The sequence below is a fragment of the Paraburkholderia sp. UCT70 genome (assembly GCF_050434085.1).
GTDB classification, from domain to species: Bacteria; Pseudomonadota; Gammaproteobacteria; order Burkholderiales; family Burkholderiaceae; genus Paraburkholderia; species Paraburkholderia tuberum.
The window spans coordinates 2,349,767-2,578,441 of record NZ_JBNPVZ010000004.1 but is presented as its reverse complement, the minus strand read 5'-3'; the positions used below and the strand labels follow the sequence as shown (position 1 = coordinate 2,578,441).

General features: G+C 63.6%; 202 protein-coding genes, 1 tRNA gene and 13 pseudogenes (1 of these 216 running past the window's edge). 115 read left to right on the top strand and 101 right to left on the bottom strand.

Annotated elements, in window-relative coordinates:
* Positions 1-86 precede the first annotated feature (86 nt).
* Together OKW41_RS37550 and OKW41_RS37545 are read right to left on the bottom strand one after the other, a co-directional pair.
* On the bottom strand, positions 87-281 hold the full coding sequence (locus tag OKW41_RS37550; RefSeq protein ID WP_008920434.1) for a zinc-finger domain-containing protein: 195 nt from the start codon (positions 279-281) through the stop codon (positions 87-89).
* A gap of 74 nt (positions 282-355) precedes the next feature.
* Complete coding sequence (locus OKW41_RS37545) at positions 356-1,279, bottom strand: branched-chain amino acid transaminase (RefSeq protein WP_429451596.1); 924 nt, start codon at positions 1,277-1,279, stop codon at positions 356-358.
* Between the two features lie 226 nt (positions 1,280-1,505).
* On the opposite strand from OKW41_RS37545, the gene OKW41_RS37540 reads away from it, so the two are divergent.
* The 9 genes and pseudogenes from OKW41_RS37540 to OKW41_RS37500 all read left to right on the top strand — a co-directional run bounded on the left by OKW41_RS37540 (position 1,506) and on the right by OKW41_RS37500 (position 11,193).
* Entirely contained in the window at positions 1,506-2,261 is a 756-nt protein-coding gene (locus OKW41_RS37540; RefSeq protein ID WP_429451594.1) for an AzlC family ABC transporter permease, read from the top strand.
* Positions 2,258-2,581 carry an AzlD domain-containing protein gene (locus OKW41_RS37535; protein WP_090801726.1) on the top strand — a complete coding sequence of 108 codons (324 nt, stop codon included), beginning with the start codon at positions 2,258-2,260 and terminating at the stop codon, positions 2,579-2,581. Before OKW41_RS37540 ends, OKW41_RS37535 begins: the two co-directional genes overlap by 4 nt.
* Before the next feature lie 278 nt (positions 2,582-2,859).
* Entirely contained in the window at positions 2,860-4,053 is a 1,194-nt protein-coding gene (locus OKW41_RS37530; RefSeq protein ID WP_429451591.1) for a phosphoglycerate kinase, read from the top strand.
* A gap of 487 nt (positions 4,054-4,540) precedes the next feature.
* Positions 4,541-5,977 (top strand): pyruvate kinase, encoded by a 1,437-nt coding sequence (gene pyk / locus OKW41_RS37525; RefSeq protein WP_429451589.1) that lies wholly within the window; start codon positions 4,541-4,543, stop codon positions 5,975-5,977.
* A gap of 187 nt (positions 5,978-6,164) precedes the next feature.
* Entirely contained in the window at positions 6,165-7,229 is a 1,065-nt protein-coding gene (fba, locus tag OKW41_RS37520; protein ID WP_429575671.1) for a class II fructose-bisphosphate aldolase, read from the top strand.
* A 133-nt stretch (positions 7,230-7,362) separates the two neighbouring features.
* Positions 7,363-8,253 (top strand): phosphoribosylaminoimidazolesuccinocarboxamide synthase, encoded by an 891-nt coding sequence (locus tag OKW41_RS37515; protein WP_184006461.1) that lies wholly within the window; start codon positions 7,363-7,365, stop codon positions 8,251-8,253.
* A 56-nt stretch (positions 8,254-8,309) separates the two neighbouring features.
* Positions 8,310-8,832: pseudogene (purE, locus tag OKW41_RS37510) on the top strand (5-(carboxyamino)imidazole ribonucleotide mutase).
* Between the two features lie 104 nt (positions 8,833-8,936).
* Entirely contained in the window at positions 8,937-10,133 is a 1,197-nt protein-coding gene (locus OKW41_RS37505) for a 5-(carboxyamino)imidazole ribonucleotide synthase (RefSeq protein ID WP_429575670.1), read from the top strand.
* Between the two features lie 10 nt (positions 10,134-10,143).
* A complete protein-coding gene (locus OKW41_RS37500) occupies positions 10,144-11,193 on the top strand; it encodes an L-threonylcarbamoyladenylate synthase (RefSeq protein ID WP_429575669.1) in 1,050 nt (349 codons plus the stop codon).
* 151 nt (positions 11,194-11,344) lie between these two features.
* Here OKW41_RS37500 and OKW41_RS37495 read toward each other — a convergent pair whose 3' ends face one another.
* The 3 genes from OKW41_RS37495 to dacB all read right to left on the bottom strand — a co-directional run bounded on the left by OKW41_RS37495 (position 11,345) and on the right by dacB (position 15,281).
* A complete protein-coding gene (locus OKW41_RS37495) occupies positions 11,345-12,568 on the bottom strand; it encodes an SGNH/GDSL hydrolase family protein (RefSeq protein ID WP_429451580.1) in 1,224 nt (407 codons plus the stop codon).
* Positions 12,569-12,663: 95 nt separating this feature from the next.
* Entirely contained in the window at positions 12,664-13,452 is a 789-nt protein-coding gene (locus tag OKW41_RS37490; protein ID WP_429575668.1) for a sterol desaturase family protein, read from the bottom strand.
* Between the two features lie 188 nt (positions 13,453-13,640).
* A complete protein-coding gene (dacB, locus tag OKW41_RS37485) occupies positions 13,641-15,281 on the bottom strand; it encodes a D-alanyl-D-alanine carboxypeptidase/D-alanyl-D-alanine endopeptidase (RefSeq protein WP_429575667.1) in 1,641 nt (546 codons plus the stop codon).
* Positions 15,282-15,545: 264 nt separating this feature from the next.
* Here dacB and OKW41_RS37480 point away from each other — a divergent pair, with 264 nt between their 5' ends.
* From OKW41_RS37480 to OKW41_RS37455, 6 genes are all read left to right on the top strand, one after another.
* On the top strand, positions 15,546-16,208 hold the full coding sequence (locus OKW41_RS37480; RefSeq protein WP_429575666.1) for a response regulator: 663 nt from the start codon (positions 15,546-15,548) through the stop codon (positions 16,206-16,208).
* A 4-nt stretch (positions 16,209-16,212) separates the two neighbouring features.
* The gene (locus OKW41_RS37475) at positions 16,213-17,511 is read left to right on the top strand and encodes an ATP-binding protein (RefSeq protein ID WP_429575665.1); all 1,299 of its coding nucleotides are present in this window, start codon (positions 16,213-16,215) and stop codon (positions 17,509-17,511) included.
* A 168-nt stretch (positions 17,512-17,679) separates the two neighbouring features.
* Positions 17,680-19,197, top strand: coding sequence for a DegQ family serine endoprotease (locus tag OKW41_RS37470; protein WP_429454531.1), 1,518 nt, complete (start codon positions 17,680-17,682; stop codon positions 19,195-19,197).
* Between the two features lie 280 nt (positions 19,198-19,477).
* On the top strand, positions 19,478-19,972 hold the full coding sequence (locus OKW41_RS37465) for a carboxypeptidase regulatory-like domain-containing protein (RefSeq protein WP_429575664.1): 495 nt from the start codon (positions 19,478-19,480) through the stop codon (positions 19,970-19,972).
* Positions 19,973-20,119: 147 nt separating this feature from the next.
* On the top strand, positions 20,120-20,500 hold the full coding sequence (locus OKW41_RS37460) for a DUF427 domain-containing protein (protein WP_429451572.1): 381 nt from the start codon (positions 20,120-20,122) through the stop codon (positions 20,498-20,500).
* A 35-nt stretch (positions 20,501-20,535) separates the two neighbouring features.
* Positions 20,536-21,258, top strand: a complete 723-nt coding sequence (locus OKW41_RS37455; protein WP_429451570.1) for a CoxG family protein — start codon at positions 20,536-20,538, stop codon at positions 21,256-21,258.
* A gap of 105 nt (positions 21,259-21,363) precedes the next feature.
* Here OKW41_RS37455 and OKW41_RS37450 read toward each other — a convergent pair whose 3' ends face one another.
* Entirely contained in the window at positions 21,364-22,359 is a 996-nt protein-coding gene (locus tag OKW41_RS37450) for a helix-turn-helix domain-containing protein (protein ID WP_429575663.1), read from the bottom strand.
* A 170-nt stretch (positions 22,360-22,529) separates the two neighbouring features.
* Here OKW41_RS37450 and OKW41_RS37445 point away from each other — a divergent pair, with 170 nt between their 5' ends.
* On the top strand, positions 22,530-23,168 hold the full coding sequence (locus tag OKW41_RS37445) for a cysteine hydrolase family protein (protein ID WP_429575662.1): 639 nt from the start codon (positions 22,530-22,532) through the stop codon (positions 23,166-23,168).
* Between the two features lie 92 nt (positions 23,169-23,260).
* Here the strand turns inward: OKW41_RS37445 and OKW41_RS37440 are convergent, their stop codons facing one another.
* Positions 23,261-23,902, bottom strand: coding sequence for a TetR family transcriptional regulator (locus tag OKW41_RS37440; RefSeq protein ID WP_429451563.1), 642 nt, complete (start codon positions 23,900-23,902; stop codon positions 23,261-23,263).
* Between the two features lie 428 nt (positions 23,903-24,330).
* Between OKW41_RS37440 and OKW41_RS37435 the strand changes: the two genes are divergently transcribed.
* The 3 genes from OKW41_RS37435 to OKW41_RS37425 are packed head-to-tail and all read left to right on the top strand — an operon-like array spanning position 24,331 to position 30,325.
* Positions 24,331-25,554 carry an efflux RND transporter periplasmic adaptor subunit gene (locus OKW41_RS37435; RefSeq protein WP_429451561.1) on the top strand — a complete coding sequence of 408 codons (1,224 nt, stop codon included), beginning with the start codon at positions 24,331-24,333 and terminating at the stop codon, positions 25,552-25,554.
* 18 nt (positions 25,555-25,572) lie between these two features.
* Positions 25,573-28,803: an efflux RND transporter permease subunit gene (locus OKW41_RS37430; protein ID WP_429575661.1), complete on the top strand. Its 3,231-nt coding sequence runs from the start codon at positions 25,573-25,575 to the stop codon at positions 28,801-28,803.
* A 1-nt stretch (position 28,804) separates the two neighbouring features.
* Positions 28,805-30,325: an efflux transporter outer membrane subunit gene (locus OKW41_RS37425; RefSeq protein WP_429575660.1), complete on the top strand. Its 1,521-nt coding sequence runs from the start codon at positions 28,805-28,807 to the stop codon at positions 30,323-30,325.
* Between the two features lie 115 nt (positions 30,326-30,440).
* On the opposite strand, the gene OKW41_RS37420 is transcribed toward OKW41_RS37425, so the two are convergent.
* Positions 30,441-31,850: a nucleobase:cation symporter-2 family protein gene (locus tag OKW41_RS37420; protein WP_429451552.1), complete on the bottom strand. Its 1,410-nt coding sequence runs from the start codon at positions 31,848-31,850 to the stop codon at positions 30,441-30,443.
* Positions 31,851-32,315: 465 nt separating this feature from the next.
* Between OKW41_RS37420 and OKW41_RS37415 the strand changes: the two genes are divergently transcribed.
* The 3 genes from OKW41_RS37415 (at position 32,316) to fghA (ending at position 35,903) form a co-directional block, all read left to right on the top strand.
* Entirely contained in the window at positions 32,316-33,782 is a 1,467-nt protein-coding gene (locus tag OKW41_RS37415; RefSeq protein WP_429575659.1) for a xylulokinase, read from the top strand.
* 147 nt (positions 33,783-33,929) lie between these two features.
* The gene (locus OKW41_RS37410) at positions 33,930-35,036 is read left to right on the top strand and encodes an S-(hydroxymethyl)glutathione dehydrogenase/class III alcohol dehydrogenase (RefSeq protein WP_429469768.1); all 1,107 of its coding nucleotides are present in this window, start codon (positions 33,930-33,932) and stop codon (positions 35,034-35,036) included.
* Positions 35,037-35,051: 15 nt separating this feature from the next.
* Positions 35,052-35,903, top strand: a complete 852-nt coding sequence (gene fghA, locus OKW41_RS37405) for an S-formylglutathione hydrolase (RefSeq protein WP_429575658.1) — start codon at positions 35,052-35,054, stop codon at positions 35,901-35,903.
* An 84-nt stretch (positions 35,904-35,987) separates the two neighbouring features.
* Here fghA and OKW41_RS37400 read toward each other — a convergent pair whose 3' ends face one another.
* The 4 genes from OKW41_RS37400 to OKW41_RS37385 form a co-directional block, all read right to left on the bottom strand.
* On the bottom strand, positions 35,988-36,770 hold the full coding sequence (locus tag OKW41_RS37400) for a metal ABC transporter permease (RefSeq protein ID WP_429575657.1): 783 nt from the start codon (positions 36,768-36,770) through the stop codon (positions 35,988-35,990).
* Positions 36,763-37,713, bottom strand: a complete 951-nt coding sequence (locus tag OKW41_RS37395; protein ID WP_429575656.1) for an ABC transporter ATP-binding protein — start codon at positions 37,711-37,713, stop codon at positions 36,763-36,765. The genes OKW41_RS37400 and OKW41_RS37395 overlap by 8 nt, the downstream gene beginning before the upstream one ends.
* On the bottom strand, positions 37,710-38,699 hold the full coding sequence (locus OKW41_RS37390; RefSeq protein ID WP_429451543.1) for a metal ABC transporter solute-binding protein: 990 nt from the start codon (positions 38,697-38,699) through the stop codon (positions 37,710-37,712). The genes OKW41_RS37395 and OKW41_RS37390 overlap by 4 nt, the downstream gene beginning before the upstream one ends.
* A gap of 91 nt (positions 38,700-38,790) precedes the next feature.
* The gene (locus tag OKW41_RS37385) at positions 38,791-39,288 is read right to left on the bottom strand and encodes a Fur family transcriptional regulator (protein ID WP_429575655.1); all 498 of its coding nucleotides are present in this window, start codon (positions 39,286-39,288) and stop codon (positions 38,791-38,793) included.
* Positions 39,289-39,585: 297 nt separating this feature from the next.
* Here OKW41_RS37385 and OKW41_RS37380 point away from each other — a divergent pair, with 297 nt between their 5' ends.
* The 9 genes from OKW41_RS37380 (at position 39,586) to OKW41_RS37340 (ending at position 47,493) form a co-directional block, all read left to right on the top strand.
* The gene (locus tag OKW41_RS37380; RefSeq protein WP_429575654.1) at positions 39,586-40,365 is read left to right on the top strand and encodes an L-iditol 2-dehydrogenase; all 780 of its coding nucleotides are present in this window, start codon (positions 39,586-39,588) and stop codon (positions 40,363-40,365) included.
* A 97-nt stretch (positions 40,366-40,462) separates the two neighbouring features.
* On the top strand, positions 40,463-41,785 hold the full coding sequence (locus OKW41_RS37375) for an ABC transporter substrate-binding protein (protein ID WP_429451536.1): 1,323 nt from the start codon (positions 40,463-40,465) through the stop codon (positions 41,783-41,785).
* Between the two features lie 168 nt (positions 41,786-41,953).
* Complete coding sequence (locus OKW41_RS37370; RefSeq protein ID WP_429451535.1) at positions 41,954-42,889, top strand: carbohydrate ABC transporter permease; 936 nt, start codon at positions 41,954-41,956, stop codon at positions 42,887-42,889.
* The gene (locus OKW41_RS37365; RefSeq protein ID WP_429451532.1) at positions 42,886-43,761 is read left to right on the top strand and encodes a carbohydrate ABC transporter permease; all 876 of its coding nucleotides are present in this window, start codon (positions 42,886-42,888) and stop codon (positions 43,759-43,761) included. Before OKW41_RS37370 ends, OKW41_RS37365 begins: the two co-directional genes overlap by 4 nt.
* The gene (locus OKW41_RS37360) at positions 43,758-44,459 is read left to right on the top strand and encodes an HAD family hydrolase (protein WP_429575653.1); all 702 of its coding nucleotides are present in this window, start codon (positions 43,758-43,760) and stop codon (positions 44,457-44,459) included. Before OKW41_RS37365 ends, OKW41_RS37360 begins: the two co-directional genes overlap by 4 nt.
* A gap of 87 nt (positions 44,460-44,546) precedes the next feature.
* The gene (locus OKW41_RS37355) at positions 44,547-45,656 is read left to right on the top strand and encodes an ABC transporter ATP-binding protein (protein WP_429451529.1); all 1,110 of its coding nucleotides are present in this window, start codon (positions 44,547-44,549) and stop codon (positions 45,654-45,656) included.
* Positions 45,657-45,924: 268 nt separating this feature from the next.
* Positions 45,925-46,755 carry an RNase A-like domain-containing protein gene (locus OKW41_RS37350; protein ID WP_429451526.1) on the top strand — a complete coding sequence of 277 codons (831 nt, stop codon included), beginning with the start codon at positions 45,925-45,927 and terminating at the stop codon, positions 46,753-46,755.
* A 15-nt stretch (positions 46,756-46,770) separates the two neighbouring features.
* Positions 46,771-47,181, top strand: coding sequence for a hypothetical protein (locus OKW41_RS37345; protein ID WP_429451524.1), 411 nt, complete (start codon positions 46,771-46,773; stop codon positions 47,179-47,181).
* A 21-nt stretch (positions 47,182-47,202) separates the two neighbouring features.
* A complete protein-coding gene (locus OKW41_RS37340; protein ID WP_429451522.1) occupies positions 47,203-47,493 on the top strand; it encodes a contact-dependent growth inhibition system immunity protein in 291 nt (96 codons plus the stop codon).
* A gap of 67 nt (positions 47,494-47,560) precedes the next feature.
* Here OKW41_RS37340 and OKW41_RS37335 read toward each other — a convergent pair whose 3' ends face one another.
* The 3 genes from OKW41_RS37335 to dalD form a co-directional block, all read right to left on the bottom strand.
* Complete coding sequence (locus tag OKW41_RS37335) at positions 47,561-48,508, bottom strand: sugar-binding transcriptional regulator (protein WP_429575652.1); 948 nt, start codon at positions 48,506-48,508, stop codon at positions 47,561-47,563.
* A gap of 77 nt (positions 48,509-48,585) precedes the next feature.
* Positions 48,586-50,067: a xylulokinase gene (xylB, locus tag OKW41_RS37330; RefSeq protein WP_429575651.1), complete on the bottom strand. Its 1,482-nt coding sequence runs from the start codon at positions 50,065-50,067 to the stop codon at positions 48,586-48,588.
* A 67-nt stretch (positions 50,068-50,134) separates the two neighbouring features.
* Entirely contained in the window at positions 50,135-51,556 is a 1,422-nt protein-coding gene (gene dalD, locus OKW41_RS37325) for a D-arabinitol 4-dehydrogenase (RefSeq protein WP_429575650.1), read from the bottom strand.
* A 377-nt stretch (positions 51,557-51,933) separates the two neighbouring features.
* Between dalD and OKW41_RS37320 the strand changes: the two genes are divergently transcribed.
* The 7 genes from OKW41_RS37320 to OKW41_RS37290 all read left to right on the top strand — a co-directional run bounded on the left by OKW41_RS37320 (position 51,934) and on the right by OKW41_RS37290 (position 59,992).
* A complete protein-coding gene (locus OKW41_RS37320) occupies positions 51,934-52,911 on the top strand; it encodes an AraC family transcriptional regulator (RefSeq protein ID WP_429575649.1) in 978 nt (325 codons plus the stop codon).
* 144 nt (positions 52,912-53,055) lie between these two features.
* Positions 53,056-53,976, top strand: a complete 921-nt coding sequence (locus OKW41_RS37315) for a substrate-binding domain-containing protein (protein WP_429454529.1) — start codon at positions 53,056-53,058, stop codon at positions 53,974-53,976.
* 62 nt (positions 53,977-54,038) lie between these two features.
* Complete coding sequence (locus OKW41_RS37310) at positions 54,039-55,559, top strand: sugar ABC transporter ATP-binding protein (protein WP_429575648.1); 1,521 nt, start codon at positions 54,039-54,041, stop codon at positions 55,557-55,559.
* Positions 55,546-56,553, top strand: a complete 1,008-nt coding sequence (locus OKW41_RS37305; protein WP_429451511.1) for an ABC transporter permease — start codon at positions 55,546-55,548, stop codon at positions 56,551-56,553. The genes OKW41_RS37310 and OKW41_RS37305 overlap by 14 nt, the downstream gene beginning before the upstream one ends.
* Before the next feature lie 40 nt (positions 56,554-56,593).
* Entirely contained in the window at positions 56,594-57,682 is a 1,089-nt protein-coding gene (locus OKW41_RS37300) for an alcohol dehydrogenase catalytic domain-containing protein (protein WP_429575647.1), read from the top strand.
* Positions 57,683-57,713: 31 nt separating this feature from the next.
* Entirely contained in the window at positions 57,714-59,258 is a 1,545-nt protein-coding gene (locus tag OKW41_RS37295) for an FGGY-family carbohydrate kinase (protein ID WP_429575646.1), read from the top strand.
* Positions 59,255-59,992: an SDR family oxidoreductase gene (locus OKW41_RS37290; RefSeq protein WP_429575645.1), complete on the top strand. Its 738-nt coding sequence runs from the start codon at positions 59,255-59,257 to the stop codon at positions 59,990-59,992. Before OKW41_RS37295 ends, OKW41_RS37290 begins: the two co-directional genes overlap by 4 nt.
* Positions 59,993-60,084: 92 nt before the next feature.
* Here the strand turns inward: OKW41_RS37290 and OKW41_RS37285 are convergent, their stop codons facing one another.
* From OKW41_RS37285 to OKW41_RS37275, 3 genes and pseudogenes are all read right to left on the bottom strand, one after another.
* On the bottom strand, positions 60,085-60,369 hold the full coding sequence (locus OKW41_RS37285) for a contact-dependent growth inhibition system immunity protein (RefSeq protein WP_184066461.1): 285 nt from the start codon (positions 60,367-60,369) through the stop codon (positions 60,085-60,087).
* 17 nt (positions 60,370-60,386) lie between these two features.
* A pseudogene (locus OKW41_RS37280) lies at positions 60,387-61,220 on the bottom strand (RNase A-like domain-containing protein).
* 199 nt (positions 61,221-61,419) lie between these two features.
* Positions 61,420-61,755: pseudogene (locus OKW41_RS37275) on the bottom strand (tryptophan 2,3-dioxygenase family protein); the annotation flags it as partial.
* A gap of 33 nt (positions 61,756-61,788) precedes the next feature.
* Between OKW41_RS37275 and OKW41_RS37270 the strand changes: the two are divergent.
* Positions 61,789-62,526, top strand: coding sequence for an SDR family oxidoreductase (locus OKW41_RS37270; protein ID WP_429575644.1), 738 nt, complete (start codon positions 61,789-61,791; stop codon positions 62,524-62,526).
* A 100-nt stretch (positions 62,527-62,626) separates the two neighbouring features.
* Here OKW41_RS37270 and OKW41_RS37265 read toward each other — a convergent pair whose 3' ends face one another.
* From OKW41_RS37265 to kynB, 6 genes and pseudogenes are all read right to left on the bottom strand, one after another.
* Positions 62,627-62,899, bottom strand: a complete 273-nt coding sequence (locus tag OKW41_RS37265) for a contact-dependent growth inhibition system immunity protein (RefSeq protein ID WP_429575643.1) — start codon at positions 62,897-62,899, stop codon at positions 62,627-62,629.
* Between the two features lie 77 nt (positions 62,900-62,976).
* Positions 62,977-63,261 (bottom strand): contact-dependent growth inhibition system immunity protein, encoded by a 285-nt coding sequence (locus OKW41_RS37260; RefSeq protein ID WP_429451498.1) that lies wholly within the window; start codon positions 63,259-63,261, stop codon positions 62,977-62,979.
* Between the two features lie 74 nt (positions 63,262-63,335).
* Positions 63,336-64,105: pseudogene (locus OKW41_RS37255) on the bottom strand (RNase A-like domain-containing protein).
* 195 nt (positions 64,106-64,300) lie between these two features.
* Positions 64,301-65,227: a tryptophan 2,3-dioxygenase gene (kynA, locus tag OKW41_RS37250; RefSeq protein WP_429451493.1), complete on the bottom strand. Its 927-nt coding sequence runs from the start codon at positions 65,225-65,227 to the stop codon at positions 64,301-64,303.
* A gap of 10 nt (positions 65,228-65,237) precedes the next feature.
* Complete coding sequence (gene kynU, locus OKW41_RS37245) at positions 65,238-66,488, bottom strand: kynureninase (RefSeq protein ID WP_429575642.1); 1,251 nt, start codon at positions 66,486-66,488, stop codon at positions 65,238-65,240.
* A complete protein-coding gene (gene kynB / locus OKW41_RS37240; RefSeq protein WP_429575641.1) occupies positions 66,475-67,179 on the bottom strand; it encodes an arylformamidase in 705 nt (234 codons plus the stop codon). Before kynB ends, kynU begins: the two co-directional genes overlap by 14 nt.
* A gap of 130 nt (positions 67,180-67,309) precedes the next feature.
* Here kynB and OKW41_RS37235 point away from each other — a divergent pair, with 130 nt between their 5' ends.
* Entirely contained in the window at positions 67,310-67,825 is a 516-nt protein-coding gene (locus OKW41_RS37235) for an Lrp/AsnC family transcriptional regulator (RefSeq protein WP_429451486.1), read from the top strand.
* 88 nt (positions 67,826-67,913) lie between these two features.
* On the opposite strand, the gene OKW41_RS37230 is transcribed toward OKW41_RS37235, so the two are convergent.
* Both OKW41_RS37230 and OKW41_RS37225 read right to left on the bottom strand, forming a co-directional pair.
* A complete protein-coding gene (locus OKW41_RS37230) occupies positions 67,914-68,423 on the bottom strand; it encodes a flavin reductase family protein (protein ID WP_090801653.1) in 510 nt (169 codons plus the stop codon).
* Positions 68,424-68,474: 51 nt separating this feature from the next.
* Positions 68,475-68,723 (bottom strand): hypothetical protein, encoded by a 249-nt coding sequence (locus tag OKW41_RS37225; RefSeq protein WP_429575640.1) that lies wholly within the window; start codon positions 68,721-68,723, stop codon positions 68,475-68,477.
* 199 nt (positions 68,724-68,922) lie between these two features.
* Here OKW41_RS37225 and msrA point away from each other — a divergent pair, with 199 nt between their 5' ends.
* Positions 68,923-69,462: a peptide-methionine (S)-S-oxide reductase MsrA gene (msrA, locus tag OKW41_RS37220; RefSeq protein ID WP_187616370.1), complete on the top strand. Its 540-nt coding sequence runs from the start codon at positions 68,923-68,925 to the stop codon at positions 69,460-69,462.
* 63 nt (positions 69,463-69,525) lie between these two features.
* Here msrA and OKW41_RS37215 read toward each other — a convergent pair.
* The 3 genes and pseudogenes from OKW41_RS37215 to pdxH all read right to left on the bottom strand — a co-directional run bounded on the left by OKW41_RS37215 (position 69,526) and on the right by pdxH (position 72,964).
* A pseudogene (locus OKW41_RS37215) lies at positions 69,526-70,862 on the bottom strand (DUF72 domain-containing protein).
* A 96-nt stretch (positions 70,863-70,958) separates the two neighbouring features.
* The gene (locus tag OKW41_RS37210; protein ID WP_429575639.1) at positions 70,959-72,173 is read right to left on the bottom strand and encodes a class I SAM-dependent methyltransferase; all 1,215 of its coding nucleotides are present in this window, start codon (positions 72,171-72,173) and stop codon (positions 70,959-70,961) included.
* 149 nt (positions 72,174-72,322) lie between these two features.
* Complete coding sequence (gene pdxH / locus OKW41_RS37205; protein WP_429451476.1) at positions 72,323-72,964, bottom strand: pyridoxamine 5'-phosphate oxidase; 642 nt, start codon at positions 72,962-72,964, stop codon at positions 72,323-72,325.
* A 266-nt stretch (positions 72,965-73,230) separates the two neighbouring features.
* Here pdxH and tcdA point away from each other — a divergent pair, with 266 nt between their 5' ends.
* A complete protein-coding gene (gene tcdA / locus OKW41_RS37200; RefSeq protein ID WP_429451475.1) occupies positions 73,231-74,088 on the top strand; it encodes a tRNA cyclic N6-threonylcarbamoyladenosine(37) synthase TcdA in 858 nt (285 codons plus the stop codon).
* 68 nt (positions 74,089-74,156) lie between these two features.
* On the opposite strand, the gene trxA is transcribed toward tcdA, so the two are convergent.
* Both trxA and OKW41_RS37190 read right to left on the bottom strand, forming a co-directional pair.
* A complete protein-coding gene (trxA, locus tag OKW41_RS37195; RefSeq protein ID WP_429575638.1) occupies positions 74,157-75,005 on the bottom strand; it encodes a thioredoxin in 849 nt (282 codons plus the stop codon).
* A gap of 89 nt (positions 75,006-75,094) precedes the next feature.
* Entirely contained in the window at positions 75,095-75,970 is an 876-nt protein-coding gene (locus OKW41_RS37190) for a pirin family protein (protein WP_429575637.1), read from the bottom strand.
* A gap of 167 nt (positions 75,971-76,137) precedes the next feature.
* On the opposite strand from OKW41_RS37190, the gene OKW41_RS37185 reads away from it, so the two are divergent.
* Positions 76,138-77,019: an EamA family transporter gene (locus OKW41_RS37185; protein WP_429575636.1), complete on the top strand. Its 882-nt coding sequence runs from the start codon at positions 76,138-76,140 to the stop codon at positions 77,017-77,019.
* An 82-nt stretch (positions 77,020-77,101) separates the two neighbouring features.
* Here the strand turns inward: OKW41_RS37185 and OKW41_RS37180 are convergent, their stop codons facing one another.
* Together OKW41_RS37180 and tsaE are read right to left on the bottom strand one after the other, a co-directional pair.
* Positions 77,102-78,709 (bottom strand): N-acetylmuramoyl-L-alanine amidase, encoded by a 1,608-nt coding sequence (locus OKW41_RS37180; protein WP_429575635.1) that lies wholly within the window; start codon positions 78,707-78,709, stop codon positions 77,102-77,104.
* A complete protein-coding gene (gene tsaE, locus OKW41_RS37175; protein WP_429575634.1) occupies positions 78,691-79,287 on the bottom strand; it encodes a tRNA (adenosine(37)-N6)-threonylcarbamoyltransferase complex ATPase subunit type 1 TsaE in 597 nt (198 codons plus the stop codon). The genes OKW41_RS37180 and tsaE overlap by 19 nt, the downstream gene beginning before the upstream one ends.
* Positions 79,288-79,304: 17 nt before the next feature.
* On the opposite strand from tsaE, the gene queG reads away from it, so the two are divergent.
* The 3 genes from queG (at position 79,305) to xerD (ending at position 82,388) form a co-directional block, all read left to right on the top strand.
* Entirely contained in the window at positions 79,305-80,627 is a 1,323-nt protein-coding gene (gene queG, locus OKW41_RS37170; protein ID WP_429575633.1) for a tRNA epoxyqueuosine(34) reductase QueG, read from the top strand.
* Positions 80,628-80,964: 337 nt separating this feature from the next.
* A complete protein-coding gene (locus OKW41_RS37165; protein WP_090801634.1) occupies positions 80,965-81,435 on the top strand; it encodes a methylated-DNA--[protein]-cysteine S-methyltransferase in 471 nt (156 codons plus the stop codon).
* Positions 81,432-82,388: a site-specific tyrosine recombinase XerD gene (xerD, locus tag OKW41_RS37160; protein WP_429575632.1), complete on the top strand. Its 957-nt coding sequence runs from the start codon at positions 81,432-81,434 to the stop codon at positions 82,386-82,388. The genes OKW41_RS37165 and xerD overlap by 4 nt, the downstream gene beginning before the upstream one ends.
* A gap of 33 nt (positions 82,389-82,421) precedes the next feature.
* Here the strand turns inward: xerD and OKW41_RS37155 are convergent, their stop codons facing one another.
* A complete protein-coding gene (locus OKW41_RS37155) occupies positions 82,422-83,984 on the bottom strand; it encodes a class I adenylate-forming enzyme family protein (RefSeq protein WP_429575631.1) in 1,563 nt (520 codons plus the stop codon).
* Between the two features lie 151 nt (positions 83,985-84,135).
* On the opposite strand from OKW41_RS37155, the gene ybaK reads away from it, so the two are divergent.
* Positions 84,136-84,627: a Cys-tRNA(Pro) deacylase gene (ybaK, locus tag OKW41_RS37150; RefSeq protein ID WP_184051528.1), complete on the top strand. Its 492-nt coding sequence runs from the start codon at positions 84,136-84,138 to the stop codon at positions 84,625-84,627.
* A gap of 142 nt (positions 84,628-84,769) precedes the next feature.
* The gene (gene plsY / locus OKW41_RS37145) at positions 84,770-85,405 is read left to right on the top strand and encodes a glycerol-3-phosphate 1-O-acyltransferase PlsY (RefSeq protein WP_018421634.1); all 636 of its coding nucleotides are present in this window, start codon (positions 84,770-84,772) and stop codon (positions 85,403-85,405) included.
* 93 nt (positions 85,406-85,498) lie between these two features.
* Here plsY and OKW41_RS37140 read toward each other — a convergent pair whose 3' ends face one another.
* Complete coding sequence (locus tag OKW41_RS37140) at positions 85,499-85,984, bottom strand: YajQ family cyclic di-GMP-binding protein (RefSeq protein ID WP_007180572.1); 486 nt, start codon at positions 85,982-85,984, stop codon at positions 85,499-85,501.
* A gap of 283 nt (positions 85,985-86,267) precedes the next feature.
* On the opposite strand from OKW41_RS37140, the gene murB reads away from it, so the two are divergent.
* Complete coding sequence (murB, locus tag OKW41_RS37135) at positions 86,268-87,308, top strand: UDP-N-acetylmuramate dehydrogenase (protein ID WP_429575630.1); 1,041 nt, start codon at positions 86,268-86,270, stop codon at positions 87,306-87,308.
* Between the two features lie 135 nt (positions 87,309-87,443).
* On the opposite strand, the gene argF is transcribed toward murB, so the two are convergent.
* Complete coding sequence (gene argF / locus OKW41_RS37130; RefSeq protein ID WP_429575629.1) at positions 87,444-88,373, bottom strand: ornithine carbamoyltransferase; 930 nt, start codon at positions 88,371-88,373, stop codon at positions 87,444-87,446.
* Positions 88,374-88,878: 505 nt separating this feature from the next.
* Between argF and OKW41_RS37125 the strand changes: the two genes are divergently transcribed.
* A complete protein-coding gene (locus tag OKW41_RS37125; RefSeq protein WP_008923011.1) occupies positions 88,879-89,226 on the top strand; it encodes a DUF3579 domain-containing protein in 348 nt (115 codons plus the stop codon).
* Between the two features lie 157 nt (positions 89,227-89,383).
* On the opposite strand, the gene rpsT is transcribed toward OKW41_RS37125, so the two are convergent.
* Positions 89,384-89,662, bottom strand: coding sequence for a 30S ribosomal protein S20 (rpsT, locus tag OKW41_RS37120; RefSeq protein WP_027198671.1), 279 nt, complete (start codon positions 89,660-89,662; stop codon positions 89,384-89,386).
* 444 nt (positions 89,663-90,106) lie between these two features.
* Between rpsT and murJ the strand changes: the two are divergent.
* Positions 90,107-91,724 (top strand): annotated as a pseudogene (gene murJ, locus OKW41_RS37115) (murein biosynthesis integral membrane protein MurJ).
* Between the two features lie 5 nt (positions 91,725-91,729).
* A complete protein-coding gene (locus tag OKW41_RS37110) occupies positions 91,730-92,572 on the top strand; it encodes a SirB1 family protein (RefSeq protein ID WP_429454527.1) in 843 nt (280 codons plus the stop codon).
* 126 nt (positions 92,573-92,698) lie between these two features.
* Here OKW41_RS37110 and OKW41_RS37105 read toward each other — a convergent pair whose 3' ends face one another.
* The 8 genes and pseudogenes from OKW41_RS37105 to OKW41_RS37070 all read right to left on the bottom strand — a co-directional run bounded on the left by OKW41_RS37105 (position 92,699) and on the right by OKW41_RS37070 (position 101,756).
* A complete protein-coding gene (locus OKW41_RS37105) occupies positions 92,699-93,457 on the bottom strand; it encodes a 3-hydroxyacyl-CoA dehydrogenase (RefSeq protein ID WP_090805443.1) in 759 nt (252 codons plus the stop codon).
* A gap of 261 nt (positions 93,458-93,718) precedes the next feature.
* Positions 93,719-94,384: an adenylate kinase gene (adk, locus tag OKW41_RS37100; RefSeq protein WP_184058227.1), complete on the bottom strand. Its 666-nt coding sequence runs from the start codon at positions 94,382-94,384 to the stop codon at positions 93,719-93,721.
* Positions 94,385-94,595: 211 nt separating this feature from the next.
* On the bottom strand, positions 94,596-95,390 hold the full coding sequence (gene kdsB / locus OKW41_RS37095; protein ID WP_429451453.1) for a 3-deoxy-manno-octulosonate cytidylyltransferase: 795 nt from the start codon (positions 95,388-95,390) through the stop codon (positions 94,596-94,598).
* Positions 95,391-95,600: 210 nt separating this feature from the next.
* Positions 95,601-95,804 carry a Trm112 family protein gene (locus tag OKW41_RS37090; protein WP_007180583.1) on the bottom strand — a complete coding sequence of 68 codons (204 nt, stop codon included), beginning with the start codon at positions 95,802-95,804 and terminating at the stop codon, positions 95,601-95,603.
* Positions 95,785-96,801, bottom strand: coding sequence for a tetraacyldisaccharide 4'-kinase (lpxK, locus tag OKW41_RS37085; protein ID WP_429451451.1), 1,017 nt, complete (start codon positions 96,799-96,801; stop codon positions 95,785-95,787). The genes OKW41_RS37090 and lpxK overlap by 20 nt, the downstream gene beginning before the upstream one ends.
* A gap of 256 nt (positions 96,802-97,057) precedes the next feature.
* Positions 97,058-98,191 (bottom strand): ISAs1 family transposase, encoded by a 1,134-nt coding sequence (locus OKW41_RS37080; protein WP_429575628.1) that lies wholly within the window; start codon positions 98,189-98,191, stop codon positions 97,058-97,060.
* Positions 98,192-98,661: 470 nt separating this feature from the next.
* Positions 98,662-100,389, bottom strand: a complete 1,728-nt coding sequence (locus OKW41_RS37075) for a PQQ-binding-like beta-propeller repeat protein (RefSeq protein ID WP_429575627.1) — start codon at positions 100,387-100,389, stop codon at positions 98,662-98,664.
* 235 nt (positions 100,390-100,624) lie between these two features.
* Positions 100,625-101,756 (bottom strand): annotated as a pseudogene (locus OKW41_RS37070) (ISAs1 family transposase).
* 380 nt (positions 101,757-102,136) lie between these two features.
* Between OKW41_RS37070 and xseA the strand changes: the two are divergent.
* The 3 genes from xseA (at position 102,137) to OKW41_RS37055 (ending at position 105,614) form a co-directional block, all read left to right on the top strand.
* Complete coding sequence (gene xseA, locus OKW41_RS37065) at positions 102,137-103,516, top strand: exodeoxyribonuclease VII large subunit (protein WP_429575626.1); 1,380 nt, start codon at positions 102,137-102,139, stop codon at positions 103,514-103,516.
* Between the two features lie 215 nt (positions 103,517-103,731).
* A complete protein-coding gene (sodB, locus tag OKW41_RS37060; RefSeq protein WP_013090345.1) occupies positions 103,732-104,310 on the top strand; it encodes a superoxide dismutase [Fe] in 579 nt (192 codons plus the stop codon).
* Positions 104,311-105,062: 752 nt separating this feature from the next.
* On the top strand, positions 105,063-105,614 hold the full coding sequence (locus OKW41_RS37055; protein WP_429451443.1) for a glycine zipper family protein: 552 nt from the start codon (positions 105,063-105,065) through the stop codon (positions 105,612-105,614).
* Between the two features lie 121 nt (positions 105,615-105,735).
* Here the strand turns inward: OKW41_RS37055 and OKW41_RS37050 are convergent, their stop codons facing one another.
* The 3 genes from OKW41_RS37050 to OKW41_RS37040 all read right to left on the bottom strand — a co-directional run bounded on the left by OKW41_RS37050 (position 105,736) and on the right by OKW41_RS37040 (position 108,336).
* Positions 105,736-107,286 (bottom strand): NYN domain-containing protein, encoded by a 1,551-nt coding sequence (locus tag OKW41_RS37050; protein WP_429575625.1) that lies wholly within the window; start codon positions 107,284-107,286, stop codon positions 105,736-105,738.
* A gap of 164 nt (positions 107,287-107,450) precedes the next feature.
* Positions 107,451-108,098 carry an ATP-dependent Clp endopeptidase proteolytic subunit ClpP gene (clpP, locus tag OKW41_RS37045; protein WP_184058215.1) on the bottom strand — a complete coding sequence of 216 codons (648 nt, stop codon included), beginning with the start codon at positions 108,096-108,098 and terminating at the stop codon, positions 107,451-107,453.
* A 58-nt stretch (positions 108,099-108,156) separates the two neighbouring features.
* A complete protein-coding gene (locus OKW41_RS37040) occupies positions 108,157-108,336 on the bottom strand; it encodes a hypothetical protein (protein WP_429451439.1) in 180 nt (59 codons plus the stop codon).
* Positions 108,337-108,360: 24 nt separating this feature from the next.
* Here OKW41_RS37040 and OKW41_RS37035 point away from each other — a divergent pair, with 24 nt between their 5' ends.
* Complete coding sequence (locus tag OKW41_RS37035) at positions 108,361-109,416, top strand: sigma-70 family RNA polymerase sigma factor (RefSeq protein ID WP_429575624.1); 1,056 nt, start codon at positions 108,361-108,363, stop codon at positions 109,414-109,416.
* Here OKW41_RS37035 and OKW41_RS37030 read toward each other — a convergent pair.
* The 3 genes from OKW41_RS37030 to OKW41_RS37020 form a co-directional block, all read right to left on the bottom strand.
* A complete protein-coding gene (locus OKW41_RS37030; protein WP_429451435.1) occupies positions 109,372-110,646 on the bottom strand; it encodes an EAL domain-containing protein in 1,275 nt (424 codons plus the stop codon). The genes OKW41_RS37035 and OKW41_RS37030 overlap by 45 nt on opposite strands.
* A gap of 316 nt (positions 110,647-110,962) precedes the next feature.
* On the bottom strand, positions 110,963-112,423 hold the full coding sequence (gene mdtD / locus OKW41_RS37025; protein WP_429451433.1) for a multidrug transporter subunit MdtD: 1,461 nt from the start codon (positions 112,421-112,423) through the stop codon (positions 110,963-110,965).
* A gap of 129 nt (positions 112,424-112,552) precedes the next feature.
* Positions 112,553-113,971, bottom strand: coding sequence for a PLP-dependent aminotransferase family protein (locus tag OKW41_RS37020; protein ID WP_429575623.1), 1,419 nt, complete (start codon positions 113,969-113,971; stop codon positions 112,553-112,555).
* A 183-nt stretch (positions 113,972-114,154) separates the two neighbouring features.
* Here OKW41_RS37020 and OKW41_RS37015 point away from each other — a divergent pair, with 183 nt between their 5' ends.
* A complete protein-coding gene (locus OKW41_RS37015; RefSeq protein ID WP_429575622.1) occupies positions 114,155-114,460 on the top strand; it encodes a DUF2917 domain-containing protein in 306 nt (101 codons plus the stop codon).
* Positions 114,461-114,495: 35 nt separating this feature from the next.
* On the opposite strand, the gene OKW41_RS37010 is transcribed toward OKW41_RS37015, so the two are convergent.
* The gene (locus OKW41_RS37010) at positions 114,496-115,737 is read right to left on the bottom strand and encodes a citrate/2-methylcitrate synthase (RefSeq protein ID WP_429451427.1); all 1,242 of its coding nucleotides are present in this window, start codon (positions 115,735-115,737) and stop codon (positions 114,496-114,498) included.
* Between the two features lie 126 nt (positions 115,738-115,863).
* Between OKW41_RS37010 and OKW41_RS37005 the strand changes: the two genes are divergently transcribed.
* A complete protein-coding gene (locus OKW41_RS37005; protein ID WP_429575621.1) occupies positions 115,864-117,273 on the top strand; it encodes a CoA transferase in 1,410 nt (469 codons plus the stop codon).
* A 67-nt stretch (positions 117,274-117,340) separates the two neighbouring features.
* Here the strand turns inward: OKW41_RS37005 and OKW41_RS37000 are convergent, their stop codons facing one another.
* Positions 117,341-118,087: a GntR family transcriptional regulator gene (locus OKW41_RS37000; RefSeq protein ID WP_013090333.1), complete on the bottom strand. Its 747-nt coding sequence runs from the start codon at positions 118,085-118,087 to the stop codon at positions 117,341-117,343.
* A 195-nt stretch (positions 118,088-118,282) separates the two neighbouring features.
* Between OKW41_RS37000 and OKW41_RS36995 the strand changes: the two genes are divergently transcribed.
* Positions 118,283-119,128 carry an aldo/keto reductase gene (locus OKW41_RS36995; protein WP_429575620.1) on the top strand — a complete coding sequence of 282 codons (846 nt, stop codon included), beginning with the start codon at positions 118,283-118,285 and terminating at the stop codon, positions 119,126-119,128.
* Positions 119,129-119,221: 93 nt separating this feature from the next.
* Here the strand turns inward: OKW41_RS36995 and OKW41_RS36990 are convergent, their stop codons facing one another.
* From OKW41_RS36990 to OKW41_RS36935, 12 genes are all read right to left on the bottom strand, one after another.
* Positions 119,222-119,683: a Rap1a/Tai family immunity protein gene (locus OKW41_RS36990; RefSeq protein WP_429451422.1), complete on the bottom strand. Its 462-nt coding sequence runs from the start codon at positions 119,681-119,683 to the stop codon at positions 119,222-119,224.
* Positions 119,684-119,916: 233 nt separating this feature from the next.
* The gene (locus tag OKW41_RS36985; protein WP_429575619.1) at positions 119,917-120,498 is read right to left on the bottom strand and encodes a hypothetical protein; all 582 of its coding nucleotides are present in this window, start codon (positions 120,496-120,498) and stop codon (positions 119,917-119,919) included.
* Between the two features lie 420 nt (positions 120,499-120,918).
* Entirely contained in the window at positions 120,919-123,108 is a 2,190-nt protein-coding gene (locus OKW41_RS36980) for an ABC transporter ATP-binding protein (protein WP_429575618.1), read from the bottom strand.
* Positions 123,105-124,001: an ABC transporter permease gene (locus tag OKW41_RS36975; RefSeq protein ID WP_429575617.1), complete on the bottom strand. Its 897-nt coding sequence runs from the start codon at positions 123,999-124,001 to the stop codon at positions 123,105-123,107. Before OKW41_RS36975 ends, OKW41_RS36980 begins: the two co-directional genes overlap by 4 nt.
* Positions 123,998-125,026: an ABC transporter permease gene (locus OKW41_RS36970; RefSeq protein ID WP_429575616.1), complete on the bottom strand. Its 1,029-nt coding sequence runs from the start codon at positions 125,024-125,026 to the stop codon at positions 123,998-124,000. Before OKW41_RS36970 ends, OKW41_RS36975 begins: the two co-directional genes overlap by 4 nt.
* Before the next feature lie 41 nt (positions 125,027-125,067).
* Positions 125,068-126,741, bottom strand: coding sequence for an ABC transporter substrate-binding protein (locus tag OKW41_RS36965; protein WP_429575615.1), 1,674 nt, complete (start codon positions 126,739-126,741; stop codon positions 125,068-125,070).
* Between the two features lie 707 nt (positions 126,742-127,448).
* The gene (locus OKW41_RS36960; protein ID WP_429575614.1) at positions 127,449-128,468 is read right to left on the bottom strand and encodes a HoxN/HupN/NixA family nickel/cobalt transporter; all 1,020 of its coding nucleotides are present in this window, start codon (positions 128,466-128,468) and stop codon (positions 127,449-127,451) included.
* A 38-nt stretch (positions 128,469-128,506) separates the two neighbouring features.
* Positions 128,507-129,034 (bottom strand): cupin domain-containing protein, encoded by a 528-nt coding sequence (locus OKW41_RS36955; RefSeq protein ID WP_184058186.1) that lies wholly within the window; start codon positions 129,032-129,034, stop codon positions 128,507-128,509.
* A 203-nt stretch (positions 129,035-129,237) separates the two neighbouring features.
* Positions 129,238-131,343 (bottom strand): elongation factor G, encoded by a 2,106-nt coding sequence (gene fusA / locus OKW41_RS36950; protein ID WP_429575613.1) that lies wholly within the window; start codon positions 131,341-131,343, stop codon positions 129,238-129,240.
* A gap of 317 nt (positions 131,344-131,660) precedes the next feature.
* The gene (locus tag OKW41_RS36945) at positions 131,661-132,176 is read right to left on the bottom strand and encodes a DUF192 domain-containing protein (RefSeq protein WP_184006379.1); all 516 of its coding nucleotides are present in this window, start codon (positions 132,174-132,176) and stop codon (positions 131,661-131,663) included.
* Between the two features lie 144 nt (positions 132,177-132,320).
* Positions 132,321-132,509 carry a hypothetical protein gene (locus OKW41_RS36940; RefSeq protein ID WP_018421598.1) on the bottom strand — a complete coding sequence of 63 codons (189 nt, stop codon included), beginning with the start codon at positions 132,507-132,509 and terminating at the stop codon, positions 132,321-132,323.
* A gap of 497 nt (positions 132,510-133,006) precedes the next feature.
* Positions 133,007-133,576, bottom strand: coding sequence for a pseudouridine synthase (locus tag OKW41_RS36935; RefSeq protein WP_429363122.1), 570 nt, complete (start codon positions 133,574-133,576; stop codon positions 133,007-133,009).
* A gap of 261 nt (positions 133,577-133,837) precedes the next feature.
* Here OKW41_RS36935 and icd point away from each other — a divergent pair, with 261 nt between their 5' ends.
* Positions 133,838-135,094: an NADP-dependent isocitrate dehydrogenase gene (icd, locus tag OKW41_RS36930; protein WP_429451409.1), complete on the top strand. Its 1,257-nt coding sequence runs from the start codon at positions 133,838-133,840 to the stop codon at positions 135,092-135,094.
* A gap of 180 nt (positions 135,095-135,274) precedes the next feature.
* Here icd and OKW41_RS36925 read toward each other — a convergent pair whose 3' ends face one another.
* A complete protein-coding gene (locus OKW41_RS36925; protein ID WP_007180614.1) occupies positions 135,275-135,481 on the bottom strand; it encodes a cold-shock protein in 207 nt (68 codons plus the stop codon).
* A 555-nt stretch (positions 135,482-136,036) separates the two neighbouring features.
* Here OKW41_RS36925 and clpS point away from each other — a divergent pair.
* Together clpS and clpA are read left to right on the top strand one after the other, a co-directional pair.
* On the top strand, positions 136,037-136,351 hold the full coding sequence (clpS, locus tag OKW41_RS36920; RefSeq protein WP_008919570.1) for an ATP-dependent Clp protease adapter ClpS: 315 nt from the start codon (positions 136,037-136,039) through the stop codon (positions 136,349-136,351).
* The gene (gene clpA, locus OKW41_RS36915) at positions 136,348-138,645 is read left to right on the top strand and encodes an ATP-dependent Clp protease ATP-binding subunit ClpA (RefSeq protein WP_429451407.1); all 2,298 of its coding nucleotides are present in this window, start codon (positions 136,348-136,350) and stop codon (positions 138,643-138,645) included. Before clpS ends, clpA begins: the two co-directional genes overlap by 4 nt.
* Before the next feature lie 143 nt (positions 138,646-138,788).
* Here clpA and dut read toward each other — a convergent pair whose 3' ends face one another.
* From dut to OKW41_RS36885, 6 genes are all read right to left on the bottom strand, one after another.
* Positions 138,789-139,235 (bottom strand): dUTP diphosphatase, encoded by a 447-nt coding sequence (gene dut / locus OKW41_RS36910; protein WP_018421593.1) that lies wholly within the window; start codon positions 139,233-139,235, stop codon positions 138,789-138,791.
* A gap of 66 nt (positions 139,236-139,301) precedes the next feature.
* Complete coding sequence (locus tag OKW41_RS36905; RefSeq protein ID WP_429575612.1) at positions 139,302-140,318, bottom strand: LLM class flavin-dependent oxidoreductase; 1,017 nt, start codon at positions 140,316-140,318, stop codon at positions 139,302-139,304.
* Between the two features lie 81 nt (positions 140,319-140,399).
* Positions 140,400-141,617, bottom strand: coding sequence for a bifunctional phosphopantothenoylcysteine decarboxylase/phosphopantothenate--cysteine ligase CoaBC (gene coaBC, locus OKW41_RS36900; protein ID WP_429575611.1), 1,218 nt, complete (start codon positions 141,615-141,617; stop codon positions 140,400-140,402).
* Between the two features lie 124 nt (positions 141,618-141,741).
* Positions 141,742-142,248: a signal peptidase II gene (gene lspA / locus OKW41_RS36895; protein WP_090801573.1), complete on the bottom strand. Its 507-nt coding sequence runs from the start codon at positions 142,246-142,248 to the stop codon at positions 141,742-141,744.
* The gene (gene ileS, locus OKW41_RS36890; protein WP_429575610.1) at positions 142,248-145,085 is read right to left on the bottom strand and encodes an isoleucine--tRNA ligase; all 2,838 of its coding nucleotides are present in this window, start codon (positions 145,083-145,085) and stop codon (positions 142,248-142,250) included. The genes lspA and ileS overlap by 1 nt, the downstream gene beginning before the upstream one ends.
* 168 nt (positions 145,086-145,253) lie before the next feature.
* On the bottom strand, positions 145,254-146,249 hold the full coding sequence (locus tag OKW41_RS36885; protein ID WP_429451401.1) for a bifunctional riboflavin kinase/FAD synthetase: 996 nt from the start codon (positions 146,247-146,249) through the stop codon (positions 145,254-145,256).
* Positions 146,250-146,387: 138 nt separating this feature from the next.
* On the opposite strand from OKW41_RS36885, the gene purN reads away from it, so the two are divergent.
* From purN to nadC, 6 genes and pseudogenes are all read left to right on the top strand, one after another.
* On the top strand, positions 146,388-147,041 hold the full coding sequence (purN, locus tag OKW41_RS36880; protein ID WP_429451399.1) for a phosphoribosylglycinamide formyltransferase: 654 nt from the start codon (positions 146,388-146,390) through the stop codon (positions 147,039-147,041).
* Positions 147,042-147,043: 2 nt separating this feature from the next.
* Positions 147,044-148,303, top strand: a complete 1,260-nt coding sequence (locus OKW41_RS36875) for an RsmB/NOP family class I SAM-dependent RNA methyltransferase (protein ID WP_429454525.1) — start codon at positions 147,044-147,046, stop codon at positions 148,301-148,303.
* Positions 148,304-148,393: 90 nt separating this feature from the next.
* Positions 148,394-149,763, top strand: a pseudogene (locus OKW41_RS36870) (mechanosensitive ion channel family protein).
* A gap of 200 nt (positions 149,764-149,963) precedes the next feature.
* Positions 149,964-151,160: a DesA family fatty acid desaturase gene (locus OKW41_RS36865; protein WP_429575609.1), complete on the top strand. Its 1,197-nt coding sequence runs from the start codon at positions 149,964-149,966 to the stop codon at positions 151,158-151,160.
* 130 nt (positions 151,161-151,290) lie between these two features.
* Positions 151,291-152,430, top strand: a complete 1,140-nt coding sequence (gene nadA, locus OKW41_RS36860; RefSeq protein ID WP_429454523.1) for a quinolinate synthase NadA — start codon at positions 151,291-151,293, stop codon at positions 152,428-152,430.
* Positions 152,430-153,353: a carboxylating nicotinate-nucleotide diphosphorylase gene (gene nadC / locus OKW41_RS36855; RefSeq protein WP_429451395.1), complete on the top strand. Its 924-nt coding sequence runs from the start codon at positions 152,430-152,432 to the stop codon at positions 153,351-153,353. The genes nadA and nadC overlap by 1 nt, the downstream gene beginning before the upstream one ends.
* Positions 153,354-153,477: 124 nt before the next feature.
* On the opposite strand, the gene nadB is transcribed toward nadC, so the two are convergent.
* From nadB to radC, 4 genes are all read right to left on the bottom strand, one after another.
* A complete protein-coding gene (gene nadB / locus OKW41_RS36850) occupies positions 153,478-155,076 on the bottom strand; it encodes an L-aspartate oxidase (protein ID WP_429451394.1) in 1,599 nt (532 codons plus the stop codon).
* A 226-nt stretch (positions 155,077-155,302) separates the two neighbouring features.
* Entirely contained in the window at positions 155,303-155,470 is a 168-nt protein-coding gene (rpmG, locus tag OKW41_RS36845) for a 50S ribosomal protein L33 (protein WP_008919555.1), read from the bottom strand.
* Between the two features lie 10 nt (positions 155,471-155,480).
* Positions 155,481-155,714: a 50S ribosomal protein L28 gene (rpmB, locus tag OKW41_RS36840; protein ID WP_007180631.1), complete on the bottom strand. Its 234-nt coding sequence runs from the start codon at positions 155,712-155,714 to the stop codon at positions 155,481-155,483.
* 210 nt (positions 155,715-155,924) lie between these two features.
* Entirely contained in the window at positions 155,925-156,839 is a 915-nt protein-coding gene (radC, locus tag OKW41_RS36835) for a RadC family protein (RefSeq protein ID WP_429575608.1), read from the bottom strand.
* Between the two features lie 206 nt (positions 156,840-157,045).
* Here radC and OKW41_RS36830 point away from each other — a divergent pair, with 206 nt between their 5' ends.
* The 7 genes from OKW41_RS36830 to OKW41_RS36800 all read left to right on the top strand — a co-directional run bounded on the left by OKW41_RS36830 (position 157,046) and on the right by OKW41_RS36800 (position 164,122).
* Positions 157,046-157,501: an FKBP-type peptidyl-prolyl cis-trans isomerase gene (locus OKW41_RS36830; RefSeq protein ID WP_429451391.1), complete on the top strand. Its 456-nt coding sequence runs from the start codon at positions 157,046-157,048 to the stop codon at positions 157,499-157,501.
* Positions 157,502-157,503: 2 nt separating this feature from the next.
* Positions 157,504-158,463, top strand: a complete 960-nt coding sequence (gene ispH, locus OKW41_RS36825) for a 4-hydroxy-3-methylbut-2-enyl diphosphate reductase (protein ID WP_184006365.1) — start codon at positions 157,504-157,506, stop codon at positions 158,461-158,463.
* Positions 158,464-159,007: 544 nt separating this feature from the next.
* Positions 159,008-160,213: a branched-chain amino acid ABC transporter substrate-binding protein gene (locus tag OKW41_RS36820; RefSeq protein ID WP_429575607.1), complete on the top strand. Its 1,206-nt coding sequence runs from the start codon at positions 159,008-159,010 to the stop codon at positions 160,211-160,213.
* A gap of 228 nt (positions 160,214-160,441) precedes the next feature.
* Positions 160,442-161,392: a branched-chain amino acid ABC transporter permease gene (locus OKW41_RS36815; protein ID WP_184006364.1), complete on the top strand. Its 951-nt coding sequence runs from the start codon at positions 160,442-160,444 to the stop codon at positions 161,390-161,392.
* Between the two features lie 26 nt (positions 161,393-161,418).
* The gene (locus OKW41_RS36810; RefSeq protein ID WP_018421575.1) at positions 161,419-162,588 is read left to right on the top strand and encodes an ABC transporter permease subunit; all 1,170 of its coding nucleotides are present in this window, start codon (positions 161,419-161,421) and stop codon (positions 162,586-162,588) included.
* A gap of 20 nt (positions 162,589-162,608) precedes the next feature.
* The gene (locus OKW41_RS36805) at positions 162,609-163,400 is read left to right on the top strand and encodes an ABC transporter ATP-binding protein (RefSeq protein ID WP_184023151.1); all 792 of its coding nucleotides are present in this window, start codon (positions 162,609-162,611) and stop codon (positions 163,398-163,400) included.
* Between the two features lie 17 nt (positions 163,401-163,417).
* Positions 163,418-164,122 (top strand): ABC transporter ATP-binding protein, encoded by a 705-nt coding sequence (locus OKW41_RS36800; protein ID WP_026225995.1) that lies wholly within the window; start codon positions 163,418-163,420, stop codon positions 164,120-164,122.
* 119 nt (positions 164,123-164,241) lie between these two features.
* Here OKW41_RS36800 and OKW41_RS36795 read toward each other — a convergent pair whose 3' ends face one another.
* The 4 genes from OKW41_RS36795 to OKW41_RS36780 form a co-directional block, all read right to left on the bottom strand.
* Positions 164,242-164,535 (bottom strand): GYD domain-containing protein, encoded by a 294-nt coding sequence (locus OKW41_RS36795; protein WP_429575606.1) that lies wholly within the window; start codon positions 164,533-164,535, stop codon positions 164,242-164,244.
* 258 nt (positions 164,536-164,793) lie between these two features.
* Entirely contained in the window at positions 164,794-165,267 is a 474-nt protein-coding gene (locus OKW41_RS36790) for a GNAT family acetyltransferase (protein WP_429575605.1), read from the bottom strand.
* 19 nt (positions 165,268-165,286) lie between these two features.
* Positions 165,287-166,471: an acetylornithine transaminase gene (locus OKW41_RS36785; RefSeq protein WP_429575604.1), complete on the bottom strand. Its 1,185-nt coding sequence runs from the start codon at positions 166,469-166,471 to the stop codon at positions 165,287-165,289.
* A 313-nt stretch (positions 166,472-166,784) separates the two neighbouring features.
* Positions 166,785-167,816 carry a CDP-6-deoxy-delta-3,4-glucoseen reductase gene (locus OKW41_RS36780; RefSeq protein ID WP_429451382.1) on the bottom strand — a complete coding sequence of 344 codons (1,032 nt, stop codon included), beginning with the start codon at positions 167,814-167,816 and terminating at the stop codon, positions 166,785-166,787.
* Positions 167,817-167,910: 94 nt separating this feature from the next.
* On the opposite strand from OKW41_RS36780, the gene OKW41_RS36775 reads away from it, so the two are divergent.
* On the top strand, positions 167,911-168,942 hold the full coding sequence (locus OKW41_RS36775) for an SDR family NAD(P)-dependent oxidoreductase (RefSeq protein WP_429575603.1): 1,032 nt from the start codon (positions 167,911-167,913) through the stop codon (positions 168,940-168,942).
* A gap of 112 nt (positions 168,943-169,054) precedes the next feature.
* Here the strand turns inward: OKW41_RS36775 and OKW41_RS36770 are convergent, their stop codons facing one another.
* Both OKW41_RS36770 and OKW41_RS36765 read right to left on the bottom strand, forming a co-directional pair.
* Positions 169,055-169,243, bottom strand: a complete 189-nt coding sequence (locus tag OKW41_RS36770) for a hypothetical protein (protein WP_429451378.1) — start codon at positions 169,241-169,243, stop codon at positions 169,055-169,057.
* 167 nt (positions 169,244-169,410) lie between these two features.
* Complete coding sequence (locus tag OKW41_RS36765; protein WP_018421566.1) at positions 169,411-170,121, bottom strand: pseudouridine synthase; 711 nt, start codon at positions 170,119-170,121, stop codon at positions 169,411-169,413.
* Positions 170,122-170,214: 93 nt separating this feature from the next.
* On the opposite strand from OKW41_RS36765, the gene OKW41_RS36760 reads away from it, so the two are divergent.
* The 9 genes from OKW41_RS36760 (at position 170,215) to OKW41_RS36720 (ending at position 181,392) form a co-directional block, all read left to right on the top strand.
* The gene (locus OKW41_RS36760) at positions 170,215-171,486 is read left to right on the top strand and encodes an MFS transporter (protein WP_429575602.1); all 1,272 of its coding nucleotides are present in this window, start codon (positions 170,215-170,217) and stop codon (positions 171,484-171,486) included.
* Positions 171,487-171,702: 216 nt separating this feature from the next.
* Entirely contained in the window at positions 171,703-172,794 is a 1,092-nt protein-coding gene (locus OKW41_RS36755) for a MurR/RpiR family transcriptional regulator (protein WP_429575601.1), read from the top strand.
* The gene (locus OKW41_RS36750) at positions 172,791-173,780 is read left to right on the top strand and encodes an isoaspartyl peptidase/L-asparaginase family protein (protein WP_429451373.1); all 990 of its coding nucleotides are present in this window, start codon (positions 172,791-172,793) and stop codon (positions 173,778-173,780) included. The genes OKW41_RS36755 and OKW41_RS36750 overlap by 4 nt, the downstream gene beginning before the upstream one ends.
* Before the next feature lie 70 nt (positions 173,781-173,850).
* Positions 173,851-175,773, top strand: a complete 1,923-nt coding sequence (locus OKW41_RS36745) for a dipeptide ABC transporter ATP-binding protein (protein ID WP_429575600.1) — start codon at positions 173,851-173,853, stop codon at positions 175,771-175,773.
* A gap of 153 nt (positions 175,774-175,926) precedes the next feature.
* Positions 175,927-177,489: a glutathione ABC transporter substrate-binding protein GsiB gene (gsiB, locus tag OKW41_RS36740; RefSeq protein WP_429575599.1), complete on the top strand. Its 1,563-nt coding sequence runs from the start codon at positions 175,927-175,929 to the stop codon at positions 177,487-177,489.
* Positions 177,490-177,616: 127 nt separating this feature from the next.
* A complete protein-coding gene (gsiC, locus tag OKW41_RS36735; RefSeq protein WP_090801536.1) occupies positions 177,617-178,537 on the top strand; it encodes a glutathione ABC transporter permease GsiC in 921 nt (306 codons plus the stop codon).
* 7 nt (positions 178,538-178,544) lie between these two features.
* Positions 178,545-179,450, top strand: coding sequence for a glutathione ABC transporter permease GsiD (gene gsiD / locus OKW41_RS36730; RefSeq protein WP_184072618.1), 906 nt, complete (start codon positions 178,545-178,547; stop codon positions 179,448-179,450).
* Complete coding sequence (locus OKW41_RS36725) at positions 179,447-180,562, top strand: P1 family peptidase (RefSeq protein ID WP_429575598.1); 1,116 nt, start codon at positions 179,447-179,449, stop codon at positions 180,560-180,562. The genes gsiD and OKW41_RS36725 overlap by 4 nt, the downstream gene beginning before the upstream one ends.
* Positions 180,559-181,392 carry a M55 family metallopeptidase gene (locus OKW41_RS36720; RefSeq protein ID WP_429575597.1) on the top strand — a complete coding sequence of 278 codons (834 nt, stop codon included), beginning with the start codon at positions 180,559-180,561 and terminating at the stop codon, positions 181,390-181,392. Before OKW41_RS36725 ends, OKW41_RS36720 begins: the two co-directional genes overlap by 4 nt.
* 24 nt (positions 181,393-181,416) lie before the next feature.
* Here the strand turns inward: OKW41_RS36720 and OKW41_RS36715 are convergent, their stop codons facing one another.
* Positions 181,417-182,310 carry an alpha/beta fold hydrolase gene (locus OKW41_RS36715; protein ID WP_429575596.1) on the bottom strand — a complete coding sequence of 298 codons (894 nt, stop codon included), beginning with the start codon at positions 182,308-182,310 and terminating at the stop codon, positions 181,417-181,419.
* A 260-nt stretch (positions 182,311-182,570) separates the two neighbouring features.
* On the opposite strand from OKW41_RS36715, the gene OKW41_RS36710 reads away from it, so the two are divergent.
* Together OKW41_RS36710 and OKW41_RS36705 are read left to right on the top strand one after the other, a co-directional pair.
* Positions 182,571-183,956 carry an amino acid permease gene (locus OKW41_RS36710; RefSeq protein WP_429575595.1) on the top strand — a complete coding sequence of 462 codons (1,386 nt, stop codon included), beginning with the start codon at positions 182,571-182,573 and terminating at the stop codon, positions 183,954-183,956.
* A 298-nt stretch (positions 183,957-184,254) separates the two neighbouring features.
* A complete protein-coding gene (locus OKW41_RS36705) occupies positions 184,255-185,520 on the top strand; it encodes a glycosyltransferase family 87 protein (protein ID WP_429575594.1) in 1,266 nt (421 codons plus the stop codon).
* Between the two features lie 303 nt (positions 185,521-185,823).
* Here the strand turns inward: OKW41_RS36705 and OKW41_RS36700 are convergent.
* Positions 185,824-185,904: pseudogene (locus OKW41_RS36700) on the bottom strand (LysR substrate-binding domain-containing protein); the annotation flags it as partial.
* A 414-nt stretch (positions 185,905-186,318) separates the two neighbouring features.
* Here OKW41_RS36700 and OKW41_RS36695 point away from each other — a divergent pair.
* Positions 186,319-189,099, top strand: coding sequence for an ATP-binding protein (locus tag OKW41_RS36695; protein WP_429575593.1), 2,781 nt, complete (start codon positions 186,319-186,321; stop codon positions 189,097-189,099).
* On the opposite strand, the pseudogene OKW41_RS36690 reads toward OKW41_RS36695, so the two are convergent.
* The 3 genes and pseudogenes from OKW41_RS36690 to OKW41_RS36680 form a co-directional block, all read right to left on the bottom strand.
* Positions 189,072-189,362: pseudogene (locus OKW41_RS36690) on the bottom strand (tyrosine-type recombinase/integrase); the annotation flags it as partial. The gene OKW41_RS36695 and the pseudogene OKW41_RS36690 sit on opposite strands and share 28 nt — an antisense overlap.
* Before the next feature lie 162 nt (positions 189,363-189,524).
* Complete coding sequence (locus OKW41_RS36685) at positions 189,525-189,749, bottom strand: hypothetical protein (protein WP_429575592.1); 225 nt, start codon at positions 189,747-189,749, stop codon at positions 189,525-189,527.
* A 155-nt stretch (positions 189,750-189,904) separates the two neighbouring features.
* Positions 189,905-190,090 (bottom strand): DUF3562 domain-containing protein, encoded by a 186-nt coding sequence (locus tag OKW41_RS36680; RefSeq protein ID WP_429575591.1) that lies wholly within the window; start codon positions 190,088-190,090, stop codon positions 189,905-189,907.
* A 383-nt stretch (positions 190,091-190,473) separates the two neighbouring features.
* Here OKW41_RS36680 and OKW41_RS36675 point away from each other — a divergent pair, with 383 nt between their 5' ends.
* Positions 190,474-190,926: a hypothetical protein gene (locus tag OKW41_RS36675; RefSeq protein WP_429575590.1), complete on the top strand. Its 453-nt coding sequence runs from the start codon at positions 190,474-190,476 to the stop codon at positions 190,924-190,926.
* Between the two features lie 183 nt (positions 190,927-191,109).
* Entirely contained in the window at positions 191,110-191,817 is a 708-nt protein-coding gene (gene phoU, locus OKW41_RS36670) for a phosphate signaling complex protein PhoU (RefSeq protein WP_429575589.1), read from the top strand.
* 318 nt (positions 191,818-192,135) lie between these two features.
* On the opposite strand, the gene OKW41_RS36665 is transcribed toward phoU, so the two are convergent.
* The 3 genes and pseudogenes from OKW41_RS36665 to OKW41_RS36655 form a co-directional block, all read right to left on the bottom strand.
* Complete coding sequence (locus tag OKW41_RS36665; RefSeq protein ID WP_429575588.1) at positions 192,136-192,291, bottom strand: hypothetical protein; 156 nt, start codon at positions 192,289-192,291, stop codon at positions 192,136-192,138.
* A 29-nt stretch (positions 192,292-192,320) separates the two neighbouring features.
* Positions 192,321-192,791, bottom strand: coding sequence for a hybrid sensor histidine kinase/response regulator (locus OKW41_RS36660; protein WP_429575587.1), 471 nt, complete (start codon positions 192,789-192,791; stop codon positions 192,321-192,323).
* A gap of 474 nt (positions 192,792-193,265) precedes the next feature.
* Positions 193,266-193,835: pseudogene (locus OKW41_RS36655) on the bottom strand (FAD-dependent oxidoreductase); the annotation flags it as partial.
* A 311-nt stretch (positions 193,836-194,146) separates the two neighbouring features.
* Between OKW41_RS36655 and OKW41_RS36650 the strand changes: the two are divergent.
* From OKW41_RS36650 to OKW41_RS36605, 10 genes are all read left to right on the top strand, one after another.
* Positions 194,147-195,016 (top strand): substrate-binding periplasmic protein, encoded by an 870-nt coding sequence (locus OKW41_RS36650; protein ID WP_429575586.1) that lies wholly within the window; start codon positions 194,147-194,149, stop codon positions 195,014-195,016.
* A 467-nt stretch (positions 195,017-195,483) separates the two neighbouring features.
* Positions 195,484-196,314, top strand: coding sequence for an amino acid ABC transporter ATP-binding protein (locus OKW41_RS36645; RefSeq protein ID WP_429575585.1), 831 nt, complete (start codon positions 195,484-195,486; stop codon positions 196,312-196,314).
* An 8-nt stretch (positions 196,315-196,322) separates the two neighbouring features.
* On the top strand, positions 196,323-196,994 hold the full coding sequence (locus OKW41_RS36640; protein WP_429575584.1) for an amino acid ABC transporter permease: 672 nt from the start codon (positions 196,323-196,325) through the stop codon (positions 196,992-196,994).
* Positions 196,995-197,004: 10 nt separating this feature from the next.
* A complete protein-coding gene (locus OKW41_RS36635) occupies positions 197,005-197,670 on the top strand; it encodes an amino acid ABC transporter permease (RefSeq protein WP_429575583.1) in 666 nt (221 codons plus the stop codon).
* Between the two features lie 32 nt (positions 197,671-197,702).
* Entirely contained in the window at positions 197,703-198,581 is an 879-nt protein-coding gene (locus OKW41_RS36630; RefSeq protein ID WP_429575582.1) for a dihydrodipicolinate synthase family protein, read from the top strand.
* A gap of 59 nt (positions 198,582-198,640) precedes the next feature.
* The gene (locus tag OKW41_RS36625; protein ID WP_429575581.1) at positions 198,641-199,657 is read left to right on the top strand and encodes a 4-hydroxyproline epimerase; all 1,017 of its coding nucleotides are present in this window, start codon (positions 198,641-198,643) and stop codon (positions 199,655-199,657) included.
* A complete protein-coding gene (locus tag OKW41_RS36620) occupies positions 199,654-200,946 on the top strand; it encodes an NAD(P)/FAD-dependent oxidoreductase (RefSeq protein ID WP_429575580.1) in 1,293 nt (430 codons plus the stop codon). Before OKW41_RS36625 ends, OKW41_RS36620 begins: the two co-directional genes overlap by 4 nt.
* Positions 200,947-200,956: 10 nt before the next feature.
* The gene (locus OKW41_RS36615) at positions 200,957-202,438 is read left to right on the top strand and encodes an aldehyde dehydrogenase family protein (protein WP_429575579.1); all 1,482 of its coding nucleotides are present in this window, start codon (positions 200,957-200,959) and stop codon (positions 202,436-202,438) included.
* A gap of 12 nt (positions 202,439-202,450) precedes the next feature.
* On the top strand, positions 202,451-203,503 hold the full coding sequence (locus OKW41_RS36610) for a proline racemase family protein (RefSeq protein ID WP_429575578.1): 1,053 nt from the start codon (positions 202,451-202,453) through the stop codon (positions 203,501-203,503).
* Positions 203,504-203,556: 53 nt separating this feature from the next.
* Complete coding sequence (locus OKW41_RS36605; RefSeq protein ID WP_429575577.1) at positions 203,557-204,264, top strand: GntR family transcriptional regulator; 708 nt, start codon at positions 203,557-203,559, stop codon at positions 204,262-204,264.
* A gap of 63 nt (positions 204,265-204,327) precedes the next feature.
* On the opposite strand, the gene OKW41_RS36600 is transcribed toward OKW41_RS36605, so the two are convergent.
* Entirely contained in the window at positions 204,328-205,740 is a 1,413-nt protein-coding gene (locus OKW41_RS36600) for a PLP-dependent aminotransferase family protein (RefSeq protein WP_429575576.1), read from the bottom strand.
* A gap of 114 nt (positions 205,741-205,854) precedes the next feature.
* On the opposite strand from OKW41_RS36600, the pseudogene OKW41_RS36595 reads away from it, so the two are divergent.
* From OKW41_RS36595 to OKW41_RS36585, 3 genes and pseudogenes are all read left to right on the top strand, one after another.
* A pseudogene (locus OKW41_RS36595) lies at positions 205,855-207,178 on the top strand (aspartate aminotransferase family protein).
* Positions 207,179-207,227: 49 nt separating this feature from the next.
* Positions 207,228-208,751, top strand: coding sequence for a CoA-acylating methylmalonate-semialdehyde dehydrogenase (locus tag OKW41_RS36590; protein WP_429575575.1), 1,524 nt, complete (start codon positions 207,228-207,230; stop codon positions 208,749-208,751).
* Positions 208,752-208,981: 230 nt separating this feature from the next.
* Positions 208,982-209,890, top strand: a complete 909-nt coding sequence (locus OKW41_RS36585) for a branched-chain amino acid ABC transporter substrate-binding protein (protein ID WP_429575574.1) — start codon at positions 208,982-208,984, stop codon at positions 209,888-209,890.
* 260 nt (positions 209,891-210,150) lie between these two features.
* Here OKW41_RS36585 and OKW41_RS36580 read toward each other — a convergent pair whose 3' ends face one another.
* Positions 210,151-210,642, bottom strand: a complete 492-nt coding sequence (locus OKW41_RS36580; protein WP_429575573.1) for a DUF1269 domain-containing protein — start codon at positions 210,640-210,642, stop codon at positions 210,151-210,153.
* A 303-nt stretch (positions 210,643-210,945) separates the two neighbouring features.
* On the opposite strand from OKW41_RS36580, the gene OKW41_RS36575 reads away from it, so the two are divergent.
* The 5 genes from OKW41_RS36575 to OKW41_RS36555 are packed head-to-tail and all read left to right on the top strand — an operon-like array spanning position 210,946 to position 215,527.
* Positions 210,946-212,094 carry a cytochrome c oxidase subunit II gene (locus tag OKW41_RS36575; protein ID WP_429451340.1) on the top strand — a complete coding sequence of 383 codons (1,149 nt, stop codon included), beginning with the start codon at positions 210,946-210,948 and terminating at the stop codon, positions 212,092-212,094.
* Between the two features lie 13 nt (positions 212,095-212,107).
* Positions 212,108-213,865 carry a cytochrome c oxidase subunit I gene (gene ctaD / locus OKW41_RS36570; protein ID WP_429451339.1) on the top strand — a complete coding sequence of 586 codons (1,758 nt, stop codon included), beginning with the start codon at positions 212,108-212,110 and terminating at the stop codon, positions 213,863-213,865.
* Positions 213,862-214,473 (top strand): cytochrome c oxidase subunit 3, encoded by a 612-nt coding sequence (locus OKW41_RS36565; protein WP_184011191.1) that lies wholly within the window; start codon positions 213,862-213,864, stop codon positions 214,471-214,473. The genes ctaD and OKW41_RS36565 overlap by 4 nt, the downstream gene beginning before the upstream one ends.
* Entirely contained in the window at positions 214,470-215,177 is a 708-nt protein-coding gene (locus OKW41_RS36560; protein WP_429451337.1) for a heme-copper oxidase subunit III family protein, read from the top strand. The genes OKW41_RS36565 and OKW41_RS36560 overlap by 4 nt, the downstream gene beginning before the upstream one ends.
* Positions 215,178-215,185: 8 nt before the next feature.
* Complete coding sequence (locus tag OKW41_RS36555) at positions 215,186-215,527, top strand: cytochrome C oxidase subunit IV family protein (RefSeq protein ID WP_184011180.1); 342 nt, start codon at positions 215,186-215,188, stop codon at positions 215,525-215,527.
* A 128-nt stretch (positions 215,528-215,655) separates the two neighbouring features.
* Here the strand turns inward: OKW41_RS36555 and OKW41_RS36550 are convergent, their stop codons facing one another.
* Positions 215,656-216,213, bottom strand: coding sequence for a hypothetical protein (locus tag OKW41_RS36550; RefSeq protein ID WP_429451335.1), 558 nt, complete (start codon positions 216,211-216,213; stop codon positions 215,656-215,658).
* A 95-nt stretch (positions 216,214-216,308) separates the two neighbouring features.
* Entirely contained in the window at positions 216,309-216,557 is a 249-nt protein-coding gene (locus OKW41_RS36545) for a DUF1488 domain-containing protein (protein WP_429576539.1), read from the bottom strand.
* 222 nt (positions 216,558-216,779) lie between these two features.
* On the opposite strand from OKW41_RS36545, the gene OKW41_RS36540 reads away from it, so the two are divergent.
* Both OKW41_RS36540 and OKW41_RS36535 read left to right on the top strand, forming a co-directional pair.
* Positions 216,780-217,301: a hypothetical protein gene (locus OKW41_RS36540; protein ID WP_429451333.1), complete on the top strand. Its 522-nt coding sequence runs from the start codon at positions 216,780-216,782 to the stop codon at positions 217,299-217,301.
* A gap of 301 nt (positions 217,302-217,602) precedes the next feature.
* Positions 217,603-218,103, top strand: a complete 501-nt coding sequence (locus tag OKW41_RS36535) for a DUF2244 domain-containing protein (protein WP_429451332.1) — start codon at positions 217,603-217,605, stop codon at positions 218,101-218,103.
* A gap of 173 nt (positions 218,104-218,276) precedes the next feature.
* Here the strand turns inward: OKW41_RS36535 and OKW41_RS36530 are convergent, their stop codons facing one another.
* Positions 218,277-218,420 carry a hypothetical protein gene (locus OKW41_RS36530; protein WP_429451330.1) on the bottom strand — a complete coding sequence of 48 codons (144 nt, stop codon included), beginning with the start codon at positions 218,418-218,420 and terminating at the stop codon, positions 218,277-218,279.
* Positions 218,421-219,100: 680 nt separating this feature from the next.
* Between OKW41_RS36530 and OKW41_RS36525 the strand changes: the two genes are divergently transcribed.
* Positions 219,101-219,559, top strand: a complete 459-nt coding sequence (locus tag OKW41_RS36525; RefSeq protein WP_429575572.1) for a hypothetical protein — start codon at positions 219,101-219,103, stop codon at positions 219,557-219,559.
* 127 nt (positions 219,560-219,686) lie between these two features.
* Here the strand turns inward: OKW41_RS36525 and OKW41_RS36520 are convergent.
* A pseudogene (locus OKW41_RS36520) lies at positions 219,687-220,654 on the bottom strand (tyrosine-type recombinase/integrase).
* 818 nt (positions 220,655-221,472) lie between these two features.
* Positions 221,473-222,858 (bottom strand): oxygen-independent coproporphyrinogen III oxidase, encoded by a 1,386-nt coding sequence (hemN, locus tag OKW41_RS36515; RefSeq protein ID WP_429575571.1) that lies wholly within the window; start codon positions 222,856-222,858, stop codon positions 221,473-221,475.
* Positions 222,859-223,036: 178 nt separating this feature from the next.
* On the opposite strand from hemN, the gene OKW41_RS36510 reads away from it, so the two are divergent.
* The 3 genes from OKW41_RS36510 to OKW41_RS36500 all read left to right on the top strand — a co-directional run bounded on the left by OKW41_RS36510 (position 223,037) and on the right by OKW41_RS36500 (position 224,944).
* Positions 223,037-223,339 (top strand): YkgJ family cysteine cluster protein, encoded by a 303-nt coding sequence (locus tag OKW41_RS36510; protein ID WP_429451322.1) that lies wholly within the window; start codon positions 223,037-223,039, stop codon positions 223,337-223,339.
* An 84-nt stretch (positions 223,340-223,423) separates the two neighbouring features.
* Entirely contained in the window at positions 223,424-224,017 is a 594-nt protein-coding gene (locus tag OKW41_RS36505; RefSeq protein ID WP_429575570.1) for a DUF1439 domain-containing protein, read from the top strand.
* 90 nt (positions 224,018-224,107) lie between these two features.
* Complete coding sequence (locus OKW41_RS36500) at positions 224,108-224,944, top strand: undecaprenyl-diphosphate phosphatase (RefSeq protein ID WP_429575569.1); 837 nt, start codon at positions 224,108-224,110, stop codon at positions 224,942-224,944.
* A 69-nt stretch (positions 224,945-225,013) separates the two neighbouring features.
* Here the strand turns inward: OKW41_RS36500 and trmB are convergent, their stop codons facing one another.
* Complete coding sequence (gene trmB / locus OKW41_RS36495; protein ID WP_429575568.1) at positions 225,014-225,820, bottom strand: tRNA (guanosine(46)-N7)-methyltransferase TrmB; 807 nt, start codon at positions 225,818-225,820, stop codon at positions 225,014-225,016.
* Positions 225,821-225,946: 126 nt separating this feature from the next.
* Positions 225,947-226,020: transfer RNA gene (locus OKW41_RS36490), tRNA-Gly, on the bottom strand.
* A 224-nt stretch (positions 226,021-226,244) separates the two neighbouring features.
* Here OKW41_RS36490 and OKW41_RS36485 point away from each other — a divergent pair.
* Positions 226,245-227,828 (top strand): methyl-accepting chemotaxis protein, encoded by a 1,584-nt coding sequence (locus OKW41_RS36485; protein WP_429575567.1) that lies wholly within the window; start codon positions 226,245-226,247, stop codon positions 227,826-227,828.
* A gap of 59 nt (positions 227,829-227,887) precedes the next feature.
* Here the strand turns inward: OKW41_RS36485 and OKW41_RS36480 are convergent, their stop codons facing one another.
* Together OKW41_RS36480 and OKW41_RS36475 are read right to left on the bottom strand one after the other, a co-directional pair.
* Positions 227,888-228,451 (bottom strand): YggT family protein, encoded by a 564-nt coding sequence (locus tag OKW41_RS36480; protein ID WP_018421532.1) that lies wholly within the window; start codon positions 228,449-228,451, stop codon positions 227,888-227,890.
* Positions 228,452-228,608: 157 nt separating this feature from the next.
* A protein-coding gene (locus OKW41_RS36475) for an EthD family reductase (protein ID WP_429575566.1) crosses the window boundary here: on the bottom strand, positions 228,609-228,675 show its 3' end. The gene runs 254 nt beyond the window's last position; only the last 67 of its 321 coding nucleotides appear in the window; its start codon lies beyond the right edge, outside the window; it ends in the stop codon at positions 228,609-228,611.

Below are 228,675 nucleotides of genomic sequence, written 5' to 3'. Positions count from 1 at the left end.
ATCGAGCCTGCGGCGCGGCGAGCGCGCGATTCAAAACGCGCGCCTCGTGCCATGCAAGCTGGCTCAGAATCGCTCGATGCGTTGGATCAATGGCCCTTGATCACTTCGCCGTCGCGCAGCTTGTAACGCGTGCTGCAATACGGGCAACGCGCTTCGCCGTGCGATACGTCGATGAAGACGCGCGGATGCGCGCTCCAGCGCGGCATAGCCGGGTTCGGACAATACGCCGGCAGATCTTTTGCCGACAGTTCGACCAGCGGCATTTCCTTGATTTCGCTCATGAGACTTTCTCGTTGTATGCGGGGTGCTTGCAGTGCGCCGCCGTTGGGCCGCGCGGGGTATCTCGAAACGTCGCTCAGATTTTCGTGAGCCAGTGCGCGTATTTCGCGCTCCTGCCGTTCACGACGTCGAAGAAAGCCGACTGCAGCTTTTCGGTGATCGGGCCGCGCGCGCCAGCGCCGATCGTGCGGTTGTCGAGCTCGCGGATCGGCGTGACTTCGGCCGCCGTGCCGGTGAAGAACGCTTCGTCGCAGGTATAGACTTCGTCGCGCGTGATGCGCTTTTCGATCACCTGCAGGTCCATGTCGCGCGCGAGCGTGATGACGGTGTCGCGCGTGATGCCGTCGAGGCACGACGACAGATCAGGCGTGTACAGCTTGCCGTTGTTGACGAGGAAGAAGTTCTCGCCCGAGCCTTCCGACACGTAGCCGTCGACGTCGAGCAACAGCGCTTCGTCGTAGCCGTCGGCGATCGCTTCCTGGTTCGCGAGGATCGAGTTCACGTACCAGCCCGACGCCTTCGCGCGCACCATCGACACGTTCACGTGATGGCGCGTGAACGACGACGTCTTTACGCGGATGCCCTTGGTGATGCCGTCTTCGCCAAGGTATGCGCCCCACGGCCACGCGGCGATCGCGACGTGAATCGTGTTGCCCTTGGCCGACACGCCGAGCTTTTCCGAGCCGACCCAGATGATCGGGCGCAGATAGCACGAATCGAGCTTGTTCTCGCGGACCACTTCGCGCTGCGCGGCGGCGAGCGTTTCATGGTCGAAGGGCACGGCCATCTGGAAGATCTTCGCCGAGTTCAGCAGGCGCTTGGTGTGCTCCTGCAGGCGGAAAATCGCGGTGGCGCCGTCGGCCGTCTTGTAAGCGCGCACGCCCTCGAACACGCCCATGCCGTAGTGCAGCGTATGGGTGAGCACGTGGATTTTGGCATCACGCCACTCGATGAGCTCGCCATCCATCCAGATCTTGCCGTCGCGGTCGGCCATTGACATACGGTTCTCCAGCAGGTGCGTTATGAGATGCGGCCATGAGCGCAGGACATAGCCGGGAGCGCTATTTTAGCGTCTTTTGCACACACCACGGGCATTTGGGCGCACCCCGGACGCTATAATCCAGCGCACGCATAAATCAAATCCGGATGCGCCAGCGGGTCGTCTCGCAAGCTGGCGCCGACCTGGCCTTCTTGACGGCGTTTCCTGCGCCCGCACCCTTCGCCCGATGCTCGCTCGACTGTCCGACACCGATCGCCGCGCTTTTCGTGAAGGCGCGCGCGCCTATGCCCCCACGCTGATGGCGATTTTTTCCTGGGGCCTCGTGACCGGCATCGCGATGAGCAAGTCCGTGCTGACGCTGCCGCAGGCGCTCACGATGTCGCTGCTGTGCTACGCCGGATCGTCGCAGCTGGCGGTGTTGCCGCTCCTCGCGGCGAAGCTGCCGGTGTGGACGGTGCTGCTGACCGCGGCGATGGTCAACACCCGCTTCGTGATCTTCAGCGCCGGCCTCGCGCCGCACTTCTCGTATCTGTCGATGTGGCGGCGCATCGTGCTCGGCTATTTCAACGGCGACGTGATCTATCTGCTATTCGTCAAGAAGAGCTTTCCGACCGGCTACGTGCCGGGCAAGGAGGCGTACTTCTGGGGCATGGCGGTATCGAGCTGGCTGTCGTGGCAGGTGTCGTCGATCATCGGCATCCTGCTCGCGAGCCTGATTCCGGACAACTGGGGGCTCGCGCTGGCCGGCACGCTCGCGCTGCTGCCGGTGATGGTGTCGGCGATCGCCACCCGCTCGACGCTGGTCGCGGTCAGCGTGGCCGGCATTGTGTCGCTGCTCGCGCTCGATTTGCCGTACCGGCTGGCGTTGCCGCTCGCGGTGATCGCGGCGATCGCGGCCGGCAGTGCGGCCGACCTGATGATCGAGCGCGCCGACCTGCGCCGCATTCGTGGCGTGAACGATCGCGCCGGAGACTCCCGATGACCTCCACGCAAATCTGGCTCGCCATTTTCGGCATGACCTTCGTCACCGCGCTCACGCGCGCGATGTTCCTGATCGGCGGCGAGCGCACGGTACTGCCAGCGCGCGTGCAGAAGATGCTGCGCTACGCGCCGGCCGCCGCGCTCGCCGCGGTGGTGGTGCCCGACGTGCTGACGACGTCCGATGGGCTGTCGTTCGCGCCTTCCAACCATGAGCTTTACGCGACGCTCGCCGGCCTCGGCTGGTTTTTGTGGCGGCGCACCATGCTCGGCACGATCGTGACCGGAATGGTCGTGTTCACGCTGATGCGCGTCTTCCTGTGACGGCCGGGCCCGGGGTGCGGCGATGAATGCTACGTCGCGGCATCTGCGGCCTTGCGATCAAATGCGCGAGATTCGCCGCGTCGCGGATCAGAAGGCCGTTGGGATCAGTTAAAATGCTTTTTCCGGGTTGAGCGCGCCGCAGCTAGGCGCCTGGTGCCGCGGCCGGCCGCAGGCGCCCGATCCCGCGGAGCCGTTGGGCCGAAGCGCTGGAGTTCGCTGCGCCTCGTCCCCGCGCGCTGTCCGTCACCGCCTTCTCATCAACTCGCATACTCAAGCCCATGAACAAGGTATTGCGTCTCTCCGACCTGATCGCCGAAGGCAAGCTGTCCGGCAAACGCGTGTTCATCCGCGCCGATCTGAACGTGCCGCAGGACGATCAAGGCAACATCACCGAAGACACCCGCATCCGCGCCTCCGTGCCGGCCATCAAGGCCGCGCTCGACGCCGGCGCCGCCGTGATGGTCACCTCGCACCTTGGCCGTCCGACCGAAGGCGACTTCAAGCCGGAAGATTCGCTCGCACCAGTGGCGAAGCGTCTCGCGGAGCTGCTCGGCCGCGACGTCCCGCTCGTCGCGAATTGGGTCGAAAACGGAGTGAACGTCGCGCCGGGCTCGGTCGTGCTGCTCGAAAACTGCCGCGTCAACAAGGGCGAAAAGAAAGATTCCGACGAGCTCGCGCAGAAAATGGCCAAGCTCTGCGATATCTACGTGAACGACGCGTTCGGCACCGCCCACCGCGCCGAAGCGACTACGCACGGCATCGCGAAGTACGCGCCGGTTGCCTGCGCGGGTCCGCTGCTCGCCGCTGAGCTCGAAGCGCTCGGCAAGGCGCTCGGCGCACCGAAGCGTCCGCTCGTGGCGATCGTCGCGGGCTCCAAGGTGTCGACCAAACTGACCATCCTGAAGTCGCTCGCGGAGAAGGTCGACCAGCTGATCGTCGGCGGCGGCATCGCCAATACGTTCATGCTCGCGGCCGGCCTGAAGATCGGCAAGTCGCTCGCCGAAGCCGATCTCGTCGACGAAGCGAAGGCGATCATCGACGCGGCCAAGGCCCGCGGCGCCTCGGTGCCGATCCCGACCGACGTCGTCACGGCCAAGGAGTTCTCGCCGACCGCGAAGGCAGAAGTAAAGGCCGTCGCCGATGTGCAGGACGACGACATGATCCTCGACATCGGCCCGGAAACGGCCAAGGTGCTCGCCGCGCAACTCGAGAAGGCCGGCACGATCGTGTGGAACGGCCCGGTCGGCGTGTTCGAGTTCGACCAGTTCGGCAACGGCACGAAGACGCTCGCGGACGCGATCGCGCGCTCGGCGGCGTTCTCGATCGCAGGCGGCGGCGATACGCTCGCGGCAATCTCCAAGTACGGCATCCACGACCAGGTGAGCTACATTTCGACGGGCGGCGGCGCATTCCTCGAGTTCCTCGAGGGCAAGAAGCTGCCGGCGGTAGAAGTTCTGGAATCGCGGGCTTAACGTGGCGACGCGCTCCCCAGCGGCGAAGTCGACCAAGGCGCGTGGCGTGAAAGCGCCGCGCGGTAACGCGGCAACGCCGGCAGGGGAGCGCGCGACACGCGCGGCCGCTGCGTCGGCAGCGGCCGGACAGGACGTGGCTGCCGAAGCGCCGATAGCGCCCGCGGCCACCGAACCGGCGCTAGCCGCCGGAGCGCCCGCGGGACCGGTTGAAGCGCATGCTCCGACCGGCGACGCGGAGCAGCCCCCAACGGCGCAGGTCGAATCTGCTCAACACGGTTCGGCCCAGCCGGAACAGCCTTCCGGCAAGCAGGACAGCAAATCTCCGGCGCGCGAGGCGCCGGTCTCGAATACCGCATCACCCGCATCACTCCACAAAGCGACACCGGCCACAACCGGCGCGCGACCCCAGGCAGCATCTTTCGATGCGCGAACTCCGCAGCAGCCCCGCAGCGCTCTTACCAGCGATCCTATCCAGACGAGGAGACTCATGCATCGCGCCACCAAGATTGTCGCTACTATCGGTCCGGCTTCCAGCACGCCGGAAATCCTGCTGCAAATGATTCAGGCGGGATTGGACGTGGTGCGGCTCAATTTCTCACATGGCACCGCGGACGACCATCGCCAGCGCGCCGAATTCGTGCGCGAGGCGGCACGCCAGGCCGGCCGCGAAGTGGCCATCATGGCCGACCTGCAAGGCCCGAAAATCCGCGTCGGCAAATTCGAGAACGGCCGCACGACGCTCGTCACCGGCAATCCGTTCATTCTCGACGGGGAATGCGAGCTCGGCAACGACGAGCGCGTCGGCCTCGACTACAAGGATCTGCCGCGCGACCTGAAGCCAGGCGACGTGCTGCTGCTCAACGACGGTCTGATCGTGCTCAGCGTGCAACGCGTGATCGGCCAGGAGATCCACACGGTCGTGAAGATCGGCGGCGAGCTGTCGAACAACAAGGGCATCAATCGCCAGGGAGGCGGTCTGTCGGCGCCCGCGCTGACCGCGAAAGACATGGAGGACATCCGCACGGCGATGTCGCTCGGCGTCGATTTCGTCGCGGTGTCGTTCCCGAAAAACGCGACCGACATGGAAATGGCCCGCCAGCTCGCGAACATCGCCGGCGCGCCGTACGGCATCAAGCCGAAGATGATCGCGAAGATCGAGCGCGCGGAAGCGATTCCGGCGCTACAAGGCATCCTCGACGCGTCGGACGGCATCATGGTCGCGCGTGGCGATCTGGCCGTGGAAGTGGGCAATGCCGCGGTGCCGGCGCTGCAAAAGCGCATGATCCGGATGGCGCGCGAATCGAACAAGTTCGTGATCACCGCGACGCAGATGATGGAGTCGATGATCCACGCGCCGGTACCGACCCGCGCGGAAGTGTCGGACGTCGCCAACGCGGTGCTCGACGGCACGGACGCGGTGATGCTGTCGGCGGAATCGGCGGCGGGCAAGTACCCGGTGCAGACCATCGAGACGATGGCCGCGATTTGCGTCGAAGCGGAAAAGTCCGAGCAGTCGGAGCTCGACAAGGACTTCCTCGACCGCACGTTCACGCGGATCGACCAGTCGATCGCGATGGGCGCGCTGTTCACCGCCTATCACCTTGGCGCCAAGGCCATCGTCGCGCTGACCGAATCGGGCTCGACCGCGCTGTGGATGTCGCGTCACTGGACCCATGTGCCGATCTTCGCGCTGACGCCGCGCGTCGGCAGCGAACGGGCGATGGCGCTGTACCGCAACGTGACGTCGCTGCATCTGGACACCAACACCGACCGCGACACGGCGCTGCAGCAGGCGCTCGAAACGGTGGTCGGCAAGGGCTACGCGTCGCACGGCGACATGGTCGTGCTGACGGTCGGCGAGCCGATGGGTCAGGCGGGCGGCACCAACACGTTGAAGATCGTGCGGGTCGGTGAACCGTACTGATCAGGCAGGACTGCTCGATCGGCACAGGCTCGATTGTGCGAAGCAGGGCGGCGAAACCCGCACGGTCCATGTGCGACGGCGCACCAAAGCGCCGGTGTCATCGCGGGAACGCCCCCTGCTTCGCGATAAAATCGCCGCAAAAGATGCCGACGGCAAAAGAATTCGTTTCAATCTAAGGAGTTTCAGCATGCCTCTCGTATCAATGCGTCAACTGCTGGACCATGCCGCGGAAAACGGCTATGGCCTTCCGGCATTCAACGTGAACAACCTGGAGCAGGTGCAGGCGATCATGGCCGCGGCCGACAAGGTCAACGCCCCGGTCATCATGCAGGCGTCGGCCGGTGCGCGTAAGTACGCGGGCGAGCCGTTCCTGCGTCATCTGATCGAAGCGGCGGTCGAGTCGTATCCGCACATTCCGGTCGTGATGCACCAGGACCACGGTCAGTCGCCGGCGGTGTGCATGGCGGCGATTCGCAGCGGCTTCACCAGCGTGATGATGGACGGTTCGCTCGAAGCCGACGGCAAGACGGTCGCATCGTACGAGTACAACGTCGAAGTGTCGCGCAAGGTCGTTGAGGCGGCGCACTCGATCGGCGTGACCGTGGAAGCGGAGCTGGGCGTGCTCGGTTCGCTCGAAACGATGAAGGGCGACAAGGAAGACGGCCACGGCGCCGAAGGCACGATGACGCGTGAACAACTGCTGACCGATCCGGAGCAGGCCGCCGACTTCGTCAAGCTGACCCAGTGCGACGCGCTGGCCATCGCGATCGGCACCTCGCACGGCGCCTACAAGTTCAGCAAGAAGCCGACGGGCGATATTCTGTCGATCCAGCGCATCAAGGAAATCCATCAGCGCATTCCGAACACGCACCTCGTGATGCACGGCTCGTCGTCGGTGCCGCAGGAGCTGCTCGCGGAAATCCGCGAATTCGGCGGCGACATGAAGGAAACCTACGGCGTGCCGGTCGAAGAAATCCAGGAAGGCATCCGTCACGGCGTGCGCAAGGTCAACATCGATACCGACCTGCGTCTGGCGATCACGGGCGCGATCCGTCGCTACATGGCGACCAACCCGGGCAAGTTCGATCCGCGCGATTACCTGAAGCCGGCGCGCGAAGCGGCGATGAAGATCTGTCTCGACCGTTACACACAATTCGGCTGCGAAGGCCAGGCCGGCAAGATCAAGCCGGTTTCGCTTGATAAAATTGCGGAGAAGTACAAGTCGGGCGAGCTCGCGCAAGTCGTCCGTTAAGCTGTAGTTTTGGCTCCGCGCCTGGCCGTTTGGCCAGGTTGTCGTCCGATCGCCGTTCCCGCATCATCGGGGGAACGGCGTTTCCCTTTTGTTCCGGTCACATTTTTTGCACCACTTTTAGCGAACCACGACGATGTCTACCCTCTACGAATCCACGCTCCGCTCGCTGCCGCTGCTCGGCCGCGGCAAAGTCCGCGACAACTATGCGGTGGGCAACGACCAGTTGCTGATCGTCACGACCGACCGTCTGTCGGCGTTCGACGTGATCATGGGCGAGCCGATTCCGAACAAGGGTCGCGTGCTCAACGCGATGGCGAACTTCTGGTTCGAGAAACTGAAGCACGTGGTGCCGAACCACCTGACGGGCGTCGCGCCGGAGTCGGTGGTCGCGCCGGACGAAGTCGAGCAGGTCAAGGGGCGCGCGGTGGTCGTCAAGCGTCTCGAGCCGATCCTCGTCGAAGCGGTGGTGCGCGGCTATCTGGCCGGCAGTGGCTGGAAAGATTACCAGGCCACCGGTTCGGTCTGCGGCGTGCAACTGCCGCCGGGTCTGCAGAACGCGCAGAAGCTGCCCGAGCCGATCTTCACGCCGGCCGCAAAGGCCGAGATGGGCCACCACGACGAAAACATCACCTATGACGAGATGGAGCGCCGCATCGGCACCGAACTGTCGGCCACGATCCGCGACATTTCGATCCGTCTGTATAAGGAAGCCGCTGATTACGCGGCCACGCGCGGCATCATCATTGCGGACACGAAGTTCGAATTCGGTCTGGACAACCACGGCAAGCTGTACCTGATGGACGAGGCGCTGACCGCCGATTCGTCGCGCTTCTGGCCGGCGGACCAGTACCAGGTCGGCACGAACCCGCCGTCGTTCGACAAGCAGTTCGTGCGCGACTGGCTCGAAACCCAGCCGTGGAAGAAAGAGCCGCCGGCGCCGAAGCTGCCGGACGACGTGGTCGCGAAAACGGGCGAGAAGTACCAGGAAGCGCTCGAGCGCCTGACCGGCCACAAGCTCGACTGATCTGATCGCGCGCGCCGTGTCAGGCGCGCATCGCCGGGAAACAAGGAAGCCGTAAGATGAGTGAAGCACAAACCGCCCATACGCATGATGCGCCGGTCGTCGGCGTATTGATGGGCTCCAGTTCCGACTGGGAAGTGATGAAAAACGCCGTCGCGATTCTGCAGGAATTCGGCGTGCCGTACGAAGCGAAGGTCGTGTCCGCGCACCGCATGCCCGACGAAATGTTCGCCTATGCTGAAAGCGCGAGCGCGCGAGCGCGGCATTCGCGCGATCATCGCGGGTGCGGGCGGCGCCGCGCATCTGCCGGGCATGCTGGCCGCGAAGACCACGGTGCCGGTGCTCGGCGTGCCGGTCGCGAGCAAGTATCTGAAGGGCGTCGATTCGCTGCATTCGATCGTGCAGATGCCCAAGGGTGTGCCGGTCGCGACGTTTGCGATCGGCGAGGCGGGTGCCGCGAACGCGGCGCTGTTTGCGGTGTCCCTGCTCTCCGGCACCAGCGCCGAATACGCGGACAAGCTCGCTGCATTCCGTGTGCGCCAGAACGAAGTGGCTCACGCGATGGTATTGCCGGCGCTGTAAGCGCGCTGGTTGTTTTATAAGACGTCTCCTGTCCGACCCCCGGCCGGATGCCCGCCGCTCGCGGTGCGAGCGCGACGCGTATCCGGCCGCGACCGACCACCAAGATGAACCCTGACAACACACCGATTTCACCGATTCTGCCCGGCGCATGGCTTGGCATGGTCGGTGGCGGCCAGCTCGGCCGCATGTTCTGTTTCGCCGCCCAGGCGATGGGCTATCGCGTCGCCGTGCTCGATCCGGACGAAACCAGCCCGGCCGGCGCGGTCGCCGACCGCCACCTGCGCGCGGCCTACGACGACGAAGCGGCGCTGACCGAACTCGCGCGGTTGTGCGCGGCGGTGTCGACCGAATTCGAGAACGTGCCGTCCGCGAGCCTCGACTTTCTCGGCAAGACCACCTTCGTGAGCCCGGCGGGGCGTTGTGTCGCCGTCGCGCAGGACCGGATCGCCGAGAAGCGCTTTATCGCGTCGTCGGGTGTGACGGTTGCGCCGCACGTCGTGATCGAGTCGTCGGATGCGCTTGCGGCGCTGGGCGATGGCGAGCTCGAAGCGGTGCTGCCCGGCATCCTGAAAACGGCGCGCATGGGTTACGACGGCAAAGGCCAGATTCGCGTGCGCAACGCCGAGGAAGTGCGCGAGGCGCATGCGTCGCTCGGCGGCGTGCCGTGTGTGCTCGAGAAGCGCCTGCCGCTGAAGTTCGAGGTGTCGGCGCTGATCGCGCGCGTGGCGAGCGGGGCGTCGGTCGTCTATCCGCTCGCGCAGAACACCCATCGCGACGGCGTGCTATCGCACACCATCGTCCCCGCGCCGGACGCGTCGCCGGCGCTCGTGCAGCAGGCTCAACAGGCCGCGCTGCAGATCGCCGAGAAGCTCGGCTACGTCGGCGTGCTGTGCGTCGAATTCTTCATTCTCGAAGACGGCTCGCTAGTCGCCAACGAAATGGCGCCGCGCCCGCATAACTCCGGCCACTACACGGTCGACGCGTGCGCGACGAGCCAGTTCGAGCAGCAGGTGCGCGCGATGACCAGCATGCCGCTCGGCGACACGCGCCAGCATTCGCCGGCGGTGATGCTGAACATCCTCGGCGACGTGTGGTTTCCGGACGGTCCGAAGCGCGCGGCGGTCACGCCGCCGTGGCAGGAAGTCGCCGCGATGCCGTCAGCGCGCCTGCATCTGTACGGCAAGGAAGAGGCGCGTTGCGGCCGCAAGATGGGCCACGTGAACTTCACCGCGCCGACCCTCGAAGAAGCCCGCACCGCGGCGCGCGATTGCGCGCGGCTGCTGCACATCGCTACCAGCTGACGCGCGCGCCATGCCGGATCAACTGAAACCCGCCGAGGACGCTACCAACGCATTGCCGGTCAGCGCCGCGCAGATCGAGCACGCGGCGGCCTTGCTCGACGCGGGGGGACTGGTCGCGTTTCCGACGGAAACCGTGTACGGCCTCGGCGGCGATGCCGAGAACCCGGACGCGGTCGCGCGCATTTACGCGGCGAAGGGGCGGCCGGCCAATCATCCGGTGATCGTGCATCTCGCGCCGCATGGCGATCCGAACTACTGGGTCGAGCATTTGCCGGCGGATGCGCAGCGCCTGATCGACGCGTTCTGGCCGGGACCGCTCACGCTGATCCTCAAGCGCGCTGCGCGCATTCCGGCGGCGGTCAGCGGCGGGCAGGACTCGGTGGGACTGCGCTGCCCGTCGCATCCGGTTGCGCAGGCGTTGCTCGATGCATTCAGCGCGTTGCGCGGCGGGCATGGCGGCGTCGCCGCGCCGTCGGCGAACCGCTTCGGGCATGTGAGCCCGACCACCGCGCACCATGTGCGCGACGAGTTCGGCAGCGCGATTCATGTGCTCGATGGCGGCGCGTCGGATGTCGGTATCGAGTCGACGATTCTCGATCTGTCGCGCGGCTTTCCGGCGCTGCTGAGGCCCGGTCGCGTGACGCCGCAGGATATCGCCGACGTGCTCGGCGAGGCGCCGCGTCTGCCCGACGGGTCGGACGCGACCGCGCCGCGCGCGTCGGGCACGTTGAAAGCGCATTACGCGCCGCGCACGCCGCTCGTGCTGCTGCCATTCGGCGAGCTCGAACCGCTGCTCGCGGTGCGCGAGCCGGGCGAGCGCGTCGCGCTGGTCGCGCGCGCGTCGCGTGCGGGACAGTGGGCCGATGTCGACGGCGTGCATTTCGTCGCCGCGCCGGAAGATCCGCACGTCTATGCACGCGAACTCTACGGCTTGCTGCGCGCGCTCGATCGCGCGAACGTCACGCGGATTCTGATCGAGAAGCTGCCCGATACGATCGAATGGATCGCGGTCAACGATCGGCTCGGGCGCGCGGCGGCGGCGTTCGAAACGCAGCACTGACGCAATCGGCTCGCTGCGCTGCATGGCGTGGCCACCGGAAAAGACAAAGGCCCGGCTCGTTCAACGAGCCGGGCCTTTTGCCATCTAGCCAGCCTTAGCGATGCAGGTTAGCTGTCATGTCAATCCCGCTAACCCCACGGCCAACCCCGCGTTACTTGCCAAGCCCGCTAGCAGCGATCTGCGTCTCGACCTGCTGTGCGAACAGCGCTTGCAGATGCGTGGTCGGATGCACGAGGTCGGCGAACATGTAGGTCTGGTCCGCGCCGGCCACCGTGTAGGTTTGCGGCGAGCAGAACAGCGACTTCGCGAACGCGCTGCCGAAGTCCGCCGCCGTCTGGCCGGATGCGAGCACGCTTGGATTGTTCGTCGCGTACGTGGTCGCGCTTTGGGCCATCGACGCCAGGTTACACGCGGTGCCCGCATTCGACACGGTGAAACCGAGCGACTGATAGTTCTGCAACGTCCGGTCGATCCACGCGAACGCGCTCACGTAGATGACCTGCTTGCTCGACGCGAGGCCTTGCTGCAGCACGCCGTTGTAGGTCTTGACGAGCGCGTTGATGAGCGCCTGGCCTTGCGCGCCCGCGGCGAGACCTTGCGGCGTCTGCGCGATGTCCGGCACGTCCGACACCACCACGTGCGTCGCGCCCGACGCGACGACCTTCTGCACCGTGCCGACGAACGTGGTCGCCGCGGTGGTGATGTCCTGCAGCGCGGCCAGCGTGGCCGTCTGCGACGCGGCGGCTGCGGCCGTCTGCGCGTCGGCCGGGGTACCGCCTTTCAGGAGCGCCTGCGTCGCCGCTGCCGTACCGGCAGCCGAGACCGCTTGCACCGCGACGAAGATGTCGTTCGCGCCGCCGTTCATCAGCACGAGCTGGTTCGAATTGAAGCTGTTATTGTGCCCGGCCAGATACTCGGCGACCTGCGTCGTGACCGGCACCGTCGTCGCGGCCATGTTGTTCGGCGCGTAGCCTTCGCCCGGCTGCAGATCGACACGCGAGCCGCCCTGCGCGTAACCGAGGCCGCCCGTCGCGGTGAGCGGCATGCCGAAGCCTCCGACGTACGCGGCGGTGAGCGTGCCGCCGTAGTACTCGGCGACCTTCTGCGTCCAGACCTCACCCGGATTCGTCGTGAAGCGGCCGCCGCCCGTGCCGACGTTCGCCTGGACCGCCGGCATGTATGTGCCGACATCCGACAGGCTGTCGCCGAATGACACGACCTGCAGCGTGACGCCCCCCGGCGGCGTGTTGCTGCTGCTCGAACTATTGTTGTCGCTGCCACCGCCGCATGCCGCGAGCGCGGCGAACGCTGCGCTCGCCACTGCGATCTGCGTGACGCGCAACCATTGCTGTTTCTTCGAAGCGGTTTGATTCATGTTGACTGCATCTCCTCGTATGTGTGGCCCTTGATGCCATGTGTTGCAGGCGGCGTCCACCGCGTTGGCGGCGTGACGACAGCTTACAGAATCTTCTACGGCCTGCGCGATGTCCGAAGCGCGACCGTATGGTTTGAGTTCAAGCCGGGTAGCTCTGCGGTGGCTTTGCTCACGATGTTGTCCATACCCGAATGCGTATGCGCGTTGGCTCCCGCGTCGAGGCTGCTGCCGAGCAGACGATCCCAGATCACCAGTACACCTGCGTATTTGCGATCGATGTAGCGTTCGTTGCGCGCATGATGCACGCGATGGATCGACGGCGTATTGAACACGTATTCGAGCCAGCCGAGCTTGCCGATCGCCTGCGTGTGCACGAAGAACTGGAAGCCGAGATTGATCAGCACGATCGCGACGATCTGCTTCGGAGCAAAGCCAGGAATGGCGAGCGGAATCCAGAACACCCACATGCCGGCTATCGGGTACATCAGGCTCTGGCGGAACGCGGTCGAAAAATTCATCCACTCCGACGAGTGATGCACGACGTGGGCGGCCCACAGCCAGCGCACGCGATGACTGCAGCGATGAAACACGTAATAGAGCAGGTCCTGCGCGACGAACAGCACGACGAACGACAGCCATGTCGCCGGCCATGCATGAATGCGGTAATGCTCGTAGAAAAACGCGTAGACAGGGATGATCGCGAGCCACGCGAGCTTGTCGGCGGCCTGCTGCAGCAGCGCGAGCGCGGCGTTGCACAGCGTGTCGCGCCAGCTGTAGAGCCGCTCGGCCGGGCGCGTGCGGCTCACGTGCCACGCCTCCCAGCCGATGCAGGCAAGAAAGACGGGCGCCATGGCGAGCAGCAGCAATTCGGCATCGAATTGCATCTTGTCTCCCTTCCTGGTCCCTGACCGCCGCGCGGTACGCGGCGGGTGGTGTCGTTATCGTTCGTGAGGTCGCGCGGTCTGCACGACCGGCGCCCTGCGCGGCAAGCCCGTGATGTCGCGCGCCGCATGCTGCCCGACAGCGTACACGGTTAGGAGCTTGCCGCGCGCGGCATCGCTAGAAGGAATACTCAGTGGCTGCCGCGCTTGCGCGGGTTTTTCCTGGGCTTCCCGCGCGCTCCCTCGATGGGCGCGGAAACCTTCGTAAAGCCCTGCGACGGGCCTTCGTACACCCATTCGAGCAGCGCGTCGTGCGCGGCGCGCGCCGCTTCCGAATGCGGATCGTTGATCAGGCTGACGACGACATAGCTGTTGCCGTCGGCCGACGCGACGTAGCCGGCGATCGCGCGCACGTCGCGCAGCGTGCCGGTCTTGATGTGCGCGTTGCCGCCCGCGCCCTGGCTGGTCAGGCGGTTGCGCATCGTGCCGTCGACACCGGCGATCGGCAGCGAGTCGACGAACACCTGCGCGACTGGGCTCGCGTTCGCGCGTTGCAGAACATCGGCGAGCGCGAGCGCGGTGATGTGTTCGTCGCGCGACAGGCCCGAGCCGTTATCGAGCGACAGGTATTCGGTGTTCAGGCTGTCGCGCGTCAGGAAAGCTTCGACCGCGTGCGCGGCTTTCGCGGGCGTGGCGGGCGGCGTTTCCTCGGCGGCGCCGATTGTCAGGAACAGGTTGCGCGCCATCGTGTTGTTGCTGAACTTGTTGATGTCGCGAACGATGTCCGACAGCATCGGCCCCTCGTGCCTGGCGACGAGCTTCGCGCCGGCGGGCACTGCGCCTTCGCGGGTCGCGCCGGTGAATGTGCCGCCGGTTTGCTGCCACAGCGCGAGGAAGCCGCGCGCGAAAAACGTCGAGTGATCGAGCACGGCGACGTTGATCGTGCGCGCGTCGCAGCGCACCGGAAAGTCGCCGATGAACGACGCGACGAGCGTGCCGTCAGGCTCCGGCGTGACGGTCGGCGTCGGCAGCTCGCCCCGGCATGGGCCGCTCGTCGCACGCAGCTGGTTGTCGATGCGCAGTTGCGCGAGCGCGGGCAGCACGTCGATCGCCACCGTGCCGTCCGGCGATGGCGTCAGCGTGAACGACAGCGATTTGAACGCGTACAGCAGCGGATCGGGGCCGACGTTGTACGGCGCGTTCACGTCGTCGTCGAACGCGGGCAGGTCGCGAGTCGACGGATCGAAGTAGCGCTTGTCGAGCACCAGCGCGCCGTCGATACCGTTGATGCCCGCCTTGTGGATCTTCTGCACGAGGTCGATCAGTTCTTCGGGCACGAGCTTCGGGTCGCCGGTGCCCTGGATGTACAGATTGCCGTGCAGCACGCCGCTCGCGTCGAGCGGGCCGTCCGCGTACGCGCTGGTGCGCCAGCGGTAACCGGGACCGAGGATCGACAGGCCTGAGTAGGTGGTGACGAGCTTCATCGTCGAGGCGGGCATCATCGGCTTGCCGGCGTTCAGCGCGAGGATCGGCGTGCGATCGCCCACCTTTTCGACGACCACGCTGATCGACGACAACGGCACGTGCGCGCGCTGCAGGCCGACCATCACCGGCTGCGGCAGTACCGTCGTGACGTTGACGCTCGGATGCGTGGCCTTGACGCGTGCCTCCCCCGTCAGCGGCAGCAGCGTGCCTGCGCCGAGCGCGGCGGCGCAGAGCCAGACGGCCGCGCGCGGCACGACGCGATTAGGCATGAAGGCTGCGCGATCGAACATACGGCGCGAGTGCAGCGCCATACGGCGTGCGACGGAAGACAGAAAAGGGTGCGTCATGAACGGGTGAACGGGCAAACGGACGAGCAGGATTTCAAGGTGTGCGGCGAGCGGCGTGCGCCGTGCGAGGGACGATGGAACGGCAAGCTGGGCGCCTTGACGGCGCGGTAGCGCGCCGCAGTCTACCCGACGGCCGTCGCGCGACGCAAAGCGCCCATTGTAGTGACATCCCGCGAGGCTGCGGTGAAAAAAGCGCCACACGCCGCACGGGTCGGAAGCGGGCGCTAGAATGCGGCATCATCGAATGTTTTGGAACGGACAACCATGCGCATCCTGCTAGTCGAAGATGACCGGATGATCGCCGAAGGCGTGCGCAAGGCGCTGCGCGGCGAAGGCTTCGCCGTCGATTGGGTCGAGGACGGCGAAGCGGCGCTGCGCGCGGCGGCGGCCCAGCCTTACGACCTCGCGTTGCTCGACCTCGGTCTGCCCAAGCGCGACGGTCTCGAGGTGCTGCGCGCACTGCGTGCGCGCGGCCATGCGCTGCCGGTGCTGATCGTCACCGCGCGCGACGCGGTCGCCGATCGTGTCAGGGGCCTCGACGCCGGCGCTGACGATTACCTTGTCAAACCTTTCGATCTCGACGAGCTCGGTGCGCGGATGCGCGCGCTGATCCGGCGCCAGTCCGGCCGCAGCGATTCGACGATTCGCCACGGCAATTTGACCCTCGATCCCGCGTCGCACCAGGTGACGCTCGATGGCGCCCTGGTCGCGCTATCCGCGCGCGAATTCGCGTTGCTCGAGGCGCTGCTCGCGCGACCCGGCGCGGTGCTGTCCAAGAGCCAGCTCGAGGAAAAGATGTATGGCTGGGGCGAGGAGATCGGCAGCAATACCGTCGAGGTCTATATCCACGCGCTGCGCAAGAAGCTCGGCGCCGATCTGATCCGCAACGTTCGCGGGCTTGGCTACATGATCGCGAAGGACGCCTGAGCCGATGCGCTCGATTCGCCGGCAACTGTTGTTCTGGCTGCTCGCGCTCGTGCTGCTCGGCGTCGGCATCGCGGGCTGGCTGATCTACCGGCAGGCACTCGCCGAAGCGAACGAGTTGTTCGACTACCAGCTCGAGCAGATCGCTGCGGCGCTGCCGGCGGAACCGTTCTCGCAGGTGCTCGGCCGCGATACCGGCGACGAGGGCATCGTGCTGCAGATCTGGAACCGCAACGGCATGCTGATGTATTACTCGCGGCCGCGTGCGCCGCTCGCGCCGCGCGCCGAACTCGGTTTTTCGACCGAGCGCACCGACCGCGGCGAATGGCGCGTATATGGCGCGATCGTCGGCGACAACGTCGTGCAGCTCGCGCAGCCGCTGTCGGTGCGCAACCGGCTCGCCGCCAATGTCGCGCTGCGCACGCTGTGGCCGCTGATCGTGCTGCTGCCGCTGCTCGGACTCGCGGTGTGGGTGATCGTCGGTCGCGGGCTGCAGCCGCTGCGGCGCGTGACGAGCGCGCTCGACACCCGTCATCCCGAAGCGCTGGATCCATTGCCTGATCAGCGCCTGCCGCTCGAAGTGCGGCCGCTCGTGCGCGCGCTGAACGGGCTGCTGCAGCGGCTCGCGACCGCGCTCGATATCCAGAAGGCGTTCGTAGCCGATGCCGCGCACGAATTGCGCACGCCGCTTGCCGCGGTACAGATTCAGGCGCAACTGGTCGCGCGCGCGAAGGACGACACAGCCCGCAGCGAGGCGCTCGTCGATCTGCAGGCGGGTGTCACGCGCGCGACGCGCCTCGCCGAGCAATTGCTCGCGCTCGCGCGCGCCGAGCCGGACGGCGCCGGCGGCGCAGTGATGCTCGATCTGCGCGAGCTGCTGCGGGAGTGCGTCGCGACCTACGCGCCGCTCGCGATGAATCGCGGCGTCGACCTCGGCATCGAGGCGAGCGCGGCCGCCAGCGTGACCGGCGACGCCGAAGCGCTGCGCGTGATGTTCAACAACCTCGTCGACAACGCGACCAAGTACACGCCGCGTGGCGGCCGCGTCGACGTCAGCCTGCGTGTCGAGGACGGCCATCCGGTCGTGCGGATCGCCGATAGCGGCCCCGGTATCGATCCCGCCGATCGCGAGCGCGTGTTCGACCGGTTCTATCGCGCGGAAGCGGGTGCGAATCGCGCGCGCACCGACGTGGCGGGCAGCGGCCTCGGTCTCGCGATCGTGCGTCGGATTGCCACCCAACATCATGCGCAAGTATCGCTCGATGACTCGCCGGCCGGTGGTTTGCAGGTCATCGTACGCTTCTGATCATGGTGATTTACTGTTCGGCCAACGCCGGCGTTCATGCTGGCGTGGTGGTCCGTAGCGGCCGGTCCGACAAGGTTCCCATGATCTGGCGCTGCTTAAGACTCTTTTAAGTGATGCCCCTTACGCTCCTCGACATCCAAAGTCACTTTCTCCAGTCAGGAGCTCATGATGAACGCGAAAACCTTGTCCCGCGGCGCCGTTGCGGTAGCTGTGGCCGCTGCGCTTTCAGCCGGTTATGTGGCGGGCCATCGCGACGTGCCAGCACCGCAGATCGTCTCGCCGGCGGAAGCCGCCGCGATGATGCCAGCCGAAGCAGCCGCCAAAACCGGTATCCCCGATTTCTCCGGTCTCGTCGAGACCTATGGTCCGGCCGTCGTCAACATCAGCGCGAAGCACGTGGTCAAGCAAACCGCGATGCGTGGTAATGGCGGCAACCTCAACGGCAACCAGCTGCCGATCGATCCGAACGATCCGTTCTATCAGTTCTACAAGCGGTTCTTTGGCGGGGTGCCCGGCATGCAGGGCGGCGATGGCGGAGACGCGCCCGACCAGCCGAGCGCGAGCCTCGGCTCGGGCTTCATCATCAGCAATGACGGCTACATTCTGACGAACGCGCACGTGGTCGATGGCGCGAACGTCGTCACCGTGAAGCTCACCGACAAGCGCGAGTTCAAGGCGAAGGTGGTCGGCGCCGACAAGCAGTCCGACGTCGCCGTGCTGAAGATCAACGCGAGCGATCTGCCGACGGTGAAGATTGGCGATCCGCGCCAAAGCAAGGTTGGTCAGTGGGTCGTCGCGATCGGCTCACCGTACGGCTTCGACAACACCGTGACCTCGGGCATCATCAGCGCGAAGTCGCGTTCGCTGCCCAACGAGAACTACACGCCGTTCATCCAGACCGATGTACCGGTGAACCCTGGCAACTCGGGCGGTCCGCTCTTTAATCTGCAAGGCGAAGTGATCGGCATCAACTCGATGATCTACTCGCAGACGGGCGGCTTCCAGGGCCTGTCGTTCGCGATCCCGATCAGCGAGGCGATCAAGGTCAAAGACGATCTCGTCAAGACCGGTCACGTGAGCCGCGGCCGCCTCGGCGTCGCAGTACAGGGCTTGAACCAGACGCTCGCCGACTCGTTCGGCATGCAGAAGCCGCAAGGCGCGCTGGTCAGCTCGGTCGACGCCAACGGGCCGGCGGCCAAGGCCGGCCTGCAGCCGGGCGACGTGATCCTGTCGGTGAATGGCGACGAAGTCAGTGATTCGGCGGATCTGCCGGCGAAGATCGCAGGTCTCGCGCCGGGCAGCTCGGCGACGCTGAAAGTGTGGCGCGATAAGGCCAGCAAGGACGTGAAGGTGACGATCGGCTCGTTCTCGGACGCGAAGGTTGCGTCGGCGAACAAGACCGATCAGCAGACCCAGTTGCAAGGCCGTCTCGGCGTCGCGGTGCGGCCGCTGACGCCGGAAGAGAAGAGCAGCGCGTCGGTGTCGCACGGTCTGCTCGTGCAGCAGGCAGGCGGCGCGGCGGCGAGCGCCGGCATCCAGGCGGGCGACGTGATTCTCGCGGTCAATGGCCGTCCGGTCACCAACATCGATCAGCTGAAGCAGATGATTTCGGGCGCAGGCAACAGCATTGCGCTGCTGATCCAGCGGGACAACGCGCAGATTTTCGTGCCCGTAGATCTCGGCTGATCCAGTATCCGGGCGGTTCGAACGGATCGCCCACCCCAGTTTGAGCTGTAGTAGCGATTGCCGGTCCTTTGCATTTACTGCAAGGACCGGTTTTTTTTTTCGCCTGTCCGCACCGTGCTACGGCGAGCAGCGCGGATAGGGCGAAGCGCGCCACGCGACTTGGTGCCGCGGTCGCGCATGTCCAGTCGACGCGACCGGACGGTTGGCACGCAGGTTGCTTCGACCTTGATTTGGGCCTGTTCGGGGACTGGGCAAGGACTGCAACAAGGAGAGCGAACCGATGAAAACCCAACGCATTCAGCAAGGGATCGTAGCCGTCGCGCTGTGCGCGGCGCTCGCGCTCGGACTGGCGCGCGGTGCGTACGCGCAGCAGGCGGGCGTGACCGGTGGCTCGACGACCGACAACACCAGCGCGGGCAACACCAACGGCGGCGGTCTGCCGCAAGTCCAGCAGCAGGGCGACGTGTCGTACGTGTCGGGCGGCGTCGGCCTCGACGAATCGCGGGCGTTGCGACAAGCGCAAAGCCAGTGGCCACTGACGTTGCGCTTCACCGGACCCAACGCCGAGTTTCTCGCGGATGTGCACGTGCGTATCGTCGATGCCCATAACGGCGAAGTGCTGAACACGACGTCGCGCGGACCGTTCATGCTGGTGCGCTTGAGCCCCGGCCGCTATACGGTGCACGCGAAATACAACGACAGCGAGCAAGCCCGCTCGGTTAGCGTGCTGGCGCACGGCAACGTCAAATCCGCGTTCATCTGGAACGCGAAGTAACGGGTCGATCCGTCCGCCGCCGCGCAGCAAGCTTGCGCAATCGGCCGAAGTTTGGCCGATAATGAAGCCACGGGCAGCTCCCGTGGCTTTGCCGTTCCGGCGGCAACAGCCGGCAGTGCAGCACCCACCCCATCACGGAGCCTGGACATGAGCGATGCGTCGACATCTGCGGAACGGCTGGACGGCCATACCATCATGATCCGCGACAACGGTCACCGCGTGCGCGTGATTCACGGCGGCGTGACGATGGCCGACACCCAGGCCGCGCTGACGCTATCGGAGACCGGCCTCGCCGACGTGTTCTATTTCCCGCGCGAGCACGTGAACATGGCCCGGCTCGAACGCTCGACGCACACGTCGCATTGCCCGTTCAAGGGCGACGCGTCGTACTTCCATCTGCGCACCGAAGATGGCGTGATCGAGAACGCGGTGTGGTGCTACGAGGCGCCGTTCGAGCAGGTCAGTCGCATCAAGGGCTATCTCGCTTTTTACGCATCGCGCGTCGACCGCATCGATCAGACGTCCTGATCCCGCAGTCGGCGCGTTCATCGGGGGAGGTTGTCATGGAACTGAACGACGCGTTACGGATTCCGCTGGCGCCGTCCGAGGTCTGGGACGCGTTGCAGGACCTCGCGCTGTTGCGTGCCAGCCTCGACAACTGCGAGTCGTTCGTGCGTCTCGCCCACGGCGAATACGCGCTGACGATGACCGTGCCGCTCGGCCCGTTGCGCGCGCATTATCAGGCGCGCGCGCACGTCGCCGGCCAGGATTCCGGCCCGGCGGACGCGCAGCGCCGCACCATCAACTTCAAGGCCCTGGCCGAGGGCATCGGCGCGTTGCGCGGTCAGATCGAAGTGCGTTTGCGCGCGGACGAGGGGCGGGAGCGCGGCACGCGCATCGACTACGCACTGTGGGCGACGTCGTCGGGACCGCTCGCCGAGCTGCCGACGCGCCAGCTCGAGAACGCCTTGCGTCAGATCGCCGACGATTTTTTCGCCGAGTTCGACGCCGTCGTGCGCGCCAAGCACGGCAAAGGGCCGAACCGCGCGCGTGGCACGGCGCCGCGTCGCCAGTACGTGTTTTTGCGGCCGATCACGCTCGGCGGCATCGCGCGGCGAGCGCGCATCGAGCACAGCCATGCGCTGTCGGGGCGCGCGGCGAGCGCGTCGCATAGCTGGTCGCATCAAGAGCCCGGTCAGCATGTCGTGCCGTACTGGGCGTGGGCCGGGATGATCTTTCTGGTCGCACTATTGTTGTATGTCGCGCGCTGGTTCAGCGAGCATTGAGGCCGCGAGCCGCGCGCAGCCCCTGATGGAACGCGCGACAAACATCGCACGACTACGAAATCCCGGTGACGCACTACGAAATAGCGGTGCTCCCGCCGCCTTCATCTAATCCCCGCGAAACTCCCGCCGCCACGCGCTCGGCGACGTGCGAAACGCGTCCGCGAAATGCTGCCGCAGCGATGCGGCCGAGCCGAATCCGGCGCTCGCCGCGATCGCTTCGACCGACTCGTCGGTGCTTTCCAGCAGCTGTTGCGCACGCGCGAGCCGCTGCGCGAGCAGCCACGCGCCGACGGTGGTGCCGGTCGCGAGCCGGAAGCGCCGCGTGAAGGTGCGGCGGCTCATCAACGCGCGCGCGGCGAGCGTGTCGAGCGTATGCGGCGCGGCCAGGTTGCCGCTCACCCAGTCGAGCAGGCCGGACAGGCGATCGCCGCGCGGCTTCGGCGGCATCGGCTGCTGCACGTATTGCGCCTGGCCACCCTGGCGATGCGGCGACACGACCAGCCGGCGCGCGACGTGGTTCGCCACCCGCGCGCCGCAGATCTTGCGCAGCACGTGCAGACAGCAGTCGAGGCCGGCGGCGGTGCCGGCCGAGGTCAGCACGTTGCCGTCGTCGACGTACAGCACGTCGGCGTCGAGCCGCACGCGCGGGTAGCGGCGCGCGAAATCGTCGGCCCAGGCCCAGTGCGTCGAAGCGGGCCGTCCATCGAGGATGCCCGCGGCGGCCAGCACGAAAGCGCCGAGGCACAGGCCGACGAGCAGCGCGCCGCGCGCATGCGCGGCCCTCAGCGCGTCGAGCAGCGCGGCGGGCGGGGTTTCGGCGGGATCGCGCCAGCTCGGCACGATGATCGTCTGCGCGTCGGCAAGCGCTTCGAGTCCGTGCGTGACCGCGATCGAAAAGCCCGCGGTCGTCGCGAGCGCGCCTGTCTCCGCGGCGCAGACGCGGAAGTCGAAGGCGGGAACACCGCCGCCGCGACGGTCCTCGCCGAACACGACGCACGGCACCGACAGATGAAACGGGCTGATGCGGTCGAACGCGACGACGGCAACGACGTGGCGCGGCGCCTGATCGGAGACGTCGTCGGAAGATGCGAAGGTGGTCATGCCGGGCGCCTCATGAAAGCCACAAGTATGGCCCGATTCTAGCGAAGGTTGTCATTCGGGCCGCTGTCGACGGGCGGGCAGCGGAGCAACAATGCCGTCATTGCCGTTGCGCCGCGGCCACCGCGCTGGGCGCGCGCCATCGACCGCTTTTTCTGACAAGGAGCCTTGCCATGAGCACATCCGCGCCGCGCCGTGCGCTGATCGTCATCGACGTGCAGAACGAATACGTGAGCGGCGACCTGCCGATCGAATTTCCGGACGTGCGCACGTCGCTCGCCAACATCGGTCGTGCGATCGATGCAGCGCGCGCCGCCAGCGTGCCGGTCGTGATCGTGCAGAACCTCGCGCCCGCCACCTCGCCGCTGTTCGCGCGCGGCAGCGCGGGCGCGGAACTGCACACGGTCGTGAGCTCGCGCGCTCATGATCATTTCGTCGAGAAGTCGCTGCCGAGCGCATTCGCAGGGACCGATCTGGCCGAGTGGCTCGCCGCCCGGCAGATCGATACGCTGAGCGTCACCGGCTACATGACCCACAATTGCGATGCCTCGACGATCAACCACGCGGTGCATGCTGGCCTCGCCGTCGAGTTCCTGCACGACGCAACCGGCTCGGTGCCGTATGAAAACAGCGCGGGCTTCGCGAGCGCGGAGGAGATTCATCGCGTGTTCAGCGTGGTGCTGCAGTCGCGCTTCGCGGCGGTCGCGAGCACCGATCAATGGATCGCGGCGCTAAAGAGCGGCGCGCCGCTCGAGCGCGGCAACATCTATGCGTCGAATCAGGCGGCGCAAGCGCGCCGGGCGGTTGCCTGAACCCGGCGCAGGGGCGGTGGTCCGGTCCAAAAACAGAAACGGGCGGTTCACCGAACCGCCCGCTTTTCCAATCCGTCACCCTGGCGCGCCTTCTACGCCGCCTTCCTGCGCAACGCCGGACTCAGGCGCAAGCCGTCGAACATCGCTTCCACCATCTGCTGCGCTTGCGAGCCGAAGTCGGTCGCGTCGGGCAAAAACAGCATGTCGCGCAACGAGCCGCCGACGAACGCGTGGACCATCGCCGCGGCAAGCTTCGTGTCGAGGTCGGCGGGCATCTGGCCTTTGGAGATCGCATTGCGCAGACCGCCCTCGATCTTCGCGAGCCCCTCGCGCATATTGGTCTGATACCGTTCCATCACCGGCCCCATATCTTCGACCAGCTCGCACTTCAGAAACAGAATGTCGAACACGCGGCGGCGGCGGGGATCGTTGGCAGTGTCGCGCAGGCAGACCACGCAGATTTCAATCAGGCGCCCGAGCGGATCAACTTCGTTGGGATCGAGCGACGCCGCCTTCAGTTCGTCGAGCGGCAGCAGCACGCGGTCGAACATTTCGGTGAACAGCTCGCTCTTATGCGCGAAATGCCAATAAATGGCGCCGCGCGTGACGCCCGCGGCCTGGGCGATATCGGCCAGCGACGTGCGCGATACACCCTTCTCGAAGAAGACCTGTTCGGCCGCGTCGAGAATCCGGTTGCGCGTCTCCAGCGCCTCTTCTTTGGTTCTTCTGACCATATTGGTGTAGCCTGCGCTGATCCTGGGGTTTATGCGGACAGTTTTAAGTCAGTCTGATGATGCTTTGACTACTTCTGAAGCGAATTGCGACGCGAATCTGCGGTACCCCAGCCTCGGAAGATATGAATGCACTTTTACATGCATTCGTGAATGTATATATAATAGCACCCCACGAACGGATAGCCCAAGCCGTGACGAGCGGTTAATATCCGTCACTGTTGCCTTTCGAAAGCGCTTTCGCGGCCGCCAAACGGCGGCGCTGCGCGGCATTCCCCTGTATGGCGCATTCGTAGCAGGGTGCCCTGCAGGCGCAGGTTTGCATCCATGGGCTTCCGGTCGAGCGTCGCGAGACGCTTGTGTGCGCTGTCGTCCCCGGGGTAGGGATGCGCGCACTTTTTCATTACTCAGTCTTTGACAGAGGTCGCTCCATGCGCGTCGAACGGGTTCCATTCCGCTTAATCAGTGCCGCGACGGCTGCCATCTTGCTGGCGGCGTGCGGACCAAAACAATCTGCCCCGCCGCCACAGACGCCCGAAGTCGGCGTCGTCACCCTCCAGCCGACGACCGTGCCCGTCGTCACCGAACTTCCCGGCCGTACCAGTGCCTTCCTCGTCGCGCAGGTGCGCGCGCGGGTCGACGGCATCGTGCTGCGCCGCGAGTTCACCGAGGGTAGTGAGGTCAAGGCCGGCCAGCGTCTGTACAAGATCGATCCGGCGCCGTACATCGCGTCGTTGAACAACGCGAAGGCATCACTCGCGAAGGCGCAGGCGAACCTGGTGACGACCACCGCGCAGGCCAATCGCTACAAGGTGCTGGTCGCGGCGAACGCGGTCAGCAAGCAGGACTACGACAACGCGGTTGCCGCCGAAGGCCAGGCCGCCGCCGACGTCGCTGCGGGCAAGGCCGCGGTCGATACCGCGCAGATCAACCTCGGTTATACCGACGTGACCTCGCCCGTGACCGGCCAGATCGGCGTGTCGCAGGTCACGCCGGGCGCCTTCGTGCAGCAGAGCGCGGCCACGCTGATGGCCACGGTTCAGCAGCTCGACCCGGTGTACGCCGACCTCACGCAATCGAGCCTCGATGGTCTGAAGCTGCGCCGCGACATGCAGGAAGGGCGTCTCAAGACGACCGGCCCGGGCGCCGCGCAGGTCACGCTGGTGCTGGAAGACGGCCGCATCTATTCCGAGAAGGGCAAGCTGCAGTTCACCGACGTGACCGTCGACCAGGGCACCGGTTCGGTTACGGTGCGCGCGATCTTCAAGAACCCGAACCACGTGCTGCTGCCGGGCATGTTCGTGCGCGCGAAGATCGACGAGGGCGTCAACCAGAACGCGCTGATCGTGCCGCAAGTGGGCGTCACGCACGACCAGAAGGGTCAGCCCACCGCGCTCGTCGTCGACAACGACAACAAGGTCGAGCTGCGTCAGCTCGTCACCTCGGGCACCTTCGGCTCGTACTGGGTGGTGTCGAACGGCCTGAAGCCGGGTGACCGCGTGGTCGTCCAGGGCACCGACAAGGCGCGTCCCGGCCAGCAGGTCAAGCCCGTGCCGGCGCAGCTGCCCGGCAACCCGGCTTCCGACGCCGCCGCAAACGGCGCCCCGACAGGTCAACCCGCGGCTCAGCCTGCCTCCGCCGCTTCGGGCGCGTAATAACAGGGAGCCCGCCTCATGGCAAAGTTCTTTATTGATCGCCCGATTTTTGCATGGGTGATCGCCATCATCCTGATGCTCGCGGGTCTCGCGTCGGTGTTCACGCTGCCGATCGCGCAATACCCGACCATCGCGCCGCCGTCCATCCAGATCAGCGCAACCTACCCGGGTGCTTCGGCGAAGACGGTGGAAAACACCGTTACGCAGGTGATCGAGCAGCAGATGAGTGGTCTGGACCACCTGCTGTACCTCGCGTCGACCTCGGACGACACGGGCACGGCCACCATCACGCTGACGTTCGCGGCCGGCACCAACCCTGACATCGCGCAGGTGCAGGTGCAAAACAAGCTGCAGCTCGCCACGCCGCTGCTGCCGCAAGCGGTGCAGCAGCTCGGCACCAAGGTCACGAAGTCGAGCAGCAGCTTCCTGCTGGTGATGGCGTTCGTGTCGACCGACGGCAGCATGAACAAGTACGACCTCGCGAACTACGTCGCGTCGAACATTCAGGATCCGATCAGCCGTATCGACGGCGTGGGCACGGTGACGCTGTTCGGCTCGCAGTACGCGATGCGCATCTGGCTCGACGCGAACAAGCTGAATAACTTCGGTCTGACGCCGCTCGATGTCGAAACCGCGCTGCAGGCGCAGAACGTGCAGGTCGCGGGCGGCTCGCTCGGCGGCACGCCGTCGGTGCCGGGTCAGGTGCTGCAGGCCACGATCACGCAGGCGACGCTGCTCAATACCCCCGAGCAGTTCGGCAACATCCTGCTGAAGGTGAATCAGGACGGCTCGCAGGTGCGTCTGCGCGACGTGTCGCACGTCGAGCTCGGCGGCGAAAACTACAACTTCGACACCAAGTACAACGGTCAGCCGACGGCAGGCTTCGGTATCCAGCTCGCCACGGGCGCGAACGCGCTCGCCACCGCGAAGGCGGTGCGCACGAAGATCGCAGAACTGTCGAAGTACTTCCCGCACGGTCTCGTCGTGCAGTACCCGTACGACACGACGCCGTTCGTGCGCCTGTCGATCGAGGAAGTGGTCAAGACGCTGCTCGAAGGTATCGTGCTGGTGTTCCTCGTCATGTACCTGTTCCTGCAGAACCTGCGCGCCACGCTGATCCCGACGATCGCGGTGCCGGTGGTGCTGCTCGGTACGTTCGCGATCATGAGCGTGGTCGGTTTCTCGATCAACACGCTGTCGATGTTCGGTCTCGTGCTCGCGATCGGTCTGCTGGTGGACGACGCGATCGTGGTGGTGGAAAACGTCGAGCGGGTGATGCAGGAGGAGGGCTTGTCGCCTCGCGATGCAACTCGCAAGGCGATGGACCAGATCACCGGCGCGCTCGTCGGCGTGGCGCTCGTGCTGTCGGCGGTGTTCGTGCCGGTGGCTTTCTCGGGCGGCTCGGTCGGCGCGATCTACCGGCAGTTCTCGCTGACGATCGTCGCGGCGATGGTGCTGTCCGTGCTCGTCGCGTTGATTCTGACGCCGGCGCTGTGCGCGACGATCCTGAAGCCGATTCCGAAGGGTCATCACGAAAAAGCCACTGGTTTCTTCGGCTGGTTCAACCGTACCTTCAACACGAGCCGCGACAAATATCACTCGGGCGTGCACCACGTGATCAAGCGCTCGGGCCGCTGGCTCATCATCTACATGGTGGTGATCTTCGCGGTGGGGCTGCTGTTCGTGCGACTGCCGAAGTCGTTCCTGCCTGACGAAGACCAGGGCACGATGTTCGTGCTGGTGCAAACGCCGTCGGGTTCCACGCAGGAAACCACCGCGCGCGCGCTGAAGGACGTGTCGGACTACCTGTTGAACGAAGAAAAGGCGATCGTCGAATCGACCTTCACGGTTAACGGCTTCAGCTTCGCGGGTCGTGGCCAGAACGCGGGTCTCGTGTTCGTGCGGATGAAGGACTACGCGCAGCGCCAGCATGCGGACCAGAAGGTGCAAGCGCTGGTGGGCCGTCTCTACATGCACTTCAGCACCTACAAGAACGCGACGGTGTTCCCGGTCAATCCGCCGTCGATTCCTGAACTCGGCACGGCTGCGGGCTTCGACTTCCAGCTGCAGGACCGCGCGGGTATCGGTCACGCGAAGCTGATGGAAGCGCGCAACATGCTGCTTGGTCTGGCGGCGAAAGATCCGACGCTCGCGCAGGTGCGTCCGAACGGCCTGAACGATACGCCGCAGTTCAAGGTGAGCATCGACCACGAGAAGGCTTCGGCGCTCGGCGTGTCGCTCGCCTCGATCGACCAGACGTTCTCGATCGCGTGGGCCTCGGCGTACGTGAACAACTTCCTCGACACCGACGGCCGGATCAAAAAGGTCTACCTGCAGGGCGACGCGCCGTTCCGGATGAAACCGGAAGACGTGAACGCCTGGTTCGTGCGCAACAGCGCGGGCGCGATGGTGCCGTTCTCGGCCTTCGCGAACACCGAGTGGACGTTCGGTTCGCCGAAGCTCGAGCGCTACAACGGTATTTCGTCGGTGGAAATCCAGGGTGCGGCCGGGCCGGGCAAGTCGACCGGTCAGGCGATGGCGGCGATGGAACAGATCGTCACCAAGCTGCCGGCGGGAGTCGGCTACGAGTGGACGGGTCTGTCGCTGCAAGAGCGTCAGTCGGGTTCGCAGGCGCCGATCCTGTACGGCATCTCGATTCTCGTCGTGTTCCTGTGTCTCGCGGCGCTGTATGAAAGCTGGTCGATCCCGTTCTCGGTGATCATGGTGGTGCCGCTCGGCGTGATCGGCGCACTGCTGGCCGCGACGCTGCGCGGGCTCGAGAACGACGTGTTCTTCCAGGTGGGTCTGCTGACCACCGTGGGTCTGTCGGCGAAGAACGCGATTCTGATCGTGGAATTCGCGCGAGAACTGCAGCAGAGTGGAGGCATGGGACCGATCGAAGCCGCGCTCGAAGCGGCGCGTCTGCGGTTGCGTCCGATCCTGATGACCTCGCTCGCGTTCATTCTCGGCGTGCTGCCGCTCGCGATCAGTAACGGCGCGGGCTCGGCAAGCCAGCACGCGATCGGTACCGGCGTGATTGGCGGCATGTTGACGGCGACCTTCCTCGCGATCTTCATGATCCCGATGTTCTTCGTCGTGATTCGCGCGAAGTTCGGCGGCGAGAAGGAAGACCCGGATGAGGCGCTGCGCCACTATGAACAGCACCATCCGCACGATCCGCAAGGCGGCGCGGCGGGTGGCACGACCGACGGGTCGGATGGCAATGGCTCGGGCAAGGATGGGCATTGAGATGCAAAAACACTCTTTGATTGCAGTGGCGGTCGCGCTGCTCGCCACGGGTTGCACGCTGGCGCCGCATTACCAGCGGCCCGCGGCGCCCGTGACGGCGACTTTCCCGACGGGCGGCGTGTACGACCAGCAGCCGGGCGCGCAGGGCGCGCGCAGCGCGAACAGCCAGGCCGCCGCGGACATCGGCTGGCGCGACTTCTTCGTCGATCCGCGTCTGCAGCAGCTGATCGAAATCGCGCTGAAGAACAACCGTGATCTGCGTGTGTCGGTGCTGAACATGCAGGCGTCGGCGGCGCAGTACCGTATCGTGCGCGCGGGCCTGTTCCCGACGCTCGACGCCGCGGCTTCGCAAAGCCGGCAGCGCACGCCGCGCGATCTGCTGGCGTCGCCCAACGGCCCGACGATTACCAACACGTATTCGGTGGGCTTGAACGCGTCGTGGGAAATCGACTTCTTCGGGCGCGTGCAGAGCCTGAAGGATCAGGCGTTGGCCACGTACCTCGGCACCGCGCAGGCGCGCAAGTCCGCGGAAATCGCGCTGGTGTCGCAGGTGGCGAACCAGTACATGACGGTGCTCGAACTGGACGATCTGCTGAAGGTCACGCAGAACACGTTGAAGACGGCGCAGGAGTCGTATCGGATCACCAGGCTGCAGTTCGACAACGGCACCGGTTCGGAACTCGATCTGCGCCAGGCGCAAACGGTCGTCGAGACCGCGAGCGCGGACCTGCAGACGCAGACGCGTTTGCGGGCCCAGGCTGACAACGCGCTGGTGCTGCTGATCGGCGAGCCGTTGCCGGCTGATCTGCCGGGCGGCCTGCCGCTGAACGACCAGAGCCTGCTCACGGATATTCCGGCGGGCCTGCCGTCCGATCTGCTGACGCGTCGTCCCGACATCATCGAAGCCGAGGAGAATCTGCTCGCGGCCAACGCGAACATCGGCGCGGCGCGCGCGGCGTTCTTCCCGAAGGTCACGCTGACCGGCAGCGCCGGCACGCTGAGCCCGACGCTCGGCGGGCTGTTCAAGCCGGGTTCGGCGGCGTGGAGCTTCGCGCCGTCGATCACGTTGCCGATCTTCGAGGGCGGTCAGAACATGGCCAACCTCGATCTCGCAAACATCGAGAAGAACGTGCAGATCGCCACGTATGAAAAGGCGATCCAGACGGCCTTCCGCGAAGTGGCGGACGGACTGGCCGCGCGCGGCACGTACGACGAGCAGATCGCGGCGCTCGAGCGGGAGGTCGCGGCCGAGCAGCGCCGGCTGGATCTGTCGACCCTCCGTTATACGAACGGTGTCGACAGCTATCTTTCGGTGCTGACCGCGCAGACCTCGTTGTACGTGGCTCAGCAGGCGCTGGTCACCGCGCGCATGGAACGTCTGCAGAACCTGGTCACGCTGTACCAGGCGCTCGGCGGCGGCTGGATCGAGCACAACGGCGATCAGCCGCGTCCCGCCGACGCGCCGGTCGACTACGGTGCGGCGAGCGCACCGGTCGCGGCTTCGGCGGCGACGGCAGGGTAAGCGCTTCGGCTCGATGAACCGCTGAAGTAAAGCAAAAACGCCACGGCATGCCGTGGCGTTTTTGTTGATTCGCGGCGTTCGGTGCCGCTCGCCGCATCATCGATGCATCAAAAGCTCAATGCAGATCCGCCGCCCGCAGCATCTCGTTGCTCTGCGGTTCGCCGCCCGCGCTGGCGTCGAGATCGTGCCCGGCGCGGCGAAGCTCGCTCTTCGCCTTCTTCTCGCTCTTCACGCCGTTGAAGATCAGGTTCAGCGCGACCGCCGACACCGACGCGAGCAGAATCCCGCTATGTAGCAGCGGCGAGAACGCCGGCGGCAGTTGCGAGAAGAAGTGCGGCGAGACGACCGGCACGAGGCCGAGCCCGATGCTGACCGCGACGATGAAGAGGTTGTGCTGATTCCTCACGAAGTCGACGCGCGACAGCACCTTGATGCCGTTCGCCGCGACCATGCCGAACATCACGATGCCCGCGCCGCCGAGCACGAACGCCGGCACCGACGCGACCACCTGCGCCATCTTCGGGAAGAGGCCGAGCAGCACGAGGATCACGCCGCCCATCGCGCAGACGAAGCGGCTCTTCACGCCGGTCACGCCGATCAACCCGACGTTCTGCGAGAACGACGTATGCGGGAACGAGTTGAAGATGCCGCCGATCAGCGTGCCGAGACCGTCGACGCGCAAGCCGCGCACCAGCGTTTTCTGATCGACCGGACGATCGACCATGTCGCCGACCGCGAGAAACATGCCGGTCGATTCGATGAACGTGACGAACATCACGGTGACCATCGTCGCGATCGACAGCGCATCGAAGCGCGGCAGACCGAAGTGGAACGGCATCACGAAGCCCACCCACGGCGCGTGCATGACGCCGTCCAGGTTGACGCGGCCGAGCATCAGCGCGATCGCGAAGCCCGCGACGATGCCGAGCAGCACCGAGATATTGGCGACGAACCCCCTCGCAAACTTGTTGATCAGCAGGATCAGCGTCAGCACGAGCAGCGACAGGCCGAGATATACCGGATTGCCGTAGTCGGGATTGCCGACACCGCCGGCCGCCCAGTTGATGCCGACCTCCATCAGCGACAGGCCGATCACCGAAATCACGACGCCGATCACGACCGGCGGGAAGAAGCGCAACAGCTTGCCGACCGCGGGCGCGAGCAGAATGCCGATCACGCCGGCCGCGATCGTCGAGCCGAAGATGTCGAGGATGCCGAGCGAAGGATTGGTGCCGATGGCGACCATCGGGCCGACGGCCGCGAACGTGCAGCCCATGATGACGGGCAGACGGATGCCGAAGATCCACAGTCCGAGCGTCTGGATCAGCGTGGCGATGCCGCACGAAAACAGATCGGCGCTGATCAGGAAGGCGACCTGGTCTTTCGGCAGCTTCAGCGCGGCGCCGATGATCAGCGGCACCGCGACCGCGCCAGCGTACATGACCAGCACGTGCTGGATGCCGAGAGTGAGCAACTGGCCCGCCGGTAGGCGCTCGTCGCACGGGTGAACCGTGTTCGCTTGCATATCGTCTGTCTCCACCATCTCGTTTTGGGATGACTCCAAGGTATCGGGGACGAAAAGTCGCAACAAGACCATACGTGGCTATTCCGGCATTCCCGGCAACGATATGCAGAGACCTATTTTGAAAGGCAAATTAAAGCCACGCGTGGGACGGATCGGCCGTCGGACGCCAGAGAACCCTATGCAGTGTGGGCCGCGGGCGGTGCATGGCGTGCGCGGCGCGGGTTCGTCGCGCGAGGGGATATGTGTGAGAATCAATGACGTGTATCACGCTTCACGCATAGTTCTGTTTTGATGACGCTCGCAGCACGGCGGGGTTAACCCGCGAATAGTTTTTTTCGCGTGTTATCCGAGCTGTTTGTTCAACGTTCGCGGCGTCTGTGCAGCTTCGCCTTTGAGCTTCGCTTTCCGACTTCGTCGCCAGTCTCGCTGACTCTTCCTCCACCTCATTTCAACGTCCCTGCGCTCATGAGTTTTCTCGGCATCGACCTCGGCACCGGCTCCCTGAAAGCGGCAATCGTCGACGAACATGGACGCGAGCAGGCGGTATCGAGCGTCGCTTATGCGCTTGTAACTCCGCACGCGGGTTGGGCCGAAATCGACGTCGAGACCTGGTGGCACGCGCTCGTCCATGCGATGGCGGGCCTGCCGCGCGAACTGCGTGACGGCGTGCGCGCGATTGGCTTCTCTGGCCAGATGCACGGCGTCGTGCTGCTCGATGCAAACTGCGCAGCGGTGCGGCGCGCCATGCTGTGGCCCGACTCGCGCGCGCTCGCCATGCTCGACGCGTGGCCCGAGCCGCAACCGAATCCGGTCGCGCCCGGCATGGCCGGACCGCTGCTGCGCTGGCTCGTGCTGCAAGAACCGGATGCCGCGCGCCGCACGCGCTGGGCGCTGCAGCCGAAGGACTGGCTGCGCGTCGCGCTCGGCGGCGCGTGCGTGACCGATGCGTCCGACGCGTGCGCGACCGCGCTCGCCGATCCCGCCGGCGCGTGGGACACGGCGCTGCTGCAACGCCTCGAGATTCCGTCTGAGTGGTTCGCGCCTGTGGCGCCGTCGTATGCGGCGGCGGGCGCGCTGTCGCCGCAGGCCGCACAGGCACTCGGCTTGCGCGCCGGTATCGCGCTCGCAACCGGCGCCGCGGATACGCCGTGCGCGGCGCTCGGCAGCGGACTCGTGCGTGACGGCGACGCGCTGCTGACGACCGGCACCGGCGGACAGATCGTCGTGCTCGCGAACGACGAGCCTGCGCCGTTGAAGGGCTTGCATCGCTATCGCGCGGCGAGCGATCACTGGTATCGGATGGCGGCGATGCAGAACGTCGGCATCGCGCTGGAGCGGGTGCGCGGGTGGCTGTCGTTTGGGTGGGCGGAGGCATACCGAGAGGCATTTGACGATGCGGCTGATGCAGGCGCTCATGCCGCCGCTGAAGTGGCGTCGACGCTGAGCTTCCTGCCGTACCTGACGGGCGAGCGCACGCCGTGGCTGAACCCGCAGGCGCGCGGCGGCTGGCTCGGTTTGTCGCTCGAGCATACGCGCGGCGCGATGATGCGTGCCGCGTTCGAGGGCGTCGCGTTCTCGTTGCGCGCGGGGCTCGACGCGATTCGCGCGAGCGGCGCGCCGGTGACGGTGCTCAAGCTCGCGGGCGGCGGCTCCGTCGATGCGCGCTGGCGACAACTGCTCGCCGATGCGCTCGACGTCGACCTGCATGCGGTCGATTGCCCGAACGCGGCGCCGCGCGGCGCGGCGATCCTCGGCGGCCTCGCGTGCGGCCACTGGCAGACGCGCGATCTCGCCGCGCTCGCGCCGGGCGCGACGCGCGTCGCGGGTCCACGCGGCGATGCGGCGCTTGCTGAACGCTATGCGCGCTTCGTCGATCTGTATGGCCGGGTCGAGCCGTGGTTTGGTGGTAGCGCGCCGGGCGAAGCGCAGTGACAGCGACGGCGTTGAACACGGTGCCGAGCGCAGCCATCGGCGACGCGGCCTTCACGCACTATGCAATACCATGACGCTTTTCGCGCGCCACGTAGTCGCCGGCACGCGATGCCATTTCGCATTCACGGACTCACAGGAGCATTGACGATGAAGACCAAAGCAGCAATCGCATGGAAAGCCGGCGCCCCGTTGACGATCGAGGAAGTCGATCTCGAAGGTCCGCGCGCCGGTGAAGTCCTGATCGAAGTGAAGGCGACGGGCATTTGCCACACCGACTACTACACGCTGTCGGGCGCCGATCCCGAAGGCATCTTCCCGGCGATTCTCGGCCACGAAGGCGCGGGCGTGATCGTCGATGTCGGGCCGGGCGTCGGCACGCTGAAGAAGGGCGATCACGTGATTCCGCTCTACACGCCGGAATGCCGTCAGTGCAAGTTCTGCCTGTCGCGCAAAACGAATCTCTGCCAGGCGATCCGCGCGACGCAGGGCAAAGGCCTGATGCCCGACGCGACCTCGCGCTTCTCGCTCGATGGCAAGCCGCTGTTTCACTACATGGGGACTTCGACGTTCTCGAACTACATCGTCGTGCCGGAGATCGCGGTCGCGAAGGTGCGTGAAGACGCGCCGTTCGACAAGATCTGCTACATCGGCTGCGGTGTGACGACCGGCGTCGGCGCGGTCGTGTATTCGGCGAAGGTCGAGGCGGGGGCCAACGTGGTGGTGTTCGGGCTCGGCGGTATCGGGCTGAACGTGATTCAAGGCGCGAAGATGGTCGGCGCGGACAAGATCATCGGTGTCGATCTCAACCCGGGCCGCGTCGAGCTCGCGAAGAAGTTCGGCATGACGCACTTCATCAACCCGAACGAAGTCGAGAACGTCGTCGATCACATCGTGCAGCTGACCGACGGCGGCGCCGACTACTCGTTCGAATGCATCGGCAACGTGAAGGTGATGCGCCAGGCGCTCGAATGCACGCACAAGGGCTGGGGCCAGTCGTTCATCATCGGCGTCGCGGCGGCGGGCGAGGAGATCAGCACGCGGCCGTTCCAGCTGGTGACGGGCCGCGAGTGGAAGGGCTCGGCGTTCGGCGGCGCGCGAGGCCGCACCGACGTGCCGAAGATCGTCGACTGGTACATGGAAGGCAAGATCAATATCGACGATCTGATTACGCACCGTCTGCCGCTCGAGCGCATCAACGAGGGCTTCGACCTGATGAAGAAGGGCGAGTCGATCCGCTCGGTCGTGCTCTACTAAGCGAGGAGCGTCGCGATGCTCGAACTACTATCGTCGCACGCCTGCCACGGCGGCGAGCAGCGCTTTTACCGGCACGAGTCGCGCACCATCGGTCTGCCGATGCGCTTCTCGGTCTATCTGCCGCCGCAGGCGTTGCGGGGCAATGCGAAGGTGCCCGCGCTGTTCTACCTCGCGGGGCTGACCTGCACCGAAGAGACGTTCGCGATCAAGGCCGGCGCGCAGCGCTTCGCGGCCCGGCACGGCATCGCGCTGATCGCGCCGGATACGAGCCCTCGCGGCGCGGGCGTGCCAGGCGAGAGCGATGCGTGGGACTTCGGCGTCGGCGCGGGCTTTTACGTCGACGCAACCGAGGAGCCGTGGGCGCGGAACTACCGCATGGACTCGTACGTGCGCGACGAGCTGCGCGAAACGGCGCTGGCGAACCTGCCGATCGATGGCGCGCGTCTCGGCATCTTCGGTCATTCGATGGGCGGGCACGGCGCGCTGATGCTCGCGCTGCGCAATCCGGACATTTATCGGTCGGTGTCGGCGTTCGCGCCGATCGCGGCGCCGATGCGTTGTCCGTGGGGCGAGAAGGCGTTTAGCGGTTATCTTGGCGAGAGCCGTGAAGCGTGGAAGCAGTACGACGCGAGCGAGCTGGTTTCGCAGGCGACGCACAAGTTCGCGGAAGGGATTCTCGTCGATCAGGGGCTCGCGGATCAGTTCCTGCCCACGCAGCTCAATCCCGACGTATTCGAAGCGGCGTGCAAGGCCGCGGGTCAACCGCTTACGCTTCGCCGGCACGAAGGCTACGACCACGGCTACTACTTCATCTCGACGTTCGTCGAGGATCATCTCGCGCATCATGCGAAGGTGTTGCTCGGCTGAAAACGTCGGGTAGCGCGGCATGAAATAAAAAACGGCGGCACTTCATGTGCCGCCGTTTTTTCATTTGATCGGCGTAAGCGCCGCTCAATGCCGCTTCAACAGACTCCCGCCATACACCACCGCCGACAGCACGGTGATCCAGAAGCTCGTCGGGCAATCGGTATAGAACGCGAGCGTCAGCCCGAGCCACGCCTGCGCGAGCGCGAACACGGCCGCGAGCACGAGACCCGTCGACAGCCGCGTGCTCAGGTTCTGCGCGGCGGCGGCCGGCCCCACCATCAGCGTGAACACGAGCAGCACGCCGACGATCTGCGTGCAAGCGGCGACGGCCAGCGCGGCGATCGCGAGAAACAGCACCGACACGCGGCGCAGCGACACGCCCTTCGCTTCGGCCAGCTCCGGCTGCAGCGACGCGAACAGTAGCGGCCGCATGATGGCCGCGAGCGCGACCAGACTGACGACGCCCAACGCCGCGAGCACACCGAGCGTCGCTGCATTGACGCCGAGCACGTTGCCGAACAGCAGCGCAGTCACCTGCGTCGCGTACGCGGTGAAGAAATGCAGAAACAGCAGCCCAAAGCCGAGCGACAAGGAAAGGATTACGCCGATCGCGACGTCGCGGCCGGCGAGCCGCTCGCCGAGCGCGCCCATGCCCACACCGGCCGCGAGCGTGAAGCCGATCATCCCCCAGATAGGCGGGATGCCGATCAGCACCGCGCCGGTCGCGCCGGTGAAGCCGACGTGTGACAGCGCGTGGCCCGCGAACGTCTGTCCGCGCATCACCAGAAAATAGCCGACCACGCCGGCCAGCACCGCGACGATCCCCGAGGCCGCGAATGCGTTCACCATGAAATCGTATTCAAACATCGTGCGTGTGTCCGTCGCGTAAGTCGTGCGGGGTTGGGCGACTGTGTGAGTGGCTGTGCGAATGCGTATGTCCGCCGTCCTCGTCGTGTTCGTGCTCGTGATCGTGCTTCTCGACTTCGACGCCGCCCGACATCACGAAGATGCGGCCGTTCACGCGCATCACGTCGATCGGCGAGCCGTACAGACGCGACAGCACCGGCCGCGTGATCACTTCGTCGACGGTGCCGAGCGCCGCGACGCCGCTGCCGAGATACAGCACGCGATCGATCGAGTTCAGCAGCGGATTGAGTTCGTGCGCGGAGAACAGCACCGCGATGCCGAGCTCCTGCTGCACGCGCCGCACCAGTTCGACGACGCTCTTCTGGTGATGCGGATCGAGACTGATCAACGGTTCATCGAGCAGCAGCAGTTTCGGATTGCCGAGCAGGCATTGCGCGAGCAGGAGCCGCTGCCGTTCGCCGCCCGACAACTCCGACAGTGGCCGCTTCGACAGAGTCGTCCCGCCGACGAGTTCGAGCACCCGATCGACGTCCGCGCGCGTTTTTGCATCCGCATGCGGCAAGCCCCAGCGATGACCATCGGCGGCCATCGCGACCAGATCGCGGCCGCGCACGCGACGGCCGGCGAGCGCGCTGCGCGTCTGCGGCATATAGCCGATCGACGCGTTGCCGCGCTCGACCGTCTGCCCGAGCACGCGAATCGCGCCGCCCGCGGCCGGCACGAGGCCGAGCACCGCGCGCATCAGCGTCGTCTTGCCCGCGCCGTTGGGCCCGAGCACGCCGATGAACTCGCCCTGGTTCACGACGAAGCTGGTGTCGCGCAGGATCGTGCGGCCGCCCAGATCGAGCGTCACGTTGTCGAGTTCGAGCACGGGCTTGTCGCCGCGCGCGGTGGGTGCGCCTGATTGCGCACCTGCTGGCGTTTGATGGCCAGTCGGAATCATGGAGCCTTTCCTTTCGCGCTCGCGCTGGTCGCGCCAATCGCGCCGTTCGTGTCACCCGCCGCGAGCGCTTTCTGGAACGCATCGAGCTGCGTCAGCATCCACGTCTGATAGGTCTTGCCGGCCGGCAGGGTTTCGGTGACGCTCACCGTCGGTACCTTCGATTGTTGCGCGAGCTTCAGCATCCGTCGGGTCAGCGCCTCGGTGGCCTGGCTGTTATAGATCAGCACACGCACGCGCCGCTCACGCAGATCGCGTTCGAACGCGGCGATATCGGCCGCGCTCGCTTCGGTGTCGTTCATCGCGGCGAGCTGGAAGCGCTGGTTGCGCATGGCGAGGCCGATCGCGTCCGACATATAGCCGAACACCGGCTCCGTCGCCGTCACCGGCAAGCCCGCATAGCGGCCGTGCAGCTCGGCGACCTTCGCGTCGATCGGCTTCAGCGAATCGAGAAACTTCGCGAGATTCGCATCGTACGCCGGCTTGTGCGCCGGGTCAGCAGCGCTGAGCGCGTCGCTGAGCGCGCGCGCGACTTTCGGCATCGTCGCCGGGTCGTACCACAGGTGCGGATTGTCGCCGCCTTTTTTGCCGACGAGGTCGGCCGCGACGATCACTGTGCGATGCGCGCCTTTCGATGCGGCCAGCAGCTTCACCATCCACGGATCGTAGTCGGCGCCGTTGTAGACGACGAGGCTCGCGTGCTGCAACGCGCGCGCGGTGGCCGGGCTCGCTTCGAACAGATGCGGGTCCTGATCCGGATTGCTGAGGATGCTGGTCACGTCGACGCGATCGCCGCCGAGTTGCCGCACCACGTCGCCATAAAAGTTCTCCGCGGCGACGACCGGAATTTTCGTGTCGGCGGCGAACGCGTTGTGGCCGAAGCCGAGCGCCGCGATCGCGAGCAGGTAGGTGCACAGATGGGTGCGCACAGACGTCGAACGCTTCAGCGCGCGGTGCGCTCTGGACAACATCGAGCCGATTGTTTTCATCGTTGTTTCCTGCTGGGTGAGAGTTGAATCAGCCACTCGCGGTGGCAAGGCCAAATATGGGGTGGCGCTTAGCGCGGCGCCGCGCATCTGATCACGACGAATTGCCTGCTGCGCCGCCGGCGCCGCCAGGCTTCGCCGCTCGCGCACATGGCCCGCACAGTCCACTTAGCTCGATCACCTGACGATGCACCTCGAAGCCATGCGCGGGTGCGCTATGCGACAGGCGGTCGGCGAGTTCGTCGCCGGGAATCTCGACAGTCGCGCCGCAGCCGTCGCACATCAGGAACTGGCTGCGATGCGGCACGCCGATTTCGCAGCAGGCGACGAACGCGTTCTTCGATTCGATCCGGTGCACGAAGCCGTGCGCGACGAGGAAGTCGAGCGCGCGATAGACGGTGGTCGGCGGCATGCGACCGCGCTCGGGCGCGAGCGCGTCGAGCAACTCGTACGCGCCGACCGGCCGCTCGCACGCGACGATCGCCGCGTACACCTGGCGGCGTAGCGGCGTCAGCGCGAGCCCCTGCGCCGCGGCGTGCGCGTCCGCATGCGCGAGCCGCATGGCGTGCTGTTCGGCGAGCGAGGTAGTCATCGGCGTGAATCTCCTGACATGGCGGCCCCCGAGCGGGCTGCAAGGTCGAAATGATATAACGTATCGCGATTATTTGTCAGCGGCGCGAATCTTCGCACGGCGGCACGCAGCGAACGCGTCGTGGCGACCGTGGCGCAATGGGCTTGCCCCTGCCGCGCTGCACCATCGAAATTCGTCCGCGTGCCTTGACATGACCCGGTCCGTATCCGATCATTCGATCACTAACCGAGCAATTGATCGCCTGGTGAGCGTTCGCTCACTGCGCGCCAAAATGTAAAAACGAACCGGAGACAGGCAGTGGCACGATTGCAGGACAAAGTCGCCATTCTGACGGGCGCGGCCAGCGGTATCGGTGAAGCGGTAGCCCTGCGCTATCTCGACGAGGGCGCGCGCTGTGTGCTGGTCGACGTGAAGCCGACCGACAGCATCGGCGGCGCGCTGCGCGGCACCTACGGCGAGCGCGTGTTGAGCGTCAGCGCCGACGTCCGGCGCCGCGAGGACATCGAGCGCATCGTCACGAGCACGCTCGGCCGCTTCGGCCAGATCGACATCCTGTTCAACAATGCGGCGCTGTTCGACATGCGCCCGCTCCTCGACGAATCCTGGGACGTGTTCGACCGCCTGTTCGCGGTCAACGTGAAGGGCATGTTTTTCCTGATGCAGGCGGTCGCGTGGCAGATGGTCGAGCAGGGCCGCGGCGGCAAGATCATCAATATGTCGTCGCAGGCCGGGCGGCGCGGCGAGGCGCTCGTGTCGCACTACTGCGCGACCAAGGCGGCGGTGTTGAGCTATACGCAGTCCGCGGCGCTCGCGCTCGCGCCGCATAAGATCAATGTGAACGGCATCGCGCCGGGCGTCGTCGACACGCCCATGTGGAACGAGGTCGACGCGCTGTTCGCGCGCTACGAGAACCGGCCGCTCGGGGAGAAGAAGCGCCTCGTCGGCGAGGCCGTGCCGCTCGGCCGCATGGGCGTGCCCGACGACCTGACCGGCGCCGCGCTGTTCCTCGCGTCGGCCGATGCCGACTACATCACCGCGCAGACGCTGAACGTCGACGGCGGCAACTGGATGAGCTGAATAAAGAGCAGGGAGCGGGCACGTTGACTGCTCTGAGCGGCGCGTCAGTCCGTCAAACGAACGCAGCATCACATAACGTACGAGAAAGGAGACAACGATGAAACCAGCTTTCAAATTCGCGCTGAAGGCGGCCGGTGCCGGCGCGGCCACCTGCTTCGCGCTGAGCGCATCGGCGGCGACGGTGACGATCGCGACGCTGAACAATCCGGACATGATCGAGTTGAAGAAGCTGTCGCCCGCGTTCGAAAAAGCGAATCCGGACATCAAGCTGAACTGGGTGATCCTCGAGGAAAACGTGCTGCGTCAGCGCGCGACGACCGACATCACGACCGGCAGCGGCCAGTTCGACGTAATGACGATCGGCGCGTATGAAACCCCGCAATGGGGCAAGCGCGGCTGGCTCGCGCCGATCACGAACCTGCCGGCGAGCTATGACCTCAACGACGTCGTGAAGACGGCCCGCGACGGCCTGTCCGCGAACGGCCAGTTGTACGCGCTGCCGTTCTACGTCGAAAGCTCGATGACCTATTACCGCAAGGATCTGTTCGACAAGGCCGGTCTGAAGATGCCCGACCAGCCGACCTACGACCAGATCGCCCAATTCGCCGACAAGCTCACCGACAAGTCCAAGGAGCAATACGGCATCTGCCTTCGCGGCAAGGCGGGCTGGGGCGAGAACATGGCGTACGGCACGACGGTCGTGAACACCTTCGGCGGCCGCTGGTTCGACGAGAAGTGGAACGGGCAGCTGACGTCGCCGGAATGGAAGAAGGCGATGACGTTCTACGTCGATCTGCTGAAGAAGGACGGCCCTCCGGGAGCAAGCTCGAACGGCTTCAACGAAAACCTGACGCTGATGTCGTCGGGCAAGTGCGCGATGTGGATCGACGCGACGGTCGCGGCCGGCATGCTCTACAACAAGCAGCAGTCGCAGATCGCCGACAAGGTCGGCTTCGCCGCGGCGCCCGTCGCGGTCACGCCGAAGGGCTCGCACTGGCTGTGGGCGTGGGCGCTCGCGATTCCGAAGTCGTCGAAGCAGCAAGATGCGGCGAAGAAGTTCATCGAGTGGGCGACCTCGAAGGAGTACATTGAACTGGTCGCGAAGGACGAAGGCTGGGCCTCGGTGCCGCCGGGCACGCGCGAGTCCACTTACGCGCGCCCCGAGTACAAGCAGGCCGCGCCGTTCGGCGACTTCGTGCTGAAGGCGATCCAGACCGCCGACCCGGATCATCCGACCTTGAAGCCGGTCCCGTACACCGGTGTGCAGTTCGTCGGAATTCCCGAATTCCAGTCGTTCGGCACCGTGGTCGGGCAGAGCATCTCCGGCGCGATCGCCGGTCAGATGACGGTCGACCAGGCGCTCGCGGCCGGCAACGCGGCGGCGGATCGCGCGGTCAAGCAGGCGGGTTATCAGAAGTAACCCGGCAGGCCCGCCGCATCGACCGATGCGGCTCATGCAGCAGGGCGGCCGTTCGTCTGCGCCCGATGCGATGCGGCGCGTGTCGTGCGCCATTCAGGCACGGCGCGCCGCGTCGCACATACGCGGCTCGGGCGAACGCTCCGCGCATTACCGAACAGGTGGTCCATCATGCGTCCTTTGCGCCTACCTCTGATGCAAACCCATCCCCAGACAGAAAAAGAACGCGAGGAGCGTAAGGCCAGTTCGGCCCGCTGGCTCGTGGCGCCGTCGGTCGGCGTGCTCGTGCTGTGGATGGTCATTCCGCTCGCGATGACGATCTGGTTCTCGTTCTCGCACTACAACCTGCTCAATCCCGATCTGCGCGGCTTCGCCGGCTTCGACAACTACCGCTATCTCGCGACTGATCCGTCGTTCGGTCCGTCGATCGCGCATACGATCGAGCTGATCGTATGGGTGCTCGTGATCACCGTGGGCGGCGGCGTACTGATGGCGATCCTGTTCGACCGCAAGTTCTACGGGCAGGGCGTCGCACGCCTGCTCGCCATCGGCCCGTTCTTCGTGATGCCGACGGTCAGCGCGCTGATCTGGAAGAACATGATCCTGCACCCGGTGTACGGCCTCGTCGCGCAGGGCATGCGGGCGCTCGGCATGCAGCCGATCGACTGGTTCGCCGACTATCCGCTCACCGCGGTGATCATGATCGTCGCGTGGCAGTGGCTGCCGTTCGCGTTCCTGATCCTGTTCACGTCGATCCAGTCGCTCGACCAGGAGCAGAAGGAAGCCGCGAAGATCGACGGCGCCGGTCCGTTCTCGATGTTCTTCTACATCACGCTGCCGCACCTGCGACGTGCGATCGCGGTCGTCGTGATGATGGAGACGATTTTCCTGCTGTCGATCTTCGCCGAGATCTATACGACCACGGGCGGCGGTCCGGGCAACGCGACCACGACCCTGTCGTACCTGATCTTCGCGCTGGGCCTGCAACAGTTCGACGTCGGTCTCGCCTCGGCGGGCGGTATTCTCGCGGTCGTGCTGGCCAACATCGTGTCGTTCTTCCTCGTGCGGATGCTCGCGAAGAACCTGAAAGGGGAGTACGAAAAATGAGCCACGTTGCCTCCACTTCGGCATCGGCGACGCAGCCGGTCGCGGTGCCGACCAAATCGCCGTTCGACACGATTCGCCGCGGCATTCCCGGCGTGATCGCGTGGCTCGTCGCGCTGCTGCTGTTCTTCCCGATCTTCTGGATGACGATCACCGCGTTCAAGACCGAGCAGCAGGCCTATGCGTCGTCGCTGTTTTTCGTGCCGACGCTCGACAGCTTCCGCGAGGTGTTCGCGCGCAGCAACTACTTCGCGTTCGCGTGGAACTCGATACTGATCTCGGTCGGCGTCACACTGCTGTGCCTGATCCTCGCGGTGCCGTGCGCGTACGCTATGGCGTTCTTCCCGACGCGCCGCACTCAGAAGGTGCTGCTATGGATGCTGTCGACGAAGATGATGCCGTCGGTCGGTGTGCTGGTGCCGATCTATCTGCTGTGGAAAAACAGCGGCCTTCTGGATACCGTGTCGGGCCTGATCATTGTCTACACGCTGATCAATCTGCCGATCGCGGTCTGGATGGCGTTCACGTACTTCGCTGAAATTCCGCGCGACATTCTCGAAGCCGGGCGCATCGACGGCGCGGCGACGTGGCAGGAGATCGTCTATCTGCTGATGCCGATGGCGCTGCCCGGGCTCGCGTCGACCGCGCTGCTGCTCGTGATCCTGTCGTGGAACGAGGCGTTCTGGAGCATCAACCTGTCGAGCTCGAACGCGGCGCCGCTGACCGTGTTCATCGCGTCGTATTCGAGTCCTGAAGGTTTGTTCTGGGCCAAGTTGTCGGCCGCTTCGTTGCTGGCGGTCGCGCCGATCCTGATCGTCGGCTGGCTGTCGCAGAAGCAGTTGGTGCGCGGGCTCACGTTCGGGGCGGTCAAATGACGGCTGGCCCGGGCATCGCGCGATATGCGTTGATCTGCGATTGCGACGGCGTGCTGATCGACAGCGAAGCGGTGGCCGCGCGCATGCTGGTGCGCGAACTCGAGGCGCGCTGGCCCGGCATCGACGCCGCGCCGGTCGTGCTGCCGCTGCTCGGGCTGCGCATCGAGCGCGTGTTGCAGAACACCGCGACTCAGCTCGGCAAACAACTCGGCACCGACGATATCGTTGCGATCCGCCGCGCGGTCGAAGCGGCGGCGATCGAGGCGCCCGCCGTCGACGGCATCGAGATGGCGCTGACCCAGGTGCCGCTCGTCAAAGGCTGCGCGAGCAATAGCTTCCGGCCGTACGTCGAGACGGTGCTGGCGCGCACGGGCCTGAAGCGTTTCTTCGGCGAGCGGCTGTTCTGCGCCGATGCGGTGCCGAATCCGAAGCCCGCGCCGGACGTGTATCTGGCGGCGGCGCAAGGCTTCGGGCTCGCGCCGGGTGCGTGCCTCGTCGTCGAGGACAGCGTGACCGGCGTCACGGCGGCGGCCGCGGCGGGCATGGCGGTGCTCGGGTTTATCGGCGGCGGTCATGCGAGCGATGCGCAGATCGATCGATTGCACGCGGCGGGCGCGCGTCATGTGTTCGAGGACATGCGGCAGTTGCCCGACCTCGTCGCGCAATGGACGCTCTCCGCGACGGCCGCGGCGCCATGAGCGCACGAATGCACGCGACACGACACGGCATCAGGTAGCAGCACGAAGTAACGAGCAGCATCGAACAGCATTACACGGAGACACATCATGGCAAGCGTAACCTTGCGCAACATCAGAAAGGCCTACGACGAAAACGAAGTGATGCGCGACATCAATCTCGACATCGCCGATGGCGAGTTCGTCGTGTTCGTCGGGCCGAGCGGTTGCGGCAAATCGACCCTGATGCGGATGATCGCGGGCCTCGAGGACATCACGGGCGGCGATCTGAACATCGACGCCGTGCGCATGAACGACGTGCCGCCGGCCAAGCGCGGCATCGCGATGGTGTTCCAGTCGTACGCGCTGTATCCGCACATGACGCTGTACGACAACATGGCGTTCGGCCTGAAGCTCGCCGGCGCGAAGAAGCCGGAGATCGACTCAGCCGTGCGCAACGCGGCGAAGATCCTGCACATCGACCATCTGCTCGATCGCAAGCCGAAGCAGCTGTCGGGCGGGCAGCGTCAGCGCGTCGCGATCGGCCGCGCGATCACGCGCAAGCCGAAGGTGTTCCTGTTCGACGAGCCGCTGTCGAATCTCGACGCCGCGCTGCGCGTGAAGATGCGCCTCGAGTTCGCACGCCTGCACGACGAGCTGAAGACGACGATGATCTACGTGACGCACGACCAGGTCGAGGCGATGACTTTGGCCGACAAGATCGTCGTGTTGTCGGCGGGCAATCTGGAGCAGGTCGGCAGTCCGACGATGCTGTATCACGCGCCGGCGAACCGCTTCGTCGCCGGCTTCATCGGCTCGCCGAAGATGAACTTCATGGAAGGCGTCGTGCAGTCGGTGTCGCACGACGGCGTCTCGGTGCGTTACGAGACCGGCGAGACACAGCGGGTGTTGGTCGAGCCGGGCGCGGCCAGGCAGGGCGACAAGGTGACGGTCGGCATCCGCCCCGAGCATCTGCACGTCAGCACGACCGAGGATGGTATCGAGGCACGCACGATGACGGTCGAATCGCTCGGCGATGCCGCGTATCTGTACGCGGAGTCGAGCGTCGCGCCCGATGGGTTGATCGCGCGGATTCCGCCGCTCGAACGGCATGCGAAGGGCAATACGCAGAAGCTGGGCGCGACGCCCGAGCATTGCCATCTGTTTGATAGCGAAGGCAAGGCGTTCCAGCGCAAGATTGTTGAGGTGCTGGCGGCGTGATGAAGCGGAGCGGCGCGAGGGCGCCGCGGCTCGCGAATGCAAGGCTTTTCGTGTGTCACCAGCACGGGCGGCAGCTGTTCATGCGCGCCCGCGCATCCTTGTTTGGTTCCCGCTGCGCGGTCTGACTATCGATTAGTCAGAGCAGCTGCCGCGTCCCGATATTGGGACGCCGAACAGCGTTCCCTCTCAGAATCATCCTTCGCCCATAGCAGGACCGTGCATTCACCGGCTAACGTGAAAGTCCGATACGAATGAAGAGGACTTTTGCATGTCACAGGTGAATGAGTCAGATGGCGTCCGCGTCGTACTGAGTGCTCCGCAACTGGCGGCCGTACTGGCCCGTCAGTCGATTAGCATGACTGAGATGCTTTCCAACCGGCTATGGGGCGGTTTGCAGGTTGTCGGCGGAGTGCTGGAAATGGTAGGCGCCGGTGCGTTATGCGTGCTGCCAGACCCGACGATGGCAAGCAAAGCCGGGTGCATTGTGTTTGGCGTGCATGGCTCGGATACCGCTGCAACGGGTCTGCGACAGCTTTGGACCGGGCAGGACACCGCCACGCTCACCCAACGCGGTACGGCGAAGCTGGCGGAAGCAATGAAGGCCAGCCCCGACATGGCCAACAATATCGGCCTGTCACTCGATATCGCCGTCTCGGTTGGCGTCGCCGGCTCGATCAAGGCGGTACGGGCGTCCGCGATTACGATGGGCCGGATCAACTTGATGATGCACGAAGCGAAGGCGGGCAGCGGGATTGGCGGGCACACGCTGCGGAAACATGTCGGGCGCACTGAGGCACAATTGTCAGAGAGATTGTTGAAGGAACCGTGGCGAGACCGAGTCTCGTCATTTGCGAATATTCCTGCGGCGGAATGGGCCATCTCGGAGGCGATGCAGGCGAACGCCAATGCAATCAAGTCGTGGGCTGCTTCACCGGGAAGAGAATTGGTTTTAAAGAAAGATGTCGGAAAAAACGTTGGCTACACCTTGTTAAAAGAATCAAGAAGATTGATAAATTCGAGCAAGGTCACCGTTATTCTTAGAAATCAGGCATACAACGGAATGCCATACTATATTCTTACCGCTTATCTGGATGCCTAATTGAGGGAAGTGAAAGTGAGTTTAATTACGGATATCCTAGCGGCGAGAGGCCCAACTATGGTTAGAATTTCCAATGTACTGGACTATTCAAATGATCTGTCGTTGGTACTGTCCAAATTCGGCCTGACTCCAGACGAGACGATGCTTGTGCCCCAACATAGAGCCGGGGCCATTGCTATTCTCATGAACCTGCTATGGAAAGGACAGGCTTATGATTGTGAACGCATGAGTAGGAGTAAAGCGGAACAGCTTGCTGAAAAAATAATTTCTGAAAATGAATCAAAAGACAGTGGTTATTTTTCAAACAAGGAATCACCATCTTCGAATTCGTGGAATGGCCTTACGGGATCGACCTTTGACTCAGGCGTTATTATAAGTAGTGGGGAAGGGCGATATTTCTGTATCTGGTTTGAAGATGAAGATTGATTTGACGCATTCAGACAAGTCATGGAAAACCAGTCAACTTATCCAGAACTTAGTCATTTCTTCGGAGTCTACCTGAATCAGGATTACGACCTTTCAGGAAACACGATCGCGGAGATCGTCGAATGCTACAAACAGGGGACGCCTGTGGACGCGCATGAAAGGATGCTGTCCGAGATAGAGCGATTCAAGAGCGAACATCCTGACCTGGACAAGGCATTCGGCAACGCTTACGGCCAAGATTTCTCGCCAGACCTGTGGGGTCACACGACCGCCTCGCTTCTCGACGAGTTGAAGCAGATCCTGAGCGAGTAAGCCTCTCGACTGCGTCAACTCGCGGCGCGTCTACACCGATCGCGCCCGCCTTTTCCGCGTCCGCAGTTCACGCCTCCAACGCCGCCCGCGCGCACAACTCATCGGTAACGAGCCCCGACAACCACCCCCCCTTGAGCACCGCGATCAGCGCCTCGCGCTTACGCAGCCCGCCCGCGAAGCCGATGGTCGGCCGGCGTGGCGGCGTGTCGAGCGCGATGCTCGTCACGCGTCGGCCGGTCGGCGATTCGACGTGCGCGCCGGCCGCATCGATTGGCAGGCCGAGCATTTCGGCGACCGCGCCGTTGTGCATCAACTCGTTCACCTCGCCTTCCGTGATGAAGCCATCCTCGTGCAACGGACAGGTCAACCCAATGTTGCCGATGCCGACGAACGCGACATCGGCCTGCGCCGACAGCGATTCGACGATCCGATAGAGACGGTGATTGCACCACTGCGCGCGCTCGGCCTCGCTGTCGGCGAGCAGCGGCGCGGGCAGCAGAAAATATTTGCCCCCGGTCTTTTCCGAAATGTGCAGCGCGACGTCGTAACGGTTCGAGGAGCCGTCCTGCGCGATCGCGCCGACCATCGATACCAGCCGATGCTGCGGACGGTCTAGCTGCGCGATCTGATCGACCGCGGCCTTTAGCGTGCGGCCGCTGCTGACCGCGACGACCATCGGCTTTTCCTCGCTCAGATAGCGCTCCATCACCTGCGCGCCGGCCACCGCGAGCTTACGGTCGACTTCCTCGGAGGTATCGCCGTCGATCGGCACGATCTCGCACATGCTGAGGCCATAGCGCTTCGACAGCTGATCGGCGAGCGACAGGCAATCAGCGAGCTTGTGATCGACCCGCACGCGGATCAGGTTCTTTTCGACCGCGAACGCGACGAGCCGCTGCGCGACCGGCCGCGACACCTGCAGCTTCTCGGCGATTTCGTTCTGGGTATTGCCCGCGACGTAATAAAGCCACGCGGCGCGTGTGGCGAGATCGAGTTTTTCTGTGGACCTGGGCACGATGAGGTTTCGGTTGAAGTGCGCCGATGATAGCGGCCGGCGGCGCGTCTGTCGCGCGGGCCGGCCGCGGTTGACGCTCAGGCGAGCGGTGCGCGCGCGGGATCGAACAGCGGCCGTACGTGTCGATACAGCGCGCGATACGCTTCGTGCCGGGTGCGCAATTGCGCGTGGCGGCGCGGATTCGGTGTGAACTCCTTTTCGACAGGCGGCTTGGTCAGCACGGTGGCCGGCTCGCCACCCGCGGCGAGCCAGCCGAGACGCGCCGCGCCGAGCGCCGCGCCGGTTTCGCCGCCGCCGTGCTTGACGGTGACGGTGTCGAGCGCATCGGCGAGCAACTGGGCCCAGTAGTCGCTGCGTGCGCCGCCGCCGAGCAGCGACAACATCTTCGCCTCGGTGCCGGCCGCGCGCAGCGCGTCGAGGCCGTCGGTCAGCGCGAGCGTCACGCCTTCGAGCACCGCGTAGCCGAGCAGCGCGCGGTCGGTTGCGTGAGTCATGCCGAAGAATACGCCTTGCGCATAGGGGTCGTTGTGCGGCGTGCGCTCGCCCGACAGATACGGCAAAAAGAGCGGCGCGGTGGTCAAGGCCTCGGCGGGCAGCGCCTCGATTTCGGCGAGCAGCGTCGGCTCGTCGGTCGACGTCAGCTTGCAGACCCAGCGCAAACAGCTCGCCGCCGACAGCACCACGCTCATCTGATGCCAGCGGTCCGGGATCGCATGACAGAACGCGTGCACGGCGGAGGCCGGGTTCGGGCGGAAGCTGTCGCCGACCACGCACAGCACGCCCGAGGTGCCCAACGACACGAAGCCGTCGCCCGGTTGCGTCGCGCCGATGCCGATCGCGCTGGTCGCGTTGTCGCCGCCGCCGGCCGCGACGATCACGTCGTCGCGCAGGCCGAATTCGCGCGCGAGTTCCGGCAGCAGCGTGCCGGCCGGCGCGCTGCCTTCGCGCAGCGCCGGCATCTGCGCGCGCGTCATGTTGCAGGCAGCGAGCAGCGAATCGGACCAATCGCGTTTCGCGACGTCGAGCCACAATGTGCCGGCCGCGTCCGATGGATCGGACACCTTGCCGCCCGTCAGTTGCAGGCGCAGATAGTCTTTCGGCAGCAGCACGCAGGCAGTCCTCGCGAAAATCTCCGGCTCGTGACGCGCGACCCACAGCAGCTTCGGCGCCGTGAAACCGGGCATCGCCAGATTGCCGGCGACGCTGTGCAGTTCCGGCGCGCGCTCGGTCAGCTCCGCGCACTCCTTGTCACTGCGCATGTCGTTCCACAGGATCGCGGGCCGCAGCACGCGGTTTTCCGCGTCGAGCAGCACCGCGCCGTGCATCTGCCCCGACAGGCCGATGCCGCGAATCTGCGCGAACTCGTCGGGATGACGCGCGCGCAACGCGGCGAGCGCCGCGCGTGTGCCGGCCCACCAGTCTTCGGGATTCTGCTCGGCCCAGCGCTGGTGCGGACGCGAAACGGTGAACGGCGAGCCTGCGGTGCCGATCACGCGGCCGTCGGAGGCGAGCAGCAGAACTTTCACTTCGGACGTGCCGAGGTCGATGCCTAGGAACATGGGAGCGAAACCTTCGTCGTTGGGGATGCGCTACTTTAGCGGTTCATCGCGCGCGCTGTCATGCGCATTAAGCCTGGCTAGTCGCGCCGCGTTCGGCGAGCCATGCGTCGACCCGCGCGAGCGCGCCCGCGAGCGCCGCTTCGAGCTCGGGCGTCTGCGCCATGCCGCCCCACAGCAGCCGGTCGGCCGCGAACGCGCGCAGCGGATCGGGCGCCGTGAAAAAGGCGTGCGCGACGCGCTCTTCCATCACGCCGTCCTGATACGCGTAGGGCAGCTTGCCCGTGTGCCAGCGTTCCAGAAAGCGGAAGAACAATGCGGGCAGCATCGCGGTCGCCGCCGGCGTGACGCCGCGCTCGAAGCATTCGGCGAGTGTCGGCGCGATGAAGCCGGGTAACTTCGAGAAGCCATCGGCGGCGACGCGCTGGTTCGTGTCGAGGATATGCGGGTTGCTGAAGCGCTCGAGCACGACGTCGCGATAGCGTTCGAGATCGAGCGGACTCGGTGTCAGACACGGGATCACGTCCTCGGTCACGTAGTCGTACGCGAACTGGCGGATGTCGGCGTCGAGCGTGCCTTCGTGGATGTAGTTCAGGCCGACCAGCGTGCCCGCCCACGCGATGCAGCTATGCGTCGCGTTGAGAATGCGGATCTTCGCTTCCTCGTACGGCAGCACCGAATCGACGAGTTCCGCGCCGACCTTCTCCCAGGCCGGCCGTCCCGCGATGAAGCGGTCTTCGATCACCCACTGGATGAACGCCTCGCCCATCACCGGACTCGCGTCGTCGACGCCGGTCGCGGCCTTCACGCGCTCGCGCACGTCGGGCGTCGGACGCGGCGTGATGCGATCGACCATCGAACACGGGCATGACGTGTTGTCGTCGAACCATTGCGCGAGTTCGTTTGCGCCGCGTCGTTCGAGAAACTCGCTCATGCCCGCATGAAAGCGCTCGCCGTTGCTGCGCAGGTTGTCGCAGGTCTGCAGCGTGACGGGTCCCGCGCCGCGCTTCGCGCGCGCGTCGAGAATCGCCGCGAGCGCGCCGTAGATCGTCGTGTGCCCGCCGGCGAGGTCGGCGGCGAGATCGGGATTCGCGGTGTCGAGCCGGTCGTGTTCGTCGAGGTAATAGCCGCCTTCGGTCACGGTGAACGCGATGATCTTGCAAGCCGGATCGGCGCCCGCTTCGATCAGCCCATCGAGGCTTTCACTCCACGGCAGCACGCGCTCGATCGAGCGGATCGTCTCGTAGGCGCGCTCGCCTTGCGGCGTGACGGTTTCGAGCGTGTAGACGCCGTTCTGCGCGGCGAGCGCTTCGAGCACCGGGTTCATGTCGCCGCGGATATTGCCCACGCTCAGCGACCAGCGCGGCTCGCCGGCCGTGCTCGCTTCGTTCAGCCGGTGCAGATACCACGCCTGATGCGCGCGATGAAACGATCCCGCGCCGATGTGCAGGATCACGTGTGCGGCCGCGCCGCTGCCTTGCCCGCTGTTCATGTTGGGTCTCCAAAAACTTCTCCGCGGCGCTCGCGGCGCGCGTTCTGTGCGTGCAGAGCATTTGCTCTGTATGTGAGCGAATGATCGTACCCGGAGAAACGAAAGTCAAGGCAAGGGGCGGGCTTTTGATGGCGCAGCGCGGCATGGGCGATGCGGCGGCGGCAGTGACGAGCGCCCGAGGCGAGAAAGCGAGTCGCGCCACTCATATTGCATTGCATCAAATTTGACCGTGCGCGCGTGGGGGCTAACCCGAATACAAAAAAGTATCGGTCCGCGGTTTCTTTTAAAGTGGTCGCCAACGCGTTTGGCGGTTACTTTTCGCTTTACAAGATCAAGATCGGCGGTGCCTCCCGCGCGCCGCTTCATGGAGGCAGACAGTGCAACCTGATCTCGAAATCGTGGCCGTACGCCACGACGAATCGTTCAAAGTGTGGTCGCATGGCTATCCGTATCGCACGGTGCGCTGGCACTTTCATCCGGAGTACGAAATCCATCTGATCGTCGCGACGACCGGCAAGATGTTCGTCGGCGATCACATCGGCAGCTTCGCGCCCGGCAACCTCGTGCTGATGGGGCCGAACCTGCCGCACAACTGGGTCAGCGACGTGCCCGAAGGCGAGAGCGTCGCGCAGCGCAATCTGGTCGTGCAGTTTGGCCACGAGTTCGTATCGAACTGTCTCGAGAGTTTTCCGGAGTGGCGTCAGGTCGAGGCGCTGCTCGCCGATGCGCGTCGCGGCCTGTCGTTCGGTCTGGAGACATCCGCGCAGATCAAGCCGCTCTTTGTCCAACTGCTCGCGGCGCGCGGGCTGCGCCGGCTCGTGCTGTTCATGTCGATGCTCGAGATCCTGATCAACGCGCCGGATCGCGACACGCTCGCGAGTCCCGCTTATCAGGCCGATCCGACCAGCTTCGCGGCGACCCGCATCAATCACGTGCTTGCGTATATCGGCAAGAACCTCGCGAACGAGTTGCGCGAGTCGGAGCTTGCGCAACTCGCCGGCCAGAGCGTCAGCGCGTTTTCGCGTTATTTCCGCCGTCATACCGGGCTGCCGTTCGTGCAGTACGTGAACCGCATGCGCATCAATCTCGCGTGCCAGTTGCTGACCGACGGCGAACTGAGCGTGACCGACATCTGCTTCAAGGCGGGCTTCAACAACCTGTCGAATTTCAACCGGCAGTTTCTAGCGATGAAGGGCATGGCGCCGTCGACGTTTCGCCGTTATCAGCAACTGAACGATGCGAGCCGCGATGCTTCCGAGCAAGCGGCCGCGCATGGCAGGGGCATCGACAACGCGCCGGCGATCGTGCTCGCGCCGGGCTTGTCGCGTAGCGGCGTCGCGTACCCGGTCACATAGTGCCCATCCGGTAGTTCACAGCTTTATTCCACTCGCGTTTCAACACGCATCGATCGCGCTGTGCGCCCACAGCGCGAGGGGGCGTGATCACTTCAAAAAATGGAGACAACCATGAAGCCGTCTACTCTTTCACTTAACCCTTCGATGATGTTCGCGCGCCGTGTCGCCTCGCTCGCGTTCGGTTTGTCGCTAGTCGCTGTGTCGGCAGCGCAGACCGCGCAGGCCGCGCCACTGAAAATCGGCATGACGTTCCAGGAACTGAACAACCCGTACTTCGTGACGATGCAGAAAGCGCTGAACGACGCGGCCGCGTCGACTGGCGCGACGGTCGTCGTCACCGACGCGCATCACGACGTCAGCAAGCAGGTCAGCGACGTCGAAGACATGCTGCAAAAGAAGATCGACATCCTGCTCGTCAATCCGACCGATTCGACCGGCATCCAGTCGGCGGTCACGTCGGCGAAGAAGGCGGGCGTCGTCGTGGTCGCGGTCGATGCGAACGCGAACGGTCCGGTCGATTCGTTCGTCGGATCGAAGAACTACGACGCGGGCGTGATGGCGTGCGACTACCTCGCGAAGTCGATCGGCGGCAGCGGCGAAGTGGCGATTCTCGACGGCATTCCGGTCGTGCCGATTCTCGAACGCGTGCGCGGCTGCAAAGCGGCGCTCGCGAAGTCGCCGGGCGTGAAGCTCGTCGATACGCAGAACGGCAAGCAGGAACGCGCGACCGCGTTGTCCGTCACCGAGAACATGATCCAGGCGCATCCGAATCTGAAGGGCGTGTTCAGCGTGAACGACGGCGGCTCGATGGGCGCACTGTCGGCGATCGAATCGTCGGGCAAGGACATCAAGCTGACGAGCGTCGACGGCGCACCGGAAGCGATCGCCGCGATCCAGAAGCCGAATTCGAAATTCGTCGAGACGTCCGCGCAATTCCCGGCCGACCAGGTGCGCATCGCGCTCGGCATCGCGCTCGCGAAGAAGTGGGGCGCCAATGTGCCGAAAGCGATTCCGGTCGACGTGAAGGTGATCGACAAGAGCAACGCTAAGGGCTTCAGCTGGTAACGCAAGCGCAGGCTGCCGCGCGTGCGGATCATGCGCGGCGGCGCGCGGCACAGGAACATGCGATGGACACGATTCTGAAGCTCGACAACATCAGCAAGAGCTTTCCCGGCGTGAAGGCGCTGCAAGGCATTCACCTCGAGATCGCGCGCGGCGAGATTCACGCGCTGCTCGGCGAGAACGGCGCGGGCAAGTCGACGCTGATGAAGATTCTGTGCGGTATCTACCAGCCGGACGAAGGCACGATCACGCTCGACGGCGAGCAACGCCACTTCGCGAACTATCACGACGCGGTGGCCGCGGGCGTCGGCATCGTGTTTCAGGAATTCAGCCTGATTTCGTATCTGAGCGCGGTGGAGAACATATTTCTCGGCCGTGAATTGCGCAACCGCTTCGGTCTGCTCGAACGCGGCAGAATGCGGCGCGCGGCGGCGCGGATTTTTGAGCGGCTTGGCGTAGCGATCGATCTGTCGGTGCCGATTCGACAACTGTCGGTTGCGCAGCAGCAGTTCGTCGAAATCGGCAAGGCGTTGTCGCTCGATGCCCGCGTGCTGATTCTCGACGAACCGACCGCGACACTGACACCCGCCGAGGCCGCGCATCTGTTCACGATCATGCGCGAGCTGAAGCAGCAGGGCGTCGCGATGATCTTCATCTCGCATCACCTCGAAGAGATTTTCGAGGTGTGCGACCGCATCACGGTGCTGCGCGATGGCCAGTACGCCGGCATGACCGAGGTCGCCCAATCCGACGTGAGCCGGCTCGTGCAAATGATGGTGGGACGCCGCATCGAAAGCAGCTTTCCGCCGAAGCCGCCGCCGCGCGCCGGCGCGAAGGTCGTGCTCGACGTCGTGCGCTTGCAGCTGTTCAAAGACAGCCCCGAGCTGAGCTTCATGCTGCGCGAGGGCGAGATTCTCGGCTTCGCGGGACTCGTCGGTTCGGGGCGCACCGAGACCGCGCTCGCGGTGATCGGCGCGGACCGTGCGTACGCGAAGGAAATTCGCGTCAACGGCGCGGCCGCGAAGCTCGCCGACCCGGCCGATGCGCTTCGCGCGGGCGTCGGCATTCTGCCCGAGAGCCGCAAGACCGAAGGGCTCATTACCGAGTTCTCGATCAAGCAGAACATCTCGATCAACAACCTCGGCAAGTACCGGTCGCTACGTTTCTTCATCGACCAACGTAGCGAAGCGCGCGCGACCGCCGACATCATGAAGCGCGTCGGCGTGAAGGCCCCAACGATGCACACCGAAGTCGCGACGCTGTCGGGCGGCAATCAGCAGAAGGTCGTGATCGCTCGCTGGCTCAATCACCACACCAACATCCTGATCTTCGACGAACCGACACGCGGCATCGACGTCGGCGCGAAGGCCGAAATCTATCTGCTGATGCGCGAACTGACCGCGCGCGGCTACTCGATCATCATGATCTCGTCCGAGTTGCCGGAGATCGTCGGCATGTGCGACCGCGTCGCCGTATTCCGGCAGGGCCGCATCGAAGCGCTGCTCGAAGGCGACGCGATCGAATCGAATGCCGTGATGACCTATGCGACCGCCGGTTCGGCTGGAGCCTCTCATGAACATGCCTAATCCTTTCTCTTCGCCGAAAACATCGAGTGTCGACAGCGACACGCCGGGCGCGCCAGTGCGCTTCACGTGGGCCGCGCTGAAGCGCTCGACGCTGTTCTATCCGTTCATCGGCCTGCTGGTCGTCTGCATCGTGATGGTGTTCGCGAGCGACAGCTTTCTGTCGGCCGCGAACATCGAGAACGTGCTGCGCCAGGTGTCGATCAACGCGATCATCGCGGTCGGCATGACCTGCGTGATCCTGACGGGCGGCATCGATCTGTCGGTCGGCTCGGTGATGGCGCTCTCGGGCACGCTGTCGGCCGGGCTGATGGTCGCCGGCATGAATGGGGTGGCCGCGCTTGCGGTCGGCCTCGCGGTCGGTCTCGGCTTCGGCGCGGCCAACGGCTTTTTCGTCGCGTTCGCCGGCATGCCGCCGATCATCGTCACACTCGCGACGATGGGTATCGCGCGCGGCCTCGCACTGATCTACACGGGCGGCTATCCGATCGACGGTCTGCCCGACTGGGTCAGCTTCTTCGGCAGCGGCAAGATTCTCGGCATCCAGGCGCCGGTCGTGATCATGGCGGTGATCTATCTGATCGCGTGGGTGCTGCTCGAACGGATGCCGTTTGGCCGCTACGTGTATGCGATCGGCGGTAACGAGCAGGCGACGCGATTGTCCGGCGTGCGTGTGGCGCGCGTGAAGCTGATCGTCTACACGATCGCGGGTTTGACGTCCGCGTTCGCCGCGATCGTGCTGACCGCGCGCCTGATGAGCGGCCAGCCGAACGCGGGCGTCGGTTTCGAACTCGACGCGATCGCCGCCGTCGTGATGGGCGGCACGTCGATCTCCGGTGGACGCGGCTCGATCATCGGCACGCTGATCGGCGCGCTGTTACTCGGCGTCCTGAATAACGGCCTGAACATGGTCGGCGTGAATCCGTACGTGCAGAACGTGATCAAGGGCGGAATCATTCTGCTCGCGATCTATATCAGCCGCGAGCGCAGAAAGTAACGCTGTCTTCCCCACATCCCTCCTTTGGCAGGACCATGCAATGACGACTCAAACCGACCAGCAGAACATGACCGCCATCGTCTGTCATGCACCGAAAGACTATCGCGTCGAGCAGGTACAGAAACCACGCGCGCGCGCGCACGAACTCGTGATCCGCATCGCCGCGTGCGGCATCTGCGCGAGCGACTGCAAATGCCATTCGGGCGCGAAGATGTTCTGGGGCGGCCCGAGCCCGTGGGTCAAGGCGCCGGTGATTCCGGGCCACGAGTTCTTCGGCTATGTCGAGGAACTGGGCGAGGGCGCGGCCGAGCATTTCGGCGTGCAGAAGGGCGAGCGCGTGATCGCCGAGCAGATCGTGCCGTGCGGCAAGTGCCGCTACTGCAAGTCTGGCCAGTACTGGATGTGCGAAGTGCACAACATCTTCGGCTTTCAGCGCGAGGTGGCGGACGGCGGCATGGCCGAGTACATGCGCATTCCGCCGACCGCGATCGTCCACAAGATTCCCGACGGCATCTCGCTCGAAGACGCCGCGATCATCGAACCGCTCGCGTGTGCGATTCACACGGTCAATCGCGGCGATCTGCAACTCGACGACGTGGTCGTGATCGCGGGCGCGGGGCCGCTCGGTCTGATGATGACGCAGGTCGCGCATCTGAAGACGCCGAAGCAGCTCGTCGTGATCGATCTCGTCGAAGAACGGCTCGCACTCGCGCGCGAATATGGCGCGGACGTGACGATCAATCCTCGGAAGGACGACGCGCTCGCGATCATCCATTCACTGACGGACGGCTACGGCTGCGACGTCTATATTGAAACGACGGGTGCGCCGGTCGGCGTGAATCAGGGGATGGACCTGATCCGCAAGCTCGGGCGCTTCGTCGAATTCTCGGTGTTCGGCGCGGATACGACGCTCGACTGGTCGGTGATCGGCGATCGCAAGGAACTCGACGTGCGCGGCGCGCATCTTGGACCCTATTGCTATCCGATCGCAATCGATCTGCTCGCGCGCGGACTCGTTACGTCGAAGGGCATCGTCACGCACGGCTTTTCGTTGGAAGAATGGGACGAAGCGATCAGGATCGCGAACTCGCTCGATTCGATCAAGGTGCTGATGAAGCCGCGCGCGTGAATCTGGGGCGCGGCGTTTCAACGGAGACTCTATGAACTACGTCATCGGCGTCGATATCGGCACGCAGAGCACGAAGGCGCTGCTGGTCGACGAGCAGGGCGCGATCGTCGCGCAGCATGCGTCGAGCTATCAGCCCGATACGCCGAAGCCGCTGTGGGCCGAGCAGTGGCCCGCGGTGTGGCTGAAGGCCGTGGTCGAATGCGTGGCCGCGTGCGTGAGCGATGCGAAGACGGCCGGCATCGCGCCGGGCGCGATCAAGGCGCTGTGCGTGAGCAGCCTGTATGGCGGCTCGGGCATCCCGGTCGACAACGACATGCGGCCGCTCGCGCCCTGCCTGATCTGGATGGACCGGCGCGCGACCGCGCAGGTCGACTGGGTGCGCGAGAACATCGATCTCGATCGGCTCTATACGATCACCGGCAACGGAGTGGACAGCTACTACGGTTACACGAAGATGCTGTGGCTGCGCGAGTACGAGCCGGACGTGTGGGCGCATACGCGCTATTTCCTGCCGCCGAATACGTACGTGATCTATTTGCTGACCGGCGAGGTCGCCGTCGATCACAGCTCGGCCGGCAATATCGGCGGCGTCTACGATATCGCGCGGCGCGACTGGTCGGACGAAGCGCTCGACATGCTCGGCATTCCCGCGACGATGATGCCGGAGCGGCTCGTCGAATCGTCGGAGGTGGTGGGCGGGCTGTTGTCGCAATGGACCGCGCAGCTCGGGCTCGACGCGGGCACCGCGATCGTCGCGGGTGGCGTCGATGCGGCGGTGGCCACGTTCGCGGCCGGCGTCACGCGCGCGGGGCAGCACGTCGCGATGATCGGCACCAGCATGTGCTGGGGTTACATCAATCAGCGTGTCGACGCACGGCACGGTTTGATCAGCATGCCGCACGTTTTCAACGGGCAGCACGACATCTACGTATTCGGCGGCGCGATTACCGCGGGCGCGTCGGTCACTTGGTATCGCGAGCAATTCTGTCATGCGGAGATCGAGGCCGCGCGCGCGACACCGCATGGCGATCCGCATCGGCTACTCGAAGAGAGCGCCGCGCAAGTACCGGCCGGCGCCGACGGCGTGCTGTACCTGCCGTATCTGATGGGCGAGCGCAGCCCGGTGTGGGATGCGAAAGCGAGCGGCGCGTTCGTCGGGCTGTCGCTGTTTCATACGCGCGCGCATCTGTATCGCGCCGTGCTCGAAGGCGTGTCGTTCGCGCTGAAGCACAACATCGAGGCGGGGCGCAAAGGCGCGCAATCGCTCGACGACAAGCTGATCGTGGTCGGCGGCGCCGCGCACTCGGACCTGTGGATGCAGATCATCGCCGACGTCACCGGCTATCCGGTCTACACGATCGAGCAGGACGTCGAAGCCGCGATGGGCGCCGCGCTGCTCGCCGCGCTCGGCGTCGGTCTCGTGTCGCGCGAAGCGGCGCAAGGCGGCTGGGTCACGCTGATCGAGCGCGCGCAGCCCGACGCACGGCGCATGGCGCTATACAAAGAGCGCTTCGGCGTGTACACGGACCTCTATCCGGCGTTGAAGCCGGTCATGCATCGGTTGCAATCGTCATGAACGCCACTTTCGATTTCTCCGGCCGCTCGATTCTGGTGACGGGCGCCTCCAGCGGCATCGGCCGCGCGACGGTCGAGGCGCTGTGCGCGAGCGGCGCGTCGGTCGTCGCGGCCGCGCGCAACGTGAACGAGCTCGCGCGGCTCGCCGAGGAAACCGGCTGCGAGCCGTTGACGCTCGACGTCGGCGACGAAGCCGCGATCGACGAAGCATTGGCCTCGCTCGAACCGTTCGACGGTCTCGTGAATTGCGCTGGCATCGCGTTGCTCGAACGCGCGGTGGATACGACGGCCGCGAGCTTCGATCGCGTGATGGCGGTGAATGCGCGCGGGGCGGTGCTGGTCGCGAAGCACGTCGCGCGTGGCATGCTCGACGCGGGGCGCGCGGGCAGCATCGTCAACGTGTCGAGCCAGGCCGCGCTCGTCGCGCTCGACGATCATCTGAGCTATTCGGCGTCGAAGGCCGCGCTCGATGCGGTCACGCGCGCGTTGTGCATCGAGCTTGGGCCGTACGGAATTCGCGTGAACAGCGTGAACCCGACGGTCACGCTGACGCCGATGGCGGTGCTGGCGTGGAGCGATCCTGTCAAACGCGATCCCGCTTTGCAGGCGATTCCGCTCAGGCGCTTTGCCGAATCGGCGGAAGTCGCCGCGCCGATTCTGTTTCTGTTGAGCGACGCGGCGTCGATGATCAGCGGGGTGTGTTTGCCGATCGATGGTGGTTACACGGCGCGCTAGAGGGTGTCAGGCACTGTCGGTTGCCGGGTGAAATGGAAGTACACGGAGGCCCCGGCAGACGGCTGGGGCCGTCCGGTGCGAGGAAACGCAGGCTACTCGCTCAGAAGAAGACGCTTAAGCTTGTCAAGGAAAGCCTCAGTGGTCTGCTCCCACGCCGTCGGATCGCACTGGTAGCCAAATTCCTCCTCGAAGGCCGCGTCAAGATTTCCAGCATGATCGCTCTTGAACCGGTCTATGTCGGCCACCGTCGCGTTGATCATGTCTGGCGTGCATCCGCTTGCACAAGCCCGGACCAACTCTTCAATTGTGTTTCCCCAGTAGTCGAAATCTTCATTGAAGTAGCCAAGGATCAATTGCCCCAGATCGTAATATTTCATGCATCAATACCCACCAATCACTTATCGAGCATAGCTGTGAGGATGTAGTACGGCATCCCGTTATACGCCCCGTACTTCAAGACAACCTCCACTTTACTGCTATCTACCAACCTGTCGGTCTTCCTGACCAATGCGTATCCTACTTTTCTTGCAACGTCCTTTCTCAGCGTCAAAACCCGGTTTGGTGCTGCTTTTGTCCATGCGTGAATCTGCAAGACATTTGCGCGCATTGTTTCCGATATAGCCCACTCCGCCTCCTCAAGATTTACGAAAGACGAAACTACTTTCTTTTCCGGCTCCAGCCTGAGCCTCTCCCGCAACTGCGCTTCAGTCCTCCCGACATGTTTCAAAAGCGTATGTCCACCGATCCGGCTGCCCGCTTTTGCCTCGTACGTTTGCAGGTTAACCCGGCCCATCGTGACGCGCGCAGCGCGTGCCGCCCTGATCGAGCCAGCAAAGCCGAATGGCACGGCGATATCGAGGGACAGGCCGATATTGTTCGCCATGTCGGGGCTCGCCTTCATCGCTTCAGCGAGTTTCGTCGTGCCCTACTGGGTCAGCGTGGCCGTGTCCTGACCAGTCCAGATTTGCCGCAGGCCCGCCGCTGCCGAGTCCGAGCCATGTACCCCGAACACGACACACCCGGCTTTGCTCGCCATCGTCGGCTCCGGCAAGACGCACAGCGCACCCGCACCGACCATTTCCAGCACGCCGCCGACGACCTGTAACCCGCCCCAAAGCCGGTTTGAAAGCATCTCGGTCTGGCTGATCGACTGGCGGGATAGCACGGCCGCGAGTTGCGGAGCACTCAGTACAACCTTCACTCCTTCGGCATTATCTGCACCGGGCATATCGAATCCCTCTGATGTTTTTATGGGATTCCGATGCTGCCGTGCGGACCGTCTCTCAAGATTCGGACAACTCCGAATTTTCCGTAGCCCGATGCACGGTGCCTGTTCTGCATCACTTTAAGTGACTTGGGGAACGCCACGAAAATCACAGTCCGTGATTTTCATCGTTCGTGTCGTAGCGCCGCGCGCGCGCTAACCGCTACAGCATCGTCCGCACGTGCCACAGCTCGGGGAACAACACGACGTCGAGCATCCTGCGCAAATACGGCGCGCCGCTGGTGCCGCCGGTACCCTGTTTGGAGCCGATAGTCCGCTCGACGGTCGCTACATGGCGGAAACGCCATTGACGGAACGCATCCTCGAGATCGACGAGTTCCTCGGCCATCTCGTACAGCTCCCAGTGCCCGGACGGATTGCGATAGACCTCGAGCCACGCCGCTTCGACCGATGCATCATGTTCAGTCGGCTTCGTCCAGTCGCGCTCGAGCCGCGCGGGCGAAATCGCGAAGCCGCGGCGCGCGAGCAGCCGCACTACATTGAAGCCGGTCATGCATCGGTTGCAATCTCCATGAACGCCACTTTCGATTTTTCCGGCCGCTCGATTCTGGTGACGGGCGCCTCCAGCGGCATCGGCCGCGCGACGGTCGAGGCGCTGTGCGCGAGCGGCGCGTCGGTCGTCGCGGCCGCGCGCAACGTGAACGAGCTCGCGCGGCTCGCCAAGGAAACCGGCTGCGAGCCGTTGACGCTCGACGTCGGCGACGAAGCTGCGATCGACGAAGCATTGGCCTCGCTCGAACCGTTCGACGGTCTCGTGAATTGCGCTGGCATCGCGTTGCTCGAACGCGCGGTGGATACGACGGCCGCGAGCTTCGATCGCGTGATGGCGGTGAATGCGCGCGGGGCGGTGCTGGTCGCGAAGCACGTCGCGCGTGGCATGCTCGACGCGGGGCGCGCGGGCAGCATCGTCAACGTGTCGAGCCAGGCCGCGCTCGTCGCGCTCGACGATCATCTGAGCTATTCGGCGTCGAAGGCCGCGCTCGATGCGGTCACGCGCGCACTGTGCATCGAGCTTGGGCCGTACGGAATCCGCGTGAACAGCGTGAACCCGACGGTCACGCTGACGCCGATGGCGGTGCTGGCGTGGAGCGATCCTGTCAAACGCGATCCCGCTTTGCAGGCGATTCCGCTCAGGCGCTTTGCCGAATCGGCGGAAGTCGCCGCGCCGATTCTGTTTCTGTTGAGCGACGCGGCGTCGATGATCAGCGGGGTGTGTTTGCCGATCGATGGTGGTTACACGGCGCGCTAGAGGGTGTCAGGCACTGCCGGTTGCCGGGTGAAATGGAAGTACACGGTGGCCCCGGCAGACGGCTGGGGCTCTCCGATGGGAGGAAAACCGGGCTACTCACTCAGAAGACGCTTAAGCTTGTCAAGAAAAGATTCCGTTGTGTGACCCACAGCCTCGGATCGAATTGTCTGCCAAATTCGGTCTCAAGGGCTGCGTCAAGATTTCCAGCGTGATCTCGCTTGAACCGGTCTATGTCGGCCAGCTTCGCGTTAATCATTTCTGGCCTGCACCTGCTTGCACAAGCCCGAACCAACTCTTCGATTGTGTCTCCCCAGTAGTCGGAATCTTCATTGAAGTAGACACCAATCAATTGATCCAGATTGTCGTAACCCATATGTCGGTATTCACTCGAAATCAGTTCACGGAAGCCCTATTAACTGACGGGGGCCGTCCGGTGCGAGGAAAATCAGGCTACTCGCTCAGGAGAAGACGCCTAAGTTTGTCGAGAAAAGCCTCAGTGGACTGCTCCCACGCCGTCGGATCGCACTGGTAGCCAAAGTTCTCCTCAAAGGCAGCGTCAAGATTTTCAGCATGGTCGCTCTTGAATCGGTCTATCTCGGCCACCGTCGCGTTGATCTCTTCCGGTGTGCATTCGCATGTAAAAGACAAAACCAATTCTTCAATTGTGTTTCCGAACAAGTCGAAATCTTCATGGAAGCGGCCACAAATCAATTGATACAAGTTTTCGTATCTCATACATCGATATCCACGCGGAATCAGCGTTCGACCATAGCCGTGAGAATGTAGTAGGGCATCCCGTTGTATGTCCCCTACTTCAAGATGACCTTCACCTTACTGCAAACCACCAATGTATCTGTCTTCCTGATCAATGCGTGACCAACTTTTCGTTCTTTTCCAGCGTCAGAGTTCGTTTTGGTGCTGTCGTCCATTGCTGAATTTTTAAGGTATTTGCGCGCATCGTTTCCGAAATAGCCCACTCCGCCTCCTCAAGATTGGCGAAAGACGATACTTCGGTTCTTTTCGGTTCCAGCCTGAGCCTTTCCCGCAACTGCGCTTCAGTCCGTCCGACATGTTTCAAGAGCGTATGTCCACCGATCCGGCTGCCCGCCTTCGCCTCATGCATGTCGAGGTTGATCCGGCCCATGGTGACACGCGCAGCGCGTGCCGCCCTGATCGAGCCGGCAAAGCCGAATGGCACGGCGATATCGAGGGACAGGCCGATATTGTTCGCCATGTCGGGGCTCGCCTTCATTGCTTCAGCGAGTTTCGTCGTGCCCCGCTGGGTCAGCGTGGCCGTGTCCTGACCAGTCCAGATCTGCCGCAGGCCCGCCGCTGCCGAGTCCGAGCCATGGACCCCGAACACGACACACCCGGCTTTGCTCGCCATCGTCGGCTCCGGCAAGACGCACAGCGCACCCGCACCGACCATTTCCAGCACGCCGCCGACGACCTGTAACCCGCCCCAAAGCCGGTTTGAAAGCATCTCCGTTTGGCTGATCGACTGGCGGGATAGCACGGCCGCGAGTTGCGGAGCGCTCAGTACAACCTTCACTCCGTCGGCATTATCTGCACCGGGCATATCGAACCCCTCGGATGTTTTTAGGGGGTTCCGATGCTGCCGTGCGGACCGTCTCTCAAGATTCGGACGACTCCGAATTTTCCGTAGCCCGATGCACGGTGCCTGTTCTGCATCACTGCAAGTAGTGATGGCTTGCTCTTTGTTCCCCGCTAGGATGCCAGGTTCGCCAGGGAAGTGCCTTGCACGCGCTAACCGCTACAGCATCGTCCGCACGTGCCACAGCTCGGGAAACAGCACCACGTCGAGCATCTTGCGCAGATACTGCGCGCCGCTCGTGCCGCCGGTGCCCTGCTTGAAGCCGATGATGCGCTCGACCGTCGTCACGTGGCGGAAGCGCCACTGGCGGAACGCATCCTCCAGATCGACGAGTTCCTCGGCCATCTCGTACAGATCCCAATGCCCGGACGGATTGCGATACACCTCGAGCCACGCCGCTTCGACCGATGCATCATGTTCGGTCGGCTTCGTCCAGTCGCGTTCGAGCCGCGCGGGCGAAATCCTGAAGCCGCGGCGCGCGAGCAGCCTCACCACTTCGTCGTAGAACGATGGCGCTTCGAGTGATGCCTTCACTTGCGCGTACACGTCGGCGCGATGCGCGTGCGGCATCAGCATCTGCTCGTTCTTGTTGCCGAGCAGGAATTCGATCTGCCGGTACTGATACGACTGAAAGCCCGACGAACTGCCGAGGTACGGCCGCATCGCCGTGTATTCGGACGGCGTCATCGTCGCGAGCACGCTCCACGCCTGCACCAGCTGCTCCATGATTCGCGACACGCGCGCAAGCATCTTGAACGCGGGCGGCAGGTCGTCGCGATGCACGGCCGCGAGCGCCGCGCGCAGTTCGTACAGCGCGAGCTTCATCCATAGCTCGCTCGTCTGATGCTGGATGATGAACAGCATCTCGTTGTGATCCGGCGACAACGGATGCTGCGCGTCCAGCACCGTGCCGAGCGACAGATAATCGCCGTAGCTCATCGACTCCGAGAAGTCGAGCTGCGCGTCGTGCCAGCCGCTGTCGGCCGCGCTCGCGGACGGCGCCGACGCCGTCCGTCCGTGCCCGAACGGGCAGCCTTGTGCCGCCGGTTCTTCTGGCAAGCCCGGCGTGTGCATGTGATCGGTCATTCTGTCGTCCTCAGGTAACGGCGCCGCGCTGGGCGAATTCAGGAGCCCGCCAGGCCTCGCGAGCGAGCACGTCGCGCAAGATTTCGACGGCGTCCCATACGTCGACGAAGCGCGTGTACAGCGGCGTGAAGCCGAAGCGCAGCACGTGCGGCTCGCGATAGTCGCCGATCACGCCGTGCGCGATCAGCGCCTGCATCACCTCGTAGCCGTGCGGATGTTCGAAGCTCGCGTGCGAGCCGCGCTGCGCATGCTCACGCGGCGTCACGAGCTTCAGTGGAAATTCGCCGCAACGTGTCTCGACGAGTTCGATGAACAGATCGGTCAGCGCGAGCGACTTCTCGCGGACGGCCTCCATGGTCGTTTGCAGGAACACGTCGAGCCCGCATTCGACGAGCGCCATCGACACCATCGGCTGCGTGCCGCACAGGTAGCGGCCCACGCCGCTGTCGGGCTGATACGTCGGGTTCATCTCGAACGGCGCGCGATGGCCCCACCAGCCCGACAGCGGCTGCGCAAACTCGTTCTGATGACGTCTGGGCACCCACACGAAGGCGGGCGAACCGGGACCGCCGTTCAGATACTTGTACGTGCAGCCGACCGCGTAGTCGGCACCGACGCCGTTCAGATCGACCGGGACCGCGCCCGCCGAATGCGCGAGATCCCACAGCGCGAGCGCGCCCCTGTCGTGAATCAGCTTCGTCAGCGCGGCCATGTCGTGCATGTAGCCGGTGCGGTAGTTCACGTGCGTGATCATCGCGATCGCGGTGTCCACGCCGATCGCGTCGGGCAGTTCGGACGGATCGTCGACGAGGCGCAGCTCGTAGCCGCGATCGAGCTGCTCGATCAGGCCCTGCGCGATATACAGATCGCTCGGGAAGTTCGAGCGCTCGGACACGATCACGCGACGCTTCGGATCGCGCGCATTGGCGAGCCGCACGGCGGCCGACAGCAGCTTGAACAGGTTGATCGAGATCGTGTCGGTAATCACGACTTCGTCTTCGGCCGCGCCGATCAGCGGCGCGAGCTTGTTGCCGAGTCGGCGCGGCAGCGCGAACCAGCCGGCATTGTTCCAGCTGCGGATCAGTCCTTCGCCCCATTCGGCGGCGATCACGGTCTGCGCGCGCTGCGCGGCGGCGGCCGGCGGCACGCCGAGCGAGTTGCCGTCGAGATAGATGGTCGTCGGCGACAGCGCGAACTGGTCACGCAGCGCTGCGAGCGGTTCGGCGCAGTCGAGCGCCACGGCTTCATCACGATGGTTCATGGTGGTTCGATGGGTTGGGTTGTCGGGTTGATCGCTCGCCGGGGAGCGTGGCTGAGCGCGAGCCGGGCAGTGCACGCAGCACCGCGCGCACCGGGCTCGCGTCGAGCGTGGTCAGCTTCAGCGGCAGCGCGATCAGCTCGTAGTCGCCGGGTTCGACCGCGTCGAGCACGATGCCCTCGAGAATCGCCATCCGGTGCACGCGAATGCGGTGATGCGCATCCATCGTCTTCGATTCCTGCGGATCGAGCGACGGCGTGTCGATGCCGAGCAGCGTCACGCCGCGCGCGGCGAGCAGGTCGACGGTCTCGGGCGCGACCGCGCAGAACGCACTATCCCACTCGCGCGTCGGCGCTTTTCTGTAAGTGCGCAGTAAGACTCGCGGCGGCAAATCGTCGAGCGAGCCGGCCAGATGTTGTGGCGTCACAACAGGCGACGCGCCGATACAGTCAATCACTCTGCATAAACCGAGATATGCGTCGAGCGGCACGTTGCCGATCGCGGCGCCGTCAGCGTCGTAGTGCAGCGGCGCGTCGGTATGCGCGCCGGTGTGCGGCGAGATCGTCAGACGCGCGACATTGACCGGCGAGCCAGCCTCCATGCGCCAGACGCGCTCGATGCCGACCGGCGTGTCGCCCGGCCAGACGGGCGTGGCGGTATCGACGGCGGGGGTGATGTCCCAGAGTGCTCGCATGACGGTGTCGACGGTTGGTAACTATCTCTAAATGATAGAGGTCAAGCTGTGAAATGTGATTGCGAAAAAATCTCCTTACCAGCCGTGTCTTGGAACATAATTTGATTCAAACCGGAAAGGGAGACCGAATATGAACGCGATCTCGCTCGACGCCACCGATTGCCGTATCTTGACGGTGCTTCAGCAGGAAGGACGGATCAGCAATCTCGACCTGGCGGAGCGCATCTCGCTCTCGCCATCGGCCTGTCTGCGACGCCTGCGTCTGCTGGAAGAGCAGGGCGTCATCGAACACTACCGAGCGTGCCTGAACCGCGAAGTTTTGGGGTTCGAGCTGGAAGCGTTCGTGCAGGTATCGATGCGCAACGACCAGCAGAACTGGCACGAGCGCTTTGCCGACGCGCTGCGCGACTGGCCAGAAGTGGTCGGCGCTTTCGTCGTGACCGGCGAAACCCACTATCTGCTGCGCGTGCTCGCGCACAACCTCAAACACTATTCGGACTTCGTGCTCAATCGCCTGTACAAGGCGCCGGGGGTGATGGACATCCGCTCGAACATCGTGCTCGAAACGCTGAAGGAAGATTCGGGCGTGCCGGTGTCGCTCGTGAAGAAGACCAGCGGGCACGGAGCCACGCATAGCGACCGTTGAGGATGATGAGGGCGGGGCGTGCCGTTTTCGACGCGTCCGACCGACAGGCGCTACAGACGTTACAGACGCCAGGGAAGCGCCGCGCCGCTCAGAGCGGCTTCAGGCCGTGGAACTGCGCGCTCTGGAACACGAGCGGCAGCATGTCCGCGGCATTTTCATGCACACCGCAGCGCTCCACTTCGCCGACGAAAATCACGTGGTCGCCTTCCTCGTAGCGGCTGCGGTTATGGCATTCGAACCACGCGAGTGCGCCGTCGAGCACCGGCATGCCGCTGTCGCCCGCCGCGTGCGACACGCCCTCGAAGCGGTCGCCCTTCACGGTCGCGAAGCGCTTGCACAGATCGAGCTGCGTCGAGGCCAACACATTGATCACGTAGTGACTGTTGGCGCGGAACACCGGCATCGATGCGGAGCGCGTCGCGAGACTCCACAGCACGAGCGGTGGAGAGAGCGACACCGAGTTGAACGAACTGGCCGTGATGCCGATCAGTTGGCCGGACGCGGCGCGCGTCGTAATCACGGTGACGCCGGTCGCGAACTGGCTGAGCGCCTGTTTGAACGCGGACGGGTCGAAGTTGGGTGGGCTCGCGCGCTTCATCGGGGCGAGGCCCCCGTCGCGCGCCGTGTGAAAGACCGACTACGGCGCGAATCAAGGCGCGAATTGACGCGTATACCCGCGCGGCGGGAAGCGGATGTTTCGAAAGTCATGGTGAAAATCGTTGATTTCCGCCAATTTTAACTGCAATCGCCGCGCGCGCCGCACCACGATGCGTGCGGTGCGTGGCAGCCGGGCGGCTGGATCGGCGATCTCCTCGACGGGCTGCACCCGAAAATTTGCCGATCGTGCTGGATCGAGGCGCGGGCGCGGCGCTTGCGTGTTTGAGGCACGGTTATTCACCCGTCGCGTGCCGGCGTTTCTATACTCGATATCTGCACGGCCGGATTTGCGGTCATTGCGCGACGGGTGCCTGACTCGTGCCTGACTGCGCCTTTCAGAACGCGTTTTCGGCCATATATTCGGATGCGGTGGCAGATACGGCGGCGCTACGCAGGCCGGCTGCCGATCATTGTGTGAATCTGATCCTGGGGTGAAGCTTATGAACGAGACAGCAACGCTCGGCGGTGGATGTTTCTGGTGCCTCGAAGCGGTGTATCTGGGCGTCGAGGGCGTCAATGCGGTGGAGTCGGGTTATGCGGGCGGTCACACGCGCCATCCGAGCTACGAGCAGGTCTGCGACGGCGACACCGGTCACGCGGAAGTGGTCAAGGTCGACTTCGATCCGGCTAAGATCAGCTATCGCGAGATTCTCGACATCTTTTTCGCGATCCACGATCCGACCCAGCTGAACCGGCAGGGCAACGACGTCGGCACGCAATATCGCTCGGTGATCTTCACGCATTCCGACGCGCAGCGCGAAACCGCGCTGCAGGCGATTCGCGAGATCGGCGAACAGCGCATCTACGACGGCAAGCTCGTGACCGAGGTGCTGCCGCTCGGCGACAACTACTGGCCCGCCGAGGCTTATCACCAGAACTATTTCGCGCAGCATCCGAATCAGGGCTACTGCTCGTTCGTGGTAGCGCCGAAAGTCGCGAAATTCCGCCAGAAGTTCGCGCATCGGATCAAAGCGGGTTAACGGCGCAGCGCGGGGATTGGAGTCGGCAACGGGCGGATGCGTAAGACCGCCCGCCGCTGTTCGTCACTGCGGTTCCTGTGCTTGCGATGGCACCTCGTCGCCGTTATCGCCGCGTCCCTGCGTGACACGCACGCAGGCTTCGACGATTTCTTCGGCCAGTTTCACGCAGCTGAGCGGCGCCGATCCCTCCGCCTTGTTGTTGACCGCGATCACGACCGGCTGACCAGCGAGCGCGTAGCGCGCGGCCAGTTCGGCGAGCGACGCGCTCGTCGCCGGATCTTCGTCGACGAGCCGGTTGAACGGCTCGTACTTCGCCTTCGCCTGTTCGTACTTGAAACCGCCGTGCAGGCTCCAGCGCACGATCAGCGGACCGGCCGGCTCGCCATCGAGCAGCGCGAGCGCCGCGGCCTGGCGCAGCGGATCGGGCATCCGTGCGTGAATGCCGACGCAGTAGCGCACGCCAGCCGTCTTCAGCATGCGGATGAAGCGCGGCGTGAGCAGGCTCGCGTCGCGAATCTCGACCGCGTAGCTACTGCCGTCGGGCAGCCCGGGCAGCGCGTCGAAAAACTCTCCCAGTCGTTCGATGATTACCGCCGGCTGCGCGAGCATCTGATCCGGCAGCGGCGAGAACTGGAACACCAGCGCGCCGGCCTTTGCGCCGAGGCCTTCGAGGCAGGGCGTGACGAAATCGTCGATCGCCATCTGCGCGTTCAGAAAGCACGGGTTCAGCGACACCGGCTCGCCGCGCTCGGCGCGCACGGTGGCGTCGGTGATCGTCATCGGCGCCTTGACGATGAAGCGGAAGTGCTCGGGCACCTGCTGCGCGTAGCGCAGGTATTCGGTGACCGTCAACGCCTGGTAGAACGAGCGGTCGATGCTGACCGTCTTCAGCAGCGGATGTGCGCCGTACGCACTCAAGCCCTCGCGCGACAGTTTGCTGTTGCTGTAGTCATCGCCGTAGACGATGCCTGTCCAACCCGGGAACGACCATGTCGACGTGCCGAGGTGGATCTGCGGCGGCAATTGCGCCGCGAGTGCGAGCAGCTCCGGCGACGGCGGTGCAGCGAGCACGTCGCGGCTGCGGCGCTTTTCGGGGCGTCGGCGGAAGCCGGGGCGGAGTCTGGTTCAGGAGCGGGGCTGTCGGGCGGGGCGTCGGCTTCGAACAGCGACGCGGCGGCGTTGGATTTTGCGGTCTTCGGCGTGCGCTTGTGCTCTGGCTGCGCGGCAGCGCTTGCGGCCGAATCGGCTTCACGTGCGGACATGGCCGGCGCTTCTGCCGCGGCCTCCACCGGCATCCCGAACAGATCGAACTGCTGCGTGGCCTGCTGCGCCGCATCGTCCGCGCTGCCGTCCTTGCCGTTCAACGGCTCTTCAACGTCACTCGTCCTGCTCTGGTCCATCAATGTCCGGCCTGCTGTTCATCAGAATTGCGCCGCGGCGCGCGCTTCATGCACGCCGCCGCGGCGCAACCGGTCACAAACCGGGTCACAGCCGGGTCACAGCGGTTTTTCGTACATGTAGCGGCGCGACCACGGCAGGGTTTTCGCGCTGCGGCCGGCTTTGCGGCACACCACCTGGAAAATCGACACGTCGTCGTTTTCGAACGCATACGCGCAGCCGGCCAGATACACGCGCCAGATGCGGAATTTTTCGTCGTCGACGAGCTTGCGCGCCTGGTCTGCGTGGGCTTCGAAATTTTCCGCCCAGATGTCGAGCGTGTGCGCATAGTGACGGCGCAGGCTTTCGACGTCAACCGCTTCGAGCCCGCCGCGCTGCATCGCTTCGAGCGCGAGGCTGATGTGCGGCAGCTCGCCGTCCGGGAACACGAAGCGGTCGATGAACTCACCGCCGCCGAGCGCGGTTTCGCCGCTATCGGCGTCGCTCGACGTGATGCCGTGGTTCATCGCGATGCCGTCGTCGGCGAGCAGATCGTGAATTTTCTGGAAATAGCCGGGCAGGTTCTTGCGGCCGACGTGCTCGAACATGCCGACGCTCGTGATGCGGTCGAACTGCCCCTTGACGTCGCGATAGTCCTGCAGGCGGATTTCGATCTGGTTTTCGAGGCCCGCCGCTTTCACGCGCGCGGTGGCGAGATCGAACTGGTTCTGCGACAGCGTGACGCCGACGCACTTCGCGCCGAACTTCTGCGCGGCGCGCAGCACGAGCGCGCCCCAGCCGCAGCCGATGTCGAGCAGACGCTGCCCGGGCTGCAGCTGGATTTTGGTCAGAATGTGATCGATTTTCTTCAGCTGCGCGGTCGCGAGGTCTTCGGTGCCGGTCTCGAAGTACGCGCACGAGTAGACCATGTTCTCGTCGAGCCACAACTTGTAGAACTCGTTCGACACGTCGTAGTGATACTGGATCGCTTTCTTATCCGACGTCTTCGAGTGATTGAAGTAGCGCCGCACGCGCGCGAGCTTGCCGGCGCTCGTCACGGTGCTGCGCGCGAGCAGATAGCCGATATTGATGATGTCCGACAGCTTGCCCTCGATGTCGATCTTGCCTTTGACATAGGCTTCGCCAAGATTGTCGAGGCTCGGTTCGAGCAGATAGGGCAGCGCGGTTGCGCTCTTCACGTGTAGCGTGACCCGGGGCGCGGCGAACTGCCCGAAGTCGTGTTGCTGACCGTCCCACAGCACGAGGCGTGCGGGCAGGTTAGCTGTGGTTTTGACATCTTCAACCCACTGCGCCAGCTTTTTCTCCCAGAACATGTGATCTCTCCGTGTTCGTTGATTTAAAGCAAAGCTATGTGGACCGCGACATGGCGCGGCGCATTCCGCGGGCCGCGCAACGCAATCCCGCCGACGCGCGCCGCTACGTTGGCGCCGCCGCCGGCCTCATTCGTCCGGTCATCGACCGGTCAGGGCGACAGGCGTGCGATCAGCCAGTTGGCGCTTTCTTCCGCGCGCGTGTAAAGCAGACGATCGTGCAGCCGAGACGGCCGCCCCTGCCAGAATTCGATCGCGTCGGGCACCAGACGGTAGCCACCCCAGTGCGGCGGACGCGGAGGATTTTCGCCGTATTGCAGGCTGATTTCGCGTTCGCGTACTTCGAGTTGCGAACGGCTTTCAATCACCTGACTCTGATTCGATGCCCATGCGCCGATCCGCGAGCCGAGCGGACGAGACGCGAAATACGCGTCACTGTCTGCTTCGCTCGTTTTGACGACGCGGCCCTCGATGCGCACCTGGCGTTCGAGTTCGATCCAGTGAAACAGCAGGCTCGCGTAGGGGTTCACGCTCAGTTCGCGGCCCTTGCGGCTTTCATAGTTGGTGAAGAATACGAAACCGCGCTCGTCGACGCCCTTGATGAGCACGATGCGTGCCGAAGGCCGGCCGCGCGCGTCGACCGTGGCCAGCGTCATTGCATTCGGCTCGGGCAGCTTGGCGTCGATGGCCTGCTGGAACCACGTGTCGAATTGACGGAACGGATCGTGGTTGACGTCGGCAACGTCCAGTGAGTCCAGCGAGTAGTTTTTTCGAAGCTCGGCGAGTGAGATCATGTTCTTATGCGAACGCTACAGTGTGGGCCAAGTATAGCTAAGGCGTCAGGGTTTTGCGCGCGAGCGGAGCAACATATGGCGCGGCGCATGTTGCGCCAGCGCAAGCCTGCAACATTGCGTCGCTGCTCGTGGTTCTGCGCGGCTGTTTTCACGTGTTCAGGCAAAATACGGGCTGCGCGCCCCATTTGCCAAAGCAATTTGCCAAGGCGATTTGCCAAAGCGCCGCCGCCTGCTTTGTTCCGCCTGTGTTTTCGAGCCCTGCCATCATGTCCAGCACCGCCGCGCAATCCGATCTTACTACCAGCCTCGACGCGAACGAAACCGCCGACCGCGCGCGCCGTTTCGGCGGCATCGCCCGTCTGTATGGCGCGCCCGCGCTCGCCGCATTCGAGGGTGCGCACGTCGCGGTGATCGGCATCGGCGGGGTGGGGTCGTGGGTCGCGGAGGCGCTTGCGCGCAGCGCGCTCGGCACGCTGACGCTGATCGATCTCGACAACGTCGCGGAAAGCAACACGAACCGGCAGATTCACGCGCTCGACGGCAACTACGGAAAACCGAAGGTCGAAGCGATGGCCGAACGCATCGCGGCAATCAATCCGTACTGCGAGGTGCGGCTGATCGAGGACTTCGTCGAGCCGGACAATTTCGCGGCCACGCTCGGCGACGGCTTCGACTATGTGATCGACGCGATCGACAGCGTGCGCACGAAGACCGCGCTGATCGCATGGTGCGTCGAGCGCAAGCAGCCGCTGATCACGGTCGGCGGCGCGGGCGGTCAGCTCGACCCGACTCGGATCCGCATCGACGATCTCGCGCTGACGATCCAGGACCCGCTGCTGTCGAAGGTGCGCGGGCAGTTGCGCAAGCAGCATGGCTTTCCGCGCGGGCCGAAGGCGAAGTTCAAGGTGAACGCCGTGTATTCCGACGAGCCGCTGATCTATCCGGAAGCGGCCGTCTGCGATATCGATGAAGAAGCCGAGCACGTGAGCACGTCGCCGGGGCATACGGGGCCGGTCGGCTTGAACTGCGCGGGGTTTGGCTCCAGCGTGTGCGTGACCGCGAGCTTTGGTTTTGCGGCCGCGGCGTACGTGTTGCGGGAGCTGGCGAAGAAGGCGACGGTTTAGGTGGGAGCCCGGGCGGCGGTTTCAACCGCGCTGACCCAGGCTGCCATCGGGCAAAACATCACAATCGATCAATACAACGACGCGCTCAGCCTGCGCCGCCACTGCGACACCAGCTCCGGCTGATGCGCGGCCAGATCGAACACCGACAACATCGTCTTGCGGCCGATATCGTCGCGGAACGCGCGGTCGCGTTGCACGATCGCGAGCAGATGTTCGAGTGCCTGCGCGTATTTGCGTCGCGCGATAAACGCATTCGCAAGATCGAAGCGTGCTTCGAGATCGTCGGGGTTGCCGGCGACACGCGCTTCGAGCGCATCGGTGGGCGGCAGGTCCGCGGCGGCGTCCACCGCGTCGAGCCGCGTCTTGATCGCGTTGAAACGCGCGTCGATGCCTTGCGTGGTTTTCGGCGACAGCAGATCGACTTCGTTGCGCGCCTCATCGATGCGGTTGTCTTCGAGCAGTAACTCGATGCGGTCCATACGCGCGTCGTCGAAGCCCGGGTCGTACGCGAGCGCCGCTTGCAGCAGGTCGTAGGCGTCGTCGCGGCGGCCTTCGGCGAGCGCGGTCTGCGCTTCGATGCGCGCGGCCGGCGCCCCTTGCGGCACGAGCCGGTCGAGGAACTCGCGCAGTTGTCCTTCCGTCAGCACGCCGACGAACTGATCGACGGCCTGGCCGTCGGCGAACGCGATCACGTGCGGAATGCTGCGCACCTGGAAGTGCGCGGCCAGCTCGTGGTTCTCGTCCACGTTGACCTTCACGAGCTTCCATTTGCCGGCGGCTTCGGCTTCGAGCTTTTCGAGCATGGGGCCGAGACTCTTGCAGGGGCCGCACCACGGCGCCCAGAAATCAACCAGCACGGGGGCCAGCATCGACGCCTTGATGACGTCCTGTTCGAAAGTGGCCAGAGAGGTGTCCATTGCATCCTCGTCGATAGAAATGGTTTGTGGTTAGCTGGGGCCGAATGGCACGAATTCAATGCCCACCCTGGCGCGCGGGCCCGGCGCCGTCACTTGCGCTGCGGCAACGGAATCCATTCGGTTTCGCCGGGCACGTGGCCCATTTCCTGATTGGTCCACGCGAGCTTCGCGGCTTCGATCTTCTCGCGCGAGCTCGCGACGAAATTCCATTCGATGAAGCGCTCGCCGTCGAGCTTCTCGCCGCCGAGCAGCATCACGCGCGCGCCGTGCGTGCTCGCGAGCGTGACGGTTTCGTCGAGCGCGAGCACGGCCATCTCGGCCGCTTCGAGCGGCGTGCCGTCGATTTCCAGATCGCCTTCCACCAGATATACACCGCGCTCCTCGTGCTCCGGTTCGAGCGCGAACGCGCTGCCCGGCGTGAAGTCGGCGGCGACGTACAGCGTGCCCGAAAACGTCGCGACCGGCGACACCGCGCCGAACGCGGTGCCCGCGATCACGCGCAGCGTCACGCCGTTGCGCTCGACGACCGGCAAGGTCGCCGCCGCATGATGCGCGAACGACGGCGCGGCGTCTTCGTCGGCGAGCGGCAGCGCGACCCAGGTCTGGATGCCGTGAACCGTCTGGCCGCGCGCGCGGTCTTCCGGCGGCGTTCGCTCCGAATGGACGATGCCGCGCCCGGCCGTCATCCAGTTGACGTCGCCGGGGACGATCTTCTGCTCGGAGCCGAGGCTGTCGCGATGCATGATCGCGCCGTCGAACAGATAGGTGACGGTCGCGAGGCCGATATGCGGATGCGGGCGCACGTCGAGGCCGCTGCCGGGTTCGAGGGTCGCGGGGCCCATGTGGTCGAAGAAAATGAACGGGCCGACGAGGCGCGCCGCCATTGCAGGCAGCACGCGCCGCACGGTCAGATTGCCGATGTCGCGTAAGTGCGGTTTGAGGACGGCTTTGATCGAGGAAGTCATGGGCAGGCTCGACGGGAAAGTGGAAGGAGAAGGCTGGAATGATCGATTCTACTGCGCGTCGCGCGCTCCCGACGGCAACGGCGCACGCTCGCCACGAGCGGGCGCAACGAAGCGAATTTGCGGCCTCCGTTACACTGCCAGATTGCACCGTTTCATTGGAGACCCGGATGTCGCCCAGGGACTTGCTGCTCGCGCTCATCGTCGTGCTTGCGTGGGGCGTCAATTTCGTCGTGATCAAGGTCGGCCTGCATGGCGTGCCGCCGATGCTGCTCGGCGCGCTGCGCTTTACACTCGCCGCGGTGCCGGCGGTGTTTTTCGTCAAGCGGCCGCAGATGCCGTGGCGGTGGCTGTTCGCCTACGGCGCGACGATCTCGTTCGGGCAATTCGCGTTCCTGTTCTCGGCGATGTACGTCGGCATGCCGGCGGGGCTTGCATCGCTGGTGCTTCAGGCGCAGGCGTTTTTCACGCTGATCTTCGCGGCGCTGTTTCTGCACGAGCGCTTCCGTTTGCCGAACGTCGCGGGTCTGCTGATCGCCGCGGCGGGGCTCGCGGTGATCGGCCTGCAAGGCGGCCACACGCTGTCCGTCGCTGGTTTCCTGCTGACGCTGTGCGCCGCGTGCATGTGGGCACTCGGCAACATCGTTACGAAGAAGGTCGGCAAGGTCGATCTGGTCGGACTCGTCGTGTGGGGGAGCCTGATTCCGCCGCTGCCGTTTTTCGCGGCGTCGTTCGTGTTCGAAGGGCCGCGCGAGATCGCCGCCGCGTTGACTGGTATCAGCGCGCTGTCGATCTTCGCGATCGTCTATCTGGCGTTTATCGCGACGCTGCTCGGCTATGGCTTGTGGAGCCGTCTGCTGTCGCACTATCCGGCGAGCCAGGTCGCGCCGTTCTCGCTGCTGGTGCCAATCGTCGGACTCGCGTCGGCGTCGCTGCTGCTCGGCGAGCAACTGTCTGCGATGCAGGTGGCGGGCGCGTTGCTCGTGATGGCGGGGCTCGCGGTCAACGTGTTCGGCGGCTGGGTCGTGCAGCGCTTGATACCGGCACGCTGAGCAACCGTTGCGCCACGGGTTGCGAGCGTGAATAACAAAACGGCCGGAGGGCCGTTTTGTGATTGGCTCGTGTGTGCCGACATCACGTCATGCGGCTCTTTGCGAGCGGCGGATTCGCCGCGAAATAGCGCTTGATGCCGGTCAGGATCGCGCTGGCCATCCTTTCGCGATACGCGTCGTCGTTCAGGCGGCGCTCTTCGTCCGGATTGCTGATGAACGCGGTCTCGACGAGGATCGACGGAATGTCCGGCGCCTTCAGCACCGCGAAGCCGGCCTGCTCGACCGAGCCCTTGTGCAGCTTGTTGATGTCGCCGATCTCTTTGAGCACGAAGTTGCCGTAGCGCATCGAGTCGCGAATCTGCGCGGTGGTCGACATGTCGAACAGTGCGCGGTTCACGGTGGCGTCGTCGGACTTGATGTTGATGCCGCCGATCAGATCCGACGAGTTCTCCTTGTTCGCCATCCAGCGCGCGGCCGCGCTCGAAGCGCCGTGCTCCGACAGCGCGAACACCGACGAGCCCTTCGCCTCGGGCGTCGTGAACGCGTCCGCGTGGATCGACACGAACAGGTCCGCGCCGACGCGGCGCGCTTTCTGCACGCGCACGTTCAGCGGCACGAAGAAGTCGGCGTCGCGCGTCATCATCGCGCGCATGTTCGGCTGCGCGTCGATCTTCGCGCGCAGCTTCTTCGCGATGTCGAGCGCGACGTGCTTCTCGTAGGTGCCTGCGCCGCCGATCGCGCCCGGGTCCTCGCCGCCATGACCCGGATCGATTGCGACGGTGAGCAGTCGCACGGTGTTGCTGCGGCTCGACTTCGGTGTGGTGAATGCGTAGGTGTCGCCGCTGTCGCCGAGGTTGTCGTTGTTGCTGTCGAGACCGCGTGCGGTGCTGTTGCTGTTGGCGTTGCCACCCTTGTTGCGCGCCAGTGCGGCAGGCGGCGCGGAGGGCGCGGCCGGCGCCGCCTGCCTGCCGGCAATGACCGGCGCGGACGGCGCCGTCGTGCCATGCGTGGGCGGATGCGGTACGCCCGCGGCACCATTGCCCGCGCCACCGTTCTGCGCGTAGTGCTCGAAGAACGCTTCGCTGTTGTCGACCGGCGGCGCCGTGCCGGGGCCGGCAAGCGTCGCGGGCGGCGCGCTGTTTTCTTCGTTGAGCGCCTGCTGCTTGCGCTCGGTCTGCGCGAGCAGGTCCATCAACGGATCGGGCGCGACAGCCGGATACAGGTCGAACACGAGCCGGTACTTGTACGCGCCGACCGGCGGCAGCGCGAACACCTGCGGCTTCACCGAGCCCTTCAGGTCGAACACCATGCGCACCACGTGCGGCTGATACTGCCCGACCCGCACCGACGAAATCTGCGGATCGTTTGGTGTGATCTTCGAGACCAGCTCCTTCAGCGCCTGATCGAGGTCGAGGCCGTTCAGATCGACGACGAGCCGGTCCGGTCCCTGGAGCAGTTGCTGCGTGTTCTGCAGCGGCTGATCGGATTCGATCGTCACGCGCGTGTAGTCGCGCGCGGGCCACACGCGCACGCCGAGCACCGAGCTCGCAAACGCGAGACGCGGGGCGACGAGGCCGAGCACCAGCGTCGACGCACCCGCGCGCAGGATCTGCCGGCGCCGCCAGTTATGCGTTGCGCCCGCCGCCGATTCGATCGAATGGAACGGTTTGATTAACATCTTTCGAGACATGCCTTTCCTGATTCGCTATAAGCGCGTGCGACGAGTACGCGTGCGTCCGCGTTTGCGTCTGTGTTGCCGACGAGCCCGAGCGAAAAAACGAGATCCGGCACGCCGAGCAGCGGTCCCGCGCGTTGCGGCCATTCGACGAGGCAGACCGCGCCGGTGTCGAAATATTCGCGAAAGCCCGCGTCGGCCCATTCGGCCGGATCGGTGAATCTGTACAGATCGAAGTGATAGAGCGCGAGTTCCCCGGCGGGCCGCTCGAGCTCATACGGTTCGACGAGCGTGTAGGTCGGACTGCGCACGCGGCCGGTGTGGCCGAGGCCGCGCAAGGTCGCGCGCACGAGCGTGGTTTTGCCGGCGCCGAGGTCGCCGACCAGTTGGACTTGCAGGCCGTGGAACGCGAGGCTGCTTACAGCGCCAGGCTGGGCTGGCTGTGCTTGATGCGAGGCCGCGCGCACGCTTTCGATCGCCCGTGCGAAGCGCGCGCCGAACGCCTGCGTGGCGGCTTCGTCCGCGAGCGCGAAAGAGCGTTCGAGCAGCACGGGAGCGGACGGTAGGGGCGCGTGATCGGGATTGACAGGCATTCTCGTAAAATGGCGTGATGAACCGAAGTCCGAAGTCCCCTGTTTCCTGCACGCCCGCATCGGCCGATGATGCCGCGCGAGCTTCTGGCGCAACGTCCCGTTTCGACGAGGCGGCGCTTCGTGCGCTCGCGCTCGACATCAAGACGTGGGGCCGTGAACTCGGTTTCGGGGCGATCGGCATTAGCGATACCGATCTGTCGGCCGCCGAAGCGCCGCTTGCAGCGTGGCTCGAAGCGGGTTGCCACGGCGAGATGGATTATATGGCCAAACACGGCATGAAACGCGCGCGGCCGGCCGAGCTTGTGGCCGGCACGCGACGCGTGATCACCGCGCGCATCGCCTATTTGCCTGCGCAGACGCTGGGAGCAGAGGCGGCTGAAGGGGCGCATGAAGGGGGACATGAAGGGGGACATGAAAGCGCGCCTGAAAGCATGCCGCAAGACGTAACGCAACCCGCCTCACGCGCGACACCCCGCGCGCGCGACTGGCGCGCGGCCGAGCACGCGCGGCTCGCGGACCCGTCGACGGCGGTCGTGTCGATTTACGCGCGCGGCCGCGACTATCACAAGGTGATGCGCCAGCGCCTGCAACACCTGGCCGACCGGATCGAAGCGGTGATCGGGCCGTTCGGCTATCGCGTGTTCACCGATTCGGCGCCGGTGCTCGAAGTCGAGCTCGCCCAGAAGGCCGGCATCGGCTGGCGCGGCAAGCACACATTGCTGCTGCAGCGCGACGCCGGCTCGCTGTTTTTCCTCGGCGAGATCTATGTCGACGTGCCGCTGCCGACCGACGCCGAAACCTCACCCGAGGCCGCGCCCGAAACGCCCGGCTCGCATTGCGGCAGCTGCGCGCGCTGCATCGGCGCCTGTCCGACCGGTGCGATCGTCGCGCCGTACAAGGTCGACGCGCGGCGTTGCATCTCGTATCTGACGATCGAGCTGAAGGGCAGTATTCCGCTCGACCTGCGGCCGTTGATCGGCAATCGGGTGTACGGCTGTGACGATTGCCAGCTCGTGTGTCCCTGGAACAAGTTCGCGCAGGCCGCACCGGTCGCCGATTTCGACGTGCGGCACGGGCTCGATCGCGCGTCGCTGGTCGAACTGTTCGCGTGGAGCGCTGAGGAGTTCGATACGCGCATGCTGGGCAGCGCGATTCGCCGCATCGGCTACGAGAGCTGGCTGCGCAATCTCGCGGTCGGCATGGGTAACGCGTTGCGTGCCGCGCCAGGAAGTCTCGACCTCGATGCCCGTGGCGCGATCGTGCTGGCTTTGAGGCAGCGAGCCGACGATCCGTCGGCGGTCGTGCGCGAGCATGTGGAATGGGCGCTCGAAGCGGCGTAAAGTCGTGGCAATTCGGTGTCGGCAATCTGGCACGCTAGGGTCTGTTTACATATGGAACGCACGTGCGTTGCCGCGAGAAGGGCCGCTCGCAAGGATTGCGACGCCGCGAATACTCGACGTATTCGCAAGGAGCATGACGCAGCGAGCGGCCCTTCTCGCGGCAACCCCAGTTCTGAATTTCATTCCAGGGGAATGCCCGCTATCGGCCGCATGGCGGCGTCGTGCGTCGCTCACGTGGCGCGGCCACGCAGCGCTCCTTACTCCTTGCCCTGCGCCCGATAGCGGGCATTCGCACGTGCGTTCCATATGTAAACAGACCCTAGAGGAGCAGGCAATCATGTTCAACGCAGTGATCGATGCGCCGTTCGGCAAGATCGGCATCCGGCTCGAAGGCGAAGCCGTGCGCGAGATCGTCTATCTGCCCGACTCGACGCCCAACGTCGCGCCCGACACGCCGCTCGCACGCGAGGTGGCCGAACAGATCGAGCGTTATTTCGAGCACGCGTCAGCGAAATTCGAGCTGCCGCTCGCCGAGTGCGGCACCGCGTTCCAGCGGCGCGTGTGGCAGGCGATCAGCGACATCCCGCCCGGCGTCGTGCTGACTTACGGACAACTCGCGAAGCAGCTCGGCAGCGTGCCGCGCGCGGTCGGCCAGGCGTGCGGCGCCAATTTCTTTCCGATCGTGATTCCGTGTCACCGCGTGGTGAGTTCGAGCGGCATCGGCGGCTTCGCGCACGATGGCGGCGACGGTTTCTTCCGCAACGTGAAGCGCTGGTTGCTCGCGCATGAAGGTGTGCCGTACGTATGAGCACGAGCACCACCACCGATACCGCTGTACACGTCGAAGACACAGCCGCCGCATCACCGCTGCTGCTGACCAGCTCCGCATCGATCGACGCCTTCTGCGACGCGCTGTGGCTCGAGCATGGCCTGTCGCGCAACACGCTCGACGCGTATCGCCGCGACTTGCGGCTCTTCTGCGAATGGCTCGCGCACGCGCGCAACGCTTCGCTCGACACCGCGAGCGAAGCCGACCTGAACGCCTACAGCGCGGCGCGGCAAAAGGACAAGGCGACTTCGGCGAACCGCCGGCTGTCGGTGTTTCGCCGCTATTACGCATGGGCGGTGCGCGAGCATCGCGCGGCCGCCGATCCGACCTTGCGCATCCGCTCGGCGAAGCAGCCGCCGCGATTTCCTTCGACGTTGAGCGAGGTCCAGGTCGAAGCGTTGCTCGGCGCACCCGACATCGACACGCCGCTCGGCTTGCGCGATCGCACGATGCTCGAGTTGATGTACGCGAGCGGCTTGCGCGTGACCGAACTGGTCACACTGAAAACCGTCGAGGTGGGACTCAACGAAGGCGTCGTGCGCGTCACTGGCAAGGGCTCGAAGGAGCGGCTGGTTCCGTTCGGCGAAGAGGCGCACGCGTGGATCGAGCGCTATCTGCGCGAGGCGCGCCCGGCGCTCCTCGGCCCGCGCGCGGCCGATGCGCTATTCGTGACGACACGCGCGGAAGGCATGACGCGCCAGCAGTTCTGGAACATCATCAAGCGACACGCGCAGGCTGCGGGCGTCCATGCGCCGTTGTCGCCGCACACGCTGCGGCACGCGTTCGCGACCCATCTGCTCAATCACGGCGCGGATCTGCGCGTCGTGCAATTGCTGCTCGGTCACACCGATATTTCGACGACGCAGATCTACACGCACGTCGCGCGAGAGCGGCTGAAATCGCTGCATGCGCAGCATCATCCGCGCGGGTGAGCATGACGTGAAGCGCGCGGGTGCCCGCGCGCTTCACACGAATTGGCGTAACCGGTGCTTGAGAATCTTGCCGGTCGATGCGGCCGGCAGCGCCGCGAGCACCTTCAGTTCGGCTGGCCGCTTATACGGCGCGAGCCGCTCGCCGCACCACGCGATCAACTCCGCGGGCGTGACCGTCGCGCCGGAAACCAGCTCTACGAACGCGATCACCTCCTCGTTGCCCTCGACCGCGCGTCCGATCACCGCCGACTGCACGACTTGCGGATGCGCGTTCAGCACGTGCTCGACCTCGGCCGGATACACGTTGAAGCCCGAGCGGATGATCAGCTCCTTGCTGCGCCCGACGATATGCAACGCGCCGTCCGCGGCCTGCCGCGCGAGGTCGCCGGTCTTCAGCCAGCCATCCTCGGTGACGATCGCGCGGGTCTGCTCGGGGTTGCGGTAATAGCCGAGCATCACGTTCGGCCCGCGCACCCATAGCTCGCCGATCTCGCCCGGCGCAGCTTCGGCGCCGTCCAGCCCGACGAACTTCACCTCAACGCCCGGAATGACCTCGCCGACCGAGCAATCGACGCGCGGCGCGTCGACCATCGTCTGCGACACGGTCGGGCTGCTTTCGGTCATGCCGTAGCCGTTGTGCAGCGGCAGACCGTACACCGCTTCGGCCTGCGCCTTCAGCGCGGCGTCGAGCGGCGAGCCGCCCGAGTAAGCGAAGCGCAGTCGCGGCGCGGACCATGCGTGGCCGTGCGTGTGCAGATGTTCGAGCAGCTTCGCGTGCATCGCCGGCACGCCCTGGAAGATCGAGACGTGCTCGGTGGCGAGGGCGAGGCGCACCGCTTCCGGCACGAAGCGCGGCGCGAGCCGCAACGTCGCGCCCGCATGCAGGCTGCCGAGGCACACCGACGCGAAGCCGTACACATGCGAGATCGGCAGCACCGCATAGACGACGTCGTCGGGCCCGACCTGGCGCAGCCGGCTCGACACGGCCGCGATGTACAGCAGATTGCGATGCGACAGCATCACGCCTTTCGGCGTGCCGGTGGTGCCGGTCGTGTAGATCAGCGCCGCGCATTGGCGGTCGCTGGCCGGTTCGACGGCTTCGGCTTGCACGCTGCTGTCCACCACATACGACCATGCGCCGATGTCCGCCGACAGCGTGGGTGCGTGCGTCGCTCGATGCCGCTCAGCATGCTGGCGTGCGTTGGGCGAGCTTTCGAGCGCATACGCGACGACGCGCGGTTGCGCATGCGCGCGGATCGGATCGAGTTCGGCGGCCGACAGCCGCGCGTTCGACACGAGCGCCCACGCATCGAGCTTCGCGGTCGCGAACAGCAGCACGATTTGCGCGATGCTGTTCTCCGCGACGATCATCACGCGATCGCCGCCGCGCACGTCCCAGTCGCGCAGCAGCGCGGCGGCCGCATCGACGGCCTCGCGCAGTTGCGCGTTGGTCAGGCGGCGCGCATCTTCGATCAGCGCGACATGCCGCGGATCGCGCGCGGCGGCGAGCGCCGGAATGTCGCCGATGCGCGCGGGCAGGGCGGCGAGCAGCGCGGGGATATCGATCGTGGAACGGATGGCTGAAGCCTGCTTCAACACTGTCTCCTCTTTACCGATTCGTAGCCCTGCGCGCAGTATCTCGCACCGCGCCGGCATATTTTCGAACGATCGTGCCACAAGTGTCGAACCCGCGCAATTGGCCATCCGGCAAATAGCCGTTGTGCAAACTCGCCATTACAATGCGCCGATGAGCAAATCCAGACATGTGTCGGAAACACCCGCCACGCAGCTGCTGCGCCGTCACGGCGTCGCGTTCGGCGAGCATCCTTACGACTACGTCGAGCATGGCGGCACCGCGGAATCGTCGTGCCAGCTCGGCGTCGACGAGCATCACGTCGTGAAGACGCTGGTGATGGAAGACGAGCACGCGAAGCCGTTGATCGTGCTGATGCACGGCGATCGCACCGTCAGCACCAAGAACCTCGCGCGGCAGATCGGCGCGAAGCGCGTCGAGCCGTGCAAGCCCGAGGTCGCGAACCGGCATTCGGGTTATCTGATCGGCGGCACGTCGCCGTTCGGCACGCGCAAGCAGATGCCGGTGTATGTCGAGTCGACCATTCTCGAGATGGACAAAATCTGGTTGAACGGCGGGCGGCGCGGCTTTCTCGTCAGCATCGAGCCGAAGGTGCTCACCGATCTGCTCGCGGCAAAGCCGGTGCAATGCGCGAGCGTGGACTGACGCCGATGAGCGGGTTGACGTTTGCCTGAATGTTTTTCGCGCGGACGCGTTCGGTAAAATGTGCGCCGCCCTGATTCGACGGGCATGCCCTGTTGCGGTTGGGGTATCGAATGTCAGACCGCGATCCTTATAAGAGTCCCAGATGCAAAACCTGATCGTCGCTGTCGTTGCCTATCTGATCGGTTCGTTGTCGTTTGCCGTGATCGTGAGCGCCGCGATGGGTCTCGACGACCCGCGCTCGTACGGCTCGGGCAACCCGGGCGCCACCAACGTGCTGCGCAGCGGCAGCAAGAAGGCCGCGATTCTGACGCTGATCGGCGACGCCTTCAAGGGCTGGCTGCCGGTATGGCTGGTCGTGCATTTCGGCGCGCGTTACGGGCTCGACGAGCGCGCGATCGCGATTGCGTCGCTTGCGGTGTTTCTCGGTCACCTGTATCCGATTTTCTTCCGCTTCAAGGGCGGCAAAGGCGTCGCGACCGCCGCGGGCGTGCTGCTCGCGATCAACCCGACGCTCGGCGTCGCGACCTTGCTAACCTGGCTGATCGTCGCGTTCTTTACGCGCTACTCGTCGCTCGCGGCGCTGTGCTCGGCGCTGTTCGCGCCGCTGTTCTACGTGTTTCTGTTCGGGCCGCGCATCGTCGCGCTCGCGGTTCTGGTGATGAGCCTGCTGCTCGTGTGGCGGCATCGCGGCAATATTGCGAAGCTGATGCGGGGGCAGGAGAGCCGTATCGGCGACAAAAAGAAGGCAGCCAGTCCGGCGGCGGGCAACGATCTTTGAAGTGGGCTGAGCGCTTCGCCCGGCCAGATGGCCCGATGCGAAGCGCTTCCGGGTCCGCGTGAGGCTCGTTGCAAGCCTGGCGCGTCGTGCCGCTTAGTCGCGGAAGTTGTTGAAGTCGAGCGGCGTGTCGGTCACGTCCTTGCGCAGCATCGCGATCACGCTTTGCAGATCATCGCGCTTCCCACCGGTGATGCGCACCGCATCGCCCTGAATGCTCGCCTGCACCTTGATCTTGCTGTCCTTCACCAGACGCACGATTTTCTTCGACAGATCGCCCGAGACGCCCTTCTTGATCTTGATGACCTGCTTGACCTTGTCGCCGCCGATCTTCTCGATCTTGCCGTAGTCGAGGAAGCGCACGTCGACGTTGCGTTTGGCCATTTTCGACAGCAGCACGTCCTTCACCTGGCCGAGCTTGAAGTCGTCGTCGGCGTACGCGGTGATTTCGTTTTCCTTGTGTTCGACGCGCGCGTCGGACCCCTTGAAGTCGAAACGCGTCGAAATTTCCTTGTTGGACTGCTCGATCGCGTTCTTGACTTCGATCATGTTCGCTTCGCAGACGACGTCAAACGATGGCATTGCTTTCTCCCAATAGTGCGGCAGTGCGCGACACAGCCGGTCGGCTGAGCGCGAGGCACTCGCTATAATCACGGACCGGACGTCATTTTACCGACGCCGCTCTCTTTTGCCCAAGGCCGCCGCGCGGCGTCGCGACGGCGGGCGATCCCGCGTCGGGCGGCGCCGCTCGTGTCGTCAGGCGCGTCATTGGTTGTTTTTGTCGTTTCCTGTTGCTTCCCGTCGTTGCCTTTTTGCCATTCCGATGTCCCAATCCGCTCTTGCCGCTCCCGCCGTCGCGTCCCTCATGGCCGGCTATCCGCTGAAGGCCCACAACACGTTCGGCTTCGACGTGCGCGCGCAGTTCGCGTGCCTGATCGAGCGTGAGGAACAGTTGCTCGCCGCGGTGCGCGATCCGCGCGTCGAGGGCCTGCCGCGCCTCGTGCTGGGCGGTGGCAGCAACGTCATGCTGACCGGCGACTTCGCCGGGCTCGTGCTGCTGGTGGCGCTGCGCGGGCGCCGCGTGGTGCGCGAGGATCAGGATGCGTGGTATGTCGAGGCGGCTGGCGGCGAGCCGTGGCACGAGTTCGTCGCGTGGACGTTGGCACAGGGCATACCCGGCCTCGAGAATCTCGCGCTGATACCTGGCACGGTCGGCGCGGCGCCAATCCAGAACATCGGCGCGTACGGGCTCGAAATGTGCGAACGCTTCGCGTCGCTGCGGGCGATCGAGCTCGCGACCGGCGAGGCCGTCGAACTCGACGGTGATGCGTGCCGGTTCGGCTATCGCGACAGCCTTTTCAAGCGGGAAGGGCGCGAGCGCTTCGTGATTGCGTCGGTGACGTTCCGTTTGCCGAAGGCGTGGCAGCCGCGCGCGGGCTACGCGGATCTCGCGCGCGAGCTAGCGGCGCGTGGTCATGCGGCGAGCGCTGGCCAAGCCGAGGGTGCGGCCACGCAGCCGACCGCGCAAGCCATTTTCGATGCGGTCGTCGCCGTGCGGCGTGCGAAGCTGCCCGATCCGCTCGAACTGGGCAACGCGGGGAGCTTCTTCAAGAATCCGGTAATCGATGCCGCCCAGTTCGAGGCGCTGAAGCGTCGCGAGCCGGAAGTCGTGTCGTATGTGCAAGCGGATGGGCGGGTGAAGCTGGCGGCTGGCTGGCTGATCGACCGATGCGGCTGGAAGGGCCGCGCGATGGGCGCGGCGGCCGTGCATGAGCGACAGGCGCTGGTGCTGGTGAATCGCGGTGGCGCGAGCGGCACGGAAGTGTTGGCGCTGGCACGGGCGATCCAGCACGACGTGTTCGAGCGATTCGGCGTGGAACTGGAGGCGGAGCCAGTTTGCCTGTGAGCGGCAGTTCTCTCTTTTCGCGCTGAGTTGCCCCGCGGAGCGTCGCCGCCGACGAATGCAAAAGGCGCCGGGAGTTTCCTCCCGGCGCCTTTTTTGTGCCCGCGGCTCCGGCGGGTGTATGGACCAGCGGCTCGCTCAGTGATTGAGCTTGCCGAGCAGCAGGTATTCCATCAACGCCTTCTGCACGTGCAGACGGTTTTCCGCCTCATCCCACACGACGCTCTGCGGTCCGTCGATCACTTCCGCGCTGACTTCTTCGCCGCGATGCGCGGGCAGGCAGTGCATGAAGAGCGCGTCGGGATTCGCGCGCGCCATCATGTCGGCGTCGACGCACCAGTCCGCGAAGGCCTTCTTGCGCGCTTCGTTCTCGGCCTCGAAGCCCATGCTGGTCCACACGTCGGTGGTGACGAGATCGGCGCCCGTGCAGGCTTCGTTCGGATCGTCGAATTCCTCGTAGAACGACGCGCTTTCCGCCGCGACGAACGCGCGGTCGAGCTTGTAGCCGGGCGGCGTGGACAGGCGCAGCCTGAACCCGAGAATCTGCGCGGCTTCGATCCACGTGTACAGCATGTTATTCGCGTCGCCGACCCACGCGACCGTCTTGTCGCGAATTGGACCGCGATGCTCAAAGTACGTGAAGATGTCTGCGAGCACCTGACACGGGTGGTATTCGTTCGTGAGCCCGTTGATCACCGGCACGCGCGAATTCTCGGCGAAGCGCTGGATGATGTCCTGGCCGAACGTGCGGATCATGATGATGTCGACCATGCGCGAGATGACCTGCGCGGCGTCTTCGATCGGCTCGCCGCGGCCGAGCTGCGTGTCGCGCGTGCTCATGAACACGGCGTGGCCGCCCAGCTGGAAGATGCCGGCTTCGAACGACAGGCGCGTGCGTGTCGAATTCTTTTCGAAGATCATCGCCAGCGTGCGGTCATGCAGCGGGTGATAGGTCTCGTAGTTCTTGAATTTGCGTTTCAGGATGCGCGCGCGCTCCAGCACGTACTCGTAGTCTTCCAGCGAGAAGTCCTTGAACTGCAGGTAGTGGCGAATTTTCTTGGCGGTCATGAAACAAATACGGCGGTCTCACCCGGCAGGGTTGCCGGACTGCGCCGCCGTCGGTTTGGTGGTAACTCCATGCAGCATAAAGGATTTCGCCTCGTTTGACGAGTCGGCGGGAAGGAGCCGAAAGCGATTCGAAAGCGTCGTATCGGGCTTCGCGGGGTCATCGGAAGGCGCTTGTGTGCGCTGCGGAAAAGAGCCCGCTGCGCTATAATCTACGGGTTATCCCAAAGCCCAGCAGGCCGACGTTTCGCATGAAGAAACGCGGCTCGCGCGGCGCGGAAAGCCTGTCACGGCGTGGCCGTCATGACAGACGCCAGAGCGGTTCAGCCGGTTCGCCGCAGCGGTTCTCGTGGTGCGGTTCGTCATTGTTGCGTTAGCGCCAGATCCCACGCACGTCGCAGGTGGCTGCAAGCGCTTGCCGTACATGCCGCGTGCGGTGAGTTCGAGCGTACAACTGGCGTCGCCCGTTGGTCGTCATTCCGCTGGGCAGTCACACAGGTATTTCTACATGGCCGAAGCAGCTCCAATCGAATATTTCATTCAGGGCATTACGTCGACCGGAAAAAAATTTCGGCCGAGCGACTGGTCGGAGCGGCTCGCGGGCGTCATGTCGTCGTTCGGGCCCGGGGTGAGGAAGGGGCCGAACGCTTATATGCAGTACTCGCTGTACGTGCGGCCGACCATGATCGGCGACCTCAAATGCGTGATTCTCGATTCGCGGCTGCGCGACATCGAACCAATGGCCTTCGATTTCGTTATGAACTTCGCGAAAGACAACGACCTGCTGGTCACCGAGGCGTGTGAGCTGGAACTCGAGCATGCGCCTGCGCCGCAAGCCAAACGGCACGTCATCTGATGTAAGTCGACCGGATCGGCAAAAGCAAAAAAACAAAAACCCGCAAGCAGCGGGTTTTTTTGTGACTGGCAATTCAACCAAAACAAAAAAGCCCGCCAAAGCGGGCTTCTTGTGCAGCGGAAACAGGAGGTAGCCCGCCGAAACGGGCCGACCGGAATTACTGCGCTGCGGGCGCTTGCAGACCCTTGACGGCTGCAGCGAGGCGGCTCTTGTTGCGAGCTGCCTTGTTCTTGTGAACGATGTTCTTGTCGGCGATGATGTCGATGGTCTTCGACGATGCCTTGAAGATTTCGGCGGCCTTAGCGTGATCGCCTGCGTCGATTGCCTTGCGGACAGCCTTGATAGCCGTGCGGAACTTCGAGCGCAGTGCCGAGTTGTGCGAGTTTGCCTTCGCGGCCTGGCGGGCGCGCTTGCGTGCTTGTGCGGAGTTAGCCATGACGGTTCCTTATCCTGTTCCTGTTTCCAGTACCCGGCCTTCAATGATGAGGCGAGGTGCTGCTTCTCGATCCGAACCCTTGGAAGCGATTGCCCAAGGGCGCAAAAGTGTCGAAAAAATCGATCGAACTACGCGAAGGCGGGCCCGTGTTTCAAGGCATCCGGATGTATTGACAGGCGGCGCTGCGCCAACCTGAGAACCGCGTCCGAAGACCATTCGAAAACTGAGCAAGCTTCGAAACCGACAATTATAGCAACAAAACCAGGCGCGTGACAACGGAAAACACGCGCCGGCGCCACGATGACCGGAGCGGCGTCATGTCGGCGCGTATGTGCTGGCCCTCCTGCGAGGGCGCCGATGGAGGCGGGGGCGCTGCCGGGAAGACCGCAGAAAACACAAAAAATCGCGCTTTCCAGCCGATCGCGGCGAACGTCCGCGTGGCAAATCGGTCCGAATCGCGTTCTGGCTCGTCGCCCGCATTGGCGGGACCCGTATAATAAGCGCCCCATGAATCTATTCCGAGCCCTGCTGACGGTCAGCGGCTTCACGCTGCTGTCGCGCGTGACCGGACTGGCCCGTGAAACGCTGATCGCCCGTGCGTTCGGCGCCAGTCAATACACCGACGCTTTCTACGTCGCCTTTCGCATTCCGAACCTGCTGCGTCGCATTTCCGCCGAAGGCGCGTTCTCGCAGGCCTTCGTGCCGATCCTCGCGGAGTTCAAGAACCAGCAAGGCCACGACGCCACCAAGGCGCTCGTCGACGCGACTTCGACCGTGCTCGCGTGGGCGCTCGCCGTGCTGTCAGTGATCGGCGTGGTCGGCGCGTCGGGTGTCGTGTTGGGTCGTCGTGGCGTCGGGCCTCGCGCACGAGGGCCACGCGTACCAGCTTGCGGTCGCGATGACGCGCATCATGTTCCCATACATCATTTTCATCTCGCTGACGTCGCTGGCGTCGGGCGTGCTGAATACGTACAAGAACTTTTCGTTGCCCGCGTTCGCGCCCGTGCTGTTGAACGTCGCGTTCATCGTCTCCGCCGTATTCCTCGCGCCGCGCCTGCAAACGCCGGTCTATGCGCTCGCCTGGGCAGTAATCGTCGGCGGCGTGCTGCAATTCGTCGTGCAGCTGCCGGGCCTCAAGAAGATCGACATGGTGCCGCTCATCGGCCTGAACCCGCTGCGCGCGCTCGCGCATCGCGGCGTAAAGCGGGTGCTCGCGAAGATGGTGCCGGCGATGTTCGCGGTGTCGGTCGCGCAGATCAGCCTGATCATCAACACCAACATCGCGTCGCACATCGGCCCCGGCGCGGTGTCGTGGATCAACTACGCCGACCGGTTGATGGAGTTTCCGACCGCGCTGCTCGGCGTCGCGCTGGGCACGATCCTGCTGCCGAGCCTGTCGAAGGCGCACGTCGATGCCGACTCGCATGAGTATTCGTCGCTGCTCGACTGGGGACTGCGCGTCACGTTCCTGCTCGCCGCGCCGAGCGCGATCGCGCTGTTCTTTTTCGCCCAGCCGCTGACAGCGGTGCTGTTCAACTACGGCAAGTTCGACGGCAATGCGGTCGTGATGGTGAGCCGCGCGCTCGCCGCCTACGGAGTCGGCCTGATCGGCCTCATCCTGATCAAGATCCTCGCGCCGGGCTTTTACGCGAAGCAAGACATCAAGACGCCAGTGAAGATCGGCATCGGCGTGCTGGTCGTCACGCAGCTGAGCAACTACGTGTTCGTGCCGGTGTTCGCGCATGCGGGTCTCACGCTGAGCGTCGGGCTCGGCGCTTGCGTCAATGCGTTGCTGCTATTCATTGGTCTGCGCAAACGTGGCATTTATATGCCGTCGAGCGGCTGGCTCAAGTTTTTCGTGCAGTTGCTCGGAGCGTGCCTCGTGCTCGCCGGCGTGATGCGCTGGCTCGCGATCAGCTTCGACTGGATCGGCATGCATACCCAGCCGGTCAGCCGCATGGTGTTGCTCGGTGCGTGTCTCGTGCTGTTCGCCGCGCTGTATTTCGGTATGCTTTGGCTGATGGGCTTCAAGTACGCGTATTTCAGAAGGCGAGTGAAGTGATCACCATGTCGCGGGTTCTCGATTATTTCAGTACGCTCGTCGCCGAAGACGAGAGCCTGCCGCTGACCGAGACGGCGCTCTCGATCGCGCAGGATGCCTATCCCGACCTCGATCTGCAGTCGGTGCTCGCCGAGATCGACGAGCTGGTGCTGCGGCTGCGGCGCCGCATGCCCGACGATGCCGACATCCGTCAGAAGGTTGGCATCCTCAATCGTTTCTTTTTTCGCGAACTCGGTTTCGCGAGCAACCTGAACGATTACTACGACCCCGACAACAGCCATCTGAACGTCGTACTCAAACGTCGCCGCGGCATTCCGATTTCGCTCGCGGTGCTCTATCTGGAGATGGCCGAGCAATTCGGCGTTCCGGTGCGTGGGGTGTCGTTTCCAGGCCACTTCCTGCTGCGCGTGACGATGCCCGACGGCGACGTGATGCTCGATCCGACCACCGGTCATTCGCTGTCCGAAGCGCAGATGGTCGAGATGCTCGAGCCGTACGTCGCGTCGGCTGGCGATTCGGTCGGGCGCGCGCTACGCATGCTGCTGCAACCGGCCACGCATCGCGAGATCGTCGCGCGGATGTTGCGTAACCTGAAGGCGATCTATCTGCAGACCGAGCGTTGGCAACGTCTGCTCGCGGTGCAGCAACGGCTCGTCATTCTGCTGCCGGACAATATCGAGGAAGTGCGGGATCGCGGTTTCGCGTATGCGCGGCTCGATTATCTGCGGCCCGCGCTTGACGACCTCGAAAGCTATCTCGGCGATCGCCCCGATGCGGAAGATGCCACCGTAGTCGAGTCGCAGTTGCATGAATTGCGGCAGCGCGCGCGGCATGATGGCGGCGAATAGCGACGCGCGTTTTCACGCTGCATAAAACACAAACGCCTGCACATGTCGCACATGCACAGGCGTTTTTTATCGCCGTATGCAGGCCTTGGCCAAGCATCGGCGACCAGATCGATCGCTAAGCGATCCTCACTTCGGCTGCATGCGGATCGCGCCGTCCAGCCGGATCACCTCGCCGTTCAGCATCGGATTGTCGAAGATCTGCTTGGCGAGCATCGCGTATTCGGCCGGTTTGCCGAGGCGCGGCGGGAACGGCACCATCGCACCGAGCGCGTCCTGCACTTCCTGCGGCATGCCGAGCAGCATCGGCGTTTCGAAGAGGCCGGGGGCGATCGTCATCACGCGGATCGCGTTGCGCGACAGGTCTCGCGCGATCGGCAGCGTCATACCGACCACGCCAGCCTTCGACGCGGAGTAGGCCGCCTGGCCGATCTGGCCGTCGAACGCGGCGACCGATGCGGTGTTGATGATCACGCCGCGCTCGCCGTTGGCGTTCGGCTCGTTCTTCGACATTTGCACCGCGGCGAGCCGGATCATGTTGAACGTGCCGATCAGATTGATCGAGATCGTGCGCGTGAACAGATCGAGCGAATGGGGGCCATCCTTGCCGACGGTCTTCGCGGCCGGCGCGACGCCCGCGCAGTTGACGAGACCCCGCAGCGTACCGAGCTTCGTCGCGGCTTCGACGGCCTGTTGCGCGTCCTCTTCCCGGCTCACGTCGCATTTGACGAAAGCGCCGCCGAGTTCCTTTGCGAGCGCCTCGCCCGCGTCCAGATTCAGGTCGGCGAGGACGACTTTGCCGCCGTTCTCGACGAGCAGGCGCGCGGTGGCAGCGCCGAGCCCTGATGCGCCGCCGGTGATCAGGAACACGTTGTCACGAATTTCCATGTCTTCTCCTTTGCTACGGTTGTTCAGTGCGGTCTCGAGCGAAGCATTTTTCGACGACGATCGATTGTAGCGGCTGTGCTGCGCTGCGGAAAGCGAAGCGGGCGGCGGCATGCAAGCGCTATGGAAACCTAACTGGTTCCGCTGGGCGTTCCCCACCGCTTGCCGCTTTTGGTTTACGCACCGAGCCAAATAAAAAAACCCGCCCAACGTGGGCGGGTTTTGGTCAAACGAAAACAGCGGTAATGTTTGGACCAAGCCGGCTTACTTCAGCGCGTCGAACGCGCGGGCGCGAATTTCATCGACGCTGCCGAGGCCCGAAATGCGGCGATATTGGGGCGCCTTCACCGAGCTCGACGTATCGCCGTTCTTCGCCCAGCCGTTGTAGTACTCGATCAGCGGCTTGGTTTGCGATTCGTACACTTCCAGACGCTTCTTGACCGTTTCTTCCTTGTCGTCGTCGCGCTGGATCAGCGGCTCGCCGGTCACGTCGTCGATGCCCTCGACCTTCGGCGGATTGAACGTCACGTGATAGGTGCGGCCCGACGCGGGGTGCGAGCGACGGCCGCTCATGCGCACGATGATCTCGTCGAACGGCACGTCGATTTCGAGCACGTAGTCGATCGCGACACCGGCCTGCTTCATTGCTTCGGCTTGCGGAATCGTGCGCGGGAAGCCGTCGAACAGATAGCCGTTCGCGCAGTCCGGCTGCCGGAGACGTTCCTTCACGAGGTTGATGATCAGCTCATCCGTGACGAGCTCGCCGGCGTCCATGAAGCGCTTTGCTTCGAGGCCGAGCGGCGTGCCAGCCTTGACGGCCGCGCGCAGCATGTCGCCGGTCGAAATTTGCGGGATGCCGAACTTTTCCTTGATGAAGTTGGCCTGAGTGCCTTTGCCGGCACCCGGTGCACCCAACAGGATCAAACGCATGGATATCTCCAGATCTATGTGAATTCTTTGTTGACGCGGCATGCTTCCCGGCGATTCTCGCAGGTTCCGCATCGGCTACCGTCGGCTACCTCGCGCTGCACGTCGAATACGACGGCGCTGCAAGATCCGCACGGCGCGACCGGGATAACCCGAGTGTCGGCTGCGCTGGGAGGCGCGCATAACCGTTCGATTATGCCACGGCTTCCCGCGCTCAAGACCCGAATAAGGCCCGTACGCGCGCGAGATCGGCGGGGGTATCGACCCCCGGCAACGGTACGTCTTGCGTGACGAGGACCGCGATGCGCTCGCCATGCCACATCGCGCGCAGTTGTTCGAGCGCTTCGACCTGCTCGATCGGCGAGATCGCGAGGCTCGGGTACGTGCGCAGAAATTTCGCGCGATACGCGTACAGGCCGATGTGCCGGTATACGACGGCGGGCGCGGGCGGCGTCGGCATCGACGCGACGTTGGGCCAGTGCGGTTGCCATGCGTCGCGCGCCCACGGGATCGGCGCGCGCGAGAAATACAGCGCGACGCCGCGCGCATCGGGCACGACCTTGACCACGTTCGGATTGAAGATTTCGGCGGGATCGGTGATCGGATGCGCGGCCGTCGCGATCGCGCAGTCGCTCGTCGTTGCCAGATGCGCGGCGACGCCGCGCACGAGCGCCGGGTCGATCAGCGGCTCGTCGCCCTGCACGTTGACGACGATCGTGTCGTCGCTCCAGCCGAAACGCGTCGCCACTTCCGCGAGACGGTCGGTGCCCGACGGATGGTCGGCGCGCGTGAGTACCGCGTCGAAGCCGTGGTCTCGCGCCGCGTCGAGCACTTCCTGCGCGTCCGACGCGACCAGCACCTGTTGCGCGCCCGATTCGCGCGCGCGCTCCGCGACGCGCACGACCATCGGTTTGCCGCCGATGTCCGCGAGCGGCTTGTTGGGCAGACGCGTCGACGCGAGGCGGGCCGGCACGACGGCGATAAACGGATGAGGGGTGGTGTGGATCATCGGATCAGGAACGGGCGGCGATCAGGCCGGAGGAAGAGGCTGCGCGCGCGACGCTCACGCGCAGGGTCGGACATGAGCCGGAGCGGCGAAAACCGCTGCGGATCGATTTTGGAGCGCATGCGGGGAGGGCGCGGTGGCATCGATGAAGCCTGCCTTGACCCGCGCGCGAGCGAAACGACGCGACGCCTCGCGCTGCAGTGGCGCTGCGGGTCAGGCGACCGAGCCGGGATTCAGATCGACTGGCGTGCCTTCGACGGTCTGCCGCGCTTCGTCGACGAGCATCACGGGAATGCCGTCGCGGATCGGATAGGCGAGCTTGTCCGCGTTGCAGATCAGTTCCTGCGCGGCGCGGTCGTAGCTGAGCGGGCCCTTGCAGATCGGGCAGACGAGGATTTCAAGCAGGCGAGCGTCCACGGACTTTCTCCACAACTAATGCAGTGAGGCGGTGATCAAGCGCGGCTTCGACCGGGACTACCCAGATGCGCGCGTCGTGCCAGGCCCCCAATTTTACCGCATCCTTTTCCGTAATCAGGATCGCGTCGGCGTCGACGTCGGTGAACGGATTGCGCTCGAACGCGTAGTGGTCGGGCAGCGCGCGCGTCGTGGGCGCGAGGCCGGCCGCGCGCACTGTCGCGAAAAAGCGTTCCGGCGCGCCGATGCCGGCCGCGGCCAGCACGCGTTGACCGGCGAATTGCGCAAGCGGGCGGCGCAGCGCGGGATTGTCGAGATGCCACGCGTCGGCAGCGGCGAGCTGCAGTGCGAACGTGTTCGGCCACGCGGGCAGCGTGCGCGCATACGGATCGTTGATCAGCGTCGCGTCGCGGCGGCGCGACAGCGGCTCGCGCAGCGGCCCGGCCGGTAGCAGGAAACCGTTGCCGCCGAGCCGGTGATCGAATACGACGAGTTCGACATCGCGCGCGAGGCGATAGTGCTGCAAGCCGTCGTCGCTGACGAGCACGTCGACGTCGCGATGCGCGGCGCACAACGCCTGCGCGGCGGCGACGCGGTCCGGACAGACCCACACGGGTGCGCCGGTGCGGCGCGCGATCAGCAATGGCTCGTCTCCGCCGACCCGTGCCGACGAACCGGGCGTGACCTGGGTCGGCGTGCTCACGCGCGCGCCGTAGCCGCGCGACACGATGCCGGGCGTTAAGCCCGCGGCGCGCAACGCTTCGACGAGCGCGATGACGGTCGGCGTCTTGCCAGTGCCCCCGACCGTCACGTTGCCGACCACCACCACCGGCACGCCGACGCGCACCGATTTCAGCCAGCCGAGCGAAAACGCGGCGCGGCGCGCGGCCGCGACTGCGCCGAACACGCAGGCGAGCGGCGTCAGCGCCCAGGCGAGCGGTCCACGTTGCTGCCATTCGCGCGAGAGGCGCGCTCCGAGACGGTCGCTGAGTTCGCTCATGGGCGGGTTGCGAGCACGGACTGCGCGCCGTGCGCACTACGCGGGGTCAACATCAACGGTTCTCCGGGCAATCGAATGCGAATACGGGTCGAAAAATGAGGTGCGAGAGGCGCGGCGAAAGGGCCCGCGTCCAGTGACCTCGGGCCGGCAAGCTCTCCGCCGCGCTGCGCGATCGACATGCCGTCGAACCCGGCACTGTAGCGCGCGGGCGTCCCGCCCGGCAAGTCGCGTAAGGTCCAACGCCAGGGCAATTGCATCAAAAGACCGGCATTCCTAGCACTCGAGCCCGATAGTGTTCATCGAATCCGGCCTTGAGCCGCTTGTTCTTTATGCCGACCTTGGTGGCTTTGTCAGCGCGCAGTAGATTCGACACGATGCGGCGCAAGATCGCGAAGTTTTGCGCCGCATTGTCCACCCGGGCACGACATTGATCCTCGCCAAAGGCAACATCGAGCACCCAATGCATGCTGTTTTCGATGGCCCAGTGAGCGCGCACCGCCTCGTTGATCCGTTTCGGGTCAGCAGGCAGGCTGTTCACGTAGTACCGCCGCTCCAGCGAAGCACGGCCGTCGATCTCGCGGGTGGCCTCAACCATCGCCACCGAGCGCAGGCCGGCCCATTTGCCGTCCTCATCCAGCCAGTCAATCATGTCGGTCGCAACGCACTGGCGCGTCTCGATTCTTCCGTGCACTTTCTTGCCTGTCTGACAGTGCTCAGCGAAGCGCACGCTGCGCAGGGACTGTGTGCGCTGTGCATCGAACAGCTGCACGATCGCTTCATGCAAGGCAGGCTGGTTGCCTTTGACCGCAAGCACATACTCTGCACCTCCAGCCACGATCTTCGCCGCGATCTCCCGCTGGCAACCCATCGCGTCGATCGTCACGATCGCACCCTTGAGCAGCAAGGCATCCAGCAATGCCGGGATCGCGGTTATTTCGTTGCTTTTATCTGCAGTCCTGACCTGGCCCAAGGTCGCCCCCAATGCGCCACAATAAGCCGATACCAGATGGATCGCGCTACGACCCATGCCGTGCGAGCGCCGTACTGTCTTGCCGTCAATTGCCACCACCTGGCCCGCGACTGCAGGACAAATACCGCTTACCCATCGCACAAAGCACGCTTCGAACTGCCGCGCATCAAGCGCCGCGAATACGCGTCCGAACGTGTCATGCGAGGCAATCCCGTTGCGCAGAGGCAAGTACCGGCGCAGCCACTCCAGTTGTCCCTGCGCCCACAAAGCGATCCCCACCCAGGTGTCGGCACCCGACAGGATCGCCGCCAGGGCAACCACCAGCATTTCCGTCAGATCATGCTCCGGGGTGCGTACACGCGGGTCCTTCAGGTCCCCAAACGCGTCTTGCAAACTCAACGGCTCGTATTCGTCGTCCACACCACTCCCGGCTCTTGGCAAAACCAAGAGTTAACGCTTCTTCGCAGCAGTTTACAACCCCCATTCGTAACCCATTGTGGGTAAACAATTTTTCATGCGATTGCCCTGCCATGCGACCCACGCCACCGAGGAAACGCGGGCATCCTCCCAGTCTTGAGCGCCCTCGACAGAACCGGCCATGGAGACGACATGACTCCGGTTACATGGACACCCCAAATCAACCTTATGGCGTCCACTTTTCGGGGACCAGATCATCAGCGACAGGTGTCTGACCATGGTGAATGACGCTGACTAGGGTTCATTGGATTGGCGACGTATGACTTGTCTGTGATGGGTGACGCAAGGATTACGCCATAAACCTGCAGACCGATTCCTCCCGGTGACAGTGCGGAGCCCGTTAGCAAGCTATTCGTGCTTCCTGCGGTCGGCGCCGCGCGGGCTACGGCCGCGGTCGTGGCGAGCGGTATTCGCTATAGACCGAAGGCATGAATCTTGTGATCGCTGCCGCCCGCAACGAACAGCTGTCCGTTCACGACGGTCGGCGATGCGAAGATGCCCCCGGTGATCCGGTCAGCCGGCGCTAGGCTATCGGTGCTCCAGAGTACATTTCCAGTCGTCGCGTCCAAGGCGAACACCTGGCTTGCGACGCCATCGGCGTAGTACACGACGCCGTTTGCGACGATGGGCGAAATGGCGGGGTTGTTCTTCGTCGCGTTTGCGCCGATCGGCTGCTGCCAGGCAAGGCTGACGGAACAGTTGCTGCCAACGGCCAGCGCGAGGAGCCCGTGGTTGTTCAACGCGACAGGTGAGTCGGACGGCGCCGCGACGTAAAGTTGGTTCAACACCGGATCGAACGCAGGCTGGCCGATGTTGACGCCGGCACTCGAACTCTGGGCAATCGCCAACGTCTGGATGGGGCCTGACTGCTGGATGGTGGCCCGGTTATAGATGAACAGGTTGCCGCTCTTTTGGTAGGCCGCAAGCATCGTTGGGCAGCCGGGACGCTGGAACAGCACCGCCGTCGCACCGAAGTCCACGTCTGGCACAGCAACGGTCGGAGCGAGCGGCGAGTTGGACGCGGCCGCCGCCAGCGTTGGGGTTAGCTTGACGACGTGTTCTGCGAACCCGGCATTTTCCGGATTGGCGAAAGCGTTTCCCGTTAGCGCGTAGACGACTGTCCCGTCAGGCGGGATCGATACGCCTCCCGCACCCCAGATGCCGCCCCCTTCCGGCCCGTTCGCACCGGTCGGGTACCAGCGTTCCAGAATCGTCGGCGGGTTGCTGGTCGATACGTGGACGAGCTGTCCATGGTACGGCCGGGTATCGCACGGGTCGCCGGCCGTAGCGACGTATAGCGAGGTGCCGATGATCGCGGGGCTGCCGTAGACGAACGTCCTCGGCCAGGAATTCGCCGCGTCGGGAATAGGCAGGTTGAAGCCGGGCGTATCCGCGCCGGTTGCGAGGTCGTATGCGTGCAGGTAGCCTCTGCCGCTCACGATGTATAGCCGGTTGGTGGAACGGTCGATGGTGGGCGTCCCCATGAAACCGGCGTTGCCGCCCGACAAGGCCAAGTCCTCGCAGCTGGTTTGCACGGCAGGCACGCTTTGTTGCCAGATGATGGCCCCGGTGGAAGCGTTCAGCGCGAACGTGGTCCCCAGCAGCGTCGCCGCATAGACGACATCGGTCAACGTGCCGTTGATGTTCACGCCTGTAGCCAACGTCGGCTGAGTCAGGATGGCGCCGCCAAGGTCGGTCGCCCAGTGCGTCACCAAGCCCTTGCGCACAGTGGTCGGGTTAAGCACGGTCTCGACGGGGTTGTTCCCGGTTCGCTGCATGTCCATGCCGAATGTGGGCCAGTCGGTCGCCGTGAAGGACGAGGCAGCCGCTGCTCCGGGTGTCCGGGCTCGTGTCGCGGCGCTCACAGCCGCAGGCGCCTGGTATGGCGCGTTCGCCGTCAGCGTCGGACCCTGACCGCCGGGGACGCTGGGCGGAAGGTGGCCGTTCACGAAATTCTGTTGGCTCACCGGCGATCCATCGAGCGCACTGGCGGGCGGCATGTTCGGTTTGGCGGACGAACCCGAGGGGCCATGAGGCGGCATTGGAGAGGTTTGCGCGAGCGCGCTTAAGCCGGCAAAAATGGCGAGAATCATAGTGGCGACCCGCTCAACCTTCTTAAGACCGGCGTGTGCGGTGGTCATGGGGACACCTTCGGGGACGTGGAGTTGGTGCGCTTATCGTGTGAAGACAGCACACCGACGGCTTTTGGCCGTAGCACCCTTGCTTAAGACCCGCTTCAGCGTGCGGGTGGCGGTGGCCTTACAGACAGGAAGAGCCCAAGAAGAGCTCGGGAAGGACGGCACGCCAGCGAATATATCTTAGTATTCCGTCATGCGAAATTCAACCACGCATGGGCTGGCCGCCAGGGCAATCGCATCAAGAGACCTGCATTCCTAGCACTCGAGCCCGATAGTGTTCATCGAATCCGGCCTTGAGCCGCTTGTTCTTTATGCCGACCTTGGTGGCTTTGTCAGCGCGCAGTAGATTCGACACGATGCGGCGCAAGATCGCGAAGTTTTGCGCCGCATTGTCCACCCGGGCACGACATTGATCCTCGCCAAAGGCAACATCGAGCACCCAATGCATGCTGTTTTCGATGGCCCAGTGAGCGCGCACCGCCTCGTTGATCCGTTTCGGGAGCAGGCAGGCTGTTCACGTAGTACCGCCGCTCCAGCGAAGCACGGCCGTCGATCTCGCGGGTGGCCTCAACCATCGCCACCGAGCGCAGGCCGGCCCATTTGCCGTCCTCATCCAGCCAGTCAATCATGTCGGTCGCAACGCACTGGCGCGTCTCGATTCTTCCGTGCACTTTCTTGCCTGTCTGACAGTGCTCAGCGAAGCGCACGCTGCGCAGGGACTGTGTGCGCTGTGCATCGAACAGCTGCACGATCGCTTCATGCAAGGCAGGCTGGTTGCCTTTGACCGCAAGCACATACTCTGCACCTCCAGCCACGATCTTCGCCGCGATCTCCCGCTGGCAACCCATCGCGTCGATCGTCACGATCGCACCCTTGAGCAGCAAGGCATCCAGCAATGCCGGGATCGCGGTTATTTCGTTGCTTTTATCTGCAGTCCTGACCTGGCCCAAGGTCGCCCCCAACGCGCCGCAATAGGCCGATACCAGATGGATCGCGCTACGACCCATGCCGTGCGAGCGCCGTACTGTCTTGCCGTCAATTGCCACCACCTGGCCCGCGACTGCAGGACAGATACCGCTTACCCATCGCACAAAGCACGCTTCGAACTGCCGCGCATCAAGCGCCGCGAATACGCGTCCGAACGTGTCATGCGAGGCAATCCCGTTGCGCAGAGGCAAGTACCGGCGCAGCCACTCCAGTTGTCCCTGCGCCCACAAAGCGATCCCCACCCAGGTGTCGGCACCCGACAGGATCGCCGCCAGGGCAACCACCAGCATTTCCGTCAGATCATGCTCCGGGGTGCGTACACGCGGGTCCTTCAGGTCCCCAAACGCGTCTTGCAAACTCAACGGCTCGTATTCGTCGTCCACACCACTCCCGGCTCTTGGCAAAACCAAGAGTTAACGCTTCTTCGCAGCAGTTTACAACCCCCATTCGTAACCCATTGTGGGTAAACAATTTTTCGTGCGATTGCTCACAGTCTGTGGATAACTTTGTGGAGAACCTGCCGTCCGATCCTCCCGAAGGGCCATTCCGTGCGCTTTGGATCGTAGTACTCGCTCGCTATCGAGATGCAAACGCCATATAAATCAAGGCTCTGCCTGGAATTCATTGACGTTGGCGGGCGTTCTGGCGGAATTCGTCAGGCGGTTCCCGCCATGTGGACACTTTTAACAATCTTGCGATTCCGGCTGGACGCCGCTCTTCGCCCGGTCTATCGTCTGTCCGGCCAGCGCTATTTATTCCTTGCATGAACCCCGAAAATCCTTTTGCTTCTGCGGCCACATCAGGTGGTGAGGTCGTCGTTCCCGTCTCCGCGCTCAATCGCGCGATCGGCACGATGCTCGAACGCTCGTTTCCGCTCGTTTGGGTCGCGGGTGAAGTGTCGAACTTCACGCGCGCCGCGAGCGGCCATTGGTACTTCTCGATCAAGGACGCGCAGGCGCAGATGCGCTGCGTGATGTTCCGCGGTCGAGCTCAGTACGCCGAATTCATGCCGCGCGAAGGCGATCGCATCGAAGTGCGCGCCCTCGTCACGATGTACGAGCCGCGTGGCGAACTGCAGCTTAATGTCGAAGCGGTGCGCCGCACCGGCCAGGGGCGTCTGTACGAAGCGTTTCTGCGGTTGAAGGCGCAACTCGAGGCCGAGGGGTTGTTTGCCGCCGAGCGCAAGCGCGCACTGCCGACGCATCCGTGCGCGATCGGTATCGTCACGTCGTTGCAGGCGGCCGCATTGCGCGATGTGCTGACGACGCTGTCGCGTCGCGCGCCGCATATTCCGGTGATCGTTTATCCGGCGCCGGTGCAGGGCGCGGGCGTCAGCGCGAAGCTCGCGGCGATGGTCGAGGCGGCTGGCGCGCGCCGCGAGGTCGACGTGCTGATCGTGTGTCGCGGCGGCGGCTCGATCGAAGATCTGTGGGCGTTCAACGAAGAAGTGCTCGCGCGCGCGATTGCGGAAAGCGTCATACCCGTGGTGAGCGGCGTCGGTCACGAGACCGATTTCACGATTGCCGATTTCGCCGCCGACGTACGTGCACCGACGCCGACCGGTGCCGCCGAACTCGTCAGTCCACAGCGCGTCATGCTGCTGCGCGAACTTGATCATCGGCACGCGACGCTCGCGCGCGCGTTCGGCCGCATGATGGAGCGGCGCGCGCAGCAGCTCGACTGGCTGGTGCGCCGGCTCGTGTCGCCCGCCGAGCGGCTCGCTCGGCAGCGCACGCATCTGCAGCAGTTGCGCGTTCGGCTCGCGTCGGCGGGCGCCCGGCCGGTGCGCGACGCTCGTGCGCGATTTTCGTTGCTGCAGATGCGCTGGCAACGCTGGCGTCCGGATCTCGCGGCCGAGCGCACGCGCGTCAACGTGATGGCGCAGCGTCTGAATGCGGCGCTATCGCGCCGGCATGAACGACAGGTCGCGCGCATCGACATGCTCAGCGCGCGACTCGAAGTGCTGAGTCCACAGCGCACGCTCGAGCGCGGTTATGCGGCCGTGCTCGATGCGCAAAGCGGTCGGGCGATTCGCACGCCGTCGTCGCTGAAACCTGGACGTCGTCTGACGATGCATCTCGCCGAAGGCTCGGCCGATGTCGCGCTCGCCGACGTGCAGGCGCGTCTGACCGACGGTTTCTGACGTTTCGCCGGTGGGCGCGTGACGCCTGTTTACTGTCTTCCGACGAACCGGGCACGCGCTATGCGCGCCCTTCTCATGGGCCTTGCGCACGGCGTGTTCGACCTGCCGGACATAAAGGCCGTTGGTTTGCGGGGTTATTCCAACTCGCCTACAATCGAGTGCTCGATAGCGTCATCCGCAGACTCCCCACAACAGATACAGAGAAGGAAAGCACCATGGAACATACGCTCCCGCCGCTGCCGTTTGCGAAAAACGCGCTCGCTCCGCACATGTCGGAAGAGACGCTCGAGTTTCACTATGGCAAGCATCACCAGACCTATGTGACCAACCTGAACAATCTGATCAAGGGCACGGAGTTCGAGAACCTGTCGCTGGAAGAGATCGTCAAGAAGTCGTCGGGCGGTATCTTCAACAATTCGGCTCAGGTGTGGAATCACACGTTCTTCTGGAACAGCCTGTCGCCGCAAGGTGGCGGCGCACCGACCGGCGCGCTGGCTGACGCCATCAACGCGAAGTGGGGTTCGTTCGACAAGTTCAAGGAAGAGTTTGCGAAGACCGCGGTCGGCACGTTCGGCTCGGGCTGGGCATGGCTCGTGAAGAAGGCTGATGGTTCGCTCGACCTCGTGTCGACGAGCAACGCCGCCACGCCGCTCACCACCGACGCGAAGGCTCTGCTGACGATCGACGTGTGGGAGCACGCTTACTACATCGACTATCGCAATGCGCGTCCGAAGTTCGTCGAGGCGTACTGGAACATCGTTAACTGGGACTTCGCAGCGAAAAACTTCGCTTGAGATTGCCGGTTGCAGCTCGCCGTCTGATGTCGTGATCCTTGCGGTCGCGATTGAAGATGGGAGCCAGAGACGAAAGCCCTCCATCGCGAGGGCTTTTTCTTTCTGGAGGCGATTGGAAGGGGAGGGATTGGTATTGCTTACCACCGAGGGATGCCCTTCTTACGCGCTTCTGAAAGAAGTTTGTCACAGTTGGTAACTGCGGTTTGGCGGAGCGCGGCGACAAGTGAAATGGCCCTGCGGCTAATCGTCGGGGCCAGAATTCGTGGACATCTGTCGGTGCCGATGAGCCCGGTCCCCGCCCGTCCACTTCGCCGAACTGGCGGGGGCGGGCGCGCTGGCGGCGGACGGTTCATGTACTGGAAGTTCTGCGCGGTCGCGGCGCTCGGGAAGGTCGTCGTGCCCGGTTGCTGGAGTACGACGTTCGGCGCGGCCGGCGTCATGGGGCAAACCCGGGCGCGCTGCAGGCGACGCAAGCCCCTGCGGCGGCGAGAATGAGCCGGTTCAAAGAGGCGTCCTTCGTGTGGTCGATTGGTTGGCGGAGATCGTTTGACGCGAGTGTTGGCCGCGCTTGTTGTCAATTGATTGCCAGCTCATCTACAAGCATTACTTGATATAACGTACGAATCGCCGCAGCGACTCGCGGCAAGATCGAGGCCAGCCAGCCGGGCAAAAACTTTCTGTAACTGAGCCGTAACCACGGAATTTCGCGATTAGCCTAACGTTTGAATTCCAATCCTCCGAAGTGCGCCACCATGATTTCCAGCAATAAAACGATCAGCCTGGCGATGCCCGCCGCCGTCATCGCGCTCGCGTTAGGCGGTTGCGCAGTGGCGCCACCGAGCGGCCCGAGCATAGCCGCGATGCCGCGCAGCGGCGAGCCGCTCAGCCAGTTCCAGCAGAACGACTACGCGTGCCGCGACTACGCGAATCAATCGACGAATCCGTCCGGCGCTGCGCAGGCGGCCACCACGAACAGCGTGAACAGCGCGGCGCTCGGCACGCTCGGCGGCGCGGCGATCGGCGCGCTATTCGGCGCCGCGGCAGGCAACGCCGGCGCGGGCGCGGCGATCGGCGCCGGCAGCGGTCTGCTGATCGGGGGCGCGACCGGCGCGAATGGCGCCCAGTATTCGGCGACCGGCATGCAGGCGCGCTACGACACCGCGTACGCCCAGTGCATGACCTCGAAGGGCGAGACGATTGTTCAGCCGCAGCCTTACTATTCGACGCAACCGGTGTACATCGCGCCCCGTCCTTATTACGCGCCGCCTCCGCCCGTCATGTACGCGCCTTATCCGGCTTACTGAGCGGTGATAGCTGAGGCCGGCCGGCTTGCCTGTCTTGCATTGTCGGCCGGTACTGCATTTCAAGTCCGAAGGACGGTTGGGCGGTAGCTTTTAGTGACGATCGTCGAATCCGTGCCGCTACTTATTCCGCGCTGTCGGTCGATGCCGCTTTGCGCGGGCGACGGCTCCGGGACGCCGTTTTACGGGCTGCCTTCCTGGCCGCCTCAGATGCTTCTTCCGAGTTGATTGCTGGAGGAGGGGGCTCGGCCGGCGCTGCGATCTCCGGTACTTCCTCGATCGTGCGTGGCGTGCTTTTCTTCACTTTCTTCGCGGCCGTTTTGCGCGAGGCGCGCTTTTTGGCGCTTTGACGCAGCGCGGGTTGGTCGCTGTCGGTGGAATGGTCGGTTCCTTGGCGGCCGAAAGCGACTTGTTCAGCGGCTGTATCCGCTTTCGCTGTTACAGCGCGAGCTTTGGACTCTTCAGTTATCGGTTCAGTGACGAACTCATGTGGGAGCGACGCGTGTTCACGCGGTTCCTGCCGCTCGACCTCTTCGGCGGGTTCCGCGTGTTCGGTGAGAGCCGGAGCGGTAGCCGCATGCTCTTCATCAGCCGTTTCGTGGTGACCGCGCTTGCCGTGCGCGGCCTCCTGCTGACCCCGCCCCAACTTGCGGATGTTGCGCTCCTTGCGCCGCGACTTGTGCTTGCCGCCCGACTCGGACGCGGCCGCTTGCGCAGCTTGCGCCGCCTGCGCTTCATACGAATGTTCGGCCGATACCGCTTCAGCCGACCCCGTTTCGGCAGACTCCGCCGCGGTTTCGCCGATGGTTTCACTTGCCGCTTCACTCGCGACGTTCACGGCCGTGCTTCGATAGACATACGCGCCTGACTTTTCATCGCGGCCGAATTCGAGCAGCCCGCGCGCCTGCGCTTCTTCAAGCAGATTGCCGAAAGCACGAAACCCGTAATACGTCTCGTTGAAATCCGGTTTGCGCCGTTTGATCGCGTTCTTGAGCACGGACGCCCAGATCTTGCCGCTGTCGCCACGTTCGGAAGCGAGCGCGTCGAAGGTCTGCACCGCAATTTCAACGGCCTTGCTGCGGCGCTTCTCCAGATCCTCCTTGGGCGGGGCTTTCTCTTCGTCAGGCGCACGTTTGGCTGCCTGCTGCGCGCTCTGCTGCTGGCGCGACGATTCACGCCTCACGACTGTGCGCTGACTTTCGCGTACGAGATCGTCGTAAAAAAAGAACTCGTCGCAATTCGCAATCAGCAAGTCCGAGGTGGACTGTTGCACACCGACGCCGATCACCTGTTTGGCGTTCTCGCGCAGCTTCGACACGAGCGGCGAGAAATCCGAATCACCGCTGATGATGACGAACGTATTGACGTGCGATTTCGTATAACAGAGATCGAGCGCATCGACGACGAGCCGGATGTCGGCGGAATTCTTGCCCGATTGGCGCACGTGCGGAATTTCGATCAACTCGAAATTGGCCTCGTGCATCGCGCCTTTGAAGCTCTTGTAACGATCCCAATCGCAATACGCTTTCTTGACGACGATGCTGCCCTTCAGCAGCAGGCGCTCGAGCACCAGCTTGATGTCGAATTTGTCGTACTTCGCGTCGCGCACGCCAAGCGCGACATTCTCGAAGTCGCAGAACAGCGCCATGCTGACGTTTTCGTTGGATGACGCCATGTGTATCTCCATTGAAGCGGTCGTCGAAGTCGACGAATCGCGACATGATAGCGATTCCAGCGAAGGTGAGCAGCTTTTGTGGTGCGCTCGCACCGATCGGTAGGTGGGAATTTGCAGCAAGCGGTCCGACCGGTGGTCCAGCGGGCGGCTCGATGTCAGTTCCGTTACAGGGTGTCGCGACGGCCTGCGTTGTTCCATGTCGCGCGAGCTTCCAGCACGTCATCGATCAATCCGTATTCCCTCGCTTCGAGCGCCGACATGAAGTTGTCGCGGTCGGTATCGCGCGCGATTTCTTCGATGCTGCGTCCGGTGCGCTCGGCCATCATCGCATTGAGACGCGCTCGTACATACAGCACCTCCTTGGCCTGGATTTCGATGTCCGCCGCGGTGCCCTGACCGCCGCCCGACGGCTGGTGAATCATGATGCGCGCATTGGGTAGCGCATATCGTTTGCCGCATTGACCCGCGGTGAGCAGAAAGGTGCCCATGCTCGCGGCAAAACCCGTGCACAAGGTCGAGACCTCCGGCTTGATGAACTGCATGGTGTCGTAAATCGCGAGGCCGTCATACACGGAGCCGCCGGGCGAGTTGATGTAAAAAGAAATATCCTTGTCGGGGTTCTCCGATTCGAGAAACAGCAATTGCGCGACGATCAGACTGGCTGACTGCTCGTTCACGGGCCCGACAAGAAAGACGATGCGCTCGCGCAGCAGGCGGGAGTAGATGTCATAGGCACGTTCGCCCCGGCCGGATTGTTCGATCACCGTGGGCACAAGGCCGAGGCCGGAGACAGACGGGTAACTGGAAGGCATGGATTCCTCGTTCAGGATGGATGGCGCGGGCATTCCGGGATGCGCAGGCCGCCGCGGATCAGAAGCCGCGTGACATGCGCCGGTTGTTGCTCATTTGACGAAGCAGCCGCTGGCGTTGTGACAGAGAATTTTTTTTGCGCCGCGCTGTCACATCACCGGTTGCCCATGCGTCAAGCTCAGGAATACCGAGCATGACGCGCGCCTGAGCCATGCCACCGGTATGCAGCCGCTTTTTCACCACGCACTATCGGGAGGTCTACGCATGACGGAACAGGGAATCGACAAGGCATCCAGTTTCGAGGCCGCGCGCGCCCGTCTGCTGGCACTCGCATATCGGATGCTCGGCAGTCGCGCGGAGGCCGAAGACGTGGTGCAGGATGTCTGGCTCAAATGGCACCTGGCCGATACGCAGGCGGTGCAAACGCCCGTCGCGTGGCTCACCACGCTCACCACGCGCACGGCGATCGACCGTCTGCGGCATGCACAGCGCGAGCGTGCGTCACAGGCTAGCGGCTGGTTGCCGGAGCCGTGGCTCGACGAGGTCGCACCATCGGCGGAGGAGTTGGCGTTGCGAGCGGCAGATATGTCGTACGGCGTGATGCTGCTTCTCGAACATCTGAAGCCAGACGAACGAGCGGCGCTCGTCCTGCATGAAGCGTTCGAGTGTGGCTATGCGGAAATCGCCTCGATTCTCGAGCGCACACCGGCCGCTTGCCGGCAAATGGTTCATCGCGCCAAGGAGCGTCTGAGACGTGCGGGGGCGCCGTTGGAGCGACCCGATCCGGCGGTGCATGGGCGAATCGTCGAGCGTTTGCGCGCGGCGCTCGAAGCGCAAGATCGGGCGGGCCTGCTACAGCTTTTCAGCGATGCGCCGCAACTGATCAGCGACGTCCCTTTGTACGCTCCGCCCCCTCCGTTCCCCACAGCCAACCCGGCCCTTGGAGCACAAGGGCCAACACCTGAAACCGAAGCGCAATGCGACCGCGAACCGGGTTCAGCTCCGAAGTGGATGGCTGTAGTCACATCGCTCGCACAACGGGCGAGCCATGCCGAGGTGGTGTCGATGGCGGGTGCGGTGTGCATCGCACTGTTCTGCGACGGCGACATCGTCGGGCTAATCGACGTGGTGACGGATGGCAAAACGGACCTTTCGGCGAAAATCGTCTCGCTGCGCATCCTGACCAGCGCCGCGCATCTGCAGGCGGCCAACCAGATGCTGGGCCGTGATGCGGTCACGGAACTGCTTGCCCGCATCAAGGACCATCCGGGGGCGTCAGTTACGGTGAGCCGCGACTTCCCAGTTGATGTCGACGCATAGCACCTGCGTACCATGCGATGTGTGCGCAGCAATCGAGGCGGTCACGCACAGATGCGCTTCGTTGATCGACAGATACGGCGGCGTCAGATGAACCCGCCCCGGTTGACGCATCGCCTGAATGAAGTACGGGCGGCGCTCCCAACTCGCGCCTTCGGAATGCAGCAGCGGGCTGAAGCGCTTTGCGCGTTGCGATGTGCGGCCCGGCGGCAGCACGTTGTCGCCGATCTGCCGCCCCGAACCGTCCAAAACAAAGCAGCGCGCCGTTTCTCCGAGCGCGAGCAGAGGTGCGGTCGCCTGCGTGATCGATTCCCCGGCAACCAACTGCACGGCGGCTGCCTCGAGCGCCGTGACATACGGCGCGAGCCGCGCGGATTGCGCTTTCTCTCGAGCGGCAACGCGTTCGCGCAGCGAAGCGGAGAGCGAATCCATCAGGCCAGCGGCAACTTGCGGCTTGACGGGTTCGACGCTCGGACCCGCGAAAAATGCGCCCTGGACGAAGTCGACATTGCATTCGAGCGCGATCAGCGCATCACGTTCGGTGCTCAGACCGCCCATCAGCACCAGTTGCCCAGACTCGTGCAACAGAGAGACGAGGCCCGGCAACACGCGCTCGATATGCGAGTGTTCACTCGCTTGCGCGAGGATGCAGCGGTCGAGCGTGACGATGTCCGGCCGCAGATTCCACACCCGGTCGATGTTCGAATGCTTGGCGCCAAAGCCGTCGAGCGCGATCAGGAAACCGGACTTGCGCAGCGAATCGACGATTTCGGCGAAGCGCGTGGTTTCGCCGCCAGCCTGTTCGGATACTTCGAGCACCACGCGCTGCGGCGGCAGGCCCAGCGCCTTCAGGCTGGCAAGCAGCGCGTCGCCGTAGCTGGTGTCCATCAGTGCGGCCGGATGCAGGCTGAGGAAGAGCCATTCGTCGTGGCTGTCGAATGCGTTGAAGTTGCCGAGGTGCAGCGATTCGGCCAGCCGTCCGAGTTCCAGCAGATCGCCGCGTCGCGCAGCCTGCGTAAAGACTTCGTGCGAGGGCACTTGCCGCTCATGCTCGTCGTGCACGCGCAACGACGCGTGATACCCGATCGCGCGCCGGTGCGATACCGAAAAGACCGGCTGAAACACGCTGAAAACGGTGTAGCCGCCATAGACAACGGTACGCCGGGAGCCTTCGTCGCCGGCCATCGGGCGTGGTGGCTGGAAGCCGGGAGGATCGAGTTCGATCATGCTCATCGTGTCAGTCGTGTGGAAATGGCGGCGCTTACAGGGCCAGGCAGGAGTTCGCGCGCGCAGACCAAGAGTTTACAGGACGAGCAAGAACTATGCGCGTGTTCGAACAAAGCTCGAGCGTCCACCAGCAATGCTCCGAGGAAATCATTGCGCGCCCGCCGCGGTACGAAGGCGATAACGCGCACTTCGCTGGTGCGGGACGCGCCCTGTTGCGGGTCGGCGACGCTGTGCAAGCGTGCTGCGTGCGGCGCGCGCGGAGCGATGCCCGGAAATCCGTTCGCGACTGCACGAGGATGCGTCGTCCTGGCTCGTGCGGCTTTCAAGTTCGCTCCGAAGGATCGGTCTTTTTCGCGGGCGTGCGAATCTCCGGCGACAACTGCGCAAAGATCCATGACGAGCATGCGGTGATGATGCCGACACACAGGAACGTCGCATGAAACGCGGGCAGCGAACTGGCGCCGGTCACGCGTTGCATGATGCCGGTAAAGGTTGTCAGCAACGCACCGGCCACCGTCACGCCGAGACTCATCGAGAGCATCTGCACGAGCGAAAACAGGCTATTGCCGCTGCTGGCGCCGCCGGTGCCGAGGTCCTTCAACGTCAACGTGTTCATCGCGGTGAACTGCATCGAGTTCACGCCGCCGAACATCGCCAGTTGCACGAGCCGCAGCCACAGCGGCTGATGCGTGCTCGTGAGCGCGAAACTCGCCATCATCAGACCGACCAGAATCGTGTTCGCCATCAGCACGCGCCGGTAGCTGTACTTCAGAATCAGCTTCGTCACGAGGCGCTTCGTCGCCATGCCCGCGGCCGCCACGGGCAGCATCATCAGCCCGGCTTCGAATGCGCTATAGCCGAGGCTCACCTGCAACAGCAGAGGAATCAGGTAGGGCATCGAGCCGCTGCCGATCCGCGCGAACAGATTACCGAGCAGCCCAACGCTAAACGTGTGGATCTTGAACAGATCGAGCGGGAAGATCGGCGCGGGCTCGCGCACCGCGTGCAGCCCATACGCAACGAAGCACGCCATGCTCAGAATCAGCAGCACCAGCACCGTCGCATGTTGAATGCCGAACTCGGTGCGGCCATCGAGCGCGAACGAAATCGCCACCATGCCCACCACCAGCAACAGGTAGCCGCCAAGGTCGAATTTGCCCGTGTGTTCGTTGCGGCTATCTGGCATGAAGATAAACGTAGCGATGCAGCCCACGATGCCCACCGGCACGTTGATCAGAAAGATCCAGTGCCACGACGCGATCTTGACGAGCCAGCCGCCGAGCGTCGGTCCGATCAACGGTCCGATCAGCCCCGGAATCGCCACGAACGACAACGCCGGCAGATAGCGCTCAGCCGGAAAGGTTCGCAGCACCGCGAGCCGCCCAACCGGCAGAAGCATCGCGCCGCCCACGCCTTGCAGAACGCGAAAGAGCACCAGTTGGTTCAGCGTATGCGCGTTCGCGCACAGCAACGAGCCCACCGCGAACACGAGGATCGCACTGAAGAACACGCGCCGCGTGCCGAGTCTGTCGGCGAGCCAGCCGGACACGGGGATCATCACTGCCATCGTCAGCGAGTAGGCGATTACCACCGATTGCATGCGCAGCGGCAGTTCGCCGAGGCTTGTCGCCATCGCGGGCAGCGCGGTGTTGACGATCGTCGAATCGAGCGTCTGCATGAAGAAGCCGGTGGCGACCAGCCACAGCATCACGGTCAGCGAGCGGGGCGAAGGACCCGAGGGGATATCGGGAGCGAGGGCGGGCGGAGGCGGCGTCGTGGACATATGAGGCGGCTGGGCGCGCTCGGTCGGGCTGGGACTCGCTATTCTAGGGAAAAGCGGGTCCCGGCGCAGCGGGCGGCGCAGCGTTGCGCGGGTGTCGGCGCTGCGTCACGGCCGCGCTCCGCGCCGTGTTCACGCATCAGGCGGCAACTGCGCCGCCGCATGAAAAAACGCCTGCGCCCGTGGCTCGTTGCCAAACGCCACATGAATCCTGATCCACGGGCTCACCTCCCGGTTCGGCCTGAAGTATTGTCCAGGCAGCACCGTCACTCCGAGGGGCACGCCGCATTCAACGAGCCGCTCGGCGTCCGCGACATGCGGCACGCGTGCCCACACGAACTTGCCGCCCGCTGGTTCTTCGAAGATCTCCCAGCCGGCATCTTCGAGTGTCTGGACGGTCGAGCCGAGCGCGCCGCGCATCTGGCGGCGCAGTCGCTCCAGATATTTGCGATATGCGCCGCGCTCCAGCATCGACACCGCCACCGCTTCGGCAAAGCGCGAACAGCCGATGCTCGTCAGCATCTTGATGTCGACCAGGTCCTTGATGATCGCGTGACTCGCAACCACGCAGCCGACCCGTAGCGAAGACGACAGCGTTTTCGACAATCCGCCGATGTAGATCACCTGTTCGAGTTGGTCGAGGGTGGCCAGGCGGTCGGTGAGTTCGGTCTGAAAATCCGCGTAGATATCGTCCTCGATGATCTGGAAGCCATGCTCTCGCGCCATTTGCAGCAAACGGAATGCGACCTGCGGTGCGACCGTGGTGCCGGTCGGATTGTGGAACACGGTGTTGATCAGCAGCAATCTGGGCCGGTGCAGCTTCAGTTGCGCCTGCATCGCGTCGAGGTCGGGACCATTGCCGGTGCGTGGAATGCCGATCAGCTTCATGCCGTGCAGGCGCAACAGGCCGTACAGGTTGTAGTAACCGGGGTCCTCGACAAAGATCGTGTCGCCTGGCTTGAGCATGTAGCGCACCAGCAGATCGAACGCCTGGCTCGCGCCATTGGTGATCAGAATCTGCGATGCGTCTGCCTGGATGCCCAACTGGCCAATGCGGCCGCGCAACTGTTCGCGCAAGACCGGGTTGCCGAGCGGCGTCGCGTACTCGACCATGCTAGCCGGATCGGTTCGCGACACGTGGCGGATCGCCTGCGCAATGCCATCGATGTCGCGCCAGCTTTCGGGGATGAAACCGGTGCTGAGCTTCAGCGTCTCGCCCGGGAAGTTGAATTGCTCGAGCAGATGGTCCGACTCGACATCGGCGCGGCGCGGGTCCGAAGTGCCCTGGCAGCGCATGTCGGTCGGTTGGCGATCGGCGACGTAAAAGCCGGAGCCGTGGCGCGAGTCGACATAGCCGAGCGACACCAACCGGTCGTATGCCTCGATCACCGGAAAGCGGCTTACGCCGAAGTCGGCGGCGAACTGGCGGATCGACGGCAGCTTTGAGCCAGGATGCGCATTGCGCGAGCGGATCCACGCCGAGACGCCCCCGACGATCTGCTCGGTCAGCGGCACGCCATTGTCCCGATCGAGCTGGATTTCGAGTTTCATACGCTTGCCTTCTGTCGCCGGCCAGCGAACGCGAAAGTTTTAAACCCGCGCCGCGCGAGCCATGCCAACTGTTCGGTTTTTTGACTGAACAGTTCCGATGAAAGTGTTCGGAACTGTGCATGGGTCTCCGATCATCGCACGTCAATAATCGGTACAACAGAAAGTTCATCGAGGAGAACGGCGATGCGAGAAGTGCGAGTTTTCGAGCTGGAACATGGCGAGCCCGTCACGGCCTGGCGGGTTGCGCGTCCGACGATTTTCAAGGTGATCAGCGGCAACATCTGGCTGACCGTCGAGGGCGAGCATGAGGATCACTGGCTGGCGGCGGGGCAGTCGATCGAGTTGGCGCGTGGATCGGTGGCATGGATCAGCGCCGGGCGGGCCGGGGCGCGTTTTGCACTGGCGACCGGCTCGGAACGCAAGCTGCCGACGCTGCTATTCGGCTGGCCGATGCCGGCATGGCTGGCGCGTCGGCCAGGCGTGGTCTGATGCCGGGCGAACGGCGAGCCGCCTCTTCCTGGCCCCTAAGCAGCACCTCCCGCCTCATACTCCCCGATATACCGCGCCCGCGGCCGGATCAACCGGCCATCGCGTGCCTGCTCCATCGCGTGCGCGATCCAGCCGACCACCCGCCCGAGCGCGAACAGCGTGAACGCGGCCCCGCCCGGCAAGGCGAGTACGCGCTCGATCGCGGCAAGCGCGAAATCCACCGTCGGCTCCGCGCCGGTCGTGTCGCGCACCGCTCGCGCGACCTGCAGCACCTCGTTGAGCGGCGAGCGGGCTGGCGCGCAGTCGGCGAGCATCGTCAGCAATAACCGCGCGCGCGGATCACCGTCCGGATAGAGCGGATGACCGAAGCCCGACAGCACCGGACCTTGCGCGCCGTGCTCGTAGCGCGCGAGACGGTTCGCCAGATAGCGGTCCAGCTCGGGCGAGCGCGACGCCTCATCAAGCAGCGCGGCGATGCGCACGGTTTCGCCGCCGTGACGCGGCCCGGAAAGCGCCGCGAGCCCGCCCGCGACCGCACCGAACAGGTGCGTGCCCGTCGACGTGATACAACGGACCGTGAACGTCGACGCGTTCAGCTCGTGATCCGCGCAGGCGACCAAGGCCGCGCGCAGCAGTCCGCTTTGCTGACGGCTGCGCACCCGCCAGGCCGTCGCGATCTGCCGATGCAGCGGTTCGTTCGACGGCGCCGCCGGCAGCATCGCGGCGGCCAGCAGCCGCATCACGGCGCACGCGGTGTCGAGCTGCGCATCGCGGCCGAGCGCCCACACGCGCGGCATCTGCGCGGCGGCGGCCGGCAGCAGCACCAGCGCGCGATCGAGCGGCGTGCTGTCACTCCACAGCTTGAGCCACGCGGCCCATTGCGCGGGGGCGAGCGGCACGACGGGCGCATCGGCGATGCGCCGCGCGCTGCATTCCCACAACAGCGCCGCGACGTCTTCGAGTGACGCACTGCGCGCGAGCTCGATCGCATCGTGCCCGCGATACAGCAGCCGACCGTCCGCGACCAGCGTGATCGACGATTCGAGCACCGGTACGCCCCAGTCGAGCACCTTCTGCGCGACCTTGCCGGCGCGTTTGCCGTCCGCCTTGCGACGCGCGAGGCGGCGCACCTCGGCGGCATCGTAGAGCCGATGCCTGCCTTGCGCATCCGGCGACGAGCCGAGCATGCCTCGGCTCACATACGCGTACAGCGTTGGCAAGCTGACGCCGAGCGTTGCGGCCGCTTCGGCGGCGGTCAGGTAAATCGAGGCTGGCATAAAAGTGCGTATAAACCGAAGAAATCAATATATGTTGATTATCATAATCAAGATTGATTGCGGCATGGCGCAAATTTAGACTCGGTGTACCTGCTTCCTGTCCGCGCGGCCAGCGCGCCCGATCCCATGACGCCCGAACTCGCCCTCAAGCACATCTGGACCCTCGCCGGCTGCGATCCGGTCGCGCTGCACGCCGTGTCGCTCGCCGGCGCGGATCCCGGCTTGCCGTCGGTCTACCGTGTCGGCAGCCTCGCGGCGTCGACCATCGCCGCGACGGGCCTCGCCGCCGCCGAATACTGGCGCTTGCGCAGCGGTCGCCTGCAACAGGTGTCGGTGCAGATGCGTCGCGCGCTGGCGGCGTTTCGCAGCGAACGCTATTTGCGGATCGACGATGGGCCGCCGCCCGCGCTGCGCGATCCGGTCACCGGCTTCTATGAAACGGGCGACGGCCGCTGGATCCAGCTGCATACGAATTTCGCGCATCACTTGAAGGGCGTGCTCGAGGTGCTCGGCTGTGACAATGGGCGGCCCTCGGTGGCGGCCGCGATTCGCGGCTGGGAGGGCGCGACGCTCGATCAAACGCTCGCCGACGCGGGCCTGTGCGCCGCCTTGATTCGCACGCCCGACGAATGGGCCGCGCTCGAGCAGGCCAAAGCGATCGCGCGCTTGCCGCTGTTCGAGATCGAGCGCATCGGTGACGCCCCGGCCGAGCCACCGCGCCACGCCGCCGCTGACGCCGAGCTTGGCATCGACCGTCCGCTCGCGGGTGTGCGGGTGCTGGATCTGTCGCGGATCATCGCGGGACCGGTGGCCGGCCGCGCGCTCGCGCATCATGGCGCGGACGTGTTGACGATCAACGGGCCGCATCTGCCGAACATCGCGCCGCTCGTGATCGACAACGGCCGCGGCAAGCGTTCGGCAATCGTCGATCTGCGCGAGGCGGCGGGCTGCGACACGTTGCGCGGACTCGCGCGCGATGCCGACGTGTTCCTGCAGGCCTATCGTCCGGGCGCGCTCAAGGCGCGCGGCTTCGGGCCGGACGAGCTGGCACGGCTGTGGCCCGGCATCGTTTATGTCTCGGTGTGCGCGTACGGGCACACAGGGCCGTGGGCGCAGCGGCGCGGCTTCGATAGTCTGGTGCAGTCGGCGAGCGGCATCGCGTGGACCGAGCGCGTGGCGGCGGGTTCAGCCGAGCCGCGGCATCTGCCGTGTCAGGCGCTCGATCACGCGACCGGCTATCTGGCCGCGTTCGGCGCGATGGTCGCGCTCGCGCGGCGCGCTCGCGAGGGCGGCAGCTGGCATGTGAAGGTGTCTCTTGCGCAGACGGGGCGTTGGCTGCGGTCGTTCGGGCTGCTGGCCGACGGACAGCAGGCGCCCGAGGTGTCGCTCGACGATGTGCGCGATTGCGTCGGGAGCGTGCAATCGGAGTTCGGGCGTGTGCTTGGCGTGCTGCCGGCGGAGGAACTGGAGCAGACGCCGGCGTTTTATGCGCTGCCGCCGGCGCGCATCGGCGCGCACGAAGCCCGATGGACGTGACGGTTGGAGCGGGCGGCGCGTTCAGGTTGGGAACGCGGCGTACCTAACCGCCCAACCGTGTCGCAGCTTACTTTCGCAACTCCGCCACGAAGTCGTAGTAATCGTTGCGGCAGTACGTGTCCGTCAGTTCGATCGCGCGCTGATCCGCCGTATAACCCACGCGCGTGATCAACAGCAACGCCTCGTTCGGTGCGATGCTCATTTGCTGCGCGATCTCGTCGCTCGCGTTCACCGCGCGGAAGTGCTGCAACGCGCGCACGATCGTCAGTCCGCGATTCTCCAGATACGTGTACAGCGAGTCGCCGATTGCCTGTGGATCGGGAATCACCGCGGCCGGGAACGTCGAATTCTCGACCGCCATCACGATGCCGTCGGCGAGCCGCAGCCGCCGCAGCCGCGTGACCGCGGCGGCCGGCGACAGCCCCAGCTGGATCACCTCGTCGCGATTGGCCGGCGAGATTTCGCGCGACAGCCACTTCGAACTAGGCGTGAAGCCGCGCCGCCGCAGCATTTCGCTGAAGCTCGACAGACGCGACAACGGATCTTCGTAGCGCGGCGTGATGAAGCTGCCCGCGCCTTGGGTGCGGCGGATCAAACCCTGCTCCACGAGCAGCGCGATCGCCTTGCGCGACGTGATGCGCGACACGCCGAGCGCCTCCGACAGCACGCGCTCCGAAGGCAGCGCCTCGCCGGCGTTCCAGCGGTTTTCGTGGATCGCGCTGCCGAGCTTGCGGGCAAGTTGCAGATAGAGCGGCGTGTCGTTTTCCGGGTCCGGGCGCAGGTCGCGCCAGCGGTCTTCCGAGGCAGAGGTCATGGGGCTCACGCAAGATGGGCAAGCAGCAATTTTAAAACATCGGCGCGTCCCGTTATAGCTGGCTTTTGCCAGGCGCGCAGTTGTGAGGCCACGGAGCCGCTAAACTCGTCGCCAGGTTTTTAGTAGCATGCGTTGCGTGATGAGGCGGCGGGCCAGCGCATCGCATCTGGATCGAGCCACTTTCGAGGAGTCAGCATGACGAGCGAGATCGCAAGCGTGAGCCTGCCGGGCGGCGAGCGCATGCCAGCAGTGGGGCAGGGCACGTGGGAAATGGGCGAGCAGCGGGCACGACGCGCGGCGGAAATCGATGCGCTGCGCTGCGGCATCGAACTCGGCATGACGCTGATCGATACCGCCGAAATGTACGGCGACGGCGCGACCGAGTCGCTGCTCGGCGAAGCGCTCGCGGGTTTGCGCGACAAGGTGTTTCTGGTCAGCAAGGTGTATCCCCACAACGCCAGCCGGCGCGGCGTGATCGCCGCGTGCGAGCAGAGCCTGAAGCGTCTGAAAACGGACCGGCTCGATCTGTATCTGCTGCACTGGCGTGGCTCGGTGCCGCTCGCGGACACCGTCGACGGCTTCGAGGCGCTGCGGCGCGCGGGCAAGATCCGTCACTGGGGCGTCAGCAACTTCGATACCGACGACATGGAAGAACTCGTCGCGACGCCAGGCGGCGACGCGTGCGCGACCAACCAGATTCTGTACAACGTGGCGCGGCGCGGGCCGGAGTTCGATCTGTTGCCGTGGCTCGCCGCGCGCGGCATGCCGGCGATGGCGTACAGCCCGGTCGATCATGCGCGGCTGCCGAAACGCTCGCCGCTCGACGATATCGCCGACGCGCGCGGCGTCTCGGTGTTTCAGGTGGCGCTCGCGTGGGTGCTGGGCAAGCCCAATGTGTGCGCGATTCCGAAGGCGGCGCGCGTCGAGCATGTGCGGGACAACCATCGCGCGTCGCAACTGGTGCTGGAAGCCGGCGAACTCGCCGCGCTCGACGCGTACTTCAAGCCGCCGCGCGGCAAGCGTGCACTGGAGATGTTGTAAGCGCCGGCGCGGCCGTCGTCCGTTGCGGAACGGCGGCGCGCGAGGCTCGACGCGCTGTGGGCGTCGATGACGCCGCTCGCGCTGACGCGGCGCTCAGGTGCAGGGATGGTGCTGATGCACGGAGCCGAGCACGGCGACTTCGGCGGGGGTGTGCTGCAGCGCGTCGTCCGGCACCTGGGTGGCATCGGCGAGGAAGTCGTCGACGATCGACGACACCGCCACGTCGCGCAGGCATAGCGACACGCGCTGCGTTTCGTTGGCGGGGAGGGTTGCTCGTTGCGAGAGGAACAGCACGCCGTATTGATAGCCGTGGATGATGCCGCGGATCGCGCCGACGCATTGCCCTTGCGCGACGTTGTCGTGGCGCTGTTTGCAGCTCTGGACCAGCGAGTAGGCGGAGAAGCTCGGGTCGACCGGTGGCGCCGCTTGCGACAAGGTTTGCGCCATTGGCTGCGCGGGTGTTTGCGCATTGGCGAGCGATGCGAGGCCCAGGGCGGCAGCCGCCAGCACGGCGGCTGCCGTGCGAGTCGCGGAGGGGGGGACGCTTCTATGCATGTTGTGGGCCCTCATATCGAACGATGAATTTGATATGAGGCCGTCGTCTCGGATTGGTTCCATAACACTCGCACGCAATGGAGGTTGTGTTCCCGCCGCTCGCGGTGCGGTTCGCGCGATGGCGCGAGGCGCGGCGCGCGCGCTCTCCGAGCCATTCCGTCAGCGCACGCCGAAGGCGGGCGGGCCGCTCCGACCGGCCTCCGGCGGTGACGCCCGACCGGGGGATCGGGACATCACCGCCGTTGCCAGCGGATAGCGGACAGTATGCCGGGACATGTCGCCGGCGGGTAGGGCGCGGGGGCCCCTACCCGGGGCAACGGGCGACGCCTAGTGCCCGTTCCCGCCACCGTTGCCACTGCCGCCGCTGCCGCCACCCTTGCCTCCGTGACCGCCGCCGAAGCCTCCGCCAAAGCCTCCGCCGAACCCGCCACCGAAGCCACCACCGAAGCCACCACCGAAGCCACCACCATTCGCACCGCCGCGCCGCCATGACCGCTGCCGTTGCCACTGCCGCCGCCGAGCCGCCCGCAGCCCGGACCGCCGAGCCCGCCGCAGCCGGCCGGCGCGAACACCGAGGCGGCGTCGTCGGCGGCTGTGGCCGTGCCAGCCTCGGCGCCGGTCGCCGCGCCGTCGTTCTGCACGAGCAGCAGCGGCGTTGAATCGCCGGGTTGCGCCCGCGACGCGTCGGTCAGCACAATCCAGCGAGGGATCACGTCGGTCGACGTCCCGTACGCGGTCCCGCCCGCCAACACCGCGAGGACCACCGCGCCGCGCATCATTGCACAGTAGTACTGATCTGATTTTCCGGTCTTCATCGCGCGTCTCCAGAGCGAAGGACGGTACCTCGCTGCCGCCTTCGCGGGTCGCCCCAGCGGCGGCCGACCTGTCTGCACGCGGGTCTTGTCGAACCCCCGGTCCGTTGTGTCGAAGTTGTCCGTGCGTCGCTGCCGTGCTGATCGCGCGAGGTCGCGCCATCGCGTGGTGACGCTCGTCGTGCGGATATGCGCGGCGTTGCGCGCCCGGTTTGGCTTCGAATCTCTGGCTGTTAATTTAGCGATATCCATGCCACACGCCGCAAAGCCTTGAAGCGACACGGGCGATATCGGGATGTGCGATGCGCACGCCGGAAAAACGCCTCAAAACGTTGCGACGATGAAACGCGCGGACGCAAAAGCGTGTTCCGACGCGGGATTCGTTAAGAGGGGCGGTGTGCGTCGATGAGGTTCGAGTCGAGGCTAGCTGGCGTTTTCCGACGCATCGTCGGAATTGCCGCCATACGTCGGGTCGCTCGCGTTGTCGTCGCGCGGCTCGTTTTGCAGCTCGCGAAGTGTGGCGACCGGAATATGGCAGCGAATCCGGTGCGCGGAAGACGAATCGGCGGCGCCGTCCGCGTCGAGAAACGGCGGGTCCTGCTGCTCGCAGATCGCGCCGAGCTTACGTGGACAGCGCGTGTGAAACACGCAGCCCGACGGCATCGCGCCGGGCCCGGGCAACTCGCCGGTGAGACGGATACGTGTACGTTGATGCATCTCGCCGGACGCGCCGTCGCCCGGCAGCGTCGGCACGGCGGACAGCAGCGCCTCGGTATAGGGATGCTGCGGTCCATCGAACACGGCCGCCGCCGGGCCGATTTCGAGCAGCCGGCCGAGGTAGAGCACCGCGATGCGATCCGACACATAGCGGACCACGTGCAGATCGTGCGAGATGAATACGTAGCTGACGCCGCGCTCGCGCTGCAGATCGGCGAGCAGGTTCAGAATCGCGGCCTGCACCGACACGTCGAGCGACGAAGTCGGCTCATCGCACACGACGACGCGTGGTTCGCCGGCGAACGCGCGCGCGATCGCGACGCGCTGCTTGAGCCCACCCGAAAGCTGGCGTGAACGTGCGTCCAGATAGCGCTCGGGCAGCCGCACGGCGTCCGTCAGCGTGGCGAGCCGTGCGTCGATCTCGGGCCCGCGCAGCGCGGTGAAGCGCGCGAGCGCACGGCCGATCAGCCGCTTGACCGAATGCGCTCGATTGAGCGCCGAGTCCGGATTCTGGAACACGATCTGCAGCGATTTCAGCTGCTCGTCGCTGCGTCGTGTGACGCGCGCGGCGAGCGGGGCGCCGTCGAGTTCGAGCACGCTGCCGGCATCGGGTGCGATCAGGCCGAGCAGTAGTCGCGCGAGCGTTGTCTTGCCGCTGCCCGATTCGCCGACGAGGCCGAGCGTCTCGCCGCTCGCGAGTTCGAGCGACACGTCGTCGACCGCGCGCAGCGGGACACCCGATACGTGGAATGTTTTCGACAGGTTCCGAGCGCGCAAGACCGGCCCAGAGGGCGCGCGCGGCGCCGCGTTGGATGATGCGGCCGCCACCGGCGCCGCGCTCGATGTCGCACGCGGCAGTTCGATCGCACGCTCGTGATAGTGGCAGCGCGCCATCTGATCGCCATGCCGGGCGCCGAGGCGATAGGGCGGCGGCGCGTCGCGGCGGCAGCGCTCGTCGGCGAGACGGCAACGCTCCGCATAGATGCAGCCCTGCGTGACCGAGCCCGGCAGAGGCAGGCCGCCCGCGATCGTATCGAGCCGCTCGCTGTCCTTGCTGCGTCCGGCCGTCGGCAGGCAGCGCAGCAACCCGACCGTGTACGGATGACGCGGCCGTGCGAACACGTCCTGGGTCGCGCCTTCCTCGACCAGCTTGCCCGCGTACAGCACGCCGACGCGTTCGCACATGCGGCCGATCACCGCGAGGTTGTGGCTGATGAACAACACCGCGGTGCCGAGTTCCTCGCGCAACTGTGCGACGAGGTCGAGCACTTCCGCTTCGACGGTCGCGTCGAGGCCGGTGGTCGGTTCGTCGAGAATCAGCAGCGCTGGGTTCGACGCGAGCGCCATCGCGATCACGACGCGCTGCTGCATGCCGCCCGACAATTGATGCGGATAGCTGTTCATCACGCGCTCGGGCGCCGCGATGCGGACGCGTTTGAGTATCTCGAGCGTGCGTTGCAGCGCCTCGTCGCGCGCGACGCCGGTCGCCTCGAATGCTTCGGAAACCTGACGGGCGATCGTCAGCGATGGATTCAGTGCGCGCCCCGGGTCCTGATAGACCATCGAGACGGTCGTCGCACGCATGCTGCGCAGCGCGTCGGCACCCAGCTTCTGCACGTCCTCACCGGCGATTACGATCTTGCCGGCCTTCACCTTGCCATTGCGCGGCAGATAGCGCAGCGTCGCCATTGCCACGGTCGACTTGCCGCAACCGGATTCGCCGACGAGCCCATACGCCTCGCCGCGTCGCACGCGAAACGATACGTCCTGCAGCACTTCGCGATCGCGTCCGCGGATCCGGTAGGTGACCGTCAGGCCGACCACGGTCAGCGCATCGGTGCGATCGCTTTTCGACACGTCGAACGCGGCGAACGAGGAGGGTGGTGGGCCGTTCATTGGTCGAGCACTCCCTGCACGCCGTCGGCGATCAGATTGACGCCGACCACCAGTGACGCGATCGCGCCCGCCGCGAACACGACGGTCCACCACGCGCCGCCCGCCATCAACGTGTACGACTCGGACAGCGCGAGCCCCCAGTCGGCCGACGGCGGCTGGATGCCGAAGCCGAGGAACGACAGCGTCGCGACCGCGAAGATCGCATAGCCGAGCCGCACCGTTGCTTCGACGACGATCGGCGGCAGCACGTTCGGCAGGATCTCCGCGAACATGATGTACGGCGCGCGTTCGCCGCGCAGCTGCGCGGCGGCCACATAGTCGAGATGCCGCTCTGCGAACACGGCGGCGCGCACGGTGCGGGCTGTTATCGGCGTGAAGGTGGTGCCGATCACGAGAATCACCGTGAAGTTCGACGCACCGACCGCGGCGAGCGCGAGCAGCGCGACGATCACGAGCGGCAGCGCGAGCACCGCGTCGATCATGCGGCCGATCACGTCGTCGACCCAGCCGTCGAAGTAGCCGACCAGTAGGCCGAGCGCGGTGCCCGCCGCGGTGCCGAGCAGTGTCGCGAGCGGCGCGATCGTCAGGATGTCGCGCGCGCCGACGATCACGCGCGAGAATACGTCGCGGCCGAGCTGATCGGTGCCGAACCAGTGGGTGCGATCGGGCGGCGTCAGCGAATTGAGCGGATCGGACGCGTACGGATCGAGATGCACGAACCACGGCCCGGCGATCGCGCAGACGATCCACCACGCGACGATCAGCGCGCCCACGATGAAGGTCGGCGAACCGAGGAGCAGGAGGAGGCGCGGGAAACGCGGCTCGGAGCCCGGTGCGCCTGGCACGGGCGAGCCTGGTGGCGTCGATGAAGCCGGCGGCACGGTCGTATTCATTCGGCGGTCCTCACCCGCAGTCGCGGATTGAGCAGCACGTGCAGCGCATCGGCGACCAGATTCGCGAGCGTATAGACGACGCCGATCGTCAGTACGCCCGCTTCGAGCATTGGAAAGTCCTTCGCCTTGGCGGCGTTGTAGATCAGTGAGCCGATGCCCTGGTAGTGGAACAGCGTCTCGACCACCACGAGTCCGCCGATCATGTAGCCGAGTTGGGTGGCGGCGACGGTGATCGTCGGCAGCAGTGCATTGCGCAGCACGTGCCGCCAGATCACGACGTGGCGCGGCAGGCCCTTGAGGATGGCGGTGCGCGTGTAGTCGGCGTCGAGCGCTTCGACGGTGCCCGCGCGTGCCATTCGCGCGATGTAGCCGAAGAACACGAGGACGAGCGGCAGCACCGGCAGCACCAGATGCCGCAGCTGTTCGAGCACGCTCGCATCGGGCGGATATGAGGCCTCGATCGGAAGCCAGCGCAGCCACACGCCGAACACGAGAATCAGCACGATCGACGACACGAACTCCGGCACCACGGTCGCCGACAAACCGGCGATGCTGATCGTGCGATCGAGCCAACGCCCCGCATGCATCGCCGACCACACGCCGCCCGCGATGCCGAGCGGCACGACGACGATGAACGCGAGCAGACCGAGCTTCGCCGAATGCCCGAGCGCATCGGCGATGAACGGCCTGACCGGTTCGCGATACGCGTACGACAGCCCCATGTTGCCGCGCACGAAATGCGTGATCCAGTCGATGTATTGCGTGAGCAGCGGCCGGTCGGCGCCGAGCTGATGATCGAGCGCGGCGACCGCGCGCGCATCGGCGAGCGGCCCGAGCACCGCGCGGCCGATATCGCCGGGCAGCAGCTGGCCGCCCGCGAACACGATCACCGACAGCAGCCACAGCGTGATCAGCGAAAGACCCGCGCGCGTCGCGAGAAAACGCGCGACGCGGCCCGCGTTGCCGTTCGCCGCGGGCGGCGGACGCGATGTATTCGAGGCGGGAGAGGGCGCCGGAGCCGACATCGTGAGTTCTCCTGCGAAAAGCGAGACGGACAGTGCGCTGCTTACGCGCTGAGCGTCGCGCGATCGAAATACAGTTGCGCGAGCGCAGTGAAGCGCACGCCGTTCACGCCCTTGCGCATCGCGATCAGCTGATCGTAGAAGAACGGGATGATCAGCGGCGTTTCGTCGAGCAATAGCGTCTGGATCTGCCCGGAGATTTTCTTTTGCGTGGCGAGATCGATCGCCGCGACGAACTGCGCGACCAGTTGATCGTATTGCGGATTCTTGAAGTGCGCGGCGTTCCATGTGCCGTTGCTCGTCAGCGTCGCGTTGAGGAACACGTTCGGCACGCCGCGATGGCCGTAATCGGTGATGCCGAGCGGCGAGTCGAGCCAGTCGGATTTGCCCGGCGTGCCCGCGCCGTAGTAGAGCGATTGGCTCTCGACCTTCAGATTGATGCGCACGCCGATCGCCTTCGCGGCGTTCTGCACGACGACCGCGAGGTCGGGGATCTCCATGTATTTTTCGGTGGTCAGCGTGACGTCGAAACCATTCGGCACGCCGGCCTGCGCGAGCAGCTGCTTCGCCTTCGCGACGTCGATCTTGCGTTGCGGCACGCCTGCATCTGACGATGGAAACACCGGCGCGAACGGGCTGTCGTTGCCGAGTTGTGCGCGACCCTTGAAGAGACCACGCACGATCACGTCGCGATCGAGCGACAACGCGAGTGCCTGACGCACGCGCTTGTCCTTGAAGAGCGGGCTGTCGTTGCGCATGTGAATCTGGCGGTGCGCGCTCGACTTGACGCCGACCGCCTTGTAGTCCGGATTGTTCAGGATGGCCGCGCCGCCCTGCACGGTGAACGTGCCCATCACGTCGGCCTGATGGCCTTGCAACGCGAGCAGTTGAGCCTGCTCGTCGGCGTAGAACGAAAACTGTACGCGTTGCGGTAACGCTTTTTCGCCCCAGTAGTCGGGATTGCGCACGAACGACGCGCCAACCTTCGGCTGATACTTTTCGAATTTGAACGGACCCGTGCCGATGAAACTCTTTTCGTAGTTGCCCGCGAAGTTCGCGGGCAGGATCACCGCGTTGTAATTATCCGAGGAAACGTAGTACGGGAAATTGCCGGTCGGCGCGTCGAGATGAAACTCCACCGTGTGTTCGTCGACGACCTTCGCGCCGCCTTTCGACAGCACGCCCTTTAGTACCGATAGCGCGGCCGAGCCGCTCGCGGGATCGGCGAGACGGTCGAAGGTCGAGACCACGTCTTTCGCGCCGAAGCTCTGGCCGTCGTGGAATTTCACGTTCTGGCGCAGTTTGAAGGTCCACACGTCGCCCTTGTCGTTCGGCTTCCACGACAGCGCGAGCGCGGGCTTCAGCATCAGCTTCTCGCCGTCGTCGTCGATCAGGAATTCGCCGGTCTGGTTCAGCAGCGCGAGACTCGCGGCGTCAGTCACCGTCAGCGGATCGACGGCGCCCGCTGGCGTCAGATGCGCGACGCGGATCGTCTGGTTCGACGTGGGCGGTGCACCTTGCGCCCGCGCTCGCGGCGCGCCGAGCAGGCCGCCACCCGCGAGCGACAGACCGATCACGCTCGCATGTCGTAGCAGTTCGCGGCGCGTGATGCGGCCGGCGACAAACTCGTCGAGGGCGTGGTTGCCGTAGGCGTCGGCTGTGAGGCGGGCTGCGTCCAATGCGTCAGGTGCGAGAAATCGGTCCGCTGGCGTTTTCATCGATGGCGTATCCAACCCGTTCTGTTGCTGGTTCGGAGGCGTCGCGCGAGCCGCGCGACGCCGCGAGGGGCAGCGCGCCTTCCGATGGGCGGCTGGATGTGGTGGGGCCGCTATCGCGAAAGGGCAACGCTGTGCAGAGCGGTCTCAGTGTAAGCGATTGCTCGCGGCTCTGGCGCACCGGGGGCGCGCCGCGCTAGTCGATCGGCCGATAAATGACGCGCGGTGTGTCGTCGTCACAACGGTTACCGGACGCGTGCTCGCGAGGGGCGGCCGCGATTGTGGACGGATTGGCGGAGCAACACGGTGCGAAATGCGGTTTCGAACTCCACAAGGTGGAACTCTCAAAGAAACCTACGGTGTAGATCGGTTTCCCGGTAGGCCAGGTCAAGCAAGAGAAAGCTGATTTCTTCGGCGGCCTCATCGGCCATTCGATACGGGGCGGTGTGCTCTTGAATAAGCCCGATCTGCGTTGAGGTGCCGCGCGGCCGGGATGGCAGCTTCGAACCGATGCTGATGCGCAAGCACGACCGACGCTTCACATGCTTCGACGACAGGACCAGTGAAGGTCCGCGGAAGACGCTGAGCTACGAAACGTCAGCCGAACGGTTCGAGCAGAGATTTCTACGGAGACCTCATGGACAGTCTTCATGAGGAGATTGTCCTATGCATTCCGTCGCTTGTGTCGAATGAGCTTTTCCCGTGGCCACTTATCGTGCCGCCGTATCCGGCCGTCTCCAGCGATGAAACAGCACCGAGCCGATCCAGCACGCCATGAAGGCCGCGACGATCGCATAGCCGAGCGCGCCGAAATGATCGTTGATTCCGACGATGGCATCCGACACCCCGCCGCTCCAGCCGAAGCGATCCGACAGCAGCCCCAGCGCCTCGGCGCCGCCAATCACGATCGCGACCATCGCCGACACGAACGTGATGCTCGCGTTGTAGTAAAGCTTGCGCTTCGGGTCGTCCATCGCCCAGCCGTACGCGTGCACCATCAGCACGTTGTCGGTCGAATCGACAAGCGTCATGCCGGCCGTGAAGAGCGCCGGGAACACGAGGATCGAATAGAGCGGCAGGCCAGTGCTGGCCTGCGACGCAGCGATCGCGAGCAGGCCGATCTCGGTCGCGGTGTCGAAGCCGAGACCGAACAGCACGCCGACCGGATACATGTGCCAGCTTTTCGTGACCAGCCGAAACAGCGGCCGCAATGCGCGCGACAGCAGCCCGGCTGGGGCGAGCGCATCGGCTGACGCTGTAGTCGCAACGTCGCCACGTTGCGTGTGCCGGTAGCGGCGCCACACGTCGCGCAGGACCACGAGATTGACCGCCGCGAGCACCAGCAGGAACGACGCGGAAACCAGTGTCCCGAGCGTGCCACCAACCTCCTTGAAGCTTTCGAAGCGCCCATTCAGCGAATGCGTGGTCCAGGCGATGCCGATCGTCGCCGCGATCACGATCGTCGAATGGCCGAGCGAAAACGCGAGCCCGATCCCGACCGGTCGCATGCCGGTTTGCATCAGCTTGCGCGTAACGGCGTCGATCGCCGCGATGTGGTCGGCGTCGACCGCATGACGCAGACCGAAGCCATACGCGAGCAGCGCGGTGCCGAGCAGCAGCGGGTAGTGGCGAAATGCGATTAGCGCCCACAGCCATGCGCCGAGGTTGGCGGCGAGCAGCACCGCGTAGAGCGCGACGAGGCGAGGGCGCAGCGAGGCGTTAGGCGTCATGTGACACGAGCGGATGAATGGATAGGTTGATGAGCGGCTTAGTGATCGTGCGGATGCTTGTGGATCGGATCGACCCAGTAGACCGTTTCCGGCTGCTCCACCGCGTCGATGTTCAAATTGACGACGACCGCTTCATTGTCGCTGCGCACGAGCACGCATTCGAGCGGCTCGTCGGTGCTCGCGTTGATCTCCTGATGCGGCACATAGGGCGGCACGAAGATGAAGTCGCCGGGACCGGCCTCGGCGGTGAATTCCAGATGCTCGCCCCAGCGCATGCGCGCCTGGCCGCGCACAACGTAGATCACGCTTTCGAGCGCGCCATGATGATGCGCGCCGGTCTTCGCATTCGGATGGATCGTCACGGTGCCGGCCCAGATTTTCTGCGCGCCGACGCGCGCCGCGTTGATCGCGGCCGCGCGGTTCATGCCCGGCGTTTGCGCGGTGTTGGTGTCGAGCTGATCGCCGCGGATGACCTTCACGCCGTGTTCGCGCCAGTCGATCTGCTGGCTGGCTTCGGCGGCGTCGTGCTCGGCCCGGTAATGCGGATGTTCATGATCCTGGCTCATCGTGTCTCCTCCTCGGCTGGCGTGCCGCGTTCGAGTCGTTCGCTTCGGTCTTACCATTCAGGGGCGTGCCGCATGGCTGATCAACATTCTGGCACGTTCAAAAAAACGGGTGCGTGGCTCGACGATGCAAACGGCGCCATAAAAAAAGCCCGCTCACAGGGAGCGGGCTTCGGCTTGTCGCGCTCAACGCCGCCGCGTCAGCGTCATTGCTTCTTCGTGTTGATCACGGCCTCGGCGACATTGCTAGGCGTCTCGGCGTAATGCTTGAACTCCATCGTGTAGGTCGCGCGGCCCTGGGTGGCCGAGCGCAGCGACGTCGAATAGCCGAACATCTCGGCGAGCGGCACCTCCGCGCGTACCAGCTTGCCGCCGCCGCCCGCGATGTCTTCCATGCCCTGCACCATGCCGCGCCGGCTCGACAGGTCGCCCATCACGTTGCCCATGAAGTCCTCGGGCGTTTCCACCTCGACGGCCATCATCGGTTCGAGCAGGATGGGCTTCGCCTTGCGCATCGCTTCCTTGAACGCTATCGAGCCGGCCATGCGGAACGCGTTTTCGTTCGAGTCGACGTCGTGGTACGAACCGAAGGTCAGCGTGACCTTCACGTCGACGACCGGATAGCCCGCGAGCACGCCGGCTTTCAGCGTTTCCACGATGCCCTTGTCGACCGCGGGGATGAATTCGCGCGGAATCACGCCGCCCTTGATTGCGTCTACGAATTCGTAGCCCTTGCCCTGCTCGGACGGCTCCAACGTAATCACCGCGTGGCCATACTGACCGCGGCCGCCCGACTGCTTGACGAACTTGCCTTCGACGTCCTCGACCTTGTTGCGCACGGTTTCGCGATACGCGACCTGCGGCTTGCCAACGGTCGCTTCCACGCCGAACTCGCGCTTCATCCGGTCGACCAGAATTTCGAGGTGCAGCTCGCCCATGCCGGAGATGATCGTCTGTCCGGATTCCTCATCGGTCTGCACGCGGAACGACGGGTCTTCCTGCGCGAGACGGTTCAGCGCGATGCCCATCTTTTCCTGGTCGGCCTTGGTCTTCGGTTCGACGGCCTGCGAGATCACCGGGTCCGGGAAGATCATCTTTTCAAGGATGATCACATGATCAGGATCGCAGAGCGTGTCGCCGGTGGTCGCTTCCTTCAGGCCGACGGCCGCGGCGATGTCGCCCGCGTAGACCTCCTTGATTTCCTTGCGCTCGTTCGCGTGCATCTGCAGGATCCGGCCGAGGCGTTCCTTCTTTTCCTTGACCGCGTTGTAGACCGTGTCGCCCGAATTGACGACGCCCGAGTACACGCGGAAGAAGATCAGCTGACCGACGAACGGGTCGGTCATGATCTTGAAGGCGAGCGCCGAGAACGGATCCTCGTCGTTGGGATGACGTTCGATTTCCTTGTCGTGCTCGTCGTGACCGGTGATCGCGGGCACGTCGACCGGCGACGGCAGATAGTCGATCACCGCGTCGAGCATCGCCTGCACGCCCTTGTTCTTGAACGCGCTGCCGCACAACATCGGCACGATCTCGTTGGCGATCGTGCGCGCGCGGATGCCGTGCTTGATTTCGGCTTCGCTCAGCGGTTCGCCGCCGAGGTACTTCTCGAGCAATTCCTCGTTCGCCTCGGCCGCGGCCTCGACCATCTTGTCGTGCCATTCCTTCGCGGTGGCCGCGAGTTCAGCCGGGATGTCGCGGTACTCGAACTTGATGCCCTGGCTGTCGTCGTCCCAGTAGATCGCCTTCATCTTGACGAGGTCGACCACGCCCTGGAAGTGCTCTTCCGCGCCGATCGGAATCTGGATCGGCACGGCGACCCCCTTCAGACGATCGCCGATCTGCCGCTGCACGCGGAAGAAGTCCGCGCCGACGCGGTCCATCTTGTTGACGAATGCGATGCGCGGCACCTTGTACTTGTTCGCCTGGCGCCACACGGTTTCCGATTGCGGCTGCACGCCGCCGACCGAGTCGTACACCATGCAGGCGCCGTCGAGCACGCGCATCGAGCGCTCGACTTCGATCGTGAAGTCGACGTGCCCGGGGGTGTCGATGATGTTGATCCGATGCTCGGGATAGTTGCCGGCCATGCCTTTCCAGAACGCGGTCGTGGCCGCCGACGTGATCGTGATGCCGCGCTCCTGCTCCTGTTCCATCCAGTCCATCGTCGCCGCACCGTCGTGAACCTCGCCGATCTTGTGGGTCACGCCGGTGTAGAACAGGATCCGTTCGGTAGTGGTGGTTTTGCCGGCATCGATGTGAGCGCTGATGCCGATATTCCGGTAGCGCTCGATGGGAGTCTTGCGGGGCACGTGAATCTCCTTGAAATGGCGCGCCTGAAACGCATGCCGGGCGACCGCGTGGGCCGCTCGGGGAGTCTGAGTGGTGCTTTATCTGGCGTTACCTGATCGAGATTACAAGGATAGCGCGTCGATTGGTCTTTTGCATGAATCCTGCCAGCCGGCGCGAAGGCTGGTGGCGCGGGGCTGAGCGGGCGAAAAAGAGCCGGCGCCTCGGGTTGAGACGCCGGCTTTTCGCGGGACAGCGTGGCGGCACGGTGCCCCCGCTCAGAGGCCGCTCCGGGGCCATTTACGGGGCTGCACGGACACGCGGCCCGGCGGTGAGGGTCTTACTGCGTGATGCCCGGCACCGGCGGTAAGCCCTGGATCTGCATGCCCGGCTTGATGCCCTTCGCCGAGAACCAGCCCTTGGGCATTTCCAGCGCGAACACGCCGTTGTGCGTCGGGCAGTGGTTGTTGGTGGTCTCGGCCTGCATCTCGTCGATGTCGGTGATCGTGCCGTCGGCGCGCATGAATGCGATCGACAGCGGGATCAGCGTGTTCTTCATCCAGAAGCAGTGGCCCGCGTTCTCGTTGAACACGAACAGCATCCCTTCGTTCGGCGCGAGCTTCGTGCGATACATCAAGCCCTGTTCGCGGTCCGCGTCGTTGGCGGCGACGGCCGCGTCGATCACGAACATGCCAGCGGTCAGCTTGACGCGCGGAAACTCGCTCGGCTGCTTGGCGCCCGGCGGCATCTGCTGCGCCTGGGCGGGAGCCGTGGTGACGACGAACGACAGCGCCGCGAGCGGCAGTGCTACGGCAATGGCGAAACGCGCCATCGACGAGCGCATGGAAAATCGCACGGCAAGACTCCTTGCTGAAATTGACTCGCGCATGTTACGCGAGCGCGTCAAAAACAAAAAGGCAGATCGCCTTGCGGTGATCTGCCTTACAACGCCGTAAGAACGGCAATGACGCTAGTTCTTTACTGCGTTTTTACAAGCAACTTACTCCGAAGCTGCCGAAGCTGCAGCTGCTGCCTTCTTGTGCGACTTCTTGTGAGCGTGCTTGGTGGTCTTCTTTGCCGACGAAGCTGCTGCTGCCGGAGCTGCCGAAGCTGCTTCCGGTGCCGATGCTTGTGCGAATGCTGCCGTTGCGAAGAGGCCAGCGACCAGAGCGGCGATCAGTTTGTTCATTTTGTGAATCCTCAGCTTGAGTTAATTAACCAAATGACCCGGCATATGTAGAGTCATGTCGGTAAACGTGCCATCCACGTTTCGGTTGACAGCCGCATCGAACAAATTTTTCGACGCGTCTGCTAGCGCTCGGACTTTCGTACTCGCCGCGCGAAAACGGCGTATGCAAATGTCTTTAAGGCTGAATGCCGGATAGCTTCGGCGGCATCTGCGTCGGATAACGCGTGGAGTTGTACGGCGGTTGACGCGAATTGCGCGGAAATTTTGATCGTGATGACACGCGATCAAACCGCGTGGCGCAGGCTCGCGGCGAGCCCACTTGTTTCACGCATTTCGGGCCTGCGTTTCACGCATTATTTTGCGTGCTGCTACAACGAGTTAGCTTGATTGTCACAGCCGTGAAACGGATTTGGAGTGAGCACGTGCAGGCTGATTCGCGCGTGCGTGAGTTCGGTACGCGGTGTTGCGGCGATGAACGAACCATCGTCAAATCATGTTCAGGCGACGCCATCCCATGGCGCGTTCGCTCGCAACTCCGTGCTCTGTCCAGGTTGCAGTCCGAGTGAAAAAATGTCAAGCGCTCCGATGCCGACGCGCACGAGACGCAGCGTCGGAAAACCCACCGCCGCCGTCATGCGACGCACCTGACGGTTCTTGCCTTCGGTGATCGACAGCTCGATCCATGTGGTCGGGATCGCGGCGCGATAGCGGATCGGCGGCGTGCGCGCCCACAGCGAGCTGGACGGCTCAACATAGGTCGCCTGACATGGGCGTGTCACGTAGTCGCCGAGATCGACGCCGCGCGCGAGCTTTTTCAACGCGGCGTCGTCGAGCGCGCCTTCGACTTGCGCCCAATAGCGTTTGACGAGCTTGTGACGCGGCTCGGCGATGCGCGCCTGCAGCGCGCCGTCGTCGGTGAGCAGCAGCAGGCCTTCGCTATCGGAGTCGAGCCGGCCGGCCGGATAGACGCCGGGTAGCCTGACCCAGTCGGCAAGCGACGTCCGCGTCTCGTGTGGCGAAAATTGACAGATGGTGCCGAACGGCTTGTTGAGGGCGAGAAGGCGCATAGGAGAGCGATACGGCAGAGCGATACGGCGCGATGATAATGCATAAACCGGGACGCAGATTCTTCTATCTTATAGAGGAGCGTGGCGCGTTCGAGAGGCCGTCTATGTTGGAAAACCCGGAGCGAGGGGCGGCCGCGTCGCGCGTGGGACGTGGGCTAGAATAGCGGCCAGGCCGCTCGCGACGGTTCGGCATTGCGCGGCGAGGGCGTCTCTTTCGCAGTCTCCCATCAGCTTTTGCACAGCTTTCACTGGAGTCCGATCATGCCGTATCAGCACATCAAGATTCCGACAGGTGGCGATCAGATCACCGTCAACGCCGACTTCTCGCTCAACGTTTCCGACGAGCCGATCATCCCGTACATCGAAGGCGACGGCACTGGTCTGGACATCACGCCGGTCATGCTCAAGGTCGTGGATGCGGCGGTCGAAAAGGCGTACGGCGGCAAGAAGAAAATCCACTGGATGGAAATCTACGCGGGCGAGAAGGCGACCCGGGTGTACGGCCCGGACGTATGGCTGCCGGACGAAACGCTGCAGGCGGTCAAGGAATACATCGTGTCGATCAAGGGGCCGCTCACCACGCCAGTCGGGGGCGGCATCCGCTCGCTGAACGTCGCGTTGCGCCAGGAACTGGACCTCTATGTGTGCCTGCGCCCGGTGCGATATTTGAAGGGGGTGCCGTCGCCGGTGCGCGAGCCCGAGAAGACCAACATGGTGATCTTCCGCGAGAACTCGGAAGACATCTACGCGGGCATCGAATGGCCAGCTGAATCCGAACAGGCGAAGAAGATCATCAAGTTCTTGCGCGAAGAAATGGGCGTGAAGAAGATCCGCTTTCCGGATTCGTCGGGTATCGGCATCAAGCCGGTGTCGCGCGAAGGTACCGAGCGTCTGGTGCGCAAGGCGATCCAGTACGCGATCGACAATGAACGCCGCTCGGTCACGCTGGTGCACAAGGGCAACATCATGAAGTACACCGAAGGCGCGTTTCGCGACTACGGCTACGCGCTCGCGCAGAAGGAGTTCAACGCGGAGCTGATCGACGGCGGTCCCTGGATGAAAGTCAGGAATCCGAAGACCGGCGGCGATGTCGTCGTGAAGGACGTGATTGCCGACGCGTTCCTGCAGCAGATCCTGCTGCGCCCGGCCGAATACGACGTGATCGCCACGCTGAACCTGAACGGCGACTACATCTCGGACGCGCTCGCCGCGCAGGTCGGCGGAATCGGAATCGCGCCGGGCGCGAACCTGTCGGATTCGGTTGCGATGTTCGAAGCGACGCACGGCACGGCGCCGAAATACGCGGGCAAGGATTACGTGAATCCCGGCTCGGAAATCCTGTCAGCGGAAATGATGCTGCGCCACCTGGGCTGGTTCGAGGCGGCGGATCTGATAATCAGCTCGATGGAAAAATCGATCCTGCAAAAGCGCGTTACTTACGATTTTGCCCGCCTGATGGAAGGCGCGACCCAGGTGTCGTGCTCGGCATTTGGGCAAGTGATGATCGAAAATATGTAATTGACGCGCCGGGATTATGCGATTCGCATAAAAACCCCGGCGCCAGCAAACGGCCGGGGTATTTTATTACCCGGAATTTTCGCGCGGCTTTCCGCCGGAAAATCCGTTGCAATAGAAAGCCGCCGCAAAAAAGAAACCCGGCGCGGAGCCGGGTTTCAAAAAGGCCGGTATCGAAACGTTTCAGGCTGGCGCCTGAATGTTCGATGCCTGTTTGCCTTTCGGGCCTTGCACGACTTCGAAGGTGACCTTCTGGCCTTCCTTCAGCGTCTTGAAGCCATTCATCTGGATGGCCGAGAAGTGTGCAAACAGATCCTCGCCGCCCTCGTCAGGCGTGATGAATCCGAAACCCTTTGCGTCGTTAAACCATTTGACCGTACCAGTTGCCATTCCAACTTCCCCTGTAACTCATGTCACTACCACGAGCCCTCGAAAAGCCACGACCACGCGAGGCAGTCGTTCCCTCCTCACAAGCTCACCATCGGCATTTTTTCGAAATTATGGCTTGGTGAAAAAAGTGCCAGCTTGATTGTTGGGGCTCTTTATTCGAGTGTCAAGAAAATTTTGAGACGTCGTTGTCGCGTTGCAAACAGGCCGCTTTCCAGGGTTTTTACCGCTTCCGTATGTGCGGTGGCGCAAGCGGCGTGGCTTGAAAAGTCGCATAATCCACTCACATGCTGACTGTGCCCGCGGCGCTGACGCCCAGCGCGGCGAGCGCTCGCAGCCAGTACCGGCAGGTTGTGCGATACTCGATCCGACCGCGGTGCAGCACGCACCGCGCATGACAGGATCGGGGCCGGCACCGCAATCGGCCCGTCGAAAACGCGCAGGCCAGGCCGAACATGACAGCGTCGTGACCGCCGGGTGGCAGCGAACGGGCTCATCGGCCGGGCGGCCGGGTTCTGACAGGATTGCGGGCCTGTCCTAGTTGTTTAGAATGGGTGTATGGCGATTATCCCGGACAAGCAGGACGGCACCGTACTGGAGCGGCAGGAGCAGAAACTCAAGCCGCCGTCCATGTACAAGGTGGTGCTGCTGAATGACGACTTCACGCCGATGGAATTTGTCGTGATGATCGTGCAGGAATATTTCAATAAGGATCGTGAAACCGCAACGCAGGTCATGTTGAAGGTGCATCGCGAGGGCAGGGGAGTTTGTGGGGTCTATACGCGGGACATCGCGTCGACCAAAGTCGAGCAAGTCGTTACCCACGCACGGCAGGCCGGGCATCCGCTGCAGTGTGTGATGGAGGAAGCATGATTGCCCAGGAACTGGAAGTCAGCCTGCATATGGCGTTCATGGAAGCGCGCCAGGCAAGGCACGAGTTCATAACGGTCGAACATCTTTTGCTCGCGCTGTTGGATAACCCGACGGCGGCAGAGGTACTGCGCGCATGCGCGGCCAATATCGAGGATCTGCGCCAGAACCTGCGCAACTTCATTCATGACAACACGCCGACCGTGCCGGGCACGGACGACGTCGACACGCAGCCCACGCTCGGTTTCCAGCGTGTGATCCAGCGCGCGATCATGCATGTGCAGTCCACCTCGAACGGCAAGAAGGAAGTGACCGGCGCGAACGTGCTGGTCGCGATCTTCGGCGAGAAGGACTCGCATGCGGTGTACTACCTGCAGCAGCAGGGCGTCACGCGTCTGGACGTAGTCAATTTCATCTCGCACGGCATCGCCAAGACGGGCAGTTCGGACGCCGCGAAGGCGAGCGACGCGAATGCCGAGTCCGACGAAGCCGCCGCGCAGAAGGAAACGCCGCTCGCCCAGTTCACGCAGAACCTGAACCAGATGGCGAAGGACGGCCGCATCGATCCACTGATCGGACGTGAGTCGGAAGTCGAGCGTGTGGTGCAGGTGCTGTGCCGCCGCCGCAAGAACAATCCGCTGCTGGTCGGCGAGGCCGGTGTCGGCAAGACCGCGATCGCCGAAGGGCTCGCATGGCGCATCACGCGCGGCGAAGTGCCGGACATCCTGGCCGATGCCCAGGTGTATTCGCTCGACATGGGCGCGCTGCTCGCGGGCACCAAGTATCGCGGCGACTTCGAGCAGCGTCTGAAGACGGTGCTGAAGGAACTGAAGGAGCGTCCGCACGCCATTCTTTTCATCGACGAAATCCATACGCTGATCGGCGCGGGCGCCGCATCGGGCGGCACGCTGGACGCGTCGAACCTGCTGAAGCCGGCGCTTTCGTCGGGCACGCTGAAGTGCATCGGCGCAACCACCTTCACCGAATATCGCGGCATCTTCGAAAAGGACGCGGCGCTGTCGCGTCGTTTCCAGAAGATCGACGTGACCGAGCCGACCGTCGAGCAGACGGTCGCGATCCTGCGCGGGCTGAAGTCGCGCTTCGAAGAGCACCACGGCGTCAAGTATTCGTCGGGTGCGCTGTCGGCGGCGGCTGAGCTGTCGGCGCGCTTCATCACCGATCGTCATTTGCCGGACAAGGCGATCGACGTGATCGACGAAGCGGGCGCGGCGCAGCGCATTCTGCCGAAGTCGAAGCAGAAGAAGACGATCGGCAAGAACGAGATCGAGGAAATCATCTCGAAGATCGCGCGCGTGCCGGCGCAAAGCGTGTCGCAGGACGATCGCAGCAAGCTGCAAACGCTCGACCGCGATCTGAAGAGCGTCGTGTTTGGTCAAGATCCGGCTATCGACGCGCTGTCGGCCGCGATCAAGATGGCGCGCGCGGGCCTCGGCAAGCTCGACAAGCCGATCGGCGCATTCCTGTTCTCGGGTCCGACCGGCGTCGGCAAGACCGAGGTCGCGAAGCAGCTCGCGTTCACGCTCGGCATCGAGCTGATCCGCTTCGACATGTCGGAGTACATGGAGCGTCACGCGGTGAGCCGGCTGATTGGCGCGCCGCCGGGCTACGTCGGTTTCGACCAGGGTGGCCTGCTGACCGAGGCGATCACGAAGAAGCCGCACTGCGTGCTGCTGCTCGACGAAATCGAAAAGGCGCATCCGGACATCTTCAACGTGCTGCTGCAGGTGATGGACCACGGCACGCTGACGGACAACAACGGGCGTAAGGCGGACTTCCGTAACGTCATCATCATCATGACGACGAACGCGGGCGCCGAGGCGATGGGCAAGTCGGTGATCGGCTTCACGAACCGCCGCGAGGCGGGCGACGAGATGGTCGACATCAAGCGCATGTTCACGCCGGAGTTTCGCAACCGTCTGGACGCGACGATCAGCTTCCGGTCGCTCGATGAGGAAATCATCATGCGCGTGGTCGACAAATTCCTGATGCAGCTGGAAGATCAGCTGCACGAGAAGAAGGTCGATGCGCTGTTCACCGATGCGCTGCGCAAGCATCTGGCGAAGCACGGTTTCGATCCGCTGATGGGCGCGCGGCCAATGCAGCGCCTGATCCAGGACACGATCCGTCGCGCGCTCGCCGACGAGCTGCTGTTCGGCAAGCTGATGAACGGCGGCCGCGTGACGGTCGACGTCGATGCCGACGACAAGGTGCAGTTGACCTTCGACGAGCATCCGGCGCCACGCAATCCGAATCCGGAGGCGGTGGAAGTCGAGTGATGTCAGTCAGGCCGACGTTGCGTTGAGCTGGCCGGACACCAAAGGCAGAACGGCGCGGGTTTTATCCCGCGCCGTTTTTTTATGCTCTGGTTTTTTCTCACGGCGTGCGCTGAAGGCGCCAGCCGCCGCGTCGCAGCAATCGATCAATGCTTGCCGGTGCTACCAAACCCGCCCGCGCCGCGCACGCTTTCCTCGAAGTCATCGACGATATTGAACCCGGCCTGCACGACGGGCACGATCACCAGTTGCGCGAGGCGTTCCATCGGATTCAGCACGAATGTCGTCTCGCCGCGATTCCACGTCGAGATCATCAGTTGGCCCTGGTAATCGGAATCGATCAGGCCGACCAGATTGCCGAGCACGATCCCATGCTTATGGCCGAGACCCGAGCGCGGCAGAATCAACGCCGCATAACCGGGGTCGCCGACGTGGATCGCGAGTCCGGTTGGCACCAGCGCGGTTTCGCCGGGTTTCAGCGTCAGCGGTTCGTCGAGGCAGGCGCGCAGATCGAGGCCGGCGCTACCGGTCGTCGCGTAAGCGGGGAGCTGTTCGCGCATGCGCTGATCGAGAATCTTCAGGTCGAGTTTCATTCAGGTTCGATAGTTGGGGGTGAGATTGGTGAAGGGGCACGCGGCTGACTGGCAACGCCTTTGCGATCAAGCCGCCTGGTTCGAGCCGAGCTGAAACGCGTCGGCGAGCAGTTCGTAGGAGCGCAAGCGCGCACGATAGCTGCCGGCGACGGTCAGCACCATCAGCTCGTCGGCCTGGAACTGCTGCTGTAAATCCGTGAGTCGTTCGGTCACGCGCTCAGGCGTGCCGATGATGCTGCGCGGCTTTTCTCGGTCGATCACGAGTTGCTCGCGCTCGCCATATTCCTGCGCGATGCCTTGTTCGATCGAGGGTATCGGTTCGTTCAGACCATGCGCCATCTGCACGCGACGAAGATCGACGGCTTTTTCGAGGTCCGCGGCTTCCTGCTCGGTATCCGCGCAGATCACGAAGACCGCGGCAGCCAGATACGGCCGCGACGCGTCGTTGCCAGGCTGGAAGCGCTCGCGATACGCCAGCGCGACCTGTTTGCCGAAATGCGCGTTGATGAAATGCGCGAACGAAAAGCGGATGCCGAGCTGCGCCGCGAGCAAACCGCCGAAGTCGCTCGAGCCGAGCATCCACAGCTGCGGGCGCGTATCGATCTGCGGCTGCAGCAGCACGCCCTGCGCGAGATGGTCGTCGGGCAGCGCGCCGTGCATGAGGCCGAGCAACTCGGCGACCTGCTGCGGAAAAAGCTCGCCGCGATTGTAAGCGCCGGCGGCGACCGCCTGCGCGGTGCGCATGTCGCCGCCCGGCGCGCGTCCGACGCCGAGATCGACGCGATTCGGAAACAGCGCCTCGAGCATCATGAACTGCTCGGCGACCTTGAACGGGCTGTAGTACGGCAGCATGATGCCGCCCGAGCCGATGCGAATGCGTTTGGTCACGCTGCCGAGGCGCGCCAGCATCACTTCAGGGCAGGGATTCGACACGCCGCGCAGGCCGTGGTGCTCGGCGCACCAGTAGCGCGTGTAGCCGAGGTCGTCGGCGAGTTGCGCGAGTTCGACGGTCGCGGCGATCGCGTCCGCCACCGAATGGCCGGCGATCACCGGTGTTTGATCGAGCACGGAGAGTGGCGTCATGGCAGTAGTGCTCCTGGTGATTCCGGTCGGCTAACCGGGCAAAGATGGCAGGGCCACACGGGTCCACTGCCGCTCGCTCGTTCAGCCAACCGGACTGATGCCGGGCGGCAGACGCTTTGCGATTTCCGTGATCAGCGCGCGCGCCAGCGTCTGCTTGTCGGCGCGTGGCAGCTTCGTCGCGCGGCCTGCTTCGAACAGAATCACTTCGTTGTCGTCGAGCCCGAACGTTTGCGGCCCCAGATTGCCGATCAGCAGCGGCACGTTCTTGCGGGCGCGCTTTTCCTCGCCGTGGACTTCGAGGTTGTCGCTTTCGGCGGCGAAGCCGACCGCGAACGGCGGCTTCGGCAGCCCGGCGACCGCGGCGAGGATGTCTGGATTCTCGACGAATGAAAAGCTCGGCAGCGCGTGCTCGGCGGTCTTCTTGATCTTCTGACCGCTGACGTGGTCGACGCGCCAGTCGGCCACCGCCGCGACGCCGATGAAAATGTCCGCCGCCGCGACCGCGCGCATCACCGCGTCGTGCATCTGCTGCGCGGTCTGCACGTCCTCGCGCAAGACGCCCCACGGCGTTTCCAGCGCGACCGGACCGGCCACTAGATGCACGTCGGCGCCGGCCTGCTGCGCGGCGCGCGCGAGCGCGAAGCCCATCTTGCCGCTCGAACGATTGGTGACGCCGCGCACCGGGTCGAGCGGTTCGAAGGTCGGCCCGGCGGTCAGCAGCACGCGCCGGCCGGACAGGATTTTCGGCGCGAAGAACGACGCGACCGCCTCGTAGGTCGCGGCCGCTTCGAGCATGCGCCCATCGCCGATTTCGCCGCAGGCCTGCGGGCCCGAATCGGGGCCGAGCACCTCGACGCCGTCCGCGCGCAGTTGCGCGACGTTGCGTTGCGTGGCCGGGTTCTGCCACATCTGCCGGTTCATCGCCGGCACGACGAGCAGCGGGCAGTCGCGTGCGATGCACAGCGTCGACAGCAGATCGTCGGCCATGCCGTGCGCGAGCTTGGCGAGGAAGTCGGTCGACGCCGGCGCGATCACGATCGCATCGGCTTCGCGCGATAGATCGATGTGCGCCATGTTGTTCGGCACGCGACCGTCCCACTGGCTCGTGAAGACCGGCCGGCCCGACAGCGCCTGCATCGTGACGGGGGTGATGAACTGGGTGGCCGCTTCGGTCATGACGACCTGCACGGTCGCACCTGCCTTGGTCAGCAGACGCGTGAGTTCGGCGATCTTGTAGCAGGCGATGCCGCCCGTCATGCCGAGGACGAGGTGTTTGCCTGCGAGTTCTGCGGTTGCCAACGAAAGCCTCCGACAAAGCGTGATCGCGCGGCGGCGCGAGGGCGTTGCCCGTCGTCGCCGCGCGCTTCAAACCGGACCTGAGGCACGGCTCGCGCAGCCGCGACCGTGCATCACGTCGGCGACGTTAGCGTGTGCCGCGTACCCGCCGCAGCTCGTCGATCACGAGCAGGATCGCGCCGATCGTGATCGCGCTGTCGGCGAGATTGAACGCCGGCCAGTGCCAGCCGCCCACGTGGAAATCGAGGAAGTCGATCACGTGGCCGTACGCGAGCCGGTCGATCACATTGCCGAGCGCGCCGCCGAGAATCAGCGCGAGCGCCGTGCAGAACATTTTCTGCCCGCTATGCCGCTTGAGCAGATAGCAGATCACGAGCGCCGCGACCACGCCGAGCGCGGTGAATGCCCAGCGCTGCCAGCCGCCCGCCATCGCGAGGAAGCTGAACGCGGCGCCGCGGTTGAACACGAGAATCAGGTTGAAGAACGGCGTGACCTCGTGCGGCACACCGTAGGCGAACACCTTGCGCACGGCGATTTTCGTCAGCTGGTCGAACAGGATGACGATCAGCGCGATGCCGAGCCAGGGTGCGAGCGAACTGCTTCCGGTGCGCGTTTTCGACATGGTTCTCGCCATTATGCCGCGCTCCTCGATTCGCCACTGCCGAACAGGTTGCTGAAGCAGCGGCCGCACAGCGACGGATGCTCGGCGTTCGCGCCGACGTCCGCGCGATAGTGCCAGCAGCGCTCGCACTTCAGGTACTTCGACGCGATCACTTCGACGCCTTCATCGGCTTCGCTGTCGACCTTGACGACGCTCGCCGCCGACGTGATCAGCACGAACTTCAGGTCGTCGCCGAGGCTCGCGAGTGCGTCGTAACGCGCGCCGCTCGCGCGGATTTCGACTTCCGCCTGCAGCGACGAGCCGATCAGGTTCGCGACCCGCGCCTCTTCGAGCGCCTTGGTCACGTCGCCGCGCACCGCGCGCAGCAGCGTCCACTTGTCGAGCAGCGCGCCCGCGTCCGGCACGGCCGGGTACGCGTGGTACGTCTCGGTGAAGATCGTCTCGCTATTGGGCTGGAACACCTTCCACGCTTCTTCCGCGGTGAACGACAGGAACGGGGCCATCACGCGCAGCAGCCCGTGAGCGATGTGGTAGAGCGCGGTCTGCGCCGAGCGGCGGGCGACCGAATCCGCCGCGGTCGTGTAGAGGCGGTCCTTCAGCACGTCGAGGTAGAAGCCGCCCAGGTCTTCCGAGCAGAACGTCTGCAACTTGGCGACGACAGGGTGGAACTCGTACTTCTCGTAGTGCGCGAGGATGTCGTTCTGCAGATTCGCAGACAGCGTCACCGCGTAACGGTCGATTTCGAGCCAGTCTTCGACCGGACGCGCGTGCTGCGCGAAGTCGAAGTCCGACAGGTTCGCGAGCAGGAAGCGCAGCGTATTGCGGATGCGGCGATAGCCTTCCGTCACGCGCTTCAGGATTTCCTCGGAGATCGCGAGCTCGCCCGAGTAGTCGGTCGACGCGATCCACAGGCGGATGATTTCCGCGCCGAGGCGGTTTGCGACTTCATGCGGATCGATGCCGTTGCCGAGCGACTTGCTCATCTTGCGGCCTTCGCCGTCGACGGTGAAGCCATGCGTGAGCAGCGCGTTGTAGGGCGGGCGGCCGTCGAGCATCGACGCGGTCAACAGCGACGAATGGAACCAGCCGCGATGCTGGTCCGAGCCTTCGAGGTACAGGTCGGCCGGAAACTGCAGCTCGTCCTTGTGCGAGCCGCGCAGCACGTGCCAGTGCGTGGTGCCTGAATCGAACCACACGTCGAGCGTGTCGCGGTTCTTTTCGTACAGGTTGGCGTCGTCGCCGATCAGCTCTCGCGGATCGACCGTCTGCCATGCCTCGATGCCTTCCTTCTCGACGCGCTGCGCGACCTGTTCGAGCAACTCCAGCGTGCGCGGATGCAGCTCGCCGGTTTCCTTGTGCACGAAGAACGCCATCGGCACGCCCCACTGGCGCTGCCGCGACAGCGTCCAGTCCGGGCGGTTCGCGATCATGCTGAAGAGGCGCTGCTTGCCCCACGACGGATAGAACGCCGTGTTCTCGATGCCTTCGAGTGCGGTCTCGCGCAGCGTCTTGTCGCCGTCGTTCGGCTTCACGTCCATGCCGGCGAACCACTGCGAAGTGGCGCGGTAGATGATCGGCGTCTTGTGGCGCCAGCAGTGCATATAGCTGTGCGTGTACTTTTCGGTGCGCAGCAGCGAGCCGGCGCCTTGCAGCGCCTCGACGATCTGCGGATTGGCCGCCCAGATCGACAGGCCGCCGAACAGCGCGAGCGACTCGATGTAGCGGCCGTCGCCCATCACCGGATTGATGATGTCCGAGTCAGCCATGCCGTGCGCCTTGCACGACACGAAGTCTTCCACGCCGTACGCCGGCGACGAGTGCACGATGCCGGTGCCGGTTTCGGTCGTCACGTAGTCGCCGAGGTAGACCGGCGCGGTGCGCTTGTAGCCCGGATGCGCGGACGCGAGCGGGTGGTTGAAGCGCAGGTTCACGAGCTTTTCGCCCGGCGTCGTCGCGACGACCGTGCCTTCGAGGCCGTACAGCTTCAGGCACGCCTCGACGCGTTCCTCAGCGAGGATCAGCAGGCCGCGCGGCGTGTCGACGAGCGCGTAGACGAGTTCCGGATGCAGGTTCAGCGCCTGGTTGGCGGGGATGGTCCACGGCGTGGTGGTCCAGATCACGATGCCGCCTTCGTTGCGCGGCAGCGCGGCGAGGCCGAACGCCTGCGCGGTCTTCTCAGGTTCGGCGAAGCTGAACAGCACGTCGATGGTCGGATCGGTCTTGTCCTTGTACTCGACTTCCGCTTCGGCGAGCGCCGAGCCGCAGTCGAAACACCAGTTGACCGGCTTCAGGCCGCGGAATACGTAGCCCTTTTCCATGATCTTCGCGAGCGCGCGGATTTCGCCGGCTTCATTCGCGAAGTTCATCGTCTTGTACGGATTGTCCCAGTCGCCGAGCACGCCCAGACGGCGGAAGCCCGCCTTCTGCTTCTCGATCTGCTCGGTCGCGTAGGCGCGCGCCTTCTGCATCACTTCGGCCGCCGGCAGCGACTTGCCGAACTGCTTTTCGATCTGGATTTCGATCGGCATGCCGTGACAGTCCCAGCCCGGCACGTAGACCGCGTCGAAGCCCGCCAGATTGCGCGCCTTGACGATCATGTCCTTCAGGATTTTGTTCACCGCGTGACCGAGGTGGATGTCGCCGTTCGCATACGGCGGGCCGTCGTGCAGGATGAACTTCGTGCGGCCCCTGGAGGCGGCGCGGATCTTGTCGTACACCTTGCGTTCCTGCCAGTCCTTGACCCATTGCGGCTCGCGCTTGGGCAGGTCGCCGCGCATCGGGAACGGTGTGTCGAGCAGGTTGACCGGGTAGCGGGACTGCGGTTTCGAATCAGCTTTCTTGTTGCTCATGATGTGGGTGGCGGTGAATTCGTTTCTATGCGTAGCAGCGCGCGGATTGCGCGCTGCGCGAGGAGCGTGGGACGCGCCCGGCAGGCGGCTCCGCGTGAAGCCCGGACGCCCTTCGATGCGCGCGGCGACGGTTCGTGCGGCGCGGCGCGCCGGCCCGAACCGCGGCGGTTATCTAATTCGGTCGGTGGCCGAGGTGGCGAAACCGGTGGAACGGCTGCCCGGCGTGCCGGCGCCGACCGCAGCGAACCATGCGCGCGCATTGGCGACGTCGCGCGCGATCGCGGCGGTCAGAGTTTCGAGGTCGACGAACTTCTCCTCGTCGCGCAGCTTCTTCAGAAATTCGACGCGCACGAGTTTGCCATACGCGTCGCCGTGCCAATCGAGCAGGTGCACTTCGAGCAGCACACGGCCGGAATCGTCGACGGTGGGGCGCAGGCCGAGGCTCGCGACGCCCGGCAGCGGTTGGTCGGCGATGCCGTGCACCTGTACGACGAAGATGCCGGCCAATGCCGGACGCTTGTGCGTGATCGGCAGATTGAGCGTCGGAAAGCCGAGATCGCGGCCGAGCTTCATGCCATGGGTAACGTGGCCGCTGATCAGATAGTCGCGGCCGAGCGCTGCGCGCGCCGAGTCGAGGTCGCCCGCGACCAGCGCCGCGCGCACGCCCGAGCTCGAGATGCGCGCGCCCGACGGATCGGCGACCGTCGCCATCTGTTCGACTTCGAAACCGTACTGCTTGCCGGCCGTCCGCAGCGACGCGAAATCGCCGGCGCGCTTCGCGCCGTAGCGGAAGTCGTCGCCGATCATGATCCAGCGCGCGTGCAAGCCGTTGACGATGATCCGCTCGACGAACGCATCTGGCGACTGGCTCGCGAACGTGTGATTGAAGTGCTCGACGACGACCCGGTCGACCCCGTTGGTGCGCAGCGCCTCGAGCTTGTCGCGCAGCATCGCGATGCGCGGCGGCGCCCCGGCCGGGTTGAAGAACTCGCGCGGGTGCGGCTCGAAGGTCATCACGCAGACGGGCAGGCCACGCGCGTTCGCGGCCGCGCGCACGTGGGCGAGCAGAGCCTGGTGGCCGCGGTGGACACCGTCGAAGTTGCCGATGGTCAGCGCGCACGGCGCGCGGCTCTCGGCATTGGGAAGGCCGCGGAAGACTCTCACGATAGCGGGTTGCAGGCGTTGCTGCGATTGCAATAGGGGCGCGGGCGGGGTGCCGCAAAACAATCGATTATAAACGCTTGGCGCAACAGACGGCTGCGCGGTCGCGGTCCGGCGATTGCCGAATGATAAAATCCGCGCATGAAAAAACTCGTCATCCTGATTTCCGGGCGGGGTAGCAACATGGAAGCCATCGTGCGCGCCTGCGCGAGCGAGGGCTGGCCGGCGCGGGTCGCCGCCGTGATTGCCAACCGTCCCGATGCCGCGGGGCTCGCGTTCGCGGCGTCGCATGGCATCGCCACGGCGGTGGTCGACCACCGCCAGTTTCCGGATCGCGACAGCTTCGACGCGGCACTCGCCGAGCAGATCGACGCGTTCGCGCCGGACCTCGTCGTGCTCGCGGGCTTCATGCGGGTGCTGACCGAGCGCTTCGTCGACCATTACGCAGCGCGCATGCTGAACGTGCACCCGTCATTGCTGCCGAGCTTTCCAGGTCTGAAGACCCATCAGCAGGCGCTCGACGCCGGCGTGCGGTTCCATGGCGCGTCGGTGCATTTTGTCACATCAAAGCTGGATCACGGGCCGATCGTCTTGCAGTCGGCGGTGCCTGTCGAGGCGGGCGATACCGCACAGACGCTCGCCGCACGCGTGCTCGCCACTGAGCACATCATTTATCCACGCGCGGTGCGCTGGTTCGTCGAAGGGCGTCTCGCTCTGGACGGCTCGCGCGTCACGCTTACGCCGTCGGAGCCGCAATGGCTCTTTGCCGGTCACACCGCCGGAGAGGGCGCATGAGCATGAGATTGCATGGTTTCCTGATTGGACAAACTGAAACGCTGCTGGCCGAAGTGCTGCGGCTGAACGGCCCCGCCGACGCCACCACGAGCCGCTTCTTCCGCGCGCATCCGAAGCTCGGGCACGCCGAGCGCGGCGTGATCGCCGAGGCGGTGTTCGCCGTGCTGCGCCGCCGGATGGAGTTCGCGCATCTGGCCGAAAGCGGCACTGGCAGCCCCGCGCGCCGCATGGCGCTGCTGGGCCTGATGCAGACGGCCGGACGCTCGGCGCTCAAGCCGTTCGTCACCGAGGCCGAGGCGACGTGGCTCGAACACGTGGCGAAGATCGACCCGGAAAGCCTGCCACTGCGGATTCGCCTGAACCTGCCCGACTGGATCAGCCAGGCGCTCAGCTCGCGCTTCGAGCCCGCCGAGCTCGCGCAGCTGGCCGCCGCGCTGAACTACCCGGCGCCGCTCGATCTGCGCGCGAACCCGATCAAGGCGAGCCGCGACGACGTGCTGGGTGCGCTGTCGAAGGCGGGCATCGAGGCGGGCGCGACGCCGTTCGCGCCGCTCGGGGTGCGCGTGGTCGGCAAGCCGGCGCTCACCAAGCTCGACGCGTTCCAGCAGGGCTGGCTCGAAGTGCAGGACGAGGGCAGCCAGCTGCTGTGCTCGGTGGTCGCGCCTCGGCGCGGCGAGATGATCGTCGATTTCTGTGCGGGCGCGGGCGGCAAGACGCTGGCGCTCGGCGCGGCAATGCGCTCGACCGGCCGGCTCTACGCGTTCGATATCTCCGAGCGGCGTCTCGCGAAGCTGAAGCCGCGTCTCGCGCGCAGCGGCCTGTCGAACGTGAACCCGGTGCTGATCGACAGCGAACACGACGCGAAGATCAAGCGTCTGGCTGGCAAGATCGACCGCGTGCTCGTCGATGCACCGTGCAGCGGCCTCGGCACGCTGCGCCGCAACCCGGATCTGAAGTGGCGCCAGTCGCCGGAGTCGATCGCCGAGCTGGCGCCGAAGCAGGCGTCGATTCTCACGAGCGCGGCGCGTCTCGTGAAGAAGGGCGGCCGGCTCGTCTATGCTACGTGTTCGATTCTCGAAGCCGAAAACGAGGCGGTCGTGCAGCAGTTCCTCGCCGATCACCCTGATTTCGCGCTGGTGCCGGTGCGCGACGTCCTTGCCGAGCAGCGTATCGAGCTGGAGATGGGCGACTACCTGTCGCTGTGGCCGCACCGCCACGCGACCGACGGCTTTTTCGCCGCCGTGCTCGAGCGCCAGAGCTAGGCAACCGGCTGCAGGCCGGCGCGCGGATTGGCGGATGAATCCGCGCGCGCCGGCCATTCCGGCGACATCCATGCATACGAATTTACCCACATGTTCAGCGACATCGCGCGCGACTTCGGTCAGCGCGTGATGCTGTGGCAGGTCGCGATCCTGCTTGCGACGCTGCTCGTCGCGTGGCTGCTCGCGCGGACGCTGCGCCGCCGCATCAAGCGGCCGCAATCGACGCGCTACGAGAGCCTGCGTTTCGGCATGGAAAGCCTCGACCGGGGCGGCTTTTCCGCTGATCGGCGCGGCACTGGTGTGGGCTCGCGCGGGCGATCGCCGGCCAGTTCATGGACACCGCGCTGCTCGATCTGGCGCTGGTGCCGCTCGCCGGCATCGGGCTGATCTACATCGTGTTCTTCTTCGCGCGGCGGGTGTTCAACCGCGAAGGTGGCGAGCATCCGTGGCTGTTTCTCGTCGAGAAGATCGTGTCGGTAGTCGTATGGATCGGCATGGTACTCACGCTGTTGGGCATTCAGAACGCCGTAATCGCGTGGATGGACAGCGTGAGCTTTCGCGTCGGTAATGCGCATCTGACGCTGCTGTCGCTGATCACGGGGCTGTTGTGGGTCGCCGTCACGTTGATCGTCGCGATGTGGCTCGGCTCGTCGTTCGAAGATCGCCTGATGCGCTCGAAGACGCTCGACGCGAATCTGAAGGTCGTGGTCGCGCGCGTCGGCCGAGCGGCCTTCGTGCTGGCGGCGATCCTGATCAGCCCGTCGATCGTCGGCATCGACATCACGGTGCTCGGCGTGTTCGGCGTCGCGCTCGGCGTCGGGCTCGGCTTCGGCATGCAGAAGATCGCGAGCAACTATGTATCGGGGTTCATCATCCTTCTCGATCGCTCGTTGCGGATCGGCGACACGATCAACGTGAGCGGCCTGCAGGGCCGCGTCACGCAGATCCGCACACGCTATACCGTGGTGCGCGGACTCGACGGCATCGAGACGCTGATTCCGAACGAAAAGCTGATCACCGACGTCGTGCAGAACCAGTCGTCGTATCTGACCCGCGGCTATGCGCGGGAGGCCGTGCAGATCGCCTACACATCCGACGTCGAGCCGGCGATGACGCTGCTCGCCCAGGCCGCCGCCGACGTGCCGCGGGTGTTGCGCGAACCGGCGCCGACGCCATTTCTGGTCGGCTTTGGCCCGGACGACATCAATCTCGGGTTGGGTTTCTGGATCGAAGATGCGGCGAGCGGCACGCGTGGCGTGCTCTCGACTGTCAACTTCAATATCTGGCGTCTCTTTTCCGAGCACGGCATCACTATTGCGCTCCCGCAACGCGAGGTGCGCATCGTTGGTCAGGCAAGCGGCGCAATGCCGCACCCGGTGGCGATGACCGATCTGGTTTCCGACACCACGTCCGATCCGGCGCTCAGGCCCGCCAACCGTGCCGCCAACGACGGCCGTTAAGCCCCATTTCGCGCCGCGGCAAGGCATGCGCCAGTGTCCAAGCGATCGCTATCGACTTGATTGCGCACAAAAAATCCCTATTTGTTACAAACACTTGGAACCCTTCAAGTAGAATATCGTCCTATCCCGCTGTATGCTTTCACTTTCATGACACGCGCGCCGCGTGTGCTTCGTATCTCTCGTTCTGCAGGTAACTTACCTTGTTGAATTCTTTGCTCGATTTCCTTGCCCACGGGCTGCTGCGTTTCTCGTGGTGGCAACTCGTCGTGTACACGCTGATCGTGACGCACATCACGATTATCGGCGTGACCGTCTATCTGCATCGCTGCCAGGCGCATCGCGCGCTGGATCTGCACCCGATCGCCAGTCATTTTTTCCGCTTCTGGCTGTGGATGACCACCGGCATGCTGACCGGCCAGTGGGCCGCGATTCATCGCAAGCACCACGCGAAATGCGAGACCGAAGAGGATCCGCACAGCCCGCAGACGCGCGGCATCTGGAAGGTGCTGCTCGAAGGCGCCGAGCTCTATCGCACCGAAGCGAAAAACGAAGAAACGATGCGCAAGTTCAGTCACGGTACGCCGAACGACTGGATGGAGCGCAACGTCTACACGAAGTACCCGATTCTTGGCGTGAGCCTCATGATGGTGATCAACGTCGCGCTGTTCGGCGCCGTCGGCCTGACCATCTGGGCCGTGCAGATGGTGTGGATCCCTTTCTGGGCCGCGGGCGTGGTCAACGGCCTCGCGCACTTCTGGGGCTATCGCAACTTCAATTCGTCGGACGCGAGCACTAACATTTTCCCGTGGGGCATCATCATCGGTGGCGAAGAACTGCATAACAATCACCACACGTATGCGACGTCGGCGAAGCTGTCGAACAAGTGGTACGAGTTCGACATTGGCTGGATGTACATCCGCATCATGCAGGTGTTTCGTCTGGCCAAAGTGAAGAAGGTCGCACCGACGCCGCGCCTGACCACCGGCAAGCTCGTGCTCGATCAGGACACGCTGCAGGCCGTGCTCGCGAACCGCTACGAAGTGATGGCGCGTTACGCGAAAGCGATCAAGCGCGCATACCGCCAGGAGCTCGCGCATCTGAAGGAAGTTGGCGCGCGCGAAAAGTATCAGGTGATGCGTGGTGCGCGCAGCTGGTTCCACAAGGAAGAGGCGGGCTTGAACGAGCCGCAGAAGCTCCAGCTGCCGCAGATTTTCGCGAACAGCCAGAAGCTGAAAACCTACATCGACATGCGCAACGAACTGGCGGCAATGTGGGAGCGCTCCAACGCGTCGCGCGAGCAATTGCTGGTGCAATTGCAGGACTGGTGCCATCGCGCAGAGCAGAGCGGTATCAAGGCGCTGCAAGACTTCGCGATGCGACTGCGTCGCTATGCCTGAAATCCATTAAAATTTCAGGACGTCACAAAACCCCGCGTTGGCGGGGTTTTGCATTTTTGGGCCGTGGAAATGCATTGCGCGTGTAGCGCGGTCGGCAAGCCGCGGCGGCCAGGTGAGGGCAGAGGAGATGATGGAGAAGCAGGCGATCAGGACCGTCGAATTCGATCGGCCTCAGGCGCAGGGCACGACCTGCGGGATCGGGCAGGCGTGGGCGAAGGTGCCCGAGACGCCGTCGGCGGAAGAAAAGCGCGCGCTGAAGGCGCGCATTCGCGAATTACTCAAGCGCGAGAAAGCGGTGCTGGTCGCGCACTATTATGTCGACGCCGAATTGCAGGAACTCGCCGACGAAACCGGCGGTTGCGTGGCCGATTCGCTGGAAATGGCGCGCTTCGGCCGCGATCACGAAGCGCAGACGCTGGTGGTCGCGGGCGTGCGCTTCATGGGCGAGACCGCAAAAATCCTCAGTCCAGACAAGCGCATTCTGATGCCGGATCTGGATGCGACCTGTTCGCTCGACCTCGGTTGTCCGGTCGACGAGTTCTCGGCGTTCTGCGACGCACACCCGGACCGCACGGTGGTCGTGTACGCGAACACGAGCGCGGCCGTGAAGGCGCGCGCGGACTGGATGGTGACGTCGTCGATCGGGTTGGAGATCGTCGCCGATCTGCATGCGCGCGGCGAGAAGATCATCTGGGCGCCGGACCGTCATCTCGGCAGCTACATCCAGGGCAAGACCGGCGCGGACATGCTGATGTGGCAGGGCTCGTGCCTCGTGCACGATGAATTCAAGGGCATCGAACTCGATCTGCTGCGCGCCGATTATCCGCACGCGAAGGTGCTCGTGCATCCGGAGTCGCCGGCCAACGTGGTCGCCCAGGCGGACGTGGTCGGCTCGACCACGCAGTTGATCGACGCCGCGCAGAAGCTCGACGCGACGCACTTCATCGTCGCGACCGACCTCGGCATCCTGCACAAGATGCAACTCGCCGCGCCCGGCAAGACGCTGATTGCCGCGCCGACGGCCGGCAACAGCGCGACCTGCAAGAGCTGCGCGCATTGCCCGTGGATGGCGATGAACGGACTCGCCAATCTGGCCGATGTGCTCGAGCGCGGCCACAACGAAATCTTCGTCGAGCGCGGGATCGGCGAGCGTGCGCGTCTGCCTATCGATCGCATGCTCGATTTCGCGGCGCGTCACAAGAAGCGCGTGCAGGCGAGCGGCGATCTCGCGCGCGACGCGCAACTGTATTCGAATGTGGGGGCAGCGTAATGAAGGTGGTGGAGAAGGCGCCTGAGCAGGTAGTGGCGCGCGAAGGGGCCGACGCAGTGTCGCCGCTTTTCGCGGCGATTCACGCGCAATATGGCGTGGCGTTCGACGCGGCGCTCGCGCGCAATGTCGCCGATGCACTCGCCGAAGATATCGGCACCGGCGATCAGACCGGCCGCCTCGTGCCTGCCGATGACGTTCGCGACGCGCGCATCATCGTGCGCGAGGAAGCGGTACTGTGCGGCGTGCCGTGGTTCGACGCGGTGATGCGCGCGGTCGATCCTCGCATCGTAGTTCAATGGCGTTACCGCGAGGGCGACCGCATGAGCGCCGACACGACGGTCTGCGATCTTCGCGGGCCGGTGCGCGCGCTGCTGACCGCCGAGCGCAACGCGATGAATTTCCTGCAGCTGCTGTCGGGCGTGGCGAGCGCGACGCGCCGCTATGTCGACGCGATTGCTCACACGCACGCGCGCATTCTCGATACGCGCAAGACGCTCCCGGGCTTGCGGCTCGCGCAGAAGTACGCGGTGCGCATCGGCGGCGGTGCGAACCAGCGGCTCGCTCTGTACGACGGCATTCTGATCAAGGAAAACCATATCGCCGCGGCCGGCGGCTTGGGCGCGGCGATGGACGCGGCGCTCGCGTTGAATGCGGGCGTGCCGATCCAGATCGAAGTCGAAACGCTCGAACAACTGGAAACTGCGCTCGCGCATGGCGCGCAGTCGATCCTGCTCGACAACTTCTCGTTCGACATGATGCGCGACGCGGTTCGCATCACGGCCGGGCGCGCGGTGCTCGAAGTGTCCGGCGGCGTGAATTTCGAGACCGTGCGCACGATCGCGGAGACTGGCGTGGACCGCGTGTCGATTGGTGCACTGACCAAAGACGTGCGCGCGACCGACTACTCGATGCGGATCGTTTGAGCGCCGCGCGTTTTAGCGTGACAGTCGACGCTCGTGATGACTTAACAAGGCCATTGCCGGAGCTTACCGGCAATGGCCTTGTCGTTTGTGGCGTCGTTTCAGCGTGTATTTCGGCCCAAGGCTGTCAGGTATTCGGCCTGCGTACATACTTCGGCGTGAGCACCGTCGGTAGCGCCTTGGGTAATGTGGATGGCCAGTCGCGGCTGAAGTGCAGGCCGCGGCTTTCGCGCCGCGAGCGCGCGCTGTCCACGATCAGCGACGCCACATCGACCAGATTGCGCAGTTCCAGCAGATCGCGGCTCACCTTGAAGTTCGCGTAGTACTCGTGGATCTCGTCGCGCAGCAACGCGAGCCGATGCTTCGCGCGCTCGAGCCGCTTGTCGGTGCGCACGATACCGACGTAGTTCCACATCAGCCGGCGCAGTTCGTCCCAGTTGTGCGCGACCACGACCTCCTCGTCCGGATCGGACACGCGGCTTTCGTCCCAGGCAGGCAGCGGCGCGTGAACGGCGGCAGCGAAGCCTTCCGCTTCGATCGCCTTGGCGGCGGAGCGGCCGATCACGAGGCATTCGAGCAGCGAATTGCTGGCAAGTCGGTTCGCGCCGTGCAGGCCGGTGCAGGACGTTTCGCCGACCGCGTAGAGACCCGCGAGATCGGTGCGGCCCGCCAGATCGGTGACGACGCCGCCGCACGTGTAATGCGCGGCCGGTACCACTGGAATCGGCTCTTTCGTGATGTCGATGCCGAACTCGAGGCAACGTGCCAGGATCGTCGGGAAATGCTCTTGCAGGAACTCGGCCGGCTGGTGGCTGATGTCGAGGTACACGCAATCGATGCCGCGTTTCTTGATCTCGAAGTCGATCGCCCGCGCGACGATGTCGCGCGGCGCAAGCTCCGCGCGCTCGTCGTGATTGGGCATGAAGCGCGTGCCGTCCGGCAGTTTCAGAATGCCGCCTTCGCCGCGCACTGCTTCCGAAATCAGGAACGACTTCGCGTACGGGTGAAACAGGCACGTCGGGTGGAACTGGATGAATTCCATGTTCGACACGCGGCAGCCAGCGCGCCATGCCATCGCGATGCCGTCGCCGGTCGCGGTGTCGGGGTTGGTCGTGTACAGGTAGACCTTGCCGGCGCCGCCGGTCGCGAGCACCGTATGCGGCGCTTCGATCGTAACGGTGCGGCCGCTTTGCAGATCGAGCGCATACAGACCATGGCAGCGGCGGCCGGGCAGGCCGAGGCGTTCGGACGTGATCAGGTCGATTGCGTGATGTTCTTCGAACAGCGTGATGTTCGGATGCTGGCGCACCTGCTCGCTGAGCGTGGCGACGACCGCATGGCCCGTCGCATCGGCCGCGTGAATGATCCGGCGATGGCTATGGCCGCCTTCGCGCGTCAAATGAAAGCCCAGTTCGGCGGCCTCGTCTTTCGTGAACGGCACGCCCTGTCCGATCAGCCATTCGATCGCGGCGCGCCCATGCTCGACGATAAAGCGTGTCGCCGCCTCGTCGCACAGGCCGCCGCCTGCGATCAGCGTATCGCGTACGTGACTCTCGACGCTGTCCGCCGAATCGAGCACCGCGGCGATGCCGCCTTGCGCCCAGTCGCTAGCGCCTTCGGTCAGCGATCGCTTGGCGATCACAGCAACTCGCCGTGTCTGCGCGAGATTGAGCGCGACGCTCAAACCAGCCAGACCGCTACCGACAATCGCCACATCGAATTCCATTGCCCACATCTCCGTCTTTCGTTTTGCGATGACGGCGCGCGAACCGCACGCCGCGAAAACGACAAAGGATACGCGCCGCAACGCCCTGGCGAAAGCTGGCCAAACGGAATAGGGCGATTCGCGCGCGCATTGCGGAGCTATCGCGAGGTCCGCGCAAAAACAAAAAAGCCTCGCACGGATGCGAGGCTTTTCATGTTTTTGCCTTCGTCAGGCTGGAGAGCCAAGATTACTTGATCTTGGTTTCCTTGTAGTCAACGTGCTTGCGAATGACCGGATCAAATTTCTTGATCAGCATCTTTTCCGGCATGTTGCGTTTGTTCTTCGTGGTCGTGTAGAAGTGACCCGTGCCTGCGGTCGATTCCAGCTTGATCTTGTCGCGTGCGCCTTTCGCCATGATTTACTCCTTAGGCTTCACCGCGTGCGCGCAAATCTGCGAGCACAGCGTCGATACCGTTCTTGTCGATCAGGCGCAGGCCGGCGTTCGAAACGCGCAGACGCACCCAACGGTTTTCGCTTTCCACCCAGATGCGGCGGTTTTGCAGGTTCGGCAGGAACCGGCGCTTGGTCTTGTTGTTCGCGTGGGAAACGTTGTTGCCGCTCATCGGCGCTTTCCCAGTTACTTGGCATACGCGTGCCATGAGAGCACTCCTAATACGCTAATTCTGAGTTCGAACGCCGTGAAAGTTTCCCGAAAAGAGCCGCGCTGAAAGTGTGCGAAGTTGCGCCGAATTTGCATCGAGACACTTCGCTACCACAGCCGCCTGACCTTTGCGGAACGCCTTGATGGCTTCGGAACAGGGGGTTGGAAATAGGCAAACCGGAATTCTAGCAGAAAAAAAGCCGCAAAATCAAACCTTATTTGCGATGCGGGACGCTGCGCCGTACGGCGGCACTTCCGCTTCCCGCGCTCGAGCGGCCTTGCGCGCGAGCCCTGGCCAGCCGGCGCGGGCGAACGAATATACGGTGTCCGCGCCGATCACCAGATGATCGATCAACTGCACATCGACGAGCGCGAGCGCGTCGCGCAGCGTCTGCGTGAGGCGGCAGTCGCTGGCACTCGGCTCGACGGCGCCGGACGGATGATTATGCGCGACGATCAGGCTGGCCGCGTTCGCGGCGAGCGCCCGCCGCACGATCTCGCGCGGATATACGGCCATGCGCGTGAGCGAGCCGCGCGCGCTTTCCTCGCAGCGGATCAGCCGATGCCGGGCGTCGAGAAACAGCGACACGAACACCTCCTGCGGCTGTCCGCCGATCAGAAGGCGCAGATAACTTTCGACCGCTTCGGGCGAATTCATTAGCGGGCGCTTGCGCATCTTGTCAACCAGCGAGCGACGCGCCATTTCCATGATCGCGAGTAATTGCGCTTTTTTCGCGGGGCCGATGCCGCGAATGCCGTCGAAGTCCGCATAAGTCGCGTCGAGCATCGCGCGCAGGGAGCCGAAGCGATCCAGCAGCGCCCGCGCGACGCTGAACACGTCGTGACCGGGCAGGCCCGAGCCGAGCACGAGCGCGATCATTTCGGTGTCCGACAGCACGTGGGGGCCCTGCTCAATCAGTCGCTCGCGCGGCATGTCGCGCCGGAGCCATTTACCCCGAAACAGTTGCCGCCGGCAGCGGGCGGTGGAGCCGGCGGCTTTTGACGGGGCCTCGGCCGACCGATTCGCGGCGGCTTTCACGCCGCCTCCGGCGCGTGCCGGCGCCTTCGGTCGTCGCAGCGTTGGCGCAGGTGTTTCGTCGATTGTGCTGGCGAAATCAGCCATATATATAGAGTCCTCCGCGTAAGGTTGACGGCGCACGCGGCGCAATGCGCCGCCGGGCCGTGCCGCCCTCGCGCGCGACGGACTCAAGCCGGCGCCCGCTAGGTGGCTTACAATAGACACTTTGCGCACGGCACGCCGACGGTTTGCCACACGCGTCGACTGCCCCGCGGCGCACGCGTGCAGCGCTTCGACTGAGCGAGCATTGCATGAGCATCATCGATATTTCCGAGGTGAAACCCGGTTCACACGTCACGCTGCATTACCGGCTTTCCCTTGCCGATGGCGCCGAAGTGATCAACACGTTCAACGACAAGCCGGCCACGCTGCTGCTCGGCGCCGGTCAACTGGCGCCGCCGCTGGAAGATATTTTGCTGGGTTTGAAGGTGGGCCACCATTCGACCTTTCAGCTAGCGCCGGGGCAGGCGTTCGGCCCGCGCAATCCGGATCTGATCCAGCGCGTGTCCGTCGCCACGCTGCGGGAGAACAGCGTGATCGGCGAGGATTTTTCCCCGGGTGACCTGGTCGAATTCAACGCGCCGGGCGGCGGGCGCTATGCCGGCGTACTGAAGGAAGTCGGCGAAACGTCGGCCCTGTTCGATTTCAATCACCCGCTTGCCGGCCAGGCGCTGGCGTTTGAAGTGAAAATCATCGGGATTCTGTAAACATGAGCATCACGGATACGACTCTTGCCGAAGCGGAGATCCTGCTGGCCCAGCCACGCGGGTTCTGCGCCGGCGTCGACCGGGCGATCGAGATCGTCGAGCGGGCCATTAAGCTGTATGGCTCGCCGATCTACGTGCGTCACGAAATCGTCCATAACGCCTATGTGGTCGAAGACCTGCGCAAGAAGGGAGCGATCTTCATCGAGAACCTGGACGAAGTGCCGGCGGGCAACACGGTGATCTTCAGCGCGCATGGCGTGTCGAAGGCCGTGCGCTCGGAGGCCGAGTCGCGCGGGCTGCGAGTGTACGACGCCACTTGTCCGCTCGTGACCAAGGTGCATATCGAAGTCGCGAAGATGCGCCAGGACGGTTTCGACATCGTGATGATCGGCCACAAGGGCCACCCGGAAGTCGAAGGCACGATGGGCCAGGCGGCCGAGGGCATGCATCTGGTCGAGGACATCGAGGATGTGCAGGCATTGCAACTCGCCGATCCGGAGCGGATCGCCTTCGTCACGCAAACCACGCTGTCGGTCGACGACGCCGCCGAAATCATCGGCGCGCTGAAGGCCAAGTACCCGTCCATCCGTGAGCCGAAGAAGCAGGACATCTGCTACGCCACGCAGAATCGCCAGGACGCAGTGAAGTTCATGGCGCCGCAGTGCGACGTCGTGATCGTCGTCGGCAGTCCGAACAGCTCGAATTCGAACCGCTTGCGCGAGCTCGCCGAGAAGCTCGGCGTGCCAGCCTATATGGTCGATTCGCCCGATCAGATCGATCCGGTTTGGGTCGAGGGCAAGCGCCGCATTGGCGTGACCGCCGGTGCGTCGGCGCCGGAGGTGCTGGCGCAGGCGGTGATCGCGCGTCTGCGTGAACTGGGTGTGCGCAACGTGCGCGCGCTCGAGGGCATCGAGGAGAACATCGCGTTCCCGCTACCGCGCGGGCTCGGTCTGCCAGCCTGACAATCCGTTAGCATCGCTGAAAGGAAAGCGCGCCCGAGGGCGCGCTTTTTTATGGCGCGAGTCTGTTGATCCACCGAGTATATTGGGTGCCAGATCGAACGAATTCACACATTTCCGTGTTCTCGCGCACAAATCATTTTGAAAAGTGACCGGGTCTTTTATTGATTTTCGATCGATGCGTCCCCGTTTTAACCTTGCCAGGCAGGTTAAGACGAATTAATCGTGCACTGAATTAGTGCGTCTTGACGAGCACACGACAAAAAGAACATACCGGACGCAGGCCCCGCCTATCCGGCATGCGGACCGACGGGCCGCAACACTTGATGCCATCGGGCCCGGCGACGGTGCAACTGGTGCACGAAAACAGATCGCAACCGGGTTGCGCTTTTTAGCGGATTTTGCTTTCGATATCAGGTTGCAATGCAGGAAAACCCCACCGGTTCAACAATATTGCCACCCGCATAATTGGAGTTACAATGCGCGCGTTCTCAAGGCCTTGAGGTCCTGAACAGTGGATTTTGCAAGGCGCAGGAGACCTTACTTGATGCGAGTCAAATTTGCTTACGCCGTGTCCATCGCGGCCGCCGCGGTTGCGATGCTGACCGCGTGCGGCAAGAAACAGGATGGCGAAGCGGGAACGGGCGCATCGGCGGCCTCGGCCGCGGCGGTTGCCGCCGCGAGCGAAGCGACTATCGTGAAGATCGGTCATGCGGCTCCGTTGACGGGCGGCATCGCGCACCTGGGCAAGGACAACGAAAATGGGGCGCGCCTCGCAGTCGAGGAAATCAATGCGCAGGGTTTGACGATCGACGGTCGCAAGATCCAGTTGCAACTCGACGCGCAGGAGGATGCGGCCGACCCGAAAACCGGCACCGCCGTTGCGCAGAAGCTGGTCGACGATCACGTGGTCGCGGTGATCGGACACCTGAACTCCGCGGTCTCGATTCCGGCGTCGAAGATCTATAGCGACGCGAGCATCGTCGAGATCTCGCCGTCGTCGACGAATCCGGCCTATACGCAGCAAGGGTTCAAGACGACCTATCGGGTGGTCGCGACCGACGCGCAGCAGGGTCCGGCGCTCGCCAATTACGCGACGAAGGCGCTGGGCGCCAAACGCATCGCGGTCGTGGACGATGCGACCGCCTACGGCAAAGGTCTCGCGGACGAGTTCGCGAAGACCGCCGAGGCGAGCGGCGCGAAGATCGTCGCGCGGGAGGCGACGAGCGACAAGGCCACGGATTTCCGGGCCATTCTCACGAAGATCAAGAGTGTTCAGCCGGACACCATCATGTTCGGCGGCATGGACGCGACGGGCGGGCCGTTTACGAAGCAGGCGGCGGCGCTCGGTATCAGGGCAAAAATCCTTGGCGGCGACGGTGTGTGTACCGACAAGGTGGGTGAGCTGGCGGGTACCGCCGTGCAAAACCTGGTCTGTTCGGAAGCAGGACTCGCGCTTTCGAAAATGACCAATGGAGCGGACTTCGAAAAGAAGTACGAGGACCGCTTCCACACGCCGGTGCAGATTTACGCGCCGTTCACGTATGACGCTGTGTACGTGATCGTCGATGCAATGAAGCGCGCTAATTCTATCGAGGCGCCCAAGGTGCTGGCTGCGATGCCTTCGACCGATTACAACGGGGTAATCGGCCACATCGCGTTCGACGACAAGGGTGATTTGAAAGAGGGCGCCATTACGCTTTACGACTTCAAGGACGGCAAGAAGGCAGTGCTCGACGTCGTAAAGATGTGATGACGGGAAGTTCGGCCTGACGGCACCGACACCATCCAACGGTGCCGTTTTTGCATCCGCCCAAGGGGAGCTCGCGACCGCATCACGGTCCTCAGGGCAAGCCGGCAGCGGATAACCCTTACCGGTCTTTTACATCAGTACCCGCAGTGCCGTTGAGATTCGTAGCGCATCACCGCCGACCGGCAGATGAAAAACGCGAATCCAGTCGCACGGGCTAAGGAGCATTAAATGGATATCTTCATCCAGCAGATCCTGAATGGACTGGTGCTTGGCAGTGTCTATGCCATCATCGCACTGGGCTACACAATGGTTTACGGCATTCTGGGCATCATCAACTTTGCTCACGGCGATGTGTTGATGGTGGGCGCGATGGTTGCGCTCTCCGCCATAGGTGTGCTGCAGAACCACTTCCCCGGCCTCGGCAATGTGCTGACGCTCGTGATCGCGTTGATCATCGCGGCGGCGGTCTGCGCGGTGGTCGGCTACACGATCGAGCGGGTCGCCTACCGGCCGTTGCGGCGTGCGCCGCGTCTCGCGCCGCTGATCACCGCGATCGGTGTATCGATTCTGCTGCAGACGCTCGCGATGATGATCTGGTCGCGCAATCCGCTGCCGTTCCCGCAACTGCTGCCCACCGACCCGATCAACGTGATCAAGGCCACCGACACGACGCCCGGCGCCGTGATCTCGATGACTGAAATCGTGATCATCGTGGCGGCGTTCCTCGTGATGGGCGGCCTCCTGCTGCTCGTGCACAAGACCAGGCTCGGCCGTGCGATGCGCGCGATCGCCGAGAACCCGAACGTCGCGAGTCTGATGGGCGTGAACCCGAACTTCGTGATTTCGGCGACCTTCATGATCGGCTCGGCGCTGGCTGCGCTCGCCGGCGTGATGATCGCGTCCGAATACGGCAACGCGCATTTCTACATGGGCTTCATCCCTGGCCTGAAGGCCTTTACCGCGGCGGTGCTCGGCGGTATCGGCAATCTCGGCGGCGCGATGGTCGGCGGCGTGCTCCTCGGCCTGATCGAGCAGTTGGGTGCCGGCTATATCGGCAACCTCACAGGCGGCGTGTTCGGCAGTAACTACCAGGACGTGTTCGCGTTCATCGTGCTGATCGTCGTGCTGGTGTTCCGTCCGTCGGGCCTGCTCGGCGAACGTGTCGCGGATCGCGCCTGATCCCGGGCCACAAGGAGTCAACAATCATGACCTCAATTCAACCGATCGAGCCGTCCACGACGCTCATCCCCGAAAAGAACCGCACGAAGACGCTGACCATCGGTATTCTCACGGCGATCTTCGTGATCGCGGCGCCGATGGTCATCGGCGCCGCGGGCGGCAACTATTGGGTCCGCGTGCTCGACTTCGCGATGCTGTACGTGATGCTCGCGCTGGGCCTGAACGTGGTGGTCGGCTTTGCCGGCCTGCTGGACTTGGGCTACATCGCGTTCTACGCGATCGGCGCCTACACGGCCGCGCTGCTGAGCTCACCGCACCTCGCGACGCAATTCGAGTGGATCGCGCATCTCGCGCCGAACGGCATCCACGTGCCAATCTGGATCATCGCGCCGATCGCGATGGCGCTCGCCGCGATGTTCGGGATTCTGCTCGGTGCGCCGACACTGCGTCTGCGTGGCGACTACCTCGCGATCGTGACCCTCGGCTTCGGGGAAATCGTGCGGATCTTCATGAACAACCTCGACCGTCCGGTGAACATCACCAACGGCCCGAAGGGAATCACGGGCATCGACCCGGTGCAGGTCGGCGGCTTCAGCCTCGCGCAGACGCACTCGCTGTTCGGCATGCAGTTTCCGTCGGTGTACCTGTACTACTACCTGTTCGTGCTGTGCGCGCTGTTCGTGATCTGGACCTGTACGCGCCTGCAGCATTCGCGTATCGGCCGCGCGTGGGCGGCGATCCGCGAAGACGAAATCGCCGCCAAGGCGATGGGCATCAATACCCGTAACGTGAAGCTGCTTGCGTTCGCGATGGGCGCGTCGTTCGGCGGCTTGTCGGGCGCCATGTTCGGCTCGTTCCAGGGTTTCGTGTCGCCGGAATCGTTCACGTTCTGGGAATCGGTCGTGGTGCTCGCCTGCGTGGTGCTCGGCGGCATGGGCCACATTCCGGGCGTGATCCTCGGCGCGGTGCTGCTCGCGGTGTTCCCCGAGTTCCTGCGCTCGACGATGGGTCCGCTGCAGAACATGATCTTCGGCCATGAAATCGTCGATACCGAAGTGATCCGTCAGTTGCTGTACGGCCTCGCGATGGTCGTGATCATGCTGTACCGCTCGGAAGGCCTGTGGCCCGCGCCGAAGCACGAAGACAGGATTGCGAAGCTGGCGAAGCGTGGCGGCAAGAAGCCGGTACGCGCATAAGGTCCGGTGGAGAAAAAGACATGAGCGATAACGTAAGCAACAACGCGACGACCCGACTGTCGGTGAAGGGCGTCAACAAGCGCTTCGGCGGCCTTCAGGCGCTTTCCGAGGTCGGCCTGCAGATCCGCGCGGGCGAGATCTACGGCCTGATCGGCCCGAACGGCGCGGGCAAGACCACCTTCTTCAATGTGATCACGGGTCTGTACACGCCGGATTCAGGCGAGTTCAAGCTCGACGGCGAGAGCTACACGCCGACCGCGGTCTATCAGGTCGCGAAGGCGGGCATTGCGCGCACGTTCCAGAACATCCGTCTGTTCGGCGGCATGACCGCGCTCGAAAACGTGATGGTCGGCCGTCATGTGCGCACGAAGCACGGTCTGCTCGGCGCGGTGTTCCAGACGCCGGCCGAACGCCAGGAAGAGCGCGAGATCAAGGAGCGCGCGCTCGAACTGCTCGACTACGTCGGCATTACGCAGTACGCGGACTATACGTCGCGCAACCTGTCGTATGGCCACCAGCGGCGGCTCGAAATCGCGCGTGCGCTGGCGACCGATCCGAAGCTGCTCGCGCTCGACGAACCGGCGGCCGGCATGAACGCCACCGAGAAGGTCGAACTGACCAGGCTGCTCGACAAGATCCGTGCGGACGGCAAGACGATTCTGCTGATCGAACACGACGTGAAGCTCGTGATGGGTCTGTGCAATCAGATGACGGTGCTCGACTACGGCAAGGTGATTGCGCAAGGTCTGCCGCAGGACGTGCAGAAGGATGCGAAGGTGATCGAAGCTTATCTGGGTGCGGGGGTCCACTGATGTCCACGACGCAAGCAATGTTGAAAATCAAGGGCCTGCAGGTCAACTACGGTGGCATCCAGGCGGTCAAGGGTGTCGACCTCGAGGTCGGGCAGGGCGAACTCGTCACCCTGATCGGCGCGAACGGCGCGGGCAAAACCACGACGATGAAGGCGATCACCGGCCTGAAGGCGTATGCGGCCGGCGACATCGAGTACATGGGTCAGTCGATCAAGGGCCTGCCCGCGCATGAGCTTCTGAAGCGCGGTCTCGCGATGGTGCCGGAAGGGCGCGGCATTTTCGCGCGCATGTCGATCGTCGAGAATATGCAGATGGGTGCCTATCTGCGCAACGATGACGATGGCATCAAGTCGGACGTCGAGCGCATGTTCGGCTTCTTTCCGCGTCTGAAGGAGCGTGCATCGCAATACGCGGGCACGCTGTCGGGCGGCGAGCAGCAGATGCTCGCAATGGCACGCGCGATCATCTCGCGGCCAAAACTGCTGCTGCTCGACGAACCGTCGATGGGTCTGTCGCCGATCATGGTCGAGAAGATCTTCGAAGTGGTGCGCCTGATTTCCTCTGAAGGCATGACCGTGCTGCTCGTCGAGCAGAACGCGCGGCTCGCGCTGCAGGCGGCGAATCGCGGCTACGTGATGGACTCCGGTTTGATCACGATGTCGGGCGACGCGAAGCAGATGCTCGACGATCCGAAGGTTCGGGCCGCCTATCTGGGTGAATGAGTGGGTGAATGAGTGGGTGAATAGTTGGACGTATGCCCTTTGCGCATACGTCCGGCTTGCAACGCGCCCCACGATGCAACGTCGTGGGGCGCGCTTTATTTTTCTGGCTGGGGCGTGAATTATGGGAGTCGACCCATAACCGAACTGATTTCGTCTTTTGTGAACGCACGCAGCGTTTGCGAGCGGACATTGCCGGCTGAGCCGAGCGCGAAGCCGAAAGCGAGAAGGCTCTGCTCGTCTGCCGCTTCGACGACCGAGACAATGTCGTATTCCCCTAAGGTCCAGTAGATCTGCTTCATCTCGCAGCCAAAAGTTTTCGCCATCTCTGCCGCCTGTCCGGCTCGCTGCGCGCTGTTCTTTACCGCGCGGATACCCTGATCCGTGAATTGCATGAGCACCACATAAGTCACCATGAAGATTCCCCTGAGGATTCAAACGCGTTGGGACTCAGATGCATGAGCCGCCCCGGGGAGCGTCGCGAACCGCCGCAAACGTGTCTTTCCAGCACCGGCGTCGTCTCGTGCGTAAACGATTCTAGGCAATCCACCTGCTCGCCATCTGCTATTTGTCCGAATCCGCCGATATGTGCGCTGCTTGCGGGAGAACCATTGAAAAAGCCGCATGCGTCAAGCAACGCATGCGGCTTTCTTTAATCAGGCGTACGACGCGAATCAACTGGCCGGGGCCGCGTCCGCGTATTGGCCGAGCCGCTTGCCGAGGCTGATCACCGCATCGGCGCGATACCCGAGCGCATCGTAGAACGCCCGTATTTCAGCCGTTGCCGACGACAGTACCTGCAGGTTCAGCTTCGGACAACCAAGCTTCGTCAACTCGCTCTCGACGTGCGCGACGAGCCGCGTGCCGATGCCATGACGTCGCAGCGATGCGTCGACCGCGAGCGAATACAGCCAGCCGCGGTGTCCATCATAGCCGCCCATTACGGTGCCGACGATGCGTCCATCGAGCACCGCGACGAAGAACAGCTCCGATTGCGTCGCGAGCTTATTGGCGATCGACTGACGCGGGTTGCGCTGCGGTCGCGTCACGTCGCGATACTCGGGAAACACGTCCTGCCATAGCGCAATCACGGCTTCGGTATCGGTCGCGTCGAAGCGGCGGATCGACAGCGTCGTGTTCGTCGTCATCGGTGCGCTCCGTGGGTGATTACAGCGAGTCGAGAACCGAGCGCAGCATCGCCAGCATCTGGTCGATTTCTTCGGTCGTCACGTTAAGCGCCGGCATGAAGCGCAGCAGGTTCGGACGCGCGGCGTTCAGCAGCACGCCGTCGGGTTGCATGTCGCGCGCCTTCTCGACAATCTGGTTGCCGATGTCCTTGCCGAGCAGCAGCGCGCGCAGCAGACCCTCGCCGCGCTCGCCCTTGAAGCCGCGCTCCTCGGACAGCTCGAGCAGCTTCGTGCGCAGATATTCGCCGCGCGAGCGCACGCCTTCGAGGAAGCCCGGCGCGGTCAGCTGCGAGATCACCGAGTAGCCGACCGCGGTCATCAGCGGATTGCCGTTGTAGGTGCCGCCCTGATCGCCCGCTTCGAACACGGCGATTTCCGCCTTCGACAGCAGCGCCGCGAGCGGCACGCCGCCGCCGATGCCTTTGCCGAGCGTCATGATGTCCGGCTCGATGCCCGACAGCTGATACGCGAACAGCGTGCCGGCGCGACCACAGCCGCTTTGCACTTCGTCGACGATCAGCAAGATGTTGTGTTTTTTCGTCAGCTCGCGCAGTTGCTGCATGAACTCGCGGGTTGCGGGGATCACGCCGCCTTCGCCCTGGATCGGCTCGAGCATCACCGCGACGGTCTTCGCGTTGATCAGCTTTTCCACCGACGCGATGTCGTTCAGGTCCGCCTTCGGGAAGCCCGGCACCTGCGGCGCGTAGATCGTGTCCCAGCCCGGCTTGCCGCTGGCCGACATCGTCGCGAGCGTGCGGCCGTGGAAGCTGTGGTCGAACGTGATGATCTCGAACGCGCCGTCCTTGAACTTCCTGCCCCACTTGCGCGCGAGCTTGATCGCGCCTTCGTTCGCCTCGGCGCCGCTATTCGCGAAGAACACCTTGTCGAAGCAGCTGTGCTGCGTGAGCAGGCCCGCGAGCTTCGCCATCGGCTCGTTGTAGAACGCCGGCGACGGGTTGATCAGCAGCTTGGCCTGCTGGTTCAGCGCTTCGATCATGCCGTCGTTGCAGTGGCCGAGGCTATTGACCGCCCAGCCCTGAATGAAATCCAGGTAGCGCTTGCCGTTGTTGTCGTAAATCCACGAGCCTTTGCCGTGCGTGAAAACGATTTCAGGTCGGTTCGTGATGTACATCAGCGAATCGATTGGATACTCATTGAAATTCATGACGGCAGGCTCCAGGCAAAAGGGTAAGAGCAGGGTGAAGAAACGGTGACAGTTTGGCCAATAAAAACGGCGGCCGGAAAAACAGAAAAGCCACGGCATGCCGTGGCTTTCATGATTCGAACAGCTTGCGCCCAGGTTTTGTGTGGCGCGAGTCCGTGACGAAGCCAGCGGCGTCCCTAAGGGAGCGGCGAGCGGCGACGTCGGATTTCGGACTGGATGCGGTTCATGCGCGAAAGAATACGATAAGAAAAGCGCCGGTGTAAACCTTGAATTTGCACTGGCGCTGCATTGGGGGGAATTTGCCGCCGTGCAATCAGACCGCGTTCGCGAGATCGGCCGCGCTGGTGAACGAGTCCGCGTAGAACTCGTCTTCCGGCAACTGGTGATGCTGCGTGAAATCGCGCAGCGCCGATTCGACCATCACCGGCGCGCCGCATGCATACACCTGGTAGGCCGACAGATCGGGCAGATCCTCGATCACCGCCCGATGCACGAAGCCCGTGCGGCCCGTCCATGCGTCGCCCGCATCGGGCTCGGAGAGCACCGGCACGAACTTGAAGTTCGGAATCTCGCGCGCCCATTGCTCGGCGAGTTCGAGCAGATACAGGTCTTTCTTGCGGCGCGCGCCCCAGTAGAGCGTCATGGGGCGCGTCATGCTCTTGAACACCGCATGCTCGACGATCGCCTTCAGCGGCGCGAAGCCGGTGCCCGACGCGAGCAGCACGATCGGCCTGTCCGAGTCTTCGCGCAGGAAGAACGTGCCGAGCGGCGCTTCGAAGCGCAGGATGTCGCGCTCCTTCATCGTGTTGAACACATGGTCTGTGAACGCACCGCCGGGCATGTGGCGGATGTGCAGCTCGACCGGGCCTTCGACGTGCGGCGCGCTCGCCATCGAATAGCTGCGGCGCTTGCCGTCCTTCAGGATGAATTCGAGGTACTGGCCGGCCAGATATTGCAGACGTTCGTTGGCGGGCAGTTGCAGCTTCACGACGATCACGTCGTCGGCCTTGCGCTCGATCGCGTTCACGCGGCACGGCAGCTTCTTGACCTGCACATCGCCGACGCCGGCCACTTCGCGGATGTCGACTTCGAGATCGGAGCACGCGGTCGCGCAGCACAGGAGCGCCATGCCGCGCGTCTTTTCGTCGTTCGACAGCGCCGACGACGAGTGCGCGCGCTGTTCGACCTCGCCGCTCACGACCGTGCCTTTGCACGAACCGCACGCGCCGTTCTTGCAGCCGTACGGCAGGCCGACGCCTTGACGCAGCGCTGCGGAGAGCACCGGTTCGTCCTGTTCTACCTGAAACTGCCGGCCGGTTTGCCGGAGCGTGACGTTAAATGCCATAAAGTGTTCGGAATCGAAAATTCGGAATCGTATGCGGACCCGCCGGATCAACCGCGCGGTACCTGTTGCGTGTGACCGCTACAATGCGCCCACCATGAAAGCGACACGAAACTTCCGCCGGCCGCGCGTGCTGATCGTAGGATGCGGCGACGTCGGCATGCGCTGCGTGCCCCTCTTGTGGCCGCGCGCGCGTATCTTCGCGTTGACGAGCCATGCAGCGCGCTGCGATGAGTTGCGCGCCGCGGGGGTGACGCCGCTCGTCGGCGATCTCGACGCGCGCGGCAGCCTCAAACGGCTCGCGCGCCTCGCGCCGACGGTGCTGCATCTCGCGCCGCCGCAGAAGTCCGGCGACGAAGATCGACGCACTCGCGCGCTGCTTGCGACGTTAGGTGCCGGGGGCCGCATGAACGCTTGCGCGGCGAGGTCGTCCGTCGCGCCGATCGCGCGGTTGCGCCGTGCGCGCGCTTCAGGTCTGGACGCTGAAACACCCGATATTGTACCCGACGGGGTGCGCCGGACCGGCGCTTCGCGCGCACCGGTGCGCATCGTTTACGCGAGCACGACGGGCGTCTACGGCGATTGCGGCGGCGCGTGGATCGACGAAACGCGCGCACCACGGCCCGCGAATGCGCGCGCCAAACGTCGCGTGTCGGCCGAACGGCAGTTGCGGCGCGCGACGGCGCGCGGCAGCGTCGCCACGAGCATCGCGCGGATCCCGGGCATCTATGCGCGCAACCGTCTGCCGCTCGCGCGGCTCGAAAGAGGCACGCCGGCGCTCGTCGATGCCGACGACGTCTACACGAATCACATCCACGCCGACGACCTCGCCGCGATCCTCGTGCGTCTCGCCACGCATGGCCGGCCCGCGCGCGCACTGCACGCGTCCGACGATTCGTCGCTGAAAATGGGGGAGTATTTCGACGCGGTCGCCGATGCGTTCGGGCTCGCGCGCCCGCCGCGCATCACGAGAGAGCAGGCGGAGCAGCAGATCGATCCGATGCTGCTGTCGTTCATGCGCGAGTCGCGCCGGCTCGTGAACCGGCGTCTGAAGGAGGAATTGCGGGTACGTCTGCGTTATCCGAGCGTCGAGGATTTTTTGCGCGAGGCGAACGGGAAACGCGGCTAGGTCGGCAGCAGAAACAAAATGCCGCCTCGCGAGGGCCGGGTTGCCCCGCAGAGCGTATCCGCCGCACCGCATCAATGCGCCGCGCAAAACGAGCTGCGCGGTCCAGCCGGCATCAGGTCAGCGCAGGCAGCACTTCCAGCAACAGGAAGCACAGCATGCCGCCGATCAATGCGCCGATCAGATTCGGATGGTACTTGTGCCGCAGCCGCATGATGACCAGCAATCCGCCGACCAGTAGCAGTGCAAAGCAGATAAACGCGGTCATCGCGTGCGAAAACGCCATCGTGCCGTCGATTTGCATGGCGCCCCTCCTTGAAACCTTTGTAGTCGTTTGTTTAGACGAGTATAGGGCGACATGTAAGCAACGGCATGCTGCAACGCAACGGCCTATGTTCGGTGCACCGCAATGCGCGCGGGGTTTCTCCGGCGCATCAAGGGCTAAGGCGGCCCCTCGTTACGGCTAGTCGTTTACCCGGCCCGCAGCGCGGCAAGGCCCGCTGCGTCGAGCCATTGCCATGCCCCGGGCGCGAGCGCCGCGGGAAGCGCGAGCCCACCGATCCGTTCGCGATGCAGCGCCTCGCAGCGGTTGCCCGAGGCCGCGATCATCCGCTTGACCTGGTGGTATTTGCCTTCGAGCACGGTGAGCGCGAGCGTGTGAGTGTCGCGCGCCTGGGCGTCGAGCGCGGCGCTGGGTTTCGTTTCGCCGTGCAGCAGCACGCCGTCGCGCAGCGCGGCGAGCTGCGCGTCGTCGAGCGGATGGCGCGTGGTCGCGACGTAGAGCTTCGGCACCTTGCGTTTCGGCGACGTGAACTGATGCACGAACTTGCCGTCGTCGGAGAGCAGCAGGAGGCCCGTGGTGTCCTGATCGAGACGGCCGACGCACTGCACGCCGCGCTCGGCGAACTGCGGCGGCAGCAGGCTGAACACGCTCAGATGATGCTGCGGATCGCGCGAGCATTCGTAGCCGATGGGCTTGTTCAGCAGCAGATACGCGTGCTCGCGATACGGCCATTCGACGCCGTCGACGCTAAAGCGCAACGCGCCACCATCAACAGCGAAATCGGCGTCGGCATCGGTGCAAATCGCACCGTCGACGCTGACGCGGCCGTCGCCGATCAGCGCACGGCATTGGCGGCGCGAACCGAAACCTTGAGTAAAGAGAATGCTTTCGAGATTCATGGCGAGCGAAGAATAACACCGCAAGAACCGGGGCGCCCCGCAGGCCCTGAGCGCCGACGATGAATGCCTCACGTCAAACTCGGGAGTGCATCGATGTCCGCCACGTCTTCCCCTTCGTCGTCTTCGCCGTCCAATGCGCAACGTCTGCCCCGCGCATTCCAGCGCCTCGCCTGGTCGAACCTGTGCGCGCAATCGGCGGAGCAGATCAGCCTCGCCGCCGCACCGCTCGTCGCGGTGTTCGCGCTCGGCGCCAACGCGCGCGATACCGGGCTGCTGCAAACCGCGCAAACGCTGCCGTTCCTGTTGCTGTCGATGCCGCTCGGCGTCTGGGCCGACCGCCGCTCGCGCCGCGTGCTGATGACGCTCGCTGAGAGCGTGCGGGTCTGCGCGATGCTGTGCGTGCTGCTGCTGCTGGTGCTCACGCATGCGCTGAACCTGCCGCTGCTCGCCGCGCTCGGCTTCGTCGCCGCGACGGGTACGGTCGCCTACAACGTTGCGGCGCCGTCGCTGGTGCCGTCGATCGTGCCGCGCGACGCCTATGCGAGCGCGAACGGCCGGCTCGAACTCGCGCGCAGCGTCGCGTATTCGGCGGGGCCGGCGCTGGGCGGCGTGCTGGTCGGCTGGATCGGCGCGGGTTGGGCGTATGGCGGCGCGGCGATGTTGTCGGCGTTCGCGGTCGCGTTGCTCGCGGGATTGCGCGAGCCGCCGCGCGCGGCCGCGCCGCGGCGGCATTTCATGCTGGAGCTGCGCGACGGCACGCGCTTCGTGCTGCGCGATCCGTTGCTGCTGCCGATGCTGCTGACCGCAGTGTTCTTCAATCTCGGCTTCTTCATCCTGCAGGCGGTCTATGTGCCTTACGCGGTGCATCGGCTGGGGCTCAATGCCTCGGCGGTCGGCGTGACGCTCGGCGCGTACGGGGTCGGCATGGTCTGCGGCGCGCTCGCCGCGCCCGCGGTCGCGCGGCGTCTCGCATTCGGCCGTCTGCTGATCGTCGGACCGTCGTGCGGCCTGCTCGCGTCGCTCGTGATGGTGGCGACGCTGATCGTCCCATCGTTCTGGCTCGCGCTCGCGAGCTTCTTCCTGCTCGGCGCGGGACCAATCCTGTGGGTCGTCGGCTCGACCACGCTGCGTCAGGCGATCACGCCCGAACGGATGATCGGCCGCGTGTCCGCGCTGATCAGCACCGCCACCTACGGCGCGCGGCCGGTGGGCGCGCTGCTCGGCGCCGCGCTCAGCGCGCACTGGAGCATCGACGTGTGTCTGGTCGCGGCGTCGCTCGCGTTCGTCGTGCAGGCGCTGATCATCGTGATGTCGCCGGCGGCGCGGCTCCTCGGCATTCCCGAACAGAGCGCTGCGGCGTGCTGAGCGGCGGAGCTCGGCACGCGATGAAGCCACCCATCGCCCCGATGAAAATGGATTTTCATCGGGGTGCGGCATGGCGTGGATGCTGAACTCCATTGTCTGAAGACCTTCGGTCGGCAAAAACCCTCGAAATAATGGAAATGAATTTTTTTCGGCGCGTGTTTCATGTAAACATAATTTCATCTCATTCGCATAGAACAACCGCGCCTGTCCGTTCGCATGATCCATCACCCGTCCGCTGTGCCGAACCCCGCCGAGCAGGCCATTGCCACGCGCATCACCGCTGCGATGCCGACGCTCACGCCAATCCACCAGCGCATGGGCGAGTACGTGCTGGCTCATCTGTTCCGCGCGGCGACGATGCGTATCGACGAGCTCGCGAGCGTGGTCGGCGCGTCGGTCGCGAGCGCGAATCGCTTTGCGCGCGCGCTCGGCTTCGACGGTTATCCGCAGTTTCGCGAGGCGCTCGTGCGTGGCTTCGAGGCGACGCTCGCGCCGGTCGAGCGGCTGCGCAGCGCGCAGGAAACGCTCGCGGCCGGTGACGATCTGATCGACGCGTCGCTCGAGCAGGCTGCCAACAATCTGCACGCAACGCGTACGTCGATCGATCGCGCGACCGCCGACGCCGCCGTCGACGCGATCATCGCCGCGCGTCGCGTATTCGTGATCGGCTTCGGCGCCAGCGCGTTTCTCGCGAGCCTGATGGAGCACGGACTGCTGCCGTATCACGACAACGTGCATTCGCTGGCGCTGAACGGCGGGCCGTCGCATGCGGCGCGGCACCTCGTGGGTTCGGGTCCGGGCGATCTCGTGATCGGCATCGCGTTTCCGCGCTATGTCGAGGACACGATCGAGCTCGCGCGCCGCGCCTCCGAACGCGGCGCGCGCGTGCTCGCGCTCACCGACGGTCCGCGCTCGCCGCTCGTGCGGTTCGCGGACCTGGCGCTGTATGTCCGCACCGACCGGCGTCTCGCGTCGAATGCCGATTCGGCCGTGCTCGCGGTCATCGAGGCGTTGTGCGACGCGGTCGCGTATCGCGCGCAACGCTCGGTCAAGGCGGCCGCCGAGGTCAGCGAGTTCGTGCTGCCGTGGCTGTTCGATCCGCAGTCGGGCGCGGCCGGCGCCGCGCAGGAGCCGGCGCGCGCCCTGAGCAAAGCCGCGCGCGCGAGGGCTGCAAGGCTAAAACACAGCGACGGCGCAAAGGCTGACAGCACCCAAGCCAGAAGCACGAAAGCCAGGGATGCCGAAGCAAAAGCCATCACAGCACCCCGCACTCCCCGAACCACCCGCACTCCACGATCCAAACGATGAACTCCAACGCAGTCATTGCCATCCACGGCGGGGCAGGGACGATCCTGCGCACGTCGATGTCGGCCAGCGCCGAAACCGGATATCACGCGGCGCTCAACGCGGTGCTGAGCGCTGGCCAGCGCGTGCTCGCCGACGGCGGCAGCGCGCTCGACGCGGTCAGCGAAGCGGTGCGGCTGCTCGAAGACTGCGCGCTCTTCAATGCGGGCCACGGCGCGGTCTACACGGCGGCCGGCACGCACGAACTCGACGCCGCGATCATGGACGGCCGCACGCTCGACGCGGGCGCGATCTGTTGCGTGACGCGCGTGCGCAATCCGATTCTCGCCGCGCGCCGCGTGCTCGAGCGCAGCGACCACGTGCTGTTCACCGGTGACGGCGCGGAAGCGTTCGCGGCCGCGCAGGGGCTCGAGTTCGTCGACAACAGCTACTTCGATACCGACGCGCGCTATCGGCAATGGCAACTGGCGCGTGAGCAGCAGCGTCCGATGCTCGATCACGACGCCGCGACGCTCGCGTCCACGGCTTCGAGCAACGACGACCCGACGCCGCACGAGCCGATCGATCCGAATCGCAAGTTCGGCACCGTCGGCGCAGTCGCGCTCGACCGCCACGGGCATCTCGCCGCGGCGACCTCGACGGGCGGCGTGACCAACAAGCAGGTGGGCCGCGTCGGCGATACGCCGCTGATCGGCGCGGGCTGCTACGCGGACGACGCGACCTGCGCGGTATCGACCACCGGCTCCGGCGAAATGTTCATGCGCATGGTCGCCGCCTACGACGTCGCCGCGCAGATGGCCTATCGCCAGGTCTCGCTCGAAGAAGCCGCGCACCACGTCGTGATGAACCGCTTGCCGAAGATCGACGGACGCGGCGGCCTCGTCGCCGTCGACGCGCGGGGCAACGTCACGCTGCCGTTCAATACCGAGGGTATGTACCGCGGTTTCGCGCGGCTTGGCGAAGCGCCGGTGACGGCGATCTATCGCTAGCCGCTGGCGCGTGTCGCCACATGCCTGAGGCCCCGTTAGCCGCGTTCGAACTCAAAGCAAAGGAACCACCGTGCCTTCTTCCTCGCACACCGCCAGCCCGCTTATCGAAACCCTGCCGCCGCAGCGCGTGCTCGCGGTCGACGATCTGACGGTCGCGTTCCGCCGCGGCGACTCGACCTTCAACGCGGTGCGCAATCTGTCGTTCACGGTCGAGCGCGGCGAGACGCTCGCGATCGTCGGCGAATCGGGCTCGGGCAAGTCGGTCACGTCGCTGGCGCTGATGCGGCTGATCGAGCATGGCGGCGGCCGTCTTGCCGGCGGCAGCATCGCATTCCGGCGGCGCGACGGCAGCGTGCTCGATCTCGCGAAGGCGTCGTCCGGCACGATGCGCACAGTTCGCGGCGCCGACATCGCGATGATCTTCCAGGAGCCGATGACCTCGCTCAATCCGGTCTTCACGGTCGGCGATCAGATCAGCGAGGCGATCGCGCTGCACCAGGGCAAGAGCCGCGAGGCCGCGCGCGCCGAAACCCTGCGTCTGCTCGAGATCGTGCGGATTCCCGAGGCAAGGCGCGTCGCGGCGCGTTACCCGCATCAGCTGTCGGGCGGCATGCGCCAGCGCGTGATGATTGCGATGGCGTTGTCGTGCAAGCCCGCGCTGCTGATCGCCGATGAACCGACCACCGCGCTCGACGTGACGATCCAGGCGCAGATCCTGCAACTGATTCGCGGCTTGCAGGACGAGATGAACATGGGCGTGATCTTCATTACGCACGACATGGGCGTGGTTGCCGAAGTGGCCGACCGCGTGCTCGTGATGTATCGCGGCGAGAAGGTCGAGGAGGGCGCGTCGGACGCGCTGTTCGCCGCGCCGTCGCATCCGTACACGAAGGCGCTGCTCGCGGCGGTGCCTCGTCTCGGCTCGATGCAGGGCACCGATCAGCCCGCGCGCTTTCCGATCCTGAGCGTCGAGCAGGCCGGCGCGAACGGCGCCGATGCGGCGGTGCAGCCGGCGGCGGCTGTCGCCGAAGAAGCGCAGCCGCTGGTGCGCGACGACACGCCGCCGATCCTGCGCGTGCGCGATCTGGTCACGCGCTTTGCGGTCCGTAGCGGCCTGTTCGGCCGTATGACGGGCCGTGTGCATGCGGTCGAAAAAGTCAGCTTCGATCTGCGGCCCGGCGAAACGCTCGCGCTGGTCGGCGAGTCGGGCTGCGGCAAGTCGACCACGGGCCGCTCGCTGCTGAGACTCGTCGAAAGTCAGAGTGGCTCGATCGAATTCGCTGGCAAGGAAATCAGCTCGCTGACCGGGCCCGCTTTGCAGGCGCTGCGCCGCGATATCCAGTTTATTTTCCAGGACCCGTTCGCGTCGTTGAATCCGCGCTTGACCGTCGGCTTCTCGATCATGGAGCCGCTGCTCGTGCATGGCGTCGCGCAGGGTGGACAAGCGCAGGCGCGCGTCGCGTGGCTGCTCGAGAAAGTCGGTTTGCCGGCCGAGGCCGCGCGCCGCTATCCGCATGAGTTTTCGGGCGGGCAGCGTCAGCGTATCGCGATTGCTCGCGCGCTCGCGCTGAATCCGAAGGTCGTGATCGCCGATGAATCGGTGTCCGCGCTCGACGTCTCCGTGCAGGCGCAGATCGTCAATCTGATGCTCGACCTGCAGCGCGAGCTCGGCGTCGCGTATCTGTTCATTTCGCACGACATGGCGGTGGTCGAGCGTGTGAGCCATCGCGTCGCGGTGATGTATCTCGGCCAGATCGTCGAGATCGGTCCGCGTCGCGCGGTGTTCGAGGCGCCCCAGCATCCGTACACGAAGAAGCTGATGAGCGCGGTGCCGGTCGCCGATCCCGCGCGCCGTCACGCGAAACGCATGCTCGCCGCCGACGATATTCCGAGCCCGATTCGCGCGCTGCACGACGAGCCGGTCGTCGCGCCGCTCGTCGCGGTGGGTCCGGATCATTTCGTCGCGCAGCATCGCGTCGGCGGCGCTTATTGAGCGAAGCGCCGCATCGCATTGAAGCGGCAGACCTGAAGCGCGAGACCCGAAGCATCGGCAATCGAAGCAACAGCAAGAGAAACATCAGCAATTGAAGCCACGCCAACCATAACGGCCCTGTCACATCCTTAACTCGCAGCCTGGAGCAATCTCATGAACCTGCTGTTCCCGTCCTCTCCGTTTCGTTTGCGCGCGCTCGTCAGCGGCGGCGCGGTGGTGTTCGCGACGCTCGCGGGCAATCTGGCGCACGCCGAAACGACGGCCGTAATGGCCGTCGCGTCGACCTTCACGTCGCTCGATCCGTACGACGCGAACGACACGCTGTCGCAGGCGGTCGCGAAATCGTTCTATCAGGGGCTGTTCGGCTTCGACAAGGACATGAAGCTCGTCAACGTGCTCGCCGACAGCTATGACGCGAGCCCCGACGCGCGCGTCTATACGATCAAGCTGCGCCATGGCGTGAAGTTCCAGGACGGCACCGACTTCAATGCGGCCGCCGTGAAGGCGAACTTCGACCGCGTGACCGATCCGGCCAACAAGCTGAAGCGCTACAACATGTTCAGCCGCATCGAGAAAACGGAAGTGGTCGATCCGTACACGGTGCGCGTCACGCTGAAAACGCCGTTCTCGGCGTTCATCAACGTGCTCGCGCATCCGTCGGCGGTGATGATCTCGCCGGACGCGCTGAAGAAGTACGGCAAGGACATCGCGTTTCATCCGGTCGGCACGGGCCCGTTCGAACTCGTGAAGTGGGACCCGGCCGGCGATCTGACCGTGAAGAAGTTCGCCGGCTACTGGAAGAAGGGTTACCCGAAGATCGATGCGATCGACTGGAAGCCGGTCGTCGACAACAACACGCGCGCCGCGCTGATGCGCACCGGCGAAGCGGACTTCGCGTTCCAGGTGCCGTTCGAGCAGGCCGCGCAACTGCAGTCGAGCCCGAAGGTCGATCTGATCGCGGCGCCGTCGATCATCGAGCGCTACATCAGCATGAACATGAACCAGAAGCCGTTCGACAACCCGAAGGTGCGTGAAGCGCTGAACTACGCGGTCAACAAGGAAGCGCTGACGAAGGTCGCGTTCGCCGGGTACGCGACGCCGGCCGACGGCGTCGTGCCGCAGGGCGTCGACTATGCGGTCAAGCTCGGACCCTGGCCGTACGATCCCGCGAAGGCGCGCGAACTGCTGAAGGAAGCGGGCTATCCGAACGGCTTCGAAACGACGCTGTGGTCCGCGTATAACTACTCGACCGCGCAGAAGGTCATCCAGTTCGTGCAGCAGCAGCTCGCGCAGGTCGGCATCAAGGCCAGCGTCGAGGCGCTCGAAGCGGGTCAGCGCGTCGCCAAGGTCGAAAGCGCGCAGGACCCGGCGACCGCGCCGGTGCGGATGTACTACGCGGGCTGGTCGTCGTCGACCGGCGAGGCGGACTGGGCGATCAGCCCGCTGCTCGCGGGCTACTCGTTCCCGCCGAAGATGGTCAACACGTCGTACTACAAGAGCGACGCGGTCGACAACGATCTGAAGCAGGCGCTCGAAACGACCGACCGGGCGCAGAAGGCCGCGCTCTACACCGATGCGCAGAAGCGCATCTGGGCCGACGCGCCGTGGATCTTTCTCGTCAAGGAGAAGGTCGTGTATGCGCGCAGCAAGCGTCTGTCGGGCGCTTACGTCGCGCCGGACGGCTCGTTCAACTTCGACGAGATCGCGATCAAGTGATGACCTGACGAGGCGGCATGCGCAGGCGGCGGTTCACCCAGCCCGCCGCCGCGCCGCCGCCGCACACGAGTCCTCGTTGCCCGCCTGATTTGCCGCTCATTTGCCGCTCATTTGCCGGATTGGTTTCATGCTGAACTTCCTCGTCAAACGTCTGCTAGGCCTGCTGCCGACGCTCTTCATCGTCGCCGTGCTGGTGTTCCTGTTCGTGCATCTGCTGCCGGGCGATCCGGCGCGGCTCGCCGCCGGTCCTGAAGCGGACGAGGCGACCGTGGCGCTCGTGCGCTCCGACCTCGGGCTCGACAAGCCGCTGCCGCAGCAGTTCGTCCGTTTCTTCTGGCGGATGGCGCATGGCGACTTCGGCGTTTCGACGCGCAGCAAGCGGCCGGTGAGCCAGGAGATCGCGGAACGCTTCTTCCCGACGTTGTGGCTGACGATCGCGAGTATGGTGTGGGCGGTCGTGATCGGCATGGCGATCGGCATCGCCTCGGCGGTGTGGCGCAACCGCTGGCCGGACCGCCTGGGCATGACGCTCGCGGTGTCGGGCATTTCGTTTCCGGCGTTCGCGCTCGGCATGCTGCTGATGCAGATTTTCTCGGTGCAGCTCGGCTGGCTGCCGATCGTCGGCGACGGTTCGTGGCGCAGCTACGTGCTGCCGTCGCTGACGCTCGGCGCGGCGGTCGCGGCCGTAATGGCGCGCTTCACGCGGGCCTCGTTCGTCGAGGTGCTGCACGAGGACTTCGTGCGCACCGCGCGCGCGAAGGGCGTGCCTGAGCGGCTCGTGATCATCAAGCACTGCCTGCGCAACGCGCTGATTCCCGTCGTCACGATGATGGGTCTGCAGTTCGGCTTTCTGCTCGGCGGCTCGATCGTCGTCGAGGTGGTGTTCAACTGGCCGGGCCTCGGCCGTTTGCTCGTCGATGCCGTGTCGATGCGCGACTATCCGATCATTCAGGCCGAGGTACTGTTGTTCTCGCTCGAATTCATCATCATCAACCTGATCGTCGACGTGCTGTACGCGGTGATCAACCCGACCATCCGTTTCAAGTGAGGCCCGCATGAGCACCACCGCCACCGGGCCGAATGCGGCCACTCCCGTTGCCTCCGAACGCGCGATCCGCACACCGTGGAGCGAATTCTGGCGCAAGTTCCGCAAGCAGCATGTCGCGCTGGCCGCCGGCGTGTTCGTGCTGCTCCTGATCGTGGTCGCGATCATCGCGCCGCATATCGTGCGGTACGACCCCGAGAACTTCTTCGACTACGACGCGCTGAACGCTGGGCCGTCGGCCGCGCACTGGTTCGGCGTCGATTCGCTGGGCCGCGATATCTTCAGCCGCATCCTCGTCGGCTCGCGCATTTCGCTCGAGGCGGGCTTTCTGTCCGTGGCGATCGGCGCGGTGATCGGCACGTTCTTCGGTCTGCTTGCCGGTTACTACGAGGGCTGGTGGGATCGCATCACAATGCGCGTGGCCGACGTGCTGTTCGCGTTCCCCGGCATTCTGCTCGCGATCGGTGTGGTTGCGATTCTCGGCAACGGCATGATCAACGTGATCTGCGCCGTGGCGATCTTCAGCATTCCGGCGTTCGCGCGGCTCGTGCGCGGCAATACGCTGATGCTCAAGCAGCTCACCTATATCGAGGCGGCGCGCAGCATCGGCGCGTCGGACTGGACCATCATGGCGCGGCACATTCTGCCGGGCACGATTTCATCGGTCGTCGTGTATCTGACGATGCGCATCGGCACGTCGATCATCACGGCGGCGAGCCTGTCGTTTCTCGGCTTGGGCGCGCAGCCGCCGACGCCCGAGTGGGGCGCGATGCTCAACGAAGCTCGCGCCGATATGGTGACCGCGCCGCATATCGCGCTGTTTCCGAGCCTCGCCATTTTTCTGACCGTGCTCGCGTTCAACCTGCTCGGCGACGGCCTGCGCGACGCGCTCGATCCGAAGCTGGATCGGCCATGAGCATGAGCAACCATCATTCGGCTGAGCGCGCGCCGCACATCGGCACGTTGCCGGCCGGAGCGCTCGGCACGATCGCCGACGTGGACGGCGTCAGCGTCGGTCATTGCACGCTTGCCGAAGGCGCGCTGCAAACCGGCGTGACCGTGATCCGGCCGCATCGCGGCGATCCGTTCGTCGACAAGGTGCCGGCCGCCGCGTCGGTGATCAACGGCTTCGGCAAGAGCGTCGGGCTCGTGCAGCTCGACGAACTCGGCACGCTGGAGACGCCGATCGCGCTGACCAACACCTTCGGCGTCGGCGTGCTCGCGCAGGCGCAGATCCGCGCGGCGATTCGCGCGAATCCGCGCATCGGCCGCGAATGGTCGACGGTCAATCCGCTCGTGTTCGAATGCAACGACGGCTACCTGAACGACATTCAGGCGCTTGCCGTAACCGAACAGCACTTCAACGAAGCATTCGACGCGGCAAGCGCCGATGTCGCGAGCGGTGCGCTCGGCGCGGGGCGCGGCATGTCGTGTTTCGATCTGAAGGGCGGCATCGGCACTGCGTCGCGCGTGTTCAGTGCGGCGGGCCGCGACTACACCGTTGGCGCGCTCGTGCTTGCCAACTTCGGCCGTCTGCCGATGCTGACGATCGACGGCACGCCGCTCGGCCGCATGCTGGCCGAACGCGCGGCCGTCGCTGAGGCGGCGAATGCTGCCAGTGCCGCTGCTAACGCGACTCCCGAGCAACCCGAGCAAGGCTCGATCATCATGATCATCGCGACCGATGCGCCGCTCGACGCGCGCCAGCTGAAACGCCTGTCGTTGCGCGCGGCGGCCGGTCTCGCGCGTACCGGCTCGGTATACGGCCACGGCAGCGGCGATATCGCGCTGGCGTTTTCGACCGCGTACACGGTGCCGCACGGCGCGGACTTCGTCGTGCTGCCGCCGCTCGTCGCCGATCATGGCCTCGACCCGCTGTTTCGCGCCTGCGCCGACAGCGTCGAGCAGGCGATCGTCGATGCATTGTGGAGCGCCGAGACCGTCACCGGTCGCGACGGCCATCGGCGGCTGTCGCTGCGCGACAGCGTGCCGGACCTTGCCCACCTGCTGAGGAATTCCGCGCGATGAAAGTCCTGATCTCCACCGACATCGAAGGCATCGCCGGCGTGTTCCATGCCGAGCAGACGCGCGCGGGCAACGGCGAATACGAAGCCGCGCGACGCTGGATGACGCTCGAAGCCAACGCGGCCATCGAAGGCGCGTTCGCGGGCGGCGCGACCGACGTGTGGGTCAATGATTCGCACGGCGGCTTTCGCAACCTGCTGCCCGATCTGCTCGATCCGCGCGCCCAGCTCGTGCTCGGCAAGCCGCGCACGCTCGGCATGATGGCCGGGCTCGAATACGGTGCGGCGCTGGTCTTCATGATCGGCTACCACGCGAAGGCGCAAACGCGCGGCATCCTCGCGCACACGATCAACAGCTTCGCGTTCGCGCGCGTGGCGTTCAACGGCGTGGAGCTGGGCGAAGCGGGGCTGTACGGTGCGCTCGCCGAAGAATATGGCGCGCGTGTGGTGCTTTTATCGGGTGACGACGTGTTCGCCGAGGAAACCGCGCCGCGTTTTCCCGGCGCGCGTTTCGTCGTCACGAAGACCGCAACCGGGCAAGCAAGCGGCGTCACGCGGTCGCCCGCGAGCGTGCGCGAGGCGCTGCGGGCCGCCGCGCGCGACGTGGTCCGTCAGCATGTCGAAGCGGGCCGTGCGCCTGCCGCGACGCGCGCAGAGCCGCGAACGATCGACTGCGAACTGCGCGTGCAAACGAGCGGGCTCGCCGATCTGTTCTGCCAATGGCCGACGCTTACGCGCGTCGATGGCGTGACGTTGCGCTTCAGTGCGGCGTCGGCCGAGCATGCGGTGCGGATGCTGAACTGTCTGTCGGCGATGTCGTTCATGCTGCGCTGAGCCGCGCGGCGTCGAGCCGGCGGCTTACTGCTGCTGCCGGCTCAACTCGCGCGCCGCGTGATCGATCGCCTCCGCCACCGCCCCGGCGTGCGACACCGGCGCGAGATGGCTCGACGCGACCGGCACCACCTTCGCGCCGATGCGCTCGGCGATGATTCTCTGCAGATCGGGCGACACCGCGTGGTCTTTCGTCGTCAGCACGTACCACGACGGTTTGTCCTTCCAGCCGACCTGATCGACCGGTTCGTCGAATGCGCTCGCGGCGATCGGCACCTGCGCGGCGGCGAGCACGCGTGCGACGGTCTCGGGCACGTCGGCGGCGAGATCGGCGTGATAGCGCGCGCGGTCGATCCACAAGAACCCGTTCGCGTCCTTGCTGATGCTCTGGCCGGCCGGCATCGGCCCGCCGGCCTTCATCACGTCCATCGCCGATTCGTGCAGTTGCGGCGCAAGCGCGGCGACATACACGAGCCCGGCGACGTTCGGCGCATTCGCGGCGACCTCGGTGATCACGACGCCGCCCCATGAGTGCCCGACCAGCAGCACCGGACCGTTCTCGCGATCAAGCACGCGGCGGGTCGCGGCGACGTCGTCGGCGAGCGAGGTCAGCGGATTCTGCACCGAGCTCACGTGATAACCCTTTTGCTGCAGCTTCGCGACCACGCCGTTCCAGCTCGATCCGTCGACGAACGCGCCATGCACGAGCACGATGTTGCGCACCGGGCCGCCGAGCGCGGCGGCAGGCGGCTTGCTGGCAGTAGCGGGGGCCGGCGCTGGCGCTGGCTGGCCGCTTGCCTGCGACGCGGCGTCATCGGCCGTTTGCTGGGCGGTGGGCACCGTCTGCGCGAGCGCGGACGTACTGACGCCCGCGAAACAGAGGCACAACATGGCGGCGCAAAGCAGACGTTTGGGCAACATAGTGAAGCTCCGCGGCATGAAAAGTGGACTTCGGCAACATACCCAGGCGCCATCCCCGTGACAATCACAATCCGCGCGCTTAAGTGCGGCGCAGAACGGAGCGGGCGGCTCCGAATGTCAGAGGAATATCGGTTGGGTAAAATTAGTGGTTTTGCCAGACCGAACGGTACGGTCCAGCCGTGCAATCTGCCACGGCGCTGCCTTCGACAGCGTTTTACACCCAGCGGCGACATGCGGCGATCTCCACCCAGCAGGACGTAATGAATAGTGCAAAGCAGCAAGAGGGTCTGAAGCGCGGGCTCAAGAATCGTCACATCCAGTTGATCGCGCTGGGCGGCGCGATCGGCACGGGCCTCTTTCTCGGCTCCGCCAGCGTGCTGCAGGCCGCCGGTCCGTCGATGATCCTCGGCTACGCGATCGGCGGCGTCATCGCGTTCATGATAATGCGCCAGCTCGGCGAGATGGTCGCGCAGGAGCCGGTCGCCGGCTCGTTCAGCCACTTCGCGTACAAGTACTGGGGCGATTTCCCGGGCTTCCTGTCGGGCTGGAACTACTGGGTGCTCTATGTGCTCGTCAGCATGGCCGAACTGACCGCGGTCGGCACCTACGTGCATTTCTGGTGGCCGGGCGTGCCGACGTGGCTGTCGGCGCTGGTGTGCTTCGCGATCATCAACGCGATCAATCTCGCCAACGTGAAGGCCTACGGCGAAACCGAGTTCTGGTTCGCGATCATCAAGGTCGCGGCGGTGATCGGCATGATCGTATTCGGCGGCTATCTGCTGATTAGCGGTCACGGCGGCCCGGAGGCGACGGTCGCGAACCTGTGGAGCCACGGCGGCTTTTTCCCGCACGGCTTTCACGGTCTCTTCATGATGCTCGCGGTGATCATGTTCTCGTTCGGTGGGCTGGAGCTGATCGGCATTACGGCGGCCGAGGCCGCCGAGCCGCAGAAAAGCATTCCGAAGGCCGTGAACCAGGTGATCCTGCGGATCCTGATTTTCTATATCTGCTCGCTCGCGGTGCTGCTGTCGCTGTATCCGTGGAACGAGGTGGCGGCGGGCGGCAGCCCGTTCGTGATGATCTTCTCGCAGATGGGCTCGTCGCTGACCGCCAACGTGCTGAACGTGGTCGTGCTGACCGCGGCGCTGTCGGTGTACAACAGCGGCGTCTACGCGAATAGCCGCATGCTGTACGGCCTCGCCGAACAGGGCAACGCGCCGCGCGCGCTGCTGAAGGTCGACCGGCGAGGCGTGCCGTATCTGGCGATCGGTCTGTCGGCGCTCGCGACGTTCGCGTGCGTGATCATCAACTACGTGATCCCCGCGGAAGCGCTCGGACTGCTGATGTCGCTCGTGGTCGCGGCGCTGGTGCTGAACTGGGCGCTGATCAGCCTCACGCATCTGAAGTCGCGCAAGGCGATGGTAGCCGCGGGCGAAACGCTGGTGTTCCGCTCGTTCTGGTTCCCTGTCAGCAACTGGATCTGCCTGGCATTCATGGCGCTGATCCTCGTGATTCTGGCGCTGACGCCGGGCTTGTCGATCTCGGTGTGGCTGGTGCCGGCATGGCTCGTGCTGATGTGGGGCGGCTACGTAATCAAGCGACGCCGCGAGGTTGCGCGCGCTTGCATGAGGGTCGCGAGCCGATAAGCGCCGATCGGCGCGACGTGCGTGGCATTCCGCGGCGAACACGGCGATTCGCCGCCAACGAACGATCTTCGCGCGCCGAAGTTCCCGACATAGGTCGGTCTCGTGTGGGCGAGCGCACAGATCGATTTTTGCGAATCGGTAATCTCTGTCCGGTCGGTCGGCACGAAGCCGGCATGGCTGGCCATGCCGGCCATCCCCGGATCGTACCGGCGACATGGTCTGCTGGTACGCCCCCGCTAGCGCGGGTCTCAAGGGCGCAGCAACTCCCACGTTGATTGACGTACCGCGGAGAGACACCATGTTCAACGCAGGCGCCGTACGGACGAGGTCGAACTTCGGCGCGGGTGCCGCGCTCCTTTTGCTGATTGCGGTAGCCTGCCTCACGCTGCGTATCCTGCACGTCGTCGCCAGGTTTCGTGGCAACGTCCCTGACGCCTTCGGCGATTTCAATTTCTACCTGTACGCCTTCAACGTCGTGCTGCATGACCCGGCGCGCCTGTACGATCACGACGCGCTCATCGCGTTTTTGCAGGGCATCGGCGCGCGCTCGACGGGCGACGACATCTTCTACGCCTACCCGCCGCAGTTCGCGCTGGTGTTCGCGCCGCTCGCGCTGCTTACGCCGCTCGCCGCGAAAATCGTCTGGGTGAGTGCGTCGATCGTATTGTTCTCGGTGGCTTTGTATCTCGTCGTCACGATCGCGTACCGCGGCACGGAGCGCAGCGTGAATCTGCTGCTGGTGGCGGTCGCGCTGCTGAGCTTTCCGCTCGTCGAAGATACCTACGACGGCCAATCGAACGAACTGCTGTTCTTCCTGTTGATTGCGACTTTCGCGCTGATCGAGCGTGGCAAAGGTTATGCCGCTGGACTCTTTCTTGGCTTTGCGATCGCGATCAAGCTCACGCCCCTGGCCGTTGCCGGCCTGCTGTTGCTGCGTCGCGAATGGCGGACGTTCGTGATGGCGAGCGTCGTTGCGATTGCGTTGACGGTGATCACCGGAGCGCGCCTCGGCTTCGACGTTTTGTGGCACTACTTCGTGTCGGACATGCCGCGCCTGAACGGCATGGCACTGGCGATGAGCGGTGGCGGCGCGCCGATGAACAATGCCGTGAGGGGCGCGCTGCAGACGCTATCGGCGACGATCGGCATGCCGGTGTCCGGTACGTTGCTGTCGACTGCTTCGCATGCGTTGGTGCTGGCTGCTTGCCTGCTGTCCGCGTATCTGGTGTTTCGCCGCCATCGGGACAGCCGCATCGACTACGCGCTCGCGTCGATGACGATGCTCGTGGCTTATCCGATCCTCGAGCCGATCCACATGGTGCTGGCGTTGATCCCGTTGCTGATTTTGCTGGGCACCGCCTTCGAAGCGCGCGGCGGGCAGCTGTCGGCGCTCGGTCCGAGACTGGAGATGCTGCTGGCCGCGGTCGTCGTGGTCTTGCTGTTCTTTGCGGCGCGATTCGTGTCCTACACGGTCGCGGCGCTGATCATTTACGGGCTCTGTGTCGCAAGGTACTTTCCGCCGTCGGGAATGAGGCGGCGAGGGCGTGCTTACCAGCCTGGATGAATGATCCCGGTGTGGCTAAAGGGCTTTTGACGGGAGATGCGACTGGCGATGTCTTCCGGACGATTGGGAATCCGGAAGATTGTTTGATGGCAGGGCCGGTATGAAAAACCCCCTGCTATCGCTTTGCTTGAGCGGGTTTGAGGAATTTTGACGGCACGGATCCACCAAAAATACCACCGGGCGTGCGTCCTTGCCAGAATGAGCGAGCGAAAGCTTATCGGCGAACCAGGCATACTACAGCCGGCCGAGTTCGGCCCACAAGGGACAGTTGGATTTCTCCGTAACGGACGTTCAAGCGACTGGAAACGCGGGACTCGCAAGAACACGCATGCGGCTACTGCCAACAAGCCGGCTATGCAGCGTCGAATCCTTGAGCCGGCCAATTCAGGTCGAGATATTGGGCAGCTGCCGTCATCGAGCCGGTATCGACCACGGCCATGAAAGTCGCCAATTCGTCGAGGTGATATCCATTCTTGATTTTCTTTCAAAAGAATTTTGTTTATCGACCCGTTTGTGAACAAAAGCAAAACTGGCAGACTCGGTCCGTCAGAATCCTCAATTGCTTCGCGAGGGAATACAGCCGCCGGAGGGCGCAGGCGCGCTGTCGAGTCTGGTGAGACAAAACTTTCTCCAATGTCACGGAGATTTAATAAATCAAACAGGCTGTTTCTGGAGACACACGCCGCGACGTTCAGGCTTCCGCAGACCAGGCGGGCAACTACTCTGCTTAGCCGGAATGCGACTGACATCGGCATAAAGCCGGCGCGCAACTCCCCTCGATCAAATGCGAGCACAAACATGACGGTTACCGAGCGACCCGCGAATTACGGCACCAGCATGATCGACCTGGGCCGGTTTCAGATCGATTTGGAGATGCGGACGCTGCACCAAAGCGGCACGCTCGTGCCTGTCGGATCTCGCGCCTTCGATATTCTTGCCGTGCTCGTGTCGGCCGCTGGACGACTCGTTACGAAAGACGAATTGTTGGATAGTGTCTGGCCGAAAACCGTCGTCGAAGAAAATAATATCCAGGTCCATCTGTCCGCGTTACGCAAAATACTTGGCGAGGATCGCGACCTGATTGTCACGATCCCTGGTCGCGGATATCAGTTGCGACAACGACCCGTTGAGAGCCGGGCTCCTGCGGTCGAGTCCCGAGCCTTCAGACGTAGCCTGCCGCTACGCGAAACCCGGCTCACAGGCCGCGACGCAGCCGTTCGGCAGATCAGCACGTTGCTCCAGACTACGCAGGTATTGACGCTGACTGGAGCCGGCGGTATAGGGAAGACGAGCCTGGCTATAGAGGTGGCACGGCAGGCATCGAACGATTTTTCCCGCGCTGTGTATTTTGTCGAACTTGCCACGGCAACAACCGAAGATGCGGTCCTATGCGAGGTCGCCGAAGCATGCGGGCTGTCCACGCTCGATGCTGTAGTCGACATTGCGCAACTGGCTGCGGCGGTTTCCGGCAAACGTCTGCTCCTCGTGCTGGATAACGCCGAGCATGTGATCGACGCCGTCGCGCGGATCGTCGACGCACTCGTAGCGGCAAGCGAAATTCTGCGTGTGATGGTAACGAGTCGTGAACCGCTTCGCCTGATGCAAGAGACGGTGTACCGGGTCGAGCCACTCGACGTGCCGCCTTCGCATTCAACCCATGCGGAGATCGTCCAGTTTTCAGCGGTAAAGTTGTTTTTGCTGCGCGTCAATTCAATCCAACGGTATGCATACGCCGGCTGCGAGGAAATTCATCTCATCGGTGAGATCTGCCGCCGGCTGGACGGCCTTCCTTTGGCGATCGAGCTGGCAGCGGCGCGCGTCGCTGGCCTCGGCGTTGAGGGTGTTCATCGCTTTCTGCACGACCGTTTCAGTTTGCTGACGGGCGGCTACCGGACCGCTCTGCCACGCCATCAAACCTTACGTGCGACGTTCGACTGGAGTTTCTTCATACTGAATCCATGCCATCAGTTACTGTTCAGGCGCCTCGCGGTATTCAGCGGCGGCTTTACGTTCGATGCGATGTGCGCGGTGGTGTGCGACAAGAAATACGCTGTGGCGGACGCGATCGGCGGCATCGGCGATCTGGTGGCGAAATCGCTCGTCAACATTGAGCTGGAGGGACCGGTAAGCAGGTATCGCCTTTCCGATTCGGCACGTGCCTATGCGCTGGAGAAGCTGCATGCGGAAGGCGAGCAGAAGCTGATCGCGGCGCGCCATGCACGCTATGTCTCCCATTGCTTGCGACCGTGTCTGGCTGACAGTGTCGCTGAACAACTGGACCGGGAAATCGATTTCCGGCAGTCGCTGGATGATGCACGCAGCGCTTTCGATTGGGCGTTCTCGCAGCATGGCGATACGCGGATTGGAGTCGAGCTCACGGCAGGTCTCACAGAGGCGCTGTTCGATGCGGGCCTGATTCACGAATGCTGCACGCGTGCTGAGCAGGCCATCGATGCGCTTGAAGAACTGCCCCCTGCCTCGGTGGACTCAGACACCGAAATGCGCGTACGTGCCACTCTCGCCTCGGCATTGATCTATGCTCAGGGGCCCGTGTCAAAGTCGGAACAATTGTGGACGGAAGTGCTGGCTCTTGCTGGCGATACAGGCGACCAGGTTCGGCATGCCCAGGCACTCTGGGGGCTGTGGAACACGTTGCTTTCCTCTGGGAACGTATACGGGTCGATGAATTACGCCAGACGATTCCAGCGATTTGCCAGCCATCGTGGCACGGCCTGGCAAATTGTTCTTGGGGATCAGCTGGTCGCAATTTCGCAGCATTGCCTCGGCGAGCACGAGCAGGCAAAGTTGGTCCTGGCGAACGCAATGAAGCGTTTCGACCAGTTGGAGAACGATCCACAACGCGATGGCAGATTCGCGGTCGATCCCATGGCGATGTGCAACGGCACGTTGGTCCGGATCGCATGGCTACAAGGTGACACCGAGGCGTCGCTGGCGCTTGTTGACGTACTTATCAACCAGGTTCGCTCGGAGACCCTCGAACCGTCGCTGACTCACGTACTGGGCGCGGGGGCAATACCGCTGGCGCTGATTTCCGGCGACCTGGAGCGTGCCACGCGCTATATCGACATAATGCGATCGCAAGCTGCGCAAAATGGTTTCGGGATCTGGCTCGATTACTGCGCCTGTCTTGGCGCATGCCGGGACATACTCGACGGACAAGGGGTTACAGCGACGGCGCTGCTCGAGGAAAAGCTCGATGCACTCCTGTCGCGCGGCTTCAGGCGTCTGGTTACCCCAATCATCGTAACCTGCGCTGAAGCGTTGATTGCGCAGGGACGTTTGGCGGAGGCGTCCCGCCGGCTGAGCGACGTACACAATTTCTGCCTGAAAAACGGTGAGCTGTTTTTCCTGCCGGAGGTCTGGCGAGGACGTGGCGCGCTCGCCCAGGCTGAAGCCCGCGGTCTCGCACCCGACAGCAACGCCGCTCTGAACAAGCTCGCGATTGCGTTCAGCTGCTTTCAGGAGTCAATCGAACTGTCGCGGACGCAGGGAGCGAAAATGTGGGAGTTACGGGCGTCGATGGCGCTCTGCTCAGTCTCAATCTTGGTGACGAGGTAGCGCCATTTGCCCTTGTCCAGATCGAATTGGGACCATTCGGCCTGACAAAGCTCTCCCGGCCGGACAAACAGTAGCGGCGCCAGTCTGAGCGCGCAGAGGACAGGGAATGTGCCGGCGAACCCGTCGAACGCACGCAGCATCTCGCCGACCTTGGTCGGATCTGTGAACGAAGCGAAGTGGGTTGTTTGTGCCGGTGGAATCGCGCCGACCAGATCCCGAGCGGGGTCGGCCTTGCAATGCCCCTCTTTGATGACCGCGCGAAACTTTACTCCGCGAATATGCTTTCCAGCCCGGTGAGCCACATGCGTTGAAGAGGGCAGTCAAATATCTGGAGGAGCAGCAGCAACTCCACCGACGTGTCGCGCACGAAATGCTGCATACAGGCTGTCAGGTGTGGCTGCGAGTACCGCCATTCCTGAATCATTCTAGCTTCGAGACGCTTTCCGCCTCCTCGACTCGACCCGTCGTGACAGGTCGGTCAACAGCCATCTAGCGACTACGTCAGGTCCGTTCATGTCGTGGCTGGCGAACTTGATTTCGTCCTCGAAGTAGACGATAACCGTGCCGCTCATGACACGATAGCGGCCCCGATAGCGGGTGCCATTCAATTCGACTTCGATTTCCTTGGTGGATTCGTAATCTTCGACCATCAACACCGCTCTGTAGTAACTATGACGAGTCGAACTTACCCAATCACATGAGGTACGTCAACGACACAGGAGAGGAGCCTTTCTGTGCCCTTCTTTCAATGCGGCAGAATGTGGCGTTGCACGGCGTCGCGCTGGTTATCGATGTCAATGCGGCCCTAGTGCCGATGTCGCAAATTCTCGCGGACGCGCTTGGCCACGAGGACTGTCATGTAATCCATTATCCGTGCGCCGTGGCTGTATTCGGCCCACGTGTCCTCATACAGCTTCGACACGGTCTCGGTGGGGGTATTGGTGTCAGAGGCAATAGCCTTGATGATATCTTCAACGTTGGGCTGGGCCATGGCGCTCTCCTGGCGTTGAGTAGGAACGGCAACTTCGGGAGGTCGATTAGACGACGCTGCCCGGCCATATGCAAATTGAATAGACCTATCGCTTCGTTTTGTCTGTAGAGACACTCTTGCGTTCTCTCGACCACTGGTGCGCTTACTCCACTGCTCCGTGCCCGACACGGATGAGCTGCGAAATGCTTATGCCCGACGCGCACTATACAAATTCAATCTTTTCAGCTACTTGTCCAACTTGCCCGTGAATTGTCCACAGCCTTGCGAACAGATTGTGTGGACAACTTGATGGTCCTGGCCCGAGGGCGCATCTCCAATGCAGTCTGGTAATCGCAAATTAACGGTGTATACTGTTTATACCGTTAATCAGTCTGGAGATGGTCATGAGTGAACCCAGCGTGAGGAAGCCGACGAAGAAGGCCTTTCACTTCCCGAAGAATGCCAACGGCCATGCGAAAGTCGATGAGAAGCCAGCGGATGAGAAGAGTATGGCCGCAGCCGCAGCGCCAGATGTCCAGCCAGCTCCGACGAAGGCCGACAAACAGAAGCGCGCGAAACCCGTTGAGGCCGCACAGGTCAGTCCAGCAGCAGAGGTGAAAGCGAAACGCGCGAAGAAAGAGAAGGTGGTGCGCGACAGCTTCACGATGCCGAAGTCCGACTACGAGAAAATCGCGGTACTGAAACAGAAGTGTCTCGACGCCGGCGTCTCGGTGAAAAAAGGCGAGCTTCTGCGCGCCGGTCTGCTCTTGCTGGACTCGGCGCCCACCATCGAGGGTCTGCTGGCAGCTGTTTCTGCGGTCGAAACCGTCAAGACTGGTCGACCAGCAAAATCATAGCGGTACCACGGTCCGAGCGGATTGCCGTGCGGACCGGGGTTCGCCGCTGTGCTTCGCTGGATGCTCCTGCATGTTTCGTGGAGCTTCGACCACGTTCCTTACGACTCGACCCTAAACTGATACCGCGGTCACGAAACCGAATGGCGATTAGGCAAATAGCCGGGGCGGTTGAAGGGGATTCCGATGCCACACGAGCACCTTTCCAGTCGATTCGACGCTGACATCAACCACGTATTGTCCAAGGTGTTCGAGATGGGCGGCTTCGTTGAATCGCAAGTCGTCAATGCGATGCAGGCGCTTAACCACCTCGATTTGGACCTGGTCGACAGAATCTGTGCCGACGAGCGTCGACTCAACGCCATCGAAGTGGAAGTCGATGAAGAGTGCATCAACATAATCGCGCGGTATCAGCCGGCTGCACGCGACCTGCGTCTGCTGATGGCTATCTCGAAGACGGTCACGAACCTCGAGCGTGCAGGGGATGAAGCGCGGAAAGTCGCGAAGCGGACTCGGCGAATTGCAGAAGACGGCAACGCAATGGCCATCAATATCGCGGAAATCGCGTTATCCGGTGAGATGGCCATGACTATCCTCCGCCGTGCACTTGATGCATTCGCGCGCCGCGACACAGGTGCTGCAGCACAAATCCTCCGCGATGACGACGCTATCGATGACCAGTTTCGTTTGTTCGTCTATAAGCTGGTGAAGTACATGAGGGAGGCTCCCCGAATCATCCCCATCGCGCTGGACTACCTCTTCATCGCAAAGGCCATCGAACGCATTGGCGACCATGCGACGAACATAGCGGAATTAGTCATCTACATTGTCAAAGGAAAGGACGTGCGCCACGTTTCCCGTGAACAACTCGAACGCGAAGCCTTCGGTCAATGACAGAGCGCGAAAGCAGGACGAAGCCGGGAGCGCACCGGTCGCGAAGACGGACTGACAACTGCGCGAGTCGCGAACGTGAAGCGTGCGCTCGCACGCATAAAGCCATTCGCTAGATATGTCTTTACATCTCCTTCAATCGAAGACTTCTTCTGACATACAAAAGCCATAAGTTGCACGGGACTCTTTTAACAGATGACCTCCGCAGGAGCGGAACTCTTTCGTAAGCACGTAACAGAAAAAGGGTGCTAAGCGTTAAACATGCCCCCACGCTCTTTGCGGCTGGTTAGAGCTGGCCCTGTGCCCGTCAGCTCGCTCGAATCAGACAATGCCGCCGAGTTTCCCCGCGGCGCGGTTGGCCAGTATGGACTGCAGCTTCTCGAGAGACAGACGTTTGGTGAGGTGATAGTCAAAGCCAGCAGCAAGTGCTCGCGATTTATCGGACTCCGCCGCATACCCAGTGAGGGCTATCAGCATAACGTTATCAAGTCGTTCGTCAGCCCTTATCACGCGGGCGACCTCAAAACCATCTGGATTTGCCCCTGTACCTCCGGGTTCGCCTCCTTAACGAATCGCACTGCATCGCGCCCGTTGTCGCACATTGTGATTTGATGTCCTTCCAGCTTGAGCAGAATACCCAACGACTGAAGCACATCCGGATTATCGTCAACCAGCAGGAGGCGGACGGGTTCCAGACATAACGACTCTGCCGAATCTTTCGTTGGAAGCCGCTCTGTCCGAGACCGAAGTATCGGTAGACGCAGAGTGACAGCTGTTCCTCGGTTAGTTCCCTCGCTGTGAATCGAGATGGTTCCGTCGTGAAGCTCCACCATGCGCTTGGCCACCGCAAGGCCGATGCCCAGGCCGCCTTCTGCCCAGGCGCTACCGCAAGCAGACTGAGCAAATAGTTCGAAAACATGCGGCTGGACGGAGCTGTCGATGCCAATGCCGTTGTCGACAATTTCGATAACGACCACATCCCGTCCTCGGCCTTTTCCATATCACCCGGGATTTTTACCGCCAGCTCGATTGTGCCGCCGGCCGGCATGTATTTGACAGCGTTTGGCAGCAGGCTGGCAAGAACCTGACTCAGCCTGACATGGTCGGCCCGAACCGGCACTGGACGTCAAGGCCAGTCAACTTGAGCGAATGTCGTCGCGACTCGATGTGATGCTTCACGGCGGTCACTGCGTCGAACGCAATCTCATTGAGCGATGTATCGCTGTGCTTGATGGAGAGCTTTCCGTGCTTTAGCCGGGCGGCATCCATGAGGTCGTCGACAAGCGTTCGCAGATGCCTCATCTGCGCGCTGCGCAACAGTCAGAACCTCGACCGCCTTTTCGTTGCCCGCGCACAGTCGCGTCGCTGCGCCGATTGCACTGTCGATAGGCGCCATCGGGTTTCTGAACTCATGTCCGAGCATTGCTATGAACTCGCCATGCGACCTTGGTGCCGAAAACGTTATGCGATGTCCCAGCGAGGGCTGGCTCAACACGAGCGAGTTCGGCTGCTGTCAGTAGCTCGTCGGGCACATTGGCCTCTTTGAGCACGGCAATATCCTTGGCCGCCCCGTCAAACTGCTGCTGCGTACGGAAGACCTGCAGCGTGCCGCCCGTTCGCCCTTCGTATTGGATGCCAGTCTCAGCCCGCAGTATCTTCAGGCAATCGCGACTGTATTCCGCGAGCCGAACCATTCGGTTCTTGTTGATGGCATAGCGCTCGGCAGTGCAGTTTTGCAGCATCTGCCACATCCACTGGAACTGGAACTGCTTGTCGTCATCGTCAGGTCTGATTGCGAGCGGCGCGTGCTTCTGGAACATCCACTTCACGGCTTTCAACGGGACGCCAGGCGCTGCCCACGGCGCTGCGTAACCTGGAGAAATCTGACCCGCGTTCGCGAAGCTCGTTTCGAGCGCGGGTCCCTTTTCTCGGTCAACGACGGTCACTTCGTGGCCAGCCCGCGCGAGGTAAAACGCACTCGTTACGCCAACAACTCCACTCCCCAGCACGACGACTCGCATACGACAGTCTCCGACAACGCCAAATGGCTGAATACAGTTGATAAAAACTTCAGATGCGCGAGATACCAGTCGATGTCCGCATGTTATCCGGACGTAGGTGGGTTTTTTTACTGTTTGAGCGTGGTTTTTTGGTTGAAGGAGCTGTCCCATCCCGCGCGGTCGCCAAGCTATGAGCCGACTGGCGCGATAGTCCGTTTCGCCAACTTTCGCCTACGGGCGCTCACCCAGGCAATCGCCTAGTTGACAGCAGAAATTATGGCTTCCTACACTGCATACATCGCTGCACACAGATAAACACACAGACTTGTGTGGTGAGCGAGTTCTTATTAGGACTAACCCTGCTCTGTGAGGTCATGATGATTCGAATGTTTCGTTTTTCCCGCCAAGCTGTTGTGTGCCTGGCTGCCGCTCTTTCTATGCTTGCCGTCGTTCCCGCTAAAGCTGACGATGCGTGGCAAAGCGTGAAGAAAGCCGGCGTTCTTCGCTGCGGCGCGGCCGTGGCTCCGCCTTATGTGATGCGCGACCCGAAGACGGGCGAATACAGTGGTTTCTTTTCGGAGCTGTGCCGCAATTTCGGCGAGAAGGTCTTGAAGGTGAAGGTCGAGTTCGTCGACACGACTTGGGACAACATCGTCGCGGGACTCCAGTCGGATAAATGGGACCTTTCGCTCGCACTGAACGACACCCCGGAGCGCGAAAAGGCCGTCTCTTTCTCAGTCGGCGCGATTCCGTACAACGTTTCGCTGGTGTACAACAAAAACAACCCGAAAATTAAGGGAGCGAAAACTATTGCCGAAATCGACAAACCCGGCGTGACCATTGCCGTGATGTCGGGGACAGTGCAGGACAAGGCAATTAGTTCTGTCGTCAAACAAGCCCAAATCATGCGGCTCCCCGGTAACGACGAGACCCGCCTTGCGCTCATGTCCAAGCGTGCAGACCTGCTTGCAGATGCGAACATCACCAATATGTTGCTGACACAGGCGCATCCCGAATGGGCGGTTGCAATTGAGCCCAACCCGCCACTGGCCCAACAGGAAGTTGCGTTTGGAGCCAGAAAGGAGACGTCAGCATCTGACCTCGCCTTCCTGAACAACTACGTGAACGAGCAGAAAAAGTCAGGCGCACTCGACAAGCTCATCAAATCGTCGGTCCAGACGATGCTCGTGACGACCAAGTAACGAAGTGCTGGCGTGCGATACGGTTGGTCCCGCTTTGCGTCCGAGGATGTCGCGGCGCGCCCTCGAGTTATGAGGGCGCGCAGGCCGGCCATCCTCATCGGTTTTGGCTGCATGAACGGCCTTCAGTTTTCCGTCTGGCCCTCAGTGGGGGCTGACGGCGACACGCCGTCACGTCCCGACGAACGACGCGGAGTCAGGCATTCGCCTTTCGCTCTTTATCGCTGGACGCTACGTCAGTTTCTCCCACGCAAGTGATCTCCCTGGAGACGTGCCACGCGTCATTGACAGCTCAAATTTTGAGCGCCTATGATGTGTACACAGATGCACACAGTACAACACACAACAATGTGTGGGGATGTCGAGAACGCTTTCATGGCGTCAGCGGAAGGGCGACCTTCTCGACCGAATAGAGCACGGCAGGTTCCCATATCGACGCGCCACCAAAGCGCAGCCCGTTGGAGAGTTACATGTTGCCATCGCAAACTATGGTTGCTGAATCGGTTCCGCCGGCAGTCTTCGATGTTTCGCCCGCGACTCATGGCGAATTCGTTCAATTCAATGGCGTGTACAAGTCCTACGGTGAGAACCTGGTCGTCATGGACCATCTGGACCTGGAAATGCGCGCCGACGACCGCCTCGTCATCATCGGCCCCAGTGGAAGTGGAAAGAGCTCGCTCCTGCGAGTCATGATGGGCCTCGAAGGGATTCAGGGCGGGCAGATTGGCTTCCAGGGTAAGCCCTACATTTACGGCGCAGACTCCGGCCGCTCCAAGCGTATCGACGCCAAACTGCAAAAGCAGATTGGCATGGTGTTCCAGCACTACACGCTTTTCCCGCACCTGTCTGTTCTTGGCAACCTCATCCTCGCGCCCGTAAAGGTCGGCGGCCTCTCGAAGGCAGAGGCTACAGAGCGCGCACGGACGTATCTGGCTCGACTCGGGCTGGAAAGCAAGCTACACGCATATCCCAGCCAGCTATCGGGCGGTCAGAAGCAACGCGTCGCTATCGCTCGCGCGCTGATGCTCGAACCGAAGTTGATGTTGTTCGATGAAGTGACCTCTGCGTTGGACCCGGAGATGGTTGTCGAAGTGCAGAACGTCATGTTGCAGTTGGCCGAGCAGAAGATGGCCATGATTATCGTGACGCATGACATGCACTTCGCTCGCGATATTGCGACCCGCGTGGTGTTCTGTGCGTCCGGAAAAATCGTTGAGCAGGGCGCGCCTGCCGAAATGTTCAAGTGCCCCAAAGAAGCACGCACGCGTGAATTCCTCGAAAAAGTGCTTCATCTCGACTGAGGTCAAACATGAACTATCACTTTGATTTCGGGTTTCTCCAAGGAAGCTTCGGTGCCCTGCTGTCTGGACTAAGGGTCACTATCGAACTGGCACTCGCAGCGAACGCAATGGGCCTGGTACTCGGATTCTTTCTTTGCCTGCTCGCGATGAACCGCTGGATAGTTGTTCGTTGGCCGGCACAGCTTTTCATCGAATTCTTCCGCTGCACGCCGGCGCTTCTTCAAATTGTCTGGTTCTTTTACTGCATCCCAATGATGGTCGACGTGTTTATAGACCCTATCGTGATGGGCATTCTCGCGCTCGGTCTGAACCTGACGGCGTTTAATGCAGAGGCATACCGAGCCGGCATTCAGTCAGTGCCGAAGGAGCATCTCGATGCATGCGTGGCTCTTGGCCTGAAGCCGTGGCAACGGACGATGTATGTGGTGCTTCCGCAAGCGTTGCGTAGCGCTACTCCGGTGCTCATGACCAACGGCATCTCGAGCCTTCAGCAAAGTGCACTGGTTGCGATCGTCGCGGTTGCAGACCTCATGTACGTAGGCAAGAGTCTCGCGACCGAAGCATATCGCCCGCTCGAAACGTACACGGTGGTCGCGCTCATCTATTTTGCTCTCTCGCTGCCCATCGCCAGGCTGGTCAACGTGATTGAGCGTCGCCAGGATCTCGCGGTCCAGCGCTGAGGAGAAAGCCATGCAACTCGATTTCTCGGCTGTATTCCCTTATTGGCTGGTCTTACTCAAGGGCCTCGGTCTCACCCTCGCAATAACCAGCAGCTGCGCGGTTATTGGAAGCCTCGGTGGATTCATCCTCAGCATGCTACGTATGTCTCCGTCGAAGCCGGTGAAAGCTGTAACGACGCTCTATGTCGAGTTCTTTCGTGGCACTCCGCTGCTGATTCAGCTGTTCTGGGTGTTCTTCTGTTTTCCGGTCGTTTTCCGGCTTCCGATTCCGCCGTATCTGTCGGTCGTGATTTCGCTGACGTTGTACATGACTGCTATTACGAGCGAGACGTTTAGAGGTTCATTGAAGTCGATTTCTTCAGAGCAACACGATGCGTGTATCGCCTTGAGCCTGTCGCCACAGGCAAAAATTCTGTACGTCATCTTCCCGCAAGCGCTGTTGCGAGCCATTCCGCCGCTCCTTTCGAACATCGTCAGCCTGTTCAAGGAGAGCGCGTTGATTTCGTCGGTTGGCGTGGCAGACCTTATGTTCGTCGGTCAGAACATCTCGAACAGCACGGCCAAGCCGGTCGAATTCCTGACCACCGTCGCCCTGATTTACTTCTTCGTCGCTTTCCCGCTGACGCGTCTGGTCGGCGTGGTCGAGACGCGCATGCTTAGGCGATACGCCTACTAACTCACCTGTACTTGCTAAGTCGGAGAAAACACATGGAAATGAAAGGTATCTTGCCCGCCCTGGTTACGCCGTTCGATTCGAAGGGAGCTGTCGACCATGACACGTTGGCATCCATCATCGAGTTCCAACTGAAGGCGGGTGTCAAGGGCTTCGTACCGCTGGGCTCGACGGGCGAATACTACGCGCTTAATAACGAAGAGCGCCGCGCCATCCTGAAGACCGTTCGTGAAGTCGTCGGCGACCGCGGTATCCTGATTGCAGGTGCCAACGGCTCATCCACGCGCGAGGTTATCGAGCAGGTGAAGCAGACGCGTGATGCAGGGTACACCAATCTGCTCATCGCACCGCCGTACTACGCGCTTCCGTCGCAGGAAGAGCTCATCGGCCACTACGAGGCAATTCTTGAAGCTGTGCCGGAAATCGATCTGGTCGTCTATAACTATCCGGTCCGTACCAACGTCGAAGTCGGCTACGACGTCCTCGACGCATTTAAGGACAACCCGCGCGTTATCGGCATCAAGGAAAGCAGCGGCAATCTGCTGCGTGCTATCGAAATCGGTTCAAAGTACAAGCACCACTATCAGCTGTCGTGCGGCTCGGACGACCAGGCCCTCGACTTCTTCCTTTGGGGGGCAAGCAGCTGGATTTGCGGACCCGCAAATTGCTTCGCGAAGAAGACCGTCGAAATCTATGACAAGTTCGCCGCAGGCGACATCTTTGGCGCGCAGGCGGTGATGCGCACACTGTTCCCGGTAATGGCGAGCATGGAAGCAGGAAAGTTTGTGCAGAAGGTGAAGTACGGCTGCGAGCTTGCTGGTTTCAAGGTCGGCAACGCGCGTATGCCGCTCAAACCACTGACCGATGAAGATAAGGCTGAATTCCGCAAGGTCTTCGAAGCGTCGCAGGCGTAATCTCGAAGGGTGCGTCGCGTCAAGCCTTGGGGCGACGCAATTGCAAAGAGAAGAGGAACATGTCCAGACACACCTTTGCCTGTATCGAGGGCCATACCGAAGGTATGCCCGTGCGCATGGTCATCAGTGGCGGCCCTGAGCTTCAAGGCGCAACGATGAACGACCGCCGGTTATTTTTTGTTGAGAACTATGACTGGGTTCGTCGCGCATTGATGCTTGAACCGCGTGGCCATTCACACATGTCCGGAACAATCTTCTATCCGGCGTTGAGTAACAACGCCGACTTCAGTCTGCTTTTCATCGAAACGTCGGGTTGCCTCCCCATGTGTGGGCATGCGACGATTGGCTCAATTTCCTTTGCGCTGGAAGCCCGCCTCATCTCGCCGAAGCAACCGGGCCTCGTCGTCGTCGATGTGCCGGCCGGTCAGGTGACCGCTCGCTATGAGATGGATGGCGACCGCGTTGCTTCAGTTCGATTCACAAACGTCCCAAGCTTCCTGTTGCATCGCGACGTCGAAATCTCGCATCCGCAATTTGGAAAACTCACTGTGGACATCGCCTACGGTGGGAACTTTTACCCCATCGTCGAGGTTCAGGAAAACTACCCCGGTTGCGAGCACTTCTCCCCTGAGCAGCTGCTTGAATGGGGACGCGATATGCAGAGGCTCGTCAATGACGCGATTGACGTCGTCCATCCGGACAACGCGCAAATTCGCGGCGTCAAACACTGCATGTGGACAGGTCGACCTATCGACCCTGAATCCGACGGACGCGCGGTCGTCATTGCTGGAGATAGCCTGATTGACCGTTCGCCGTGCGGAACGGGGAGCTCTGCGCGAGTCGCACAACGTTTCGCCCGGGGACTGCTTGACCAAGGTCAGCCTTTCAAGCACGAGAGCCTTATCGGCAGTCGCTTCATCGGCCGCGCCGAAGAGCCGACTAAGCTCAAAAGTGGTCTGGACGCGGTGTTCCCAAGCATCGAAGGACGAGCGTGGATTACGGGACGTGGCGAACACTATGTTGATGACGCACAGCCCTACGCATATGGTTTCAGCCTGCAGGAGTTTGCAAAGTGAACGCAGTTCCGCGTCAGCATTTTCCGGGAGCAACAGCGGCCGTGCCGCGCGAGACTGCAGTGGCCATCGGGGGCGGCATCGTTGGCGTATGTTGCGCGCTCTACCTTCTGCGTGAAGGGTATGCAGTTACGCTCGTGGACCCGGAGGTCCCAGGCAACAGTACCGCGAAATGGAGCTGCGGCCAGATGGCGGTGAGCGAGGTCATCCCGCTATCCAAACCCGGCATTCTGAAAAAGGTGCCTGGATGGTTGATGGACCAGAACGGACCGCTTGCCTTGCGTCCTCGAGCATTGCCCGGAATTCTGCCGTGGTTCGCGCGCTTCGTTGCGTCAGCGCGCCATTCGAAGATTGTGGACATTGCACAGGCATTGGCCACATTGACTCACGACGTGTACGACGACTACGCGCCGCTTCTCGAAGAATGCGGCGATAAAGCCCTCCTTGGTCAGCATCCGGTGATTGAACTGTTTGACCACGCCAGCGCGATCGAACGCGACAAGGAGCATCTCGAGTTACGCGAATCACTGGGCTTTCCCTGTCAACGTCTTTCGGCTAAGGAAATAGCTGACCTGGAGCCGACGCTTTCGGGCCGCTTCGCACACGGTCTGCTTTTCCCGGATTGGCGTTTCGTGAATGACACGGAAGGCTTCATTGCGGCGTTGACCGATAGCTTCGTTTCCAGTGGAGGCGTACGGGTGCAGTCGGGCGCCGCGCGAATCAACGAGTCGGGAGGCCTGGCTACTGGAGTTTCACTTCGCAATGGGCAGCAGATTCCGGCAAACCATGTCGTTGTTGCAGCAGGCATTGGCTCAAGGCACTTCTTTGACCAGTTGGGCGTTAAGGTGCCGCTCGAAGGGATTGCCGGTTATCAGGCTCTCATTCCGAATCCGAACGTGGACATCCGACACTCAATCATTTATGCGGATGGCGGGTTTTGCTTTACGCCGATGACCCGTGGTCTTCAAATTGGCGGCACCATCGAATTCGCAGGTCGTAACGCTGAGCCAAATTTCCAGCGCGCAGAAATCATTCTTGAAAAAGCCAAGCGGATTCTGCCCGAGCTTCGAACCGACGACGTTGAGTTCGGCGTCGGATACAGACCTTTCCTGCCCGATACGAAACCTGTTATCGACCGCTCACGCCGGCTGAGCAACGTGTTGATGGCCTTTGGCCACGGCCAGCTTGGACTGACGCTCGGAGCAACGACGGGCAGATTGATTGCCGACATGATCGCCGGTCGCGCCACCAAACAAAACCTCGCGCCATTCAGCGCCTACCGCTTTGCCTGAGAGAACATTCATGAAATCGTACGAACGACTTTTCATCGACGGCCGATGGGTCGCACCCATCAAAAATGGAAGCTTTGAGACCATCGACCCCAGCAGTGAGCAGGTCATCGCCAAAGTCGCCGCAGCGACAGCGGAAGATGTTGACCTCGCTGTAAAGGTCGCGCGCAAGGCGTTCGATGACGGTCCGTGGCCGCGCATGAGTGGTACGGACCGTGCAGCAGTGCTTCGTCGTATCGGCAAAGGCATTCGCGAGCGCCTCCAGGAACTGGCAGAAATCGAAGTCCGCGACAACGGCAAGCCGCTCCCCGAAGCGCTCTGGGACCTCGGCGACGCCGCTGGCTGCTTTGAGTTCTACGCAGGTCTTGCCGAAAAACTCGATGAGACCGCAGAAACACCCGTGGCTCTGTCCGACGACCGGTTTACTTCGGTGGCAAGGAAGGAGCCGGTTGGCGTGGCGGGCGCCATCATTCCATGGAATTTCCCCATGTTGATGGCTGCATGGAAGGTCGCTCCGGCATTGGCGGCTGGCTGTACGATGGTACTAAAGCCTTCGGAGCTCACGCCGCTTACTGCGCTCGAACTCGGAAATATCGCTGCTGCGGCCGACCTGCCGCCTGGTGTGCTGAATATCGTGACTGGACTTGGTAAAGATGCTGGCGCCCCGTTGAGCGAGCACCCTGGCATCGACAAGCTTGCTTTCACGGGCAGCGTGCCGACAGGCAGCCGCATCATGCAGGCCGCAGCGCGCGACATCAAGAACATAAGCCTGGAACTTGGTGGAAAGTCGCCATTCATCGTGTTCGACGACAGTGACATAGACGCGGCAGTCGAATGGATTATGTTCGGCATCTTCTGGAACCAAGGCGAGGTTTGCTCTGCAACATCGCGCGTTCTCGTGCAACGCGGAATCTACGACCGCCTGCTCGCTCGCTTGAAGGAAGAGACGCAGAAAATCACCATTGGCAACGGCCTGCGTGACGGCGTACTGCTCGGTCCGATTGTCAGCCGGGGGCAGTACGACAAGATTCAGAACGCCGTTGCCCGTGGAAAAGAGGAAGGGGCGCGACTGGTCGTGGGCGGGGGCCGTCCGGAGCATCTGGACAAGGGTTACTTCATGGAGCCGGTCGTGTTTGCCGACGTGCCTGAAGATAGCTGGGTCTGGAATGAAGAGATTTTTGGACCTGTGGTGTGCATTCGTCCGTTTGACGATGAGGCGCAAGCCGTGCGTTCTGCAAACGACTCCCGTTTCGGTCTGGCAGCTGCCGTAATGTCGAACGACAACGAGCGATGCGAGCGCGTTGCGCGAGCCCTCCGCGCGGGTATTGTCTGGATTAACTGTTCGCAACCGACGTTCACCGAAGCGCCCTGGGGCGGCTACAAGCAGAGCGGCATTGGTCGGGAACTCGGCGAATGGGGCCTGAACAATTACCTGGAAACGAAGCAAATTACAAGGTACAACAGCGACAAGCCGTGGGGCTGGTACATCAAGTAAGGTAGGTCAATCATGCGGTGGAAGAAGACGCTCCAACTCGTAGACGTACACTGCGAAGGCGAGATAGGCAAAGTCATCACGGGTGGTGTCGTTGGCATCCCTGGTGCGACGATGCTCGACAAGATGAACTACATCAACGAAGTGGATGACAGTCTTCGGAGGTTGGTCGTCTTGGAGCCGCGAGGCTGCCTCCAGATGTCAGTCAATCTGCTGTTGCCGCCGACGCGGCCGGACGCGCATGCTGGCTTCATCGTCCTGCAAGCAGATAAGGCCCATCCGATGTCGGGCAGCAACGCAATTTGTGTCGTTACGGCGCTGCTCGAACTGGGTATGGTGGAAATGCAGGAGCCAGAGACTACCGTCGTACTCGACACCCCTGCAGGACTCGTGACTGCCCGGGCCTCCTGCAAGGGCGGTCGCTGCACGTCGGTCTCGCTTGACATGGTGCCGTCGTTTGTCGAGCACCTGGACTTCAGTATCCAAACTGAGCGATACGGGAACCTTAAGGTCGACGTCGCGTTCGGTGGGGTCTATTACGCTCTCGTCGACGTGCAACAGGTAGGCCTCGCTATTGCACCGGAGAATGCTCGCGAACTTGCGGAACTCGGTGTCGCATTGAAGAACGTCATCAACGACCAGATTCAGATACGGCATCCACTTTATCCAGAGATAAATGAGGTTGCCTACGTGATGTTTCGCAATAGGGTCAGCGATGAGTTGTATCAGACGTGCACGACGCTGCCTCCGGGGCGAGTTGACCGGTCCCCCTGTGGGACAGGAAGTTCGGCCAACCTGGCGACGCTGGCGGCACGTGGTCTGGTCGATGTGGGCAGCCGACTGACGTCCCGTTCAACTATCGGCGGGGAATTCGTTGTGGAGTTGCTCGGGAAGTCGGAAGTTGGCGGGAAGCCGGCCATCCTTGCGCGAGTGCAAGGGCGAGCCTGGGTGTTCGGAATTCAGCAAATTGGCGTCGACCCTGACGACCCCTTGGCTGCCGGTTTCATGTTGAGCGACACATGGGGTTCGGGTTTCCCGCAGGTGTCTGAGAAGGAGCGCGCACAATGATAAACTTGAATGCGCGCCCGTCTTTTCGGGCCCATCATGATGGCGGTGAAACGATGAGCAAAGCTACCACGGAGACTGAAGCCAGTGGCCGCCGCCATGGCGGAAAGTACATTTACGAAGAGTTGCGCAAGCAAATCCTCACTCTGCAACTCAAGCCCGGTGCTCCACTGGACGAGGTCTCGCTTGCAGAACAATTTGGTCTGTCCCGCTCGCCTGTGCGCGACGCGCTGGCGAGACTGACCAGCGAAGGCCTGGTGACGATTCTTCCGAATCGGACCACGCTCGTCACTCCATTCGAGATTGAAGAGTTCCCGAAGTATGTGTCTGCGCTGGACCTGATTCAACGGGCTGTCACCCGCCTCGCCGCGTTGCACAGGACCGAGGCCGACCTTAAGCGCATCCAGAAAGCAGACGATGTCTACATGGAGGCAGTCGACAGCGGTGACTTCAATGCGATGTCGGAGACGAATAAGGCTCTGCATATGACCATCGCGCAGGCGGCAAACAATCCGTATTTCGTTGGGTACTACGAGCGGCTGTTGGGTGAAGGGCAGCGTTTGTTGCATCTTCATTTCGACTTCACCACTACTTCGCCGACCGCAACCAAACTGGGGCGTGACCACGCAGAAATCATCGACGCGATTGCGCGAAAGGACGCGGACGCGGCCGAGAGGTTAGCGCACGAGCACACCATGTTGTTTCAGAAGCGCTTTCTGGACTACATGCGCCAAAATATGACGGAAACGATGGCGCTTCTCTGATTCATTCTCTGATTCAAGCAGGCAGCTTTGGCCTCTCCAAGGCTGCCTTTTTCACGCCAACAGTCAGCCGGAATCCCCGGCCAATCCCTTCAAGAATGTCCACAGTTCAGGAACATCAGACGTTGCGGCGTTGAACCTGAACCACTCTGACGCCGGCTCACCTGGTCGAAAGTATGAGCCCGGGGCAAGCCAGATTCCCTTGCTCAACGCATCATTTGTTACCGCGATGCTGTCTTCTGGTCGGATTGGCAACTTCGCCCAAAGGAACAAACCGGAGTTTGGTGTGTGGAAAACTTCAAGTCCTGCATTGGCCATTGAACGAGTGACATTGGCATGCGCGTTGAAGAGCCGCTCCCGTACGTGCGCAGTGTGCCGGTCGTAGTGACCTTCGATGAGAATGTTTGCTACTGCGCGCTCAGTCACTTCAGACGACGTCAAACCGACCGCCATCTTGGTCTGTGCAAACCTCGAAATTAGTTCACGGTTTGCGGCGACATAGCCAACTCGCATGGCAGGCGTTATGGTTTTGGAGAAACCAGATACGTAGATGACCTTCTGAAGCCCTTCCATCGCACCAAGACAGGGTGACCCTGCCGGAGCGAGCTCCCGCGAAATGTCGTCTTCGACAATCCAGACGCCCTCCCGGTCGGCAATCTGCAACAACCGGAACGCCGAGGATGCGCTCAACGACGTACCCGATGGATTCTGCAGTACGGTGTTGATGAACATGATTTTCGGACGGTGTTCCTTCACCACCTCTTCTAGTTCGGCGCTGTCGATGCCGTCTGGTGTTCGCGGAACACTGACGACGTTGATAAACGCCACTTTCAGAATCTGAAGCAGATTGCAGTAACACGGGTCTTCAACAACGACCGTGTCGCCGGGCCTTAGCAACGTACGAACGACAAGGTCGAGCGCCTGCGTGACACCTTGAGTCAGAAGAATGTCGCTAGTACCCACGGAAAGCGAATACCTGCGCAAAGAGTTTGCTATGTGCTCTCGCAACGTTGCCAGTCCATATGGATGACCATAGCCACCAATACGCGGTCCCGGTATCCGACTAACAACGCGCAGCGCGTGTTGAATGCCGCTTTCGTTAACCCAGTCGTTGGGAATCCAACCGCACCCTGCTTTGATAGGCACAGACTGGTCCGCAAATACGTCCGAAAGCAGCCACGCTGCGTTCAGGCTAGGCGCGCTCCACGCCGGTGCTGCTGGTGCTTTCGCAGCGGGCGTTGCAAGTCGGTAGCCGGCGCCTGCGCGTGCCACAACGAGCCCGAGCGAAGCAAGTCGTTGATAGGCTTCCGAAACAGTGTACGTACTAAGGTTGTGGGATTTCGCGAATGCCCGCACGGAGGGGAGCGGCGAACCGGCAGCATACGTCCCCGTCCGCAGCTCCTGTTCGATGGCCGAAACAATCTGGTCGACCAGCGTACCTTCGTTCTTTCTTGAACGGGTCAGATTCAGCTTGAACATTTCAATACAGTCGCGAGGAGAAAATCAGCACGGTCTGGTAAGTGTCTTTTTGCTGTCCAGTGATTGTAGCGTGCGGACCCGGTAAAGTTGGCTCCATATTCACGGAGCAATTTCATGAACACACCGCAAAGCAGCCCCGACCTCTCGAACTTCTGGATGCCCTTCACGGCGAATCGACAATTCAAGGCAGCCCCGCGGCTGTTCAAGTCTGCCAAGGGTATGTACTACACGACGGTCGATGACCGACCTGTGCTCGACGCCACGGCCGGCCTCTGGTGCGTGAACGCCGGACATGGTCGCTCGGAAATTACACAGGCGGTGTCGGAGCAGCTTGCCACCATGGATTATGCGCCGACATTCCAGATGGGCCATCCGCTCGCCTTCGAGGCAGCAACCAAGGTCGCCGAGTTCATGCCGGCCGGGCTCGACCGCATCTTCTTCACGAACTCGGGTTCGGAATCGGTCGATACAGCATTGAAGATGGCTTTGGCATTTCATCGTGCGCGTGGCGAGGGGCAACGTACCCGGTTCATCGGCCGCGAGCGTGGCTATCACGGTGTTGGGTTCGGGGGTATCTCGGTCGGCGGCATTCTCGCAAACCGCAAAACCTTCTCATCTGATGCCGCATGTTGACCACCTGCCGCATACGCTGAATATCGCAGAAGCGGCATTCACGCGAGGTCAACCAACGTATGGCGCACATCTGGCCGATGAACTCGAGCGAATCGTCGCGCTCCATGACGCTTCGACTATCGCGGCTGTCATCGTCGAACCACTCGCTGGCTCGACGGGCGTGATTGTTCCACCGAAAGGATACCTGGAACGACTGCGTGAACTGTGCACAAAGCACGGCATCCTGCTTATTTTCGACGAAGTCATCACCGCGTTTGGCCGCCTCGGCGCGCCGACTGCAAGTGAGTATTTTGGTGTCATGCCCGACGTCATCACGATGGCAAAGGCAATCAACAACGCAGCCATCCCGATGGGCGCCGTCGCCGCGAGCCGTGTTGTGCATGACACGGTCGTCAATGCCGGAGCGGAAAACGCAATCGAATTCTTCCATGGCTATACGTACACCGCGCATCCCGCTGCGGCAGCGGCGGCCGTTGCGACGCTCGACATCTACAAGCGTGACCGCCTCTTCGAGCGCGCGAGGGAGTTGTCCGGCGTGTTCGAAGACGCAGTGCACGAACTGCACGGCTCTCCTCACGTAAAGGACATCCGTAACCTCGGACTTGTCGCAGGCGTTGAACTGGAATCACGCCCGGGCGCGCCGGGTGCACGCGGATACGAAGTCTTCCTGAAATGCTTCGAAGCAGGTGTGCTCGTGCGCTACACAGGGGACATCCTTGCCTTCTCGCCACCCTTGATTGTGGATGAGCAGAAGATTGACCAGATTTTCTCGACGGTGCGGGACGCGCTGCGTAACGTTGCCTGAAATTTACTAGCAAGCTGTTTCAGCTTGTACCGCATCCGGAGTTCTCAACATGAACGTAGCAAACGAAAAGGCAAATCTCTCTGTCAAGCAGGTAAGCCATTTCATCGATGGTGAGGTTGTCGCTCCGTCGAGCGACCGCTTCAAAGACGTCTTCAATCCCGGGACCGGCGAAGTGACGGCGGCGGTTGCACTGGCCTCCGTGGAAGAAGTCGGCCGTGCCGTAGAGGCGGCGAACGCCGCATTCCCGAGCTGGAGCGAAATGGCTCCGCTCAAGCGGGCGCGCATCCTGTTCAAGTTCAAGGAACTGCTGAACAAGCATCACGATGAACTGGCGATGCTCATCACGCGCGAACACGGTAAAGTCTTCACCGACGCGCAGGGTGAAGTTGTTCGCGGCATCGAAGTAGTGGAATTTGCATGCGGCATTCCGAACCTCCTCAAGACCGACTTCACCGACCAGATTGGCGGAGGCATTGACAACTGGAACCTGCGTCAGCCGCTGGGCGTAGTTGCCGGCATCACGCCGTTCAACTTCCCTGTTATGGTTCCGATGTGGATGTTCCCGGTCGCACTTGCGTGCGGCAATACATTCGTCTTGAAGCCCTCGGAGCGTGACCCCTCCGCATCGCTTCGTCTGGCTGAACTACTGAAGGAAGCTGGATTGCCGGACGGCGTCTTTAACGTAGTGAACGGGGATAAGGTCGCCGTCGATGCTCTCATCGAACATCCTGACGTCGCGGCAATCTCCTTCGTAGGCTCGACGCCGATTGCAGAATACATCCACGCGGAAGCGTCGAAGCGCGGCAAACGTGTTCAGGCCCTCGGTGGCGCAAAGAATCACCTCGTCGTGATGCCGGACGCAGACCTCGACCAGGCGGTGGACGCGCTGATTGGTGCTGCCTACGGCTCGGCGGGCGAGCGATGCATGGCCATTTCGGTCGCAGTCGCTGTTGGTAGCAACGGAGACCAGCTCATCGAGAAGCTGATTCCGCGTGTGAAGTCGCTCATCATCAAGAACGGCGAGAATCTGGACGCTGAGATGGGGCCGCTCTTGACGGCAGAGCACAAGGCGAAGGTCGCGGGCTACATTGCCGCTGGAGAAGCAGAAGGCGCGAAGCTCATCGTCGATGGGCGTGACCATCCTGTGAATACGGGAGACGGCTTTTTCCTTGGGGGCACGTTGTTCGACGATGTTCGAACGGACATGAAAATCTATAAGGAAGAGATTTTCGGGCCGGTACTCGCTGTCGTTCGCGTGCCGGACATTGCCAGCGCGGTGAAACTGATTAACGCGCATGAGTTCGGCAACGGCGTATCCCTCTATACATCGGACGGAGGCGTGGCGCGTGCCTTCACGCGTCAGATTCAGGTCGGCATGGTTGGGGTCAATGTTCCTATCCCGGTTCCGATGGCGTGGCATTCGTTCGGCGGCTGGAAGCGCTCGCTCTTCGGTGACCATCATGCCTACGGCGAGGAAGGTGTACGCTTCTACACGCGTTACAAGAGCGTGATGCAGCGTTGGCCTGACAGCATCGCCAAGGGTGCTGAATTCACGATGCCCGTCGCGAAGTAAAGGAAGCAGGTGACTGAGTCCGCGGTCGCCCTGGACCGCGGACTCAAACGCTACGCTCGGCCAGAACAGGTTGCCCCGTAACGATGGCAGGTACTACATCCGCCTCGACCAGAGTGCGGACTCCCTCGAAACAACTAAGGCTTCGGAGCGACTGGATGATTGTTCGGGGTTGGAAGTTCGTGTGTGCGTCTCTGTGCGCCGCGGTCGCGTTGAGTGGACACGCGGAGGAAGTGAAGGTCGTGAAGATAGGTTTTGGCGCTCCACTGACGGGCTTTTCGGCGTCGTACGGAAAGGACGAAGAGAATGCTGTCCGGATTGCGTTTGACGAAGCCAACGCGGCAGGGATAGTCATTGCCGGTCAGAAGATTCGATTTGAGCTTGACGCTCAAGATGATGCAGGAGACCCGGAAACTGCCGTGCTGGTCGGACAACGATTTGTAGATGAAGGCGTGAGCGGTGTCATCGGGCACCATAATTCGGGTTGTTCCATCGCCGCATCATCCGTATATCAAAGGGCGGGCGTCCCACAAATATCACCATCGTCAAGTTCACCTGCATACACAGCGCAGGGATTCAACACCACGTTTCGTACCATCAGCAATGACAGCCAGATGGCAGTCCTGGCGGCGAATTATTCGGTCAAGCAACTCGGCTCTAAGCGTATTGCTGTTATTGACGACAGCACAGACTACGCAACCAACCTGGTCACCGAATACGTTAAAGCAGTGCAGCGAGCTGGCGGTGAAGTCGTCACGTGGCAGTACACAACGACAAAGTCTCTCGACTTTCGGGCTGTCCTCACGACAATTAAAGGCTTTACTCCTGACCTGATTTTCTACGCCGGACAAGATGTGCAAGCTGCTGGTCTGGTCAAGCAAATCTATCAATTGGGCATCAAGTCGAAGTTCATGGGCGAAGGAGGGTTCACTAACGAGAGCTTTCTGAAGCTCGCGGGGCCTAACGCACAAGGTATGTACAGTTGGGACTACGGCTTGCCGCTTTCCCGAATGCCTCGAGCCGAGGTGCTAGAGTCCGAGCCTCAAATGCCGGATTTGCAGACGCGTGTCTACTGCCGTTCACGTTGTGCAATTCATGCAGCTGAACGCGTCGAAGGCCCAATGCAAAAAAGCCGCCCGTAAGGCGGCTCTGTCGCATACAGCTGATGGTGCCGGGGCCGGAATGGAAAAATTCCGGCTATCGCTTTGCTGGAGCGGGTTCGTGGAATTTTGCCGGTACGGATACCACCAAAAATACCACCGGGCGTGGGTACTAGGTCATTCACGTGCTTTTGGCTGGCCATTCTGTCTTTTGCATATGTGTCATGTCGAGACTCCGCTTGACACGTATTGGGCCGTATTCGACCCAAAGGGGGCGCCGACGGCCTCGTCTAGACTGCTTCTCAGGGGAAGATCGGTGTCGTGGGCTCCGCGCCTTCGAGATCGGCCTTCGGAAAATGCTGCGCGACCATCTGCTTGATCTCATGTTCGCGCGATGCAGGCACGTCGGCCACGATCAAGATCTGGCCATCACGTATGGCGCCACGAAAGCGCTCGAGTCGTGCATTCGGTTCGTCGACGCCGATCATCGCGGCCGTCCAGGGCCCGAAGCCCGCACCCGCCAACGTCAATGCGCTGACGGCGCCGCCCGCAATAGCGAACTCAGCGGGAGGAAAGACCAGCGCCACGAGGCCGAGAAGCGCTCCGGTCGCACCGCCGAGCGCCACGCCGCGTTCGAGCGAGTGCACGACGTCGCTGCTATGCAGCAAGGATGCCTCGGGTAACTGTCCGAGTGCGACACTGTGATTCGCGAGGACACGGATATGTCGCGATGTGATCCGCGCCTGCAGCAAGTCGTCGTGCGCACGTCGCACACGTGAACAGACCCTAAACACCCGGCGCCCTTGGAAAACGGCCGCCTCGGCAACCAATGCTGGAGGCGGCCGTTTTGCATTGCATCGCGGCAAGGGACTCCTCCATTCGCCCGATCCGTATATGGGGCGCGCTTCCCCCTGGCGCTGTCTTGCACGATGCAGAGGAGAGGACTACCTTTGCTTTAGAGCCGCTTACAATGCTCAGCGAAGCGGTCCTGGCAGAAGTGCCGGCGCAGGCAGTACGAAGTACGGCAGGCGGCACAACGACGGCCAGGAGCCTTTTTTGTTAGCGGCTCCAGCGAGTGACGCGCAGCGAGGTGGACTATGGCGCTTGCGATTGCCCTGAGCCTGATCATCGCATTGGCGGTAGGGTTTCACCTTGCCAGTCCCTGGTGGATCACGCCGATCGCCTCGAACTGGGTGCGCATGGACGACATGCTGACGATCACACTCGTCATTACCGGCGCGCTCTTCATCGCGATCAACCTGTTCATCGTGGTCGCACTGGTGCGCTACCGCAACCGCAGGGGGCATCGCGCTGCTTACGAGCCGCACAACAAGCGGCTGGAATGGTGGCTGATCGGGCTGACCACTGTCGGCGTGGCAGCGTTGCTGGCACCGGGGCTCTTCGTCTACGCAGACTTCGTACGGCCGCCGCGCAACGTGCTGCAGATGGAAGTGTTCGGCCAGCAATGGCAATGGCGCTTCCGCTTTGCCGGCCCCGGAGGCAAGCTGGGCACGACGGACGTGCGCTACATCAGCAACGACAACCCTTTCGGCCTGAACCCCGCCGACCCCAACGGCCGTGACAACTACCTGATCGAGACGCCCGAGGTGCACCTGCCGCTCAACCAGCCGATCCAGGTCCTGACACGGTCGCGCGACGTGCTGCACGACTTCTACGTACCGGCGTTCCGTGCGCGCATGAACATGGTGCCCGGCATGGTGACCACCTTCTGGTTCACGCCGACCAAGGCAGGGCGTTACGACATCCTGTGCGCGCAGCTTTGCGGTATCGGGCACTCCAACATGCGCGGCGTGGTGGTGGTGGAAGACAAAGCATCGTTCTCGCGCTGGCTGGCGCAGCAGAGCACGTTCGCGCAGCGGCAGCAGGCCACGGTGCAGGCCGCATCCGCTGCTGCAGGCGGCAGCGCCAAGGCGCTTGCTGACCAGGGCAAGACGCTCGCAGAGGGCAAAGGCTGCTTCGCCTGCCATACCGTGGACGGCAGTCCGCGCGTGGGCCCCACCTGGAAGGGCCTCTACGGCAAGACCGAAACGATGGCCGACGGCAGCACCGCTAAGGTGGACGAAGCCTATCTGCGCGCCTTCATCCGCAACCCGAAGGCCCGCGTCGTGAAGGGCTTCGCACCCATCATGCCGACCTTCGACCTGAGCGAGCAGGAGCTGACCGCGCTTGTGGCCTACATCGAATCGCAAGGCGGCCCGGCCGCCAGCAACGCAACCAATCCCTAGCGGAGCAGACGCAATGCCTTACGCGCACACTGACCACGCCCCACAAAGCTTCTGGACCCGCTATGTCTGGAGCCAGGACCACAAGGTCATCGCCGTGCAGTATTCGCTGACGGCCATCGCCATCGGTCTGGTCGGCCTTGTGTTGTCGGACCTGATGCGGTTGCAGCTCGGCTTTCCGGGCAAGTTCAGTTTCATCGACGCCAACCACTACTACCAGTTCGTCACCATGCACGGGATGATCATGGTGATCTACCTGCTGACGGCGCTGTTTCTGGGCGGCTTCGGCAACTACCTGATCCCGCTGATGCTGGGTGCGCGCGACATGGTGTTCCCGTTTCTCAACATGCTGAGCTACTGGGTCTACCTGCTGGCCGTGCTCGTGCTGGTGGCGAGCTTCTTCGTGCCAGGCGGGCCGACCGGCGCGGGCTGGACGCTGTATCCACCCCAGGCCATCCTGCCGGGCACGCCGGGCGTGGAATGGGGCATCGTGTTGATGCTGGTGTCGCTGGCGATCTTCATCGTCGCGGCAACGATGGGCGGCTTGAATTACGTCACCACCACGCTGCAGGCGCGCACGCGCGGCATGACGCTCATGCGCATGCCGCTCACGGTGTGGGGCATCTTCATCGCGACCATCATGGCACTGCTGGCGTTTCCAGCGCTGTTCGTGTCAGCGGTGATGATGCTACTTGACAGGGCACTCGGCACCAGTTTCTTCATACCGGCCGTGGTGTCGATGGGGCAGACGCTCAAGCATGCCGGCGGCAGCCCGCTGCTGTTCCAGCACCTGTTCTGGTTCTTCGGGCATCCGGAGGTCTACATCGTCGCGCTGCCGGCCTTTGGCATTGCGTCGGACCTCATCAGCACGCACGCGCGCAAGAGCATCTTCGGCTACAAGATGATGGTGTGGGCCATCGTCGTCATCGGTGCGCTGAGCTTCGTGGTCTGGGCGCACCACATGTTCATCGCCGGCATGAATCCGTACTTCGGCTTCTTCTTTGCCACCACCACGCTCATCATCGCCATCCCGACCGCCCTCAAGGTCTACAACTGGGTGCTGACGCTGTGGCGCGGCGATATCCACCTGACCGTGCCGATGCTGTTTGCCATCGGCTTCATCAGCACCTTCGTCCTGGGTGGGCTGACCGGGCTCTATCTCGGCAACGTGAGCGTGGACATTCCGCTGTCGAACACGTACTTCGTGGTGGCGCACTTCCATATGGTGATGGCCGTGTCGCCGATCCTGGTGGTGTTCGGCGGCATCTACCACTGGTATCCGAAGGTGACGGGCCGCATGCTCAACGACACGCTCGGGCGCATGCACTTCTGGGTCACCTTCCTCGGCACCTATGCGATCTACTTCCCGATGCACTATCTCGGCATCCTGGGCATGCCGCGGCGATATTACGCGTATGAGGGCTTCAGCTTCATTCCATCTTCGGCGCAGACGCTCAACACGTTCATCACCGTCATTGCGCTGATCGTTGCAGTGGCGCAGTTGCTGTTCCTGTACAACCTGGCGTGGAGCCTGGTGCGCGGCAAGCGTGCCGACAGCAACCCTTGGCGGGCCACCACGCTGGAATGGCAGACGCCGCAAACGCCGCCAGTGCATGGCAATTGGGGCGCCGCGCCGCCCGTCGTTTACCGCTGGGCGTACGAATACAGCCCGACGGGGCAGGAGGAAGACTTCGTCCCGCAAAACCAGCCGCCTGCGACGGCGCCTGAGCCGGCCTCCCACCCGACGCTTCAACCCGGAGAGGCACGCGAATGACCACACTGCCCCGCTCCTTCGTTCCTGACGCGCCACCTGTCTCGCCGAATGCGAGCCGCATCGGCCTGATCGTCTTCATGGCGGTGGCAACGACATTGTTTTCACTGCTGTTGTTCGCCTATGCAATGCGTATGCGCGAGCCCGACTGGCAGCCGATCCCGCATCCAGCGCTGCTGTGGTGGAACACCGGCGCGCTGGTGCTGGCAAGCATTGCCATGCAGCGTGCCCGGCAGATTACCTTGCACCGCGCGGCGTGGCTGGTGTCGGGCGGTGTGCTGGCGGCCGTGTTCGTAATCGGACAACTGGCCGCCTGGCGCATGCTGTCGGCGGCCGGGCAGACCGTCACCGTCAATCCTTCCAATAGCTTCCTCTACCTGCTCACCGGCCTGCACGGGTTGCATGTGCTGGGCGGGCTGGTGGCCTGGGCCGTGACGATCGCGCTTCTCCAGCGCGCGGACCCCTTCCGAACCCACCGCGCCATCGCGCTTTGCGCCATCTACTGGCATTTCCTGCTGGCTGTCTGGCTCGTGCTGCTGGCGGCGATGTGGTGGATCACCCCTGAGTTCGTCGCCGCCATCTGCGGGCCGCTGTATGGAGCCGCGCCATGACCACGCCCACGCTCCCCACCGAATCCGCTGCCACCACGCCCACCGACGCCGGGCCTGACGGCTGGCGCGGCATCGTCACGGACTGGTCGGCCGACCGCGAAGCCTTCAAGGTGCCGTGGGGCAAGGCGATGATGTGGATCTTCCTGCTATCGGACACCTTCATCTTCAGCAGCTTCCTGATCGGTTACATGACGGTGCGGATGTCGACCACGGTGCCGTGGCCTGACACTTCCAAAGTGTTCGCGCTCACTGTGGGCGGCGTGGATGTGCCTTTGCTGCTGATCGCCATCATGACGTTCATCCTGATCAGCAGCAGCGGCACCATGGCGATGGCCGTCAACTTTGGCTACCGGCGCAACGCAAAGCGCGCCGCCGCACTGTTGCTCGCGACCGCGCTGCTGGGCGCGACCTTCGTGTCGATGCAGGCCTTCGAATGGACCAAGCTGATCGTCCATGAAGGTATCCGCCCTTGGGGCAACCCGATGGGCGCGGCGCAGTTTGGCGCGTGCTTCTTCATGATCACCGGGTTCCACGGCTTTCACGTGAGCTGCGGTGTGATCTACCTGCTGCTGATCGCACGCAAGATCCTGCAGCCGGGGTTCACCGAGCACGGCAACTTCCAGATCGTGGAGATTGCCGGCTTGTACTGGCACTTCGTCGACCTGGTGTGGGTGTTCATCTTTGCGCTGTTCTATTTGTGGTGAGGCAGACCATGGACCACACCGATCCCGCCCATCGGCCCGACGCCGCGCACGGCCAGCAGCATCCGATCGGCATCTACCTGAAAATCTGGGGCCTGCTGTTCGTACTGAGCACGATGTCGTACATGGTGGATTACTTCCACGTGCAGGGCCTGCTGCGCTGGGCGCTGATCGTCGTGCTCATGATCGCCAAGGCCGGGCTGATTGTGTCGATTTTCATGCACATGATGTGGGAGCGGCTGGCGCTGGTGTACGCCATCCTGATGCCGCCCTTGGGCTTGCTGGTGCTGATGGTGCTGATGGCTGCCGAAGCGCATCACACCTTCGGCATGCGGGAACTCTTCTTCCACTGACCCCTGCGCCGACCGTTCCTCAGGCGAGTGCCTGGAACGCACCGCTCTGAATACAAAACGACCCGACAAATGCCGGGCCGTTTTTGTTTCCTGGCTCGCTGAAAATCTCAGCGAAAAACACCTTCAAATCAGGCGTGCTTCTCACTGAATTCGTTGAGCGGCTCAGGCTGCTTGAGCGGATCGAAGTCGGCCCACCGCCCTTGTTGCCAGCGGCCGGTCGCGCGTTCGATCGCCGCGCCTCCCGCATCGCGCAGCACCCGTGCGGCGTCCAACTGGCTGTCCGGCGACACGTGTACGGCCACCAGCACGCCGGAATCACGGGTTTCTTCGTTGCTGGCTTCACGCGTGCGCATCATCGCGCCGACCAATGAACCGACATACGCACTCACCCCGGCCGCGATCAGCGACATGATAAGCGGCGCCGAAAACGCCGCGAAGATCCCGACGCCGACCACGGCGCCAACCGCTGCGCCAATCGCGATGCCCATCTCGGCACCCTTCGGCGCCTCCCTCGCGTTTGCGTCGGCGCTGATATCGCCGCCGGGCCGAAAACGCGCGTGCTGGCCGATCGGATTGACGAAAAACAGTGTGACGTCCTCCTCGACAAAACCGGCATTGAAGAGCCGTTGCGCCGCGTTTTCAGCGGCGGGGAATGTCGTAAAGCGTGCTGCGACGATGAGCGACATGTGGCCTCCTTCCATCGTTGACTAGCGGTTGCAGACTATGCCGCCCCACCTCACCCGCGCCGAGACAGAGGTGCATGCGGTGGCACGCGCCGGGACTATGCCGTGATGCCGCGATCGGGTTCCATGCCGTCCACTCTGAACAGTCCGCTATGTAACACTACTCCTTTGCCGCCGTTCTGGTCGATCGATTCCGCGCAAACCGAGCGGATAGGATTGCGGCCGTTGTCGAAAGCAGCCATTAAGGCGGATTCCAGCGCGGAATGGGCGCCGAAATGATCTTCCAGCGCCTCGGCGGTAATTGCCGCACCAACCGGCTCGCCGTCGACGGGCGCCGTAAAGCGCAGTGTCTGAAAAGACTAATTATCGATCCGCTGACAGGTCTGCCGCGGCCAACAGCTGACGTGCCTCAAGGGCCTCTTGCACGTGCAGTTCAGCACGCCACGTCGTCGCCAGAACGAGGATCATCCGTCGGGGTGTCGACAGCCATGCGAAGCTATCAGTCTCGCGAGTTGGAGGACTAGAATGAATTATTCGAATCAATCGGGAGACAAATTGTGCAACTTCACATGGATTCCCATCATTTCACACACGGCCAGCTCGACTGGCGGGCAGCCGTGCTGGCAGGCGTCATTGCGGGCGTTGTGTTCCTGGTGCTAGGGGTTATCCTGATGGCACTGACGACGGGCGGAAGTCTGCTGGAGCCCCCACGCATGGTCGCCGCGATCATTCTGGGACGAGGTGCATTGCGATCGCCGCAAGCATTCTCAATTGGCATCGTGCTCGCGGCCCTTGTGGTGCATTTTGCCCTTGCCATCGTATTCGCGCTTATCCTCGGTCTGATCATGACGTCATTCAACCTTGACTCGAGCGTGGGGATGGCTTCACTGGCGGGTGGCGCTTTCGCTGTAGCCGTTTACCTGATTAATTTCTACGGCATGACACAGTTTTTTCCGTGGTTCGCAGAAGCGCGCAACTCGGCCAGCCTGTTCGCTCACATCGTCTTGGGTATCGTGGCGGCGAACCTGTACATGAGACTGGAGCGCAACGCATCCCCTAGGGTCAAGGCGGACGCGGGCGGCCCGTCGTAGTCCGGTGCCGTGTTGATCGACCGGTCTCCAGAGCAGAAAAGGCTCGCCGCGCAACAACATGAGCGCCTTGCCGAGATCGTCATGCTCGGCCACTCCGGTGAAAGCGCCGTTCGACATGTGCGAGGATGCTGCGCGATAGACGCGGCGAGCACCGCCAGCGCCGTCGCGACGAACGGCACGCAGATGAAGTGCCACAGGTAGATACCGTAGCGAGCGGAACGGTGACATTGCAAGTGGCGTGGACGCTGGCGGCACGCGCATTGCGCGTCACGAATGGCTCCACGATGCGGGACTTTCGATCATGTACGCATACTTCAGGCGGTCGTACGGGCCTGGCCCTTTTGACGGCGAGGGAGGTGTGCCGAGCCGCGAGTGGCGCCTCAAGCGCAACTGCTCCCTCACGCCGCGGCAGTCGCTCGCCGCGACCGTGTTCCTCATGGCGCTCGTCCTCGCGATCGGCGTGGCAGCGGCATTCGCATTCGGCGTGTGGCTCGCGCTGCCCTTCTCGATGCTTTGCACCGTGGCCGTCGGCATCGCCTTTATCGCCTACTCCAGGCACGCGACGGACGGCGAGGTGCTGAGGTTCGCGCCCCCGTTCGTGATCGTCGAAATACACGAGCGCGGACGGCGCACGATGCATCGGATGAATGCGGCCCGCTTGGCCGTGTCTGTCGGCGACAGCGATGGCGCCGTCTACCTTTGCGACGGCTGGCAGCGTATTCCCGTCGGACGGCAACTGCCTGCCGCCGCCCGCGCGGAGTTTGTGCGTCAATTGCGCCGCTTTATCGTGGCCGACTGTTGACATGCCGGCCGATGATCGCCCGGCATGTCTGATCGGCCTCACAGCAACACGCCGAGCGCCCCGACGATGCCGATGCCGCACGCGATGCTCACGCCAATGATCGGCGCCACGCGAAATGCGCCGCGCACTCGCTCTGCAGCGGGCAACACAGTGCCGCTCGCCAGCGCGATCAGCTATCCTGCAACCAACGGCAGCAGCAAAGCGTTGAGCACCTTGGCGACGATGTTGAGCGATAGAGGGTCCGGCACGCGCGCGACGAACACCACACTGCGGTCACCGTTGACCCCGTAGAACCATCGCGCCTCGAACAGATGCAAGGCCAGTGAACGGCGCTAGCCCGCGATTTCACCGAAGCCCCACGCGAGGGATCGAATCGCGTTGCATCCGGTTGCGAAATCTGTGAGGCGCCTTCACCGATTCCAGCGTCATTGAAAGACGATAACGGGCATGGTGCCCATAACCGGCGCAAGCCTATTCTGCAGTTCCTATTTTCTTTGTTGTTTTTGACGTGCGATTTCAAAGGCAAAGAGATCGCCGAAGGATGCTGTTGAATCGTTACTGAACGGACCGTTAGGTCGGTTGACATGATGCGCGTGCCGGTGCTCCTTCTGTCTTCAAACGCAAGACAAGTGCGAGCATACCGCGAAGCAATCGTCTCAGATCCAGTTGCGACGCGCGTGAGCAACTGCGTCACTTCGGGTGATGTAGAAATTCTTGACCGTCAGTTGCGACACAAACGAACGCGGCATCCGCGGCTCCCCTCCAGAACCACATATTTTCAATCTCACGCACATGTTTGCGGAGCAAGAGCGAAACGACGACTGCTGTTGCGAGTTGTCCACGAAACAAAAAGTACGTTATACCAGGCAATTCTATGCTCGTTCGAAGTATTCCGAAAATGTCTACTTCCAGCCTCAATGCGGCATTGACGTACCGTTGGATGACGTACACGATTGGCTGAAACCCACTCGTCACCCAATGCAAACGGAAGGTCATCATGCCCGCACCGAAGACTTACACCAAAGCACAATGGGATGAGTTCGCCCGGCGACTCGATGCGCTGCCGGAAAAGCCGCCATCGGAGCAGCGCGTCACCGTTCGCGATGCAATGTCGAAGGTCCGTGCCCAGATCAATGGAGCTCGTGCGAAGGGGTATTCGCTTGAGCAACTGATCGATGAGGCGAAGCGGGCAGGTATCGACATAACGGCGAGTGCGCTTCGCTACGCACTCCAGGATACGAAGAAGCGACGAACAAACACCCGTCGAACGTTCGACTCACAGCAACCGTCAGGCAAAGTGAACCTGGCTGTCACTCGCACAGTTGCGCGGGTATCGGGTCAGCCGAGCGGCACAGGATCACGAGCACAGATGGCAGGCGACAACAGCAAAGCCGGATCGATGGTCATGCAGGACGCGTTCAGTTTCCCGATCGCGCCGGATACGGACAATCTTTAAACGCAAATGCGATTGAGACCGCTCACCACAGTCGAGGTTTTTTCGCCCAACTGAAAGTTGACTCAGTGGAGCAGGGCGTCTACGGTTGCACACACATTGGCATGCCTGCAATTTCCCAGTGCTGCCGTTAAGTCGCAGGTCTCCCGCTCCCTATACGAATAACCCGCGCACCCAAACGAAGCCGATCCAGATAGTCGGCCCATTTCTGCATCATCACGCGGCGTTCCTTGATGAACTTCGTGCGGTTATAGGCTGAGCCAAGATTGTCCGGCACCATATGCGCGAGTTGATGCTCGATCACTTCCGGCTTCTGTTCGAGTTCCTCATGCAGGATCGTGCGCGCCATCGCACGAAAGCCGTGTCCCGTGATCTCCGTACGCGTGTCGTAGCCAAGTCTGCGCAGCGCGGCATTGATCGCCGCCTCGCTCATCGGCCGCTTGCGATCACGCGCGCCGGGGAACACATAGCGGCCAGCGCCGCTGAGTGCGTGCAGTTCACGCAGAATTGCGACTGACTGTGTGGAAAGCGGTACCAGATGCTCGGACTCAGTCTTGGTGACGAGGTAGCGCCATTCGCATTTGTCCAGATCGAATTGGGACCACTGGGCCTGCCGAAGCTCCCCGGGCCGGACAAACAGTAGCGGCGCTAGTCTGAGCGCGCAGAGGACAGGGAAGGTGCCGGTGAATCCGTCGAATGCCCGCAGCATCTCGCCGACCTTGGCGTCTTCGCGTGCTGGGCGGGCGCGACGCCGCTCTTGCGCTCATCCATCCAGCCGCGCGCGACTGCCTCGAAAGAGTTGGCCGCTGCGAGCCTGGCAGCTCGTTTTTCGAGGCGCTTGACGTTGCTTGGGTCCAATCCCGCAGACAATTTTTGGCGGGCCTCGTCGCGTTTTTTCTGCGCCGCCAGCAGCGACACGTCCGGATAGACACCAAGCGCAAGCGTTTTGTCCTTGCCGGCGAACCGGTAGTTCATCCGCCAGTATTTCGCGCCGGACTTGTCGAGCTGGAGATACATGCGACCACTGTCCGCAAGACGGTTGCCGGTTCCTTCGGGGTTGTACCGTGCTTTCCTAACCTGGACATCGGTCAGCGACATGGTGGTATCTCCCGCCGGATAAAACCTGGTAACGAGCCAGATACCACCAAAAATACCCCCACATACCACCGGCAGTCGACAGGTCAAGTCGGACCGTCGGAGAATAAAAAAACCCCGTAAGACCTTGATCTTACGGGGTTTCTCGGAATACTTCGGCACTTGCCGGAACATCTTTTGGTGCCCGGGGCCGGAATCGAACCGGCACGCCTTGCGGCGGGGGATTTTCTTACCACTTCGACTTTCGCCGCCAGAGTTGCCTCTGTTCGTGGTCTGGAGCACGCCTTCACCATGGCAGTTGTTATGCTGCTTTAGGTGCCCGCCGTCTGCTCTCTACACCTTCTCCGGCGCTTTCGCATCGGAGCTTGGCTCGGTATTAGCTCGGACTTTCATCCAGGGCCTTCGCCGAGTTTGACGGGCTTCACCTCAAGAATTTCTTCATGAGGGCTCAAATTTGGTCTGAGTCCCCTGCGTCTACCAATTTCACCACCCGGGCGACGCAAATTCGCTGGCGACAACACCAGTGAACGCTACTAAAAACAACTTCTTCTACGCCTGCTGTCTTCGCTTCCGAACAACGTAACCGGTAGGCCTACTGGTTTCAAAGTTCGAGCAAACGGCCAATCGGCGGACGTTGCCCATCCAATCGGTAGGAAATCAAGTATCTAAACTGCGTCTACCAATTTCACCACCTGGGCAGATACTGCCGCGCGCGCATCGGAAGTTCAGCGCGCGAGGAAGACGCAGATTATGGCCGAAAATCGGTAGACGGGCAAGTCGATTGCCTTCACCCGCCACAGCGCGTTCGCGGCGAGCGGTGCTCAGACCGTGCGCGAGAATCGTGTGAGCGTCTGCTCGCCCAGATAGCGGTCAAATACCATCGCGAGATTGCGCACGAGCATGCGGCCGGCCATTCGCACTTCGAGCTTGCGTGCGCCGAGCGAGATCAGCCCGTCGTCTTCGAATGAACGCAGACGCGCGAGTTCCGGCGCGAACGTGTCGGCGAAGTGGATTCCGTACGCCGCTTCGAATTCGTCGAAGCGCAGTTCGAGATTGCACATCAGCTGCGTGATCACGTCGCGCCGCAGACGGTCGTCGGCGGACAGGCGGATGCCGCGCGCGATCGCGAGCCGGCCCGCGTCGATCGAGTCGGTGTAAGCGGGCAGCTCTCGCGCGTTCTGCGCGTACACGTCGCCGACCTTGCCGATCGACGAGGCGCCAAAGCCGATCAGATCGCACTCGGCCCGCGTGCTATAGCCCTGGAAATTGCGATGCAGCGTGCGCTGCGCCTGCGCGCGTGCGAGCTCGTCGGTGGGCAGCGCGAAGTGATCCATGCCGATGTACACATAACCCGCCTCAGTCAGCCGTTCGACGACCCGTTGCAGCAGAGCCAGCCGCTCCTCGCTCGACGGCAGCGTCGCTGGATCCATCTGGCGCTGCATCTTGAAGAGCTGCGGCATGTGCGCATACGCGAACACCGACAGCCGGTCCGGCGCCAGTTCGAGCATCGTGTCGAGCGTGCGGGTGAAGCTTGCGACGGTTTGATGCGGCAGCCCGTAAATCAGATCGACGCCGATCGAATGAAAACCGTACGCGCGCGCCGCCTGCATCACCGATGCGGTCATCTCGAACGGCCGGATGCGATTGATCGCCTGCTGGACGCGCGGATCGAAGTCCTGCACGCCGAGGCTCAGCCGGTTGAAGCCGAGGCGACGCAGAAGCGCGACCGTGTCGGGCGACGCCTCGCGCGGATCGACCTCGATCGAATATTCGGCTTGATCGTCGGGCAGAAGTTTGAAGTGCTCGCGCGTCGCGGCCATCAGCTCGGCCATCTCGTTATGCGACAAAAACGTCGGCGTGCCGCCGCCCCAATGCAATTGCGACACGGGCCGCTGTGTATCGAAACACGCCGCCTGCAAGCCGATTTCGCGTTTGAGCCGCTCAAGGTACTGCCGCGCATGCGCGCGATTTTTCGTCACGACCTTGTTGCAGCCGCAGTAGAAGCACACGGTGTCGCAAAACGGAATGTGGAAGTACAGAGACAGATCGGTCGACGCGGCACCCGGGGCGGCGGCGGCGCGGTGATAGTCGGCGGTGTCGAACGATTCGCGGAACTGCGGCGCGGTCGGATAGGACGTATACCGGGGACCGTTCGCGCTGTAGCGCGCGAGCAGGTCGGGGCGGAACAGGGTGTCGGTTTGGGACATGAGCGGTATCGGACGGTGGGCGGCTCTCGCAGCGTGCCGCGTGTCATGGTCAGTCAGCAGCTTTGAGGTTACGGGCGTGCCCGCGGGACCCGATTGTGTAGAAAGGTCGCACGGACAGGCAGTGGCACAATGCGGGTCTGGCAACACATTGCCAAGGTTTGAGTTCAGGAAAGATGACGTGGATCAACGGTTGAACAGTGCTCGGGTGGACGCTCACGCGTGCCGTCCCGATTGCGGCGCGTGCTGTATCGCGCCGTCGATTTCGAGCCCGATTCCGGGCATGCCGAACGGCAAGCCGGCGGGCGTGCGCTGCGTGCAACTTGGCGACGATCTGCGCTGCGCGATCTTCGGCCGGCCGGAGCGGCCCGCATGCTGCTCGAGTCTGCAGCCGCAACTCGAGATGTGCGGCGCGAATCGCGGCGAAGCGCTCGCGTGGCTCACGCAACTCGAGGCGCAAACACAACCGGCATCCCGTCCATGACGCGCGGCATGCGGTAAACGCCGTTGCTGACCACACCCGTCAACGCAAGCCGATGTCCGCAAGGGCTTCCACAGGAGATTTCGCATGACTCGACCCGCAGCGCCGGCCCGGCGCCGCTTTCTGCGCGCTGCGCTGACCGGCTGCAGCGTGCTTGGCATCACTGCGTCGCTCGCGGCTTGCGCGAGCCCGACGTTTCCGTTCATGCCGTCGCACTACACGTTCTCGCCGAAGCAGGTGCAGGAGGCCGTGCAGCGCAAGTTCCCGTATCAGCGCACGGTGTCGCAGGTGTTCGACGTCGCGTTGAGCAATCCGGTGGTGGGCATGCTGCCCGATGCGAACCGCGTGCAGGTGAAGCTCGACGCGCGTTTCGCGAGTCCGTTCCTGCAGCAGCCGGTCGATGGCGTGTTCACGCTGTCGAGTGAACTTGCATACGACGCGGCGAGCCGTTCGGTGATCCTCAAGTCGCCGAGTGTCGACAACGTCAGCGTGAGCGGCCAGGCGCAGATGTACACGCAGCAGATCAACGCGGCCGCCGCGCTGCTCGCGACCCAATTGCTGACCAACTATCCCATCTACACGTTCAAGCCCGAGCAACTGCAATTTGCCGGCGTCAACTACGAACCCGGTACAATCACCATCCTTACAAACGGCATACGCGTGCAGATCGTCGAAAGATGACGCGCACGCGCGGCCACGAGGGCCGCGCATGCCAGTCATGACCGTGCGGGCCCATTTCGTTGCGACAACCTACCGCGATAAGGGGCACGGATGGACTGGCTACTGGCTTGCAAGGCGCTGATTCTGGGCGTGGTCGAGGGTTTGACGGAGTTCTTGCCGGTGTCGAGCACCGGGCATCTGATCGTCGTCGGCAGTCTGCTGGATTTCTCCGACGAGCACGCGAAGACCTTCGATGTCGTGATCCAGCTCGGCGCGATTCTCGCCGTGTGCTGGGAGTTTCGCCGCCGCATCGGCAACGTGATCGTGGGGCTGCCGAGCCGGCCCGAGGCGCGCCGCTTCGCGCTGAACGTGATCATTGCGACGATTCCGGCAGTCGTGCTCGGCCTGCTGTTCGAGAAGTCGATCAAGGAGGGGCTGTTTTCACCGGTCCCGGTCGCGTTTGCACTGGTCGCAGGCGGCGTCGTGATCCTGTGGGCGGAGGCGCGTCAGCGCGCGCGCGGCGACGCGGCGGTGCGGGTGCGCAGCATCGACGATCTGAGCCCACTCGATGCGTTGAAAGTCGGCCTCGCGCAGTGCTTCGCGCTGATTCCGGGGACCTCGCGCTCGGGCTCGACGATCATCGGCGGCATGCTGTTCGGCATCGAGCGCCGCGCCGCGACCGAGTTTTCATTCTTTCTCGCGATTCCGATCATCTTCGGCGCGACGGCCTATGAGCTGTACAAGGACTGGCACCTGCTCACCACCGACGCGCTCGGCAGCTTCGCGCTCGGCTTCGCGGCCGCGTTCGTCAGTGCGTTCGTCTGCATCCGCTGGCTGCTGCGCTATGTCGCGTCGCACGACTTCACGGTGTTCGCGTGGTATCGGATCGGCTTTGGCCTGCTGATCCTTCTGATCGGTTATAGCGGCGGGTTGAGTTGGGCCGATTGAGATTTCCCGTGCGATGAAAAAAGGTCCGCGTATGCGGACCTTTTTTTGTTGGCTTGCCGTCTCGTCGCGTTACGCGGCGCCGCGCTTGCGGAACACGAGGTCCCACACGCCGTGGCCGAGCCGCAGGCCGCGCCGTTCGAACTTCGTCACCGGGCGATAGTCGGGCCGCGGCGCGTAGGTGTCGGCGGTGTTTTCGAGCCGCGGATCGGCGCCGAGCACTTCGAGCATCTGTTCGGCGTAGTTCTGCCAGTCGGTCGCGCAATGCAGATACGCATCCGGCTTCAGACGCGACACGAGCAGCGCGACGAACTTCGGCTGGATCAGCCGGCGCTTGTGATGGCGCGCCTTGTGCCACGGGTCGGGGAAAAAGATGTGCACGCCGTCGAGGCTGTCGGGCGCGATCATGTGCTCGAGCACTTCGACCGCGTCGTGCTGGATGATGCGGATGTTCGTCAGCGACTGCTCGCCGATCAGCTTCAGCAACGCGCCGACGCCGGGCTCGTGGACTTCGACGCCCAGGAAGTCGTCGTCGGGACGCTGCGCGGCGATCTCCGCGGTGGTGGCGCCCATGCCGAAGCCGATCTCCAGCACGCGTGGCGCTTCGCGGCCGAACACGCCGGTCCAGTCGGGTTGTTGTGGTGCATAGGGCACGACGAAGCGCGGGCCGAACTCATCGAGCGCGCGGCGCTGGCCGGTCGACACGCGACCCGCGCGCGTGACGAAGCTGCGGACGCGGCGGTGATGAAGCGTGTCTGCCGGCGTTGCACCCGGCGTGCCGTCGACGTCGTTCGTCTCGTTGCCGGCGGGCTGGTCGGCTGCGCTCGTGGGGGGCGGGGCGTCGTCCGGGAGACCGGAGTCGTTTGGATCGTGGATCATCGTCGATGCTGCTGCAAGGGTGAGGGCTGCGCGGCTTGCGCGCTGTGCCGGGCCGTTGCCACTACAAAAAAGCCGCCTTCAGGGAGGCGGCTCTTGCTGGATTCCGCTGAACACTCAGCGGGAAAGTGGAGCGGGCGATGGGAATCGAACCCACGGCTCTAGCTTGGGAAGCTAGGGTATTACCATTATACGACGCCCGCAGAACTCGCGATTTTACAGGCTTTTGGGCTGTTTGGGCAGGGGTATGGCTCGCGCGCACGAGCAGCCGACCCGTCTTTTCGCTTCTGCGGTTCGAACGGCGCGAGCCTTCAGCCTGTGTCTGCGCCCGCCGTTAACCCGAATACTGCCCGACACCGTGCGCTTGCGCACCCGCAAGCCGGCACGAACCCGGCGCTTCCCATCCCGACCAAGAGATTTTCCCAAGATGCAGTGGCTTTCCAATCTGAAACTGAGCCAGAAGCTTGTCGGCTCGTTGATGCTGTGCGCGTTCGTAACGGCCGTCGTCGGCACGGTCGGTGTGCTGAAGGTGCGCGAAGTCGCGACGATGCAAACCGAAATGTACGACCGCGAATTCGTGCCTGTGCGCGACGACGGCACCGCCGCGTGGCAGGCCGCTTCGCACTTCCGGCGCCTCTATTCGTACATCCTGAATCCGGAGCCGGCAGGCCGCGCCGATACGGTGCGCCTGAATCACGGCGGTGAAGCGGCGATCCTGTCGGCATTCGACTACGAGCGCAAGCACGCGACCACCGACGCGCAGAAGCAATTGCTGAGCGACTTCGATGCCGCCTATCCGGCCTATATGAGTTCGGTCGCGAAGGTGATGGCGCTGGCCGATCAGGGCGATCAGACCGGCGCGCTCGCCGAGCTCAAATCGACCACCGACCCGCTGCACGTCAAGCTGCGCACGCTGATGATCAAGCTGTCCGACGTGCGGGATGAGTTGGCCAGACAGCGTGTCGCGAACGGCGTCGAGATGGTTCGCTCGGTGACGTGGTGGATCGCGAGCTGTGCGGTCGTCGGCGTCGCGGTTGCGATCGGCCTGGGGCTGCTGGTGACGCGCGCAGTCGTGCGGCAGATCGGCGGCGAACCGGCCGAAGTCGCGAAGGTCGTCGAGCAGATCGCGGGCGGCGACTTGAGCGAGCGACTGCACACCGGCGCCGCCGACGACGGCAGCATCTTGCGCGCGGTCGCGCACATGCAGGAGCGTCTCGCGGCGACGATCGGTTCGATTCGCGAAAGCGCCGAGTCGGTCAGCATCGCTTCGCAGCAGATCGCGAGCGGCAACATCGATCTGTCCGCTCGCACCGAAGAGCAGGCCGCTTCGCTCGAACAGACCGCGGCGAGCATGTCGGAGTTGACGCAGACCGTGACCCGCAACAGCGACAATGCGCGCAACGCGAGCGCGCTCGCGACTGAGGCGGCACAGGTCGCCAACACCGGCAACACCGCCGTCGAGGGCATGGTGCGCACCATCGGTGATATCAGCGGCAGTTCGACGAAGATCTCGGAGATCACCGGCGTGATCGAGGGCATTGCGTTCCAAACCAATATTCTCGCGTTGAACGCGGCGGTCGAGGCCGCGCGCGCGGGCGAGCAGGGGCGCGGTTTCGCGGTGGTCGCGAGCGAGGTGCGCAACCTCGCGCAGCGCTCGGCGAGCGCGGCAAAGGAGATCAAGGAGATGATCACGACGTCGGTCGCGATCATCGAAGGCGGCACGCAGCAGGCAGCCGAAGTCAGCACGACGATGGCGGATATCAAGGCCGCGATTCATCGCGTGTCGGATATCGTCAGCGAGATCGCAACGGCCTCCGAAGAGCAGAACCGCAGCATTCACCAGGTCGGCCAGGCCGTCACGCAGATGGACGAGACCACGCAGCGGAACGCGGCGCTCGTCGAACAGGCCGCGGCGGCCGCGCAATCGCTCGAGACGCAGGCGCGCAAGATGAAGCAGACGGTGTCGGTGTTCCGGACGGGGGAGAGCCGCGGTTTCGCGGCAGCCGTGTAGAAGCCGGCGCCGAGTCAAGCGGCCGCCGCGCGTCAGCCCAACTTTCCCGCGCAATCAGCTCAGATCACAAAATAAGTCAGCTGAACCGCCGCGCGCGTGACGACCATCTGCAGCACCTGCACGATCACGAACAGCAGGATCGGCGACAGATCGATGCCGCCGAATTTCGGCAGCACGCGACGCAACGGATTCAGAAACGGCGCGGTTAGCTGATACAGAATCGGCATCGCGGGCGAACGCGGATTGAGCCACGACAGCAGCGCCATCAGGATCGTCATCCAGATGATCAGATTGAGCGCCCACTTGATCGCGGTGAGCACCGCGACGATCAGCAGCGTCGGCACGAGCGTCAGCGGATCCGCGCCCGTCAGCACGATCATCAGGACGACGTAGATGATCGCGGCGATCAGCGTCGCGACCACGCTCGCCCAGTCGATGTTGCGCGTGCTCGGCAGGATGCGCCGCAGCGGCAGCACGATCCAGTTGGTCGCCTGCAGCACGGCGTTCGAGACCGGGTTGTACGGCGGCAGGCGCACAACCTGCAGCCACGCCCGCAACAGCAGCGCGGCGCCAAACAGCGTGAAAACGGTATTGAGCAGAAAACGGGCGATATCGCCAAACATCTCGTGTCCTTATGCTTCTGATGACGGCCGCCGACCGGCCGCGGGCTGCCGGCGTCGCCCGATCGGTGCGTGCCGGCGGTTTTCTGGATTTACCCGGTTAGCCAACCGGAGGTTCGACGTCATTGCGCGCCGCCTCCCGATGGCTGTCTGTCCGGCATCACACGGAAATCCGGACCTCGCTGACCAGGATCGTGCCGTTGCCGCCGTCGGTGTAGTTCGGGATA

Bases quoted from the DNA above. Each gene is read 5' to 3' on its own strand.
- OKW41_RS37550 (WP_008920434.1), bottom strand. From the start codon at position 281: ATGAGCGAAATCAAGGAAATGCCGCTGGTCGAACTGTCGGCAAAAGAT.
- OKW41_RS37545 (WP_429451596.1), bottom strand. From the start codon at position 1,279: ATGTCAATGGCCGACCGCGACGGCAAGATCTGGATGGATGGCGAGCTC.
- OKW41_RS37540 (WP_429451594.1), top strand. From the start codon at position 1,506: ATGCTCGCTCGACTGTCCGACACCGATCGCCGCGCTTTTCGTGAAGGC.
- OKW41_RS37535 (WP_090801726.1), top strand. From the start codon at position 2,258: ATGACCTCCACGCAAATCTGGCTCGCCATTTTCGGCATGACCTTCGTC.
- OKW41_RS37530 (WP_429451591.1), top strand. From the start codon at position 2,860: ATGAACAAGGTATTGCGTCTCTCCGACCTGATCGCCGAAGGCAAGCTG.
- pyk (WP_429451589.1), top strand. From the start codon at position 4,541: ATGCATCGCGCCACCAAGATTGTCGCTACTATCGGTCCGGCTTCCAGC.
- fba (WP_429575671.1), top strand. From the start codon at position 6,165: ATGCCTCTCGTATCAATGCGTCAACTGCTGGACCATGCCGCGGAAAAC.
- OKW41_RS37515 (WP_184006461.1), top strand. From the start codon at position 7,363: ATGTCTACCCTCTACGAATCCACGCTCCGCTCGCTGCCGCTGCTCGGC.
- OKW41_RS37505 (WP_429575670.1), top strand. From the start codon at position 8,937: ATGAACCCTGACAACACACCGATTTCACCGATTCTGCCCGGCGCATGG.
- OKW41_RS37500 (WP_429575669.1), top strand. From the start codon at position 10,144: ATGCCGGATCAACTGAAACCCGCCGAGGACGCTACCAACGCATTGCCG.
- OKW41_RS37495 (WP_429451580.1), bottom strand. From the start codon at position 12,568: ATGAATCAAACCGCTTCGAAGAAACAGCAATGGTTGCGCGTCACGCAG.
- OKW41_RS37490 (WP_429575668.1), bottom strand. From the start codon at position 13,452: ATGCAATTCGATGCCGAATTGCTGCTGCTCGCCATGGCGCCCGTCTTT.
- dacB (WP_429575667.1), bottom strand. From the start codon at position 15,281: ATGACGCACCCTTTTCTGTCTTCCGTCGCACGCCGTATGGCGCTGCAC.
- OKW41_RS37480 (WP_429575666.1), top strand. From the start codon at position 15,546: ATGCGCATCCTGCTAGTCGAAGATGACCGGATGATCGCCGAAGGCGTG.
- OKW41_RS37475 (WP_429575665.1), top strand. From the start codon at position 16,213: ATGCGCTCGATTCGCCGGCAACTGTTGTTCTGGCTGCTCGCGCTCGTG.
- OKW41_RS37470 (WP_429454531.1), top strand. From the start codon at position 17,680: ATGAACGCGAAAACCTTGTCCCGCGGCGCCGTTGCGGTAGCTGTGGCC.
- OKW41_RS37465 (WP_429575664.1), top strand. From the start codon at position 19,478: ATGAAAACCCAACGCATTCAGCAAGGGATCGTAGCCGTCGCGCTGTGC.
- OKW41_RS37460 (WP_429451572.1), top strand. From the start codon at position 20,120: ATGAGCGATGCGTCGACATCTGCGGAACGGCTGGACGGCCATACCATC.
- OKW41_RS37455 (WP_429451570.1), top strand. From the start codon at position 20,536: ATGGAACTGAACGACGCGTTACGGATTCCGCTGGCGCCGTCCGAGGTC.
- OKW41_RS37450 (WP_429575663.1), bottom strand. From the start codon at position 22,359: ATGACCACCTTCGCATCTTCCGACGACGTCTCCGATCAGGCGCCGCGC.
- OKW41_RS37445 (WP_429575662.1), top strand. From the start codon at position 22,530: ATGAGCACATCCGCGCCGCGCCGTGCGCTGATCGTCATCGACGTGCAG.
- OKW41_RS37440 (WP_429451563.1), bottom strand. From the start codon at position 23,902: ATGGTCAGAAGAACCAAAGAAGAGGCGCTGGAGACGCGCAACCGGATT.
- OKW41_RS37435 (WP_429451561.1), top strand. From the start codon at position 24,331: ATGCGCGTCGAACGGGTTCCATTCCGCTTAATCAGTGCCGCGACGGCT.
- OKW41_RS37430 (WP_429575661.1), top strand. From the start codon at position 25,573: ATGGCAAAGTTCTTTATTGATCGCCCGATTTTTGCATGGGTGATCGCC.
- OKW41_RS37425 (WP_429575660.1), top strand. From the start codon at position 28,805: ATGCAAAAACACTCTTTGATTGCAGTGGCGGTCGCGCTGCTCGCCACG.
- OKW41_RS37420 (WP_429451552.1), bottom strand. From the start codon at position 31,850: ATGCAAGCGAACACGGTTCACCCGTGCGACGAGCGCCTACCGGCGGGC.
- OKW41_RS37415 (WP_429575659.1), top strand. From the start codon at position 32,316: ATGAGTTTTCTCGGCATCGACCTCGGCACCGGCTCCCTGAAAGCGGCA.
- OKW41_RS37410 (WP_429469768.1), top strand. From the start codon at position 33,930: ATGAAGACCAAAGCAGCAATCGCATGGAAAGCCGGCGCCCCGTTGACG.
- fghA (WP_429575658.1), top strand. From the start codon at position 35,052: ATGCTCGAACTACTATCGTCGCACGCCTGCCACGGCGGCGAGCAGCGC.
- OKW41_RS37400 (WP_429575657.1), bottom strand. From the start codon at position 36,770: ATGTTTGAATACGATTTCATGGTGAACGCATTCGCGGCCTCGGGGATC.
- OKW41_RS37395 (WP_429575656.1), bottom strand. From the start codon at position 37,713: ATGATTCCGACTGGCCATCAAACGCCAGCAGGTGCGCAATCAGGCGCA.
- OKW41_RS37390 (WP_429451543.1), bottom strand. From the start codon at position 38,699: ATGAAAACAATCGGCTCGATGTTGTCCAGAGCGCACCGCGCGCTGAAG.
- OKW41_RS37385 (WP_429575655.1), bottom strand. From the start codon at position 39,288: ATGACTACCTCGCTCGCCGAACAGCACGCCATGCGGCTCGCGCATGCG.
- OKW41_RS37375 (WP_429451536.1), top strand. From the start codon at position 40,463: ATGAAACCAGCTTTCAAATTCGCGCTGAAGGCGGCCGGTGCCGGCGCG.
- OKW41_RS37370 (WP_429451535.1), top strand. From the start codon at position 41,954: ATGCGTCCTTTGCGCCTACCTCTGATGCAAACCCATCCCCAGACAGAA.
- OKW41_RS37365 (WP_429451532.1), top strand. From the start codon at position 42,886: ATGAGCCACGTTGCCTCCACTTCGGCATCGGCGACGCAGCCGGTCGCG.
- OKW41_RS37360 (WP_429575653.1), top strand. From the start codon at position 43,758: ATGACGGCTGGCCCGGGCATCGCGCGATATGCGTTGATCTGCGATTGC.
- OKW41_RS37355 (WP_429451529.1), top strand. From the start codon at position 44,547: ATGGCAAGCGTAACCTTGCGCAACATCAGAAAGGCCTACGACGAAAAC.
- OKW41_RS37350 (WP_429451526.1), top strand. From the start codon at position 45,925: ATGTCACAGGTGAATGAGTCAGATGGCGTCCGCGTCGTACTGAGTGCT.
- OKW41_RS37340 (WP_429451522.1), top strand. From the start codon at position 47,203: ATGGAAAACCAGTCAACTTATCCAGAACTTAGTCATTTCTTCGGAGTC.
- xylB (WP_429575651.1), bottom strand. From the start codon at position 50,067: ATGTTCCTAGGCATCGACCTCGGCACGTCCGAAGTGAAAGTTCTGCTG.
- dalD (WP_429575650.1), bottom strand. From the start codon at position 51,556: ATGAACAGCGGGCAAGGCAGCGGCGCGGCCGCACACGTGATCCTGCAC.
- OKW41_RS37315 (WP_429454529.1), top strand. From the start codon at position 53,056: ATGATGTTCGCGCGCCGTGTCGCCTCGCTCGCGTTCGGTTTGTCGCTA.
- OKW41_RS37310 (WP_429575648.1), top strand. From the start codon at position 54,039: ATGGACACGATTCTGAAGCTCGACAACATCAGCAAGAGCTTTCCCGGC.
- OKW41_RS37305 (WP_429451511.1), top strand. From the start codon at position 55,546: ATGAACATGCCTAATCCTTTCTCTTCGCCGAAAACATCGAGTGTCGAC.
- OKW41_RS37300 (WP_429575647.1), top strand. From the start codon at position 56,594: ATGACGACTCAAACCGACCAGCAGAACATGACCGCCATCGTCTGTCAT.
- OKW41_RS37295 (WP_429575646.1), top strand. From the start codon at position 57,714: ATGAACTACGTCATCGGCGTCGATATCGGCACGCAGAGCACGAAGGCG.
- OKW41_RS37290 (WP_429575645.1), top strand. From the start codon at position 59,255: ATGAACGCCACTTTCGATTTCTCCGGCCGCTCGATTCTGGTGACGGGC.
- OKW41_RS37285 (WP_184066461.1), bottom strand. From the start codon at position 60,369: ATGAAATATTACGATCTGGGGCAATTGATCCTTGGCTACTTCAATGAA.
- OKW41_RS37270 (WP_429575644.1), top strand. From the start codon at position 61,789: ATGAACGCCACTTTCGATTTTTCCGGCCGCTCGATTCTGGTGACGGGC.
- OKW41_RS37265 (WP_429575643.1), bottom strand. From the start codon at position 62,899: ATGGGTTACGACAATCTGGATCAATTGATTGGTGTCTACTTCAATGAA.
- OKW41_RS37260 (WP_429451498.1), bottom strand. From the start codon at position 63,261: ATGAGATACGAAAACTTGTATCAATTGATTTGTGGCCGCTTCCATGAA.
- kynA (WP_429451493.1), bottom strand. From the start codon at position 65,227: ATGACCGATCACATGCACACGCCGGGCTTGCCAGAAGAACCGGCGGCA.
- kynU (WP_429575642.1), bottom strand. From the start codon at position 66,488: ATGAACCATCGTGATGAAGCCGTGGCGCTCGACTGCGCCGAACCGCTC.
- kynB (WP_429575641.1), bottom strand. From the start codon at position 67,179: ATGCGAGCACTCTGGGACATCACCCCCGCCGTCGATACCGCCACGCCC.
- OKW41_RS37235 (WP_429451486.1), top strand. From the start codon at position 67,310: ATGAACGCGATCTCGCTCGACGCCACCGATTGCCGTATCTTGACGGTG.
- OKW41_RS37230 (WP_090801653.1), bottom strand. From the start codon at position 68,423: ATGAAGCGCGCGAGCCCACCCAACTTCGACCCGTCCGCGTTCAAACAG.
- msrA (WP_187616370.1), top strand. From the start codon at position 68,923: ATGAACGAGACAGCAACGCTCGGCGGTGGATGTTTCTGGTGCCTCGAA.
- OKW41_RS37210 (WP_429575639.1), bottom strand. From the start codon at position 72,173: ATGTTCTGGGAGAAAAAGCTGGCGCAGTGGGTTGAAGATGTCAAAACC.
- pdxH (WP_429451476.1), bottom strand. From the start codon at position 72,964: ATGATCTCACTCGCCGAGCTTCGAAAAAACTACTCGCTGGACTCACTG.
- tcdA (WP_429451475.1), top strand. From the start codon at position 73,231: ATGTCCAGCACCGCCGCGCAATCCGATCTTACTACCAGCCTCGACGCG.
- trxA (WP_429575638.1), bottom strand. From the start codon at position 75,005: ATGGACACCTCTCTGGCCACTTTCGAACAGGACGTCATCAAGGCGTCG.
- OKW41_RS37190 (WP_429575637.1), bottom strand. From the start codon at position 75,970: ATGACTTCCTCGATCAAAGCCGTCCTCAAACCGCACTTACGCGACATC.
- OKW41_RS37185 (WP_429575636.1), top strand. From the start codon at position 76,138: ATGTCGCCCAGGGACTTGCTGCTCGCGCTCATCGTCGTGCTTGCGTGG.
- OKW41_RS37180 (WP_429575635.1), bottom strand. From the start codon at position 78,709: ATGTCTCGAAAGATGTTAATCAAACCGTTCCATTCGATCGAATCGGCG.
- tsaE (WP_429575634.1), bottom strand. From the start codon at position 79,287: ATGCCTGTCAATCCCGATCACGCGCCCCTACCGTCCGCTCCCGTGCTG.
- queG (WP_429575633.1), top strand. From the start codon at position 79,305: ATGAACCGAAGTCCGAAGTCCCCTGTTTCCTGCACGCCCGCATCGGCC.
- OKW41_RS37165 (WP_090801634.1), top strand. From the start codon at position 80,965: ATGTTCAACGCAGTGATCGATGCGCCGTTCGGCAAGATCGGCATCCGG.
- xerD (WP_429575632.1), top strand. From the start codon at position 81,432: ATGAGCACGAGCACCACCACCGATACCGCTGTACACGTCGAAGACACA.
- ybaK (WP_184051528.1), top strand. From the start codon at position 84,136: ATGAGCAAATCCAGACATGTGTCGGAAACACCCGCCACGCAGCTGCTG.
- plsY (WP_018421634.1), top strand. From the start codon at position 84,770: ATGCAAAACCTGATCGTCGCTGTCGTTGCCTATCTGATCGGTTCGTTG.
- OKW41_RS37140 (WP_007180572.1), bottom strand. From the start codon at position 85,984: ATGCCATCGTTTGACGTCGTCTGCGAAGCGAACATGATCGAAGTCAAG.
- murB (WP_429575630.1), top strand. From the start codon at position 86,268: ATGGCCGGCTATCCGCTGAAGGCCCACAACACGTTCGGCTTCGACGTG.
- argF (WP_429575629.1), bottom strand. From the start codon at position 88,373: ATGACCGCCAAGAAAATTCGCCACTACCTGCAGTTCAAGGACTTCTCG.
- OKW41_RS37125 (WP_008923011.1), top strand. From the start codon at position 88,879: ATGGCCGAAGCAGCTCCAATCGAATATTTCATTCAGGGCATTACGTCG.
- rpsT (WP_027198671.1), bottom strand. From the start codon at position 89,662: ATGGCTAACTCCGCACAAGCACGCAAGCGCGCCCGCCAGGCCGCGAAG.
- OKW41_RS37110 (WP_429454527.1), top strand. From the start codon at position 91,730: ATGTCGCGGGTTCTCGATTATTTCAGTACGCTCGTCGCCGAAGACGAG.
- OKW41_RS37105 (WP_090805443.1), bottom strand. From the start codon at position 93,457: ATGGAAATTCGTGACAACGTGTTCCTGATCACCGGCGGCGCATCAGGG.
- adk (WP_184058227.1), bottom strand. From the start codon at position 94,384: ATGCGTTTGATCCTGTTGGGTGCACCGGGTGCCGGCAAAGGCACTCAG.
- kdsB (WP_429451453.1), bottom strand. From the start codon at position 95,390: ATGATCCACACCACCCCTCATCCGTTTATCGCCGTCGTGCCGGCCCGC.
- lpxK (WP_429451451.1), bottom strand. From the start codon at position 96,801: ATGAGCGAACTCAGCGACCGTCTCGGAGCGCGCCTCTCGCGCGAATGG.
- OKW41_RS37075 (WP_429575627.1), bottom strand. From the start codon at position 100,389: ATGACCACCGCACACGCCGGTCTTAAGAAGGTTGAGCGGGTCGCCACT.
- xseA (WP_429575626.1), top strand. From the start codon at position 102,137: ATGAACCCCGAAAATCCTTTTGCTTCTGCGGCCACATCAGGTGGTGAG.
- sodB (WP_013090345.1), top strand. From the start codon at position 103,732: ATGGAACATACGCTCCCGCCGCTGCCGTTTGCGAAAAACGCGCTCGCT.
- OKW41_RS37055 (WP_429451443.1), top strand. From the start codon at position 105,063: ATGATTTCCAGCAATAAAACGATCAGCCTGGCGATGCCCGCCGCCGTC.
- OKW41_RS37050 (WP_429575625.1), bottom strand. From the start codon at position 107,286: ATGGCGTCATCCAACGAAAACGTCAGCATGGCGCTGTTCTGCGACTTC.
- clpP (WP_184058215.1), bottom strand. From the start codon at position 108,098: ATGCCTTCCAGTTACCCGTCTGTCTCCGGCCTCGGCCTTGTGCCCACG.
- OKW41_RS37035 (WP_429575624.1), top strand. From the start codon at position 108,361: ATGACGGAACAGGGAATCGACAAGGCATCCAGTTTCGAGGCCGCGCGC.
- OKW41_RS37030 (WP_429451435.1), bottom strand. From the start codon at position 110,646: ATGAGCATGATCGAACTCGATCCTCCCGGCTTCCAGCCACCACGCCCG.
- mdtD (WP_429451433.1), bottom strand. From the start codon at position 112,423: ATGTCCACGACGCCGCCTCCGCCCGCCCTCGCTCCCGATATCCCCTCG.
- OKW41_RS37020 (WP_429575623.1), bottom strand. From the start codon at position 113,971: ATGAAACTCGAAATCCAGCTCGATCGGGACAATGGCGTGCCGCTGACC.
- OKW41_RS37015 (WP_429575622.1), top strand. From the start codon at position 114,155: ATGCGAGAAGTGCGAGTTTTCGAGCTGGAACATGGCGAGCCCGTCACG.
- OKW41_RS37010 (WP_429451427.1), bottom strand. From the start codon at position 115,737: ATGCCAGCCTCGATTTACCTGACCGCCGCCGAAGCGGCCGCAACGCTC.
- OKW41_RS37005 (WP_429575621.1), top strand. From the start codon at position 115,864: ATGACGCCCGAACTCGCCCTCAAGCACATCTGGACCCTCGCCGGCTGC.
- OKW41_RS37000 (WP_013090333.1), bottom strand. From the start codon at position 118,087: ATGACCTCTGCCTCGGAAGACCGCTGGCGCGACCTGCGCCCGGACCCG.
- OKW41_RS36995 (WP_429575620.1), top strand. From the start codon at position 118,283: ATGACGAGCGAGATCGCAAGCGTGAGCCTGCCGGGCGGCGAGCGCATG.
- OKW41_RS36990 (WP_429451422.1), bottom strand. From the start codon at position 119,683: ATGCATAGAAGCGTCCCCCCCTCCGCGACTCGCACGGCAGCCGCCGTG.
- OKW41_RS36985 (WP_429575619.1), bottom strand. From the start codon at position 120,498: ATGAAGACCGGAAAATCAGATCAGTACTACTGTGCAATGATGCGCGGC.
- OKW41_RS36980 (WP_429575618.1), bottom strand. From the start codon at position 123,108: ATGAACGGCCCACCACCCTCCTCGTTCGCCGCGTTCGACGTGTCGAAA.
- OKW41_RS36975 (WP_429575617.1), bottom strand. From the start codon at position 124,001: ATGAATACGACCGTGCCGCCGGCTTCATCGACGCCACCAGGCTCGCCC.
- OKW41_RS36970 (WP_429575616.1), bottom strand. From the start codon at position 125,026: ATGTCGGCTCCGGCGCCCTCTCCCGCCTCGAATACATCGCGTCCGCCG.
- OKW41_RS36965 (WP_429575615.1), bottom strand. From the start codon at position 126,741: ATGAAAACGCCAGCGGACCGATTTCTCGCACCTGACGCATTGGACGCA.
- OKW41_RS36960 (WP_429575614.1), bottom strand. From the start codon at position 128,468: ATGACGCCTAACGCCTCGCTGCGCCCTCGCCTCGTCGCGCTCTACGCG.
- OKW41_RS36955 (WP_184058186.1), bottom strand. From the start codon at position 129,034: ATGAGCCAGGATCATGAACATCCGCATTACCGGGCCGAGCACGACGCC.
- OKW41_RS36940 (WP_018421598.1), bottom strand. From the start codon at position 132,509: ATGAACAAACTGATCGCCGCTCTGGTCGCTGGCCTCTTCGCAACGGCA.
- OKW41_RS36935 (WP_429363122.1), bottom strand. From the start codon at position 133,576: ATGCGCCTTCTCGCCCTCAACAAGCCGTTCGGCACCATCTGTCAATTT.
- icd (WP_429451409.1), top strand. From the start codon at position 133,838: ATGCCGTATCAGCACATCAAGATTCCGACAGGTGGCGATCAGATCACC.
- OKW41_RS36925 (WP_007180614.1), bottom strand. From the start codon at position 135,481: ATGGCAACTGGTACGGTCAAATGGTTTAACGACGCAAAGGGTTTCGGA.
- clpS (WP_008919570.1), top strand. From the start codon at position 136,037: ATGGCGATTATCCCGGACAAGCAGGACGGCACCGTACTGGAGCGGCAG.
- clpA (WP_429451407.1), top strand. From the start codon at position 136,348: ATGATTGCCCAGGAACTGGAAGTCAGCCTGCATATGGCGTTCATGGAA.
- dut (WP_018421593.1), bottom strand. From the start codon at position 139,235: ATGAAACTCGACCTGAAGATTCTCGATCAGCGCATGCGCGAACAGCTC.
- OKW41_RS36905 (WP_429575612.1), bottom strand. From the start codon at position 140,318: ATGACGCCACTCTCCGTGCTCGATCAAACACCGGTGATCGCCGGCCAT.
- lspA (WP_090801573.1), bottom strand. From the start codon at position 142,248: ATGGCGAGAACCATGTCGAAAACGCGCACCGGAAGCAGTTCGCTCGCA.
- ileS (WP_429575610.1), bottom strand. From the start codon at position 145,085: ATGAGCAACAAGAAAGCTGATTCGAAACCGCAGTCCCGCTACCCGGTC.
- purN (WP_429451399.1), top strand. From the start codon at position 146,388: ATGAAAAAACTCGTCATCCTGATTTCCGGGCGGGGTAGCAACATGGAA.
- OKW41_RS36875 (WP_429454525.1), top strand. From the start codon at position 147,044: ATGAGATTGCATGGTTTCCTGATTGGACAAACTGAAACGCTGCTGGCC.
- nadA (WP_429454523.1), top strand. From the start codon at position 151,291: ATGGAGAAGCAGGCGATCAGGACCGTCGAATTCGATCGGCCTCAGGCG.
- nadC (WP_429451395.1), top strand. From the start codon at position 152,430: ATGAAGGTGGTGGAGAAGGCGCCTGAGCAGGTAGTGGCGCGCGAAGGG.
- nadB (WP_429451394.1), bottom strand. From the start codon at position 155,076: ATGGAATTCGATGTGGCGATTGTCGGTAGCGGTCTGGCTGGTTTGAGC.
- rpmG (WP_008919555.1), bottom strand. From the start codon at position 155,470: ATGGCGAAAGGCGCACGCGACAAGATCAAGCTGGAATCGACCGCAGGC.
- rpmB (WP_007180631.1), bottom strand. From the start codon at position 155,714: ATGGCACGCGTATGCCAAGTAACTGGGAAAGCGCCGATGAGCGGCAAC.
- radC (WP_429575608.1), bottom strand. From the start codon at position 156,839: ATGGCTGATTTCGCCAGCACAATCGACGAAACACCTGCGCCAACGCTG.
- OKW41_RS36830 (WP_429451391.1), top strand. From the start codon at position 157,046: ATGAGCATCATCGATATTTCCGAGGTGAAACCCGGTTCACACGTCACG.
- ispH (WP_184006365.1), top strand. From the start codon at position 157,504: ATGAGCATCACGGATACGACTCTTGCCGAAGCGGAGATCCTGCTGGCC.
- OKW41_RS36820 (WP_429575607.1), top strand. From the start codon at position 159,008: ATGCGAGTCAAATTTGCTTACGCCGTGTCCATCGCGGCCGCCGCGGTT.
- OKW41_RS36815 (WP_184006364.1), top strand. From the start codon at position 160,442: ATGGATATCTTCATCCAGCAGATCCTGAATGGACTGGTGCTTGGCAGT.
- OKW41_RS36810 (WP_018421575.1), top strand. From the start codon at position 161,419: ATGACCTCAATTCAACCGATCGAGCCGTCCACGACGCTCATCCCCGAA.
- OKW41_RS36805 (WP_184023151.1), top strand. From the start codon at position 162,609: ATGAGCGATAACGTAAGCAACAACGCGACGACCCGACTGTCGGTGAAG.
- OKW41_RS36800 (WP_026225995.1), top strand. From the start codon at position 163,418: ATGTTGAAAATCAAGGGCCTGCAGGTCAACTACGGTGGCATCCAGGCG.
- OKW41_RS36795 (WP_429575606.1), bottom strand. From the start codon at position 164,535: ATGGTGACTTATGTGGTGCTCATGCAATTCACGGATCAGGGTATCCGC.
- OKW41_RS36790 (WP_429575605.1), bottom strand. From the start codon at position 165,267: ATGACGACGAACACGACGCTGTCGATCCGCCGCTTCGACGCGACCGAT.
- OKW41_RS36785 (WP_429575604.1), bottom strand. From the start codon at position 166,471: ATGAATTTCAATGAGTATCCAATCGATTCGCTGATGTACATCACGAAC.
- OKW41_RS36780 (WP_429451382.1), bottom strand. From the start codon at position 167,816: ATGGCATTTAACGTCACGCTCCGGCAAACCGGCCGGCAGTTTCAGGTA.
- OKW41_RS36775 (WP_429575603.1), top strand. From the start codon at position 167,911: ATGAAAGCGACACGAAACTTCCGCCGGCCGCGCGTGCTGATCGTAGGA.
- OKW41_RS36770 (WP_429451378.1), bottom strand. From the start codon at position 169,243: ATGCAAATCGACGGCACGATGGCGTTTTCGCACGCGATGACCGCGTTT.
- OKW41_RS36765 (WP_018421566.1), bottom strand. From the start codon at position 170,121: ATGAATCTCGAAAGCATTCTCTTTACTCAAGGTTTCGGTTCGCGCCGC.
- OKW41_RS36760 (WP_429575602.1), top strand. From the start codon at position 170,215: ATGTCCGCCACGTCTTCCCCTTCGTCGTCTTCGCCGTCCAATGCGCAA.
- OKW41_RS36755 (WP_429575601.1), top strand. From the start codon at position 171,703: ATGATCCATCACCCGTCCGCTGTGCCGAACCCCGCCGAGCAGGCCATT.
- OKW41_RS36750 (WP_429451373.1), top strand. From the start codon at position 172,791: ATGAACTCCAACGCAGTCATTGCCATCCACGGCGGGGCAGGGACGATC.
- gsiB (WP_429575599.1), top strand. From the start codon at position 175,927: ATGAACCTGCTGTTCCCGTCCTCTCCGTTTCGTTTGCGCGCGCTCGTC.
- gsiC (WP_090801536.1), top strand. From the start codon at position 177,617: ATGCTGAACTTCCTCGTCAAACGTCTGCTAGGCCTGCTGCCGACGCTC.
- gsiD (WP_184072618.1), top strand. From the start codon at position 178,545: ATGAGCACCACCGCCACCGGGCCGAATGCGGCCACTCCCGTTGCCTCC.
- OKW41_RS36725 (WP_429575598.1), top strand. From the start codon at position 179,447: ATGAGCATGAGCAACCATCATTCGGCTGAGCGCGCGCCGCACATCGGC.
- OKW41_RS36720 (WP_429575597.1), top strand. From the start codon at position 180,559: ATGAAAGTCCTGATCTCCACCGACATCGAAGGCATCGCCGGCGTGTTC.
- OKW41_RS36715 (WP_429575596.1), bottom strand. From the start codon at position 182,310: ATGTTGCCCAAACGTCTGCTTTGCGCCGCCATGTTGTGCCTCTGTTTC.
- OKW41_RS36710 (WP_429575595.1), top strand. From the start codon at position 182,571: ATGAATAGTGCAAAGCAGCAAGAGGGTCTGAAGCGCGGGCTCAAGAAT.
- OKW41_RS36705 (WP_429575594.1), top strand. From the start codon at position 184,255: ATGTTCAACGCAGGCGCCGTACGGACGAGGTCGAACTTCGGCGCGGGT.
- OKW41_RS36695 (WP_429575593.1), top strand. From the start codon at position 186,319: ATGACGGTTACCGAGCGACCCGCGAATTACGGCACCAGCATGATCGAC.
- OKW41_RS36685 (WP_429575592.1), bottom strand. From the start codon at position 189,749: ATGGTCGAAGATTACGAATCCACCAAGGAAATCGAAGTCGAATTGAAT.
- OKW41_RS36680 (WP_429575591.1), bottom strand. From the start codon at position 190,090: ATGGCCCAGCCCAACGTTGAAGATATCATCAAGGCTATTGCCTCTGAC.
- OKW41_RS36675 (WP_429575590.1), top strand. From the start codon at position 190,474: ATGAGTGAACCCAGCGTGAGGAAGCCGACGAAGAAGGCCTTTCACTTC.
- phoU (WP_429575589.1), top strand. From the start codon at position 191,110: ATGCCACACGAGCACCTTTCCAGTCGATTCGACGCTGACATCAACCAC.
- OKW41_RS36665 (WP_429575588.1), bottom strand. From the start codon at position 192,291: ATGCTGATAGCCCTCACTGGGTATGCGGCGGAGTCCGATAAATCGCGA.
- OKW41_RS36645 (WP_429575585.1), top strand. From the start codon at position 195,484: ATGTTGCCATCGCAAACTATGGTTGCTGAATCGGTTCCGCCGGCAGTC.
- OKW41_RS36640 (WP_429575584.1), top strand. From the start codon at position 196,323: ATGAACTATCACTTTGATTTCGGGTTTCTCCAAGGAAGCTTCGGTGCC.
- OKW41_RS36635 (WP_429575583.1), top strand. From the start codon at position 197,005: ATGCAACTCGATTTCTCGGCTGTATTCCCTTATTGGCTGGTCTTACTC.
- OKW41_RS36630 (WP_429575582.1), top strand. From the start codon at position 197,703: ATGGAAATGAAAGGTATCTTGCCCGCCCTGGTTACGCCGTTCGATTCG.
- OKW41_RS36625 (WP_429575581.1), top strand. From the start codon at position 198,641: ATGTCCAGACACACCTTTGCCTGTATCGAGGGCCATACCGAAGGTATG.
- OKW41_RS36615 (WP_429575579.1), top strand. From the start codon at position 200,957: ATGAAATCGTACGAACGACTTTTCATCGACGGCCGATGGGTCGCACCC.
- OKW41_RS36610 (WP_429575578.1), top strand. From the start codon at position 202,451: ATGCGGTGGAAGAAGACGCTCCAACTCGTAGACGTACACTGCGAAGGC.
- OKW41_RS36605 (WP_429575577.1), top strand. From the start codon at position 203,557: ATGAGCAAAGCTACCACGGAGACTGAAGCCAGTGGCCGCCGCCATGGC.
- OKW41_RS36600 (WP_429575576.1), bottom strand. From the start codon at position 205,740: ATGTTCAAGCTGAATCTGACCCGTTCAAGAAAGAACGAAGGTACGCTG.
- OKW41_RS36590 (WP_429575575.1), top strand. From the start codon at position 207,228: ATGAACGTAGCAAACGAAAAGGCAAATCTCTCTGTCAAGCAGGTAAGC.
- OKW41_RS36575 (WP_429451340.1), top strand. From the start codon at position 210,946: ATGGCGCTTGCGATTGCCCTGAGCCTGATCATCGCATTGGCGGTAGGG.
- ctaD (WP_429451339.1), top strand. From the start codon at position 212,108: ATGCCTTACGCGCACACTGACCACGCCCCACAAAGCTTCTGGACCCGC.
- OKW41_RS36565 (WP_184011191.1), top strand. From the start codon at position 213,862: ATGACCACACTGCCCCGCTCCTTCGTTCCTGACGCGCCACCTGTCTCG.
- OKW41_RS36560 (WP_429451337.1), top strand. From the start codon at position 214,470: ATGACCACGCCCACGCTCCCCACCGAATCCGCTGCCACCACGCCCACC.
- OKW41_RS36555 (WP_184011180.1), top strand. From the start codon at position 215,186: ATGGACCACACCGATCCCGCCCATCGGCCCGACGCCGCGCACGGCCAG.
- OKW41_RS36550 (WP_429451335.1), bottom strand. From the start codon at position 216,213: ATGTCGCTCATCGTCGCAGCACGCTTTACGACATTCCCCGCCGCTGAA.
- OKW41_RS36540 (WP_429451333.1), top strand. From the start codon at position 216,780: ATGGATTCCCATCATTTCACACACGGCCAGCTCGACTGGCGGGCAGCC.
- OKW41_RS36535 (WP_429451332.1), top strand. From the start codon at position 217,603: ATGTACGCATACTTCAGGCGGTCGTACGGGCCTGGCCCTTTTGACGGC.
- OKW41_RS36525 (WP_429575572.1), top strand. From the start codon at position 219,101: ATGCCCGCACCGAAGACTTACACCAAAGCACAATGGGATGAGTTCGCC.
- hemN (WP_429575571.1), bottom strand. From the start codon at position 222,858: ATGTCCCAAACCGACACCCTGTTCCGCCCCGACCTGCTCGCGCGCTAC.
- OKW41_RS36505 (WP_429575570.1), top strand. From the start codon at position 223,424: ATGACTCGACCCGCAGCGCCGGCCCGGCGCCGCTTTCTGCGCGCTGCG.
- OKW41_RS36500 (WP_429575569.1), top strand. From the start codon at position 224,108: ATGGACTGGCTACTGGCTTGCAAGGCGCTGATTCTGGGCGTGGTCGAG.
- trmB (WP_429575568.1), bottom strand. From the start codon at position 225,820: ATGATCCACGATCCAAACGACTCCGGTCTCCCGGACGACGCCCCGCCC.
- OKW41_RS36485 (WP_429575567.1), top strand. From the start codon at position 226,245: ATGCAGTGGCTTTCCAATCTGAAACTGAGCCAGAAGCTTGTCGGCTCG.
- OKW41_RS36480 (WP_018421532.1), bottom strand. From the start codon at position 228,451: ATGTTTGGCGATATCGCCCGTTTTCTGCTCAATACCGTTTTCACGCTG.